The sequence below is a fragment of the Mesorhizobium sp. J8 genome (genome assembly GCF_016591715.1).
Lineage (GTDB): Bacteria > Pseudomonadota > Alphaproteobacteria > Rhizobiales > Rhizobiaceae > Mesorhizobium.
The window spans coordinates 5,573,754-5,802,679 of sequence record NZ_AP024109.1 but is presented as its reverse complement, the minus strand read 5'-3'; the positions used below and the strand labels follow the sequence as shown (position 1 = coordinate 5,802,679).

General features: G+C 64.6%; 205 protein-coding genes and 2 tRNA genes (1 of these 207 only partly in view). 98 read left to right on the top strand and 109 right to left on the bottom strand.

Annotated features, from left to right (window positions below):
* The first annotated feature begins 375 nt into the window (after positions 1-375).
* The 6 genes from cysG (at position 376) to MJ8_RS27755 (ending at position 6,132) form a co-directional block, all read left to right on the top strand.
* Complete coding sequence (gene cysG / locus MJ8_RS27780; protein WP_201411795.1) at positions 376-1,839, top strand: siroheme synthase CysG; 1,464 nt, start codon at positions 376-378, stop codon at positions 1,837-1,839.
* Positions 1,836-2,141: a DUF2849 domain-containing protein gene (locus MJ8_RS27775; RefSeq protein ID WP_201411794.1), complete on the top strand. Its 306-nt coding sequence runs from the start codon at positions 1,836-1,838 to the stop codon at positions 2,139-2,141. The genes cysG and MJ8_RS27775 overlap by 4 nt, the downstream gene beginning before the upstream one ends.
* A 43-nt stretch (positions 2,142-2,184) precedes the next feature.
* A complete protein-coding gene (locus MJ8_RS27770; RefSeq protein ID WP_201411793.1) occupies positions 2,185-3,855 on the top strand; it encodes a nitrite/sulfite reductase in 1,671 nt (556 codons plus the stop codon).
* Positions 3,830-4,594, top strand: coding sequence for a phosphoadenylyl-sulfate reductase (locus tag MJ8_RS27765; RefSeq protein WP_041007847.1), 765 nt, complete (start codon positions 3,830-3,832; stop codon positions 4,592-4,594). The genes MJ8_RS27770 and MJ8_RS27765 overlap by 26 nt, the downstream gene beginning before the upstream one ends.
* Before the next feature lie 170 nt (positions 4,595-4,764).
* Positions 4,765-5,298, top strand: coding sequence for a DUF934 domain-containing protein (locus tag MJ8_RS27760; RefSeq protein WP_201411792.1), 534 nt, complete (start codon positions 4,765-4,767; stop codon positions 5,296-5,298).
* Between the two features lie 213 nt (positions 5,299-5,511).
* Positions 5,512-6,132, top strand: coding sequence for a DJ-1/PfpI family protein (locus MJ8_RS27755; protein ID WP_140747164.1), 621 nt, complete (start codon positions 5,512-5,514; stop codon positions 6,130-6,132).
* Between the two features lie 57 nt (positions 6,133-6,189).
* Here MJ8_RS27755 and MJ8_RS27750 read toward each other — a convergent pair whose 3' ends face one another.
* Positions 6,190-6,408 carry a hypothetical protein gene (locus MJ8_RS27750; RefSeq protein WP_201411791.1) on the bottom strand — a complete coding sequence of 73 codons (219 nt, stop codon included), beginning with the start codon at positions 6,406-6,408 and terminating at the stop codon, positions 6,190-6,192.
* Between the two features lie 216 nt (positions 6,409-6,624).
* Here MJ8_RS27750 and grpE point away from each other — a divergent pair, with 216 nt between their 5' ends.
* Together grpE and MJ8_RS27740 are read left to right on the top strand one after the other, a co-directional pair.
* The gene (grpE, locus tag MJ8_RS27745; RefSeq protein ID WP_201411790.1) at positions 6,625-7,257 is read left to right on the top strand and encodes a nucleotide exchange factor GrpE; all 633 of its coding nucleotides are present in this window, start codon (positions 6,625-6,627) and stop codon (positions 7,255-7,257) included.
* Between the two features lie 132 nt (positions 7,258-7,389).
* Positions 7,390-8,022 (top strand): trimeric intracellular cation channel family protein, encoded by a 633-nt coding sequence (locus tag MJ8_RS27740; protein WP_201415607.1) that lies wholly within the window; start codon positions 7,390-7,392, stop codon positions 8,020-8,022.
* Between the two features lie 99 nt (positions 8,023-8,121).
* Here MJ8_RS27740 and MJ8_RS27735 read toward each other — a convergent pair whose 3' ends face one another.
* The 7 genes from MJ8_RS27735 to MJ8_RS27705 form a co-directional block, all read right to left on the bottom strand.
* Positions 8,122-8,997, bottom strand: coding sequence for a GNAT family N-acetyltransferase (locus MJ8_RS27735; RefSeq protein ID WP_201411789.1), 876 nt, complete (start codon positions 8,995-8,997; stop codon positions 8,122-8,124).
* 299 nt (positions 8,998-9,296) lie between these two features.
* Complete coding sequence (locus MJ8_RS27730; protein WP_201411788.1) at positions 9,297-11,573, bottom strand: PAS domain-containing sensor histidine kinase; 2,277 nt, start codon at positions 11,571-11,573, stop codon at positions 9,297-9,299.
* Between the two features lie 103 nt (positions 11,574-11,676).
* Positions 11,677-12,666: an MDR family oxidoreductase gene (locus MJ8_RS27725; RefSeq protein ID WP_201411787.1), complete on the bottom strand. Its 990-nt coding sequence runs from the start codon at positions 12,664-12,666 to the stop codon at positions 11,677-11,679.
* A gap of 107 nt (positions 12,667-12,773) precedes the next feature.
* Entirely contained in the window at positions 12,774-13,262 is a 489-nt protein-coding gene (gene lspA, locus MJ8_RS27720; RefSeq protein ID WP_201411786.1) for a signal peptidase II, read from the bottom strand.
* 10 nt (positions 13,263-13,272) lie between these two features.
* A complete protein-coding gene (locus tag MJ8_RS27715; protein ID WP_201411785.1) occupies positions 13,273-14,133 on the bottom strand; it encodes a TrmH family RNA methyltransferase in 861 nt (286 codons plus the stop codon).
* Entirely contained in the window at positions 14,134-15,216 is a 1,083-nt protein-coding gene (locus MJ8_RS27710) for a class I SAM-dependent rRNA methyltransferase (protein ID WP_201411784.1), read from the bottom strand.
* 87 nt (positions 15,217-15,303) lie between these two features.
* Positions 15,304-15,789: a DUF1772 domain-containing protein gene (locus MJ8_RS27705; RefSeq protein ID WP_201411783.1), complete on the bottom strand. Its 486-nt coding sequence runs from the start codon at positions 15,787-15,789 to the stop codon at positions 15,304-15,306.
* Between the two features lie 101 nt (positions 15,790-15,890).
* Here MJ8_RS27705 and MJ8_RS27700 point away from each other — a divergent pair, with 101 nt between their 5' ends.
* Both MJ8_RS27700 and MJ8_RS27695 read left to right on the top strand, forming a co-directional pair.
* Complete coding sequence (locus MJ8_RS27700; protein WP_201411782.1) at positions 15,891-16,601, top strand: helix-turn-helix transcriptional regulator; 711 nt, start codon at positions 15,891-15,893, stop codon at positions 16,599-16,601.
* 71 nt (positions 16,602-16,672) lie between these two features.
* Complete coding sequence (locus tag MJ8_RS27695; RefSeq protein ID WP_201411781.1) at positions 16,673-17,044, top strand: VOC family protein; 372 nt, start codon at positions 16,673-16,675, stop codon at positions 17,042-17,044.
* A gap of 96 nt (positions 17,045-17,140) precedes the next feature.
* Here the strand turns inward: MJ8_RS27695 and MJ8_RS27690 are convergent, their stop codons facing one another.
* From MJ8_RS27690 to sppA, 4 genes are all read right to left on the bottom strand, one after another.
* Positions 17,141-18,112 (bottom strand): ornithine cyclodeaminase family protein, encoded by a 972-nt coding sequence (locus MJ8_RS27690; protein ID WP_201411780.1) that lies wholly within the window; start codon positions 18,110-18,112, stop codon positions 17,141-17,143.
* A gap of 22 nt (positions 18,113-18,134) precedes the next feature.
* Entirely contained in the window at positions 18,135-18,467 is a 333-nt protein-coding gene (locus MJ8_RS27685) for a DUF1049 domain-containing protein (RefSeq protein ID WP_201411779.1), read from the bottom strand.
* 137 nt (positions 18,468-18,604) lie between these two features.
* The gene (locus MJ8_RS27680; RefSeq protein WP_027165368.1) at positions 18,605-18,889 is read right to left on the bottom strand and encodes an integration host factor subunit beta; all 285 of its coding nucleotides are present in this window, start codon (positions 18,887-18,889) and stop codon (positions 18,605-18,607) included.
* A gap of 77 nt (positions 18,890-18,966) precedes the next feature.
* Positions 18,967-19,923: a signal peptide peptidase SppA gene (gene sppA, locus MJ8_RS27675; protein WP_201411778.1), complete on the bottom strand. Its 957-nt coding sequence runs from the start codon at positions 19,921-19,923 to the stop codon at positions 18,967-18,969.
* Between the two features lie 291 nt (positions 19,924-20,214).
* Here sppA and lptC point away from each other — a divergent pair, with 291 nt between their 5' ends.
* The 6 genes from lptC to ptsN all read left to right on the top strand — a co-directional run bounded on the left by lptC (position 20,215) and on the right by ptsN (position 25,463).
* Positions 20,215-20,928 carry an LPS export ABC transporter periplasmic protein LptC gene (gene lptC / locus MJ8_RS27670; protein WP_201411777.1) on the top strand — a complete coding sequence of 238 codons (714 nt, stop codon included), beginning with the start codon at positions 20,215-20,217 and terminating at the stop codon, positions 20,926-20,928.
* Complete coding sequence (locus MJ8_RS27665) at positions 20,915-21,511, top strand: LptA/OstA family protein (RefSeq protein WP_201411776.1); 597 nt, start codon at positions 20,915-20,917, stop codon at positions 21,509-21,511. The genes lptC and MJ8_RS27665 overlap by 14 nt, the downstream gene beginning before the upstream one ends.
* Positions 21,511-22,329, top strand: a complete 819-nt coding sequence (gene lptB, locus MJ8_RS27660; protein WP_042641058.1) for an LPS export ABC transporter ATP-binding protein — start codon at positions 21,511-21,513, stop codon at positions 22,327-22,329. Before MJ8_RS27665 ends, lptB begins: the two co-directional genes overlap by 1 nt.
* Before the next feature lie 188 nt (positions 22,330-22,517).
* Positions 22,518-24,047 (top strand): RNA polymerase factor sigma-54, encoded by a 1,530-nt coding sequence (rpoN, locus tag MJ8_RS27655; RefSeq protein ID WP_201411775.1) that lies wholly within the window; start codon positions 22,518-22,520, stop codon positions 24,045-24,047.
* A gap of 302 nt (positions 24,048-24,349) precedes the next feature.
* Entirely contained in the window at positions 24,350-24,937 is a 588-nt protein-coding gene (gene hpf, locus MJ8_RS27650) for a ribosome hibernation-promoting factor, HPF/YfiA family (RefSeq protein ID WP_201411774.1), read from the top strand.
* 61 nt (positions 24,938-24,998) lie between these two features.
* On the top strand, positions 24,999-25,463 hold the full coding sequence (gene ptsN / locus MJ8_RS27645) for a PTS IIA-like nitrogen regulatory protein PtsN (RefSeq protein WP_040990311.1): 465 nt from the start codon (positions 24,999-25,001) through the stop codon (positions 25,461-25,463).
* A 147-nt stretch (positions 25,464-25,610) separates the two neighbouring features.
* Here ptsN and MJ8_RS27640 read toward each other — a convergent pair whose 3' ends face one another.
* Both MJ8_RS27640 and MJ8_RS27635 read right to left on the bottom strand, forming a co-directional pair.
* Complete coding sequence (locus MJ8_RS27640; RefSeq protein ID WP_201411773.1) at positions 25,611-25,868, bottom strand: DUF1150 family protein; 258 nt, start codon at positions 25,866-25,868, stop codon at positions 25,611-25,613.
* 63 nt (positions 25,869-25,931) lie between these two features.
* The gene (locus MJ8_RS27635; protein WP_201411772.1) at positions 25,932-26,357 is read right to left on the bottom strand and encodes an Hsp20 family protein; all 426 of its coding nucleotides are present in this window, start codon (positions 26,355-26,357) and stop codon (positions 25,932-25,934) included.
* A gap of 240 nt (positions 26,358-26,597) precedes the next feature.
* Here MJ8_RS27635 and MJ8_RS27630 point away from each other — a divergent pair, with 240 nt between their 5' ends.
* The gene (locus MJ8_RS27630) at positions 26,598-27,539 is read left to right on the top strand and encodes a nucleoside hydrolase (protein WP_201411771.1); all 942 of its coding nucleotides are present in this window, start codon (positions 26,598-26,600) and stop codon (positions 27,537-27,539) included.
* A 183-nt stretch (positions 27,540-27,722) separates the two neighbouring features.
* On the opposite strand, the gene MJ8_RS27625 is transcribed toward MJ8_RS27630, so the two are convergent.
* The 4 genes from MJ8_RS27625 to MJ8_RS27610 form a co-directional block, all read right to left on the bottom strand.
* Positions 27,723-28,337: a LysE family translocator gene (locus tag MJ8_RS27625; RefSeq protein ID WP_201411770.1), complete on the bottom strand. Its 615-nt coding sequence runs from the start codon at positions 28,335-28,337 to the stop codon at positions 27,723-27,725.
* A 94-nt stretch (positions 28,338-28,431) separates the two neighbouring features.
* Positions 28,432-29,883 (bottom strand): amidase, encoded by a 1,452-nt coding sequence (locus tag MJ8_RS27620; protein ID WP_201411769.1) that lies wholly within the window; start codon positions 29,881-29,883, stop codon positions 28,432-28,434.
* A gap of 3 nt (positions 29,884-29,886) precedes the next feature.
* A complete protein-coding gene (locus tag MJ8_RS27615) occupies positions 29,887-30,792 on the bottom strand; it encodes a ribokinase (RefSeq protein ID WP_201411768.1) in 906 nt (301 codons plus the stop codon).
* Positions 30,793-30,919: 127 nt separating this feature from the next.
* The gene (locus tag MJ8_RS27610) at positions 30,920-31,825 is read right to left on the bottom strand and encodes a methylated-DNA--[protein]-cysteine S-methyltransferase (protein ID WP_201411767.1); all 906 of its coding nucleotides are present in this window, start codon (positions 31,823-31,825) and stop codon (positions 30,920-30,922) included.
* A 115-nt stretch (positions 31,826-31,940) separates the two neighbouring features.
* Here MJ8_RS27610 and MJ8_RS27605 point away from each other — a divergent pair, with 115 nt between their 5' ends.
* Entirely contained in the window at positions 31,941-32,759 is an 819-nt protein-coding gene (locus MJ8_RS27605) for a class I SAM-dependent methyltransferase (RefSeq protein ID WP_201411766.1), read from the top strand.
* A gap of 11 nt (positions 32,760-32,770) precedes the next feature.
* Here MJ8_RS27605 and MJ8_RS27600 read toward each other — a convergent pair whose 3' ends face one another.
* Positions 32,771-33,265, bottom strand: coding sequence for a DUF2244 domain-containing protein (locus MJ8_RS27600; RefSeq protein WP_201411765.1), 495 nt, complete (start codon positions 33,263-33,265; stop codon positions 32,771-32,773).
* A gap of 22 nt (positions 33,266-33,287) precedes the next feature.
* Here MJ8_RS27600 and nth point away from each other — a divergent pair, with 22 nt between their 5' ends.
* Positions 33,288-34,094, top strand: a complete 807-nt coding sequence (gene nth, locus MJ8_RS27595; RefSeq protein ID WP_201411764.1) for an endonuclease III — start codon at positions 33,288-33,290, stop codon at positions 34,092-34,094.
* Positions 34,095-34,148: 54 nt separating this feature from the next.
* Here the strand turns inward: nth and MJ8_RS27590 are convergent, their stop codons facing one another.
* On the bottom strand, positions 34,149-34,604 hold the full coding sequence (locus MJ8_RS27590; RefSeq protein ID WP_201411763.1) for a DUF2214 family protein: 456 nt from the start codon (positions 34,602-34,604) through the stop codon (positions 34,149-34,151).
* Positions 34,605-34,801: 197 nt separating this feature from the next.
* Between MJ8_RS27590 and MJ8_RS27585 the strand changes: the two genes are divergently transcribed.
* Positions 34,802-35,356 carry a GNAT family N-acetyltransferase gene (locus MJ8_RS27585; protein ID WP_201411762.1) on the top strand — a complete coding sequence of 185 codons (555 nt, stop codon included), beginning with the start codon at positions 34,802-34,804 and terminating at the stop codon, positions 35,354-35,356.
* Between the two features lie 9 nt (positions 35,357-35,365).
* Here MJ8_RS27585 and MJ8_RS27580 read toward each other — a convergent pair whose 3' ends face one another.
* The 9 genes from MJ8_RS27580 to MJ8_RS27540 form a co-directional block, all read right to left on the bottom strand.
* Complete coding sequence (locus MJ8_RS27580; RefSeq protein WP_201411761.1) at positions 35,366-37,852, bottom strand: EAL domain-containing protein; 2,487 nt, start codon at positions 37,850-37,852, stop codon at positions 35,366-35,368.
* Positions 37,853-38,250: 398 nt separating this feature from the next.
* On the bottom strand, positions 38,251-38,649 hold the full coding sequence (locus MJ8_RS27575; RefSeq protein ID WP_201411760.1) for a DUF1801 domain-containing protein: 399 nt from the start codon (positions 38,647-38,649) through the stop codon (positions 38,251-38,253).
* Positions 38,650-38,725: 76 nt separating this feature from the next.
* Positions 38,726-39,169 (bottom strand): DUF1801 domain-containing protein, encoded by a 444-nt coding sequence (locus MJ8_RS27570; protein ID WP_201411759.1) that lies wholly within the window; start codon positions 39,167-39,169, stop codon positions 38,726-38,728.
* The gene (locus MJ8_RS27565) at positions 39,169-39,402 is read right to left on the bottom strand and encodes a hypothetical protein (protein ID WP_201411758.1); all 234 of its coding nucleotides are present in this window, start codon (positions 39,400-39,402) and stop codon (positions 39,169-39,171) included. Before MJ8_RS27565 ends, MJ8_RS27570 begins: the two co-directional genes overlap by 1 nt.
* 39 nt (positions 39,403-39,441) lie before the next feature.
* Complete coding sequence (locus MJ8_RS27560) at positions 39,442-39,834, bottom strand: VOC family protein (RefSeq protein ID WP_201411757.1); 393 nt, start codon at positions 39,832-39,834, stop codon at positions 39,442-39,444.
* Between the two features lie 79 nt (positions 39,835-39,913).
* Complete coding sequence (locus MJ8_RS27555) at positions 39,914-40,318, bottom strand: SRPBCC family protein (RefSeq protein WP_201411756.1); 405 nt, start codon at positions 40,316-40,318, stop codon at positions 39,914-39,916.
* Complete coding sequence (locus MJ8_RS27550; protein ID WP_040990288.1) at positions 40,315-40,638, bottom strand: ArsR/SmtB family transcription factor; 324 nt, start codon at positions 40,636-40,638, stop codon at positions 40,315-40,317. The genes MJ8_RS27555 and MJ8_RS27550 overlap by 4 nt, the downstream gene beginning before the upstream one ends.
* Positions 40,639-40,851: 213 nt before the next feature.
* Positions 40,852-41,313: an NUDIX hydrolase gene (locus MJ8_RS27545; RefSeq protein WP_201411755.1), complete on the bottom strand. Its 462-nt coding sequence runs from the start codon at positions 41,311-41,313 to the stop codon at positions 40,852-40,854.
* A 146-nt stretch (positions 41,314-41,459) separates the two neighbouring features.
* A complete protein-coding gene (locus MJ8_RS27540; RefSeq protein WP_201411754.1) occupies positions 41,460-41,756 on the bottom strand; it encodes a hypothetical protein in 297 nt (98 codons plus the stop codon).
* 442 nt (positions 41,757-42,198) lie between these two features.
* Between MJ8_RS27540 and MJ8_RS27535 the strand changes: the two genes are divergently transcribed.
* Together MJ8_RS27535 and MJ8_RS27530 are read left to right on the top strand one after the other, a co-directional pair.
* Positions 42,199-50,292, top strand: a complete 8,094-nt coding sequence (locus tag MJ8_RS27535; protein WP_225248348.1) for an autotransporter outer membrane beta-barrel domain-containing protein — start codon at positions 42,199-42,201, stop codon at positions 50,290-50,292.
* Positions 50,293-50,324: 32 nt separating this feature from the next.
* Positions 50,325-50,924 (top strand): invasion associated locus B family protein, encoded by a 600-nt coding sequence (locus MJ8_RS27530; RefSeq protein ID WP_201411753.1) that lies wholly within the window; start codon positions 50,325-50,327, stop codon positions 50,922-50,924.
* Positions 50,925-50,971: 47 nt separating this feature from the next.
* Here MJ8_RS27530 and MJ8_RS27525 read toward each other — a convergent pair whose 3' ends face one another.
* The 7 genes from MJ8_RS27525 to MJ8_RS27495 are packed head-to-tail and all read right to left on the bottom strand — an operon-like array spanning position 50,972 to position 59,166.
* Positions 50,972-51,673: a response regulator transcription factor gene (locus MJ8_RS27525; protein ID WP_201411752.1), complete on the bottom strand. Its 702-nt coding sequence runs from the start codon at positions 51,671-51,673 to the stop codon at positions 50,972-50,974.
* Positions 51,670-54,393 (bottom strand): sensor histidine kinase, encoded by a 2,724-nt coding sequence (locus tag MJ8_RS27520; protein ID WP_201415605.1) that lies wholly within the window; start codon positions 54,391-54,393, stop codon positions 51,670-51,672. Before MJ8_RS27520 ends, MJ8_RS27525 begins: the two co-directional genes overlap by 4 nt.
* Positions 54,394-54,447: 54 nt before the next feature.
* Positions 54,448-55,011: a potassium-transporting ATPase subunit KdpC gene (gene kdpC, locus MJ8_RS27515; protein ID WP_201411751.1), complete on the bottom strand. Its 564-nt coding sequence runs from the start codon at positions 55,009-55,011 to the stop codon at positions 54,448-54,450.
* Positions 55,012-55,022: 11 nt separating this feature from the next.
* A complete protein-coding gene (kdpB, locus tag MJ8_RS27510) occupies positions 55,023-57,116 on the bottom strand; it encodes a potassium-transporting ATPase subunit KdpB (RefSeq protein WP_201411750.1) in 2,094 nt (697 codons plus the stop codon).
* The gene (locus MJ8_RS27505; RefSeq protein WP_201411749.1) at positions 57,113-57,343 is read right to left on the bottom strand and encodes a hypothetical protein; all 231 of its coding nucleotides are present in this window, start codon (positions 57,341-57,343) and stop codon (positions 57,113-57,115) included. Before MJ8_RS27505 ends, kdpB begins: the two co-directional genes overlap by 4 nt.
* 7 nt (positions 57,344-57,350) lie before the next feature.
* Positions 57,351-59,054 carry a potassium-transporting ATPase subunit KdpA gene (gene kdpA, locus MJ8_RS27500; protein ID WP_201411748.1) on the bottom strand — a complete coding sequence of 568 codons (1,704 nt, stop codon included), beginning with the start codon at positions 59,052-59,054 and terminating at the stop codon, positions 57,351-57,353.
* Positions 59,055-59,076: 22 nt separating this feature from the next.
* A complete protein-coding gene (locus MJ8_RS27495; RefSeq protein ID WP_040990279.1) occupies positions 59,077-59,166 on the bottom strand; it encodes a K(+)-transporting ATPase subunit F in 90 nt (29 codons plus the stop codon).
* Positions 59,167-59,548: 382 nt separating this feature from the next.
* Here MJ8_RS27495 and MJ8_RS27490 point away from each other — a divergent pair, with 382 nt between their 5' ends.
* Positions 59,549-60,085 carry a hypothetical protein gene (locus MJ8_RS27490; protein WP_201411747.1) on the top strand — a complete coding sequence of 179 codons (537 nt, stop codon included), beginning with the start codon at positions 59,549-59,551 and terminating at the stop codon, positions 60,083-60,085.
* On the opposite strand, the gene MJ8_RS27485 is transcribed toward MJ8_RS27490, so the two are convergent.
* The 5 genes from MJ8_RS27485 to MJ8_RS27465 form a co-directional block, all read right to left on the bottom strand.
* Positions 60,068-61,522 carry an amidase gene (locus MJ8_RS27485; protein ID WP_201411746.1) on the bottom strand — a complete coding sequence of 485 codons (1,455 nt, stop codon included), beginning with the start codon at positions 61,520-61,522 and terminating at the stop codon, positions 60,068-60,070. The two genes, MJ8_RS27490 and MJ8_RS27485, sit on opposite strands and share 18 nt — an antisense overlap.
* Before the next feature lie 204 nt (positions 61,523-61,726).
* Positions 61,727-62,818: a Gfo/Idh/MocA family protein gene (locus MJ8_RS27480; protein ID WP_201411745.1), complete on the bottom strand. Its 1,092-nt coding sequence runs from the start codon at positions 62,816-62,818 to the stop codon at positions 61,727-61,729.
* Positions 62,819-62,889: 71 nt separating this feature from the next.
* Positions 62,890-64,062 carry an ABC transporter substrate-binding protein gene (locus MJ8_RS27475; protein ID WP_201411744.1) on the bottom strand — a complete coding sequence of 391 codons (1,173 nt, stop codon included), beginning with the start codon at positions 64,060-64,062 and terminating at the stop codon, positions 62,890-62,892.
* A 78-nt stretch (positions 64,063-64,140) separates the two neighbouring features.
* A complete protein-coding gene (locus tag MJ8_RS27470; RefSeq protein ID WP_201411743.1) occupies positions 64,141-64,989 on the bottom strand; it encodes an ABC transporter permease in 849 nt (282 codons plus the stop codon).
* Positions 64,986-65,819 (bottom strand): ABC transporter ATP-binding protein, encoded by an 834-nt coding sequence (locus tag MJ8_RS27465; protein WP_201411742.1) that lies wholly within the window; start codon positions 65,817-65,819, stop codon positions 64,986-64,988. The genes MJ8_RS27470 and MJ8_RS27465 overlap by 4 nt, the downstream gene beginning before the upstream one ends.
* Before the next feature lie 276 nt (positions 65,820-66,095).
* Between MJ8_RS27465 and MJ8_RS27460 the strand changes: the two genes are divergently transcribed.
* Positions 66,096-67,043 carry a MurR/RpiR family transcriptional regulator gene (locus MJ8_RS27460; protein WP_201411741.1) on the top strand — a complete coding sequence of 316 codons (948 nt, stop codon included), beginning with the start codon at positions 66,096-66,098 and terminating at the stop codon, positions 67,041-67,043.
* A gap of 193 nt (positions 67,044-67,236) precedes the next feature.
* The gene (locus MJ8_RS27455; protein WP_201411740.1) at positions 67,237-69,027 is read left to right on the top strand and encodes an NAD(P)/FAD-dependent oxidoreductase; all 1,791 of its coding nucleotides are present in this window, start codon (positions 67,237-67,239) and stop codon (positions 69,025-69,027) included.
* A gap of 34 nt (positions 69,028-69,061) precedes the next feature.
* Here MJ8_RS27455 and MJ8_RS27450 read toward each other — a convergent pair whose 3' ends face one another.
* Together MJ8_RS27450 and MJ8_RS27445 are read right to left on the bottom strand one after the other, a co-directional pair.
* Positions 69,062-70,285: an amidohydrolase/deacetylase family metallohydrolase gene (locus tag MJ8_RS27450; protein ID WP_201411739.1), complete on the bottom strand. Its 1,224-nt coding sequence runs from the start codon at positions 70,283-70,285 to the stop codon at positions 69,062-69,064.
* A gap of 31 nt (positions 70,286-70,316) precedes the next feature.
* Complete coding sequence (locus tag MJ8_RS27445) at positions 70,317-70,682, bottom strand: RidA family protein (RefSeq protein ID WP_040990259.1); 366 nt, start codon at positions 70,680-70,682, stop codon at positions 70,317-70,319.
* Positions 70,683-70,867: 185 nt separating this feature from the next.
* Between MJ8_RS27445 and MJ8_RS27440 the strand changes: the two genes are divergently transcribed.
* The gene (locus tag MJ8_RS27440; protein WP_201411738.1) at positions 70,868-71,353 is read left to right on the top strand and encodes a hypothetical protein; all 486 of its coding nucleotides are present in this window, start codon (positions 70,868-70,870) and stop codon (positions 71,351-71,353) included.
* A gap of 159 nt (positions 71,354-71,512) precedes the next feature.
* Here the strand turns inward: MJ8_RS27440 and MJ8_RS27435 are convergent, their stop codons facing one another.
* Positions 71,513-71,767, bottom strand: a complete 255-nt coding sequence (locus MJ8_RS27435; RefSeq protein ID WP_201411737.1) for a hypothetical protein — start codon at positions 71,765-71,767, stop codon at positions 71,513-71,515.
* A 265-nt stretch (positions 71,768-72,032) separates the two neighbouring features.
* Between MJ8_RS27435 and MJ8_RS27430 the strand changes: the two genes are divergently transcribed.
* From MJ8_RS27430 to MJ8_RS27380, 11 genes are all read left to right on the top strand, one after another.
* The gene (locus MJ8_RS27430; protein ID WP_201411736.1) at positions 72,033-73,526 is read left to right on the top strand and encodes an ATP-binding protein; all 1,494 of its coding nucleotides are present in this window, start codon (positions 72,033-72,035) and stop codon (positions 73,524-73,526) included.
* A 467-nt stretch (positions 73,527-73,993) separates the two neighbouring features.
* On the top strand, positions 73,994-77,536 hold the full coding sequence (locus tag MJ8_RS27425) for a beta strand repeat-containing protein (RefSeq protein WP_201411735.1): 3,543 nt from the start codon (positions 73,994-73,996) through the stop codon (positions 77,534-77,536).
* Between the two features lie 23 nt (positions 77,537-77,559).
* Complete coding sequence (locus MJ8_RS27420; protein WP_201411734.1) at positions 77,560-79,278, top strand: type I secretion system permease/ATPase; 1,719 nt, start codon at positions 77,560-77,562, stop codon at positions 79,276-79,278.
* A complete protein-coding gene (locus MJ8_RS27415; protein ID WP_201411733.1) occupies positions 79,275-80,606 on the top strand; it encodes an HlyD family type I secretion periplasmic adaptor subunit in 1,332 nt (443 codons plus the stop codon). The genes MJ8_RS27420 and MJ8_RS27415 overlap by 4 nt, the downstream gene beginning before the upstream one ends.
* Positions 80,607-80,795: 189 nt before the next feature.
* On the top strand, positions 80,796-81,398 hold the full coding sequence (locus tag MJ8_RS27410) for an ANTAR domain-containing response regulator (protein ID WP_201411732.1): 603 nt from the start codon (positions 80,796-80,798) through the stop codon (positions 81,396-81,398).
* Positions 81,395-82,621: a CmpA/NrtA family ABC transporter substrate-binding protein gene (locus tag MJ8_RS27405; protein ID WP_201411731.1), complete on the top strand. Its 1,227-nt coding sequence runs from the start codon at positions 81,395-81,397 to the stop codon at positions 82,619-82,621. Before MJ8_RS27410 ends, MJ8_RS27405 begins: the two co-directional genes overlap by 4 nt.
* Before the next feature lie 320 nt (positions 82,622-82,941).
* The gene (locus MJ8_RS27400) at positions 82,942-83,115 is read left to right on the top strand and encodes a hypothetical protein (RefSeq protein WP_201411730.1); all 174 of its coding nucleotides are present in this window, start codon (positions 82,942-82,944) and stop codon (positions 83,113-83,115) included.
* Positions 83,116-83,179: 64 nt separating this feature from the next.
* Positions 83,180-84,481, top strand: a complete 1,302-nt coding sequence (locus tag MJ8_RS27395) for an MFS transporter (protein WP_201411729.1) — start codon at positions 83,180-83,182, stop codon at positions 84,479-84,481.
* 17 nt (positions 84,482-84,498) lie between these two features.
* Positions 84,499-86,949, top strand: coding sequence for a nitrite reductase large subunit NirB (gene nirB, locus MJ8_RS27390; protein ID WP_201411728.1), 2,451 nt, complete (start codon positions 84,499-84,501; stop codon positions 86,947-86,949).
* 20 nt (positions 86,950-86,969) lie between these two features.
* Positions 86,970-87,299: a nitrite reductase small subunit NirD gene (nirD, locus tag MJ8_RS27385; RefSeq protein WP_201411727.1), complete on the top strand. Its 330-nt coding sequence runs from the start codon at positions 86,970-86,972 to the stop codon at positions 87,297-87,299.
* 3 nt (positions 87,300-87,302) lie between these two features.
* Positions 87,303-89,972, top strand: a complete 2,670-nt coding sequence (locus MJ8_RS27380; protein WP_201411726.1) for a nitrate reductase — start codon at positions 87,303-87,305, stop codon at positions 89,970-89,972.
* A gap of 132 nt (positions 89,973-90,104) precedes the next feature.
* Here MJ8_RS27380 and MJ8_RS27375 read toward each other — a convergent pair whose 3' ends face one another.
* From MJ8_RS27375 to MJ8_RS27330, 10 genes are all read right to left on the bottom strand, one after another.
* Entirely contained in the window at positions 90,105-90,983 is an 879-nt protein-coding gene (locus tag MJ8_RS27375) for a hypothetical protein (RefSeq protein ID WP_201411725.1), read from the bottom strand.
* A complete protein-coding gene (locus tag MJ8_RS27370) occupies positions 90,980-92,269 on the bottom strand; it encodes an AAA family ATPase (RefSeq protein WP_201411724.1) in 1,290 nt (429 codons plus the stop codon). Before MJ8_RS27370 ends, MJ8_RS27375 begins: the two co-directional genes overlap by 4 nt.
* 140 nt (positions 92,270-92,409) lie before the next feature.
* The gene (locus MJ8_RS27365) at positions 92,410-93,396 is read right to left on the bottom strand and encodes an ABC transporter permease (protein WP_201411723.1); all 987 of its coding nucleotides are present in this window, start codon (positions 93,394-93,396) and stop codon (positions 92,410-92,412) included.
* The gene (locus tag MJ8_RS27360; protein ID WP_201411722.1) at positions 93,393-94,379 is read right to left on the bottom strand and encodes an ABC transporter permease; all 987 of its coding nucleotides are present in this window, start codon (positions 94,377-94,379) and stop codon (positions 93,393-93,395) included. The genes MJ8_RS27365 and MJ8_RS27360 overlap by 4 nt, the downstream gene beginning before the upstream one ends.
* Positions 94,376-95,920 (bottom strand): sugar ABC transporter ATP-binding protein, encoded by a 1,545-nt coding sequence (locus MJ8_RS27355; protein ID WP_201411721.1) that lies wholly within the window; start codon positions 95,918-95,920, stop codon positions 94,376-94,378. The genes MJ8_RS27360 and MJ8_RS27355 overlap by 4 nt, the downstream gene beginning before the upstream one ends.
* Before the next feature lie 221 nt (positions 95,921-96,141).
* A complete protein-coding gene (locus MJ8_RS27350; protein ID WP_201411720.1) occupies positions 96,142-97,176 on the bottom strand; it encodes an ABC transporter substrate-binding protein in 1,035 nt (344 codons plus the stop codon).
* A 91-nt stretch (positions 97,177-97,267) separates the two neighbouring features.
* On the bottom strand, positions 97,268-98,179 hold the full coding sequence (locus MJ8_RS27345; protein ID WP_201411719.1) for a sugar phosphate isomerase/epimerase family protein: 912 nt from the start codon (positions 98,177-98,179) through the stop codon (positions 97,268-97,270).
* Between the two features lie 19 nt (positions 98,180-98,198).
* Positions 98,199-99,725, bottom strand: coding sequence for a mannitol dehydrogenase family protein (locus MJ8_RS27340; RefSeq protein WP_225248058.1), 1,527 nt, complete (start codon positions 99,723-99,725; stop codon positions 98,199-98,201).
* Positions 99,722-100,504 (bottom strand): SDR family oxidoreductase, encoded by a 783-nt coding sequence (locus tag MJ8_RS27335; protein ID WP_201411717.1) that lies wholly within the window; start codon positions 100,502-100,504, stop codon positions 99,722-99,724. Before MJ8_RS27335 ends, MJ8_RS27340 begins: the two co-directional genes overlap by 4 nt.
* A gap of 71 nt (positions 100,505-100,575) precedes the next feature.
* Entirely contained in the window at positions 100,576-101,475 is a 900-nt protein-coding gene (locus MJ8_RS27330; protein WP_201411716.1) for a MurR/RpiR family transcriptional regulator, read from the bottom strand.
* 211 nt (positions 101,476-101,686) lie between these two features.
* Here MJ8_RS27330 and MJ8_RS27325 point away from each other — a divergent pair, with 211 nt between their 5' ends.
* A complete protein-coding gene (locus MJ8_RS27325; protein ID WP_201411715.1) occupies positions 101,687-102,880 on the top strand; it encodes a Gfo/Idh/MocA family protein in 1,194 nt (397 codons plus the stop codon).
* A 54-nt stretch (positions 102,881-102,934) separates the two neighbouring features.
* A complete protein-coding gene (locus tag MJ8_RS27320) occupies positions 102,935-103,171 on the top strand; it encodes a hypothetical protein (RefSeq protein WP_201411714.1) in 237 nt (78 codons plus the stop codon).
* Positions 103,172-103,186: 15 nt separating this feature from the next.
* Here MJ8_RS27320 and MJ8_RS27315 read toward each other — a convergent pair whose 3' ends face one another.
* Genes MJ8_RS27315 through MJ8_RS27305 form a run of 3 tightly spaced genes read right to left on the bottom strand, consistent with a single transcriptional unit; the run spans position 103,187 to position 106,255 of the window.
* Entirely contained in the window at positions 103,187-104,047 is an 861-nt protein-coding gene (locus MJ8_RS27315; RefSeq protein ID WP_201411713.1) for a carbohydrate ABC transporter permease, read from the bottom strand.
* Positions 104,044-104,934 (bottom strand): carbohydrate ABC transporter permease, encoded by an 891-nt coding sequence (locus tag MJ8_RS27310; protein WP_201411712.1) that lies wholly within the window; start codon positions 104,932-104,934, stop codon positions 104,044-104,046. The genes MJ8_RS27315 and MJ8_RS27310 overlap by 4 nt, the downstream gene beginning before the upstream one ends.
* Before the next feature lie 28 nt (positions 104,935-104,962).
* Positions 104,963-106,255: an ABC transporter substrate-binding protein gene (locus MJ8_RS27305; protein WP_201411711.1), complete on the bottom strand. Its 1,293-nt coding sequence runs from the start codon at positions 106,253-106,255 to the stop codon at positions 104,963-104,965.
* Between the two features lie 308 nt (positions 106,256-106,563).
* On the opposite strand from MJ8_RS27305, the gene MJ8_RS27300 reads away from it, so the two are divergent.
* The 7 genes from MJ8_RS27300 (at position 106,564) to MJ8_RS27270 (ending at position 112,905) form a co-directional block, all read left to right on the top strand.
* Positions 106,564-107,835, top strand: coding sequence for an extracellular solute-binding protein (locus MJ8_RS27300; protein WP_201411710.1), 1,272 nt, complete (start codon positions 106,564-106,566; stop codon positions 107,833-107,835).
* A gap of 116 nt (positions 107,836-107,951) precedes the next feature.
* Entirely contained in the window at positions 107,952-108,884 is a 933-nt protein-coding gene (locus MJ8_RS27295; RefSeq protein ID WP_201411709.1) for a carbohydrate ABC transporter permease, read from the top strand.
* Complete coding sequence (locus MJ8_RS27290; RefSeq protein WP_201411708.1) at positions 108,881-109,720, top strand: carbohydrate ABC transporter permease; 840 nt, start codon at positions 108,881-108,883, stop codon at positions 109,718-109,720. The genes MJ8_RS27295 and MJ8_RS27290 overlap by 4 nt, the downstream gene beginning before the upstream one ends.
* Positions 109,717-110,457: a PIG-L deacetylase family protein gene (locus MJ8_RS27285; protein ID WP_201411707.1), complete on the top strand. Its 741-nt coding sequence runs from the start codon at positions 109,717-109,719 to the stop codon at positions 110,455-110,457. Before MJ8_RS27290 ends, MJ8_RS27285 begins: the two co-directional genes overlap by 4 nt.
* Positions 110,454-111,326: an ROK family protein gene (locus tag MJ8_RS27280; RefSeq protein ID WP_201411706.1), complete on the top strand. Its 873-nt coding sequence runs from the start codon at positions 110,454-110,456 to the stop codon at positions 111,324-111,326. The genes MJ8_RS27285 and MJ8_RS27280 overlap by 4 nt, the downstream gene beginning before the upstream one ends.
* Entirely contained in the window at positions 111,323-112,090 is a 768-nt protein-coding gene (locus MJ8_RS27275) for a GntR family transcriptional regulator (RefSeq protein WP_140746915.1), read from the top strand. Before MJ8_RS27280 ends, MJ8_RS27275 begins: the two co-directional genes overlap by 4 nt.
* Positions 112,091-112,113: 23 nt before the next feature.
* A complete protein-coding gene (locus MJ8_RS27270; protein ID WP_201411705.1) occupies positions 112,114-112,905 on the top strand; it encodes a sugar isomerase domain-containing protein in 792 nt (263 codons plus the stop codon).
* A gap of 42 nt (positions 112,906-112,947) precedes the next feature.
* On the opposite strand, the gene MJ8_RS27265 is transcribed toward MJ8_RS27270, so the two are convergent.
* Complete coding sequence (locus tag MJ8_RS27265) at positions 112,948-113,226, bottom strand: hypothetical protein (protein WP_225248057.1); 279 nt, start codon at positions 113,224-113,226, stop codon at positions 112,948-112,950.
* A 202-nt stretch (positions 113,227-113,428) separates the two neighbouring features.
* On the opposite strand from MJ8_RS27265, the gene MJ8_RS27260 reads away from it, so the two are divergent.
* Positions 113,429-113,863: a hypothetical protein gene (locus tag MJ8_RS27260; RefSeq protein ID WP_201411704.1), complete on the top strand. Its 435-nt coding sequence runs from the start codon at positions 113,429-113,431 to the stop codon at positions 113,861-113,863.
* Positions 113,864-114,048: 185 nt separating this feature from the next.
* Here MJ8_RS27260 and MJ8_RS27255 read toward each other — a convergent pair whose 3' ends face one another.
* The 3 genes from MJ8_RS27255 to MJ8_RS27245 all read right to left on the bottom strand — a co-directional run bounded on the left by MJ8_RS27255 (position 114,049) and on the right by MJ8_RS27245 (position 116,612).
* Complete coding sequence (locus MJ8_RS27255) at positions 114,049-115,239, bottom strand: NADH-quinone oxidoreductase subunit D (RefSeq protein WP_201411703.1); 1,191 nt, start codon at positions 115,237-115,239, stop codon at positions 114,049-114,051.
* 274 nt (positions 115,240-115,513) lie between these two features.
* On the bottom strand, positions 115,514-115,921 hold the full coding sequence (locus tag MJ8_RS27250) for a hypothetical protein (RefSeq protein ID WP_201411702.1): 408 nt from the start codon (positions 115,919-115,921) through the stop codon (positions 115,514-115,516).
* A gap of 82 nt (positions 115,922-116,003) precedes the next feature.
* Entirely contained in the window at positions 116,004-116,612 is a 609-nt protein-coding gene (locus MJ8_RS27245) for an alpha-ketoglutarate-dependent dioxygenase AlkB (RefSeq protein WP_201411701.1), read from the bottom strand.
* Positions 116,613-116,713: 101 nt separating this feature from the next.
* On the opposite strand from MJ8_RS27245, the gene MJ8_RS27240 reads away from it, so the two are divergent.
* Together MJ8_RS27240 and MJ8_RS27235 are read left to right on the top strand one after the other, a co-directional pair.
* Positions 116,714-116,917: a KTSC domain-containing protein gene (locus MJ8_RS27240; protein ID WP_201411700.1), complete on the top strand. Its 204-nt coding sequence runs from the start codon at positions 116,714-116,716 to the stop codon at positions 116,915-116,917.
* Positions 116,918-118,056: 1,139 nt separating this feature from the next.
* Positions 118,057-118,500 (top strand): hypothetical protein, encoded by a 444-nt coding sequence (locus tag MJ8_RS27235; protein WP_201411699.1) that lies wholly within the window; start codon positions 118,057-118,059, stop codon positions 118,498-118,500.
* A 57-nt stretch (positions 118,501-118,557) separates the two neighbouring features.
* Here the strand turns inward: MJ8_RS27235 and MJ8_RS27230 are convergent, their stop codons facing one another.
* A complete protein-coding gene (locus tag MJ8_RS27230) occupies positions 118,558-118,938 on the bottom strand; it encodes a hypothetical protein (RefSeq protein WP_201411698.1) in 381 nt (126 codons plus the stop codon).
* Between the two features lie 276 nt (positions 118,939-119,214).
* On the opposite strand from MJ8_RS27230, the gene tig reads away from it, so the two are divergent.
* On the top strand, positions 119,215-128,145 hold the full coding sequence (tig, locus tag MJ8_RS32595; RefSeq protein WP_201415644.1) for a trigger factor: 8,931 nt from the start codon (positions 119,215-119,217) through the stop codon (positions 128,143-128,145).
* A 598-nt stretch (positions 128,146-128,743) separates the two neighbouring features.
* Positions 128,744-129,622, top strand: coding sequence for an AraC family transcriptional regulator (locus MJ8_RS27220; RefSeq protein WP_201411697.1), 879 nt, complete (start codon positions 128,744-128,746; stop codon positions 129,620-129,622).
* A 212-nt stretch (positions 129,623-129,834) separates the two neighbouring features.
* Here MJ8_RS27220 and MJ8_RS27215 read toward each other — a convergent pair.
* Positions 129,835-129,924 (bottom strand) — tRNA-Ser (locus tag MJ8_RS27215).
* 459 nt (positions 129,925-130,383) lie between these two features.
* On the opposite strand from MJ8_RS27215, the gene MJ8_RS27210 reads away from it, so the two are divergent.
* The 4 genes from MJ8_RS27210 to MJ8_RS27195 all read left to right on the top strand — a co-directional run bounded on the left by MJ8_RS27210 (position 130,384) and on the right by MJ8_RS27195 (position 133,242).
* Positions 130,384-131,079, top strand: a complete 696-nt coding sequence (locus MJ8_RS27210) for a hypothetical protein (protein ID WP_201411696.1) — start codon at positions 130,384-130,386, stop codon at positions 131,077-131,079.
* A gap of 83 nt (positions 131,080-131,162) precedes the next feature.
* On the top strand, positions 131,163-131,489 hold the full coding sequence (locus tag MJ8_RS27205) for a hypothetical protein (protein ID WP_201411695.1): 327 nt from the start codon (positions 131,163-131,165) through the stop codon (positions 131,487-131,489).
* 235 nt (positions 131,490-131,724) lie between these two features.
* Positions 131,725-132,714, top strand: a complete 990-nt coding sequence (locus MJ8_RS27200; protein WP_201411694.1) for a BMP family lipoprotein — start codon at positions 131,725-131,727, stop codon at positions 132,712-132,714.
* 90 nt (positions 132,715-132,804) lie between these two features.
* On the top strand, positions 132,805-133,242 hold the full coding sequence (locus MJ8_RS27195; RefSeq protein WP_263649336.1) for a GNAT family N-acetyltransferase: 438 nt from the start codon (positions 132,805-132,807) through the stop codon (positions 133,240-133,242).
* A 44-nt stretch (positions 133,243-133,286) separates the two neighbouring features.
* Here MJ8_RS27195 and MJ8_RS27190 read toward each other — a convergent pair whose 3' ends face one another.
* Both MJ8_RS27190 and MJ8_RS27185 read right to left on the bottom strand, forming a co-directional pair.
* Positions 133,287-133,694 (bottom strand): hypothetical protein, encoded by a 408-nt coding sequence (locus MJ8_RS27190; RefSeq protein ID WP_201411692.1) that lies wholly within the window; start codon positions 133,692-133,694, stop codon positions 133,287-133,289.
* Between the two features lie 22 nt (positions 133,695-133,716).
* The gene (locus MJ8_RS27185) at positions 133,717-133,926 is read right to left on the bottom strand and encodes a SlyX family protein (RefSeq protein WP_201411691.1); all 210 of its coding nucleotides are present in this window, start codon (positions 133,924-133,926) and stop codon (positions 133,717-133,719) included.
* A 458-nt stretch (positions 133,927-134,384) separates the two neighbouring features.
* Here MJ8_RS27185 and MJ8_RS27180 point away from each other — a divergent pair, with 458 nt between their 5' ends.
* The 6 genes from MJ8_RS27180 (at position 134,385) to deoA (ending at position 140,596) form a co-directional block, all read left to right on the top strand.
* On the top strand, positions 134,385-135,917 hold the full coding sequence (locus tag MJ8_RS27180) for an ABC transporter ATP-binding protein (protein WP_201411690.1): 1,533 nt from the start codon (positions 134,385-134,387) through the stop codon (positions 135,915-135,917).
* Positions 135,914-137,053 carry an ABC transporter permease gene (locus MJ8_RS27175; RefSeq protein ID WP_201411689.1) on the top strand — a complete coding sequence of 380 codons (1,140 nt, stop codon included), beginning with the start codon at positions 135,914-135,916 and terminating at the stop codon, positions 137,051-137,053. The genes MJ8_RS27180 and MJ8_RS27175 overlap by 4 nt, the downstream gene beginning before the upstream one ends.
* Before the next feature lies 1 nt (position 137,054).
* Positions 137,055-138,026: an ABC transporter permease gene (locus tag MJ8_RS27170; RefSeq protein ID WP_201411688.1), complete on the top strand. Its 972-nt coding sequence runs from the start codon at positions 137,055-137,057 to the stop codon at positions 138,024-138,026.
* Positions 138,027-138,087: 61 nt separating this feature from the next.
* Entirely contained in the window at positions 138,088-138,480 is a 393-nt protein-coding gene (gene cdd / locus MJ8_RS27165; RefSeq protein ID WP_201411687.1) for a cytidine deaminase, read from the top strand.
* On the top strand, positions 138,477-139,280 hold the full coding sequence (locus MJ8_RS27160; protein ID WP_201411686.1) for a purine-nucleoside phosphorylase: 804 nt from the start codon (positions 138,477-138,479) through the stop codon (positions 139,278-139,280). Before cdd ends, MJ8_RS27160 begins: the two co-directional genes overlap by 4 nt.
* Positions 139,280-140,596, top strand: coding sequence for a thymidine phosphorylase (gene deoA, locus MJ8_RS27155; protein WP_201411685.1), 1,317 nt, complete (start codon positions 139,280-139,282; stop codon positions 140,594-140,596). The genes MJ8_RS27160 and deoA overlap by 1 nt, the downstream gene beginning before the upstream one ends.
* A gap of 5 nt (positions 140,597-140,601) precedes the next feature.
* Here deoA and MJ8_RS27150 read toward each other — a convergent pair whose 3' ends face one another.
* From MJ8_RS27150 to MJ8_RS27140, 3 genes are all read right to left on the bottom strand, one after another.
* Positions 140,602-141,168 (bottom strand): TIGR02281 family clan AA aspartic protease, encoded by a 567-nt coding sequence (locus MJ8_RS27150; protein ID WP_201411684.1) that lies wholly within the window; start codon positions 141,166-141,168, stop codon positions 140,602-140,604.
* Between the two features lie 178 nt (positions 141,169-141,346).
* The gene (gene upp / locus MJ8_RS27145) at positions 141,347-141,976 is read right to left on the bottom strand and encodes a uracil phosphoribosyltransferase (protein WP_027165262.1); all 630 of its coding nucleotides are present in this window, start codon (positions 141,974-141,976) and stop codon (positions 141,347-141,349) included.
* A 123-nt stretch (positions 141,977-142,099) separates the two neighbouring features.
* A complete protein-coding gene (locus tag MJ8_RS27140; RefSeq protein ID WP_201411683.1) occupies positions 142,100-143,074 on the bottom strand; it encodes an adenosine deaminase in 975 nt (324 codons plus the stop codon).
* A 168-nt stretch (positions 143,075-143,242) separates the two neighbouring features.
* Here MJ8_RS27140 and ubiE point away from each other — a divergent pair, with 168 nt between their 5' ends.
* From ubiE to coaBC, 3 genes are all read left to right on the top strand, one after another.
* On the top strand, positions 143,243-144,019 hold the full coding sequence (ubiE, locus tag MJ8_RS27135) for a bifunctional demethylmenaquinone methyltransferase/2-methoxy-6-polyprenyl-1,4-benzoquinol methylase UbiE (RefSeq protein WP_201411682.1): 777 nt from the start codon (positions 143,243-143,245) through the stop codon (positions 144,017-144,019).
* A gap of 58 nt (positions 144,020-144,077) precedes the next feature.
* A complete protein-coding gene (gene ubiB, locus MJ8_RS27130; protein ID WP_201411681.1) occupies positions 144,078-145,652 on the top strand; it encodes a 2-polyprenylphenol 6-hydroxylase in 1,575 nt (524 codons plus the stop codon).
* Positions 145,653-145,826: 174 nt separating this feature from the next.
* Complete coding sequence (gene coaBC, locus MJ8_RS27125; protein WP_201411680.1) at positions 145,827-147,299, top strand: bifunctional phosphopantothenoylcysteine decarboxylase/phosphopantothenate--cysteine ligase CoaBC; 1,473 nt, start codon at positions 145,827-145,829, stop codon at positions 147,297-147,299.
* Here the strand turns inward: coaBC and MJ8_RS27120 are convergent.
* The 6 genes from MJ8_RS27120 to MJ8_RS27095 form a co-directional block, all read right to left on the bottom strand.
* Entirely contained in the window at positions 147,296-148,762 is a 1,467-nt protein-coding gene (locus MJ8_RS27120) for an MFS transporter (protein ID WP_225248056.1), read from the bottom strand. The two genes, coaBC and MJ8_RS27120, sit on opposite strands and share 4 nt — an antisense overlap.
* A 226-nt stretch (positions 148,763-148,988) precedes the next feature.
* Entirely contained in the window at positions 148,989-149,465 is a 477-nt protein-coding gene (locus MJ8_RS27115) for a DUF992 domain-containing protein (RefSeq protein WP_201411679.1), read from the bottom strand.
* 212 nt (positions 149,466-149,677) lie between these two features.
* Positions 149,678-150,529, bottom strand: a complete 852-nt coding sequence (locus MJ8_RS27110) for a tetratricopeptide repeat protein (RefSeq protein ID WP_201411678.1) — start codon at positions 150,527-150,529, stop codon at positions 149,678-149,680.
* 131 nt (positions 150,530-150,660) lie between these two features.
* Complete coding sequence (rpsU, locus tag MJ8_RS27105) at positions 150,661-150,927, bottom strand: 30S ribosomal protein S21 (protein ID WP_027165252.1); 267 nt, start codon at positions 150,925-150,927, stop codon at positions 150,661-150,663.
* A gap of 179 nt (positions 150,928-151,106) precedes the next feature.
* A complete protein-coding gene (locus tag MJ8_RS27100) occupies positions 151,107-151,493 on the bottom strand; it encodes an SET domain-containing protein (RefSeq protein ID WP_201411677.1) in 387 nt (128 codons plus the stop codon).
* A 109-nt stretch (positions 151,494-151,602) separates the two neighbouring features.
* Positions 151,603-152,361, bottom strand: a complete 759-nt coding sequence (locus tag MJ8_RS27095) for an SDR family oxidoreductase (RefSeq protein WP_201411676.1) — start codon at positions 152,359-152,361, stop codon at positions 151,603-151,605.
* A gap of 240 nt (positions 152,362-152,601) precedes the next feature.
* Here MJ8_RS27095 and MJ8_RS27090 point away from each other — a divergent pair, with 240 nt between their 5' ends.
* The 5 genes from MJ8_RS27090 (at position 152,602) to MJ8_RS27070 (ending at position 158,095) form a co-directional block, all read left to right on the top strand.
* Complete coding sequence (locus MJ8_RS27090) at positions 152,602-153,855, top strand: sarcosine oxidase subunit beta (protein ID WP_201411675.1); 1,254 nt, start codon at positions 152,602-152,604, stop codon at positions 153,853-153,855.
* 72 nt (positions 153,856-153,927) lie between these two features.
* Entirely contained in the window at positions 153,928-154,224 is a 297-nt protein-coding gene (locus MJ8_RS27085) for a sarcosine oxidase subunit delta (protein WP_040997306.1), read from the top strand.
* A complete protein-coding gene (locus MJ8_RS27080; RefSeq protein ID WP_201411674.1) occupies positions 154,221-157,214 on the top strand; it encodes a sarcosine oxidase subunit alpha in 2,994 nt (997 codons plus the stop codon). The genes MJ8_RS27085 and MJ8_RS27080 overlap by 4 nt, the downstream gene beginning before the upstream one ends.
* Positions 157,207-157,785 carry a sarcosine oxidase subunit gamma gene (locus MJ8_RS27075; protein WP_201411673.1) on the top strand — a complete coding sequence of 193 codons (579 nt, stop codon included), beginning with the start codon at positions 157,207-157,209 and terminating at the stop codon, positions 157,783-157,785. The genes MJ8_RS27080 and MJ8_RS27075 overlap by 8 nt, the downstream gene beginning before the upstream one ends.
* Before the next feature lie 85 nt (positions 157,786-157,870).
* The gene (locus tag MJ8_RS27070; RefSeq protein ID WP_201411672.1) at positions 157,871-158,095 is read left to right on the top strand and encodes a hypothetical protein; all 225 of its coding nucleotides are present in this window, start codon (positions 157,871-157,873) and stop codon (positions 158,093-158,095) included.
* A gap of 140 nt (positions 158,096-158,235) precedes the next feature.
* Here MJ8_RS27070 and MJ8_RS27065 read toward each other — a convergent pair whose 3' ends face one another.
* The 6 genes from MJ8_RS27065 to MJ8_RS27040 all read right to left on the bottom strand — a co-directional run bounded on the left by MJ8_RS27065 (position 158,236) and on the right by MJ8_RS27040 (position 162,635).
* A complete protein-coding gene (locus MJ8_RS27065; protein ID WP_201411671.1) occupies positions 158,236-158,469 on the bottom strand; it encodes a DUF680 domain-containing protein in 234 nt (77 codons plus the stop codon).
* 168 nt (positions 158,470-158,637) lie between these two features.
* Positions 158,638-159,282 carry a TetR/AcrR family transcriptional regulator gene (locus MJ8_RS27060; protein ID WP_201411670.1) on the bottom strand — a complete coding sequence of 215 codons (645 nt, stop codon included), beginning with the start codon at positions 159,280-159,282 and terminating at the stop codon, positions 158,638-158,640.
* Positions 159,283-159,422: 140 nt separating this feature from the next.
* Complete coding sequence (locus MJ8_RS27055; protein ID WP_201411669.1) at positions 159,423-160,199, bottom strand: SDR family NAD(P)-dependent oxidoreductase; 777 nt, start codon at positions 160,197-160,199, stop codon at positions 159,423-159,425.
* A gap of 17 nt (positions 160,200-160,216) precedes the next feature.
* Positions 160,217-161,254: a phosphotransferase gene (locus MJ8_RS27050; RefSeq protein WP_201411668.1), complete on the bottom strand. Its 1,038-nt coding sequence runs from the start codon at positions 161,252-161,254 to the stop codon at positions 160,217-160,219.
* Positions 161,251-161,730 carry a MaoC family dehydratase gene (locus tag MJ8_RS27045; protein ID WP_040990165.1) on the bottom strand — a complete coding sequence of 160 codons (480 nt, stop codon included), beginning with the start codon at positions 161,728-161,730 and terminating at the stop codon, positions 161,251-161,253. Before MJ8_RS27045 ends, MJ8_RS27050 begins: the two co-directional genes overlap by 4 nt.
* 89 nt (positions 161,731-161,819) lie before the next feature.
* The gene (locus tag MJ8_RS27040; protein WP_201411667.1) at positions 161,820-162,635 is read right to left on the bottom strand and encodes an SDR family oxidoreductase; all 816 of its coding nucleotides are present in this window, start codon (positions 162,633-162,635) and stop codon (positions 161,820-161,822) included.
* Between the two features lie 131 nt (positions 162,636-162,766).
* Between MJ8_RS27040 and MJ8_RS27035 the strand changes: the two genes are divergently transcribed.
* The 6 genes from MJ8_RS27035 to MJ8_RS27010 all read left to right on the top strand — a co-directional run bounded on the left by MJ8_RS27035 (position 162,767) and on the right by MJ8_RS27010 (position 168,627).
* A complete protein-coding gene (locus tag MJ8_RS27035; protein ID WP_201411666.1) occupies positions 162,767-164,008 on the top strand; it encodes an acyl-CoA dehydrogenase family protein in 1,242 nt (413 codons plus the stop codon).
* 5 nt (positions 164,009-164,013) lie between these two features.
* Positions 164,014-165,051 (top strand): zinc-binding dehydrogenase, encoded by a 1,038-nt coding sequence (locus MJ8_RS27030; RefSeq protein WP_201411665.1) that lies wholly within the window; start codon positions 164,014-164,016, stop codon positions 165,049-165,051.
* 226 nt (positions 165,052-165,277) lie between these two features.
* On the top strand, positions 165,278-166,444 hold the full coding sequence (locus tag MJ8_RS27025; protein WP_201411664.1) for a glycosyltransferase 87 family protein: 1,167 nt from the start codon (positions 165,278-165,280) through the stop codon (positions 166,442-166,444).
* Complete coding sequence (locus tag MJ8_RS27020; protein WP_201411663.1) at positions 166,437-167,405, top strand: glycosyltransferase family 2 protein; 969 nt, start codon at positions 166,437-166,439, stop codon at positions 167,403-167,405. The genes MJ8_RS27025 and MJ8_RS27020 overlap by 8 nt, the downstream gene beginning before the upstream one ends.
* Complete coding sequence (locus MJ8_RS27015; RefSeq protein ID WP_201411662.1) at positions 167,402-168,223, top strand: ChbG/HpnK family deacetylase; 822 nt, start codon at positions 167,402-167,404, stop codon at positions 168,221-168,223. Before MJ8_RS27020 ends, MJ8_RS27015 begins: the two co-directional genes overlap by 4 nt.
* Complete coding sequence (locus tag MJ8_RS27010; RefSeq protein WP_201411661.1) at positions 168,220-168,627, top strand: GtrA family protein; 408 nt, start codon at positions 168,220-168,222, stop codon at positions 168,625-168,627. Before MJ8_RS27015 ends, MJ8_RS27010 begins: the two co-directional genes overlap by 4 nt.
* A gap of 182 nt (positions 168,628-168,809) precedes the next feature.
* Here the strand turns inward: MJ8_RS27010 and MJ8_RS27005 are convergent, their stop codons facing one another.
* On the bottom strand, positions 168,810-169,634 hold the full coding sequence (locus MJ8_RS27005) for a MurR/RpiR family transcriptional regulator (protein ID WP_201411660.1): 825 nt from the start codon (positions 169,632-169,634) through the stop codon (positions 168,810-168,812).
* A gap of 146 nt (positions 169,635-169,780) precedes the next feature.
* Here MJ8_RS27005 and MJ8_RS27000 point away from each other — a divergent pair, with 146 nt between their 5' ends.
* The 14 genes from MJ8_RS27000 (at position 169,781) to MJ8_RS26935 (ending at position 184,952) form a co-directional block, all read left to right on the top strand.
* Positions 169,781-170,599: an N-formylglutamate amidohydrolase gene (locus tag MJ8_RS27000; protein WP_201411659.1), complete on the top strand. Its 819-nt coding sequence runs from the start codon at positions 169,781-169,783 to the stop codon at positions 170,597-170,599.
* A gap of 20 nt (positions 170,600-170,619) precedes the next feature.
* Entirely contained in the window at positions 170,620-172,176 is a 1,557-nt protein-coding gene (locus MJ8_RS26995; protein ID WP_201411658.1) for an amino acid permease, read from the top strand.
* Positions 172,177-172,262: 86 nt separating this feature from the next.
* Positions 172,263-173,633 (top strand): glutamine synthetase family protein, encoded by a 1,371-nt coding sequence (locus tag MJ8_RS26990; RefSeq protein WP_201411657.1) that lies wholly within the window; start codon positions 172,263-172,265, stop codon positions 173,631-173,633.
* Positions 173,634-173,701: 68 nt separating this feature from the next.
* Positions 173,702-174,202, top strand: a complete 501-nt coding sequence (locus tag MJ8_RS26985; protein WP_201411656.1) for a hypothetical protein — start codon at positions 173,702-173,704, stop codon at positions 174,200-174,202.
* Positions 174,192-174,611 carry a type II toxin-antitoxin system VapC family toxin gene (locus MJ8_RS26980; protein ID WP_201411655.1) on the top strand — a complete coding sequence of 140 codons (420 nt, stop codon included), beginning with the start codon at positions 174,192-174,194 and terminating at the stop codon, positions 174,609-174,611. Before MJ8_RS26985 ends, MJ8_RS26980 begins: the two co-directional genes overlap by 11 nt.
* A 15-nt stretch (positions 174,612-174,626) precedes the next feature.
* Positions 174,627-176,012, top strand: a complete 1,386-nt coding sequence (locus MJ8_RS26975; RefSeq protein ID WP_201411654.1) for an aldehyde dehydrogenase family protein — start codon at positions 174,627-174,629, stop codon at positions 176,010-176,012.
* Between the two features lie 17 nt (positions 176,013-176,029).
* On the top strand, positions 176,030-177,202 hold the full coding sequence (locus MJ8_RS26970; protein WP_201411653.1) for an iron-containing alcohol dehydrogenase: 1,173 nt from the start codon (positions 176,030-176,032) through the stop codon (positions 177,200-177,202).
* Between the two features lie 245 nt (positions 177,203-177,447).
* Positions 177,448-178,554, top strand: coding sequence for an ABC transporter substrate-binding protein (locus tag MJ8_RS26965; RefSeq protein WP_201411652.1), 1,107 nt, complete (start codon positions 177,448-177,450; stop codon positions 178,552-178,554).
* A 59-nt stretch (positions 178,555-178,613) separates the two neighbouring features.
* Positions 178,614-179,522, top strand: coding sequence for an ABC transporter permease (locus tag MJ8_RS26960; RefSeq protein WP_412177077.1), 909 nt, complete (start codon positions 178,614-178,616; stop codon positions 179,520-179,522).
* Positions 179,519-180,310, top strand: coding sequence for an ABC transporter permease (locus MJ8_RS26955; RefSeq protein ID WP_201411651.1), 792 nt, complete (start codon positions 179,519-179,521; stop codon positions 180,308-180,310). The genes MJ8_RS26960 and MJ8_RS26955 overlap by 4 nt, the downstream gene beginning before the upstream one ends.
* 15 nt (positions 180,311-180,325) lie before the next feature.
* The gene (locus MJ8_RS26950) at positions 180,326-181,390 is read left to right on the top strand and encodes an ABC transporter ATP-binding protein (protein WP_201411650.1); all 1,065 of its coding nucleotides are present in this window, start codon (positions 180,326-180,328) and stop codon (positions 181,388-181,390) included.
* Between the two features lie 131 nt (positions 181,391-181,521).
* Positions 181,522-183,075 (top strand): cation:proton antiporter, encoded by a 1,554-nt coding sequence (locus tag MJ8_RS26945; protein WP_201411649.1) that lies wholly within the window; start codon positions 181,522-181,524, stop codon positions 183,073-183,075.
* Between the two features lie 106 nt (positions 183,076-183,181).
* Positions 183,182-184,099: an endonuclease/exonuclease/phosphatase family protein gene (locus MJ8_RS26940; protein ID WP_201411648.1), complete on the top strand. Its 918-nt coding sequence runs from the start codon at positions 183,182-183,184 to the stop codon at positions 184,097-184,099.
* A 7-nt stretch (positions 184,100-184,106) separates the two neighbouring features.
* Positions 184,107-184,952: an EamA family transporter gene (locus tag MJ8_RS26935; protein ID WP_201411647.1), complete on the top strand. Its 846-nt coding sequence runs from the start codon at positions 184,107-184,109 to the stop codon at positions 184,950-184,952.
* A gap of 10 nt (positions 184,953-184,962) precedes the next feature.
* On the opposite strand, the gene MJ8_RS26930 is transcribed toward MJ8_RS26935, so the two are convergent.
* The 14 genes from MJ8_RS26930 to MJ8_RS26865 all read right to left on the bottom strand — a co-directional run bounded on the left by MJ8_RS26930 (position 184,963) and on the right by MJ8_RS26865 (position 200,923).
* Positions 184,963-186,180, bottom strand: a complete 1,218-nt coding sequence (locus MJ8_RS26930) for an MFS transporter (protein ID WP_201411646.1) — start codon at positions 186,178-186,180, stop codon at positions 184,963-184,965.
* Positions 186,181-186,273: 93 nt separating this feature from the next.
* Positions 186,274-186,591, bottom strand: a complete 318-nt coding sequence (locus MJ8_RS26925; RefSeq protein ID WP_201411645.1) for a Dabb family protein — start codon at positions 186,589-186,591, stop codon at positions 186,274-186,276.
* 10 nt (positions 186,592-186,601) lie between these two features.
* Complete coding sequence (locus MJ8_RS26920; protein WP_201411644.1) at positions 186,602-188,230, bottom strand: GMC family oxidoreductase; 1,629 nt, start codon at positions 188,228-188,230, stop codon at positions 186,602-186,604.
* Between the two features lie 6 nt (positions 188,231-188,236).
* Positions 188,237-188,998, bottom strand: a complete 762-nt coding sequence (locus MJ8_RS26915) for a 3-ketoacyl-ACP reductase (RefSeq protein WP_201411643.1) — start codon at positions 188,996-188,998, stop codon at positions 188,237-188,239.
* Positions 188,995-190,497 (bottom strand): GMC oxidoreductase, encoded by a 1,503-nt coding sequence (locus tag MJ8_RS26910; RefSeq protein ID WP_201411642.1) that lies wholly within the window; start codon positions 190,495-190,497, stop codon positions 188,995-188,997. The genes MJ8_RS26915 and MJ8_RS26910 overlap by 4 nt, the downstream gene beginning before the upstream one ends.
* A gap of 5 nt (positions 190,498-190,502) precedes the next feature.
* Complete coding sequence (locus MJ8_RS26905; RefSeq protein ID WP_201411641.1) at positions 190,503-191,618, bottom strand: ABC transporter ATP-binding protein; 1,116 nt, start codon at positions 191,616-191,618, stop codon at positions 190,503-190,505.
* Positions 191,619-191,640: 22 nt separating this feature from the next.
* Complete coding sequence (locus MJ8_RS26900; protein ID WP_201411640.1) at positions 191,641-192,585, bottom strand: carbohydrate ABC transporter permease; 945 nt, start codon at positions 192,583-192,585, stop codon at positions 191,641-191,643.
* Positions 192,582-193,541 carry a carbohydrate ABC transporter permease gene (locus MJ8_RS26895; protein WP_201411639.1) on the bottom strand — a complete coding sequence of 320 codons (960 nt, stop codon included), beginning with the start codon at positions 193,539-193,541 and terminating at the stop codon, positions 192,582-192,584. Before MJ8_RS26895 ends, MJ8_RS26900 begins: the two co-directional genes overlap by 4 nt.
* A gap of 125 nt (positions 193,542-193,666) precedes the next feature.
* Positions 193,667-194,920 carry an ABC transporter substrate-binding protein gene (locus tag MJ8_RS26890; RefSeq protein WP_140746722.1) on the bottom strand — a complete coding sequence of 418 codons (1,254 nt, stop codon included), beginning with the start codon at positions 194,918-194,920 and terminating at the stop codon, positions 193,667-193,669.
* 57 nt (positions 194,921-194,977) lie between these two features.
* Entirely contained in the window at positions 194,978-196,489 is a 1,512-nt protein-coding gene (locus MJ8_RS26885; RefSeq protein WP_201415601.1) for an aldehyde dehydrogenase family protein, read from the bottom strand.
* Positions 196,490-196,499: 10 nt separating this feature from the next.
* Complete coding sequence (locus MJ8_RS26880) at positions 196,500-197,276, bottom strand: enoyl-CoA hydratase/isomerase family protein (protein WP_201411638.1); 777 nt, start codon at positions 197,274-197,276, stop codon at positions 196,500-196,502.
* Positions 197,269-198,819 carry an acyl CoA:acetate/3-ketoacid CoA transferase gene (locus MJ8_RS26875; protein WP_412177131.1) on the bottom strand — a complete coding sequence of 517 codons (1,551 nt, stop codon included), beginning with the start codon at positions 198,817-198,819 and terminating at the stop codon, positions 197,269-197,271. The genes MJ8_RS26880 and MJ8_RS26875 overlap by 8 nt, the downstream gene beginning before the upstream one ends.
* A gap of 47 nt (positions 198,820-198,866) precedes the next feature.
* Positions 198,867-199,883 carry a Gfo/Idh/MocA family protein gene (locus MJ8_RS26870; protein WP_201411636.1) on the bottom strand — a complete coding sequence of 339 codons (1,017 nt, stop codon included), beginning with the start codon at positions 199,881-199,883 and terminating at the stop codon, positions 198,867-198,869.
* Positions 199,880-200,923 (bottom strand): LacI family DNA-binding transcriptional regulator, encoded by a 1,044-nt coding sequence (locus tag MJ8_RS26865; RefSeq protein WP_201411635.1) that lies wholly within the window; start codon positions 200,921-200,923, stop codon positions 199,880-199,882. The genes MJ8_RS26870 and MJ8_RS26865 overlap by 4 nt, the downstream gene beginning before the upstream one ends.
* 241 nt (positions 200,924-201,164) lie before the next feature.
* On the opposite strand from MJ8_RS26865, the gene MJ8_RS26860 reads away from it, so the two are divergent.
* Entirely contained in the window at positions 201,165-202,319 is a 1,155-nt protein-coding gene (locus MJ8_RS26860; protein ID WP_201411634.1) for a dihydrodipicolinate synthase family protein, read from the top strand.
* A 225-nt stretch (positions 202,320-202,544) separates the two neighbouring features.
* Positions 202,545-202,838 (top strand): DUF1330 domain-containing protein, encoded by a 294-nt coding sequence (locus tag MJ8_RS26855; RefSeq protein WP_201411633.1) that lies wholly within the window; start codon positions 202,545-202,547, stop codon positions 202,836-202,838.
* 88 nt (positions 202,839-202,926) lie between these two features.
* Here MJ8_RS26855 and MJ8_RS26850 read toward each other — a convergent pair whose 3' ends face one another.
* The 3 genes from MJ8_RS26850 to cpdR all read right to left on the bottom strand — a co-directional run bounded on the left by MJ8_RS26850 (position 202,927) and on the right by cpdR (position 204,471).
* Positions 202,927-203,595, bottom strand: a complete 669-nt coding sequence (locus MJ8_RS26850; protein ID WP_201411632.1) for an outer membrane protein — start codon at positions 203,593-203,595, stop codon at positions 202,927-202,929.
* 319 nt (positions 203,596-203,914) lie between these two features.
* A tRNA-Val gene (locus tag MJ8_RS26845) sits at positions 203,915-203,989 on the bottom strand.
* 119 nt (positions 203,990-204,108) lie between these two features.
* Positions 204,109-204,471, bottom strand: a complete 363-nt coding sequence (cpdR, locus tag MJ8_RS26840; protein WP_006199474.1) for a cell cycle two-component system response regulator CpdR — start codon at positions 204,469-204,471, stop codon at positions 204,109-204,111.
* A 212-nt stretch (positions 204,472-204,683) separates the two neighbouring features.
* On the opposite strand from cpdR, the gene MJ8_RS26835 reads away from it, so the two are divergent.
* Positions 204,684-205,577, top strand: coding sequence for an N-formylglutamate amidohydrolase (locus tag MJ8_RS26835; RefSeq protein ID WP_189341577.1), 894 nt, complete (start codon positions 204,684-204,686; stop codon positions 205,575-205,577).
* A 357-nt stretch (positions 205,578-205,934) separates the two neighbouring features.
* Positions 205,935-206,708 (top strand): histidinol-phosphatase, encoded by a 774-nt coding sequence (gene hisN / locus MJ8_RS26830; RefSeq protein ID WP_201411631.1) that lies wholly within the window; start codon positions 205,935-205,937, stop codon positions 206,706-206,708.
* A gap of 10 nt (positions 206,709-206,718) precedes the next feature.
* On the opposite strand, the gene MJ8_RS26825 is transcribed toward hisN, so the two are convergent.
* Positions 206,719-207,672 (bottom strand): alpha/beta fold hydrolase, encoded by a 954-nt coding sequence (locus tag MJ8_RS26825; protein WP_201411630.1) that lies wholly within the window; start codon positions 207,670-207,672, stop codon positions 206,719-206,721.
* Positions 207,673-208,186: 514 nt separating this feature from the next.
* Between MJ8_RS26825 and MJ8_RS26820 the strand changes: the two genes are divergently transcribed.
* Complete coding sequence (locus MJ8_RS26820) at positions 208,187-208,654, top strand: Hsp20 family protein (RefSeq protein ID WP_040997220.1); 468 nt, start codon at positions 208,187-208,189, stop codon at positions 208,652-208,654.
* Between the two features lie 134 nt (positions 208,655-208,788).
* Here the strand turns inward: MJ8_RS26820 and MJ8_RS26815 are convergent, their stop codons facing one another.
* Both MJ8_RS26815 and MJ8_RS26810 read right to left on the bottom strand, forming a co-directional pair.
* A complete protein-coding gene (locus MJ8_RS26815; protein WP_201411629.1) occupies positions 208,789-209,682 on the bottom strand; it encodes an MBL fold metallo-hydrolase in 894 nt (297 codons plus the stop codon).
* Positions 209,683-209,690: 8 nt separating this feature from the next.
* On the bottom strand, positions 209,691-210,740 hold the full coding sequence (locus MJ8_RS26810; RefSeq protein ID WP_201411628.1) for a threonine aldolase family protein: 1,050 nt from the start codon (positions 210,738-210,740) through the stop codon (positions 209,691-209,693).
* Between the two features lie 475 nt (positions 210,741-211,215).
* Between MJ8_RS26810 and gltB the strand changes: the two genes are divergently transcribed.
* Positions 211,216-215,952: a glutamate synthase large subunit gene (gltB, locus tag MJ8_RS26805; protein ID WP_201411627.1), complete on the top strand. Its 4,737-nt coding sequence runs from the start codon at positions 211,216-211,218 to the stop codon at positions 215,950-215,952.
* 142 nt (positions 215,953-216,094) lie between these two features.
* Positions 216,095-217,549: a glutamate synthase subunit beta gene (locus MJ8_RS26800; RefSeq protein WP_201411626.1), complete on the top strand. Its 1,455-nt coding sequence runs from the start codon at positions 216,095-216,097 to the stop codon at positions 217,547-217,549.
* Between the two features lie 152 nt (positions 217,550-217,701).
* Here MJ8_RS26800 and MJ8_RS26795 read toward each other — a convergent pair whose 3' ends face one another.
* The 3 genes from MJ8_RS26795 to MJ8_RS26785 form a co-directional block, all read right to left on the bottom strand.
* A complete protein-coding gene (locus MJ8_RS26795) occupies positions 217,702-218,109 on the bottom strand; it encodes an MAPEG family protein (protein ID WP_225248055.1) in 408 nt (135 codons plus the stop codon).
* Between the two features lie 87 nt (positions 218,110-218,196).
* Complete coding sequence (locus MJ8_RS26790) at positions 218,197-219,411, bottom strand: DUF459 domain-containing protein (RefSeq protein ID WP_201411625.1); 1,215 nt, start codon at positions 219,409-219,411, stop codon at positions 218,197-218,199.
* A 113-nt stretch (positions 219,412-219,524) separates the two neighbouring features.
* On the bottom strand, positions 219,525-220,745 hold the full coding sequence (locus MJ8_RS26785) for a lytic murein transglycosylase (protein ID WP_201411624.1): 1,221 nt from the start codon (positions 220,743-220,745) through the stop codon (positions 219,525-219,527).
* 236 nt (positions 220,746-220,981) lie between these two features.
* Here MJ8_RS26785 and galU point away from each other — a divergent pair, with 236 nt between their 5' ends.
* Positions 220,982-221,887, top strand: a complete 906-nt coding sequence (galU, locus tag MJ8_RS26780) for a UTP--glucose-1-phosphate uridylyltransferase GalU (protein WP_201411623.1) — start codon at positions 220,982-220,984, stop codon at positions 221,885-221,887.
* A 60-nt stretch (positions 221,888-221,947) separates the two neighbouring features.
* Here galU and MJ8_RS26775 read toward each other — a convergent pair whose 3' ends face one another.
* A complete protein-coding gene (locus tag MJ8_RS26775) occupies positions 221,948-223,747 on the bottom strand; it encodes an outer membrane beta-barrel protein (protein WP_201411622.1) in 1,800 nt (599 codons plus the stop codon).
* Between the two features lie 160 nt (positions 223,748-223,907).
* On the opposite strand from MJ8_RS26775, the gene MJ8_RS26770 reads away from it, so the two are divergent.
* Positions 223,908-224,909 (top strand): KpsF/GutQ family sugar-phosphate isomerase, encoded by a 1,002-nt coding sequence (locus MJ8_RS26770; RefSeq protein ID WP_201411621.1) that lies wholly within the window; start codon positions 223,908-223,910, stop codon positions 224,907-224,909.
* Between the two features lie 154 nt (positions 224,910-225,063).
* Here the strand turns inward: MJ8_RS26770 and MJ8_RS26765 are convergent, their stop codons facing one another.
* The 4 genes from MJ8_RS26765 to MJ8_RS26750 form a co-directional block, all read right to left on the bottom strand.
* Entirely contained in the window at positions 225,064-225,528 is a 465-nt protein-coding gene (locus MJ8_RS26765) for an NfeD family protein (RefSeq protein WP_201411620.1), read from the bottom strand.
* Positions 225,529-225,551: 23 nt separating this feature from the next.
* The gene (locus tag MJ8_RS26760; RefSeq protein WP_201411619.1) at positions 225,552-226,502 is read right to left on the bottom strand and encodes an SPFH domain-containing protein; all 951 of its coding nucleotides are present in this window, start codon (positions 226,500-226,502) and stop codon (positions 225,552-225,554) included.
* 136 nt (positions 226,503-226,638) lie between these two features.
* Positions 226,639-227,703 (bottom strand): ferrochelatase, encoded by a 1,065-nt coding sequence (gene hemH / locus MJ8_RS26755; protein ID WP_201411618.1) that lies wholly within the window; start codon positions 227,701-227,703, stop codon positions 226,639-226,641.
* Positions 227,704-227,844: 141 nt separating this feature from the next.
* Positions 227,845-228,926 carry the 3' portion of a bifunctional metallophosphatase/5'-nucleotidase gene (locus tag MJ8_RS26750; RefSeq protein WP_201411617.1) on the bottom strand. It continues 1,018 nt past the right edge of the window, so only the last 1,082 of its 2,100 coding nucleotides appear in the window; its start codon lies off the right edge, out of view — the gene reads right to left on this strand; the stop codon is at positions 227,845-227,847.

Here is a 228,926-nt window from a genome sequence, read left to right as displayed (position 1 = left end):
GGGATCGACAGGATGATCGCTAGGCAAACGAGCCGCGGAGCATGATGGTTCCGATCTGGTGGTGCGCCTTCGACCGCTCCAGCCAGGCAAAGACTAGGCGCCGGGCGGCAAGGTCGTCTTTAATCTACTAAGTTAGTAGAATTTAGAAAAAACTGTTTTGCCGCTTTCTCGATGCGATGCTAAAAATTGCGTCGGATCAAGGCAATTCCTCACGCCGCTCTGACCGTCTCATTCTTAAAGTAGAATTTTTTTCTCTTGCCTTTCGCGGCTGCGAAAAAGCGATTGCCTGCGGTTCGGCGGCGCGCGAGTGCTTGCCTTCTGGTTTTTGGCCAGCCCGCGTAAAACTGCCAGACTGTTCCAGTATTGCTCGTCGCCATGTCGCCAACCAATGTCAAGCTCAATGCCTTTCCCGTCTTCATGCGGGTCGACGGCGAAGCCGTAGCCATCGTCGGCAATGGCGAGGAAGCGCTTGCCAAGGCCAGGCTGCTCTCGCAGTCGAGCGCGGTGCTGCGCATCATTGCCGACCATGCCGGCAGCGGCCTGTTGGATTTCATCGCGTCGACCGGCGCCGCTCACATCGACGCGGCCTATGAGGCCGCGCATCTCCAAGGGGCGGCCCTGGTGTTCGCCGCGAGCGGCGACGGGGCGCTCGATCGCCGTGTAGCCGACGACGCGCGCCGGCTTGGCATCCCGGTCAACGCGGTGGATCGGCCTGAGCTTTGCGATTTCTTCACGCCGGCGCTGGTCAACAGGGCGCCGGTGGCGATCGCCATCGGCACCGAGGGCGCCGGACCCGTCCTGGCGCAGATGCTGCGCGGGCGCATCGATCGCATGCTGTCGCCATCGCTCGGCCGGCTGGCGGCGCTTGCCGCATCGTTTCGCGCCGCAGCCGAGAAGCTGCCGAAGGGCAATCGCCGCCGCCGCTTCTGGAGCGATTTCTTCGCCGGCGCGCCGGCCAAGGCCATCGAAGCCGGCGAACTCGCCGAGGCGCATGGCGCAGCGCTCGAGCTTTTGGCCCGGGATGCTCCGGCCGGCGGACATATCGCGCTGGTCGGCGCCGGTCCGGGTGCGGAGGATCTTCTGACCTTGCGCGCCCACCGCCTGCTGATGGAGGCCGACGCGATCGTCTATGACGCGCTGGTGCCGGAGACGATCGTCGCCATGGGCCGCCGCGATGCCGAGCGCCTGCCGGTCGGAAAACGCAAGGGCTGCCATTCCAAGAGCCAGGAAGAGATCAACGCGCTCCTCATCGAGCTTGGCCGCGCCGGCAAGCGGGTGGTGCGGCTGAAGTCCGGCGACCCGCTGGTGTTTGGACGCGCCGGCGAGGAAATGGCGGCGCTGCGCGAGGCCGGCATCGCCTATGAGGTGGTCCCGGGCGTGACCGCCGCCTTCGCCGCCGCCGCCGATTTCGAACTGCCGCTGACGCTGCGCGGTGTTTCGTCCTCGATGGTGTTCACCACCGGCCACGACCTCAAGGGCAACTCGCTACCCGACTGGGCAAAGCTTGCCATCTCCGGCGCGACGGTCGCCGTCTATATGGGCCGTTCGGTCGCTGCCGAAGTCGCCGGCCGGCTGATCGAAGCCGGGCTGTCGCCGGACACCGCCGTCGCCGCCGTCGAGAACGCCAGCCTCGGCACCCGCCGCCGTTTCCATGGCACGCTGGCCGATCTGCCTTCGCTGGAGGCGCGCGGCGACCTCACCGGCCCGGTGATGACGATCATCGGCGATGCCGTCGCCGGCGCCAATTTCGAACGATCCGAGCCGCTCGCGGCACACAGATGTGAAGATACCGGGCATGAGGGCGCGGCTTCCGCCGTCGCCGAAGGAGTCGAGCAATGAAGGTACTGACCGCGAACAGGCTCTCCGACGGCATCGCCGTCTGGTACGCCGATGGCGGCTGGGCGGAGACCGTCGATCATGCCGATGTCGCGCATGACAAGGCGGCGGAGGACCGACTGGAAGCGATCGGCGCCGCGGCCGCCGCCAACAATGAAGTCCTGGACGTCAATGTGATCGACGTCACCATTGTCGATGGTTTGGTCGAACCGGTGCGGCTGCGCGAGAAGATCCGCGCCGCGGGCCCGACCATTCACCCGGATCTCGGCAAGCAAGCGAGCCGCCACGCGGCACGAGCCGCTTAAATCCAAGGAAGGCAGCGGGCAGACTCGCCCGGAAAGACGAAGCATGTACCGTTACGACGAGTTCGACCACGATTTCGTACAGGCCCGGGTGGCCGAGTTCAGCGACCAGGTGAAGCGCCGGCTTGCCGGCGAGATCACCGAGGACCAGTTCCGGCCGCTCAGGCTGATGAACGGCGTCTATCTGCAACTGCATGCCTATATGCTGCGCATCGCGGTGCCTTACGGCACGCTGAACAGCCGGCAAATGCGAATGCTCGCCCATATCGCGCGCAAATACGACAAGGGCTACGGCCATTTCACCACGCGCCAGAACCTCCAGTTCCACTGGCCGGCGCTGGCTGACGTTCCGGCGATCCTGGCCGACCTCGCCAGCGTCGAGATGCATTGCATCCAGACCAGCGGCAACTGCATCCGCAACGTCACCGCCGACCATTTCGCCGGGGCGGCCGCCGACGAGGTCGCCGATCCGCGTCCCTATGCGGAAATCCTGCGGCAATGGTCCTCGGTTCATCCGGAGTTTTCGTACCTGCCGCGCAAGTTCAAGATCGCGGTGACGGGGGCCGAGCGCGACCGGGCCGCCATCCAGGCGCATGACATCGGCCTGCACCTGAAGAAGAACGCGGCCGGCGAGTTGGGTTTTGCCGTCTATGTCGGCGGCGGTCTGGGCCGCACGCCGATGATCGCCAAGAAGATCCGCGACTTCCTGCCGGAAGCCGAGTTGCTGTCCTACTGCACGGCGATCCTGCGCGTGTACAACCTCTACGGCCGCCGCGACAACAAGTACAAGGCGCGCATCAAGATCCTGGTGCACGAGACCGGCGTCGAGGAGATCGCACGGCAGATCGAGGCCGAATGGCAGGAGCTCAAGGACACCGAGCTGAAGCTGCCGGAGGCCGATATCGCGGCCATCAACGCCTATTTCGCGCCGCCGGCGCTGTCGGCCCGGCCGGAAGGCGATGCTCTCGTCAAGCAGGCGCGGCTCGATTCCAAGAGTTTTTCGGAATGGCTCGACCAGAATGTCGTGACGCATCGCCATCCCGATTATGCGGCGGTGACGATCTCGCTCAAGGGCATTGGCGAGGTGCCAGGCGACGTCACCGACAGCCAGATGGAAGCGGTTGCCGACATCGCCGAGAAATACGCCTTCGACGAGCTGCGCGTCAGCCACGAGCAGAACCTGATCCTGCCGCATGTGGCGCGTGCCGATCTCAAGGCGGTCTATGACGCTCTGGTCGAGATCGGGCTCGCGACCGCCAATTCCAACCTGATCAGCGACATCATCTCCTGCCCGGGCCTCGATTATTGCTCGCTGGCCACCGCGCGCTCCATTCCGGTGGCGCAGGAAATCTCGCGTCGCTTCGCTTCGCTCGAGCGACAGCGCGAAATCGGCGAATTGAAGCTGAAGATCTCCGGCTGCATCAATGCCTGCGGCCACCACCATGTCGGCCATATCGGCATCCTGGGCGTCGAGAAGAAGGGTACCGAGCTCTACCAGGTGACGCTTGGCGGCTCCGCCGATGAGAACACATCCGTGGGCGAGATCATCGGCCGCGGCTTCTCCTCGGAAGAGATCACCGATGCCATCGAGCAGATCGTCGACACCTATCTCGGCCTTCGGCTCAATCCCGACGAACGTTTTATCGACGCCTACCGCCGTGTCGGTCCCGCGCCGTTCAAGGAGGCACTCTATGCTGGCGAAACCAAGGCCGCTTGATCGCACCGGCAGCGTCGAGACGGGCGTCGCCGCGGAAGCGGCGGGGCTGGACGCGCTGCACGGCCATCTGAAGCCGATCGAGATCATCGAGCGCGCGGCGCGCGATCTGTTCCGCGGCGAGGTCGCCGCCGTGTCGTCCTTCGGCGCGGATTCGGCGGTGCTGCTGCACATGATTTCGGAGATCGACCGTTCGCTGCCGGTGATCTTCCTCGACACCGGTAAGCATTTCGAGGAGACGCTCGGCTATCGCGACGCGCTGGTGGCCGATTTCGGTCTGACCGATATAAGAGTGATCAAGCCGGAGGAGGCTGCGCTCGAACGCGTCGACCCGACCGGCAGGCTGCACGAGACCGACACCGACGCCTGCTGCAACGTGCGCAAGGTCGAGCCGCTGGCGCGCGGCGTCGAGCCCTTCCGAGCCTGGTTCACCGGACGCAAGCGCTTCCAGGCCTCGACGCGCGCGGCACTGCCCGTCTTCGAGGCGGTCGGCTCGCGCATCCGCATCAACCCGCTGGCGCACTGGACGACCTCGGACCAGGCTGACTACATGCGCGCGCACGCGCTGCGCGAAAATCCGCTGGTCGCCTATGGCTATCTCTCGATCGGCTGCTTTCCCTGCACGCAGCCGGTGCAGCCGGGCGAGGACGCGCGCAGCGGCCGCTGGGCCGGGCACGCCAAGACCGAGTGCGGCATTCACTTGTCGGGCCTGGAAAAGTCGCTGACCGACGCCTCGCTTTAGGATACGCCGAGATTCAGGTGAGGCCGGCCTGCAAATGGCGACTTCCCGCGCTTCCGGTGCTCACGTACTTCAAGTACGTTCCGCTCCGGTTCTCGGAAGCCACCATTTTCGGCGCGGCCTGACCTGAATCTCGGCATATCCTCGGAATCTCTAGGATTTTAGGAATTTTGATGACTGGATCGACGACAGCGGGGACCCGCCTCTGGACTCCGGACGGTTTTCGCGAGGACGAGTGGACGCACGCCGAAAGCGCCGAGGCGCTTGCCGGCAACGGCCGTTTCATCCTGCCGCTGCAGGCTTTTCTCGGGCTGGATGAAGACGTTCGCAAGTCAGCCAAGGAGCGTCTCGGGGTGCTGCTGCAGCCCGGCGACGAGCTCGACAAGATAACCGGCATGCTGGATCAGTTGTCGCTGGTGGCGCTCGCCTTCCCAGCCTTCAATGACGGCCGCTCCTTCTCCAAGGGCGAATTGCTACGGGCCCGATACCACTTCAAGGGCGCCATGCGCGCCACCGGTCAGGTGCTGGTCGACCAGCTTCCGCATATGCTGCGGCTCGGCTTCGACGAGTTCGAGGTCTCCAATCCGGTGCTGTTGAAGCGCCTCGAGGAAGGCAAGACCGGCGGCTTGCCGGTGTACTATCAGCCGGCCGTGGAGGCGGAACCCAAGGGACCGAAATATTCCTGGCGGCGCAAGCGCCCTAGCTGACGCTGCATTTCAAGCGCACGGGCATTGTGCTGGTCCGACCAGCGCTGCGTATTGTGGCGACCGAATCTGCTCAGAACAGTGCTGGGACGAACATAGCATAGTTCTGGTCAGACCACATTGGCGATTCAGACTTCCCCTTCGGCCGGCCTGCCCTTAGGATAGGTTTGTTATTTCGGACCGCGAAAATAATAGCCAGCTAAGGGAGGAAAGAGCATGGCGGGCAAGAAAATATTGATGCTCGTTGGCGAGTTCAGCGAGGAATACGAGATTTTCGTCTTTGAACAGGCCATGCACGCGGTGGGTCACACCGTCCATGTCGTGTGTCCCGACAAGAAGGCGGGCGACGTGCTCAAGACCTCATTGCACGACTTCGAGGGTCACCAGACCTATACGGAAAAGCTTGGCCACGACTACATCCTCAACAAGACTTTCGCCGAGGTGAACCCTGCCGATTACGACGCGGTCTACGCGGCGGGCGGGCGCGGACCGGAATATATTCGCATCGACAAGCGCGTCCAGGCGCTGGTCAGGCATTTCCATGAGACCGGCAAGCCGATCTTCACCATCTGCCACGGCGTGCAGATCCTGATCGCGGTTGACGGCGTTGTGCGCGGCAAGGAAGTGGCGGCGCTGCATTATTGCGAGCCTGAGGTGACGCTTGCCGGCGGGACCTATATCGATGTTGCCCCGACCGGCGCCCATGTCGACGGCAATCTGGTTTCAGCCAAGGGCTGGCCGGGCCTCGCCGCTTTCATGCGGGAATGCCTGAAAGTGCTCGGCACTGAAATCCGCCACGGCGAAGCGCTGATGCGCGACGACCGGAAGGCGGCTTGAGCTTGTTTTTGCGCAATTCCAAACGGAAAACTGCTACACACTTTTCTCGGAACTGCTCTAATTGCGGCGGGCGGCTATCGAAGGCCACCCGTCGCCCGCATTCTCCGCTTCGGCCTCGTCGAGGCGGTCCAGCAGGTCGCTCAGCCGCCGGGGCATCTCCGTTTCCAGGCGAAATGCCGGCAAGCTGCGCAGAAAGCGCTTCGTCGCCTCGCTGCCGGCCTGCCGCCTGATGTCGTTGGCCAGCTCAGCGCGCCTGTTGCCGTGGTTGCCGCTCATGTCCCAAAATCCTGTGTCGGCTTCGAAACTCCTCCAGCCCGTCTATGGTTCCCGCAACGGCATTCGAGGGCAAGCAAAGCCGCGTGATAGGGTAAAATTTGAATTAACTTGGAACGATGGCCGGGCATCCTCGGTCCGCGCTTACCCCTTGATTTTTGCCCTCCAAACCTCGATATCGGGCGCAAATCCACACCAATCCGAATGACGGGAAACGCGATGAGCGACCAGGCAAAAGACGAACGCACGCCCGAAGATATGGAAGCCACCCAGGCTTCCGGCGAGCGTGCGGAAGGTGGCGTCGACGGCGATTACGAAGCGCTGGTGCGGCTGCTGAAGGAAAACGAGGAACTGAAGGATCGTGCGCTGCGCGCGGCGGCCGAGATGGAGAATCTGCGGCGTCGCACCGCCCGCGACGTGCAGGACGCCCGCGCCTATGCGGTCGCCAATTTCGCGCGCGACATGCTGTCGGTGTCCGACAATCTGCGCCGCGCGCTTGACGCGATCCCAGCCGAGGCGAAGGCCGGCGGCGACGCTGGCTTCAAGGCGCTGATCGAAGGTGTCGATCTCACCGAACGCGCCATGCTTTCGGCGCTGGAGCGCCACGGCGTGAAGAAGCTCGCGCCCGAAGGCGAGAAATTCGATCCGAACTTCCACCAGGCGATGTTCGAGGTGCCCAACCCGGAGGTTCCGGCCGGCACCGTCGTGCAGGTGGTTCAGCCGGGCTATTCGATCGGCGAGCGCGTGCTGCGGCCGGCGATGGTCGGCGTCGCCAAGGGCGGCCCGAAGGCGGCCGCCGAGGCGAAGGTCGAGCCGGGCCCGGTGAACGAGCAAGCCGAGAAGGATGCATAATTAGGGAGTAAGGGAGTAGGGCAGTAAGGGAGTAGGGCAGTAAGGGAGTAGGGGAAGGGAACCGTACTTTCACGCGGTTCTATGCTATTGCCCTATTCCCCTATTCCCTTACTGCCCTACTCCCTTATGTCCTTGAATCCCATCGCGTTGCTCGACTATGCCGGCGTCGCCGTCTTTGCGGCGACGGGCGCGCTTGCGGCATCGCGCAAAGAGCTCGACATCATCGGCTTCCTGTTCCTGGCCAGCGTCACCGGCATCGGTGGCGGGACGCTGCGCGACGTCATCCTCAACCTGCCGGTGTTCTGGATCGCCAACAGCGGCTATGTGCTGATCTGCGCCGTCGTCGCGGTGCTGGTCTTCTTCAGCGCCCACCGCTTCGAATCCCGCTACAAGCTCCTGCTCTGGCTCGACGCCGTCGGCCTTGCCGCGTTCTCGGTGATGGGCGCGGCGAAGGGGCTGGCGATCACCGGCTCTCCCGTCGTGTCGGTCGTCATGGGCGTGCTGACGGCAACCTTCGGCGGCATCCTGCGCGACCTGCTTGCCGGCGAGCCCTCGGTGCTGCTCAGGCCCGAGATCTATGTCACCGCCGCCCTTGCCGGCGCCACCATCTTCACCCTCGGCGATCTGGCCGGCCTGCCGGCGCTGGCGTCCAGCCTGCTCGGCTTTGCGGCTGCGTTCCTGGTCCGAGGCGGCGCGCTCAGATTCGGCTGGTCGTTTCCCGCCTATCGGAGTCGGCCGGGGCGAAGGCCCGAGGATATTCCATGAAGAGAGGGAATAGGAATTAGGGACTAGGCAATAGTCGTAACAGCACGAATCGTAGCAGTTCTCCTACTGCCTACTGCCTACTGCCTACTGCCTACTGCCTTATGCCGCGAAGCGCTGCCCTTCACCGCCATAGTAGTTGACGTAGCGGGCGCCGATCTCCTTGACCGGCATGACGACGAAGACGTCGACAGTCGAGAATTCGTGGTCGATGACGCAGCCGTCGCCGATGCGGGCGCCGACGCGCAGGTAGCCCTTGACCAGCGGCGGCATGGCGGCGATCGCCGCCTTGGTGTTCACCGCCTCGATCGGCATCAGGTCCATGGAGCAGTAGCGTCCCGGAACCGCGCGTACATCCCAGGCGGAATTGGTGCGGCAATGATGAGCGAGATAGGTCAGTGCCTCGGCATGCGCCGCCGGCACGATGCCATGGAAAGAGGCGCAGCCGGTCATCACGCCGATGCCGTAATGGTTGATATAGGCCCAGATGCCCTGCCAGAGCGCCTCGATGGTGCGCTTGGAGCGGTATTCCGGCAGAACGCAGGAGCGGCCGAGCTCGAGGAAACGCTGGCCGGGATGCCGCGCGATCAGCTTGGTGAGCTCGAACTCGCCCTCGGAATAGAAGCCGCCGGCGGCCGTGGCGATCTCCTGCCGCAACAGGCGGTAGGTGCCGACGATGCGGCGATGCTCGGGACCGGGAAGGGACGTATCCAACACGAGAAGGTGATCGCAGAGCGGGTCGAAACGGTCGGCATCGCGCCGGTCCTGCGCCTGGAACAGGTCCTTCCTCGCGCCAAGCTCGTCATAAAATACCCGATAGCGGACTTCCTGGGCGGCGGCGATCTCTGCCTCGTTGCGGGCGAGCCGCACTTCGAGGTTGCCGATCCGGCCCAGCGGAGCACCGCTTGCGACGGCATCGGCGCTACGGGCGGCGAGCAGGGCGCCGCCGGCGTTCGGCCGAGTGTCACATTCAGGCATGACTGTATGCACGAGTGATTCTCCTTCGAGCCATCCCTCTTGGCACGGGGATACGGTGTAGGTGCAACAGGATTGTGACAGTACCGTGATACGACGTGGCGGGCAATACTTTGTCGGCTGGGCAATAACCTCAACCGGCTATCTTGTGGCTGCGAAAGCCAAGCAAGCCAAGGCGTTCAAGGCACAAAAATTTCCTTAAAGCGCGTCGCGCTGAGCCGCATTCAGGCGACGCGCTTTAAGCCTTTGTTTTGATGCATGTCGTTGTCCCAGAACCGCTGCACACTTCTGGGCGACATGCGTTAAGCCGCAACCTGGCCCTCGACGGCCTGGACGAGCGCCTCGGGGTCGAGCGGCTTGGTCACGAAACCGCTGGCGCCATGGGCGAGCACGGCATGCCGGGTCTTTTCCTGGCTGTCGGCCGAAAGCACCATGATCGGGATCGGCGGCATGGCGAGCGACTCCTCATGGCGACGGATGGCGGCGATCGCATCCAGGCCGTCCATGACGGGCATGTGCAGGTCCATCAGCACCACGTCGAAGCGGAACTTGAGGCCGGCATCGGTAACGGCATCGACCGCGGCCTTGCCGTTGCCGACGATCTTGACGCGATGCCCGGCCTTGAGCAGCGTGGCGCGGGCGAGCATGGCGTTGATGTCATTGTCTTCCGCGATCAGCACCGACAGGCCCTGATCGCGCTTGCGCGAGGAAGCCGCGCGCGGCTTCGGCCGCGGCTGGACGAGCATGGAGCCATGGCTGGTCAACAGCACCCGCAGCAGGGTCTCGCCGCGCACGGGTCTGGCGAGGAAGGTGGCGTAGCCGCTGGCGCGGAATTCGCCAAGCATGCCGCGATCGGTCGGCGCGATCAGGGTGACGGCCTCGCAGTCGACAAAGCCCGACTCGCGCAGCCGCTTGAGCAGCCTGCCGTCGCTGCTTTCGAGCGCGGCGTCGATGAGGAGCACGTTGCAGCCGGCAGCGAAGGGGGCGGCCTGGCCTGGTGTCGCCGCGATCTCGACGATGCCGCCATGGGCCCGGATCGTGCGGGCGATGGCATCGGCCTCGGTTGCGTTTTTCGACACGATCACCGCCCGCCGGTCGGCAAGTATGTTGTGGCGATGCGGCGGCGGCTCGGTCGCGGAGACCGCTGGAAGCTCGAGGACGAATTCGGACCCTTCGCCGAGCCGGCTCGATACCGAGATCGTGCCGCCCATCGCGGTGGCCAGCCGCTTCGAGATGGCGAGCCCGAGACCCGCGCCGCCGTGCACCCTGGTCGAGGTGCCGTCGGACTGCTCGAACTCCTCGAAGATGCGCTCCATATCCTCTTCTCGCAGGCCCGGGCCGGTGTCGGCTACGGTGAAGCAGATACGGTCGGTGGTTTCGGTGCGGGCGCGCGCCACGGTGAGCAGCACGCCGCCCGCGTCGGTGAACTTCACCGCGTTGCCGATGAGGTTGAGTAGCACCTGGCGCACGCGGCCGGGGTCGGCCGTGATCATCTGCGGCACGTCGGGTTCGACATGGCAGCCAAGGCCGATGTTCTTGGCGAAAGCCTTTGCGGCCAGAAGCTCGATGATGTTGTCGGCGATTTCGCGCAGCGAGGTCGGCTGCGGCTCGGGCTCGAAGCGGCCGGCCTCGATCTTGGAATAGTCGAGCAGGTCCTCGATGAGCGCGAGCAGCGCGCTGGCCGAGGTGGAAACGGCGCCCACATAGGTGCGCTGCTCGGGCGACAGGTCGGTATCGGCAAGCAGCTTCGCCATGCCCATGATGCCGTTCATCGGCGTGCGGATCTCATGGCTGACGGTGGCGAGGAAGCGCGACTTGGCCTGGCTCGCATATTCGGCCCGCTCGCGCGCGGTGATCAGCGAGGATTCGGCGCGCTTGCGGGCGGTGATGTCGCGGGCGATGGCCCGGTGCGAGACGGCGCCGGTGTCCTTGTCGCGCACCGACAGTTCGATCCAGGAGAACCAGCGCGGTCCGTTCGGGGTGCGGATCGCGACATCGGTGGAGCTCAGGCATTCATGATCGGAGAAGGCGGCGTCGGGGACGACGCCGACATCGATGCCGAGCTCGGACAAGGTCTTGCCGGCAAGGTCGCGCGCGTCGACGCCGACAAGCGAGGCAAAGACGCTGTTGGCATAAACGATATGGCCATCGCGGTCGCGATGGACGACGAGGTCGCCAAGCGCGTCGATCAGGCCGCGGAAGCGCTCCTCGCTCTCCTGCATTTCCCACATGCGGTCGGCGAGGGTCTCGATCTCGGCGCGGCTGCGGGCGGCGGTCTCGTCGAGAAGTGCCGCGGTGCGACGCTCGTCGCGACGGCTGCGCAGATGCATGGCCAGGCCGGCAAGGGCCGCGGCGGCGAGGCCGGCGGTCACGATGAGCGGCGCTCCGGTGAGGTGCGCGAGCCCCGCCATGACGGCAATGGCGACGATCGTCAGGAACGGCAGGCCTTCGCGGCTCGCCGCGGGCAATTCAGGGGCCAGCGGCGGCGCGACGAGCACCTGCCGCGTCGGCGCATCGGCGATGAGCCTGTCAGCGCCCGCGGCTTTGCTGTCCTGTCTGATGTCGGAGTCCGCGACCATGCGCGGACCATGCCAGACAGAGATTATGGAAGATTGGGAGGGATCGTTCGAATTTTAGCGATTGCACGGATTCCGGCCGCTTCGGCGAAACCGCGGCCTCCGGCTACATATCGACGACGACGCGGCCGCGGATCTTGCCTTCGACGATGTCGCGCGCGGCGGCGACGATGCCGTCGAAACCGATCGTGCGCGACAATGTCGACAGCTTCTTCAGGTCGAGGTCGGCGCCGATGCGGCGCCATGCCTCCAGGCGGACCGCCTTCGGCGCCATCACCGAATCGATGCCGAGCAGCGAGACGCCGCGCAGGATGAAGGGGGCGACGCTTCCCGGCAGGTCCATGCCGCCGGCCAGGCCGCAAGCGGCGATCGCGCCGCCATAGGAGGTCATCGACAGCACATTGGCCAGGGTGTGGCTGCCGACCGAGTCGACGCCGCCGGCCCAGCGCTCCTTGGCGAGCGGCTTCGCCGGCTGGCTGAGCTCCTCGCGCGAGATCACTTCGGCCGCGCCGAGGGCGATCAGATAGGGGCTCTCGGCGTTGCGGCCGGTCGAGGCGATGACATGGTAGCCGAGGCTGGACAGGATCGAGATCGCAACCGAGCCGACGCCGCCGGCCGCACCCGTCACCACCACCGGACCGCGGTCCGGCACGATGCCGTGACGCTCCAGCGCCATGACGGAAAGCATGGCCGTGTAGCCAGCGGTACCGACGGCCATCGCGTCATGCGCGCTCATGCCCTCGGGCAACGGCACCAGCCAGTCGCCGTTGACGCGGGCGCGGCCGGCATAGGCGCCGTAATGCGTCTCGCCGACGCCCCAGCCGTTGAGGATGACCTTATCGCCCTTGCGCCAGTCCGCATGCGAGGAGGAGATCACGGTGCCCGCGAAATCGATGCCTGGAACCAGCGGCCAGCGGCGCACGACCGGCGCCTTGCCGGTGATGGCGAGCCCGTCCTTGTAGTTCACCGTCGTCGCCTCGACGGCGACGGTTACGTCGCCTTCCATCAAATCGGCCTCGGCGAGGTCGACGACATCGATGGACTGCTTCTTGTCCGCATCGCGCGAAACGAGGATGGCTTTGAAGGTATCGGTCATGGTTTTCTCCTCGGTTCTGAGCTTTACGTTTAAGCAATTCCGGACGGAAAACCGCTGCACACTTTTCCTGGAATTGCTCGGAAGTCTGCGGTTTCAACCGCGTCAGGTCAATTGCCGAGATCCTCGGACTTGGCTTCCCGCCGCCAGCCGATCAGCTCGTCGAAGACGACAAGCGCCGCGCCGACCGAGATGAAGGCGTCAGCGAGGTTGAACACCGCGAAGGACCAGACGGGCGTGTGGAACAGGATGTAGTCGATGACGTGGCCGTAGACGGCGCGGTCGATGAGGTTGCCGAGCGCGCCGCCGATGATGAGGGCAAAGCCGATGCGGGCGACGACATGGCCGGCTGGCGTGCGCGTGGCGAGATAGAGCACGAAGGCCACGACCAGCACGGCGATGATCACCAGGCCGGTGTCGCCGAAGGACTGGAACATCGAGAAGGCGATGCCGGTGTTGTAGGTGCGGAACAGCGCCAGGAAGGGCAGGAGATCGACCTTCTCCTGAAAGGCGAGCCCGTTCTCGACCAGTTGCTTGATCCACTGGTCGAGCGCAATGGCGATGACGATCAGCACGACATAAGGGGACCAGGATTTCACTTGGGAGTCCTCATCGGCTGTCGTTGGCGGGGTCGAGCTTCAACGCGCCGCGCCTTATCTCGAACAGCATCACGCCGGTGGCGACCGCCAGGTTGAGCGAGTCGGCGCGGCCGGCCTGCGGGATTCTCAGCAACCGGTCGCAGCTTTCGGCAAGGCTGTCGGGGAGTCCTTGCTGCTCGTTGCCCATCAGCAGCAGAACCGGCCCCCTGGTGAAGTCGACTGAGCGATAGTCGACCGCGCCCTTGAGGTGCGTGCCGACGACAAGACCCGAAAAGTCGCGCCGCCAGGCGAGGAAGGCCTGCTCCGTCGCCCTGGCGACCGGCACGGCGAAGATCGAGCCCATGGTGGCGCGCACCGTCTCCAGCGAGAACGGATCCGTGGTGTCGCCGACCAGGATGACGCCCCTGGCGCCGACGGCGTCGACGGTGCGGATCACGGTGCCGAGATTGCCGGGATCGCGGACGCGGTCGAGCGCGACCCAGACGTCGCCGTCCCTGGCGCGGATGTCCTTCAGCGGCACGGTCTGCTGCGCGAAGACGCCGACCACCATTTGCGGGTTTTCGCGTCGGGTGATGGCCGCCAGCACCTTTTCCGAGACTTCGAGCACCGTGCCGCCTGCGGCGACGGTCCGCGCGGCGACCTTCTCGACCGCGGCGTTGCCGCGTCCGGCCTTGGCGAAAACCAGGGTCCTGATCGACCAGCCGAGGTCGAGCGCGTCGATGACGAGCTTCAGGCCCTCGGCCATGAAGGCGTTCTGCTGGTCGCGGAATTTCTTCAGCGCCAGCGCCTTGATTTCCTTGACCAGCGGATTGGCAAGGCTGGTGACTTCCTTGACCTGCCCGACAGGGCGGGCGCCGTCATGTGAGTTCATTCAAGCCACCCAGCGCGAGAACAGCGAGGTCGACAAAGCGCGGCCGGCCGACTTCTCGCGGATGATCAGTTCGCCGGATTCGACCGTGCCGCCCATGCCGGCGAAGGTATCGCGCATCAGCGCATGGATGGCGAAGAAGGACGCGCGGATCGAATAGGCGGTGAGAACGACCGCCAGCGGTTTCGGCGTCAGGATCGAGCGGCAGAGGTCGGTCAGGCCCGGCAGGTCCTCGAACAATTGCCAGACCTCGCCCTTGGGGCCGCGGCCATAGGCCGGCGGGTCGAACAGCACGATATCGTAGCGGCTGCCGCGGCGCTCCTCGCGCTCGGCGAATTTCACCGCGTCCTCGACGATCCAGCGGATCGGCTTGTCGGCAAGGCCGGCCATTTCCTGGTTCTCGCGCGCCCAGCCGATCGCCTTCTTCGAGGCGTCCACATGGGTGACCTCGGCGCCGGCGCGGGCCGCCACCAGCGAGGCAAGGCCCGTATAGCCGAAGAGGTTCAGCACCTTGACCGGGCGCTTCGCCGCCGCGATCAGTCCGGCCATATGGTCCCAATGCGAAGCCTGTTCGGGGAAGACGCCGACATGGCGGAAGGACGTGAAACGGCCGAGATAGTCGATGCCGTCATGCTTCATCGGCCAAGTCTCGCCGAGCGGCGTCTTCGGAAAGCGCCAGCGGCCGATGCCTTCCTCGTCGGTGTCGCCGGTGAAGATGGCGTCGGCGCGCTCCCATTCCTTCGCCGGAAGGGCGCGCTGCCAAATCGCCTGGCCCTCGGGGCGCACGATGCGGTAGGGGCCGTATTGCTCGAGCTTTTCGCCCGCGCCGCTGTCCAGCAAAGCGTAATCGGCGTTGGGCGCGACTTCGAGGATCAGCGGCAGGCGCTCGGCGGGCAAGGCGCCCTCGCGGCGCGCAAGCACGCGCGGCGCCGGCTTGGCCTCCTGCCGGTCCGCAGGTCTCGTTTCGCGGCGCTCGGCGGGCGTGGCCTGCTGCCGTGCGGCCGGCAACGTCTCACGCAAGCGGGGCTGTTCCGTCCTTGCGGGATGCGGGCGGCCATCGCGGCGTTTGTCGCGAAAAGATTTCAAGAAGGATCATCTCCGGCGGTTCGGCCCGCTTCTGCCACACCAGCCCCCTTTGGCGCAACAAAGCAGGCTCACTCAATGGTGGGGTCATCATCCATGCCGGACGCCGAGCAGGCCGGAACAAAGCGAAATGAAGCCGAGCGCCTTCGCCGCGGTCACCGCCATGTGGCCGGTTTCCCAACGCAGCCGGACGGCTTCGAAGTTTTCCGGAATTGGCCCCGGCGTCCAGGTCGCGAGGATGTCGTTCGCCGGTTTGACGAGGCCGAACCAGAGCGCCAGCGCGGCCGCATAGAGCAATGTAGCCACGAGCGCAAAGCGGAAGGCCGTGGCTTGCCCACGCAGCATCCAGGCGAGAAGCGCGGGACAGAGGATCGCAGCGATATCGAGCGGCGCTCCGATCACGGCAAAAAGCAGGAACTGGCCGTTGAAGACGGTCGCCTCTCGCCACAGCGCCGGCGACCATCTCGTCAGCCTGGGCGGCGATTCCAGCACATGGGCAAAGGACGGTCCGAGGCTGAGCGCCGCGACGAAAACGGTCAGCACCGACCAGAACAACAGAATTCCGCGCATCTCCATTGGGCAGACAACGGCAACGGGGCGCAGGCGTTCCGCGGCACCGGAATGCTTGCCGTGATGCGCGGGCCAGCCCTATTGTCCGGCACGCCGGTTAGCGATTCATGTCCCGTTCGGAACGCCTGCTCGACCTGATCCAGATCCTGCGCCGCCATCGCCGGCCGGTGAGCGGCCGCACGCTCGCGGACGAGATGGGCGTGTCGATCCGCACCCTCTATCGCGACATCGCGACGCTGCAGGGGCAGGGCGCGCCGATCGAGGGCGAGGCAGGGCTCGGCTATGTGCTGAAGCCCGGCTTCATGCTGCCGCCGCTGATGTTCACCGACGAGGAGATCGAGGCGATCGTGCTCGGCTCGCGCTGGGTGGCAAAGCAGCCCGACAAAAGGCTGGCGGCCGCCGCGATGGATGCGCTGGCCAAGATCGCCGCGGTGCTGCCGGATGACCTGCGCGACGATCTCGACGCCACGACGCTGCTCGTCGGGCCGCGCTCGGAAAATGCCGAAGCGATCGACCTGGGCATCGTGCGGCAGGCAATCCGCGACGAGCATAAACTTGGCTTCCTTTATCGTGACGCCGGTGGAGCGGCGTCGAAGCGGCTGGTCTGGCCGTTCGCGCTCGCCTTCTTCGACAAGGTGCGGGTGATGGTGGCGTGGTGCGAAACGCGCCAGGATTTCCGGCATTTCCGCACCGACCGGATCTCCGGCCTGACAGCGACCGCCATCCGTTATCCGCGACGCCGCCAGGCGATGCTGAAGGAATGGCGGGCGGGCCTTGACGCGCCCGGCCAGAACGGCGCGAAAGACCCTTCCGGCTGATCGCTGCTGCCAGAATCTGACAGCATGCCCTCGTATGGTCTCCAAGGTTCAGACAGCTTTGGAGATCAGATATGACCACGCCGAATTTCGTCATCCTCTATGTCGACAACCCCGAAAACAGCGGCGCTTTCTACGCCAGGTTGCTCGGACGCGAGCCGGTCGAATCCTCGCCGACCTTCGTCATGTTCGTGCTCGACAAAGGTTTCAAGCTCGGCCTCTGGTCGCGCCACACGGTCGAGCCGGCAGCGGCGGCAACAGGCGGTGGCGGCGAGCTCGTGATCGCGGTCGATGATGCGGCCGCGGTCGACGCCACCCATGCGGATTGGGCTGGAAGGGGCCTCGAGATTCTGCAGACCCCAACCGATCTCGATTTCGGCCGCACCTTCGTGGCGCTCGATCCGGACAATCATCGCCTGCGGGTTTATTGGCCGAATGGGCAGTAGGGCAGTAGGGCAGTAGGGCAGTAGGGCAGTAGGGCAGTAGGGCAGTAGGGCACGTCGTTCCCGGCAGTTCACATACTGCCTTACTGCCCTATTCCCCTACTGCCTTGCACTGAGCGCCTTGTAGACGGCGATGCCGGCGGCGAGGTCTTCAAGCGCCGCGCCGACCGACTTGAACAGCGTGATCTCGCTGTCGGTTTGCCGGCCCTGCTTCTCGCCGCGGGCAAGCTCGTGCAGGTCGGCGACGATCGCTTCCGGCTTCAGCAGGCCCGAGGCCAGCGGCTGGACGATGTCGCCGGCTTCCTTGGTGGCGCCGGCGCGGGTGTCGACATAGACGCGGGCGCGCTTGATCGCGTCGTCGTCGCTTTCGCGCATCGTCGGGGTAAAGCCGCCGACGAGATCGACATGGGCGCCCGGCTTCAGCAGCACGCCCTTGACGAGCGGCGTGTTCGAGATGGTCGCGGAGGCGACGATATCGGCCTCGGCAAGCTCCGCGTCCAGATCGCCGGCGGCATTGGCCGGAAAGCCTTCGGCGCGCAGGGCGGCGGCCACCTTTTCGGCATTGGCGGGCGTCCGGTTCCAGATGCGGATGGAGGTGATCGGTCTTACCGCCGAATGCGCCTTGGCGAGGAATGGCGACAGCGCGCCGGCGCCGATCACCAGAAGCCGCGAGGCATCCTTGCGCGCGAGATAGGAGGCGGCGAGCGCGGACGCGCAGGTCGTGCGCCACTGCGTCAGCCGCTGGCCGTCGATCAGCGCCTGCGGCTCGCCGGTGACGCCGTCGAGCAAAAGATAGAGGCCCATCACCGCCGGCTTGCCTTTTGTGTTGTTGTCCGGCGACACGGTGACGATCTTGACGCCGATATGGCCTCCCGCCGAGGTGCCTGCGGCGTTGAAGTCGGTCCAGGCCGGCATCAAAAGCAGGGTCGAGGCCGCACCGTCCGGCCGCTCGACACCATGATGGTGGCGAACCGGCTGCACGGCGCCTTCGCGGAAAGCGGTGCGCAATGTCTCGACAAGGCCGGGAAAGGTCAGCGCGCGGTCGACCTCTTCGGCCGAAATATGCAGCATCGGAGGCTCCGTAGGGCGTTGCTCAGTTCGTGGGCTTGGGCAGCGCCGGCCCCTTGGGCGCCGCCGGCGGGCGGCTCACCGCCTGGCGCAGGTTTTCGGCTTCCAGACCGCGCTGGCGCGCGAGCTTGCGGTAGCGCCCCTGCTTCACCCAGGTCGCCATGCTGCCGATGATCATGCCGACGGCCAAGGCAAGGAACAGGAAGATGAAGAGCGGCAGGTTCAGCGTCAGCGCGGGATTGCCGGGATGGAACGGATCGAGCGTGAAGGCGACGGCGCCGCGATTGGCAACGGCGAGCGCGATCAGGATGATTGCCAGCGGCACGAAGACCACGACGAGGATGAAGCGATTGAACATCAGATCTCCATGGAGGGAAGCTTTCTAAAGCATTTCACCGTTTCGCGGAAACGGTGAAACGCTCCCGAAACCGGCCTCCACTCTCGGGAGACATGCTTTAAGCGCCAAGATGCCCTCTCAACCCGCCAACGCGGCGCCTATTTGCCGCCGTTCAGCCTTTCGCGCAACTCCTTGCCGGTCTTGAAGAACGGCACCCACTTTTCCTCGACCTCGACGGATTCGCCCGTGCGCGGGTTGCGGCCGGTGCGGGCGGGGCGGTTCTTCACCGAAAAGGCGCCGAAACCGCGCAGCTCGACCCGGTTGCCCTCGGCAAGCGCGTCGGTGATCTCGTCAAAGATCGCGCCGACGATGTTTTCGACGTCGCGCAGGAAAAGGTGCGGGTTGCGCGCGGCAATGATCTGCACAAGCTCGGATTTGATCATAGAACGTTCCCCGTAAAACCACTGCAGTCGATTATCAGGATGATTTTATTGCTTTTTTGGCTCGTCCTAGCGAGATGTCAAGGGTGCCAGACCGAAACGAGACCGTCAAGAAACAAGCGGTCGGCGCCGAGCTCGTGAATGACATCGCCGCCGGCATCCGGCAGGCCGAGCGCCTTGGCCGCCAGTTTTGCCATCGACTGGGAGAACAGGAAACCGCCACGCCTGTCCTTGTCCTTCCACTCGACGATCTTGAGCTTGGCATCCACGCCCTTCGTCGCCAGCCAGTCTATCGCCTCCTGCTCGCCGCCGACGGCGTCGACCAGATGGTTGGCCAAGGCCTGGCGGCCGGTGAAGATCGAACCGTCGGCCAGCGCCAGCGCCTGCTCATGCGTCATCTTGCGGCGGTCCGCGACGATGCCGACGAACCAGTCGTAACTGTCGAGGATCAGCTTGCGCACCATGGCCCGCTCGTCGTCATTGGTCGGCTTGAAGGGCGAGGGCGAGGCCTTGAGCGGCGACGATTTCACTTCCTCCAGCTTGATGCCGAGCTTGTCCATGAGACCGCTGACATCGGGGTATTGGATCAGCACGCCGATCGAGCCGACGATCGAGGTCTTGCGGGCGACGATATGGTCGGCCGCGCTGGCGATCATGTAGCCGGCCGACGCCGCCAGCGTGCCGACCTCGGCCACCACCGGCTTGTCGCCGGCAAGCTTGCGCACGGCTTCGAAAGTCGACTCGCCACCGACCGTCGTGCCTCCGGGCGAATCGATCGACAGGATGACGCCCTTCACCTCCGGCGACTTGCGGATCGCTTCCAGCCTTTTGAGCAGGTCCTCGTCCTCAGTGATGGTGCCTTCGATCTTGACCTTGGCGATGTGCGGGACCGCACGGCCGGTAAAATTATCGTCATAGACCCAGGTCGAGAACGCGATCACCGCGGCCGCCAGAACCAGAAACGCGACCACGCGCCAGAAAGTCACCTTGCGGCGCAAGCGGCGGCGGTCGATCAGGTCGTCGGCTCTCATTGCCATCGTCAGCCTCATGGGTCGGTGGGAAAGCACGCTTTTAAAGCAAGCCTAGGCACACGGCTACCGTTTCCTGAACATGCCCCGCCGTGAAGCGCCGCCGTCGACCTCACGAAAAATTAACGCAACCAAGTCCCTATCTGCTATGAAATACAGGTCGCCTCGCCGGATTCTTCTCGATTTTGCGGGCGACAGTTGTCACATTTTTGCAGTTTTCCTCCGCTTGTGCTTGCTTGTAGGTGTCGGCATACCACCTATAGGCGGTATTTGGGTGGGCAAAGGTCCATTAGAAAAGTCATGTTGGCGCGATCTGACGAAACGAGCGATGCCGTCCAGGCGTCGGCTCCCGCGGCCGAAGGCGGCACGCGCGGCGATGCTTTCAACCGCGCGCAGCGGCACTCGCGCCGCGTGCGCGTGCTGAAATTCGCGGTGCCGCTGCTTGCGGTCGCAATCGCCGTCGCCTTTCCGGTCTATTCCTACCTCAAAGCGCCCATTTCTGTCTCGGTGCAGGCCGACGGCACGGCGTTTTCCGACGGCAAGCTGGTGATGGCCAATCCGAAGCTCAACGGCTTCACCAAGCAGAAGCTGCCATACTCGCTGACGGCGACCAGGGCGACGCAGGATGTCGGGCAGCAGGCCGTCATCGATCTCGAAGGCATCAACGCCAAGCTGCCCGTCGCCACCGACAACATCGTGTCGGTCGATGCCGCGCACGGTATCTACAATCGCGACGCCAACACCATGGACCTCACCAGCGACGTCAGCGTGACGACGACGGACGGCCTGGCAGCGAAGTTCAAATCGATCTTCCTAGACATGGGCAAAGGCTCTATGAAGACGAGCAATCCGGTCGATGTCAGCCGTGGCGGGTCGCGCATCACCGCGGATTCGATGGCGGTCGAGGACAATGGCAGGCTCGTGGTCTTCGAGAACCGGGTTCGCGTCAACATAGATCCAGCCGCGCTGAAGGCAGCGGGGGTAAACGGTGGAGAACAGAATGCGTCGCAGTAAATCGGCATGGCTTGCGGGCGCTGCTTCCGGATTGCTGTTCTTGGCGACGGCGCATTCCTTCGCGCAGTCGAGCGCGACCAGCCAGATGTCCGGGCTCAAGCTGTCCGGCGACCAGCCGATCCAGATCGAAAGCGACAAGCTTGAGGTCCGCCAGGCCGAAAGCATGGCCATATTCAGCGGCAACGTCACGGTCAATCAGGGGCCGACCCTGCTCAAGGCCGGCAAGATGACGGTCTACTATGTCAAGGATGCCAATGCCGGCAAAAGCGCCGCGGCCGGCGCGTCGGCGATGACGGGCGCCGCCAATATCGACCACTTGGAGGTGGAGAACAAAGTCTACGTCAAATCGAACGACCAGATCGCCACCGGCGACAGCGGCACATTCGACATGAAGACGCAGGTGCTGGTGCTCAAGGGCAAGGAAGTGGTGCTGTCGCAGGGCGACAATGTGCTCAAGGGCTGCAAGCTCACCGTGCAGATGAAGAGCGGCCTCGCCAATGTCGACGGCTGCGGCGGCCGCGTGATGATGTCGTTCACGCCCCAGAAGCAGGGCGCGGCCCAGCAGGGAGCGTCGGGCAAGTAATGGCCGGCGTGTCCTCGCTGCTGGCCCGTCTTCCGGGACGGGCAGCCGCAAAGCCGGCTGCGCCGGCGACGGTCGGCACCGACAAGGCGAAGTTCAAGGGCACCTTGATCGCCAAGGGCCTGACCAAGAGCTACAAGGGCCGCAAGGTGGTGAGCGGGGTGACGCTCGGCGTGCGCGCCGGCGAGGCCGTCGGCCTGCTCGGCCCCAATGGCGCCGGCAAGACCACCTGCTTCTACATGGTCACGGGCCTTGTGCCGGTCGATGAGGGCTCGATCGAGATCGACGGTTTCGACGTCACGTCGATGCCGATGTACCGGCGCGCCCGCCTCGGCATCGGCTATCTGCCGCAGGAAGCCTCGATCTTCCGCGGCCTGAACGTCGAGCAGAACATTCGCGCCGTGCTGGAAGTGGTCGAAAAGGATCGCAAGGTGCGCGAACGCAACCTCGACGAGCTGCTCGAGGAATTCCACATCAGCCATCTGCGCAAGGCGCCGTCGATGTCGCTGTCGGGCGGCGAACGGCGCCGCCTCGAAATCGCGCGGGCGCTGGCGACCCGGCCGGCCTATATGCTGCTCGACGAGCCCTTCGCCGGTATCGACCCGATCGCCGTCGCCGACATCCAGCAGCTCGTTCGCCACCTCACGGCCCGCGGCATCGGCGTCTTGATCACCGACCACAATGTGCGCGAGACGCTCGGCCTCATCGACCGCGCCTATATCATCCATGCCGGCCAGGTGCTGACGCATGGCCGCGCCGACGAGATCGTCGCCAACGCCGATGTGCGGCGTCTCTATCTCGGCGAGGGCTTCACGCTCTGATCACGGGTTTTCGGGCGGTGGCGCGATTTTCGAAGGTCGCGTGGCGGTTTTTCGCTATTTTAGCGCTCGATAACACTCCGGTAAGCCGCGGCTGCTAGCGTTTTTCTTGACAAGCAAAAGCCGGGCCAGTTTCTATGCCCGACCGAAAACAATTGTACGACGCGTAGACGAGGCGTTTGAATCCCACCATGGCGCTGGCAGCCAAACTGCAGCTCAGACAGTCCCAGTCGCTGGTGATGACGCCGCAGCTGATGCAGTCGATCCGTCTGCTGCAGCTCACCCATGTCGAGCTCGAGCGCTTCATCGACGAGGAGATCGAGCGCAACCCGCTTCTGGAGCGGGCCGAGCCGCAGGACGACGCCGTGGGCGACCAGGCCCAGAAAGGCGAGGCGGCGCCGGAGCGGGATTCCGATGGCGACTGGTTCGAGGGCGAGACGGAGTGGAGTGCCGAAGCGATCTCGGAAAAGCTCGATTCCTCCCTGGAAAACCTGTTTCCCGACGATCCCGGCACCCATGAGAGGCTGGGGCCAGACCTCACGGCCCAGTGGAAGTCGGCCGCCGGCGGTGGCGCCGGCACGGCGTCATCGGAAGGATTCGACGTCGGCGACATGGCCGCGGCCGTCGTCACGCTGCGCGAACATGTCGGCGAGCAGATCGCGCTTGCTTCGCTGAGCCCCGGCGAACGGCTGATCGCGGGCGAGTTGGCCGACGGGCTCGACGAAGCCGGCTATTTGCGCGCCGACCTTGGCGAGATCGCGGCCCGGCTCGGTGCGGACGACGCCACGGTGGCGCGCGTGCTCGGCGTCTGCCAGACCTTCGAGCCGCCGGGACTTTTCGCGCGCGACCTTGCGGAATGCCTCTCGCTGCAACTTGCAGGGCGCGACCGGCTCGATCCGGCGATGAAAGCGCTGGTCGCCAATCTCGAGCTTTTGGCGCGGCGGGATTTCCAGACGCTGAAACGCATCTGCGGCGTCGACGAGGAGGACCTCCTCGACATGCTGGCCGAGATCCGTGCGCTCGATCCGCGTCCCGGCCTGGCGTTTTCGGGCGGCGCCAGCGATGCGATCGTGGCCGATGTCGAGGTGCGCGCGGCCAATGACGGCAGCTGGGCGGTGGAGCTCAACGCCGACACGCTGCCGCGCGTGCTGGTGGACAATGTCTACTTCGCCCGCGTCTCGAGTCACGCCAAGGACCAGGCGGAAAAGGATTTCCTCGCCGAATGCCTGCAGAACGCCAACTGGCTGACGCGCAGCCTCGATCAGCGGGCCAAGACCATTCTCAAGGTGGCGTCGGAAATCGTGCGGCAGCAGGATGCCTTCCTCGTCCATGGCGTGCGCCACCTCAAGCCGCTCAACCTGCGCACGGTGGCCGATGCCATCGGCATGCATGAATCGACCGTCAGCCGCGTCACCGCCAACAAATACATGCTGACGCCGCGCGGCGTCTTCGAGCTGCGCTATTTCTTCACGGCATCGATCGCCTCGGCCGAAGGCGGCGAAGCGCATTCGTCCGAAGCCGTGCGCGACCGCATCAAGCAGATGATCGACGAGGAAAAGCCCGCCGACGTGCTTTCCGACGACGCCATCGTCGACATGCTGAAGGAAAGCGGCATCGATATCGCCCGCCGCACCGTCGCGAAATACCGCGAGGGCATGAATATCGCCTCCTCCGTGCAGCGGCGGCGGGAAAAGCGGGCGCTGGCCAACGCCGGTCGCTAGGCACACCCCCGAATCCCGACAAGCCTTGGCGCCAGGCAGGTTGATTTCCCGCAATCCCCAAGCTTGATTGACAAGCCGCAATGAAGTGTCTAGAAGCCCGCCCGCATGGAGCGGGGCGGTAATGCCCGCTTGCGAATGGGTCCGTCAGACACGGCCACGGACGGCCAAGAAGGCGACTTGTGATCAACCGGAAAGTTCGGGTCTAAAATCGGCGCGCATGCCGCTGCGAAGCTTGTGCGCGCGCACCACGGGTATAAACTCGGAAACAGTTTGAAGCCTGAGCAAGGAAGGTCAGTTTTCAGATGAATCTACGCATCTCGGGAAAACACATGGACATCGGCGATGCGTTCCGCACGCGCATCAGCGACCGGGTCGGCGAGGCGATCGAGAAATATTTCGATCGGGGTTTTTCAGGACATGTCACGGTCATCAAATCGGGGTCGCGTTTCTCCGCCGACTGCATGGTCCGGCTCGATTCCGGCGCTTCGCTGCAGGCGACCGGCGACGCTCAGGACCCGACGCTCGCCTTCGAGGCGGCCGCCGACCGCCTGGAAACGCGGCTGCGCCGCTATAAGCGCCGGCTGAAGTCGCGCAACACCGGCAACGGCAATGGCGAAGAACCGACCGACATCGCCTACACCGTGGTGGCCCCCCTTGCCGACGACGAGGAAGACATTCCGGAGGACTTCGCTCCGGTCATCGTCGCCGAATCAAGCATGACGCTGCGAACCATGTCGGTGGCGTCGGCTGTCATCGAGCTCGACAACAGCGACAGCCCGGTCTTCCTGTTCCGCAACGCTGGAACCGACCATCTCAACATCGTCTACCGCCGGCCGGACGGCAATATCGGCTGGATCGATCCGTCGACGACCAAAGTCGCTCAGGGATAAAAGCCAGCCGCGCGAGGGGGACGACGACTGGCGCGGCAGGCGAGCAAGGGATTTTTCAAGCATGGATCTCAGTGATCTCATCAGCGTCTCGGCGATCATGCCGGCGTTGAAGGCGAATTCCAAAAAGCAGCTTCTGCAATTGCTGTCGGAGAGGGCCGCGGCGATTTCGGGGATTCCGGAACGGGAGGTGTTCGACACCGTCCTGCAGCGCGAGCGGCTGGGCTCGACCGGCGTCGGCAACGGCATCGCCATTCCGCACGGCAAGCTCGCCGGCGTGAAGCGGATCGCCGGCGTTTTCGCCCGGCTGGAAACGCCGGTGGATTTCGAGGCGCTGGACGACCAGCCGGTCGACCTCGTCTTTCTGCTGCTGGCGCCGGAAGGCGCCGGCGCCGACCATCTCAAGGCGCTGTCGCGCATCGCGCGCGTGCTGCGCGATGCCGACACGGTGGCCAAGATCAGGGGCACGCGCGACGCGGTGGCAATCCACGCGCTGCTCTCGGACACGCAGGCTTCGCATGCGGCCTGAAGCCGCTTGGGTTAAAACCTGTCTTTTGGGATGAAATCCTAGAGGGGCCGCCGGGAGCGGCCCTTTCCATTTTCGGTCTGCCAGCAGTCGCTACTTTAGTTGACCGTAACCTTACCCGAAAACCGGGTCCCTTTTGGGGATTATGGTCTAGTGAATCGCGACAGGGGTCAGGTCGTTCTCCAACGCACCCGCCAGCGCCCGGTCACGGGCATCGGAAAGCAGGATCGGCTGGCCGTTGGCGGCAAACAGCGCCCACAGCTCCAAGCCGGGCGCGATTTCCTGCAGGCCGGGGAAGCGGCCGCGCAGATCGTCGCTCGATACTTTCCTGAGATAGGCGACCGAACCTTCGCCGAGATGGGCGAATTCGCCGCTGGTCATGGTGATCGTTTGGTCAGTTCTGGTCATTTCAAGCCTCCTTGGCGCGAGGACGCCAGGATTGGCCGCCTCGCATAGAGCCATCGGCAAAGGTCAGTCTTTCACCGATATGTTTATTTTCCGTACCAGCCGCTCGGCCTCGGGCCGATCCAGATCGATCGACAACAGGCCGTTCTTCAGCTCGGCGCCGATCACCCGCATGCCGTCGGCCAGCACGAAGCAGCGCTGGAACTGGCGCGCGGCGATGCCGCGATGGAGGAATTCGCGCTCGGTGTCGTCGCTCTGGCGACCGCGCACGATCAGCTGGTTTTCCTCCGTGGTCACATCGAGGTCACTTTCGGCGAAACCAGCGACGGCCAACGTGATGCGCAGCCGTTCGGCTTTACCATCAGTGGCGCCGAGGCGCTCGATGTTATAGGGGGGGTAGCTGTCGCCCGACTTCGCCAGACGCTCGAGCGTCTTTTCCATGGCATCGAAACCCAGGAGCAACGGGCTGGAGAAGGGCGTCATTCGAGTCATTGTTACACTGTCCTCCAAAGAGCGACACAAACTGGAAAAACCCGGATGGCATTTTTCCCGATGGTCTTGATATGGTCCGCCGGCCGATCAAGTTCAAGCCGCTAAATCAGGATGACGTTTCGTTGAACCGTCATCCCGGTTCAGCCCTCGTTGGAGCATGATCTCGTCCGAAAACCGGTTCCCGCTCTTGGGGACCATGCTCTAAATCCCGCCCAAAAAGACTTCCCAAAAGGAATTGACATGCCGCAGTCCCGAAAGATCATCATCGACACCGATCCCGGCCAGGACGATGCCGTCGCCATATTGCTGGCGCTGGGCAGCTCCGAGCTGGAGATCGTCGGCATCACCGCCGTTGCCGGCAACGTGCCGCTGAAGCTGACCCAGAACAACGCCCGCAAGATCTGTGAATTGGCCGGCCGGCCCGACATCAAGGTCTATGCCGGCGCCATCCGTCCGCTGGCGCGCCAGCTCGTCACCGCCGAGGAAGTGCATGGCAAGACCGGCCTGAACGGCCCGCAACTGCCCGAGCCGACGATGCCGTTGCAGGAGCAGTATGCCGTCGATTTCATCGTCGAGACGCTGATGCGCGAGGAAAGCGGCACGATCACGCTCTGCCCGCTCGGGCCGCTCACCAACATCGCGCTGGCGCTGATCCGCGAGCCCAGGATCGCGCCACGCATCAAGGAAATCGTTCTGATGGGTGGCGGCTTCTTCGAAGGCGGCAACGTCACGCCCGCCGCCGAATTCAACATCTATGTCGACCCGCAGGCCGCCGATCTGGTGTTCAAATCGGGTATCCCGATCGTGATGATGCCGCTCGACGTCACCCACAAGGCGCTGACCACCTCCAAGCGCATCCAGGCGTTCCGCCAGCTCGGCACCAAGGTCGGCACCGCGACCGCCGAAATGCTGGAGTTCTTCGAACGCTATGACGAGGAGAAATACGGCACCGATGGCGGGCCGTTGCACGATCCGTGCGTGATCGCCTATCTCCTCAAGCCTGAGCTGTTCAAGGGCCGCCGCTGCAATGTCAGCGTCGAGACCGCGTCCGAGCTCACCATGGGCATGACGGTGATCGACTGGTGGGGCGTCACCAAGCGCGAGAAGAACGCCCTGGTGATGCGCGACATCGACCATGACGGCTTCTTCGCGCTGCTGGTGGAGCGGCTCGGGCGGCTTTAGGTAGCGCCTCTTCCTTCCCCCCTTGTGGGGGAAGGTGGCCGAGCGAAGCTCGGTCGGATGAGGGGTGCTCCAGCTTGGCGACATGCTTGAAATTGCCGCCGTCTCATTTCTTCCAACACCCCTCATCCGTCTCGGCGCTATCGCGCCGATCCACCTTCTCCCACAAGGGGAGAAGGTGAGGCGCTACTTCGCCTTCGAGAACGCCAGCCACAGGCCGCCGCCGACGAGAAAACTGCCGCTGATGCGCGACATCAGCCTGACTCGGCTGGCCGAGAGGATGCGACCGGCGCGGCCGGCGGCAAGGGCGTAGGTCGAGTCCGACATGGCGGCGAAGATCATCGCGGTCAGGCCCATGACGACGATCTGCAGCGTATAATTGCCCTGCGGCGCGATGAACTGCGGGAAGAAGGCGCCGAAGAAGACGAGCGTCTTGGGATTGCTGATCGCCACCAGAAAGCCCTGCAGGAAGAAGCCGCCGCGCGGTTTTTTCGCGGACCCGTCGGGGTTCAGCGCGCCTTTTGCGCGAAACATCTGCACGCCCATCCAGATCAGGTAGGCGGCGCCGAGCAGCCGCACCCATTCAAACCAGTGGCCCATGCCGGCGATCAGCGTGTTGAGGCCGATGCCGACGATGGCGATCATGATGGCAAGGCCGGCCTGCGTGCCGGCGACGTTGGCCAAGCCCGCGCGCGAGCCGTGACGGATGCTGTTGGCGATGATCAGCGTGACGGTCGGGCCCGGCACCAGGATGATGACGATGCAGGCGATGACATAGGTGGCGTAAAGTTCCAGCGACATGATCTTCCCTCGAACAGGACAGCGCCGACTTGGGCGGAGAGCGATCAATGCACGGGATTGGGGCTGGCGCAAGCTGGCCGGGCAGGGCGGCCCGTCACGCGGCTCCCGCCGGCCAGGGCAGCACGGCCTCATAGGCTGCGCCCGCCCTGAGCACGGCGAGGTCGCCGCGCGGGCGGCCGATCAACTGCAGGCCCATCGGCCGGCCCTTGTCGTCGAAGCCGGCCGGCACGTTGAGCGCCGGGCAGCCGCCCAGCGTGGCGAAGGCCGAGACCTGCATCCAGCGGTGATAGCTGTCCATGGTCCGCCCCGCGACCTCGCGCGGCCAGTGGGTGGTCACGTCGAACGGGAACACCTGCGCGGTCGGCAGGGCGATGAGGTCGAAGCGCTCGAACAGCGACAGCAGCGTGCGATGCCACGAGGTGCGCCGGACGGTTGCTGCGTGGATCTGTGGCCCTGTCAGTCGCATCGCCTGCTCCACCTCCCACACAGCCTCGGGCTTCAGCAGCCCGCGTTTTGCCGGATCGTCATAATGCGCCTTCAGCGCACAGCCGCTGCTTGCCTGGCGCAAGGTGACGAAAGCCTGCCACAGCGCCTCGAAATCGACATCCGGCACCAGCGCGTCGCTGGCGAACGATGCATCGGCAAAGCGGGCAAGCGCGGCCTCGCAAAGGTCGAGCACACCCGGTTCCATCGGCAAGTGGCCGCCGAGATCGCCCAGCCAGGCGACGCGGCCGCCGGACGCCTTTGTCCTCAAGCCGTCGAGGAACGAGCCTTCCTTGGCATGCGACAAGGGCGCCTGCGGGTGGTAGCCCGCCTGCTCGTCGAGCAGCAGCGCGATGTCGCGCACGCCGCGGCCCATCGGCCCCTCGACACCCATCTGCGCATGGAAGACATCGATATCGGGCCCGGCGGGCACGAGCCCCTGCGAGGGACGGAAGCCGTAGACATTGTTGTAGCCGGCCGGATTGCGCAGCGAGCCGCCGAAGTCGCTGCCGTCGGCGACCGGCAGCATGTCGAGCGCCAGCGCCACGGCCGCGCCGCCACTCGATCCGCCGGCGGTGAGCGCCGGGTCGAAGGCGTTGAGCGTCGGCCCGAAGACCGGATTGTAGGTGTTGGAGCCCAGCCCGAATTCCGGAACATTGGTCTTGCCGATGATGATGGCGCCGGCCTTGCGGATGCGCTCGACGAAGAAGTCGTCCGTGTCGGGAATAAAATCGGCAAAGATCGGCGAGCCGAAGGTGGTTCTGAGCCCCTTGGTCAGGGCCAGGTCCTTGATGGCGATCGGCAGGCCGAACAGCGATCCGGCCTCGCCGCCGCGGGCCAGATGGGCGTCCGCCGCGTCGGCCTCGGCCAGCACGTTGGCGCGTTCGCGCAGCGATACGATGGCGTTGACCCGCGGATTCACGGCTTCGATGCGTTCGAGGAACGCGCCGACCACCTCGCGAACCGAAAACTGGCGCTGCCTGATGCCATCGGCGAGCTCGACGGCGGAGAGGCGGCAGATGTCGCCGGCCGGCGGCACGGCATGTTTTGTGGCGGGGCGCATTGCTTAACGGCCGCCCGCCAAAGCCGTGTCGACGTCCTTGCCCAGCGGGATTGCCGGCTGCGCACCGGGCTTCAGGCAGGCGAGCGAGCCGGCCACGGCGGCGCGGGCGAGCGCTTGCTCAAGCGAAAGGCCGGACGACAGGCCGGCGCCGAAATAGCCGCAGAAGGTGTCGCCGGCGCCGACCGTGTCGACCGGTGTGATCTTCAGCGCCGGGACGGTGAGGAAATCCTCGGGCGTGGCCGCCAGCACGCCGTCCCCGCCCAGCGTGACGACGATGGCGCGGCCGGTCTTTTGGGCATAGTCGCGCATGCGGGCAGGGCGGTCGCGCCCGGAAAGCGCCAGCGCCTCGCCATAGAGATCGAACTCGGTTTCGTTGGCGACCGCATAATCGGCCTTGCCGAGGAAGCCTGCGGCCTCGCGACGGAAGGGGGCGGTGTTGAGCACGCTGACGGCGCCGGCCGCGCGCGCCGCGTCGAGCGCGGCTTCGACCGTCTGCAGCGGGATCTCATGCTGCAAAAGCACGACATCGCCTTTCTTGAGGAAAGCCTTGGCGACATCGCCCGGTACCACCGAATCATTGGCGCCCGGAACCACGGCGATGACGTTTTCGCCGTCGGTGCCGACCAGGATCAACGCGGTGCCGGTGGAGGCGAAGCTCTGGCCGACACCGGACAGATCGACGTTGCCGGCCTTGAGAAGGGCCAGCGCCTCGGCGGCAAAGCTATCCTTGCCGACCGCGCCCACCATACGTACCTGGGCTCCCGCGCGCGCCGCGGCCAGCGCCTGGTTGGCGCCCTTGCCGCCGGGCGCGGTGGCGAAGCCGGAGCCGCGCACCGTCTCGCCGGGTTCCGGCAAGCGGTCGACATTGGCGATGAGGTCGAGGTTGATCGAGCCGACAACGATAATCAAAAAACTGCCTCCCGTTGGTTGCGCGGGAGGCTAACGCATGCCCCTGAAAATCGGAACCGATTTTCAGAAGGATCATGCGCGAAATCAAAGTGCTAGGAAGATTTCCACAGGGCCTTGGCCGTCGATTTCACGACGCCACTTGCCCCGCTTCCCAGCCGAGGATGGCGCGCTTGCGCGTCAGCCCCCAGTGGTAGCCGGTGAGCGCGCCGGATTTGCCGAGAGCGCGATGGCAGGGCACCACGAAGGACATCGGGTTGGCGCCTACCGCCGCGCCGACGGCCCGGCTTGCGTTGGGCGCGCCGATGCTTGCCGCGATCGAGGAATAGGTGCAGGCGCGGCCCATCGGGATACGCAGCAAGGCTTCCCAGACGCGAAGCTGGAAATCGGTGCCGATCATCACCACGCGCAGCGGCTGGTCGGCGCGCCATTTCGTCGGATCGAAGACCCGCGCGGCATAGGCCTGGGTGGCCGACATGTCCTCGACATAGGTCGCGTTCGGCCAACGGCCGGACATGTCGGCGAAGGCGGCCCGTTCGCCGCCGGCGTCACAGAAGGCGAGGCCCGCGAGACCGCGGTCGGTGACCATGATCAGCGCAATGCCGAACGGCGAGATGTGATAGCCATAGCGGATGGTGAGGCCCGCGCCGCGGGTCTTGTAGTCGCCGGGCGACATCGCCTCATGGGTGACGAAGAGGTCGTGCAGCCGCCCGGGGCCGGACATGCCGAGCTCGAACGAGGTCTCCAGGAGCGGCATGCCGGAATCGAGCAGCCTGCGCGCATGGTCGAGCGTCACCGCCTGCAGGAAGGCTTTCGGCGACAGGCCGGCCCAGCGCGTGAACAGCTTCTGCAGGCCGGTCGGCGTCTCGCCGACTTCCTCGGCCAGCGCTTCCAGCGAGGGCTGGTCGCGATAGTCGAGGCTGATCTTCTCGATGGCGCGGCGCACCACGTCATAGTCGCTGCCTTGCGGCGTGATGTCGTTCTCAAGGATCGCGGTCGGTTTCATCAGCGTATTCATGGTCATCTGAGCGTTCATGGCAATATCTCCTTGGCCGGGAATATCGGTCTTCCAGAGCTTTGCAACCACCCGAAACTTGCCTTCCCTCCGTACGCACCCAGATAGAGTGAGCTTCGGACCGAAGAGGACAATCATGGCCGGCGAAAAGGTCGATCTGACCGGGGCGAAGGAAACGTTGCTGATGACGCTCTACGGCAAGGCGCTGGAGAGCCGGCTGCCCAATTCCCTGCTCCAGGATCGCTTCGCCGACGAGGCCGTGCGCAAGATCGACTATGATTTCGCGAGGCTCAAGGTCGACGGCAATCTCGGGTTGGGATTCGCGATCCGGGCGAGGACACTGGACGTGTGCGTCGCCGATTTCCTCGCGCGATATCCGGACGCGATCGTGCTGCATCTCGGATGCGGGCTCGACACGCGCATTTTCCGGATCGACCCGCGACCGGGCGTGGATTGGTTCGATGTCGACTATCCCGACGTCGTCGAGCTCAGGCGCAGGCTCTATCCGTCCAGGGACCGTTATTACCATCTGATCGCTTCGTCGGTGACCGAGCCGGGATGGCTGGCCGAGGTGCCGCGCAATCGCCCGGCAATGGTCGTGGCCGAGGGGCTGACGCCCTATCTCGCCGCCGACGAGGGCCCGCGTCTATTCGCGCGGCTCGTCTCGCATCTGGCCGGCGGCGAGTTGATGTTCGATGCCTACAGCCGTTTCGGGCTGAAGCTGATGCGCCTTAATCCGGCCATCAAGGCAACGGGCTCCGAAGTCCATTGGGCGATCGAGGATCCGCGCGAGCTGGAGCGGGCTGTTCCGAAACTTCGCTTCATCGGCGAGATTGCGGCTTACAAGCCGGAGCAAGCAGCGCGTCTGGGCTGGTCCGCGCGCTTGTTCATCGGCCTCTGGAAGCTCATCCCCGCCATGCGCAAGGTCGGCAGGCTGCTGCGGTACCGGTTCTGATTTGCTTGGGCTCAGCGCGTCTTGGCGGTCGCCAGCGCGCGTGAAAAGGCGGTGGCGAAGCTTTCGCGGTCGTCGGGGTTGAGGAAGCCGCCGATCGCCACGCTCCTGCCCTGCGCTTCCACCGCCATCTTGGTGATCCCGATTTCGCTGTGACGGGCGATCGAGAACCGTGTCCAGAACGGGTTGAAATGATGCGCTTCCGAGCGGCCCGACGGTGCGGTCTTGCGGATATCGAGGCTGGTGCGCGATACCGAGATTTCCTCGCGGGCGCGCGCGGCGCGGTAATTGGCGCGGAAGGCGATGTAGACGGCGATCACATCGAGGCCGAAAAAGCCGAACACCGGCCAGGCGCCATGCGCCAGGAAGAACGCGCCGGTGACCGCCCAGCCGAACAGAAGCGCTCCCATCAGGATCAGGAAACCGGTGCGGCCGAGCGAGCGGTGCGGCGTCAGCAAGGCCTGGAAAAATGGCTCGTCGGCCCGGAACGAGGCGTTTGTGTCGCTCATGAGGGGATATTATAGGAAGGAAATGGCGCCTCCCAAGTCGAAAAAATCCGTGGCTGTCAAAAAACCTCGACCCGCTCCTGCCGGTAGCGGCCGGAGGCCTGGCGCACGGCCGCGAAAAGCCGCTTTCCGGTCGCTCTACAGCCCTGCCGAGGTGCATGAGATCTTCCGGCGCTTTTCCGTGCAGCGACCGGAGCCGAAAGGCGAGCTCGACTATGTCAACGCCTTCACCCTGTTGGTCGCGGTGGTGCTGTCGGCGCAAGCAACCGACGCGGGCGTTAACAAGGCGACGAAGGCGCTGTTTTCCGCGGCGGACACGCCAGCCAAGATGCTGGCACTGGGCGAGGCCAGGGTCGGCGACTATATCCGCACCATCGGCCTGTGGCGCAACAAGGCCAAGAACGTGATCGCGCTGTCGAAGGCGCTGATCGACGACTATGCGGGCCATGTGCCGCAGGATCGCGATGAGCTGGTGAAGCTGCCGGGCGTCGGGCGCAAGACCGCCAATGTCGTGCTCAACGTCGCCTTCGGCCAGCACACGATGGCGGTCGACACGCATATCTTCCGCATCGGCAACCGGATCGGACTGGCGCCCGGCAGGACGCCTGAGCAGGTCGAGGAAGGGCTGCTCAAGGTCATCCCGGCCGAGTTTATGCGGCATGCGCATCACTGGCTGATCCTGCATGGCCGCTATGTCTGCAAGGCGCGCAAGCCCGACTGCCCGGCCTGTGTGATCGCCGATATCTGCAAGTCGAAGGAAAAGACCACCGACATACCGGCCCCGCTGGTGCCGATCGCCCCGCTGAATGAGACATTCCCGGTCGAGGCTTAGAGGTTGCCTTGACGCATTTCCGGACGGAAAACCGCTGCGCAGTTTTCCTGGAATTTAGTAGCCGTAGCCGCGCGCCATGGCCGCGGCGAAGACCGGAATAAGCAGGAAGATCAAGCCCTCGGCACGGACATAGTTCTTCACCGAGGCCAACTCCGCCGCCGGCACCGCGAAGGAGGGAGTGCTGCTCGCCTGCCTGCTCCAGGAAAGGAAGCGCATGGTCGGCACGATCGACAGCAGGCCGACGATGGCGAAGGCCGCCATCTTTGCCCAGAACACCCAATTGTAGACGTAGAATTCCCAACCCTTCAGACCGAAGAGCACACGGCAGACGCCGCCGACGACGATCAGCGCGGCGATGATGCCATAATGGCGGTCGATGCCGGCAAGGCGCTTGAGCGTCGCCGCGCCCAGATCGCCGCGCACCAGCACGAACTCCGCGCCAATGATGCCGGCGAGCGAGAACACCAGAAGGTGATGGATGATGGCCAATACGAGATCGATGCTGTCCATGTTCCTTCCCTGTGCTTGGCGCCGTGACCGAGATCGCGTGTCCGAAGAGTAGCATCGCCGGTCGAAATTCCCAGACGACGAAGTGGCCGCCGGCGATCGATGGCGCGTGTTTCGCTGGAGGATGCGCCAGTTGGCCCTGGCCCTTGTTCGAACGCGCTGGTTTGCTAAGCGCTGCCGCCTCGATATAGAGGAATGCCATGAGCATCGACAAGGAAGCCGGCGTGCCGATCCTCCAGACGGCGCGCACTGTTCTGCGGCCGCACCGTCCGGGTGATTTCGAGACCTATGCCGCGATGTGGGCGGAGCCTGCCGTCACCCGTTTCATCGGCGGCAAGGCGCGCACGCGTGAGGAAAGCTGGATGCGCTTCCTGCGCCATGCCGGGCTTTGGTCGCTGATCGGTTACGGGTTCTGGGCGATCGAGGACAAGGCGACCGGACACTTCATCGGCGAGGCCGGGTTCCATGATCTGAAGCGTGAGATCGAGCCTTCGATCGAAGGCGTGCCGGAAGCCGGCTGGGCCTTGGCCTCGGAGGCGCATGGCAAGGGGCTTGCGAGCGAGGTCGTCGGACGGATCGTCGCCTGGGGCGACGAGGCGTTCGGACAGGCGAGAACCGTCTGCATCATCGATCCGGAAAACGGCGCTTCGTTGAAGGTGGCCGAGAAGAACGGCTATCGCGAGATTTTGCGCACCACTTATCACGAGAAGCCGACGATCCTGTTGGAACGGCGGGCCGGAGGAGTTGTCGTCTAAGTTTGGTAATTAGCCGGCTTTGCGGCGCAGCGTCCGCGCCAAACTCTCCCAACTGTCCGCCGTCGCGTCGCGCTCGCTTCGATTGCCGCGCAGAACGGTGGTGGCATCGAATGGCTGGGGCCGGGCAATCGCATAGCCTTGCGCATAATCGACGCCGATCGTCTTCAGGGCCTCGACGATGCCGTCGCTTTCGACGAATTCGGCGATGGTGCGCTTTCCGGTCACCTTGCCGATGTGATGGATCATCTCGACCATGGCGCGGTCGATGCGGTCGTCGAGCATGTCCTTGACGAAGCCGCCGTCGACCTTGAGGTAATCGACCGGCAGATGCTTCAGATAGGCGAAGGACGACATGCCGGAGCCGAAATCGTCGAGCGCGAAGCGGCAGCCCAGCCCGCGCAGGTCGGCGATGAAGCGCATCGCTTCGGTCAGATTGGCGATGGCGCTGGTCTCGGTGATCTCGAGGCAGATCGTTTCCGGCGCGATGGCGTGCGCGGCGAACTGTTCGCGCATGAAGCCGAGAAACGTCTCGTCGCCGAACGTGGCGCCGGAGAGATTGATCGCGCAGGTCGATATCGGCACCGCGCGCGGGTCGGCAAGCCTCGCCGCCAAGGTGGCGAAGGTGTTGCGCACCACCCAGCGGTCGATCGCCGGCATCAAGCCGTAGCGCTCCGCCGCCGGAATGAAGCTCTGTGGGGTGACGAAGCTGCCGTCCTCATCGGTCAGCCTAAGCAGGACTTCGACATGCGCGCCTGCCTCGGCAATATCGTCGCGCAGGGGCGCGATCTCCTGCGCATGCAGCCTGAAGCGGTTCCCGTCCAGCGCGGCATGCAGGCGCTGCACCCAGGCCATCTCGCCGAAGCGCTCGCGAAGCGCGGTGTCGCCGTCGCTGTGGAGCTGGACGCGGTTGCGGCCCTTTTCCTTGGCCATGTAGCAGGCGAAGTCGGCGGCGCGCAGCACTTCTTCCAGCGTCATCCCGGCATTGGCCACTTCGACCATGCCGATGCTGACGCTGATGTTGAAGGGACGGCCATCCCAGGAGAAATGCAGATCCTGGACCGTGGCGCGCAAGCGCTCGGCGGTCGCCGCGGCGCAATCGGCATCGCAATCGAAGAGCAGAACGCCGAACTCGTCGCCGCCCAGTCTCGCCAGTATGTCGCCCGGCGGCAACTCGTTGGCGAGCAGCACCGAGATCTGGCGCAGCAATTGATCGCCGGCGGCATGGCCGCATGTGTCGTTGACCAGCTTGAACTGATCGAGGTCGAGATACATCAGTGCGTGCCGGCGCGGCCTTTCCGGCGCTTCGGAGATCGCGCCCGCCAGCCGGTTCTCGAAGTCGCGGCGGTTGACGAGACCGGTCAACGCATCATGCGATGCCTGCCATGACAGGCGCTCGATATAGTCCTGCTCGCGCGTCATGTCGTGCAGGGCCAGAACGCAACCGAGGATCTTGCCGGAAACGATCAGCGGCGCGCCATTCAGCGCCACGGGCACGACCGAGCCGTCGAGACGCTCCAGAAGTTGCGGCCGTATGTTGGAGCGGCGCGGCTCGCCTGCGAGGAGGCGCGGGATCAGATCGGTCTCCTCGACGCCGCTGTCCTTGTCGACAAGCCGGAACAACGAGGCGACCGATCTGCCCTTCGCGGCGGCCAGAGGGCAGGCGAGCAGCCTTTCCGCTCCGGCATTCATATAGTCCAGCCGCCCCTCGGCATCGGTGCTGATGACGGCCTGGCCGATCGAGGCCAAGGTGATCTGGGCGCGCTCGCGCTCGGCGTTGAGGGCCGTCTGAAATGCCTGGCGCTGTCTCATCAGCTTGCGCGTGCGCCAGACGGCGAGCAGGATAAGCAGCGCGGCTGCCGCGAGATTGGCCGCCGTCAGCGCCATCTTGATGAAACGCGATCCCTCGCCGAGGCTATCGGAAAAAGCCTTGGCCAGCGGCCCGATCCGGTGGTCGATCTGGTGGATTTGCGCCTTCCAGAGGCCGATCTCGGCTGACGATCCCGCTCCCTTTTCGAGCCTGCGATGCATGTCGTCGCCAAGTCTTTCGATGGCGAGGATCATCTCGTCGGCATCCGTCCAGTGGCGGATCGCGGTGTCGAGATAGCTCACGCCGCGAAAGTTCCGGAACAGCCAGATCAGGCCGGCAACATCGTCGGGGTGGTTGTTGCCGCCAAGGAAGCCAAGCCGGGCCGCATTCGTGTCGGGCTCGGCCTGTTCGAGCGCCAGCCGCGCGGCGCGATCGGCGAGCGGAACGGCGATGGCCTGGCGATATTCGTCGAAATACTCTTCCCGGCCGGTGTCGGCATAGAGGCTGAGGAAATAGATGGCGTGCTTCTGCCCCTTCGACCATTGGCTTTCGCCGCCGACATAAGCGCGGACCGCCGACAGCGTGTGGAGACTGAGCGTCGCAACCAGCGCCTGGATCAGGACGACTATCACGAATGGCCAGACCAGTCCGATGAGACGCGGGGCGGCATCGGTCGGTGAGAGCTTCATCCCATTCCCATGGAGCCCGTTCCGGCTCTCTCGGTGTCTGTCCGACTGGCTCATCCGCCGGTTGAGACGATGTTCTTCCCCGCATGTCGCCCAGTTGCCGGGGACATCGATTCAGATAACCCGTCCGGCTTAACGGCCGATAAATTTGTCCAGTATTTGTTTCATGAATTATTGTTGGAGCAGCTCGGCGTTCGATAGTATCGCCGACCCGCTCCAAGTCTTTGTTTTTGCGCAATTCCGGACGGAGAACCACTGCTCTCTTTTCGCTGGGATTGCTCCAAGCAACGGAAGGATGCTTACGCTGCGTGATGGCGACATTTGGCGCATGGCACCGATCCGCGACACGAGGGCGCGAAAGAAGAAAACGGCAACATCACCGATGCGCCGGGGGCCGCCTCTCAGCGTCTGGTCTTCGATCTGTTGAGGGTCACGGCTTCGCGGACGAGCGCCTTCAGGGCGTCGGCGTCGATCGTGTCGCCTTCCTTGAAATCGATGGCGCGCCTCGTGTTGCCTTCGAGGCTGGAGTTGAAGAGCTTCTTGGGGTCGGGCAGTGCCGCGCCCCTGGCGAAGGTCAGCTTGACGACTGCCTTGTAGGTCTCGCCCGTGCAGATTATGCCAGCATCCTCCCAGACCGGCACGCCGCGCCATTTCCATGTCTCGACCGCTTCGGGCGCGGCTTGCCGGATCAGGGCGCGGAGCCGGGCAAGCGTCTCGCCGCGCCAGTCGCCGAGCTCGTCGATCCTCGCGTCGATCAGCTCGGACGGAGACTTCTCACCTTGCGCACCGCTTTTTTGCATCTTCGGTTCTCCTGGGGCTGAGTGGAAATTGCAATCATGTCTCTTTCGGGGAGACGGCGCTTGATCGTGCGCGGGCCTACATCCGTTCGCCAGGCAGCCGGCTTGCCTGCCTCACCCAGGAGACGAACTGCGCCTCGTCGAGCCGATCGTTCTCGTGGATGTGGAGATAGCGTGTGTCCTTGCTCTTGGATTCGACAGGCGGCACGGGCTTCAGCGACAGGCCGCGGAAGAACGCCACCTTGATGTATTTGGCGAAGCAATGAATGCCGAGGAACCAGCCTTCGCCTTCCATGCCGTAGAATGGAGAGTTCCATTTGACGGCCTTCCGCACGTCGGGGACGGCCTCCATGATGAGTTGGTCGAGCCGACGCCCGACCTCGCTCTTCCAGCCCGGCATCGCCGCGATATAGGCCTGCACGGGAGCGTCGCCGTAGCCCTTGCCGATCTGCGGGTTGCCGCCCGAAAGCAGGACAGGTTTCGTGTCTGTGGACCCGGCAGCCTTCGGTTTCCCCTTCGCCATCAGGCCGATCCCGTGCGCTCGCCCGCCGGCTCGCCGCGCTGCCTGCCGGCATAGGGCAGCACGAACATGTAGAGGCCGCTGAACAGCAGCAGGAAAAGCGGGATCAACGGCGAGTAAACGATCCAGGCGGGCGGCGGGCCCATGGCCATGACGGCGAAATTGGCGACGACGGTGACGGTGAAGATGATCGACAGCCAGCGGTGAAGCTGCCTGATCCACTTGCTCCAGTTCAATCTAACCTCCCTTGCGAATGACGAGACGGATCGAGCTCTCTACCAGCGCGCCAGCTGCGAAAGCTGGATGAGGTTGCCGCAGGTGTCGTTGAGCTGCGCGATGGTGGCGCCCGTTACCGCCGTCGGCGCCATGGCGAAGGTGCCGCCATTGGCCCTGATGCGCTCATGATCGGCCTTGATGTCGTCGGTGAACAGCATCAGCGCCGGCTGGCCCTGCTTGAAGATGGCCTGCTGATAGGTTTTTGCGGCCGGATTGTCGTTCAGCGCCAGCTGCAGCTCGGTGCCGTCAGGGTCGTCCGGCGAGACGACAGTTAGCCAGCGAAACGGCCCGTTGATGAAGTCGGCCTTCTTGGTGAAACCGAGCACGTCGGTATAGAAGCCGAGCGCCTTTTCCTGGTCGTCGACATAGACGCTGGTCAGCTTGATCTTCATTTTCGTTCCTCCATTGCTTACGCCCGCGGTTTGCCGCCCCGCCAGGACCCGTGCCTGTCTCTTGAAGCTTCGGCGGACGTCAATCGATCCGCGACAGCAGCTGCTCCAGGGCCGTGAGATTGCGCTTCCAGCCCACCGTGGCGCCGCGATAGTACGGCTCCTGATCCGTGCGGAAGCCGACCTGCTCCATGCGCAGATGCGTGCCCGTGCCCGTCGGGGTGAGCGTCCAAGTGACCACGCTCTCGAGGTCCTTGGTGTCCCAGCTGTAGGACAGGGTCCTGTTGGGCTCCACCGTCCGCACCCGGCAGTCGACACCGCCCCATTCGGCGCTCATATTGAAGCGATGGTCCACGACCGGCTTGAAGTTGCTCTTCATCAGCCACTCCTCGATGAGATGCGGTTGGGTGAGCGCGCGCCAGATCTTTTCCGGCGGAAAAGGCATCTCGCGCTCGACGATGACGGAGCGCGTTGCGGCTTCATTCATTGATCCATCCTTTTGAGCAGGTCTTCCAGGTCGTCGAACCGGCTTTCCCAAAATCCCGCCATGTCGCGCGTCCAGTCCATCAGTGGCGCAAGCGCCTTGAGCTGGGCGCTGTAATGGGTCTGGCGCCCTTCATGACGATCGCGCACCAGACCCGCCTCCTTGAGGACGCCCAGATGCTTCGACACCGCCGGCTGCGACACGCCGGCCTGCGCGGTCAAGGCTCCGACCGTCTGCTCGCCCTGGCGGCACAGACGTTCGAAGATGGCGCGCCGCGTCGGATCGGCAAGCGTCCTGAACAGCATGTCATGCGCGGTCGTCATTCAAACCAATAACCCGTTGGCTATTGATTGACGTATAACCGTTGGGATATGTATGAGTCAAGCGGCGAATGTGCGCCGCTTGAAGCCGCAGCGCCTAGGATGCGCGCCTGTCTCGGAACAATTGTGGGAAAGCGAACGCAGCAGAGGGGACCAGGGAATGGCTTCGGGCCTGGGTCGGCACGCCGCGACTTTCCGAACGAAACAAGGACTTGATTATGCCGCTACCGGAATGGTCAAATCCCGCAGCAGCGTCGAAAGCTCCGGCTCGTCGATGAGCAACGCGGCGTCGGCCGCCGGCAGCCACGCGCGCTGGCGGTTCGCGGCTTCCTGCCAGTCGGCAAGCTCCTCAGTGACCTCAAGCAGGTAGACCGCAACGTCGACGCGAATGAAGCCGTTTGTCATGCGTTTCCAATAGGAATAGGTACCGGCAGGCTGCTTCAGCGCCTTGCCGAGGACGCCGGCCTCTTCCTGGGCTTCGATTGTTGCCGCCTTGCGCCCGCTCTTGCCCTTCATCGGCCAACCCTTCGGCACGATGAAGCGCCGCGTGGTGCGTGAGGTAACCAGCAACACTTCAAGGTTGCCGTCTTCTCCCAACCGATACGGAATGGCCGCCACCTGGCGTATCCGTTGGCCTTTCCTGGCTTTGCGAACTGCTTTCTTCTTGGTTGTTGCCATCCCAAATTCCGGTGAGAGCAGCGTCCCTGACGCACGCTATCCGCGCGCCAAAAACCTGTCCTCCTGCAAACCCTAAAACCACCGCCCTTGCAATCCGGCATTTTGCCAGCAAGTAAGTCGGCTAATAAACTGAAAAAAACAAAATGTCAGCGGCAAACCCTCGAAATCGTGTTGCCGACCGCCTCCATCCGGCATGTCTTGTCATATATCGGCACATCGGGCTGAGGCTGGCGCGCGGTCGGCCGGTCGAGCTCGCGATAGATTTGCTGCTGCTGCTGGTATTGCTGCCGCTGCAACCGGTTCTGCAACTGCTGCAACTCGTTCTGCTGCACCAATGCGTTGCGGTTCGTCGGAATGACGATTTGCGCGGAAGATGGCGCAACCTGATAGATCGCGGCCGCCAGCACGGCGCCTGCCAGAACAGTCAGAGTGTGACGAAGCATTCGCGCGGCTCCCATACGAAAATCATCTGTTTCATATAGTGCGGACGACCCATAACGCCATGGGTGACCGCGAAACGTGATGCCGTTTACGAAGCCGCGCGATTATCGTCATATGACGACTGGCAAACGCCGCGCAGTTTGGTCAGTCTCCCTTACGTAAGTTTTTGGGTTCCACAACCGAAAAGTTAGGATATCCTAAGAAAGGCATCGCTCGGCAACCGGGCGCTGTAGCGACTTTCGGGTGAGGCGGCTTGCAAGCCGCAACGGGGACCGTGGTGCTGAGCTTGAGGGGCTGAGCGCTATCACGACGGGGTGGGGTGGCATGGCTTTGTTTTCAAAGCAGGATGCGCAATGCGCGTTGCACATTGCGGATCATAGCCGTGGGGCCAGGAGGGCGGCCGAAGCCGGTGATTTCAACCGAAGGATCAGCCGAACCGCAATCGTGGCAGGCCGTCTTGGCTTTCTGCTCGGCGCGACGGCATTGGCCGGGTTCCCCGCCTATTGCGGTTCCGCCCATGCGCAGGTGGTGATCAACCACGACGGCGCGGCCGGCGACGATGGCGCCAACGCTTTCGGCGATTCGGACGGCGAGAACGGCGATCCGGGCGGAAATTCCACGTTCACCAACAATACCCCCGTCTCCACCGTGGGAACGGCTGCCTTTGTCGGCAGCGCCAAGGGCGGCGACGGCGGCGACGGCGGCACCGTTATCCATGCCACCGCGATCCCGCCCTTCGTCGAGCTCGAGGGCGGCGACGGCGGAGATGGCGGGCCTGGCGGCGTCGTCGACGTCACCAACACCGCCGTGCTGCAGACATCTGGCGGATCAGCCGGTGGCATCATCGCCAATGCAAGCGGCGGCAACGGCGGCGACGGAGGATTTGCCGCCTCTCTCGGCCTGTCGGACGGGGGTGTCGGCGGGCGCGGCGGCAATGGCGGCACCGCTACCGTCACCACCACTGCCAGCAGCGACATAACGACGACCGGCGACCTCTCCAATGGTATAAGCGCCATCTCGGACGGCGGCCATGGCGGCGACGGCGGCTTTGGCGGGGCTATCGGCAGCGGCGACGGCGGCGATGGTGGAGCCGGCGGCTACGGCGGTTCCGCCTCCGTTGACAACGCCGGCACGATCCTCACGCAAGGGGCGTTCTCGAAAGGCATTCTCGTACGTTCCGCCGGCGGCGTCGGCGGTGACGGCGCCGGTGGCGGCGGCCTGATCGCCGGCGGCGGCGGCAATGGCGGCGTGCCGACGATCGGCGGCACGGCGGACGGCAAGAACTCGGGCAACATCACGACGATGGGCGACTATGCCAGCGGCATGGTCGTTCAGTCGGTGGGTGGCGGCGGGGGCGACGGCGGCGGTGCTTTCGGATTGTTCGGCGGCGGCGGGTCGGGCGCTGCCGGCAATGACGGCGGCACCGCCACCGGCACCAACACGGGCACGATCAAGACCAACGGCGTCGGCGCCATCGGCATGCTCGTGGAATCGATCGGCGGCGGCGGCGGCGATGGCGGCGGCGCGGCCGGCGTCGTTTCGATCGGCGGCACGGGCGGCGGCGGCGGCAAAGGCGGCACCGTCAACGCCAATGTCGGCGGCACGATCATCACGGGCGCGGACAACAACGGCGACGGCGCGCATGGCGTGCTTGCCCAGTCGGTCGGCGGCGGCGGCGGCAATGGCGGTTTCGCGCTTTCGGCGGGCGCCAATATCGCGGTGGCGATCGGCGGCGGCGGCGGCACGGGCGGCAATGGCGGCGCCGTCAACGTGAACCAGGCTGGCGCGGGCGCAGTCGTCAGCACGACAGGCAATTCGGCAATCGGCATTCTCGCGCAGTCGGTCGGCGGCGGCGGCGGCAATGGCGGCGGCAGTTTCGCCATCGGCACGATCGCATCGGTCGCCATCGGCGGCAGCGGCGCCGCCGGCGGCGACGGCGACGTGGTGACCTACAACATCGCCAACGCCAAGGTGACGACGAACGGCAGCGATTCCACCGGCATCCTGGCGCAGTCGGTCGGCGGCGGCGGCGGCAATGGCGGTTTCGCGCTGAGCGGCGCCGGCGTGGTCGCCGTCGGCGTTGGGGGCCAAGGCGCCGCAGGCGGCGCTGGCAAGAAGGTCGACGTGACCTCCGGCGGCAGTGTCGAGACCTTCAAGGAGCGATCGGCTGGCATTATCGCGCAATCGCTGGGTGGCGGCGGTGGCAATGGCGGCTTTGTGGTTGCCGGCAGCTTCGGCGCCACCGTGGGTGTCGGCGGCTCGGGCAGCAAGGGTGGCGACGGCGGCGAGGTCTTCTTCCGCTCGCCCGGTGGCGGGACGCAGGCCATCACAACGCATGGCGCGGATTCGGCCGGCCTGATCGTGCAGTCGATCGGTGGCGGCGGCGGCAATGGCGGCTTTGCCGGGACATTCGCGGCCATAGCCACCGTCGGCATCGGCGGCGGCGCGGGCGCGGCGGGTGCCGGCGTTGCCGTCCACACGACCTATGACGGCTCGGTCGAAACCTTCGGCGAGCGCTCGGCCGGCATCATCGTGCAGTCGATCGGCGGCGGCGGCGGCAATGGCGGCGGCGTCATCGGCCTCAGCGCCGGCATCACCGTGGGTGTCGGCGGAAACGGTGCGGGCGGCGGCGGCGCCGGTGCCGTCGAATACCACTCCGCAAGCACGACCATCACCACGCATGAAGTGAATTCGGCCGGCCTCGTCGTGCAGTCGATCGGCGGTGGCGGCGGCAATGGCGGCTTCTCGTTCAACCTGGCGGCCGGCGCCTCGGTTGGGGTCGGCGGCAAGGGCGGCGCGGCGGGCGCGTCGAACACCGTCACCGTCGACATCGATGACGGCACCATACACACGGAGAAGGACCATTCGACCGGCATCCTCGCCCAGTCGGTCGGCGGCGGCGGCGGCACGGGCGGCGGCAGCATCGCCGGCAGCCTCTCGCTCAATGTCGGCATCGCGGGCAATGGCGCCGGCGGTGGCAACGGCAACACCGTCGATGTCACCAACGGTGCCGACATCACCACCGACGGCATCCAGTCGCACGGCATCCAGGCGCAGTCGATCGGCGGCGGCGGCGGTTCGGGCGGCTTCTCGATCGCGGTCGGCGGGCCTTCGCTCGCGGTCGGCGGCGCGGCCGCGGACGGCGGCAGCGCCATGAAGGTCACGGTGACCAATTCTGGCGTGATCAAGACCAATGACGACCTGTCGGTCGGCATCCTGGCCCAGGCCATCGGCGGTGGCGGCGGCGACGGCGGCCTGGCGGGCGCCGGCGGCCTGTTCACCGCGGTCGGCGTCGGCGGCAAGGGCGGCGGCGGCGGCAACGGCGCCGAGGTCGAAGTCACCAACACCGCCAACATCACCACCAAGGGCGACCTCGCGCACGGCATCATGGCGCAATCGGTCGGCGGCGGCGGCGGCAATGGCGGCAATGCGGCCGCGGTCTCGATCGGCGCCTTCGTCGGTGTCGGCGTCGCGGTCGGCGGCGACGGCGGTGCGGGCCGCGACGCGATGAAGGTGACGGTCGACCATACGGGCGACATCACCGTCAGCGGTATGGGCGCCAAGGGCATCATCGCGCAGGCCATCGGCGGCGGCGGCGGCAATGGCGGCAAGGCCGTCGCCGGCGCTTTCAGCGCCGGACTCTATGCGTCCGCGGCCGTGGCGGTGAGCGTCGGCGGCAGCGGCGGCGACGGCGGTTCGGGCGGCGAGGTGTTCGTCAAGGCCAACGGCAAGATCGTATCGCTGACCGACGCGGACGGCTCGGGTGGCATCGTGGCGCAGTCGATCGGCGGCGGCGGCGGCAATGGCGGCCGCGCCACGTCGATCGCCGGCGCGGTCAGCGACGAGGTCGCGATCAATGTCGGCGTCGCCATCGGCGGCAGCGGCGGCAATGGCGGCCAGGGCAACAAGGTCACGGTGGAGACCGGCCTGATCAGCGGCGGCCAGATCGTGACCAAAGGCTTCCAGGCCGTCGGCATCCTGGCGCAGTCGATCGGCGGGGGCGGCGGCAATGGCGGCGACACGTTCGGCGGCGCGGGCGGCTACGGCAACAGCGTGACGGTGACGGCGACCGTCAACATCGGCGGCAAGGGCGGCGGCTGCATCGGCGACGACCCGACCAAATGCAACAACGCTGGCGATGTCCATGTCAACAATGCGATGACCGTCTCCACGGAAGGCGATTCGTCCAGCGCGATCGTGGCGCAGTCGATCGGCGGCGGCGGCGGCAATGGCGGCACCAGCACCGGCGGCTCGGCTTCCCTGGGCGGCGGCGACGGCGTCACCGTCAACGCAAACTTTGCCATGGGCGGCAGCGGCGGCAAGGGCGGTTACGGCAACACGGTCGACGTCATCAATTCCGGCAACTTGACCACGACAGGCGCTTTTTCGTCCGGCATCATGGCGCAGTCGATCGGCGGCGGCGGCGGCATAGGCGGCTCCAGCACGGCCAAGTCCTACAATATCGGCGGCACCAGCCAGACCAGCGTCAGCGTCAACATGGGTCTCGCCGGCTCGGGCGGCGGCGCCGCCGACGCCATGAAGGTCACGGTCAACAACACCGGCATCATCCTAACGTCGGGCTTCGGCTCCACCGGCATCATGGCGATGTCGGTCGGCGGTGGCGGCGGCGCGGCGGGTGCGGCTTCCGCTTCCGACGAAACTATAGGCGGCGATATCGGCGCCGGCGATGAAGGCTCGACCACGGTTTCGATCGGCGTGGCGCTCGCCCTTCCGGGCGGCACGGCCGGCAATGGCGGCGAGGTCTCCGTCACCAACAACAACTGGATCATCACCGACGGCGCTTTCTCCTACGGCATCAGCGCCAGCTCCATCGGCGGCGGCGGCGGCGTCGGCGGCTCGGCTTCGGCCGGCGCCACGGCCGAATACGCCATCGGCGGCGCCATCGCCGGCGGCGGCGGCAGCGCCGGCAACGGCGCCCTCGTCGAAGTCACCAACAATGCGAACGGCTTCATCTGGACCAAGCGGGAGAACTCGATCGGCGTCTTCGCGCAGTCGATCGGCGGCGGCGGCGGTTCGGGCGGCGCGGGAAAAAGCACCGGCAGTGACGGCGGCACGGTCGATGTCAAGTTCTCGATGGGCGGGCTGGGCGCCGGCGGCGGCGACGGCGGCGAGGTGCATGTCACCAACAGCGGCGTCATCGAGACCGACATGGCCAACTCGCACGGCATCATGGCGCAGTCGATCGGCGGCAGCGGCGGCGTCGGCGGCGCGGCCGCCTCGACATCGGCGGACGCGAAGGTCTCGATCGCCGCATCACTCGGCGGCCTGGGCGGCGATGGCGGCATCGGCAAGTTCGTGCATGTGATCAACAATGCGAGCGGCCAGATCGTCACCAACGGCGACAATTCCTACGGCATCTTCGCCCAGTCGATCGGCGGCGGCGGCGGCGCGGCCGGCAGCGGCTCGACCGAGACCGGCAAGGCCGAGGACGTGGCGGTCAACCTGTCGATCGGCGGCATCGGCGGCTCGGGCAGCCGCGGCGGCGACGTCACCGTCGACAACCATGGGGAGATCACGACCTACGGCTATCTCTCGCACGGCATCTTCGCGCAGTCGGTCGGCGGCGGCGGCGGCGCCTCGGGCGCGGCGGCCAGCGCCTCGACGGCCGACATGAGCATCGGCGGCGCGGTTTCCCTGCCGGCCGGCGACGGCGCTAATGGCGGCCATGTCATCGTCAACAATGACGGCGTGATCACCACCAACAAGGACGGCGCGATCGGCATCTTCGCCCAGTCGATCGGCGGCGGCGGCGGTTACGGCGGAACCGTGACTGCCGACACGGCCGGCGACAGCTCGGTGGTGCTGCAGATCGGCGGCTTCGGCGGCAGCGGCGGTAATGGCGGCAAGGTCGAGGTCGACGTCTCCGGCAAGATCGAGACGTTCGGAGCGCGTGCCCATGGCGTGGTGGCGCAGTCGATCGGCGGCGGCGGAGGTTATGGCGGCGACGCCAGCGGCAAGGCCTCGAACGCGCTGGCCATCGGCGGCCTAGGCGGCAATGGCGGCGATGGCGGCGACGTGACGGTGACCCGCACCGGCGAGATCATCACGCACGGCAAGGATTCCATCGCCATCATCGCGCAGTCGGTCGGCGGCGGCGGCGGTTTCGGCGGTGCCGGGTTCGGCCGCTTCGGCGCCGATGACGACGGCGGTGGGCCGAATGCCATCGGCTTCAACACGCCGGGCGGCACCAAGGGCACCGGCGGCACGGTCACCATCATCCAGTCGGGCGCGATCGAGACCGATGGCGACCGCGCGCACGGCATCGTCGCCCAGGCGGTCGGCGGCGGCGGTGGCGCGGGCGGCAATTCCTCGCTCGACATGAACCAGTCGGCGGCCGGCTCGCAAGGCGGCATCGGCGACGCGGCGGCGGCGACGGCCAGCACCGACAGCCAGGTCTGGGTGAAGGGAGCGAGCTCCTACGCGATGTTCGGCCAGAGCGCGACCGGCCAGGGCAACGCCAATCTCGTCCATCTGACCGCCGGCGGCAGCTTGTTCGCGCAGGGCGCCGACTCGGTGGCGGCCTATGGCGAAAGCACGGCGCAGGGCACCAAGGGCAACATCACCATGGACCTGCAGGGGCAGTATACGATCGGGGGTTCCAATACCGGCGTCGCCGTCATGCTCGTGGGCGGAAAGGACAACACCGTCAACAACAACAGCCTGCTCTACGCCATGGGCGCGACGCCAACCTTCTCGATCATGCAGTCGAAACTGGCAGCCTTCAGTGCCTCGCTCCTAGCGCCCGGGCCGGTCGTGCCGGACGATGCGATCTTGGAATCGCTGCTCGACCAGTTCAGCCCGCTCGCGGTCACCGGCACCTCAGGCAACGATACCTTCAAGAACCAGAAGAGCACCATCGGTCTCGGCCGGGTGATCGGCAATGTCGATCTCGGCGGCGGCATCAACGAGTTCGACAATTTCGCCGATTCTTCGTTCGTCGGCCTGAAGTCGATCAATCTCGGCGCCGGCGGGATGTTCAAGAACCAGGGCCTGATGACCAACCAGGGCATCGGCGTGGTGGCGACGGTCGACGTCACCGGCGGCTGGGCCCAGGACAATACCGGCTCCTTCGTCACCGACATCGACCTCGACAACCAGATCACCGACAAGCTGACCTTGACCGAGACGGGCGACTTCGCCGGCACGGCGCCGCTCAACTTCCTGTCGATCGACAAGCTGTTCACGCAATACACGCTGGCGACGGGATCTGCGATGACGGATTCCGGCATCACAGCGCAGACGTTGCATCCGGCGGTCGGCTTCAACTTCCTGACCCGTGTCGACAACGGCACCGACCTGGTGCTCTACGCCGACAACCCGACTTTCCTCGAGCTGGCGCAGGATCCGGGCTCCGGCACGACGGATCCCGGCGTGTTCCAGATGGCGCAGTATCTCGACGACGTCGAGGCCGCGTCGAGCCCGGATAATCCGATGGCGCGGCTGATCAACATGCTGCGCTTCTCGCAGACCGAGGCGGAGCTGGGCGCGGCGCTGACGCGGCTCACCCCGCACTATGCCGTGCACACCTTCGACATGATCAACCGCTCCACCGACACCATGCTCGACCAGGCGCATGAATGCACCGGCGTCGCGGCCTACAAGAATATCGACGGCCGCTGCATCTGGGGCACGATCACCCCGCAGGCCGAATACAGCAGGGATACCGGCGCCGGCACCACCAACCGGGACGATACGTTGAAGACCATGTCGTTGGGCGGCATCGCCGAAGTCGGGCGCAATTGGTCGCTCGGCGCCACGCTCGGCCGTACCGAGTACGATTCCAAGATCGCCTTCGACGGCGACGAGCTGTCGGACACGAAAGGCGAATCCTGGCAGGCCTATGCGCTGGCGAAGTACGAGAACAACAACTACTTCGTCGACCTCGCGCTCGGCGGCGGCACCGGCTCGTTCACTGGTGGGCGCGACACCCATATCGACCAGGTCGGCTTCATTCCCGGCGAGACGCTGGACGGCGTCTATCTGCCAGAGGAACTGCTCGACGGGATCGGCAACAGCGTCACCTACAAGCAGGATACCTCCCAGTTCGGCGGCTCGGCCCGGATCGGCATGACGCACCAGACGGGCGCCTTCTATCTGCAGCCGACGATCCAGTTCGACGCGCGCTGGCTCGAGGTCTCCGGCAAGGAGGAGGGATCGGTCGCCGCCTTCAGCTTCGACGGCAGCGGCAATATGTTCTATGCCGTGACGCCGGCGCTGGAGGTCGGGGCCGACATCCCGGTCAGCGACATCGCCAGTTTCCGAATCTACGGGAAGGCCGGCGTTGAATTCTCCACCAAGCAATGGGAGATCGAGGGGCGTTTCGCCGCCGCCGAGAATCTGCCCGGCAACCCGGCATTGCACTTGACGGAAGCCATCGATTCGCCGCTCTATCGGGTCGGCGCCGGGCTGGAGCTCAATGGCGTCAACGGCGTTGGCCTGGCGGTCAGGTACAACGGCGCCTTCGGGGAAACGGTCAAGCAGAACGCGGTCAGCGCGTCTCTCAAGGTCAGCTTCTAGCTGACGCGGGACGGCGGCCAAGAAGGGATGTCATGAGGACGAAGTACGCGTCTATCGCGGCGATGCTGGCGGCCGCCTGGATTGCCGGTGTGCCGGCGGCCGGGTTTGCCGCGCAGAACAAGGGCGACAAGGTGGCCGCGCCCGCGGCCCAGTCCGCCGATGCGGCGGCCAAGCCGCAGCTGCCGGGCGGCGCCTCCGCGCTGTCAGAAACGCATGGCGACTGGACGGTCAACTGCCAGGTCACCGGCACCAACAAGGTCTGCAGCCTGTCGCATCAGCAGTTCAACAAGCAGAGCGGCCAGCGGCTGCTGGCGATCGAATTGACGACCAAGACCGGCCAGGATTCCACGGGCACGCTGGCGCTGCCCTTCGGGCTTGCCTTGGCCAACGGCATAGCGCTCGAGATCGACGACAAGAAGCTGGACGGCACGCTGCAGTTCAACACCTGCCAGGCGGTGGGTTGCCTGGTGCCCGTGACGTTCGACGCCGACACCACACCGCTTCTGCAGAACGGCACCACGCTGAAGATCAACGCCATAGCGGCCGACACCCTGCAGCCGATCTCCTTCACCATCTCGCTCAACGGTTTTGGAAGCGCGCTGGCGCGGACGGCAGATCTGTCGGCGAACTGAGCGCACGGTGAGGTTTCACTCGAGGCGATCGGTGAAAGCCGGTCGCCTTATTCGTTCATGTCCGCCTCGCGCAGGCGATACCCCACGCCCGTCTCGGTGATGATGTAGCGCGGCTGGTCCGGGGTCTTTTCGATCTTCTGCCGCAGCTGGCGGACATAGACCCTCAGATATTGCACGTCGGTCGAATCGTTCCAGATCTGCTTCATCAGGAACTGATGGGTCAGCACCTTGCCGGCATATTGCACGAGGATGCGCAGTATGTCGTATTCCTTGGGCGACAGCTTCACGTCCTTGCCCTCGACCTTGACGATGCGCTTCACCAGGTCGACGGAAAGGTCGCCGGTGTGGAACACCGGCTTCTCGCCCTGCTGCTGGAACTTGTGGCGGAGCGCCACGCGGATGCGCGCGACGAGCTCGTTCATGCCGAAGGGTTTTGTCACATAATCGTCGGCGCCGAGCTCGAGCGCCGCGACGATACCGGCCTCGTCGGTGCGGCTGGAGAGGATGACGACCGGAATATCGAGGCCGTCGCCTCGCCATTTGCCGAGCAGTTCGGTTCCGGTCATGCCGGGCAGGCCGAGATCGAGCAGGATCAGGTCGGGCCGCTCGGCCTGCATGAGTTCGATCGCCGCCTTGGCGTTCGGCGCCTCGGAGACCGAATAGCCCTGGCTGCCCAAGCCGACGCGCAGCAATTTGCGGATCGGCGGCTCGTCGTCGACGACCAGAATGGAGACGGTCTGATTTGTCATGCCGCATCGTCCGTAAGGGGTGCGCCGAGCGCCGGCAACTCGGCCGGCACCGGCATGCGGATGGTGAAGATCGCGCCTGGCCGGTCGGCGCGGTTGGCCGCCGCGATCGTGCCGCCCATCGCCTCGATGAAGCCGCGGCTGATCGACAGGCCGAGACCGGTGCCGGCGCGCACCTGGTCGCGTTTGCGCACACGGTAGAAGGTATCGAATATCCGCTCCAGGTCGTCCGGCGGGATGCCCGGCCCCTCGTCCATCACCTGCAGGATGACGGCGCCGCGGTCGACCCAGGCCTGCAGACGGATGGCCGAGCCCGGCAAGGCGTATTTGGCGGCATTGTCGAGGAGGTTGAACAGGGCCTGCTCGAACAGAACCGGATCGAGCCGCAGCATCGGCAGGTCGGCCGGGATGTCGGTCTCTATCCTGTGCTCGGCGGTGATCTTCCGCGCCCGGTTCAACGCCGAGCCGACGACATCGCCGACATAATGGAGCGCGTAGTTCGGTTCCATCGCGCCCGACTCGATCCTGGTCATGTCGAGCAGGTTAGCGATGAAGCGGTTCAGCCGCTCGGACTCGTTGACGACCGTCGACAGAAGCTCGGCGCGATCCTTTTCCGGCAGCGCCGGCGCGAATTCCTTCAGCGTGCCGGCCGCGCCCATGATCGCGGCAAGCGGCGTCTTCAGATCGTGCGAGATGGAGGTGAGCAGCGCCGAGCGCAGCCGATCGGCCTCCGCCGCCAGCCTGGCGCGGTCGACGTCGGCGACAAGCTGGATGCGCTCGATGGCGACCGCGGCCTGGTCGGCCAAGGCGTCGAGCAGGCGCTGCTGCTCGGGTGTGAGCAACGGCCCCTGCTTGTCGTCGTCGAGGCCAACGACGCCGACAGCGGTCCGTCCGGTGCGCAGGGGAAGGTAGAGACGCTTTGCTCCCGGCAGCGTGTCGGCGCCACGCCCCGCGGGCCGATCGTGCTCCCAGGCCCAGCGCGCGGCGGCGATATCGGCCTCGGCCAGGCTGTCGTCCGGCGGATAACCGGCCTTGACGGTGATGGTGCCGTTCTCCGGCAGCAGCAGAACCACGCGGACCTTCAGCATAGAGGCGATCTGGAAGGCGGTGGCCCACAGCACGTCGTCGAGCGTGCCGGCGCCGGCGAGCTTCTTGGAGAAGGAATAGATGTCTTCGGTGGCGCGGGCTCGCGAGCGCGCGGCGACCGCCTGGCGCTGGACACGAGCGGTGAGGTTGCTGGCGATCACCGCGACGGCGAGGAAGACCATAAAGGCGACGATGCTTTCGGGATCCCTGATCGTCAGCGTGTAGCGCGGCTCGAGGAAGAAGAAGTTGAAGGCGAGCGCGGAGAGGAAACAGGCATAGAGGGCCGGCCAGAGCCCGAAGGTCACGGCTGCGGTCAGCACCGCCAGAAGCAGGACGCTGGCGAGATTGCGGACGTCGAGGAACTGGTCGAGGATCGAGCTGACGGCCACCGCGCCGGCGACATAGATCGTCGAGAACAGATAGGGCCAGACCTGGAACGGCTTCTGCTCGGGCGCCGCCTTGACCCGCGCCGATGGCGTTTCGCCATCGCGCTCGGCGCCAGAAATGACATGGACGCTGATGTCGCCTGCGTTGCGGATCAGGTCATAGGTGAGCGAACCCTCGATCAACTCACGCCAGCGCGACCGCGTCGGCCGACCGATGACGATATGGGTGAAGTTGTTCGCCGTTGCGTGGCGCACGATGTCCTGGGCGACGTTCTGGCCGGGAATGGTGGCGATCTCGGCGCCGAGCTGTTCGGCGAGGCGCAGGTTCCTGGCCAGGCGATCCTTGCCTTCCTCCGAGAGGCCGGCGAGCCGTGGCGTATCGACATGCAGCGCCGTCCAGGGCGCGCGCAGCCGGTCGGCGAGCCGGCGCGCATAGCGGATACGGGCCGCCCCGCCGGGCTGCGAGTCGACGCAGACGAGCACCCGCTCGCCCGCCGCCCAGGGACCGGGAATGGCGTGCGACTGCATGTGGTTGAGCAACTGCTCGTCGACGCGCTGGGCGGTTCGGCGCAGCGCCAGCTCGCGCAGCGCCGTCAGATTGCCCGGCGAGAAATAGTTCTCGATGGCGCGCTGCGCGGTGTTGGGAAAATAGACCTTGCCGTCCTCAAGCCGTTTGATCAGGTCATTGGGGGTGAGGTCGATGACCTCGATGTCGTCGGCCTCGTCGATGACGGAATCGGGAACCGTCTCGCGCACCCTGACGCGGGTGATCTGGGCGACGACATCGTTCAGGCTCTCGACATGCTGGATGTTGAGCGTGGTGTAGACGTCGATGCCTTGCGCAAGGATTTCCTGGACGTCGAGATAGCGTTTCGGATGCCGGCTGCCGGGGGCGTTGGTGTGGGCAAGCTCGTCGACCAGGACGAGCGCGGGGCGCCGCTTCAGGATGGCGTCGATGTCCATCTCGTCCAAGGTCTGGCCGCGATAGTCGACCAGGCGGCGCGGGATCACCTCGTAGCCGTCGACCAGGGCCTGGGTTTCCTTGCGGCCGTGCGTCTCGACGACGCCGATCACGACATCGATGCCGTCGGCGAGGCGGGCGCGGCCGGCGGTCAGCATCTCGTAGGTCTTGCCAACGCCGGGCGCGGCACCCAGGAATATGCGCAGGCGGCCACGGCCTTCGCGCTCGGCATGCTCCAGCAGCGCGTCGGGAGAAGGGCGATTCTCGGGGTCGGTCCTGTCGTCCGGCATCAGTCCAATCATGAATTGCGCCGGGGAGCGTGTCGATCCCCGGCGCTGAGCAGATTACTTCAGGTCATCCAGCGCCAGGTTCAGCGCCAGCACATTGACCGTCGGTTCGCCAAGAACGCCAAGCTCGCGATCCTCGACATGGCTGTCGACGAGCGCCTTCACCTTGGCCTCGTCCATGCCGCGGGCCTTGGCGACGCGCGGCACCTGGAAATAGGCGGCGTCGGGGCTGATGTCGGGATCGAGGCCGCTGCCGGAGGCGGTTACGAGGTTCATCGGCACCGGTGCGTTCAGGTTTTCGGCCTTCAGCTTCTCGGCATCGCCCTTGATGCGCTCGATGAGCTTGGGATTGGTCGGGCCGAGATTCGAGCCGCTGGAGGACGTCGCATTGTAGCCGTCGCCGGCAGCCGAAGGCCGGCCGTGGAAATAGCGGTCGCCGGCGAAAGCCTGGCCGATCAGGCTGGAGCCGATCACCTTGCCATCCCTTGTGATCAGGCTGCCATTGGCTTGTTTCGGGAACAGCGCCTGAGCGATGCCGGTCATGCCGATCGGATAGATCAGGCCGGTCAGCACCGTGAAGAAGACGATCATGACAAAAGCGGGTCTGAGTTGCTTGAACATCGGGATAATCCTTAAGCGAGGCCGAGAGCCGTGACGATCAGGTCGATCGCCTTGATGCCGACGAAGGGCACGACGATGCCGCCGAGGCCGTAGATGAGAAGGTTGCGGGTGAGCAGCGAGCCCGCGCCGATGGCACGATATTTCACGCCTTTCAGCGATAGCGGGATCAGCGCGATGATGATCAGCGCGTTGAAGATGATGGCCGACAGGATGGCGCTCTGCGGCGTCGCCAGATGCATGATGTTGAGCGCCTGCAGCGGTCCCGTGGACTGGCCGGGCGCGACGTAAAAGACCGCGAACATCGCCGGGATGATGGCGAAGTACTTGGCCACGTCGTTGGCGATCGAAAAGGTGGTCAGCGAGCCGCGCGTCATCAACAGCGCCTTGCCGATCTCGACGATCTCGATCAGCTTGGTCGGATCGCTGTCTAGGTCGACCATGTTGCCGGCTTCGCGCGCGGCGACCGTGCCGGTGTTCATAGCGACGCCGACATCGGCCTGGGCGAGCGCCGGCGCGTCGTTGGTGCCGTCGCCGCACATGGCGACCAGCTTGCCCTTGGCCTGCTCCTCGCGGATCAGCGACAGCTTGTTCTCGGGCGTGGCCTGGGCAAGGAAGTCGTCGACGCCGGCTTCGGCGGCAATGGCCGCCGCCGTCAGCGGATTGTCGCCGGTGATCATCACCGTGCGGATGCCCATCTTGCGCAGCTCGGCGAACCGCTCGGCTATGCCGCCCTTGACGATGTCCTTGAGGTGAACGACGCCGAGCAGGCGTCCGTCGCGCTCGACCGCCAGCGGCGTGCCGCCGGCCTTGGCGATCTCGTCCGCAACGGCCTGAAGATCGCGGATGGTGTCGCTTGTCGGGCGCGTGCCATGGGCGGCGACGATCGCCTGGTTGACGTGATTGAGCACCGCATCGACCGCGCCCTTGCGCACCGACGAGCCGTCGATGTCGACGCCGCTCATGCGGGTCTGCGCGGTGAAGGGCACGAAGGTCGCGTGCAAGGTCGCCATGTCGCGGGCGCGGATGCCGTATTTCTCCTTGGCCAGCACGACGATCGAGCGGCCTTCCGGCGTCTCGTCAGCGAGCGAGGCGAGCTGGGCCGCGTCGGCCAGCTCCTGCTCGGTGACGCCCTTGACCGGACGGAACTCGGTCGCCTGGCGGTTGCCGAGCGTGATGGTGCCGGTCTTGTCGAGGAGCAGCGTGTCGACGTCGCCGGCGGCCTCGACGGCGCGGCCGGACACGGCAAGCACGTTGAAGCGCACCAGGCGGTCCATGCCGGCGATGCCGATGGCCGACAGCAGCGCGCCGATCGTGGTCGGGATCAGCGTGACGAACAGCGCGACGAGGATCGTCACCGGGATATAGCCGCCCGAATAGGAGGCGAAGCTCGGGATGGTCGCGGTCGCCAGCACGAAGACCAGCGTCATGCCGACCAAGAGGATGTTGAGTGCAATCTCGTTCGGCGTCTTCTGGCGCTCCGCGCCCTCGACCAGCGAGATCATGCGGTCGAGGAAGGTCTGGCCGGACGCGGCGGAAATGCGCACGCGGATCCAGTCGGACAGCACCTGGGTGCCGCCGGTGACGGCCGAACGATCGCCGCCGGATTCGCGGATGACGGGGGCGGATTCACCGGTGATCGCCGCTTCGTTGACCGAGGCCACGCCCTCGATCACCTCGCCGTCGGAGGGGATGATGTCGCCGGCCTCGACCAGCACGACATCGCCGACCTTCAGGCTGGTGCCCGGCACCAGCCTGAATTTGGTGCGATCGCCGTTGGCGAGCAGCTTGGCCTGGGTCTCTGTGCGCGCCTTTCGCAGCGAGTCGGCCTCCGCCTTGCCGCGGCCTTCGGCAACGGCCTCGGCGAAATTGGCGAACAGCACGGTGAACCACAGCCAGATGATGATCTGCAAGGTGAAGCCGAGGTCGCCGCTGCCGGCGACCAGGTCGCGGATGAAAAGAACGGTGGTGAGCAGCGAGACGACCGCCACAACGAACATCACCGGATTACGGACCAGCGTGCGCGGATCAAGCTTGCGGAAGGCGCCGCCGATGGCGGGCACCAGAATGCGCGCATCCATAATAACAGTGGATTTGGACTGGCTCATTTTTGGGCTCCAGTATCGGTTATGTTGGACGGCGCCGGGTGTTCGGTCTTCGGAAACAGGTGCGGAAGGCCGACGGCCAGCAGCCACAGCACGAGCAGCGCGGCCGCCATGCCGAGAAAGGTTGAAAGCGTCGGGAAAGGACGAGGCTTCTCGTCCCTGCCGTCGTCGGGCGCTCCGTCACCGGCCTGGTGACGGTCGTTGCGACGTATGTCGTTGAAGCGGGGCATGGTCATCTCAGAAGGTCTGTCCATGGATCATCGCCAGGTGCTCGACGATCGGACCGACGGCGAGCGACGGGAAGAAGGTGAGGCCGCCGACGATGATGATGACGCCGACCAGCAGACCGACGAACAGCATGCCGTCGGTCGGGAAGGTGCCGGCGGAGGCGGGTACCGTCTTCTTGGCGGCAAGCGAACCGGCGATGGCCAAAGCCGGGATGATGACCAGGAAGCGGCCCATCAGCATGCCGACGCCCAGCGTGATGTTGTACCAGGGCGTGTTGCCGGTGAGGCCGCCGAAGGCCGAGCCGTTGTTCGCGGCCGCCGAGGTATAGGCATAGAGCACCTCTGTGAAGCCGTGCGGGCCGCCATTGGCCATCGAAGCGACGGCGCTCGGCAGGACCACGGCGATGGCCGTGAAGATCAACATCGCCAGCGGCAGGCAGAGGATGGCGAGCATCGCCATCTTGACCTCCTTGGCCTCGATCTTCTTGCCGAGATATTCCGGGGTGCGGCCGACCATCAGGCCGGCGACGAAGACGGCGACGACGACGAACATCAGGATGCCGTAGAAGCCGGCGCCGACGCCGCCGACGATGACTTCGCCGAGCTGCATGTTGATCAGCGGGATCATGCCGCCAAGCGCGGTGAAGCTATCATGCATGGCGTTGACGGCGCCGCAGGAAGCAGCCGTGGTGATGACGGCGAACAGCGCCGACGCGGCGATGCCGAAGCGCGTCTCCTTGCCTTCCATGTTGCCGCCGTCGGTGCCGAGCGCATGGACCAGCGGGTTGCCCGCGGCCTCGGCCCAGTAGCAGATGGTGACGCCGACGAGGAACAGCACGCCCATCGAGGCCAGGATAGCCCAGCCCTTGCGCTCGCTGCCGACCATGCGGCCGAAGACGTTGGTGAGGCCGGCGCCGAGCGCGAAGATCGACAACATCTGGATCAGGTTCGAGATCGCGTCCGGATTCTCGAATGGATGCGCGGCGTTGGCGTTGAAGAAACCGCCGCCGTTGGTGCCGAGCATCTTGATGGCGACCTGCGAGGCGACCGGTCCAAGCGCGATCGTCTGCTTGGCGCCTTCCAGCGTGGTGGCGTCGACATAGGGCCCAAGCGTCTGCGGGATGCCGAGCCACACATAGGCGAGCGTCAGCACGATGCACATCGGCAGGAGGATGTAGAGCGTGCAGCGGGTCAGATCGACCCAGAAATTGCCGATCGATTTGCCCGAGGCGCGCGCGAAACCGCGGATCAGGGCGATCGCGATGGCAATGCCGGTGGCGGCCGAGACGAAATTCTGCACGGTGAGGCCGGCCATCTGCACGAGATACGACATCGTGCTTTCGCCGCCGTAGTTCTGCCAATTGGTGTTGGTGACGAAGCTGGCGGCGGTGTTGAAGGCGAGCTGAGGGTCTACCGCGCTCATCCCGGCGGGATTGTAGGGCAGCACGCCCTGAAATCGCTGCAGGGCATAAAGCACCAGGAGGCCGGCCAGGTTGAAGAGCAGCATGCCGGTCGCATAGACGGCCCAGTGCTGTTCTTCCTTCTCGCTGGTTCCGGCGAGGCCGTAGAGGCCGCGCTCGATCGGAACGAGCAACGGCGACAGAAAGGTTCGGTCGCCGCCGAAGACGCGGTACATGTAGAAGCCGAGCGGCTTCACGAGCAAAGCCAAGATCCCGCAAAAGATAAGGATCTGTATCCAGCCATTGAGTGTCATGATGTGACCTTCCGTGCGCCGATCAGAAGCGTTCTGGGCGGATGAGCGCGTAGGTGAGATAGGCGAGCAGGAACAAGGTCACCGCGCCGCCGAGAATGTAATCGAGAAGCATTATCCGGCCTTTCCGCTCAGATGACGTCGCAGGCTTTGACGTAGGCTAAGGACAGGGCGAAGAACAAAATCCCGATCCCGAGAACTATGAGGTCCATGGCAGGTCTTCCTTGTTTCCACTTTGTGTTTGCCGGCTCGCGATGGCGGGCTCAGAACTGCGCGCGGATGCACGTCACCTTGGCGGCGACGGCGATCAAAGCGTTTTTCGAAGGAAAATATGGACCCGATCGCCATAAAGGTTCGAGACGGGGCGGATGGGAAAGATATAGGAATTTTATAGGGGTTTTGGCCGGCTACGCGGTCGCGTCACTGACTGCCTGATTGGATGGCGTAAACCCATATCGTGCTTAAAGCCGTGAACTTCTGATGATTAGGTAACCGACATGTCTGTGCTGGAAGGCGAGAAGTCGAGCGAGCCGCTGGAATCCAAAACCATAAGAGGCTCACGGGGCAAGGCGGCTTTATATCTTCTTGCGTGTGCAGCTTTCGTCTGGGCAGGATTAACGATTACACCGGATAACGAGTTTCACCGCCTCTTGGCATGGGTTGGTTCGGTGCTCTTTGGGCTAGGTCTGCCCCTCTTTAGCTGGCTGGTAATTCGCCCCCAATCCCTGCTGCTGAGCAGCGACGGGTTTATTTTAAGTGGCGGGTTGATCCTTTCTCCAAGGCAAGTTCTTTGGACAGACATTGACGGCTTCTTCGTCTACAGATTGCCCAGGGGCGCCAAAGCGATTGGCTATAATTTTCGCTCGCCTGTCAGAGGCGCATTGCCATCCAAGCCGGGCGGCAGAAGGTTCGGAGTGAAACGCTTGCTGCCCAGTGGGTGGCCGTTGTCGACCGAAGAGATGGTCGAAACCCTGAACCGTTACCGGCTCCAAGCATTAAGTCGTCCACTGCCATTGTCAGGTGGGGAAGGATAATCCAAATTCCGGCCGCCGGTCCTTCCACGGCATCTCGCCTTCCAGCTGCGATGATAGCGCCAGCACCGTCGCCTCGTCGCCGTAGCGGCCGACGAGCTGCACGCCGACCGGCACGCCGCCGGCCGATTGCCCGAGTGGCAGCGAGATCGCCGGCAGGCCGGAGATGTTGAAGGGGAAGTTGAAGACCGCGTCGCCCCATTTGGCGTTGTAGCGGTCGAGATCGGTTTCCGACATGTCGTAATAGCCGAGCGGGCGAGGCAATTGCGTCAGCGTCGGGGTGATGAAGATGTCGTACGAACTGAGGTCGCCGACGATGTCGCGGCCTATCAGCCTCAATTGCTCGACATCGGAAATATGCTTGATGCCGCTGGTCGCGCGCCCGCGCTGGATGATCGCCCAGGTCAACGGTTCGACATCGTTCGGCGTAACGGGCCGGCCGACGAGCGTTTCGAGGAAATCGAAGGTCGCGGCCGTCTGCACGCAGGTCATGTCGGTGTAGGTCTTCCATACGGCGTCGGCATCGAGCGGCATGTCGTGCCGCTCGACGTCGTGGCCGAGGCGTTCGAGCAAGGCGACCGCGGAGAGCACGGTCGCTTCGACCTCAGGGTCCACCGTCGTGCCGTTGGGCGGCGTGACGGTGAAGCCGATGCGCAATTTCTTCGGGGCACGCGCGGAAAGGTTCAGCCAACTGTCGCTGGGAACCGGTGGCGTGTAGGGGTCGCCGGGCAGGGCGCCGGCGACCGCGTCGAGATAGGCGGCGGTGTCGCGTACCGTGCGCGAGCAGCAGAGGAAGTAGGCGCCGCCATACCAATAGTCACCGAAGGGGGCGAGGCTGACGCGACCGCGCGACGGTTTCAGCCCGACGATGCCGCAGCAGGAAGCCGGCACGCGGATCGAGCCGGCGCCGTCGCTGGCTTCGGCGATCGGCACCATACGCGAGGCAATCGCGGCGGCGGCGCCGCCGCTCGACCCGCCCGGCGTGATGCCTTCCTTCCACGGGTTCTTCGTCGTGCCGTAAAGTTTCGGCTCCGTGGTGATCGACCAGCCGTTCTCGGGCGCGTTGGATTTACCGACGAGCACCAGTCCGGCCGCCTTTATGCGGCGCACCACCTCGCTGTCGGAATCGGCGACGAAGTCCTTCAGGTAGAAGCAGGAGTTGGTGTTGGGCGCGCCTTTCCAGGACGAGGCGAGCTCCTTGAGCAGATAGGGCACGCCGGCGAAGGGCGCGGTTTTGTCGACCGTCGGCGCCTGGGCGCGGGCCATGTCGTAGAGACGATGGATGACCGCGTTGAGCGAGGGGTTCAGGCGATCGATCATGGTGATCGCCGCTTCGACCAGCTCGGCCGGCGAAACCTCGCCGCGCTTCACCAGGTCGGCGAGCGCCAGCGCGTCCGAGTTGGTGTAGGTTTCGAGCAAGCTCTTCGAGATCGCTGCCATGGTGTTCCTCCCGTTAGGTTCTTGCTGAAGGCAAAGGATGGCTTGCGGACTCACCCTCACCCAGCCTCGCTTCGCTCGGCTGACCTCTCCCCGGTGCGGAGAGGAGATTGTCAGCGCCGGCGCTTCCCTCTTCTCCCCGCCGGGGAGAAGGTGGCCGCGAAGCGGCCGGATGAGGGGGCTGGCGCTACCGTTGACCGAGAAACCTCAGGCCAACTCGACGGTCCGCTTCTCGGCGATGCTCTGCTCGGCCGCCAGCACAATGCGCAGGCTGTTGACCGCGGCATCCATCTGCTCGGTCAAATCGAGGTCCTCGCGAATGGCGCGCAGGAAGAAGGCCTGCTCGCGGTCGCAGAGTTCCTGATGCCCGGGCTCGTCCTCCATGCTGACGATCTCGTCGGGCCTGGCAAAATTCTTGTCGCCGTCCACCTGCGCATAATGGATCTTCAGCGCGTCGGTCTTGGTGTGGCGGTCGATATCGGCAGAATCGGACACCTCCTCGGCGTCCTTGGCGCTGCTTGCCCCCTGACCGGCGACGATCGAGACGGCGCCCTTCGGGCCGACCACGTCCTTCACGAAATAGGCTGTCTCGCTCATCATCGGACCCCAGCCTGCCTCATACCAGCCGACCGAGCCGTCATCGAAGGTGACGTGCAAATGGCCGTAATTCTGCTTGTCGGCCTCGGCCCAGAGCTTGGCGCCGATGCCGTGCACGCGCACCGGCTTGGCGCCGGTCAGCTGGCACATGACGTCGACATAGTGCACGCCGCAGTCGACGATCGGGATCAGCGAGTCGATCAGGTTCTTGTGCCAGTGCCAGGCGGTGCCGCTGCTCTGCTGGTTGAGGTTGAGTCGCATCACCAGCGGCTTGCCGAGCGTCTTGCCAACCTCGATGAATTTGATCCAGGACGGGTGGACGCGCAGGATGTAGCCCAGCACCAGCTTGCGGTTCTTGGCGCGCGCCGCGGCCACCACCTTCTCGGCATCCGCGATGTTGGTGGCCAAGGGCTTTTCCATGAACACATGGCAGTTGGCGGCGATCGCCTTCAGCGCGTATTCGGCATGGGTGTTCGGCCAGCTGTTGATGGAGACCGCATCGGGCTTCGTCTCCTTCAGCGCCAGGTCGAAATCCTCGTAGAGCGGATAGCCGGCGAGCTCGTTCGGGATCTTCTTGTTGCTCTTGATCGTGCGGCTCATGATGCCGACGATCTCGAAGCCTTCGGAGCGGTGATAGGCGCTGGCATGCGAAGCGCCCATATTGCCCAGACCAACCACCAGAATTTTCACTTTGTCGGCCATCGAAGCCTCCCCAATGCTCTTTGAACGGATGCGGGCGGCGTCTCGCGCCGCCCGGTGGTCATGGCGTCTGACTACTTAACGGCGGAGTCGAACAGGTGCGCCTTGATCTTCTCGACGTCGAGCGCGGCGAAGCCTTCCGACAGTTTTGCGCCGTCGGCATCAGCCTTGACCTTGGCCTTGTCGAAGTCGTTGGCGGCCGGGATCAGGTCGTTGGTGCAGACGTCCTCGGCCTTCACCGGTGCGGTGATCTGGCCGATCTTGAGGATCTCGTCGAAGAAGCCTTGCCAACTCGCCATGTCGTGCGAGCCCCAGCCGCCGCGCTTGTCCATGTCGCCGCGGAAGACGTTGATCTGCTGCAGGATCGAAGTGGTGCCGAGCTCGGGGCCGAGGTTCTTGGCCAAAGTCGGGAACTGCTCGAACACCGCTTCGACCGCGGCGCGCGGGTTCTGGTAGCCGAATTCGAGGCCCATCGCCCAGCCGCGCAGGTATTTCTCCAGGAAGGCCTTCTTGTCGGCATCCTCGAGGTCGGCGGCGCGCACGACGAAGGTGTTGGCGGGCAGCTTGGAATTCTGCACGCCCAGCCAATATTCGAAGTCGAGGCCCTTGGCGATCCATTCGGCGCGCAAGCCTTCCCATGACAGCGCCGCATCGCCCTGGCCGCCGGCAAGCGCCGTGCCCCAGGTCGGCCAGCCGGCCTCGACATATTTCACCTTCTTGATGTCCACGCCCTGGGCCGCCAGCAGCGGATCGACGATCGCCTGCCAGGCGGCGGAGCCGAGCAGGATGGTCTTGCCCTCGAGGTCCTTGAGGTTCTTGGTGCCCTGGCCCTTGCGGAAGGCGATGCTGAAAGTGTCGCGGGCGCCCATGTGGAAGACGGACTTCAGCTTCATGCCGTTCTGGATGGCGAAGGAGAAGACGCCGGGCGAGGGGAAGCCCATGTCGGCCTGGCCGACATCGACGAACTTCACCGTCGCGGTGCCGTCCGACGGACCAGGTTGCATGTCGGTGTTGAGGTCGCCGAAATAGCCGGCTTTCTTCGCCGACCAGTAAGGATAGTCGTCCAGCACTTCGAGCGTGCCGCGCGGCGAGATCCAGGTGAATTTCTCATAGGCCGCGGCTCTGGCCTTCAGGCCGGACGCGCCGAGCGCTGAGGCGGTCACGACACCTGCGGCCGTCACCTGCAGGAAATAGCGGCGGCTGATGCCGGCCGGAGCACTGGAATTGATCGGATTGTCGTTGGTCATGGCATTCCCCTTTTGTTGATTGCCCTTTTATCGATCGCTTGCCTTTCGCCCGCCTCCCGGGCGACTCCATCCTCGCGCTCACGTCTCCCAGCTCGCCCATTTCTTGCCGATCAGGAAGAACAGCACGTAGATCAGGATGCCGAGCGTCGACAGGATCAGCACCACCGCGAAGAATTGCGGCATCTGGATCATCGACGAATAGGAGGTCAGCCGGTTGCCGAGGCCGAAGCCGCCGCCGACCATCTCGGCGCCGACGGCGGTGAGCAGGCCGAAGATCGCGCCGATCATCAGCCCGACCAGGATCATCGGCAGCGCCATGGGCGCTCTGATCTTCCAGAAGATCTGCAAGGTGCTGGCGCCATAGGAGCGGGCCAAGGCGATCTTGGCACTGTCGACGCGGCGGAAACCGGTGGCGGCGTTGATCATCACCATCGGGCCGGCTGCCAGCGCGACGGCGATGATGCGCGGCGTGTAGCCGAAGCCGAAGCGCAGGATGAGCAGCGGCACCAGCGCCAGCATCGGTGTGGTGACGAGGATCAGGATATAGGGCGCGACGATCTTCTCGGCGAAGGGAAACTGGGTGATCACCGCCGCCATCACCAGGCCGACAACGGCGCCGATGGCGAAGCCCGAGACAAGCTCGACCAGCGTGTAGCCGAGATGCGGCGCGATCAGCGGGAACTCGTCGAAGAGAGCGTAAACGATCGAGCTCGGCGGCGGCATGATGTATTGCGGCACGTGGAAGACGCGCAGCGCCAGCTCGATGCCGCCGATGATCACCACGGCGACGGCGAGGATAGCCGCCACCTCGGCGCCGGACTTGATACCGGGCCCGCTGGCGAAGGCGGACAGGTTGGTCAGGCTGACATCCTGGCCGTCGCCCGACTTCGCCTTGGAGAATTCCGGAATGGCGTCGCCCCCGCTCACGGCCTGATCCTCACGATTTCAGCGCTCTTGTGCTCCGGCTGTTCCTGGGCCTTCGGCCTCCGCTCGCCGACGATGTCCATCTTGATCTTGTTGGTGAGGTCGAAGACTTCTTTCGTCGCCATGATTTCCAGCGAACGCGGGCGCGGGAACGGCACGTCGTAGACCTTGGCGACGCGGCCGGGCCGCGTCGTCAGCACCACGACGCGGTCGGAGAGGAAGATCGCCTCCTCGATCGAGTGGGTGATGAAGACGATGGTGGTCTTGGTGTCGAGCCAGATCTCCTCGACAAGGCGGTTCATCTCCTCGCGGGTGAAGCTGTCGAGCGCGCCGAAGGGTTCGTCCATCAAAAGCACCGAAGGCTTCAGCGCCAGGGCGCGCACGATCGCGGCGCGCTGCTGCATGCCGCCGGAAAGCTCGCGCGGGAACTTGCCGCCGAAACCGTCGAGCCCGACGCGGTTGAGCAGATGCGCGATCCAGGCGCGGTCGGGCTTCTCGCCCTTGATCTCGAACGGGAAGTTGATGTTGGCGTCGAGATTGCGCCAGGGCAGGAGGTTCGCTTCCTGGAAGACGATGCCGATCTCGGGGCGCGGTCCAGTGATCTCCTTGCCGTCGAGCAGGATCGCGCCCGCGGTCAGGCGATGCAGGCCCGACATCGACCACAACAGCGTGGTCTTGCCGCAGCCCGAGGGCCCGACGATCGAAACGATCTCGTTGGATTGCACATCGAGGCTGCAGCGATCCAGCGCCAGAAGATCACCGGAGCCCGTCTGATAGACCTTCGTCGCTGCCTGCACGCCGAGCTTCGGCGTTCTTGCGCTTGCCGTACTCATGCTCCCCCTCGGAGACTGCGCGATGGGTTGCCGGAGGCCCCATCTGTCCGCAAAATCAGTCTGTAACTATCCTACTTTACTGTCAAGCGGCGACAAATGACGGAGGCAATCAGCTTCAATCACCTCTTACCTAAGCATCTGATTTTCAATTCATTTGTGATCCCTTGCGGTGTGTGTTACTTTCCTACATACTCGTTTCGGTTGATTGCCTATGGCCAGCAGGCGGATAATCGCGAAAGATGACAGGTCCCGAAGCGGGCTGGGGAGGACTGGCCAATGACCGAAGCTGACAGCCAGGCGTTGCGAACGACGGACGAGGATGGCGACCGGCACGACCATGCCAGGCGCATTCCCGATATCATCTCGCAGGTGAAGGACAGCTATGCGGAACTGCGGCCGGCCGAGCGCCGCGTCGCCGATGTGGTGCTCGACGACGTCAAATATGCGGTCGATGCTTCCAATGCCGCACTTGCCCAGCGCGCCGGGGTCAGCGAGCCGACGGTGACCCGTTTCTGCCGTGCCATCGGCTGCGAAGGCGTGCGCGATTTCAAGCTGAAGCTGGCGCAGAGCCTCGTCGTGGGCGCGCTTTATCTCGCCACCAAGCCGCAACCTGCGAACAGCGACAGCGGCATGCCGTTCTGGAATGCCGTCTTCGGCGAGGCACGACGCGCGCTTCAGGAGGCGGAGCGGCAGATCGATCCCGGGCAGTTGCAAAAGGCGGCGGAGCTGATCGCCAAGGCGCGTCAGGTAACGGTGTTCGGCCTCGGCGGCAGCTCGTCGGCGCTGGCGCAGGAGACACAATACCGGCTGTTCCGCTACGGCATCACCATCAGCGCGCAATGCGATCCGTATCTGATGCGCATGACCGCGTCGACGCTGAAGCCCGGCGACCTGGTCATCGCGATCTCGGCGACGGGGCGCACGCGCGAGGTGATCGAAGCGGTGGAGCTCGCCAAGCACTACCGCGCCAACGCGATCTGCGTGACGGCACCCGACACCGAACTGACACGCGTCTGCGACGTGCGGTTGACGATGGCTGTTCCGGAATATCCCGATACGCTGAAGCCGACCGCTTCGCGCTACGCTTTCCTCGCTGCCATCGACCTGCTGGCGGTGGCGACCGCTTACAGGATCGATGGCCCGGCGCGCGAGACCGTGCGCCGCATCAAGTACAACGCCCAGATTCATCGGACAGGCAAGGAGATGGAGCCGCTGGGAGATTGAGGCGATCGATATTCAGGTGAGGCCGGCCTGCAAATGGCGGTTTCCTGCGCTTCCGGTGCTCACGTACTTTAAGTACGCTCCGCTCCGGTTCTCGGAACCCACCATTTTCGACTCGGCCTGACCTGAATCTCGACCACTGGCAAGGCCGCTAATTGCGACCAGCCGTTCGATTATATTCGGAGGAAGGACAAAAATGCTCGACATCGCACCATCGCAACAGGCGGCAACCTGGCTCGGTTCATTCGGCCGGGCGCTCGAGGCCGGCGATATCGGGGCGGCGACGAACCTCTTCGTCGAGGATTGCTATTGGCGCGATCTTTTGACCTTCACTTGGAACATCAAGACCATGGAGGGTCAGGCCGCGATCCGCGACATGCTGAAGGCCACGCTCCACGCGGTTCAGCCGTCGCATTGGCACCTGTCGGGCGAGGCGAGCGTGGACGACGGCGTCATCGAAGCCTGGTTCACCTTCGAGACGGCGGTCGCGCGCGGCGAGGGCATCCTGCGGCTCAAGGACGGCCGCTGTCGTACGCTGTTCACGGCGATGAGCGAGCTGAAGGGGTTTGAGGAGAAAAAAGGCCCGGCTCGGCCGCTCGGCATCCGCCACAAGGCCGACCCCAAGCGAGAGACCTGGGCGGAAGCGCGGGCGCGGGAGGCGCGCGATCTCGGCGCGCATGAGCAGCCCTATTGCCTGGTGATCGGCGGCGGGCAAGGAGGCATCATGCTCGGCGCCCGGTTGCGGCAGCTCGGCGTGCCAACCCTCGTCATCGAGAAGAACGCGCGCGCCGGCGATTCCTGGCGCAACCGCTACCGCTCGCTCGTGCTCCACGATCCGGTCTGGTACGACCATCTGCCTTATATTCCGTTCCCGGAAAACTGGCCGGTCTTCACGCCCAAGGACAAGATGGGCGACTGGCTGGAAATGTATACCCGCGTCATGGAGCTGAATTATTGGGTCGCCACCAAATGCATCAGCGCCGCCTATGACGAGGCCGAAAAGGTCTGGACCGTGGTGGTCGACCGCGTCGGCCAGCGCATTACGCTGAAGCCGAAGCACATCGTCTTCGCCACCGGCGCCTACGGGCCGCCGCGGCAGATCGAATTGCCGGGCGCCGAGAGCTTCAAGGGCGAGCTCCTGCATTCCAGCCAGTATTCCACGGGCGAGAAGTTCCGCGGCAAGCGTGTCGCGGTGATCGGCGCGGCAAGTTCGGGCCACGATGTCAGCGTCGACCTCTGGGAAGCGGGCGCCAAGGTCACCATGATCCAGCGTTCGCCGACGACCGTGGTGAAATCCGACACGCTGATGGATGTCGGCTTCGAAATCTTCTCGGAGAATGCGCTGGCGCGCGGCATCACCACCGACAAGGCCGACATGATCGTGGCCTCGACGCCGTTCGCCCTGGTACCAAAGGGCCAGCGGGCGCTCTACGATGTGATCCGGGCGCGCGACGCGGATTTCTACAAGCGTCTCAGCGCCAGCGGCTTCGCCATCGATTTCGGCGAGGACGAAACAGGATTGTTGATGAAGGCCTATCGCACCGGCTCGGGCTATTACATCGACGTCGGCGCCTGCGAGCTGATCCTCAACGGCGAGATCAAGGTGAAAAGCGGCGTCGGCATCAAGTCGCTGACGCCGAACGGCATCCTGTTCGAGGACGGCAGCGAGCTTACCGTCGACGCGATCGTCTGCTGCACCGGCTACCAGTCGATGAACGAGACGGTTGCGGCAATCGTCTCGCGCGGGGTCGCCGACAAGGTCGGCCCGTGCTGGGGCCTTGGCTCCGGCGTGAAGGGCGATCCCGGTCCGTGGCAGGGCGAGCTGCGCAACATGTGGAAACCGACGGCGCAGGAAGCGCTGTGGTTCCACGGCGGCAATCTGGCGCTGTCGCGCTTCTACTCGAAATATGTGGCGCTGCAGCTCAAGGCGCGCATGGAGGGGATTGCGACACCGGTTTATGGCGAGCCGAGCAATGCGAGGCGGTAACGCGCGATCTCCCCTCTTGGAGGAGATCGGCCGATCACTTCCCAAAATGCCTGGCCGCCACATCCACATGCGTATGACCCGCATGCGCCTCGAAGCGCTCGGTCTCATTGTGGTCAGGCGCGTCGTTCGGCCACCATTTGCCGGCGATGGCGATGCCGTTGGAGACCAGGCGCTGATCCGCGACCAATGATGCCCCGACGGCGTCGACAAAGGTGAAGCGGCCAGGTTGCTGCTTCAGCACCGCGACGTCGCCGATGCCGCCGACCTTCAGCACACCGAGCTCGGGACGGGCAATCGCCCGCGCGGGATCAACCGTTGCCGCGCGCAGCACCTCGGGCAGCGGCATGCCGAGCGCCATGAGCTTCGACATGCAGACGAGAATGTCGAAGGCCGGGCCGTCGACGCAGTAGAGATGCACGTCGCTCGAGATGACGTCGGGCACCAGGCCTTCGGCGAGCATCGCCTTCGCCACCTCGAAGTCGAAGGAACCCATGCCGTGGCCGATGTCGAAGATGACGCCGCGCTCGCGCGCCAGCCGCATGTCCGGCCGCACCGCGCCCGACGCGAAGACCGGCGCGTTGGGGAACGGCCGGAAGCAGTGGGTGAGGATATCGCCGCGGCGCAGCCTGGGCAGCACTTCCGAACGGCCCGGCGGCGGTTCGTCGATATGCGCCATCAGCGGCAGGCCGACCTTGTCGGCGGCTTCGAGCGCGAGGTCAACCGGCGCGATGCCGCTGGTACCCCCAGCATGCTTGCCGGAGCGGACTTTCACGCCGACGACGACATCGGCATGCTCGCGCACCGCGGCAACCGTCTCGCGCGGCTCGCAGAGCCTGAGGTCGCTGCATTCGCCGACGGACACGGTCTTGGCGAAGCCGAATATGCCGGCAAAGGAGATGTTGACGTAAGCGAGGATGCGGACCTTCGAGCGCTCGATGACGTGGCGGCGGAAGCCCAGGAAATTCCCGGCGCCGGCGCTTCCCGCGTCGATGAAGGTGGTGGTGCCGCTCTTTGCGGCGAGCCGGTCGGCATCGACGCCGAGCGAAGTGCCGCCCCAATAGACGTGGCTGTGCAGGTCGACGAGGCCAGGCGTGACGATGCAATCCCTGGCATCGACCACCTGCGTGGCATGTTCGGCATCGATGGCGGCATCGATCGCGGCAACGCGGCCATCGGCGATGGCGATGTCGCGCTGCGCGTCGAGGCCCGATGCGGGATCGATGACACGCCCGCCCTTGATCAGGAGATCGAACTGCATCGGTGCTCTCCCTGCTACTGCGTGTTCGCGATCAGACCGGCCGGTAGGCGACGGCCTCGACCTCGATCTTGATGTCGATCATCAGGCGCGACTCGACGGTGGTGCGCGCCGGCGGATCCTTGGGGAAATGCTTTGCGTAGACGGTGTTGAATGTGCCGAAATCGCGCGCATCCTCCAGCCAGACGGTGGTCTTCACCACATCGTCCATGGTGCAGCCGGCTAGCGCCAGCGCCGCCTTGACGTTCTGCAGCACCTGCTCCGTCTGCTCGGCGATGCCGCCCTTCACCACCAGCCCGTCACTGCCCACCGGCACCTGGCCGGAGACATAGACGAAATCGCCGGCGCGCACGGCGGGCGAGAGCGGAACGTGGGATTTTCCAAAGCACTGCTTGGGCAAGTGAGCCTCCTTGTCGACGGATGGGAACCGGTCAAACAGCCGTCTACGCCTGTCGCCACGATCCTCATAGAGCCAATGTCGGAAAGCAACATTTTTTCGAAATCCATGTTGCTTTATTACAGAAGCCTGAGCATCTTGCGGTCGGCGCCGCTTCCGGCCGCGCAGACACAGGAGGGAGATCCAGCATGACCTTCGACAAGAACCCGTTCCCGGAAGGCGATGCCGACCGTTACGCGCTGTGGGAAATGCTGGTGCGGCGCGACATCGATGCCTTCCTTGGTCAGGACTGGTCGATGGTCGAGGACGATTTCATCGTAGAGAGCTTCTTCGGCATGCATGCGCATTTCCTCAGCAATGCCGATGCCTGGCGGCTGCAGTTCCCGAGGCTCGAAATCTATCGCGACGAATGGCTGCGTCAGGCCAAGGAAACCGCGGCAACGAAATTCGCCGAGCCGCTGCGCGAAGCGCTGTTCCGCGTCACCAACATGCGCGACATCGACGTCGATGGCGACCGCGCGGTGCTGCACAAGAAGTTCGACGGCTCGGTCGCCAAGGCCGATGGCGGCGTCGACCGGCTGAAGTGGCAGACGCTCTATTTCTGCCGCAAGGTCGGCGGCCGTTGGAAAATCGCGGGCTTCGTCGGTTACATGCCGCATCCGCTGGGAAGCTAGATGGGGTCCGTCGGGCGGCGCGCCTGCGTTGCCAAAGTCGCCCGTTTTGAGCTTAGCCGAAGCGCCTGTTGGTTTGTCATTCCAAGGTCTACGCGCTTCGCTTCGCTCCTTGCTCGGCCCGTGAATGACGACGTTGGGAAGCTTCAGCCGACGGGCTCGCTATGACAGCCGCGGCAACCTCTCATCGGGCGAGCGATGATCGAAGATGACGCCCATGGTCTTACCAACGGCGGCCATGACGATCAGCTCGACCAGATGGTCGTCGCTGTCCTCGCAGGTGGGGTCCGATTGTCGGATGACATCGAGCATCGACCGGGTCGAGATCGTGTCGCCGGCGCGAAAATTTGAAAGAGCAGACGAAACAAGGTCTTGCACCGTCAGGTCTGTGACCGGCACTTCCACAGCGATGTTCATTGGCCTCCTCCTGCCATGAACCCTCTCTTGGAAAGATGATACGCCAATGGCTGGATTGCGCCAGCGAAATGGTGGTCCGACCAGTGCGATTGCCGACAGCCTGCCGCCATTCGCCCCATCGGGACGAACCGACCCTCGCCCACGGGGACGAAACGAGCTCGCCCATAGATGTGGAACACCGTGTGGCCCGGCGCCGGCCGCGCTCGACGTGCCGCGCTCCGGTTGCTAAGTCCGGGGCGCGCAGGGAGACGATCCGAATCGAGACATGACCGTTGCAATCGAGATGGGGCAGACCACGGCAGGCGCGCCGGTGGCCCTCGACCTTGAGGAATTGCTGGCAACCCGCCTGCTGGTGCAGGGCAATTCGGGCTCCGGCAAGTCGCATCTCTTGCGCCGGCTGCTCGAACAGAGCGCACCCTGGGTGCAGCAGACCATCATCGATCCCGAAGGCGACTTCGTGTCGCTGGGCGAACGCTTTGGGCATCTGGTGATCGACGCGGAGGAGCATACCGAGCGTGGCCTGCAGGCGGCCGGCGAGCGGGCGCGCATCCATCGCGTCTCGACGGTGCTCAATCTCGAAGGGCTCGATGCCGAAAACCAGATGCGGCGCGCCGCCGCCTTCCTCGGCGGGCTGTTCGAGGTCGCGCGCGACCATTGGTATCCGATGCTGGTGGTGGTCGACGAGGCGCAGCTCTTCGCGCCCGCCGCCGCCGGCGAAGTCTCCGACGAGGCGCGCAAGCTCTCGCTGGGTGCCATGACCAATCTGATGTGCCGCGGCCGCAAGCGCGGGCTTGCCGGCATCATCGCCACGCAGCGGCTGGCGAAGCTTGCCAAGAACGTCGCGGCGGAAGCCTCCAACTTCCTGATGGGCCGCACCTTCCTTGACATCGACATGGCGCGCGCGGCCGATCTGCTCGGCATGGAGCGGCGCCAGGCCGAAGCTTTCCGCGACCTGGAGCGCGGCCATTTCATGGCGCTTGGGCCCGCCTTGTCGCGCCGCCCGCTCAGCGTGCGCATCGGCCAGACCGAGACCAGCCCGCGCAACGGCACGCCGCGTCTGATGCCGCTGCCGGAAGCAGCGCTCGAGGATGCGCGCTCGATCATTCTCGCCGCGCCGCCGCCGGAGACGGTCAGGCCGCAGCGCCGGCCTTCGCCGGACCTGCTCGACCAACTTATGGCGGCCAAGGTCGCGCCGCTGGACATCCGCCCCGAGCCGGCGGAGCCGCAGCCGAGCGCCGAGGATCTCGCCGAGCGGCGCGAACGGATGGACCGCATCCTGCGCGCCATCCTGGCCGAGCCCGATGCGGGCTTCCGCGTCATCGGCGTGCTCTACCAGGAGTTCGTGGTCCGCTGCCGTATCGAAGGGCTTGCCTCGGTGGTGCCCGACCTTTCGGAATTCCGCCGCATGCTGACGCGGGCGCGTGCCGGCGTCGGCTCCGACATGGCCGAGGATGATGCGTGGCGGGACGTTGCGGTGCGGGCTTCGCTGCTGCCGGAGGACATGCAGGGCGTGTTCATGATGATCGCCCGCGCCGCCAAGGAGGGCTGGCCATGCCCGAGCGACGCGGCGATCGCCCGTGCCTACGGCTCGCATTCGCTGCGCCGCGCGCGCCGTCTGCTCGATTATATCGAGGAGCAGGGGCTCATCGTCTGCCAGGTCGACGGTGTTGGACGGCGTACCGTGACGCTGGTCGAACTCGCCTGGGCGACGGCGCCGGGCGACCCCAATGCCGCCGAGCAGGACAGCTTGGCCGGCTGAGATCGAAAGATACTGGCGGCCAGGCCTGGCGAACCAGCATTGCGCCGTGGTTGACGGCCAGCCACTTTGTCCGGTTACGCGCGGCACGACATATTTCGATATCATTTCCAACAGAAATGGCAGCGACCGAGCAATGGTGGAGTCAACGTCGCGCCATCAAAACACGCTGCGCCGGATGGACGCGGGCCGCACTTTAAGTCGTTGTTTTGATGCACATCATTCGCCCAAAACGCAGCTCGCTTTGGAGGATTGTATGCATCAATCGACAGGCTCGCAGGTTTGTTAAATGTCTAATGAATCGTTAATATTAGCAGACAATATATATCCCGTTATGGTTTCCAAATCATAAAAAGCTAATATACCTGACTATAGGTATGCCTGTCCCGCGATTGCGGCGACCGAGGGGGGTACGCCAGCAAAGAGCATTTTGGGCACGAGTGCGCGAGCGCTCGTAAAGGGGGTTATTCATGTCTGTCGGTGACATCAAAGTCTTTACTATCAATCAGAACGGCTTCGTGCTGTCGGTCCAGGCCGTGGACGTGGGCGGTGGTAAAACGGAGTTCGTCATTACTTCACTGCAGGGCAAGGGAGACCTCAACGCGATCTGGTGGTCCGATGGCGATTCCACGGTCGACGGTAATATTACCCTCGCGAAGTCGGACAACTCGCTCAACATGAACGGCACCGGAATCGTGTGGGATGGCTATGACTACCTTTCCAGCGCGGGCCTCGGAAAGCTCGGGGAGAGCAAGTCCACATTCATCAGCCAAGGTGAGACGCTGACTTATACAGGCAGCGTGAGTTTGACCGACATCAGCACCCTTGGGATCCGCGCGACGAGCGTGAACGGCGGTGACAGCATCAAGGGCGTCGACACCAGCGCGGACCACACCTACACGCTGCCCACCGTTTCGATCGGCGATAGCTCCGTCACGGAGGGCGGCAATGCCCAGTTCACCATCAGCCTGAGCAATGCCTATGCTTATGACATCAAGGTCTCCTATGGCACGGGCGATGGCACGGCAGCGGCCGGTTCCGACTATACGGGTACCAGCGGGTATGTGATCATTCCGGCTGGTCAGACCACGGCCACGGTGACCGTGCAGACGATCGATGACTACTACAAAGAGGCAAACGAGACTTTCAATGTTACGCTCAGCGGCGCGACAACAAATGTTCTCGGGACCAACGTTAACGTAGGCATCACCGACGGTAACGGCGTCGGCACAATCACCGATGACAAGGATACCACCACCATTACGCTCAGCGCTCCGGCGGCGGTGGACGAGGGCGGTTCGATCACCGTCACGGCGACTGTCGACCATCCGCCGCAAGGCGACCTCGTCATCGCGCTGTCGAACGGCGAGACCATCACCATTGCCAACGGCCAGACCAGCGGCCATGTGACCTTCGCTGCGCCGGCCGATGACGTCTACAATGATGGCAGCACGCTGACCCTTGGCATCAACGGCACGAGTGGCGGCAACTACGAGCAACTCGACACCAGTCACACCGCGACGGTGACGGTCCACGACACCACGACCGACGCGACGGTCGACCTCAGCGCCTCGACGGTCACCGAGGGGGCGGCTGCCAACTATGTGTTCACGGCGACGTTGAGCAATGCCTCGCAGGGCGTCACCACGGTCCACACCGACCAGGGCGACATCACCATTGCCGACGGCCAGACCACCGGCACGCTGACGATTGCGTCAGGCAATGGCGAGGACGTCTATGTCGATGCCTCCCACCTGACGGCCACCATCGTCAGCACCTCGGGCGGCAACTTCGAGCACCTGGTGGTCGGCACCGGCACGGCGACGGCCAACGTCACCGACACCACGACCGACGCGACGGTCGACCTCAGCGCCTCGACGGTCACCGAGGGGGCGGCTGCCAACTATGTGTTCACGGCGACGTTGAGCAATGCCTCGCAGGGCGTCACCACGGTCCACACCGACCAGGGCGACATCACCATTGCCGACGGCCAGACCACCGGCACGCTGACGATTGCGTCGGGCAATGGCGAGGACGCCTATGTCGATGCCTCCCACCTGACGGCCACCATCGTCAGCACCTCGGGCGGCAACTTCGAGCACCTGGTGGTCGGCACCGGCACGGCGACGGCCAACGTCACCGACACCACGACCGACGCGACGGTCGACCTCAGCGCCTCGACGGTCACCGAGGGGGCGGCTGCCAACTATGTGTTCACGGCGACGTTGAGCAATGCCTCGCAGGGCGTCACCACGGTCCACACCGACCAGGGCGACATCACCATTGCCGACGGCCAGACCACCGGCACGCTGACGATTGCGTCAGGCAATGGCGAGGACGTCTATGTCGATGCCTCCCACCTGACGGCCACCATCGTCAGCACCTCGGGCGGCAACTTCGAGCACCTGGTGGTCGGCACCGGCACGGCGACGGCCAACGTCACCGACACCATCGACACCACGGCAATCACGCTGGACGACGTCAGCGTCAACGAGGGCGCCGGCACGGCGACGATCACCGCCCATGTGGCCAATGCCGTCACCGGCTCGGATTTGGTGATCAGCCTCGACAATGGCGCCAGCGTCACCGTCGCGGTCGGCGCTACCAGCGGTGTCTCCACCGCCTTTGCGGTCGCCGACAACAATGTCTATGGTGACAGCATCAACTACCAGGTCGGCGTCAGCGGCACCAGCGGCGGCAACTTCGAGGCGCTCGACACCAGCGACAAGGCGACGGTGACGGTCCACGACAACGACTCGCCGCCTAGCTTCTCGATCAACGACGTCACGGTCAGCGAGGCGGACGGCACCGTCACCTTCACGGTCACCAAGACGGGCGTGACAGCTCTCCCGGCCACAGTGGACTATCAGGTCGCGCCTGGCACTGCAGTGGCCGGCGGCGACTACACCGCCGGACCCGACGCGCTGAGCGCCACGCTCAGCTTCACGGCCGGCGAAACGAGCAAGACCATCACTCTGACGATCGTCAACGATGCGGTGTTCGAGCAGACGGAGCAGTTCTACGTCAACCTCAGCAACCCAACCAATGCGACGATTTCCGACAGCCAGGGGGTGGGTACGATCACCGACAACGACCCAGGCGACCTCGGCGGGCCGACTGGCATCGATTTCATGCCGACGCAGACCGGCAACAATGCGCTTCTGGGTCATTTCATCCAACTGGGTGATCCGGACGCAACGGACACCTTCACCTTCAGCTATTCGGCCACCTCCAACAACGCTCTTCCGGCGTCGAATGTCACGGTCGACTCGGGTGGCAATCTGACGGCCAATCAATCGAACGGGGCCGTCATCGGCGACTACAATGTCCACGTGACTGTCACCGATCAGGCGAACAACACAACCAGCGCGGATTTTCACGTGCTTGTCGGGGCTAACGCAAACACCAGCGATACTCTCTCCGGCGGAAGCGGCAGCGATATCGCTGCCGGCTACAATGGCAGCGACACGCTGTCCGGCGGCGCCGGACGCGACTATCTGCTCGGCGGTCAACAGGACGACATTCTGAGCGGCGGGGGCGGCAACGATGTGCTCTTGGGCGGCGGCGGAAATGATCAATTCCGGATGATCGCTCCGAGCTCGAACGGCACCGACACCATTCTGGACTTCGCTGTCGCGGGCCACACGATTGGTCTGCAGCAGGGGGCGAGCAGCTGGAACGCGGCCAATACCATCGCGACTGCTGCCGGTGCCGGGCTCAGCGCCTCCGACTATCAGAACCGCAACGCCATCACCAACATCGCGGTTGGCGACACCAACAAGGTGGTGGAAATCCAGACAGCCCAGACCAACGCGCAGATCGTCAACGGCACAGCGGGTGCGGCCAATGCCTATGTCGCCGTCTTCAACAGCGACACCGGCAAGGGCGAACTCTGGTACGACAACAATTGGAGCGATACGACGGGCCGCGTCCACGTGGCGACGCTGGACGACGTGACGAGCTTGACGCAGCTGCTTGGGCTGGACAACAGCAAGTTCATCGAGTGGACTTGAGCGGAGATGCGCCGGAGCCAGCGATGAACAACGCCCTGCGTCTCGCCCTCTCTCGCTGCCGCGGCGGTTTCGCCGCGGTGGCGGGGTTCAGCTTCGTCATCAACCTGCTCGTGCTATCGACCTCGATCTACATGCTGCAGGTCTATGACCGTGTGCTGGCGGGACGCAGCGTGGAGACGCTCGTCTATCTGACGCTGATCACGACGGCGGCGCTCGCCGCCATGGGCGCGCTCGAATTCTTCCGCTCGCGGCTGCTGGTGCAGCTCGGCACCTGGATCGACCGCGTGCTGTCGCCGCAGGTGCTGGGCCGCGGGCTCGAGAACGCGCTGCGCGGCTCCTCCTACCGCACCGAGGCGCTGCGCGATCTCGCCACGCTGCGCGGCTATCTTGGCGGCGGCGGCATCATGGCGCTGTTCGACGCGCCATGGATGCCGCTCTACCTTGCCTTCATCTTCCTGTTGCATCCCCTGCTCGGACTCCTGGCGATGGGCGGCGCGATCATCCTGTTCGGCCTCGCCCTTGCCAACAACGCGCTGACGGCCAACACCCTCAAACAGGCTAATGCCGCTTCCGCGCGCGCCTATCAGGCGGCGGATGCCGGTTTCCGCAATGCCGAGGTCATCGACGGGATGGGCATGGGCGGCGTGCTCGCCCGGCGGTGGGATGCGGCCAATGCGTCGGTGCTCGCGCTGCAGACGACCGCCAGCGACTGGGCCGGCCTGATCAATGCCTTCACCAAGCCGTTCCGCATGTTCCTGCAGGTCGCGGTGCTGGGGCTCGGCGCCTGGTTGTCGCTGCGCCACGAAGTCTCGCCCGGCGCCATGATCGCGGCCTCGATCATCATGTCGCGCGCGCTCGCCCCTGTCGAGCAGGCTATCGCAACCTGGAAACAGACGACCGCCGCGCGCGAGGCCTGGCGTCGGCTGGACCGGCTGTTCGAGGCTCCGTCGCTGCGCCCGCCGGGGATGGAATTGCCGCGCCCCCAGGGACGGCTCTCAGTCGACGCAGTCGTCTATACGCCTGCTGGCGCCAGGGAGCCCGTGCTGAGGAACCTCTCTTTCGTTGTGCCGCCAGGCCAGGTGCTTGCGGTGATCGGGCCGTCGGCCGCGGGCAAGTCGACGCTTGCCCGCCTGATCGTCGGCATGCTTTCGCCACAGCAGGGACGGGTGCGGCTCGACGGCGTCGACGTGTTTGCCTGGAATCGCGCCGATTTCGGCTCCCATGTTGGCTATCTCCCCCAGGACGTCGAACTCTTTCCCGGCACCGTCCGCGAGAACATTGCCCGCATGGAGCAAGGCGACCCGGCCGAGGTCGTGGCCGCCGCGCGGATGGCCGGCGTGCACGAGATGATCCTCAAGCTGCCGAATGGCTACGATACCGAGATCGGCGAACAGGGATCGGTGCTTTCCGGCGGGCAGCGCCAGCGCATCGGTCTCGCCAGGGCGCTCTATCGCCGTCCGGCACTGGTCGTGCTGGATGAGCCGAACTCCAATCTCGATGCCATCGGAGAGGAAGCGCTGAACCAGGGGATTGCCGCCATGAAGGAGGCCGGCTCGACGGTGGTGATCGTCGCTCACCGCCCGTCGCTGATGGTGAACGTCGATTGCGTCCTGGTGCTCAATGAAGGCCAGGCGCAGATGTTCGGCCCGCGCGACGTCGTGCTGGCGCAACTGCGCCGCCCCGAGCAGCAGTCCGCCCCGCCGCAGGTTCGGGTCGTGAGCTCCGAAAGGACCGGGTCGTGACGGAAGCCGCGCTGTCGCTGAAAGTGCCGCCGCCACCGCCCGCTTGGCCGGCGGTGAGCGCCCATGTCTTCGGCGGCCTGACCGTCATCGGCCTGCTGTTCGGCGGCTTCGGCCTTTGGGCAGCCACCGCGCCGCTGACGAGCGCGGCGGTCGCGCCTGGGGTGGTTAAGGTCGACAGCAATCGCAAGACCGTACAGCACCTGGAAGGCGGCATCATCCGGGAAATCCTGGTCCGGGAGGGAGACCTGGTCAAGCAGGGTCAGATACTGGTCCGCCTCGACGGGCTCGACGCGGAATCCGATCGCGACGCCGTGCGCGGCGAGCTCGATTCAGCACGTGCCGGCGAAGCCCGCCTGATCGCGCAGCGTGACGGCCTGAAGACGATTGCTTTTCCGGCGGACCTGGCGGCCCGGCGCAGCGAACCTACCGTCGCCGAGGCCATGGCCGGACAGGAGCGCATCTTCCAGGACCAGGCCAAGGTTCAGGCGTCGGAGGTCGAGGTATGGCAGCAGCGGATCGCCCAATACCATGCCCAGATGTCGGCGCTCGCTGCGCGCGTTGCGGCTTTCGAGATCCAGCTGCCGTCCCTGCGGGAAGAGCTGGCGGACGCCCGCACGCTTCTCAAGAAAGGCTATGGGGTGAAGTCCCGCGTGCTCCAGCTCGAACGGCAGGTCATTGCCGCACAGGGCGAGGCCGACTCGAACCGCGGGAGCATAGAAAGCCTGCGGCAGCAGATCGCCGAGGCGGAAGCGCAGATCGACAATGGCCGGCTCTCTTATGTCAAGAAGGCCGCCGAGGACCTTCGTGATGTCCAGACAAAACGCTCCGAACTCGAAAAGGCGCTTCAGAAGACCGACGCGCGTGCGGCGCGACGAGACGTCGTCGCGCCGGAAGACGGGGCAGTAATGAACCTTCGGTATTTCACGCCGGGCGGAGTTGTGCCTCCCGGCGGGATTATCCTCGATCTGGTTCCCGATCAGGACAAGATGGTGCTGGACGTCAAGATCCAGCCGCTGGATATCGATGTCGTTCGCCCCGGTCTGCCGGCGACGGTGCGGCTCGTCGCCTACAAGCAGAGAACCACGCCCACGGTGGAGGGCGCCCTGACGCGGGTTTCGGCCGACGCCGAAATCGACGAGCGCAGCGGCGCGACGTTCTTCCGGGGAACGGTCGAGGTGGGTGCCGACGAACTCAAGAAGCTGCCGCAAGTGAAGCTATATCCGGGAATGCCGGTGGACGTCTCCGTTGTCACCGGCAAGCGAACCCTGCTCGAATATCTCTTCCAGCCGGTCGCCGACAGTTTCGCTCGCGCCTTCAAGGAGGAGTGAAAAGGCCGCCTTCCTCGATTTGGCATGGCATCACGGCTTGAGTTCGATCGTGGGGGTGTCGCGAAGCGAGGGCGTCCCCGGCCCGAAGCGGCAACGCAGGGTGGGGCGTGACAGCGTCGCAGCTTGGCTGGAATCCGTTCCGATTGACTACCGCGTTGCACAATTGCGGTCCGCCTGCACAATAGGCGCATGTCCGCCGGTTCGTTGACCATCCTTGTTATCGACGAGAACCGCATCCGCGCCTCGATCATCGAGGCCGGATTGCGGGATGCCGGCCATCGGCATGTCACCGTGGTCCATGACGTGGCCGGCATCGCCAAGCGCATCGCCGCGCTCGAGCCGGACGTCATCGTCATCGATCTGGAAAATCCCAACCGCGACATGCTGGAGAACATGTTCCAGCTTTCGCGCGCGGTGAAGCGGCCGATCGCCATGTTCGTCGACCGCTCCGACCAGGCCTCGATCGAGGCGGCCGTCGATGCCGGCGTGTCCGCTTATGTGGTCGACGGACTGAAGAAGGAACGCATCAAGCCGATCCTCGACATGGCGATCAGCCGCTTCAACGCATTCTCGCGCATGGCGCGCGAATTGGAGGAGGCGCGCAGCGAGCTCGAGAACCGCAAGGTCGTCGACCGGGCCAAGGGCATATTGATGAAGTCGCGCGGCTTGAGCGAGGAGGCGGCCTATGCGCTGTTGCGCAAGACCGCCATGAACCAGAACCGCAAGATCGCCGAGATCGCCCAGAGCCTGGTGACGGCGGCAGGGCTGCTGGGCCCGCTGGAGGGCGAATGAGCACGACGCACCAGATCACCGCTGGCTTCATGCCGCTCTTCGACAGCGCCGTCCTAGTCGCGGCCGGCGAGATGGGCTTTGCCGCCCGCGAAGGCATCGAGCTCAAGCTGCAGCGCGAGACCTCCTGGGCCAACATCCGGGACCGCATCGCCATCGGCCATTTCGATGTAGCCCATATGCTTGGGCCGATGCCGCTCGCCTGCAGCCTCGGCCTCACGCCGCTCGCGTCGGAAACCATAGTCCCCTTCTCGCTCGGGCTCGGTGGCAACTGCATCACCGTGTCCAACACGGTTTGGGAAGGGATGGCGGCGCAAGGTGCTGCGCCCGACCTCGATCCCGCACGCGCCGGGGCAGCGCTTGGGGCCTTGATCCGCGAGCGAGCCGGCGCCGGCCACGAGCCGCTGCGCTTTGCCGTCGTGCATCCGCATTCGGGGCACAATTACGAGCTGCGCTATTGGCTCGCCGCCTGCGGCATCGATCCCGACCGCGATATCGAGATCGTCATCGTGCCGCCGCCCTTCATGGCCGATGCGCTCTCCGCCGGCCGCATCGACGGCTATTGCGTCGGCGAGCCCTGGAACAGCGCCGCCGTCGCAGCCGGCACCGGCCACATCGTCACCGTCAAGGCGCTTTTGTGGCGCAACAGCCCAGAAAAGGTGATCGGCGCGCGCAGGGCGTGGGCCGAGGAGAACCCGGAGGCGCTGGCGGCTCTCTTGAGGGCGCTGCATCATTCCGCGCGCTGGTGCCAGGATCCGGCGAACCGCGGCGGGCTGGCCGCGCTGATGGCGAGGCCCGACTTTCTCGGCCAGCCGGAGGCGATCCAGATGCCGGCCCTGACCGGGCAGCTTCAACTTGGCGGGGGCGCGGCACGGCGCGTCGAGGATTTCTTCCTGCCCTTCGACAAGGCGGCCAACTTTCCCTGGAAGAGTCATGCGCTCTGGTTCTACACGCAGATGGTGCGTTGGGGGCAGTTGCCGCATACGCCGCAAAACCTCGCCATCGCCCGCGACTGCTATCGGCCCGATCTCTACCGCGCGGCGTTGAGGCCGCTTGGCGTCGCCTTGCCCGGCGCCAATGCCAAGGTGGAGGGCGCGCTGAGGATGGCAACGCCGGTCGGCTCGGCGGGGGCAAGCCTCGTGCTCGGCCCGGACGGATTTTTCGACAGCCAGATCTTCGATCCGGACCGGATCGACGCCTACATTGCCGGCCAGAAACGCACCTGATCATTCGCGCGCCAGTCTTGTGCGATGCACAAAATTTGTGCGGCATGTCCATGCCATTGACCAATGTTTGACCGCGTTGCAGCTTGGCTCCGCCGCAAGCCCATTGTGCTAGCATGATGATTTTAAATGAAATTCTGATCTTTCGTACAACTGGCACGCTTCGTGCTTTGAAATAATCGAGCCCCTCGCGGGCAATGGAACAGGCGTCCAATGGCGGGCGCCAAAGGCAAAGCTGCCGCTCAGGTCACCACGCGATCCCGGATGTACGGACGCGAGGGGGCCTGGACGGCAGCTTTTTTCGTTTTGGACCGGAGATGACGATGACCAGACGGATCGGACCCTCGCTCAAGGATTTCACCAGCCGCGATGTCCTGGCGAGCAGCATCCTCACGGCGGCGCTGTTCACCGCGGCGCTCTTGCTGTTCCCAGTTAATCACGAAACCGAGGGCAAGGCTCGCCAAGTGACCGCGCACGTCCCGGTCTCGCCGCGCTGACCGATATCGCGCTTCTGATCAATAAAACTCGCGGCGCCTCCCACGCCGCAAACCGGAGCCGACCATGACCGCAAACCTCCCAGCCGCGCACAGCCAGGACAGCAGCTCCCGGCAGGCGCTCGCCATGTCCACCATCGCCTTCACTGTCTGTTTCGCGGTGTGGACGATCTTTTCCATCATCGGCGTGCGCATCAGGCAGGAGCTTGGGCTCAACGAGACCGAGTTCGGCCTGCTCGTCGGCACGCCGATCCTCACCGGTTCGCTCGTGCGCATGGTGCTCGGCGTCTGGACCGACCGCTATGGCGGCCGCCTGGTCTACACCATGACGATGCTGGCGGCGGCGGTCGCGACCTTCCTGCTCGCCTTCGCGCACACCTACGGGCAGATGCTGGTCGCAGCGCTCGGCGTCGGTCTTGCAGGCGGCTCCTTCGCCGTCGGTGTCGCCTATGTCTCGCGCTTCTTCCCTGCCGGCAAACAAGGCACGGCGCTCGGCATTTTCGGCGTCGGCAATGTCGGTGCGGCGGTCACCAAGTTCCTGGCGCCGCTCGTGCTGCTTGCCTGGGGCTGGCAGTCGGTGGCGCTGATCTGGGCCGCGGCTTTGGTCGTCATGGCGATCGTCTTCTGGTTCACCACCGACGACGATCCTGTCATCCGTGAGCGCCGTGCCGGCAAGGCAGCGCCGGCGAGAAGCTTCTGGCAGGAATTCGCGCCGCTGAAGAACCTGCAGGTCTGGCGCTTCGCCTTCTACTATTTCTTCGCCTTCGGCGCGTTCGTGGCGCTGTCGCTCTGGCTGCCGCGCTATCTCATCGGCGTCTACGGTTTCGGCATCGCCACCGCCGGCATGATCGGCGCCGCCTATTCGATCCCGGCAAGCATCTTCCGCGCCTATGGCGGCGTGCTCTCCGACCGCGTCGGTGCCCGCACCGTGCTCTATTGGACCTTCAGCGTTTGTGCCGTCGCGACGCTTGTTCTGTCTCTCCCCTCGGCAGACTATGTCGTGCGCGGCATCAGCGGGCCGATCCCGTTCCACTTCGAGATCGGCCCGCTCGCCTTCATCGCCGTCGCCTCCGTGCTCGGCTTCTTCATGAGCCTCGGGAAGGCCGCCGTCTACAAGCACATCCCTGCCTATTATCCGCACAGCGTCGGCGCGGTCGGCGGCGCGGTCGGCATGATCGGCGGCCTTGGCGGCTTCATCCTGCCGATCGCTTTCGGTGCGCTGAACGACCTAACCGGCGTTTGGTCGAGCTGCTTCATGTTGCTCTTCCTCATCGTCGTCTCTTGCCTCGTCTGGATGCACATCGCCATCCGCCGGATGGAGCGCGCGGCCGCCATCAAGCCCGCGTCCCTTTCCTATGCCGCCGAATAGATCGGGTGAAAACGAACATGAGCGAAAAACTTGTCATCATCGGCAACGGCATGGCGCCCGGCAGGATGCTCGAGCACCTGCTGGAGGAAGCGCCCGACCGCTACGCCGTCACCATCTTCAACGCCGAACCGCGCGTGAACTACGACCGCATCATGCTGTCGCCGGTGCTGTCGGGCGAGAAGGCGTTCGAGGAAATCGTCATCCATGGCGACGGCTGGTACATCAAGCACGGCATCACCCTCTACAAGGGCCACAGGATCGTCGCCATCGATCGTGAGGCGAAGACCGTCACCTCAGACCATGGCGTGACCGAGAGCTACGACAGGCTGGTCATCGCCACCGGCTCGGTGCCCTTCATCATTCCGGTGCCGGGCAAGGATCTGCCCGGCGTGCTCAGCTACCGCGACCTCGACGACGTCAACGCCATGCTGCTTGCCGCGCAATCGCGCGCCAAGGCGATCGTCATCGGCGGCGGCCTGCTCGGGCTCGAAGCCGCGGCGGGGCTCAAGGAACGCGGCATGGATGTGACCGTGCTGCACGTCATGCCGACGCTGATGGAACGCCAGCTCGATCCAGCCGCGGGCTACCTGCTGCAGAAGGCCGTCGAGGCGCGCGGCATCAAGGTCATGACCAAGGCCAACACCAAGGCCATTGTCGGCAACGGCAAGGTCGAGGGCGTCGAGCTTATGGACGGCACGGTCATCCCCGCGATGCTGGTGGTGATGGCGGTCGGCATCCGTCCGAACAGCGCGCTCGCCAAGGACGCCGGGCTGGAGGTCAATCGCGGCATCGTCGTGGACGACCGCATGCAGACCTCGGATCCGGCGATCATGGCGCTCGGCGAATGCGCCGAGGTCGGCGGCCATGTCTACGGGCTGGTAGCGCCGCTTTACGAAATGGCTCGCGTCGCGGCAGCCAGGCTGGCGGACGGCGAGGACAAGCGCTTCGTCCACTCCGACACGCCGACCAAGCTCAAAGTCACCGGCATCGACCTCTATTCGCTCGGCGACTTCGCCGACGGCGACGATCGCGAGGAAATCATCCTGCGCGACGCATCCGCCGGTATCTACAAGCGCGTCGTGCTGCAGGACAACCGCATTATCGGCACGGTGCTGTTCGGCGAGACCGCCGACGGCGCCTGGTTCAACGACCTCAAGAAGAAGGCGACCGACATTTCGGAGATGCGCGACACGCTGATCTTCGGCCAGGCGTTCCAGGGAGTCGCTTCCCCGGACCCTTTGGCGGCCGTTGCGGCACTGGCGGATGATGCGGAAATCTGCGGCTGCAACGGCGTCTGCAAGGGCAAGATCACCGGTGCGATCTCCGCCAAGGGCCTGACCGGCCTCGACGATGTGCGCGCGCATACGAAGGCTTCGGCCTCCTGTGGCTCGTGCACAGGTCTCGTCGAACAGTTGCTGAAGCTCACGCTCGGCGAGGCCTATAATCCGGCAGCGGTGCAGCCGATATGCGGCTGCACGAGCCTCGGCCACGACGACGTGCGGCGCCTGATCAAGGCGAAGGGCCTGAAGACGATCCCCGCCATGATGCAGGAGCTCGAATGGAAGACCTCCTGCGGCTGCGCCAAATGCCGGCCGGCGCTCAACTACTATCTCGTCTGCGACTGGCCTGACCAATATGCCGACGACTACCAGTCGCGCTTCATCAATGAGCGCGTGCATGCCAATATCCAAAAGGACGGCACCTATTCGGTCGTGCCGCGCATGTGGGGCGGCGTCACCAGTGCAAACGAATTGCGCGCCATCGCCGACGTGGTCGACAAGTTCCGCATCCCGACCGTGAAGGTGACCGGCGGCCAGCGCATCGACATGCTCGGCATCCGCAAGGAAGACCTGCCGGCGGTATGGGCCGATCTCGGCAAGGCCGGCTTCGTCTCCGGCCATGCCTATGCCAAGGGCCTGCGCACCGTGAAGACCTGCGTCGGCTCCGACTGGTGCCGTTTCGGCACCCAGGATTCGACCGGGCTTGGCATCCGCATCGAGAAGTTCATGTGGGGGTCGTGGACGCCGGCCAAGGTGAAAATGGCGGTCTCGGGATGCCCGCGCAACTGCGCCGAGGCGACGTGCAAGGATGTCGGCGTCGTATGCGTCGACTCCGGCTACGAGATTCATTTCGCGGGCGCCGCCGGTCTCGACATCAAGGGCACGGAAGTGCTGGGCCTGGTGAAGACCGAGGACGAGGCGTTGGAGGTGATCGTGGCGCTCGTCCAGATGTATCGCGAGCAGGCCCGCTATCTGGAGCGCATCTACAAATGGGCCAAGCGCATCGGCACCGCCGAGATCAAGAAGCAGATCCTGGACGATGTCGGGAAGCGCCGCGTCTATTTCGAGCGCTTTGTCTTTTCCCAGAAATTCGCGCAGGTCGATCCGTGGTCGGAGCGCGTCTCCGGCAAGGACAAGCATGAGTTCCGGCCAATGGCTTCGGTGGGGTTCGCGGAGGCGGCGGAATGAGTCGACAGGAAAGAGACGGCATGACCTGGACACCGATCGGCTCCCTCTCGGACATCCCTAGCCGCGGCGCGCGCTGCGTCGCCACACCGCAAGGCAAGATCGCTGTGTTCCGCACGGCGAACGACCAGGTCTTCGCCATCGACGACCATTGCCCGCACAAGGGCGGGCCGCTCAGCCAAGGCATCGTGCACGGCGCGGCGGTGACGTGCCCGCTGCACAATTGGGTGATCTCGCTGGAGACCGGCAAGGCGCTCGGCGCTGACGAAGGCTCGGTCAGGACAATCCCCGTCAGGATCGAGGGCGAACGGCTCTTCATCGCGCTTGAAGCGCTGGTCTCGAAAGCGGCCTGAGGCATGGCAGAGGCACGCGAGGTGAGGACCACCTGCCCCTATTGCGGGGTGGGCTGCGGCGTGCTGGCCGGGGTCGCCGCGGACGGCACGACGACCGTCCGCGGCGATCCCGAGCATCCTGCCAATCTCGGGCGGCTCTGCTCGAAGGGGTCCGCCCTTGGCGAGACGCTCGGCCTCGAAGGCCGGCTGCTGCGGCCGGAAATTCTCGGCAAGCCGGCGAGCTGGAACGAAGCGCTCGACCTCGTGGCCTCAAAATTCTGGCAGGCGATTGCCGAGCATGGGCCGGACTCGGTCGCCTTCTACGTCTCCGGCCAGTTGCTCACCGAGGACTATTACGTCGCCAACAAGCTGATGAAGGGCTTCCTCGGCTCGGCCAACATCGACACCAATTCGCGGCTCTGCATGGCATCGTCCGTTGCCGGCCACCGTCGCGCCTTCGGCGAGGACATCGTTCCCGGCGTCTATGAAGATTTCGAGTGCGCCGACCTCGTCGTGCTCACCGGCTCCAACACCGCCTGGTGCCATCCGGTGCTCTACCAGCGTATGCTTGCGGCGCGCAGGGAGCATGGGACGAAAATCGTCGTCATCGATCCGCGCCGCACCGCGACCGCCGACGAATGCGACCTTCATCTGGCGCTCGATCCCGGCACGGATGTGCTCTTGTTCAACGGGCTGCTTGCGCATCTCGTCCAGGCCGGGAAGATCGATGCCGGCTTCATCCGCGAGCATACGTCGGGCTTCGATGCCGCGGCCGCGCTGGCCGGCGCGGACGCGCCGTCGATCGCCCGCGTCGCGAAGGGATGCGGATTGGCGGCCGCCGATGTCCAGGCTTTCTATGAGCTGTTTGCCGCCACCGAGCGGACCGTCACCGTCTACAGCCAGGGCGTCAACCAGTCGGCGCATGGCACCGACAAGGTCAACGCCATCATCAACTGCCATCTCGCCACCGGCCGCATCGGCAGGCCCGGCATGGGGCCGTTCTCGGTCACCGGCCAGCCGAACGCCATGGGCGGCCGCGAGGTGGGAGGACTGGCCAACCAACTTGCCGCGCATATGGATTTCGCGGACGAGGCCAATATCGACCGTGTCTCCCGCTTCTGGAACGCGCCAAGCACCGCGCGCCGTGCGGGCCTGAAGGCCGTGGACATGTTCCAGGCGGTCGCCGACGGGCGCATCAAGGCGTTGTGGGTCATGGGCACCAATCCCGCGGTCTCGATGCCGGACGCTTCGCGCGTCCGCGCCGCCTTGTCCAAATGTGATTTCGTCGTCGTCTCCGATGTGACCAGAACGGACACCACGCGCCATGCCGACGTGTTGCTGCCGGCAGCCGCTTGGGGCGAGAAGGACGGCACGGTCACCAATTCGGAGCGGCGCCTCTCGCGCCAGCGGCCGTTCTTGCCGCCGCCGGGCCAAGCGAAGGCCGACTGGCGCATCGTTTGCGAGGTTGCCGCGCGCATGGGGTTTGGCGACGCCTTTGCATACCAGTCGCCGGCCGACATCTTCCGGGAGCATGCCGCGCTCTCCGCGCTCGATAACAGAGGCGAGCGCCTGTTCGATCTCGGCGGTTTGGCCGATCTCAGCGATGAAGACTATTGCGCCTTCGCGCCGCGTCATTGGCCCGTATTGGAGCGAGGCAACCAGCAGACAAGATTGTTCGGCGATGGCCGTTTCCCGACGCCGGACGGCCGCGCGCGCTTCGTGCCGGTGCGGCAGGAGGCAACGGCCTTCACCGTCGATGCCGACTATCCGCTTGCCCTCAACACCGGCCGGCTGCGCGACCAGTGGCACACCATGACGCGCACCGGCAGCGTGCCGCGTTTGACGGCGAACGCGCCGGAGCCCGCGGTCGATCTCCATCCGGTGGATGCGGCCACGCACCGTCTCAAGGATGGCGACCTCGCTCATCTTTCGACACGCTTCGGCTTCGTCCGCGCCAGGGTGCGCGTGACGGAGGCGCAGCGGCGCGGCCATGCCTTCATGCCCATGCATTGGAGCGGCCAGTTCGCGGCCAAGGCCGCGGCCGGCCTGTTGTCCTCGCCGGTCACCGATCCGCATTCCGGCCAGCCGGAGCTCAAGCACGTTCCGGCCAGGATTATGCGGGAAGAGACCGGCTGGGCGGGCGCACTCATCACCCGCCGTGATCTCAGGCCGACCGGTTTCGTCCACTGGAGCCGGCAAGCAGTCGAGGGCGGGTGGGTCTACGAGCTGACCGGAACCGAGCCGCCGGATCAGGGCATTCTCCTGGCGCGCAAGCTGCTGGGTGTCCGTCCGCAGGATCAACTCCTGGAATATACCGATCGCCGCGGCCTCGCTTATCGCGCCGCCGCCATCGACGAAGGCGGCGTCATGGCCGAAGCTCTGCTGGTCGCCGCCCCGGACCAGTTGCCGATGCGCGACTGGCTGGTGTCGCTCTTGGCCACGCGCCAGAAGCTGTCGACGACCGATCGCCATGCGCTTCTATCCGGCCGCTCGCCCGTGCCTATTCCTGCCATTGGCCGCGTCGTGTGCGCGTGCTTCCATGTCGGCGCCAATCAGCTTGCGTCAGCGGTCGCGGCCGGATGCGACAGCCTGGAAGCGATCGGCTCGACGCTGCGTGCCGGCACCAATTGCGGCTCATGCCGCTTCGAGATCAGCGCGATCATCGACGCCCGCCAGGCGCAGGCGGCGGAGTGAGTCCGTCCGCGACACATGCCTAGATCCTGGGAAAGAACCAGTCGTTGGTAGATTCACAGGGGCCTACCTCTGAGCGAGGTATGGCGCCACCCTTCTTTCCAGCGCTTGCCGTCCTGTCCTAATTGATCGAGATTATACGAACGCTTGCCGCTGCTGCTGCACGTGAGATGCAAATTCAGGAATCAAACCCGCTGTCATCACCTTCACCGTCTCGCTAATCGCAAGCCTCATAAAAACCTCGTATCCAATCCGCATGTCACTTACTCGCCTCAATAGATTAACTACAGTATGATAAATAGCTTTACTTAACATCCTTCCGTAGCACACGAGCGTAACCTGACTTACCGAAACCGAAACGACCTTTCGCGGTCGACGCCTGTAGCCAGCGTCGCTCAATCTCTGAGCAAGAGCATTAAAGCGGAGAGTCGGTGGCGTTCTCATGTCGATTGCTGCCAACGGTCTCTCGCGGTCAAAAAGACAGCCTCTACCACGTACAAACATACTCACGTCTATTTCAGTCCAGGGTTGCAAATCCGTCTCCAACTTTGCAACTTTCTCACGCAATTCCAGTATCAGTGCAGATTGAGTTGGACCCGTGCCTATCAGATTTCTCACAAGGCTTTCCAGAGCGAGCAGCTGTATTACGTCGTTTTCCCAGCTATACCCGTTCGTATAAGCTATTCTCTTTCCGGTACGCCCGCGTCCTAGGGCGCGATCATAGTCAGAATCCCTACATACCGTGATCGTGTCTATGTTAAGAACAGAGATATCATAAGATATCGCATCAATATTCTCCTTACCGCCAATTGACTTAAAATGAAATCTTTTGTCGATGCCATATGTGCTCACAATTGAACTCCAATACATCGTATCAAGAGTGCCATCCTGCCCGGCCGCCACCACCGCTTCCCTATACGCCAGGGACGGTCCGCCTTCACAAAAGACAACGACATCTACACCAAAGAAAATATGTAAACTGTGGAGAGCGCTTACCGACCGCCGGAAGATCATTTTATAAGCGACTCCATGTCCACTGCCTTATTCGCCAGTGTGCCAACGATGTCCGGTGAATGCGTAGCCGCTATGAGTTGCGCCTTAGGATTAAGCGCACGAAGGCTGTTTACAAGCTGTTCTTGCCACAACACGTGGAGTGAAAGCTCAGGCTCATCAGCTATGAAAATGGCGGGCATTTCCCGCTGAAGCAACGCTTCACTCATGAGGATTAGCAGTTGCTTTTCTCCACTCGATAGCATCTGAGGCGTCAACGGCTTTCCGCTCCTAGAGTTAAAAATAAGCTCGTTGCTCGGTGAGAAAGACATTTTCTTTCTCTGAAAAAGTTGGTCGGCTATCGATTGAAATTTGTCTCTCTGTCTAAATATCGCCTTCAGTCGATCTTGCAAGCTTTCCCACCTTCTAACAACTTCCTCAATTCGGTAGAGACCTATTCTGAAAATCAACTCCTCCATGGTAAGGCTGTTAGCCTTTTTTCCATCGCCCAACTTATCTCTGTTTTTAATTGCCCTTTCAAGAAAATCGTTTAGAAGTTTACTCGTATCTCTCTGAACGTGAAGTTCGTTGAATATGTTTTTCAATGCCTCACTATACTGCTCAACCAGATATAGGCGATCAGCTTTGAATGGATCGATGTCATCCCGATGCTCGATGAGTGACACAAAAATGTACTCTTGGAAGGCACGAATCTCATCGTCTTTCTGTTTTGAAAGAGTAGCAAAGTAGCGAACGAGGTCATTCGACAACGTCTCCAATTTCTGGTCTACCGACGACTCGAAGGCGCGCTCCTCTCGAGGGCGATCCATTGGCGATGTTCGGTGAATTGAAAGCCAGTTTACGGAAACAAGCTTGCGCAATTCCGGCAAAAGTCCAGCCTGGAATCGATGGTAGTATTCGTAGTAACGAGGGTCATGCTGAAGCCTACGTAGGATCATCTGCTCTTCTGTATCATCCAGCGAAAAGCGAACTTCCTTAGCGTTTAGGCCAGCGGGGACGATGCGATAATCAATAAGTTCAAACGGCCTCTCTTTTTTCCGGGATTTTGTCACGATAATTATTGGTTTCTCGCCCTTGGTCAATGGCGCGAGAGATATTGAAATGCGCCGAAACGGCATTCGGTCTAGTGTTCTGAAATCCGCTGTCAGAGCTGCGGCCAGTAAGTTTATGAAGGTTGTCTTACCGGTGCCGTTTTGGCCGATGAAGAACGTGACTTCGGAATCTATCGGGACTTCAAAGTCATATGTTTCCCAGAAGCCCTCAATGGAAACGCTTGAGATAAGGTGCATGATCTCAGACCTGCAAAGTCAGATGAGTTAGGATAAAGTGATAGGGTCAGCGGGTGCGTTTATTATGATGCACTTATTGCTGGGCGTAAATGCGATAAACGTTCTGTGTAGGAAGGACGGTCGCCGGCTGCGCGTAGATGCTACCGGTCCTCGACGATCCGCAGATAAGCCGCCGTCACGAAGAGCACGATGAAGCCGAACAGGATGCGGCGACCGCCTTCCGGCATCTGCAGGATGGTGAGCAGCGTCGTCAGCACGGTCAGGATCAGCGCGCCGATGATCGTGCCCGTGTAGCCGCCGCGGCCGCCGAAGATCGAGGTGCCGCCGATGACGGCCGCGGCCACCGAAGGCAGCACCAGCGGTTCGGCCAGCGACAGCGAGGGCGCCTTGATCAGGCCGATATAGAGCAGGCCGGTGATGCCGGCGAGCAGGCTGGAGAGGACGTAGAGCGCGGTGATCACCTGCCAGTAGCGCACGCCGGACAGGCGCGCGGCGCGCTCGTTGTCGCCGACGGCGTAGAGCAGGCGGCCGAAGCCGGTGCGGTTCAGCATGAAGACGATCAGCACCGCCACCGGCACGAACAGGAAGAGCGCGTTGGGAAAGCCGTAGGTGAGGCCGGTGCCCAGCCAGTTGAGGAAATCCGGGATTTTCGCGCCGGAGGCGATGACCGTGCGCTGATAGACCTGAAGGAAGCCGGTGCCGATCAGGCTGGTTCCGAGCGTCATGATCAGCGGGTGCACGCGGAAGACGCCGACGCCGATGCCGTTGACGAGGCCGATCAGCACGGCGGGCAGCATGGCCAGCAGGAACGCCACCGCCGGATCCTGGTTGACGATCTGGGTGGCCATGATGAAAGCGCTCATCGTCGCCACCGTGCCGACGGAAAGGTCGATGCCGCCGGTCAGCATCGTCATGGTCTGGCAGCCGGCGAGGATCGCCAGCGGGATGGCGAATTTCGCCGTGTTGGCGATCCAGCGCTCGTTGACGATGCCGGGACGCAGGATCTGCAGGATCACCACGAGAATGATCAAGAGGATGATCAGCGGGATGAGCGGCCGGTCCGCCATGAAGCGCTTCAGGCGGCGGCCGAACGAGACAGGCTGTGGCGTGGTCGCGATGTCGGTCATGGCGTTGCTCCCGCCGGGCGGCTCCGCATGGTGATGAAGGCGCCGAACATCACGACCGCGACCATGATCAAGCCCTCGATGATGGCGGTGACATTCGGATCGATGGCCAGAAGCGTCAGGTCGGTGCGCACCAGCCTCAGCACGAAGACGGCGATGATCGGCCCGAGCAGGCCGCCCTTGCCGCCGCCGAGCGCAACGCCGCCCAGCACCACGGCGGCGACGCTGGCCAGCAGATAAGGCCCGGGGATCGGCGCGCCGATGCCGGTGCTGATGGTCAGCGACAGGCCGCCGAGCGCGGCGAACAGGCCGGAGAGCGCATAGGCGACGATCCTGGTGCGCGCCACCGGCACGCCGCTGCGGAAGGCGGCGAGCTCGTTGCTGCCGATGGCGTAGATGGAGAGGCCGAGCCGCGAGCGCCTGAGCGGAATCCACACGATGCACAGGCAGACGAGGAGCAGCACCAGCGCCTTCGGAACCCAGGCATCGGCCCAATCCGGCAGGCCGGGGATCGGTACGGTGCCGATGACGCTTGCCTTCAGCCATTCGGCTGCGCCGCCGCCGGGCGCTTCAAGCACGAGCAGCGCCGCGCCCTGCAGCACGAACAGCATGGCCAGGGTGACGACGATGTCGGGCACCCGCGTGACGACGATGAGGATCCCGTTCAGCGCGCCGAGCACCAGCCCCATGGCCAGCACGAAGGGCACGACGAAGAGCGCGTATTCCTCGCTGGCGCCGTTCATCATCGAGGCGGCCGTGACGCTGGTCAGCGCCATCATGGCGGCGACCGAAAGGTCGATTCCGCCGGCGATGACGACGATGGTCTGGGCCGCGACGGCGAACGCATAGGGCAAGACCGCCCGAGCGAGCGAGCCGAAGTCGCCGCTGCCATAGCCCGGCTGGATCAGCTTGGTGACGACGAAGAGGAAGATCAGCAGGGCAAAGAGGCCTGCGACCCAGCCCTGATTGCGGAGGAAGCGGCTCATGACGCAGTCTCCGCGTTGGAGCCGGGTTTGACCTCGGCAAGGATGCCGACATCGGCCTTGGCGCCGCGCGGCAGGCCGTAGGCGGCGCGCATCAAGGCTGCTTCGTCGGCTTCTTCCACAGGGAAAGTGTCGACGACGCGGCCGCCGAAGATGACGATGACGCGGTCGCAGACGCGCTGCACCTCTTCCATCTCGGAGGTGTAGAACAGTATCGACTTGCCCTGGCCGGCGAGCTCGCGCAGCAGCTTGTAGATCTCCTGCTTGGTGCCGACATCGATGCCGCGCGTCGGATCGAAGCAAAGGATGGTGCGGGCGTTGGCCGCGATCCAGCGGGCGATGGTCACCTTCTGCTGGTTGCCGCCGGAAAGGCGCTGCACCTCGCCCTGCGCGCGGGTGTCGATCTGCAATCTGCCGATGGCGCCGGAAACCACCACCTGCTCGCGCCGCATTCGGATCGGCCCCCATTTGCGCAGCGCGGCGCTGAAGGGCAGGGCGATGTTCTCACGCACCGAACGCTGCATGGCCAAAGCCTCGGTGCGGTCGCCCGGCACATAGGCGATGCCGGCCTTGATGGCGTCGCTCGGATGCGAGAATTTCACCGGCGCGCCGTCGACCTCGATGCTGCCGCCGGTCGGGCGGATCGAGCCGGCAAGCGCTGCGAAGAGCTCGTCCTGCCCTTGGCCCTCGAGCGCGAAGACGCCGGCGACCTCGCCGTTGGCGAGATCGAAGGAGACGTCGTTGAGCTTGGTGCCGAGCTGCAGGTTGCGGACCGACAGGCGCGGGCGGCCGCCGCCGGCAACCGCCACCTCATTCGCCGCGCGCGCGGCGACGCGCGTCTTTTCGATGCGGGTGCCGAGCATCATCTCGACTATTCTTTCCTCGATGCCCGGCTCGATGTCGACGACGCCGACCGTGGCGCCGTCGCGCAAAACGGTCGCGCGGTCGCAGAGCGCGGAGATCTCGACGAAACGGTGCGAGATGAAGATGACGGACCGGCCGGCGTCGCCCTGGCGGCGCACGACTTCCAGCACCTTCTCGGCAAGGTTCGCCGGCAGCGCCGCGGTCATTTCGTCGAGGAGAAGCACGTCGGGTTCGACGGCAAGCGCGCGGGCGAGGTCGAGCACGCGCAGGATGGCCAAGGGGATATGGCGGGCCGTCTCGCGGATATCGAGGTCGGGAATGCCGAGCTCGCGCACCCAGGCGCGGAAGGGCTCGACCGGCGTGCCGGTAAGCCGCAGGTTGGACAGGACGTCGAGGTCGGGGATCAGCGAAGGTTCCTGGTAGACCGGCAGCAAGCCGGCGCGGCGGGCGTCGGCGGGCGAGCGGACATCGAGCTGCTGGCCGCGGATCAGGATGCGCCCGGCGTCCGCCTTGATGGCGCCTGTCAGGATCTTCACCAGCGTCGACTTGCCGGCGCCGTTGGCGCCCATCAGCGCATGCACCTCGCCCGGCAGCACGGACAGCGAGGCGTTGCGCAGCGCGGCGACAGCGCCGTAGTTCTTCGCAACGCCGGTGGCGTCGAGGAGGGGATTTTGTGGCAACGGGTTTGTTGTCAAATCGTGTGGTTCTCGTTCCAAAAACCGATGCAGGCCGCGGCTGACCTCCCCCTTCTCCCCTTGTGGGAGAAGGTGTCGCCGAAGGCGAGGGGTGTTCCAGTGGAGTGAGACGTTGGCGTTCCCTGGAACACCCCTCATCCGTCTCGGCGCTACGCGCCGATCCACCTTCTCCCACAAGGAGAGAAGGCAGAAGAGGGTTTCGGCGCTTATTCGCCCGGGCCCTTGCAGGCCACGATCTGCTCCTTGGTGTAGGTCGTCCAATCCGGGATCGAGATCGAAACCGGCCATTCGGGGCTGAGCGAGGGGTCGACGACGCTCTTCAGCTTGGCCTTGCCTTCTTCGGTGGCGTTCTCCCAGAGCTGCGGCTGCACCAGAACGGTCTGCTGCGCGGGCTTCTTGCCGTCGAGGATCTGCAGCGCCAGCGTCACGCCGGCGCCGCCGATCGAGCCGGGATTGGTGACGGCCGCACCCACCAGGCCCTTGACCGAGCTCAACTGACCGACGAAGCCGGCATTGTCGGCGCCCACGACCGGAACCATCGGCGCCTGCTGCTCGACCAGCGCATCGACGATCACATTGTCGATGCCGGAGGTCCAGATGCCGTTGATGGGGGTGCCGGTGGCGAGGAAGGACAGGATCTGCTGCTTGGCCTGGTCCTGCTGCCAGCCGGTGAAGACTTCCTGCGCGACCTTCACGTCGGGGAATTCGGCCAGCGCCTTCTTGAAGCCTTTGTCGCGATCAGAATCGGCCGAAGCGCCGGCGGCGCCGCGCATGTAGAACACCTCGCCCTTGCCGCCCATCTGCTGGAACAGCCACTTGGCGCCGAGATAGGCGTACTCTTCCTGGTTGTTGGAGATGATGTAGGCGGACGGCTCGGTCACCGCCTGGTCGACGGCGACGACGACGATGCCGGCCTTGGTGGCTTCCTCGAGGCCGGCCTTGATGCCCGCCGGATCGGCCGGATTGACGACGATGGCGTCGACCTTGGCGCTGATCAGGTTGCGGATGTCCTCGAGCTGGCCGGCGGCGTCGGTGTTGCGGTGGGCGATGTTGAGCTTCGCCACCTCGCCGGAAGCGAGCGCCTGCGCCTTCATGGCGCAGATCATTTCCTCGCGCCAGCCATTGCCCTGGACGGTGTTGGAAATGCCGATCGTGTACTTGCCGGCGGCGGTCGAAACGCCCGCCGAAGCAAGCAAGGCGGCGCCGGCCAGCAGCGAGGCCACGGTCAGATGTCTTTTCATGTCAGTACTCCTCCACATTGATCTTTCAGTTCAGTTCGATTTTTTCAGGTTAGTTCCTGGGGCGCCAATGCCACCGGCGCCAAGCTTTTCGTCATTTGATGAAGGGGCGCAGCACGTCGCGGGCCAGCAGGAAGCCGCGCTTGACCTTTTCATCCGTCCCCTCGAAGCGCCGGTCCTCATGCTCGACGATGACCGGCCCGTCATATCCGGCCCGGTAGAGGCCCGAAAAAATCCTGCTCCAATCGATGTCCCCAAGTCCCGGCATGCGCGGCACCTGCCAGCCTATGCCAGCCGAAAGGATTCCGCGCTCGTACAAACCATCATGATCAATCATCAGGTCCTTGGCATGCACATGCAGCATGTTTGCGCCGAACTCGCGGATGAAGCGCTCCTGGTCGATCATCTGCCAGACGAGATGCGAGGGGTCGAAATTCATGCCGACATCGCCGCCCCAGGCTTCCAGGATGCGGCGCCAGACATAGGGCGAGTAGGCAATGTTGTGCCCGCCCGGCCATTCGTCATAGCTGAAGATCATCGGGCAGTTCTCGAAGGCGAGCTTCACGCCATGCTCGCGGGCATGGGCGATGATCGCCGGCCAGATTTTCTGCGCATCCTCCCAATTGGCATCGACATGCTTCGAGGCGTCGCCGCCGCAGAAAGTGTTGACTAGGGAGACACCCATGCGGCTCGCCAGCAAAATCACCTTCTTGAGATGGTCGATCACCGCCTCGCGATGGGCCCGGTCGGGATGGAGCGGATTGGGATAGAAGCCGAGACCCGAGACGGCCAGGCCCTTGCCGGCAAGCTCGTCAGCGATGTCCCTGGCTTCAGCGGCCGAGGCATCCACGTCGATATGGCTGGTGCCGGCATAACGGCGGCTGGCGCCGGAAGCCTTCGGCCAGCAGGCGATTTCCAGCGCCTCGAAGCCGGCCGAGCGCGCCCAGTCGGCGACCTCGCCGAGCGGCGTATCCGGAAACGGTGCTGTCAGCAGTCCAAGCTTCATGATCCCTCCCAGGTTCTAACTATGCAGATCGCGCCGGCTGCTTCAACCGCGCATCGGTTGGCCCAGCGCAGACTTGTCCGATAAACCCCATCGGATCGTTCGAGAGCAGGCCATCGAGCCCGGCGACAACATGAGCGCGGAATGTCGCGTTGGCGGCCAGGGACGGGTCGAAGATGGCGTCGATGGCGAGGATCGCATCGGCGAGCGCCTTGCTGTCCGAACCGATGCGGTTGGCAATGGCGGCAATCTTGTCGGCAAACGGATCGGACACCTGCCAGGCGCGGCCGAAGCGGGTGGAAGCCTTGATCAGATAGGCCATCCAGCCGGCGACCGGCACCGAGAGGAGCGCGATGCTCCCGCCCTTCGCCAGGCGGTCGCGAATCGGGTTGAGCAGGCGCTGCACGATCTTCTGCGAGCCGTCGGTGGCGATCTGGTGGTTGCGATGGCGTATCGCCGTGTTGGTGAGGCGGGACAGACTCTGCTCGACATAGGCGGCCGGCGCGATGCCGGGCACCGGCATCAGCGTCGGTAGTGTTTCCTCGGTGAGCATGCGGCGGACGAAACGGGCCAGAAGCGGGTCGGCGATCGTCTCGAACGTGTGCTCGAAGCCGCCCAGGACGCCGAGATAGCTGAGCGTCGTCTGGGCACCGTTCAGCACGCGCATCTTGAGATGCTCGAATGGCGTGACGTCGTCGACCAAGGTCGCGCCGACAAGATCCCAGCGCGGCACGCGCCCGGCGAAGCGGTCCTCGATTACCCATTGGCGGAAGCGCTCGCCCACCACCACGGCGTCGTCGCGATAACCGAAACGTTGCTCGATCGCGTCGACATCGGCTTCGGTCGTCGCCGGCGCGATGCGGTCGACCATGGCCGAGGGGAAGGCGGCATTGGCTTCGATCCAGTCCGCCAGCTTGCCGCCGCGGCGTTCGGCGAAGGTGCGCACGACATTGCCGAGGATGACGCCGTTCGTGGGGATATTGTCGCAGGAGAGCAGCGTCACCGGCCGACCATGGGAGGCCATGCGCAGCTCCAGCGCGCGCGCCAGGATGCCGGGCACGCTGCGCGGCGCCTCGGGGTTGGCGAGATCGTGGACGATATCGGGATGGTCGAGGTCGAGAGCGCCGCTCGAGGGGATGTGGCAATAGCCTTTCTCGGTCACCGTCATCGTGACCATCTCGATCTCGGGCGAGGCGAGCACGTCCAGCGCCGGCGCTGCGCTTTCCTGGCTGTCGACGACGCGCACGATGCTGCCGATGACGCGCGCCTCGACCTCGTCGTTCTGGCGGATGAGGCGCGTGTAGAGGCCGTCCTGTTTGCCAAGCGTCTCGGCAAGCAGAGGCGGGCGGATGTTGATGCCGACCAGCCCCCAGCGGCCGAAATCCTTCGCCAGCAGATCGTCGGTGTATTCGGCCTGATGGCAGCGGTGGAAGGCGCCGACGCCGATATGGGCGATCCCGGGCTTGAGTGCCGCGCGATCGTAAGCCGGCTTGCGAACCTGGGACGGCAAGTGGCCGAGCAGGGCAGGGCTGAGCTTTTCGGCACTCACCGGTTGGCTCCGATCACCCATTGCTCCTGGTCGACCAGTGCGCCGGTCATCGGGCCGGCAACCTCGGAAAGCAGGAAGACGGCGAGGTTGGCGATGTCGGTCACGGAGAACAGGCGGCCGAAGGGTTGCGTCGCATTGGCCGCGTCGAGCCAGCCCGGACCCTGGCCGAGCGTCTCGGCCTGCATGACGCGCTCAGCGGGCGTGTCGGTCCAGCCGACATTGATGCCGTTGACGCGGATACGGTCGAAGCGGTGCGCGTTGGCCGCGTTCTTGGTCAACGTCGCCAGCGCGCCCTTGGTGGCGGAATAGACGGCCAGCTCCGGCGAGCCGCAATGCGCGTTGATCGACAGGATGTTGACGATCGAGCCGCCCTGACCGCGCTTCTTCATGTCGGCGATCGCCGCCTGCATCAGGAAGAAGGGGGCGCGGGCATTGACCGCAAACAGCGATGCCCAGTCGTCGAGGCTGGCATCGACGAAGGAAGCGCGGTCGGTCAGGCCGGCGGCGTTGACGAGGCCGTCGATGCGGCCGAAGCGTTTGGTGCAGGCCTCTGCGAGCCGCGCCGGGGCTTCGGGATCGCCGAGATCGGCAGCAGCGAAGGCGGCAGGGGTGCCCAGGGCCGCCAGCTCGGCAGCAACCGCGTCGCCGCGCTTCTGGTCCCGCCCGGTGATCAGCAGGCCGGCGGCGCCGGAGCGCGCGGCGATCTTGGCGACCGCCCGGCCGATGCCTTGCGTCGCGCCGGTGACCAGCACCACCTTGCCGTCGAGACGAACCTCCATTCCTCCTCCCGGAACAAAGTTTCCATTTTTTCAAATATGGAACGACAATTCCCGTTAGTCAATCGCGCCAATCAAACCGTCCGCCGCGCGACGACGCCATGGACCAAGGCCATGCCGACGGCGAGCGAAGCGGCGAGCGAGCGGAAACCGCCAAAGTCCTGCTCAACCACCTCCAGCCAGGTGTCGGAGAGTTTTGCCAGCGGCGAGAAGGTGCTGTCGGTGATGGCGAGAATGCGCGCCTTGCGCTCATGCGCGACTGCGACGAGGTCGGGCGTGATCGAATTATAGGGGCTGAAGGAGACCGCCAGCACCGCGTCGCGCGGCGTGATGCAGCCAACCTGGTCGAGCGCGGTCGAGCCGACATTGTCGACCAGCACGTTGCGCACGCCCTGCTGCGACAGCGTCAGCGACAGATAGGTGGTGACGGGGAAGGCGCGCTTGCTGCCGATGACATAGATCAGCTCCGCGGCCGCCAGATGATCGACCATCGTCTCGAAAGCGGCGATATCGAGATCGTTGCCGATGCGGCCGAGCGAGGCCTGGCAGGCGCCGATCATGCCGTTGAGAAAATGCAGGTTTGCATTCGGCTCCCCGACCTTGTCCTGGGTGCCCTGCGTATCCGGCCAGGAGCCCTTCATGCGGTCCTTGAACAGGAGCTGGAAATCGGAAAAGCCGGAATAGCCGAAGATCTGCGCGAAGCGCACCAGGGTCGAGGGCTGCACGCCGGCCTGGTCCGCCACCTGCGCGATCGTGCCAAGCGCCACCTCGCTCGGATGCTGCCAGAGGAAGATCGCCACCTGGCGAAGCCGTTTCGGGAAATGCACGGTTCCCGACGCAAGCACCGCCCGCAGCTCCTCGTAGGTTTGCGGCTTTGTATAGCCAAGTGCTGCCAGTGATCGGCTCCGCTTTCTCGCCGCCGTCTCCAGGCTATGGGTGGACGGCTCGTCGGCCGCCTTGCCGCGGCCGCTCATAGGATATGCCTCATCGTGACCCCAACCATCGGATGCGTCATCCGATCCCTGCCCTCCGGCCCCGGGCCATCAGATGGACCGAGCGTAAAAAGCTAACGCGGCACAATCGTTTTACAAAACAAAAAATAGAAATATCATTCGAAAACAACCGTCGCCGGTCACGGCATCCGCACCGACCGGCATATCGACCTTGGGAAGGATAATCGCAATCATGGTCTATGCAACCGCCGATGGCACGTCGCGTCAACGCCTGCGGGTCGGCATGGTCGGAGGCGGCCGCAACGCCTTCATCGGCGCCGTGCATCGCCTCGCCATGCGGCTCGACGACCGGATCGCTCTGGTCGCCGGCGCATTGTCCTCGGATCCGGAGAATGCCGCCGCCTCCGCGGCGGAGATCGGCATCGCGCCGGAGCGCAGCTATGCCGACTACCACGTCATGGCGAGGGCCGAAGCTGCACGGCCAGACGGCATCGAGGCCGTGGTCATCGTCACCCCCAACCATCTGCACGCGCCGATCGCCACCGCCTTCCTCGAGGTCGGCATCGACGTGATCTGCGACAAGCCGCTGTCGACGACGCTTGCCGAGGCTGAAGCGCTGGTGGCGCTGACCAAGGCCAAGAAGCGCCGATTCGTCGTCACGCTCAACAACACCGGCTACGCCATGGTGCGCCAGGCGCGCGAAATGGTGGCGGCGGGCGAGCTCGGCCGGATCGTGTCGGTGCATGGCGCCTATATCCAGGACTGGCTGACCAAACCGATCGACGCCGAGGGCCAGAAGCAGGCTGAATGGCGCACCGATCCGGCGCGCGCCGGCCAGTCGGCGGTGCTCGCCGATATCGGCGTACATGCCTTCAATCTGGCAAGCTTCGTGTCCGGTTTCGAGGCCGAGGCGGTTTCCGCCGATCTGTTCACCGCCGTGCCCGGTCGTCGCCTCGACGACAACGCGCATGTGCTGCTGCGCTGGGCGGGCGGCGCGCGCGGAACCATCCTCGCCAGCCAGACCTCGCCCGGCCACTACAACGATCTTTCGGTGCGTATCTATGGCGAGAAAGCCGGCCTCGAATGGTCCGGATCACGGCCGGAGGAATTGCGATTCTCACCCTATGGCGAGGAAACGCGCACGCTGGTGCGCGGTGGCCACGGCTCGACGGCGGAAGCCCGGCGTGTCTCGCGCATGCCGGCCGCGCATCCGGAAGGCTATATCGAGGCCTTCGCCAATTTCTACCGCGACGCAGCGGACATCATCCGCGCGCATCGCGCGGGTGGTGCGGTCGATGCGGCGCGGGCAGCACAAGTGCCCGACGTTGTCGACGGCGCTCGCGGCGTGAAGTTCGTCGCCGCGGCGGTGGAGTCGAACGCGGCTGGAGGGGCGTGGATGCCGGCGAGATTGGCGCAGACACGTTAATGATAGTATCGATTGTCGATTGGCAGGACATTCGCCCGACTGTATTCGACGACGATGAACAAATCCGACGTCTTCCTTGCCGCCAGCTTAGGATGCCTTGCTCTTGCGGCAGCTGCGTTCGCGGCGCCGCAAGCTTTTCGGGGCAACAATGCCAAGGAAGTGGCGCAATGCACGCGCCTCATCAAAACCTTCAGCGACACCGGCGATTGGCCAGATGCGGGTGCTCCTGAGTATATCCGCTACGACAAGTGTTATTATCTGATATGCGGCGGAACCGAGACCGAGGCTTGATCGTGCTCGATCGCGCTACCCCTTGATCGCCGACCCGACGATCGAATCGACGAAGAAGCGCTGCAGGAAGACGAAGAGCACCAGCGGCGGCAGCACCGCGAGCGTGGCGCCGGCCATTACCAGGCCGGTGTTGACGGCGCCGCGGTTGTAGCTGAGCAGCCGGCTGAGGCTGATGACGATCGGATAGGCGTCGGCATTGCCCTGGAGCACGGTGAGCGGCCACAGATAGCTGTTCCAGTGATAGACGAAGGCGAAGAGCGCAAGCGCCGCGATCGCCGGCGCAATGCTCGGCGCGACGATCTTGAACAGGATGAGGAGCTCGGACGCGCCGTCCATGCGCGCGGCGTCGATGAGGTCGTCAGGCACGCCGGCGATGAACTGGCGCATCAGGAAGATGCCGAAGGCGTTGGCGAGGTTGGGCACGATGATGCCGGCGAGGCTGGCGCTCAAGCCGATCGAGCCGACCATGCGGTAAAGCGGGATCAGCGTCACGATCGGCGGCAGGAACATGGTGGCGATCAGCAGGGAGAAGAGCAGCGAGCGGCGGGGGAAGGAGCATTTGGCGAAGGCGTAGCCGGCCATCATGCTCGTCACCAGGATGCCGGCGGTGGTGACCGTGGCGATGACAAGCGAATTCCACATCGAGCGTCCGACATTGACGACGCCGGCGACCTTGTCATAGGCCTCGAGCGTCGGCGTGCGCGGGATCCAGACCGGCGGCACCTGCATGGTCTCGGCCGGCGTCTTCAGGCTGGACAGCACCATCCAGGCGATCGGGAAGGCGGAGGCGACGGCGACCAGAAGCATTGCGGTGGCAAGCAGCGCCTTGCGGCCCGAAGGACGCTTGCGAGACAGCGATCGGGCAGCCGCGCTCATTCGCTGTCCTTGCGGTTGACGAAGGCAAACAGCGCCGAGACGCAGACGATCAGTGACAGCATCAGCATCACCGCCATGGCCGAGCCCAGTCCGCCCTGCGCGCGTTCGATGCCGACGCGGCGGATATGGTAGGTCAGCACATTGGTCGAGCCGACCGGCCCGCCTTGGGTGATCAGCGCCACCGGCTCGAACACCTGCACCGCGTTGATGATGGCGATGACGGCGCTGAACAGCAGCGTGCGGCGAAGCAGGGGCAGGGTGATGAAGCGGAACTGCTCGCGGCCGTTGGCGCCGTCGAGCGTCGCGGCTTCATAGAGGCTGCCCGGAATCTGCGTCAGCCCGGCGATGGCCAATACGGTGAAATAGCCGACCTGCTGCCAGACATTGAGGAGCACGATCGAGATCAATGCCGACCGGGGCGAGGAGAGCCAGGGTTGCGGGCCAATGCCGACCAGCCAGAGCAACTGGTTGAGCGGACCCTCGCTCGGCGAATAGAGCTTCGACCAGACCAGCGCCACGGCGATCATCGGCACCATGTAGGTCGAAAACAGCACCGTGCGCAGCGCCGTGCCGCCGGCGACCTCGCGCTGATAGACCAGCAGCCCGAAGACGACCGACAGCGGCAGGATGAGGACGACCGACAGCGCGGTGTAGATCGCGGTGTTGAGGAGCGCCGTCTTGAAGTCGCGGCCGACCGAGGTGGGGCCGAAGATCTCGTGGAAATTGCCGAGGCCGACGAAGCTGGCCTCGGAAAAGGGCGTCTGCGTCGACCAGTCCTGGAAGGACAGCCAGATGGTGAGCAGCATCGGCAACAGCACGAACACGCCGATCAATGTCACGGCGGGCGCAAGCATGATGCCCGCCGAGGCACTAAAAGCTTTGGCCATTCACCTGCTTCCGGTCAGCGACCCGAACTTACTTGGCGGCGCGCTCCAGGATCGACGTGGCGTCGGCCTGAGCGTTCGCCTGCGCATCCTTGGCCGAGACCTGGCCATACTGCAACGCCTCGAGCGTCTGCTGGAGGGATTCCGAGAACTCCTGGCCGCCGAGCACGACCGGGAAAGGCCGCGCATCGGCGAGCACGGAGACATAGCCGGACAGGAACTCCGAGCCGAGCTTGTCCTTGTGCGCCTCGATGTCGGAAGTGCGTGACGGCAGGATGCCCATCGACATCAAAATGTCGGACATGGCCGATGCGCCGTTCTTGCCCGATTTCGGGCTGTTCAGCCAGGCCAGGAATTCCCAGGCCGCTTTCTGCTCGGCCTCGCCGGCCTTGGCATTGACGACCGTCATCCAGGAATAGGAGATCGAATGCGGCTTGTCGCCGCTCGGCCCCACCGGGATCGGCGCGGTGGCGACTTGCGAGAACTTGTCGCCCATGCCGGTCTTCAGCGCGCTCTCCCACCAGTTCGCCATGATGATCATGCCGGTTTTGCCGGAGACGAAATTGTCGAGGAACGGACCGGTGGTGTTGGCGTCGGCCGTCGCCATCGCCGGATTGCTCACGCCGGACTTTATCAAGTCTTCATAGAGCGCGAAGGTCTCGCCGGCCTGGGGACTGTCCAGCGCCGGCTTGCCGTCCTTGACCAGGTTGCCACCATTGGAGACGAGCAACGAGGCGAAAGGATGGACCACGCCCGCCGCCCATGAGTTGATCATGCCGAAACCCTGCTGGCCCTTGTCCTTGTCGGTCAGCTTGGCGGCGGCATCCTTGAATTCGGCCCATGTCTTGGGCGGGGCGGCGATGCCCGCTTTTTTGAACAGTTCCTTGTTGTAGTTCAGCGCGTAGACGTCGATTTCGTTGGGGATGCCGTAGAGCGTGCCGCCGACAGAAGCGGCACTGACGACGCCGGCCGGCCAGGCGCTTTTCACCTCATTGGCGACAGCGTCGGGGGCAGGGGCGACCAGCTTGTCCCTCGCCAGTTCCGGCAGCCACAGATCGTAGATGCCGCCGATCGTCGGACCGTCGGAGGAGCCGCCCTGCGAGCGCAGCGTGGTCAAGAGATCCCCGAAAGGAACCGCGCGCACGGTTACGGCGACATCCGGATGAGTAGTGGAAAAAACCTTCGCCGCCGCTTCGAGCAAGGCCACCGTCTCCGGCGACCAGTGGGTCAGGTAGGAGATGTTCACCGATTGCGCCCAGCCGGTCGCGGGCAGCGCGACGAGCGCCGCGGCGAGAGCCAGCTTCGAGATCCGGGCAAGCGACATTGGCATCCTCCACAAAAGTCGCGACACGAGCGATGACGTTATGACAAGTTCAAGCGCTGGCGCAAGCCTGAACCTACGAACGTTCCGTTGGGCGTGAGTAGCCGAAAATCCTCCACATGGTCAAAGGTAGCCAATTTACGTTTCAAAATAAACATTTACATCTCGATAACGCATTGACCGGCCAGTGGTGGGCAATCGTTCGCGGCTTTGAGGCTCTTGCGAGATGCATCATGTCGTTATAATGACTTTTCGCAAAAGCAGACGACTCTCTTGAATGCCTCAGAACCGAGAAAATGGGAGAACTGGCAATGAGCATGCTTTCAATCCACCGGCGCGCGGCGCTCGGGCTGATCGGCGGCCTCGCCGCTGTTTGCGCGGGCGCGCTTTCGACGCTGCCGGCCCGCGCCGACTCCACCGTGACGCTGTGGAGCTGGCGCACCGAGGACGAGGCCGCAATGCATCGTATCTTCGAGGCGTTCGAGAAGAAGAATCCCGGCATCAAGGTCGACATCCAGTTCACGCCCGACGCCGATTACCAGAACCGCCTGAGCACGGCGCTGCGCGGGGGGCGCGGACCCGATATCGCGCAGCTCAAGGCCTATGGCGAATTGCAGCCTTTCATCGAAGGCGGCTATCTCGACGCGCTCGACGACAGCGTGGCGGAACTGAAGAACATGCCCGACGCCGCCCTTGGCGGGGCGCGCGGCCGCGCCGACGGCAAGCTCTACGGCGTTCCCTATTCGGTGCCGATGATGGGCGTCTTCTACAACGAGGATATCTTCGCTGCGCAAGGCATCGACATTCCGAAGACCTACAAGGACTTCGTCGCCGCCTGCGAAAAGCTCAAGGCGGCAGGCATCACGCCGATCGCCAATGGCGGCGCCAACGGCTCGGCCTGGGAATTGGAGATAGGCGTCGGCGTTATCGGGCCGACGCTCTACGGTCCGGGCTTCTATGACGAGATGATGAGCGGCAAGGCGACCTTCGAAGATCCGCGCTATGTCGCGGCGCTGAAGCGCTTCGCCGAGCTGAAGCCATACTATTCCGATGGCTTCGCCGGCATCGACTACACCACCGCCACGCAGCAGTTCATCGGCGGCAAGGCGGCGATGTTCTTCGGCGGCTCGTTCGAGAACGGCAGCTTCAAGTCGCAGAACCCGAAGCTGAAGTTCTCGATCTTCCCATTCCCGGCCGACGACGCCTCGACCAAGCTCTACACCTCGGCTTTCTCGGACGGCTCCTACGGCCTCGTCTCGGAAAGCCAGAACAAGGAGGCGGCCATCAAGGTGCTGAACTACATGGCCTCGGCCGAGTTCGCCCAGGCCTTCGCCGACGAGCTCGGATGGCCGCCGGCCCGCACCGACGTCACGGTGAAGGATCCGGTGCTTGCCAGGATGATGGAGATGGCGAAGAACTCGACGCCGTATCTCACGCTGGTCGGCTTCCGCTGGCAGACGCCGACCGCGTCGTCGGTGCTGCAGTCCGAGATCATCGACATGGTCGAAGGCAATGTCGCGCCCGAAAAGCTGGCGGCCGACATGCAGGCCGCCGTCGCCACCTGGTTCAAGCCCAAGCAGTAAGGAGCGCCGGCCGCTCTTGTCAAAAAGCAGGAGCATGATGTCGTCCGAAAACCGCTTCACACTTTTCGGCATCATGCCCCAGCCGGCCGGCATCTCTGCCCCACAGAACGCAGCGCATGACCAAGCTTCGCCGCACGACCAGCCTCCAGCGCACGCAGCAGCGCATGGCGGTGCTGTTCATCCTGCCGGCCTTGGCCATCTACGGGCTGTTCGTGCTCTACCCGCTCCTGTTGTCGCTGTGGGGCAGCTTCTTCACCTGGAAGGGGCTGCGCATGCAGGAGTTCGCGGGGCTCGCGAACTTCTCGCGGCTGTTCGTGTTCCCGAGCGGCGCGCGGCTCTACGGCGCGCTCTGGCACAATGTCGCATGGTTCTTCGGCATCATGCTGCTGCAGAACGGGCTCGGGCTTTTGTTCGCCTGGCTGCTTTTCCTGCGCGGCAGGGGCGCCGCCTTCTTCCAGTCGGTGTTCTTCTTCCCCGCCGTGCTCAGCCCCGTCATCGTCGGCGCGCTGTGGCGGCTGCTGCTCGCGCCCGGCGGCATCGTCGAATGGGCGCTGAACGGCCTTGGCCTGCATCAGGGCAGCCTGACCGTGCTCGGCAACAGCCACACCGCGCTCGGCACGCTGATCGCCGTCGATGCCTGGAACTGGATGGGGCTGCCGGTGCTGATCTACACGGCAGGTTTGCGGCAAATTTCGCCGCAGGTGTTCGAGGCGGCGAAACTCGACGGCGCCGGCAATGCGCGCATGCTGTTCTCCGTCGCGCTGCCTTTGCTGATGCCGGCGCTCGGCACGCTGACGACGCTTTCCTTCATCAACACCTTCAACCAGTTCGACATCGTCTACGTGATGCAGGGCGTGCAGGGCAATCCGAGCTACGCGACCGACACGCTGGTGACTTATTTCTACCGGCTGGCCTTCGGCGCGGAAGGGGCTGTGGGCATCACCGACATCGGCCTGGCGCTGGCGCTGGGCACCATGCTGTTCCTCGTCCTCAGCATCGGCACGCTGTTGATGCTGCGCTTCTTCGACAAGCGGACGGTCGAGCTATGACCACACTCGCCATTCCACAGAAGCTGGCGCGGCTGCCTGGTTGGATTGTCCTGCTGGTGTGGACGGCGGCCGTGCTCTTGCCGCTCTACGTCCTGGTCGTCTCCTGCTTCAAGACGACAGCGGAGATCTACGACAACCGGCTCGGCTTGCCGCGGAGCTGGGCGCTCGACAATTTCGTGCGCGCCTGGACGCGCGCCGATCTCGGCCACAACTTCATCAACAGCCTGATCGTCACCGGCGGCGCGGTGGCCCTCACCATCGTCGTCTCGGCGATGGCCGCCTATCCGCTCAGCCGCTACAGGCTCGGCTGGAACGGTATCATGCTCGGCCTCTTCCTGTCCGGCATCATGCTGCCGATCAGGCTCGCCTCGGTGGAGCTGTTCACGCTGATGCGCGGGCTCGGCCTGCTCGATTCCCTCACCGGGCTGATCCTCGTCTATTCGGCGATCCGCATCCCCTTCGCCGTCTTCATCTTCGCCAATTTCATGCGCGTTTTGCCGTCTGAGCTCGACGAGGCGGCGCGCATGGACGGCGCCGGAGAGACCCGCATCCTGTTCCAGATCGTGCTGCCGATGGTGAAGCCGGCGGTGTCCATCGTCGCCATCTTCACGGCGATCGCGGTGTGGAACGATTTCTTCTTCCCGCTGATCTTCATCTTCGACGACCGCTACAAGACCGTGCCGCTGGCAATCAGCGTGTTCGTCGGACAGTTCCGCACCGATTGGGGCCTGGTGTTCGCTTCGCTGGCGATCTCCATGGCACCGATCCTGATCATGTATTGTTTGCTGGCGCGCCAGATTCGCGAGGGCGTCGGCGCCGGGGGAGGCATGAAATGATCGAGGACAAGATCTATGCCGCGCGCTCGATCCTGGTCGTCGGGGCGCATGCCTTCGACGCCGAGGTCATCGCCGGGCCTCTTGCGGCGGCCGCCGCCAAGAATGGAACCCAGGTCACCTTCCTGCATCTGTCGATGGGCGAGCAGGGCCATCCCTGCCTGATCCCGGAGCACTATTCGACGCAGAAGGAGGACGAGGCGGCGAAGGCAGCGGCGCGGCTCGGCGTTTCCATGCGCAACATGAAGCTGCGTGACGCCTTCCTGCCCAATGACAATGCGACCGCGCTCCAGGTCTGCGATGTCATCCGCGAGTTGCAGCCGGAGGTCGTCATCACGCATTGGCACGGCAGCTGGCACAAGGATCATCGCGCGGCCGCGCATCTCACGCAGACCGGCATTTTCTTCTCGGCTCTGCCGACGCTGAAGCGTCTCCATCCCGCGCATACGCCGCAGCTCCTGCTCTTCGGCGAGAACTGGGAGGACGACGAGGGCTTCCGGCCCGAGCATCTCGTCGACGTCAGCGTTGGCTTCGACGCCTGGCACGAGGCGGTGACGGAGTATGAGCTGGCGCGGGGCCTAAGCAGCTTTCCCTATGTCGACTATTACAGCGCGCTCTACCGGCTGCGAGGGTGCCTGCGCGGCACGCGCCACGCGCAGGCCTTCGCGGCGGCCTCGCATTCCTGGAATGCCGGCAGCGGCCTGTTCGCGCCGCCTGCCGGTCGGAGCAGCGAGAGATGACACGGGTTCTCGCCATCGATCTCGGCGGCACCAATCTGCGCGCCGCTGTCCATACGGGCGATCTCGGCGCTCTTGCACCGCAAGTCCACGAGCCGGCACCGACAAGCCTCGACGCCTTCGCCGCGGGCGTTCGCGCGCTTGCGGCCGCCGGCGAAGCCAAAGCTCTCGGGCTCGCGGTCCCCGGTCTGACCGAAGGGTCTGTCTGCCGTTGGATCCCGAACCTGCCCTGGCTCGATGGGGTCGATGTCGCCGCGCTGTTCCCAGGCATGAGCGTGGCGGTCGGCAACGACGCGCAGATCGCGCTTCTGGCGGAAGCGGCCGAGGGCGCGGCCAGGGACGTGTCCGATGCGATCCTGCTGGCCATAGGCACCGGCATCGGCTCGGCGGTGCTGGCCAATGGCCGCATCGTCGCCGGCGCGCATGGCGGCGCCTGCTCCTTCGGCTGGGCCAGCGCCGACATCAAGGACCATGGCGAGGAGCGCAGCGGCTGGCTGGAACGTGTCGCCTCCGGGCGCGCGCTGGACGCCCTTGCCGCACAGATCGGGCTGGCCGACGCCCGCCAGCTGATCGCAGCCGCCAAAGCAGGCCAGCTTGCCGCGCAGTCGCTGCTCGAGGTGCCGGCGCGCCAGCTCGGCACGGCGCTGGCCGGCGCCGTGGGGTTGCTCGATCCGGGTGTCATCCTGGTCTCGGGCGGCCTGGCGGACGCGCTGGACGTGATCGCGCCGCCATTGCTTGCTGCGCTGCGGCGTCAATTGCCGCCGCATCTGCGCGGCATCGAACTTAGGCCAGGAAAATTCGGCTCCCGCGCCGGCCTAGCGGGTGCCGCGCTTGCCGGGCAGGCGGGAAGCGGGTGGAGGCAGATCCGATGAGCGAAGCGAGCTTTCAACAGCCGGACCGCAGGCGGCCGGAGCCGCTCTGGTACCAGGTCGAGGAGGCGATCCGCGCCATCGTCAAGAGCGGCGAGTGGGCGACCGGCGACCAGATCCCGGCCGAGGACCGGCTCTGCGCGCTGTTCGGCGTCAGCCGCATCACACTGCGCCACGCGCTGCGCAATCTGGAGGAAAGCGGGCTGCTCAGGCGCGAGCACGGCAGAGGCACCTTCGTGCGCTCGGCCACGCTGGTCGCCGGCACGCGCGAGCTCACCTCCTTCACCCAGGAGATGGGCAATATCGGCGTGGTGGCCGGCTCGCGCCTGCTCGATTGCAGTCTGACGACGGCGAACGCGGCGGCGGCCGGCGCGCTGGAGATCGAGGAGGGCGATCCCATCGTGCGCATCCGGCGCTTGCGGCTGGGCAACAACGAGCCGATCGGCATCCAGACGGCGCAACTGGCGGCCGCACGCGTGCCGGGCTTCCTCGATGCCGGCCTGCTCAAGGGCTCGCTCTACGAAGCGCTGGAGCGGCAATACGGCATCGTGCCGGTCGAGGCGCGCGAGAACTACCGCGTCGGCGCCGTCAGCGCGGCGGACGCCGAATTGCTCGACCTGCCCGCGGGCAGCCCGGCCTTCGTCGTCGAGCGCATCACCATCGACGAACGCGGCCCGTTCGAATTCACCGTCTCCGTCATGCGCGGCGACCGCTACGAGATACGCTCGACGCTGCGCGCCGGCCGCCTCCCGAACACCAGAAGCTGACACGATCAAACAGGAGTACCGAAGTGTCCGATCTTTACATCCCCCGTCTCGTCGCTCTCATCGAACAGGCATCGAAGGCCAATTCGGAAGCCTTCGGCCAGGCGGCGAACCGTTTCGCCGACACGCTGCAAAATGGCGGGCTGGTCCATCTCTACGGTTCAGGCCATTCGGTCCTGCCGGCGCAGGAAATGTTCCCGCGCTATGGCAGCTTCGTCGGCTTCAACCCGCTGACCGACCCGCGCGTGATGTGGCACAACGTGCTCGGCGCCGGCGGCGTGCGCGAGCTTCTGTGGCTGGAGCGGACGGAGAAATATGCTGAGAAGTTCCTAGACCATCAGCCGCTGAACGAGGGTGATTCCATCATCATCTTCGGCCATAGCGGCCGCAATTCGTCGGGCATCGACACCGCGCTCTATGCCAAGAAGCGCGGCATTTTCGTCGTCGCCGTCACCAGCAAGAACAATCTGGACAAGCCGGCCACGCATTCGTCCGGCAAAAGGCTGGCCGACGCCGCCGACCTCGTCATCGACACCTGCTCGCCGATCGAGGATGCGGTGGTGCCGGTCGAAGGCTGGAGCCGCCCGGTGGCGGGATCGTCGACGGTGCTGGCGATGATCATGGCGCATGAGCTGCTTGCGCGCACCGCCGAGCAGCTGTCGAAGCGCGGCATCGAGCTGCCGGTCTTCGCCTCGCCGACCATCGCGGGCGTGACGCTGCACGACACCGACGTCATCTACGGCGTCTACCGCGAGCGCATGATCGAGGCGCAGAAGAAGCACCTGCCCACCTTCCAGGCGACGATGCGCGGGGAATGACAGTGGCGCGGGAGGGCGTTCGTCGCGCCTCCCGCATGCCTGTCAACGCGGGCGCCGTCCGGACGCGGAATGCTTTGGCGGCGCGTCGTTTTCGTCTGGATTAGGGATCGGCTCCTCGTCGGGCAACCGGTCCGGATCCGGCTCGCGCACCGGCTTCGGCTCCGGGATCGGCGGCGGCGTGGGCACCGGGGTGGGGGATGGGTCCGGATTGGGGAGAATGGCCATCGCGTTTTCCTTCCGCTCTGTGCCCGACAGGCTTTGCTGCGATCCAAAACCGGGATCAGCCGCCCGACCTGAAACGATGATGCGATCGCCGCCCATCGGACGCTTCGCCGGGTGCGATCGGCAGCGCAAGTGGCAGAACGGCCACGCCCGCGGATAGTTCCCACACGATCGCGCCGCGTGATGGCGGCCAGTGGCGATCAAATGATTCCGTGCGCCTGTTTCGGCTCTTGCCGGCGACTGGCCGTGCCTTAGTTCCATTGCCAGCGGGTGGCCAATTGTGCCGATACAGGAGACGGCCGTGAAGCACCAAACCCTTGACCAAATCAACGCCGTTGCCGACGTTCATGCCGAAGCACCGGCTCTCATCGCCAATCGCGCCCAGCGCCTCGAGCGCTGGGCGCAACTTCTCGAACAAAACCCCGGCCGTCGCCTCACGGCGTTGACGGGCACCGAATACGCTACGCCAGACGTGCGTCAAAGAATGCGCACGGACGGATCGGCGATCACCGTCGCTTTCGAGGATCCGATCTTCCGCGCGCAAGGCTTGCGGGACGATACCTACGGAGAAGCCAAACGCTTCTTCGAGATGAGCGACTGGCAGCTGCATGAGGTCGTCTGCCATTGCCATGTCGGCGCCAACATGCCGTCCCGCTGGGCGGCATCGCGCGTGCGCGCGGCGATCTCTCCGGGCGCGGGTATCCTTGCCTGGTTGAGAGCGGTGTTCATGCATTAGCGACGGCCGCGATGCATGCAATCGCGACCGATCAGAAACTCGATGGGAGCGGTGGAGGCCTGACCGGGGTCTCTGCGCTCCCTCTTTAGAGCGTTCACCGTTTCACGGAAACGGCGAACCGCTCTAGCTCTTTGTTCTTACGCAATTCCGGACGGAAAACCGCTCACACTTTTCCTGGAATTGCTCTAGCGATCGATCTCGCCGAAGACGATGTCGAGCGAGCCAATGATCGCCGCGACGTCCGCCACCATATGCCCGCGCGAGAGGAAATCCATCGCCTGGAGATGGGCGAAGGAGGGAGCGCGTATCTTGCAGCGATAGGGGACGTTGCTGCCGTCCGAGACCAGATAAACGCCGAACTCGCCCTTCGGCGCCTCGACCGCCGCATAGACTTCGCCAGCCGGCACGCGGTGGCCTTCGGTATAGAGCTTGAAATGCTGGATCGTCGCTTCCATCGAACGCTTCATGGTGGCGCGCGGCGGCGGCGTGATCTTCCGGTTCGCCGCGGCGACTGGACCCCGGCCATCGGCCGAGCGCAGCTTTTCCAGGCATTGCCGCATGATGCGCACCGACTGGCGCATCTCCTCCATGCGCACCAGATAGCGATCGTAGCAGTCGCCGTGCTTGCCGATGGGGATGTCGAAATCCATCTCCGCATAGCATTCGTAGGGCTGCGCCTTGCGCAGGTCCCAGGCGGCGCCCGAGCCGCGCACCATGGGGCCGGAGAAGCCCAGGCCCCAGGCGTCATCGAGTGAGATCACGCCGACATCGACATTGCGCTGCTTGAAGATGCGGCTGCCGGTAAGCAGGCTATCGAGATCGTCGCAGGCCTTCAGGAACGGATCGCAGAAATCCCATATGTCGTCGAGCAGCTCTTCCGGCAGGTCCTGATGCACGCCGCCGACCCGGAAATAATTCGCGTGCATGCGGGCGCCGGACGCACGCTCATAGAAGACCATCAGCTTCTCGCGCTCGGCGAAACCCCAGAGCGGCGGCGTCAGCGCGCCGATGTCCATCGCCTGCGTGGTGACGTTGAGAAGATGCGACAACAGCCGCCCGATCTCGCAAAACAGCACGCGGATCAATTGGCCGCGCCGGGGGACGGACAGTTCGAGCAGCTTTTCGGCGGCGAGGCAGAAAGCATGCTCCTGATTCATCGGCGCGACATAGTCGAGCCGGTCGAAATAGGGCAGGGCCTGCAGATAGTTCTTGTATTCGATCAGCTTCTCGGTGCCGCGATGCAGCAGGCCGATATGCGGGTCGGCGCGGTCGACGATCTCGCCGTCCAGTTCCAGCACCAGCCTGAGCACGCCATGGGCCGAGGGATGCTGCGGCCCGAAATTGAGCGTGAAGCTGCGTACTGCGGCTTCGGTCATGACGGCCTCCGCAAGAGTGAGGATCGAAGGCAAACCGGGGTCGCCGTTCGGCCGGATCGTACCCCTTGAGCATTTCACCGTTTCACGGAAACGGTGAAATGCTCTATCTCCTTGTTTTTACGCAATTCCTGGCGGAAAACCGCTCACACTTTTCCTGGAATTGCTCTAAAGCGCGTCGCGATCTTTCAGATTCGCTCCCTGCGCTTTAGGTTCTTGATTTTACGCATGTCTTTGTGCCGAAACCGGTTCCCACTTTCGGGAGACATGCTTTAGGTCAGGCCGTCGTCTGGATGATCAGCGTCAGCGTGCCGTCACCGTCGATGTTGGCTGCGACGACCTGCGAGGAATTCAGTCCGTTCGCATGCAGGACCGACGTCGCCTCGGGCGAGGCGTCGACAGAGCTTTGCAGCTTGGCCAGTTCCTTGGCGGTCGTCCTGGTGACTATGGCTTCGGCCTGCGCCTTCACTTCCGCAGGCAGGTCCTCCATCGCCACCACGACGATATTGGTGACATTCTGGGTGGCATCATCCTGACCGGGGTTCTGGCCGGGTTGAGGTTGGCCGGGGATCGGCTCCTGGGCAGGGGGCGGCGCTTGCGGCGGCTGCGGATCGGCGCGCTGGGCGGAAGCCGGCTGCGCCAATGCCATTGCCGACAGCGTCAGGACTATCGTCAACATACGCATCGTCTTTCCTTTCGATCTCGAAATCTGACGACACAACCCCGGGGTCAGGCGATGGTTCCCGGATGGTCGCCGGTGCGGCTGCCTACAGAGCCCGCATCGTCCGGAACGTCACCGAATAGCGATGATGTTCCACGGGCGGAATAGAGTGCTCCCACTCGTTCCGCGCCGGCCCGGCCATGAGATAGACGGATCTGGGCTCGACCTCGATCGTTTCGCGGTCCCATGCCGCGCCGGTCTTGCGGCGCAGCCGGAAGCTGCAGGGCGCGAGCAGGGAAACGCCCGCCACGAGCTCGAAATGGGGCTTGTCCCGGTGCCAGCCTATGCCGGCTCCCGGGCGGTACTCGTTGATCAGCACCTGCGCGAATTCGGCTGCCGGGACGCCCGCGAAGGCGGCAACCTTGGCGCGAAGCGGCAGCAGGAAGTCCGGAATCGGTGGCGCTTCAAGCACCTGGCGGCGCTCGTAGTCGTAGCGCAGGCCGAAGCCGACCACCTGTCTGTTGGCAAGATGGCCATGGAAGTCGAAAGGTTTGAAGGGCAGGCTCCGGATATGACGGACCAGTTCCTGTTCTTCGTCGCGTGCAATCAGGTCCGGCCGGTAGGAGAAGCCTTCGGGTGCTGGCGGGCTTGCAGGCATGCCGAAGAGATCGCCCTGGAAGGCGCGCCCCGTGGTTCGGCTCTTGGCTGATGACATGCGGCTCAGATAGGCAATGAAAGCGCTTCTGCAAGGCGGGTCCAGGCATGGCGGAACCCAGGGGCGCACGGAAGATTAAAGTTGGAAGCAGGAGGTGGCACATGCCTTCCACCGCGATCCAGAATATCCACTACGATCGGTCGAGGCGGGTCCTTTCGGTGTGGTTCGTCCCAACTGGCAAGCGCTATGATTATGAGGACGTCGGACCCGAGGTCTACGCGGCTTTCAAGGCGGCATTCTCGAAAGGGCAATTTTTCAACGAATTCGTGCGCGATCGTTTCAGATACCACCTGGTCGAGCATTGAGGCTGCCATTGAGCGCCCAGCGGGGGCAAGGGCTGGCAGCTGCCGAGGCTGGCTCGCTCGGCGCGGCCAGCCTCGCCGCGGCAGCGGGCGTCCGCGATCAGATATTGAAGGCCGCCCGGCGCGTGGCCGCAGACCGTGCCGGACAAGCTCGTCCTGCGCTCCGGCCGGGTCGAAACCGAAGGCAAGGAAGGGTCGGGCATGACCATCGCCGGGTGTCCCGGCGTGCCTTCGCTCCCCGCTGCTGGGTGCAGCAGACGCCGCTCGCACCGCCCCGGGTGCTTGGACTGATGCTGGGGCGGGAGCCGGAGTTGGAGCTGCCGCATATTTCTGCGAATCGGTGGGAGAACGTTTTCGGACGTCCGAATTGAATCTGGCGGCTGGCGTTCGCCCTGCCGCCGTCAAGCACGCCTGACGCTGGCGGAGTGCCCGCCTGATGGGTTCGCCTCGGTCGATCCGAATGACTCGGCCGCGCCGGCCCTCGGACACGCGATCAAGAGGCGCGGGCTGCGAGGCCTCAAGCTCGATCCCGCGCTGCAGCGGTTCCGCCCCGGCTGCGAGGGCGCCCTGCGCGTCTACGAGAAGGCCGAGATCCTTGGAATTCCCGACACGTTTCAGAAGGGGCTTAACTGGCGCCTAGCGCCCGGCAGCGAGACCACAACACCGGAGCTTCCAGGCAGGGTCGCGCCGGGATCGAAGCGAATGAACATAAGACTGGGCAACGGCAAGGAAAGCACGCCAGAGCGGTTAGGGACGAAATCCTCCTGGACGGTTTGGCTGCCGGCGATCGCTAAAGTTTTAAGAAAAGCAAATCAATTAATACATAAGTAACTCAAGGTCATATTCGCTTATTATGTGATGTTTTCTGTCAATTCTTCGCGCGAATCGACAATGACGTAGATCGATGGGCGTGAGCAAAATGTATTTCTGTATTGGTTGAAGAAATGGTGGAGAATTCCACGGATAAACGCGTAACAGGCTAGGTACCTAAAAGGACCCGCTCAGGCTTGGATTACAGGAAACTGTTGGATGCAACGGTTTCCAGGCGGCCCGCCGATGTCTTGGAGAACAAGTCTTCAAAGGTCTCCGTAGCCGGCGATCGCTTCTACTTGGCTCGAAATCTTGCTCAGGAGGCAATGGACATGGCCGATCGCATCAATTCCAGGACTTTGTCTGGGGATGCGAAGCCTGCCGCGTCATTTTCGCCGGCAATAATTTTAGCCGCAGCTAATTCTAATGGAAGTGATGCAACGTGTTCCATTGTAATGAGCGCGCTGTCAGATGCGTCCCCGATTACAGCGATCTCGCGGCGCCACGCAGCCAGGCATTCACGGGACGGACTGAATCCGGCCGTCGAGCCGCAACCTGGCAAGAAGACCCGGATCCTGACTCTTTTCAACATCGAAGAGCCTGAGACGATCGAACTCGTCCCGAGGGACGAGGGTGGCAAGCTTTGGCTTGGCCATCCCCGTCGGGGCTTGCCGGATTCCCAGTTTTCCAAGGCCAAAGCGGTCGACCAGCTTCTCGGGTCGTCCGCTGCGGCCTCGCCGTTGTCACTGCAAGAAACCAGCACAGGAAACCAATAGGAGCGTGCCATGTCCAAGACTTACAAGCGTTCTCATTTCCTCCTTTCCACCACGGCGTCAATTGCGTTGCTGACAACTATCACAGCCCAGGCAGGTGGCGGGTTGGGTGGTCTTGGTGGTGCGGTCGGCGGCGCAGTAGGCGGCCTCGGCGGCGCAGTCGGCGGCGCGGTGGGTGGCCTTGGTGGTGCGGTCGGCGGAGCTGTGGGTGGTGTTGGCAGCGCGGTCGGTGGCGTCGGTGGTGCAGTCGGCGGCGCGGTCGGTGGTCTTGGTGGTGCGGTCGGCGGCGCAGTCGGCGGCCTCGGCGGCGCGGTCGGCGGAGCTGTGGGTGGCGTTGGCGGCGCGGTCGGCGGCCTCGGTGGTGCCGTCGGCGGCGCTGTGGGTGGCCTCGGCGGCGCAATCGGCGGAGCGGCTGGCGGTGTAAGTGCAGTGGGTGATCACGGCGTAAGTGCGGTCGGCAAATCAGTGAGCGGCGTGACAAAAGGCGTTAGCAAGGCCGTTCGCAACATTCACAAACCTGTGCGTAAGACTGTAGCCGGCCTTGGAAAGTCTGCCCGCAAGACCGCTGGCGCTGTCAGCAAGTCTGCGCGCAAATCAGTGGCCAGCCTTGGCAAATCAGCGCTTAAGAGCGCGGATGCTGTTGGCAAATCTGCGAGGAAGTCAGCGGCCGGCGTTGTTTCGACGGTGGGCGGCGCGGTGGGCACTCTGGATGCCGCTGTGAACGGCCCAATCGGTGTTGCAACTGGTACGCTCAGTGGCACGGTCGGCTCGCTGGCCGGCGCCGTCAACGGTGTGATCGGTGGTGCCGGCGGCATCGGTGGTTCGCTCGGTGGAACGATCGGCTCACTCGGGAGCGCCGTGAACGGCGCGATTGGCGGAGCTGGCGGTGCCGGAGGTACGCTCGGTGGTGCCGTTGGTGCCCTGGGTAATGCGCTGAATGGCGCGGTGGGTGGTGCTGGTGGCGGTGGCTCGCTCGGTAGCACGGTTGGTTCGCTTGGTGGTGCAGCGAATGGTGCGGTCGGCTCGGTGGCCAGCGCCGTGAACGGCGCGATCGGCGGAGCTGGCGGTGCCGGAGGTACGCTCGGCGGCGCGGTTGGTTCGCTTGGTGGCGCTGCCAATGGCGCGGTTGGCGCTTTGGGTAGCGCCCTGAATGGCGCGATTGGCGGAGCTGGCGGCGCCGGTGGCACGCTCGGTGGTGCCGTTGGCGCCCTGGGTAGTGCCCTGAATGGCGCGGTCGGCGGAGCCGGCGGCGTCAGCGGTACGCTTGGCGGCGCGGTCGGTACCGTGGGCACTGCGCTCAACGGCGCGATCGGCGGTGCCGGAGGTGCCGGCGGTACGCTCGGCGGCGCGGTCGGTGCTCTGGGTAGCGCTCTGAATGGCGCGGTCGGAGGAGCCGGTGGCATCGGCGGCTCGCTCGGTGGCACGGTCGGCTCGCTTGGCGGTGCCGCCAATGGCGCGGTCGGCTCGCTGGCCGGCGCCGTGAATGGCGCGATCGGCGGAGCTGGCGGTGCCGGTGGCACGCTCGGTGGCGCGGTTGGCGCCCTGAGCAGTGCCGTGAATGGTGCAATCGGTGGTGCCGGTGGTGCTGGCGGTACGCTTGGTGGTGCCGTTGGTGCTCTGGGTGGCGCCCTGAACGGAGCAATCGGTGGTGCCGGTGGAGTCGGTGGCTCGCTCGGCGGTGCCGCGAATGGCGCGATCGGCTCGCTGGCCGGCGCCGTGAATGGCGCGGTCGGCGGAGCTGGTGGTGCTGGAGGTACGCTCGGTGGCGCGGTCGGTGCCCTGGGCAATGCCGTTAACGAAGCAATCGGCGGTGCCGGTGGCATCGGTGGCTCGCTCGGCGGCACGGTCGGCGCTCTGGGTAGTGCCCTGGATGGCGCGATCGGCGGAGCTGGCGGTGCCGGTGGCACGCTCGGTGGTGCCGTTGGTGCCCTGGGTAATGTGCTGAACGGTGCGGTCGGTGGAGCAGGCGGCGTCGGTGGTACGCTCGGTGGCGCGGTCGGTGCCCTGAGTAGTGCGCTGAATGGCGCGGTGGGTGGTGCTGGTGGCATCGGTGGCTCGCTCGGTAGCACGGTTGGTTCGCTTGGTGGTGCAGCGAATGGTGCGGTCGGCTCGCTGGCCGGCGCCGTAAATGGTGCGATCGGCGGAGCTGGTGGTGCTGGAGGTACGCTCGGCGGCGCGGTTGGCGCCCTGGGTGATGCTCTGAACGGCGCGGTCAGCGGAGCCGGTGGTGCCGGTGGCACGCTCGGCGGCGCGGTTGGTTCGCTTGGTGGCGCTGCCAATGGCGCGGTTGGCGCTTTGGGTAGTGCCCTGAATGGCGCGATCGGCGGTGCCGGAGGTGTCGGCGGTACGCTTGGCGGCGCGGTTGGTGCTCTGGGCACTGCGCTGAACGGTGCGGTCGGTGGCGCCGGCGGTGCCGGAGGTATGCTTGGCGGCGCGGTCGGTGCCCTGGGCAATGCCGTTAACGGAGCAATCGGCGGTGCTGGTGGCATCGGTGGCACGCTCGGCGGCACGGTTGGTTCGCTTGGTGGCGCTGCCAATGGTGCGATCGGCTCGCTGGCCGGCGCCGTAAATGGTGCGATCGGCGGAGCTGGTGGTGCTGGAGGTACGCTCGGCGGCGCGGTTGGCGCCCTGAGTAGTGCGCTTAACGGCGCGGTCGGCGGTGCCGGTGGCATCGGCGGCTCGCTCGGCGGTACGGTTGGTTCGCTTGGTGGCGCTGCCAATGGTGCGATCGGCTCGCTGGCCGGCGCCGTAAATGGTGCGATTGGCGGAGCTGGTGGTGCTGGAGGTACGCTCGGCGGCGCGGTTGGCGCCCTGAGCAGTGCGCTTAACGGCGCGGTCGGCGGTGCCGGTGGCATCGGCGGCTCGCTCGGCGGTACGGTTGGTTCGCTTGGTGGCGCTGCCAATGGTGCGATCGGCTCGCTGGCCGGCGCCGTAAATGGTGCGATTGGCGGAGCTGGTGGTGCTGGAGGTACGCTCGGCGGCGCGGTTGGCGCCCTGAGCAGTGCCGTGAATGGTGCAGTCGGTGGTGCCGGTGGTGCTGGCGGTACGCTTGGTGGTGCCGTTGGTGCCCTGGGTGGCGCCCTGAACGGAGCAATCGGTGGTGCCGGTGGAGTCGGTGGCTCGCTCGGCGGTGCCGCGAATGGCGCGATCGGCTCGCTGGCCGGCGCCGTGAATGGCGCGGTCGGCGGAGCTGGTGGTGCTGGAGGTACGCTCGGTGGCGCGGTCGGTGCCCTGGGCAATGCCGTTAACGAAGCAATCGGGGGTGCCGGTGGCATCGGTGGCTCGCTCGGCGGCACGGTCGGCGCTCTGGGTAGTGCCCTGAATGGCGCGATCGGCGGAGCCGGTGGTGCCGGTGGCACGCTCGGCGGCGCGGTTGGTTCGCTTGGTGGCGCTGCCAATGGCGCGGTTGGCGCTTTGGGTAGTGCCCTGAATGGCGCGATCGGCGGTGCCGGAGGTGCCGGCGGGACGCTTGGCGGCGCGGTCGGTGCTCTGGGTAGCGCTCTGAATGGCGCGATCGGCGATGCCGGAGGTGCCGGCGGGACGCTTGGCGGCGCGGTCGGTGCTCTGGGTAGCGCTCTGAATGGCGCGGTCGGTGGTGCTGGTGGCATCGGTGGCACGCTCGGCGGCACGGTTGGTTCGCTTGGTGGCGCTGCCAATGGTGCGATCAGCTCGCTGGCCGGCGCCGTAAATGGTGCGATCGGCGGAGCTGGTGGTGCTGGAGGTACGCTCGGCGGCGCGGTTGGTTCGCTTGGTGGCGCTGCCAATGGCGCGGTTGGCGCTTTGGGTAGTGCCCTGAATGGCGCGATCGGCGGTGCCGGAGGTGCCGGCGGGACGCTTGGCGGCGCGGTCGGTGCTCTGGGTAGCGCTGTGAATGGCGCGGTCGGCGGTGCCGGTGGCATCGGCGGCTCGCTCGGCGGCACGGTTGGCGCTCTGGGTAGTGCCCTGAATGGCGCGATCGGCGGTGCCGGAGGTGTCGGCGGTACGCTTGGCGGCGCTGTTGGTGCCCTGGGCACTGCGCTCAACGGTGCGGTCGGTGGCGCCGGCGGTGCCGGAGGTACGCTCGGCGGCGCGGTTGGCGCCCTGGGTGGTGCCCTGAACGGCGCGGTCGGCGGTGCCGGTGGCATCGGCGGTTCGCTCGGCGGCGCTGTTGGTGCCCTGGGCACTGCGCTCAACGGTGCGGTCGGCGGTGCCGGTGGCATCGGTGGCTCGCTCGGCGGCAGGGTCGGCTCGCTTGGCGGTGCCGCGAATGGCGCGATCGGCTCGCTGGCCGGCGCCGTGAATGGCGCGATTGGCGGAGCTGGCGGCGCCGGTGGCACGCTCGGTGGTGCGGTCGGTGCCGTGGGCACTGCGCTCAACGGCGCGATCGGCGGAGCCGGCGGTGCCGGAGGTATGCTTGGCGGTGCCGTTGGTGCCCTGGGTAATGCCCTCAACGGTGCGGTCGGCGGAGCCGGCGGTGTCAGCGGTACGCTTGGTGACGCGGTCGGTGCCGTGGGCACTGCGCTCAACGGCGCGATCGGCGGAGCTGGCGGTGCCGGAGGTACGCTTGGCGGCGCGGTTGGTGCCTTGGGTAATGCCCTGAACGGCGCGGTCGGCGGAGCCGGTGATGCCGGTGGCACGCTCGGCGGCGCGGTTGGCGCCCTTGGTGGCGCTGCCAATGGCGCGGTTGGCGCTTTGGGTAGCGCCGTGAATGGCGCGATTGGCGGAGCTGGCGGCGCTGGTGGCACGCTCGGTGGTGCCGTTGGCGCCCTGGGCAATGCCCTGAATGGTGCAATCGGCGGAGCTGGCGGTGCCGGAGGTACGCTCGGCGGCGCGGTCGGCGCTCTGGGTAATGCGCTGAACGGTGCAGTCGGCGGAGCGGGTGGCATCGGCGGCACGGTCGGCTCGCTTGGCGGCGCCGCGAATGGCGCGATCGGCTCGCTCGCCAGCGCCGTCAATGGTGCGGTCGGCGGAGCTGGCGGTGCCAGCGGTACGCTTGGTGGCGCGGTCGGTGCCGTGGGCACTGCGCTCAACGGTGCGATCGGTGGTGCTGGTGGTGCTGGAGGTACGCTCGGCGGCGCGGTTGGCGCCCTTGGCAACGCCCTGAATGGGGCGGTCGGAGGAGTTGGTGGTGCCGGCGGTACGCTTGGCGGTGCCGTTGGTGCCCTGGGCACCGCGCTCAACGGTGCGATCGGTGGTGCTGGTGGTGCTGGAGGTACGCTCGGCGGTGCTGTTGGCGCCCTTGGTGGCGCTGCCAATGGCGCGGTTGGCGCTTTAGGTAGCGCCGTGAATGGCGCGATCGGCGGTGCCGGAGGTGCCGGCGGTACGCTTGGCGGCGCTGTTGGTGCCCTGGGCACTGCGCTGAACGGTGCGGTCGGCGGAGCTGGCGGTGCCGGAGGTACGCTCGGCGGCGCGGTCGGCGCTCTGGGTACTGCGCTGAACGGTGCAGTCGGCGGAGCGGGTGGCATCGGCGGCACGGTCGGCTCGCTTGGCGGCGCCGCGAATGGCGCGATCGGCTCGCTCTCCGGCGCCGTCAATGGTGCGGTCGGCGGAGCTGGCGGTGCCGGAGGTACGCTCGGCGGCGCGGTTGGCGCCCTTGGTGGCGCTGCCAATGGCGCGGTTGGCGCTTTGGGTAGCGCCGTGAATGGCGCGATTGGCGGAGCTGGCGGCGCCGGCGGTACGCTTGGCGGCGCTGTTGGTGCCCTGGGCAACGCCCTGAATGGTGCGGTCGGCGGTGCCGGTGGTGCCGGCGGCACGCTCGGTGGTGCCGTTGGCGCCCTGGGTAATGCCCTAAACGGCGCGTTCGGCGGAGCCGGTGGAGTCGGTGGCTCGCTCGGCGGTGCCGCGAATGGCGCGATCGGCTCGCTGGCCGGCGCCGTGAATGGCGCGGTCGGCGGAGCTGGTGGTGTCGGCGGTACGCTTGGCGGCGCGGTCGGTGCCGTGGGCACTGCGCTCAAGGGCGCGATCGGCGGAGCTGGCGGTGCCGGAGGTACGCTTGGCGGTGCCGTTGGTGCCCTGGGTAATGCCCTCAACGGCGCGGTCGGCGGAGCCGGCGGTGTCAGCGGTACGCTTGGTGACGCGGTCGGTGCCGTGGGCACTGCGCTCAACGGCGCGATCGGCGGAGCTGGCGGTGCCGGAGGTACGCTTGGCGGCGCGGTTGGTGCCTTGGGCAATGCTCTGAACGGCGCGGTCGGCGGAGCCGGTGATGCCGGTGGCACGCTCGGCGGCGCGGTTGGCGCCCTTGGTGGCGCTGCCAATGGCGCGGTTGGCTCGGTGGCCAGTGCCGTAAACGGTGCGATCGGCGGAGCTGGAGGTGCTGGGGGTACGCTCGGAGGCGCGGTCGGCGCTCTGGGTAACGCGCTCAACGGTGCGGTCGGTGGTGCCGGTGGCGTTGGTGGTTCGCTTGGCGGTACCGTTGGTGCCCTGGGTAGCACCCTAAATGGTGCAGTCGGTAGCGCTGGCGGTGCCGAAGGCACGCTCGGCGGCGTGGTCGGTGCTGTGGGCACCGCGCTTAACGGCGCGCTCGGCGACGCCGGTGGTATCGGCGGCTCGCTCGGTGGCACGGTTGGCTCACTGGGTGGCCTTGCCGATGGCGCCGTTGGTTCGCTGGCCAGCGCTCTGAACGGCGCGATCGGCGGAGCTGGCGGTGCCGGAGGTACGCTCAGTGACGCGGTCGGCGCCCTGGGCAATGCCTTGAATGGCGCCGGTGGCATTGGCGGCTCGCTCAGCGGAACGGTTGGTTCGCTTGGTGGCGCTGCGAATAGGGCGGTCGGCTCACTCGCCAATACCTTGAATGGGGCGATCGGTGGTACCGGTGGCATCGGCGGCTCGCTCGGCGGCGCCGTTGGCGCCTTGGCCAGCGCCCTGAATGGCGCAACGGGCGATGCTGGCAATGCCGGCGGTACGCTCGGCTCACTCGCCAATGCCCTGAACGGCGCGATCGGTGGCGCTGGTGGCACTGGTGGTGACGGCGGTGTGCTCGGCAGCGCGATTGGCTCGCTGGGCAATGCCCTGAATGGCGCGGCCGGCGGTGCAGGTGGTACCGGTGGTTCCGGCGGTACGCTCGGCAGCGCGATTGGTTCGCTTGGCAATGCCTTGAATGGCTCGGCCGGCGGTGCAGGTGGTACCGGTGGTGCCGGCGGTACGCTCGGCAGCGCGATTGGTTCGCTTGGCAATGCCCTGAACGGCTCGGCCGGCGGTGCAGGTGGTACCGGTGGTGCCGGCGGTACGCTCGGCAGCGCGATTGGTTCGCTTGGCAATGCCCTGAATGGCGCGGCCGGCGGCGCTGGTGGCGGTGGTGCCGGCGGTACGCTCGGCAGCGCGATTGGTTCGCTGGGCAATGCCTTGAATGGCGCGGCCGGCGGTACTGGTGGTACCGGTGGTGCCGGCGGTACGCTCGGCAGCGCGATTGGCTCGCTGGGCAATGCCCTGAACGGCGCGACCGGCGGTGCAAGTGGCGTCAGTGGTTCGCTCGGTGGCACAGTCGGCTCGCTGGGCAGCACAGCTAATGGCACGGTCGGCTCGCTGACCAATGCCGCAAATGGGGCGGTCGGCTCGATCGGCGGTGCCGTCGGCGCACTGGCCAGCGCCGTGAACGGTTTGATCGGCAGCGCGAACAGCATAGTCGGCGGAATTATCGGCTCGATCGGCGGAGGCCTCGGCGGGAGCACTGGCGGAGGCGGCACTGGCGGAGGCGGCACTGGTGGAGGCGGCACTGGTAGTGGCGGCACTGCCGGTGGCAGCACCGGTGGGACCGGTGGCGGCGGCACTGGCGGCGGGATCATCGGGAGCGTCCTGGGAAGCATCGATTGCAACAGTTCAGCTCAGGGCGGCCCACACTGCGGCAGTTCGCTCGACGGTTTGGTCGTCCTCGCGGACAGCCGCAGCCCTGGCGGATACGTCGTCGACGCTGACCTGACCAGCAGCATCCCCAACGGTGCGGCCGGCGGTGCCCGTTCAACTCGCCTGCTTGCCAACGCGGCTGGCGATCCGGTTGGCGGGGCCTCCAACGGTGCGACCGGTGCTGCCGGTTCAGTTCCCCTGCTTGCCAAAGCGACTGGAGGTGCTCCGAACGATGGCATCGGCAGCGGCTCAAATCGCCTGCTTGCCAACGCGGCTGGCAATCCGGCCAGCGGTGCCTCCAATGGTGCAACCGGCAGCAGCGGCGCCGACTCGAAAGGTCTGCTTGCCAACGCGACCAGCGATTTGGCTGGCGGTGCTCTCAACAGCATGGCCAATCGCGCCGGTGCCGGCTCAAACGGCCTGTTTGCCAATGCAACCGGCGTCTCCAATGGTGGGAACGGAGGCGTCGGAGTCGGCTCAGGCGGCTTGCTCGCCTATAATGGCCTGCTTGCCTATGCTGACGGCAATCCGGCTGGCGGAGCCTCCAAGAAGGCAGCCGTTGGCGCCGGCGCCGGCTCGACTGGCATGCTCGCCAACGCGGCCAGCAATCCAACTGACGGTGTCGCCAAAGCTGTCGCCGGCTCAGGTGAACAGCTTGCCAACACGGCATGCAGTTCGGCTGGTGGTGCCTCCAAGGCCGCGGCCGGAAGCGTCGGCGCCAACGCGGATTGCGGCGCCGCCGGCAGTACCCTTGCGGCCGGTACCGGCTCGGCTCAATTGAACCGCGAGATTGTTCCGGCGATCGACATCAAGGACTTCGCCAACATCAAGGTAACGCGCCCGGTGTATGACGTGCCGGCATCCGAGATCGATGAGCAGATCAAGCGTGTCGCCGAAGCGGCTCGCACCTACAAGCCTGCCGACGGCAAGGCCGCCGAAGGCGACCGTGTGACGATCAACTATGTCGGCAAGATCGAAGAAGCCTTTTCCGGCGGGACTGGCGCCAACCAGCCGCTGGTGCTCGGCGCCCAGGATTTCATCCCGGGCTTCGAGGGCCAGCTGATCGGCGCCAAGGCAGGCGATCAGAAGAAGATCACCGTCACCTTCCCGGAGAACTACCAGATCGCCAGTCTGGCCGGTAAGCAAGCGACCTTCGACGTCACCGTCATGGAAGTGGCGAAGCCCGGCAAGCTGGAGATCAACGACGCGACCGCCAAGGCGCTCGGCCTGGACTCGCTGGAGCGCCTGCGCGAAGTCGTGCGCAGCCAGATCGAGAACCAGTTCGGCTCGATAGCGCGCCAGAAGGTCAAGCAGCAATTGCTTGACCAACTCGCCGCTTCCTACCAATTCGAGGTGCCCTCGAAGCTGGTGGAGGCCGAGTTCAACACGATCTGGGCGCAGGTCAACCGGGATCTCAAGGCGACAGGGCGCACCTTCGCCGACGAGGGCACGACCGAGGAGAAAGCGCGTGCCGACAGCATGCGACTTGCCGAACGTCGCATACGCCTCGGCCTGATCCTCGTCGAGATCGGCAAGAAGGAGGGCATCTCCGTTTCCGACGAGGAACTGCAGCGAGGCGTACTCGAGCAGGTGCGTCGCCTCCCTGCCAACCAACAGCAGGCGGCGCTCGGCTTCTACAGCTCCAATCCCGAGGCGCTGCGCACGCTGCGTGCGTCGATCTTCGAGGACAAGGTGGTCGACCACCTGCTCGGTCAGATCTCCGTCACCGACAAGAAGGTGACCAAGGAAGAACTGATGGCCGAGGAAAAGGGGCTCGAAGCCGCCGCTACGCCGATGAAGAAGGCGGCCGCGAAGACGGACGTCAAATAACTCGGCAGCTGGCCATACAAGAGAAAGGCCGCCTCCGGGCGGCCTTTTTTTGGGGCACCGAGGCAGCAAATCTACGCATCAAGAATCCGTTTGCTCAGGGAGCTAGAAGGGTTTTGGCGCTTCTGGCGCAAGTATTGCGGTCCATGCCCTAGATCGTGATGGCGTTTCGTTGAATCGCCCTCGCGATCTAACTTTTTGTTGGAGCATGATCTTTCTCCGAAAACCGGTTCCCACTTTTCGGGATCATGCTCTAATGGCGTTCAGTGGACCTCTGCCTACATAGGCCGAGGTCAACCTGGTCGACGGACTCGGGGGCATCCGAAGCTGCAGCAATTCGAGAAGCGCCGGTAACAAACATGACTTTCGTCATGTCCGAACCTGACTTTTGTCAGGTGCCGTCCTCCGCCGAACGGCTCTATTCCTAGTAATCGTAAGTATCCAAGCAAAGCTTCGGATGTATACGCGAAGCGATCGGGTGGTTGCGATGAACATCCGAACAAGCTGGCCAGAGCGCGTACAATCTCGGTACGAGAGCGTACACACGGAGGCTCGATCCGCCCGCCAAGCGGCGGAAACTGCCTCCCCCCAAGAGTTTCCGGTGAAGGAAATCCACGGCTTTGGCGCGCTCGCTTCCTGCCGGACCCTTCAGACGAGCGCCGGTCGCAATTGGGAAAAAGTGTATCTTTCGATGCAGATTGAAGATCCCAATGACGCAACTTTCCCTGCCAGCCCGCACCTTCTCATCAGGTTGACGAGGTCCGGTTCCGCCAAAATCGTCGCCAACATCGAGGGGCAAGAGCACCGTGCGAACACCCGCCCCGGACATTTGGACATCGTGACGCCCGGCCAGCCGATCCGGCTGAAATGGGACAGGTGCGTCCACACGACACATCTTTATCTGCACGCCACCCTTCTGGCCGAAATCGCTGCCGATCTTGGCGAAACCCGGCCAATCGAAATCTTCAGCAGGTTGGCCTTGACCGACCCCTTGCTTGAGCAGTTGGTCACCGAGATCAGCGAGGCGCTGGAGTTCGACGCCGAGGGGCCGTACTCCTATGTGGAGCATCTGGCGCGGGTCGCGGCGGGCCGAATTCTGCGCAGGTATTCCAATCTACATCCGGCCAATACGGCAGAATATCCGACCGGAGAATTTGATAGTAAGCAGCTCGCCTCCGTTCACGAAGTGATAGAAGCCAGAATGAGCCAGAAGCTTTCCTTGGCTGATTTGGCTGAAAGGAGCGGTTTTTCGCCGGATCATTTCGCTCGCCTTTTCAAAAAGGCTACCGGCAAGACGCCGTATCAATATTTGATGGACAGCCGTATCCAGCGCGCTCGCTACCTGCTGGCGAATACATCGATGCCCATCATGCAAATAGCCGCCGAATGCGGATTTGCCGACCAGGTGCACTTCAACAAGGCCTTCTCGAAAATTGTCGGCCGGCCGCCAGGCGCGTTCCGTCGACTGCCTGCCCAATAAGATGTTGTCGATGCCTGCAACGCAGGCGATCGACAGCGGCTTCGGCAAACAGAAGCGGATACTTCGCTTTCACGGCATCGCCGAGATATGGACCAGGCAGATCCTTGATCATACAACCGTCTGAAAATACAGGGAAATTGGCGCACCATTCGGACTGGGCCGCGCCGGCAGCAACGAATTTTTGAAAATAAACGGTTTTTAGGTGAATGAGCTGGCGGAGAGAGCGGGATTCGAACCCGCGTTACGGTTTCCCGTAAACACACTTTCCAGGCGTGCGCCTTCAACCACTCGGCCACCTCTCCGTCCTTGACATCTCGCGCCGGCCGGTTTCGCCGCGCGGGTTGGGGAGATGCTCCCATGGGAAGTCCTCGACGGATATGTGGTGTGCCTTCAACCGGCAGGCAACCCCTTCCCGCGCCGATAGCCGTCTAGGCAAACAGGCGCGGGGCTCATCTAGTCGATCCGAAAGCGAATGCCAAGCCATAATGGATGGTATTGCAAAGGCTTTCGCCGCGGAAAGGGCGGAGCCGTGGGCCTGGGAAGGGCCGAAGCGTTCGAATGATGTGCACAGGTAAGCCGCCTCTGGCTGGCTGCGCTTGACTTCGGTTCCGCGCGGCTGTCGACTGCCCGAACTGTTTATTTAATGCAATCCGGGTCGGGACGGTTGCGAGCTTTCCCTCCGGTTCAATTTTTGCAGTTCCTGACGGAAAGCCGCGATATGCTTTTCCTGGAATTGCCTGGGCGAGGGGCATCGTCCTGACATGGCGTCGATCGACCAGCAGCCCGCGGGGCGGCCGGATAGCGGGCTTTCCTTCATCCCGGTGGCCTGGCTCGTCATCGTCATGGGGCTGTCGGCCTACGGCCTGATCGCGAACTGGCGGCTGATCGGCGATTTCAGCCTGCCGGAAAATGCGTTCCTGCTCGTCTATGGCGGCTTGACCGGCGGCGTGATCACCATCCTGTGGGGATTGTACCTGCTTGGCCTTGCCTTCAACCGCTCGGCCCGCTTCCCGCGGCATTACACGATCTGGCAGGCCGCCATCATCGTCTGGCTCATCCTGCGCCAGGCCTATGTGTCCTATGCCTTCGTCTTCTCGGTCGAGGCGCTGGGCTTCACCGTGACCGAGATCGCCATCGGCCTGCTCTGCATCTATCTTCTGCGCAACGGCGCGGGGTCCGAGACCGTCTATGCCAATCCGGAGACCGAGCGGCCGCCAGTCTTCGTCTCGATCCTTGCCGCGCTGCTCGGCATCATCCTTGGTGGCGCGGTCGGCGCATTCGGCGGGTTCTTCGCCGGTTCGCTGATCGCCGACTTGACGCATATGAGCTGTTTCGAGGGCGCCTGCGGATTTTTCGCGGCTTTCGTCGGCCTTGGCGGGCTGATCGTCGGCGCGATCGCCGGCGGCATTTTCGCCATCTGGCCGGTGAACCGGCGCAGGCCGGCGCGGGTTCGTTAATTTCGCCGGCCGCGATTGCGCGGGAACCACGCACGCTCTATGTCGGTTGCGGGGTAGACGGAGCGTTCCCGGGGAGAGCGTCGATGTTGCGTTTCATCTTTCGGCTGGCAGCCATGGTTGCGCTGTCGATTGCCGTCATCATGGCGGTGATCGACACGACACGCTCGGTCGCCGCCTCCTCGCTGGTGCTGACGCCGCTCAACGCAAGCTGGCTGGCGGTCTCACCCGATACCCGCGCGGCCTTCGAGACTTTCGTGCGCGCCAAGGCAAGCCCGCTGGTCTGGGACGGCGCCGTCGCCTGGGTGCTCGCGCAACCTGGTTTCGCGGTGTTCGCGGTGCTCGCCTTCCTGCTCTATGCCATCGGCTACCGGCGCAGGCGCCGCGGCGCGGAATTCGCCCCAAGCCCCTGAAGGCTCTTGTTTTGACGCAATCACAGACGGGAGTATGAGGCGAAGGCGCCGAGCCCAACCGCCGGTAACCGCTTTTTCCAACAGGTCAAAATTCCACGTGAATTTTGTTTCGCGCCGTGCCAGATTGACCGCGAGCGGGAGGGGAAAAACACTTCCTGCCTGACGTCGCAGGCCTGCCGGAGAACCGGGCCGGCGGGCGGCGCAAACGGAAAATAACCGACAGGGTGTGGATCACATGAAACGTATCGTTCTCGGCCTTCTGGCCGCAACCGCAATGGTTCTTCCGGCTTTCGCCGCGGATGTCCAACCGGCCATCCTCTACGATCTCGGCGGCAAGTTCGACAAATCCTTCAACGAAGCCGCCTATCACGGCGCCGAGAAGTTCAAGGCCGAAACCGGCGTGGCTTATGTCGAATTCGAGGTCTCCAACGCCTCGCAGCGCGAGCAGGCGTTGCGCCGTTTCGCCGAGGATGGCCGCAACCCGATCGTCATGGCGGGCTTTGCTTGGGAAGACGCGTTGAAAGCGGTCGCGAAAGATTATCCCGACCTGAATTTCGCCATCATCGACGATGCCGTCGACCTGCCCAATGTCCGCTCGCTGGTGTTCAAGGAGAATGAAGGCTCCTATCTCGTCGGCATCCTGGCGGCGATGGCGTCGAAGTCGAAGAAGGTCGGCTTCGTCGGCGGTATGGACATCCCGCTGATCCGCAAGTTCGAATGCGGCTATGTCGGCGGCGCCAAGTCGGCCGGCGCGACCGACGTCATCCAGAACATGACCGGCGACACGCCGGCCGCCTGGAACGACCCGACCAAGGGCGGCGAGATCGCCAAGACGCAGATCGACCAGGGCGCCGACGTGATCTATGCCGCCGCCGGCGGCACCGGCGTCGGCGTGCTGCAGGCCGCGGCGGATGCCGGCAAGCTCGGCATCGGCGTCGATTCCAACCAGAACGGCCTGCAGCCCGGCAAGGTGCTGACCTCGATGATGAAGCGCGTCGACGTTGCCGTCTACAACGCGTTCATGGACGGCAAGAACGGTACCTTCAAGGGCGGCGTCCAGAATCTCGGCCTCAAGGAAGGCGGCGTCGACTATGCCATGGACGACAACAACAAGGCGCTGGTGACCGACGAGATGAAGGCGGCTGTCGAAAAGGCCAAGGCCGACATCATCGCCGGCAAGGTGCAGGTGCACGACTACACCGCCGATAACAATTGCCCGTATTGATCGGCAGTTGAACCAAGCTTTGAGCCGCCGGGCTATGGCCCGGCGGTTTCGTTTTTTGGAGACTCGGCGATGAGGCCGATAATCGAAGCGATGGCCGAGGACGACATCGAACAAATAGCGCGGCTTCGGGTCAAAGCTTTCTTCGAGGGCACGGGCCGGATGCTTGACGAAGACATGGCCGGACTGCGCGGGCTGATCACCGGCGATGGCTTCGAGGCGGCTTTCGTCGCCCGCCAGCGTGGCCGGCCGATCGGGAGCTGCCTGCTCGTTCGCGACGAGATCGACTCGCCGCACAATTTAACGCCATGGTTGGCCGGTCTGGTCGTCGAGGAAACCTATCGAGGCGGCGGTGTCGGCACGGCACTGGTCAAAACCGTCGAGGCCCACGCCGCGTCGGCCGGTATCGGCATGCTCCACCTCTACACCTGGCAAGCGCGCGGCTTTTACGAAGCGCTTGGATGGTCGGCGGTCGAGACTTTCGAGCAGGACGGCGCGCCGATGCTTCTGATGTCGAAGTCTCTGCTTTGACGCAATTTCGGACGGAAGACCGCCAGCACTTTTATGGATTGCTTTTATAGCGTGCCGGCGAGATAGCCGAGCGCAAAGGCGGCCAGCAGGGCAAGCGCGATGACTAAGCCCAGCCTGCCGCCAAGCGAATGCAGGCCGACGCCGTAGGGCTTGCGCTCGAGCCGGTGGATCATCGGCGGCGACGGTTCCGTCTCTGGATCGGCGACGGCGGCCAGCCGCGTCTGCATCTGCGGCAGTTCGGCAAGGCGTTGCGTGACCAGCTCCCAGCGGTTGTCGCGCTCGTCAGGTCCCGCGGGATCGAAGGCGCGCAAGCGTTCGGCCAGCCGCAGCACCGTGTCGCGAAAGGCGGGATCGATCTGAAGGTCGCGCTCGGCGCGGGCGCGTTCCCTGTCGTTCATCAGGCCAAAGACATAGTCGCCGGCTCTGGCGACACGGTCGCTTTCACTGGACATTGCCGTCTTTCCCCATGGCGCCTCACCAATGCGGCGGCTTGGTCACCGGAACATCGGGAGCGGTTTGTTCTTCCAACTCCAGGAACCGGTCCGTCAGGACGGCGAGCTTGCGCTCCATGCGTTCGATCACCTTCCACTGCTCGGCGATCTGGCCGGACAGTTCCTCGATGGTCTTTTCCTGCTCCGCGGCGCGGATTTCCAGCGTCGTCAGCCGATCGTCAGGCATGGCCATGCAAAACCGAACCCTTGCGAATGTGAAGCCTTCATCAAGCATTTCACCGTTTCACGGAAACGGTGAAATGCTCTATCTCCTTGCTTTTAGCAATTCCGGGCGGAAAACCGCTCACACTTTTCCTGGAATTGCTCCAGATCGTGATGGCGTTTCGTTGAATCGCCGTCACGATCTAACTCTTCATTGGAGCATGATCTTTCTCCGAAAACCGGTTTCCACTTTTCGGGATCATGCTCTAGGCAGATATTCGCGGGATGCCCGCGATTATCTGCTTATGCTCTGTTGGTTCTCGCAGGTTCCGATCGCAAAACCGTGGGACACTTTTGCGGACCTGCTCAGGTTCGAAATTGACAAGGGCGCGGGGATTTGTCGAGAGTGAACGGCCGATTGGCATAAGCGGGGCATCATGCTAGGCGTTTTGACCAAGCGATAAAAAAATAACGAGTGGGACAGGCTGCATGGCGCAAGCCGCAATCGAGCTCATAGGCATCAACAAGAGTTTTGGCGCCGTGCGCGCCAACCGCGACATCAACCTGGAAGTCGCGCGCGGCACCATCCACGGCATTGTCGGCGAGAACGGCGCCGGCAAGTCGACGCTGATGTCGATCCTCTACGGCTTCTACCAGGCCGACAGCGGCGAGATCCGCGTCGACGGCAAGCCGGTGTCGATCAACACCTCCAACGACGCGATCGCGCTCGGCATCGGCATGGTGCATCAGCATTTCATGCTGGTCGACAATTTCACGGTGCTGGAAAACGTCATCCTCGGCGCCGAGAACGATGCGCTGCTGAAGAGCAGCATCGCCAAGGCGCGCTCGGAGCTCGACCGGCTGGAGCGCGAATACGGCCTCGAGGTGGATCCCGACGCCGTCATCGAGGAGCTGCCGGTCGGCCTGCAGCAGCGTGTCGAAATCCTCAAGGCACTCTATCGCGGCGCCGAGATCCTGATCCTCGATGAGCCGACGGGCGTGTTGACGCCGGCCGAGGCCGACCACCTCTTCCGCATCCTCAAGCAATTGAAGGATCAAGGAAAAACCATCGTGCTCATCACCCACAAGCTGCGCGAGATCATGGCGATCACCGACACGGTTTCGGTGATGCGCCAGGGCACGATGGTGGCGACGCGGGTGACGAAAGAAACCACGGTCGGCGAGCTGGCAGAGCTGATGGTCGGCCGGCGCGTGCTGCTCAGGGTCGAGAAGGGCCAATCGGAAGCCGGCGCGATAAGGCTCTCGGTCAGGAACCTGACGGTGAAGGATCAGCGCGGCGTCACCATGGTCGACAATGTCTCCTTCGACGTGCGCGGCGGCGAGATCGTCGGCATCGCCGGCGTTGCCGGCAACGGACAGTCGGAACTGCTCGAAGCGATCTCCGGCATCCGGCATGCGGTCTCCGGTGAGGTGATGCTGGAGGGCAAGCCGATCGATCTCACCGGCAAGGCCGATCCCGGCGAATTGCGCGACCGCGGGCTCGCCCATGTGCCCGAGGACCGCCACCATGTCGGGCTGGTGCTCGCCTTCGAGGAGAACGAGAATTCGATCCTCGGCTATCATGACGACGAGCGCTATCTGAAAGGGCCGTTCCTCGACATCGACGCCATCATGGCCGACGCCAAGGACAAGATCGAGAAATATGACATCCGCCCCGGCAATCCGCGGCTGAAGACGGCCAATTTCTCCGGTGGCAACCAGCAGAAGATCGTGCTGGCCAGGGAGATGGAGCAGGATCCCGGCGTGCTGATCGTCGGCCAGCCGACACGCGGCGTCGATGTCGGCGCGATCGAATTCATCCACAAGCGGCTGATCGCCATGCGCGACCAGGGCAAGGCGGTGCTGGTGGTCTCGGTCGAGCTCGACGAGATCCGCTCGCTCTCAGACCGCATCCTGGTGATGTTCGCGGGCCGTATCGTCGGCGAGCGCGGCCCGGACGCGACCGAAGGCGAGCTTGGCCTGCTCATGGCCGGTGTCGAGCACCAGGAGGCCGCCGAATGAGCACGCCTTACGCCAAGCTGCCGGCCTGGGCCGATTATGGGTTGATTCCGTTGATCAACCTGTCGGTCGCCTTCATCGTCGCCGGCTTCGTCGTCATGCTGGTCGGCGAAAACCCGTTCCGCGCCGCCGTCATCCTGGTCGAAGGCGCCTTCGGCAAGGGCACCGGCATTGCCTTCACGCTCTTCTACGCCACGACCTTCATCTTCACCGGGCTGTCGGTGGCGGTGGCGGCGCATTGCAGCCTGTTCAACATCGGCACCGAGGGCCAGGCCTATATAGGCGGCCTCGGCATCGCGCTCGTGTGCCTCAGCCTCGACAGCCTGCTGCCCTGGTGGGTGATCTTTCCGATCGCGATCGTGGCCGCTGCCGCGTTCGGCGCGGCGTGGGGCCTGATCCCGGCCTATCTGCAGGCCAAGCGCGGCTCGCACATCGTCATCACCACCATCATGTTCAACTTCATCGCGGCCTCGGTGATGGTCTATCTGCTGGTCGGCCCGCTGAAGCCGGCCGGCTCGCAGGCGCCGCAGACGCGCAATTTCCTCGCCGGCGCCGAACTGCCGAAGCTCAACTGGATGATCGAACTGTTCGGCGCCAAGATCCGCTCCGCTCCGCTCAACATCTGCTTCCTGCTGGCGCTGGTCATGGCCTTCCTGGTCTGGCTGCTGATCTGGCGGACCAGGCTGGGCTACGAGATGCGCACCTATGGCCACAGCTCGAAGGCGGCGCGCTATGCCGGCATTTCGGAAACGCGCATCATCATAACCGCCATGATGATATCAGGCGCGCTGGCCGGCATGATGGCGCTCAACCCGGTGATGGGCGACCAGCACAATGTCGCGATCGATTTCGTCTCCGGCGCCGGCTTTGTCGGCATCGCCGTGGCACTGATGGGCCGGCTGCATCCTGTCGGCATCGTGCTGGCGGCAATCCTGTTCGGCATGCTCTACCAGGGCGGCGCCGAGCTTGCCTTCGAGATGCCGGCGATCAGCCGCGACATGATCGTCATCATCCAGGGCCTCGTCATCCTCTTCGCCGGCGCGCTGGAACACATGTTCAGGCCTTACATCCAGGCGCTGTTCGCCTCGGTCAGTCCGAAGTCGGTCGGCATGCAGGCGGTGAACGGGAAGGGGGCCTGAGATGGACAGTTTCAACGCAATCATCCAGGTGCTCGATTCGACGATCCGCCTTTCGGTGCCGTTGCTGCTCGCCTGCCTGGCGGGTCTCTATTCGGAACGGGCCGGCATCTTCGACATCGGGCTCGAAGGCAAGATGCTGGTCGGCGCCTTTGCCGGGGCTTCCGCCGCCGCCGTCTTCCATTCGGCGCTGATCGGCCTCGGCACGGCCGTCCTGATCTCGGTCGCCTTCGCGCTGGTGCACGGCTTCGCCTCGATCACGCATCGCGGCAACCAGATCGTCTCCGGCGTGGCGATCAATTTCATCGCCGCCGGATCGACCATTATCCTCGGCCAGGCCTGGTTCAGCCAGGGCGGGCGCACGCCAGCGCTGCAGCCGGGCGAGCGGTTCGAGGCGATCATCTGGCCCGGCGCCGATGCGGTCAAGGATGTGCCGCTCATCGGCCCGATCTATGCCGAGTTGATCTCCGGCCATTCGATCCTGGTCTATTTCGCCTTCGCCATGGTGCCGTTCACCTGGTGGGTGCTGTTTCGCACCCGCTTTGGGCTGAGGATGCGCGCCGTCGGCGAAAATCCCGCCGCCGTCGACACCGCCGGCATCTCGGTCGCCTGGCTGCGCTACCGCGCGCTGATCTGCACCGGCATCCTCACCGGGGTCGCCGGCGCCTACCTTTCCATGGTCCAGAATGGCGGCTTCGTGAAGGATATGACGGCGGGCAAGGGCTATATCGCGCTGGCGGCGCTGATCTTCGCCAAATGGAAGCCGGTCAACGCCATGTTCGCCTGCCTTCTGTTCGGCTTCCTCGACGCGGCCTCGATCCGCTTGCAGGGTTCGCCGCTTCCTCTTGTCGGCAAGGTGCCGGCGCAACTCATGCAGGCGCTGCCCTATGTGCTCACCGTCATCCTGCTCGCCGGCTTCATCGGCAAGGCGATCCCGCCGCGGGCCGGCGGCGTGCCCTATGTGAAGGAACGCTGAGACGGGATTTTCGTCCGGGGGCGACCGGCATTTGAACAAGATCGTGGGAGAGAAGAACCGGATGTCGCATGATCTGTTCGAGGCGGCGAAGACGGCGATGGCCAAGGCCTATGCGCCCTATTCGAAGTTCCCGGTGGGCGCCGCGCTGCGCACCGAGGACGGGCGCGTCTTCACCGGCGCCAATATCGAGGTGGCGTCCTATCCCGAGGGATGGTGTGCCGAGACGACCGCGCTCGGCCATTACATTATGGGTGGTGGCGGCAGGATCGTCGAGATCGCGGTGGTCGCCGAACGCATGGCCAAATGCTCGCCTTGCGGCGGCTGCCGGCAGCGGCTGGCCGAGTTTTGCCGGCCGGAGACGAAGCTTTATCTGTGCGACAACACCGGCGTGGCCGAGACGGTCACCATGGACGACATGCTGCCCTACGGTTTCAGGGGCGATATCCTGAAATGATGGAAGCGCTGGATCATCTGGTCGAGAAGCTGGACGGGCTGGCTCCGACGGCGGCGCTCGTGCTGGGCTCGGGCCTCGGCGGGCTGGTCGACCAGGTCAAGGATGCCAGGCGCATTTCCTACGCCGAATTGCCGGGCTTCCCGCGCAGCGGTGTGTCCGGCCATGCCGGCGAGGTGGTGGCCGGGCATTTCGCCGGCACGCCGGTGCTGATGCTCTCCGGCCGCGCGCATTATTACGAGCATGGCAATGCCGCAGCGATGCGCCCGGCGCTCGAGGTGCTCGCCGGTATCGGCATCTCGCATCTCATCCTCACCAATGCCGCCGGCTCCGTCGACCCTGAGATGGGACCGGGCTCGGTGATGCTGATCACCGACCACATCAATTTCTCCGGCTCCAACCCGCTGATCGGCGAGCCGAGCGACCGCCGCTTCGTCGGCCTCACCGAGGCCTATGATTCCGGCCTGCGCGGCGCGATCGAAAAGGCTGCGAAGGCGACGGACACAGCGCTGCATCAAGGCGTCTATATGTGGTTCTCCGGACCCTGCTTCGAGACGCCGGCCGAAATCCGCATGGCGCGCGTCATGGGCGCCAACGCCGTCGGCATGTCGACCGTGCCGGAGGTCATCCTCGCCCGCTTCCTCGGGCTCAAGGTCGCCGCCTGCTCGGTCATCACCAATCTGGCGGCCGGCATGACCGGCGCGGAACTCTCGCATCAGGAAACCAAGGACATGGCGCCGGTCGGCGGCGCGCGGCTGGCGGCGATCCTGCGACGCGTCTTTCAGGACGGCTTGCCCGACTGATGCTGCCGCAGGAGATCATCCGCCGCAAACGCGATGGGCACAGGCTCTCGGCCGACGAGATCGCGGCCTTCATCGCCGGGCTGACGGCCGGCAGCATCTCCGAGGGCCAGGTCGGGGCTTTCGCCATGGCCGTGTTCCTCAACGGCATGAGCCGCGAGGAGGCCGTGGCGCTGACGGTCGCCATGCGCGATTCCGGCGACGTGCTCGACTGGTCCGACTTGCCGGGCCCGGTCACCGACAAGCATTCCACCGGCGGCGTCGGCGACAATGTCTCGCTGATGCTGGCGCCGATCGTCGCCGCCTGCGGCGCCTATGTGCCGATGATCTCCGGCCGCGGCCTCGGTCACACCGGCGGCACGCTGGACAAGATGGACGCCATTCCCGGCTATGTCAGCCAGCCGGACGTGGCGCTTTTCCGCAAGACGGTGCTCGAGACCGGCTGCGCCATCATCGGCCAGACCGCCAATCTCGCGCCGGCCGACCGCCGGCTCTACGCGATCCGCGACGTGACGGGCACGGTCGAATCGGTGCCGCTGATCACCGCTTCGATCCTGTCGAAGAAGCTTGCTGCAGGCTTGGGGTCGCTGGTGCTCGACGTCAAGGTCGGTAACGGTGCCTTCATGGAAAAGTCGCGCGACGCGGCCGCCTTGGCAAACAGCCTGGTGGAGGTCGCCAATGGCGCTGGCCTCAGCGCGTCGGCGCTGGTGACGGGCATGAACGAGCCGCTGGCCTCGGCCGCCGGCAATGCCGTCGAGGTCAAGAACGCCGTCGATTTCCTAACCGGGCGCTACCGCGACCGCCGGCTGGAGGATGTGACGCTGGCTTTGGCCGCCGAGATGCTGCAGTCGGCGGGGCTCGTCTCGTCCAACCAGGATGGTATCAGGCGCGCCACCGAAGCGCTCGCCGGCGGCCGGGCGGCCAGCGTCTTCGCGCGGATGGTTTCCGCACTTGGCGGCCCCAGCGATTTCATCGAGAAGCCGGAAAAGTACCTGCCGGCGGCGCGGGTGGAGCTGGCCGTGAAAGCGGAACAGGACGGGTTCGTGATAGGCATCGCCACACGCGAAATCGGGCTTGCCGTCGTGACGCTCGGCGGCGGGCGTTCGCATCCGGACGACAAGATCGATCATGCCGTCGGCCTGACCCGCCTGTTGCCGGTCGGCGCCGAGCTGCGTTCAGGCGAGGCGCTGGCGCTGGTCCATGCCCGCACCGATGCGGAAGCCGAGGCGGCAGCGGCCGCCGTGCGTGCGGCTTACACGATCGGGGGTTCCAAGCCGCCCGCCGAGAAGACCGTGATCAGGCGGATATTGCCGCGCTGATCCATCTACTGGACGAGCAGAAGCGCGCCGTCCTGGACCTGGTATTTCTGCAGGCGCTGCAGGAAGCTCATGCCGATCAGGTTGGTCTGCAGCGCCTTGTCGTCGAGCACCATCGCCTGGACGCCGTCGATGGATATCTTGCCGACCTGCAGGCGGTCGATCGTCACGACGGCGGCCTTGATCGCCCCGTTCGCTGTATTCACCTGGCGATTGAAATCCAACGGGTTGAGCGAGATGCCGATCCGGCGCGCGGTCGAGCTGTTGATGGCGACCAGCGTCGCGCCGGTGTCGATCATGCCGTCGATCTGACGGCCGTTGAGCTTGAACTGCGACGTGAAGTGGCCCCGTGCATCGGCGTTGACCAGCACCTGGCGGCCGAGCGGCATCGGCGTCGCCGGCTTGTCCGGGACCGAGGCGAGATTGACCTGCGGCTGAGCCTCCGGGCCTGTCGGCTGCGGGGCGACGGTCGATTTCAAGAGGCCGTCCACCAGATGCGGGTTAGCCTGATAGACGATCGGAATCGAAGCCGAAGTTCCGGCAAAGATGCCGAGGATGAGAAGCTTGCGCAGCATGGACGCCCCTGGATCGCTTCACCGTTTCAAAGAACGTTGAACCGCTCTACCCCCTGTGTTTTGGAGCAACGGAAACCGCTGCTCCCGAGGGCAGCATCCTTAAGCCCGGCATGGTGTTTACGACTTTAACGCGTGCTGGAACCACAAGCTTGCGTAAACGGCCAGTTAAGAAGAGCGCTCACTTTGTCCCGTACATGCGGTCGCCGGCGTCGCCGAGGCCGGGCATGATATAGCCCTTGTCGTTCAGCTGGCGGTCGATCGAGGCGGTGAAGATCGGCACATCCGGGTGCGCCTTGGTGAAGCGTTCGATGCCTTCCGGGGCGGCGAGCAGGCACAGGAAGCGGATGTTGGTGGCGCCGCGTCCCTTCAGCTTATCGATCGCGGCGATCGCAGAATTCGCGGTCGCCAGCATCGGATCGACGACGATCACCAGACGGTCGGCAAGATCGCTCGGCGCCTTGAAGAAATACTCGACCGCTTCCAGCGTCTCATGGTCGCGGTAGAGCCCGATATGGGCGACGCGCGCGGCCGGCACCAGGTCGAGCAGGCCCTCGAGCAGGCCATTGCCGGCGCGCAGCACCGAGGCGAAGACCAGCTTCTTGCCTTCCAGCGTCGGCGCCTCCATCTCCTCGATCGGCGTCTCGATCATGGTCGTGGTCAGCTCGAGATTGCGGGTCACCTCATAGCCGAGCAGAAGTGAAATCTCGCGCAGCAGCCGCCGGAAGCCGGCCGTCGAGGTCTCCTTCTTGCGCATGATGGTCAGCTTGTGCTGGACAAGGGGGTGGTCGACGACGGTGACGCCCTGCATCGTGATCTCCTTAAGCTTGCTTGACGCGACCCTAGCGACAATGCGCCGGCCAAGGAACCGCCCGGCGGCCATCCACCACAGCTTTTGCCTTAAATCCAGAAGAAGGACGAATCCAGCAGAGAGTCAGCGGGCGCCGCCATTGACGCGGGCAAGCAGGGCGGCTTTGGTCTTCTTGTCCACGAAAGCCGCCTCGATGGCCGTCCTGGTGACGCCGGTGAGCGCCTTGTCGTCCATGTGGAAATGCTCGGCGGCGATATCGTATTCGCGCTTCAGCGAGGTCCAGAAATAGGGCGGGTCATCGGAGTTGAGCGTCACCTTGCAGCCGGCGGCGCGCAGCGCCGGAAAGGGGTGGTCGGCGAAGCTGTCGAAGACCTTCAGCGCGATGTTGGAGCCGGGGCAGCATTCCAGCACCACGCCCTGGTCGGCGATGCGGCGGACGAGGTCCGGGTTCTCGATGGCGCGAACGCCATGGCCGATGCGCGACGGGCGGATGTGGTCGAGCGCCGCCTTGACACTTTCCCAGCCCATCAGCTCGCCGGCATGGATGGTGATGCCAAGGCCCGCTTCGCGCGCGATCTCGACCGCGCGCACATAATCCTCGAAATCGCCGATGCGCTCGTCGCCGGCGACGCCGAAACCGGTCACCAGCGGATGGCCGCAGCGCGCCGCGAAGCGCGCCGCCTGCTCGACCGCCTCGACGCCGACATGACGCACCCCGGTGACGATCATGCGGCCTTCGATGCCGGTCTTGGCCTTCGCGCGGACGATGCCTTCACCTAACGCATCCGTGTAGGCTTTTGGCGACAGCCCGGCCTTTTTGGCATGATCCGGCGAGGTGAAGATCTCCGAATAGATGGCGCCGTCGCGGGCGAGGCTGGTCAGATAATGGTCGGCGAGGCGCGCATAATCCTCCTCGCTGCGGAACAGGTCGGAAGCGAAATCGTAAGCGGCGAGAAAAGAGGTGAAATCGTGCCAGACGAAGGAACCGTTCTGGATGTAGGGCGTAGGATCCTTGCCGTATTTGCGGGCCTGGGCGACGACGAGCTCGGGCGCTGCCGCGCCTTCGATGTGGCAGTGCAGTTCGGCCTTCAAAATCATGCTTTTATCCCGTCCGGTGTGCTGCTCTGGCACAGGTGCTGGCCGGAAAATCATGCGAGACCTTTTCCGGCCGGGTTTTGAAAGCGCGGCCGAAAACCGCGCCTTGGACAATAGCGTCGGCACCATCGATCGGCTATGGTCCCGCCGGTTTTATGACGGATCAAAATAATGTCAGTTGAGAGAACCACGGCCGCGGGCGGCATGGAAACCTCCTATGGTTTCAGGAAGGTCGGGGCAGGGGAGAAGCAGCCCCTGGTCAACGACGTCTTCCACAAGGTGGCCAATCGATACGACCTGATGAACGATCTGATGTCGGCCGGGTTGCACCGGCTGTGGAAGGACGCGATGGTCGCCTGGCTGAACCCGCCGAAGCGCCCGGGCTGGAAGGTGCTCGATGTCGCCGGCGGCACCGGCGACATCGCCTTCCGTATCGTCGAGGCCAGCCAGCGCCAGGCCCATGCGACGGTGCTCGACATCAACGGCTCGATGCTGGCCGTCGGCCGCGACCGGGCCGAGAAGCAGGGCTTGGCCGCAAACACTGACTTCGTCGAGGCCAATGCCGAGGCGTTGCCGTTCGAGGACGATAGCTTCGACGCCTATACGATCGCGTTCGGCATCCGCAATGTGCCGCGCATCGAGGTCGCGCTTGCCGAGGCCTATCGCGTGCTGAAGCGCGGCGGACGGTTTCTGTGCCTGGAATTCTCCGAGGTCGAGATGCCGCTGCTCGACAAGGCCTATGAGGCATGGTCGTTCAACGCGATCCCCAGGATCGGCAAGGCGGTGACCGGCGACGGTGAACCCTATTCCTATCTCGTGGAATCCATCCGCAAGTTCCCCAACCAGCAAAATTTCGCGGCGATGATCACCCGCGCCGGCTTCGACCGCGTCACCTTCCGCAACTATTCGGGCGGCATCGCCGCCCTTCATTCCGGCTGGAAGCTTTGAGGCCGAACCCCTTGAAGCAGCCGCCCTTGAAACAGGCCCTCTTGAATCGGGATGGCCAATGAGCAGCGTCGCCGCCGCTTTCAGGCTCGCCCGGGCCGGTTGGGTGTTGGTCCGCGAGGGCGTCGTCGCGGCGCTGCCGGGCGAAGAGCTCTCCGGCATGCCGAAATTCGGCTGGCAGGTGGCGCGGTTGTTCACCCGCCGCCGGGCGTTGAGCTACCAGCGCGGCGACAGGCTGGCGCGGGCAGTGGTGCGGCTTGGACCCTCCTACGTCAAGCTCGGCCAGTTCCTGGCCACGCGGCCCGACGTCGTCGGCAACGACATGGCGCTCGACCTCGCGCTCTTGCAGGACAAGATGCATACTTTCCCGAAGGCGGAGGCGGTCCACGCGATCGAAGCCTCGCTCGGACGCAGGATAGACGACCTGTATTCGAGCTTCGGCGAACCGGTGGCCGCGGCCTCGATCGCCCAGGTGCACAGCGCCGAAGTCGTGCGCGAGGGCGCCGCTTCGCGGGTAGCGGTGAAGGTCATCCGGCCCGGCGTGCGGCGCCGCTTCTTCCAGGACCTCGAAAGCTATTTCCTAGCTGCCCGCCTGCAGCAGAAATACATCCCCGCGTCGCGTCGCCTGCGCCCGGTCGAGGTGACCGAGACGCTGGCGCAGACCACCAGAATCGAGATGGATCTGAGGCTCGAGGCGGCCGCGCTTTCGGAACTCGGCGAGAACACCAAGGACGATCCCGGCTTTCGCGTGCCGGCGGTCGACTGGGAGCGGACCGGCCGCGATGTTCTCACCATGGAATGGATCGACGGCATCAAGATGAACGATCTGGCCGGCCTCGCCGCTGCCGGCCACGACCTCAAGGCGATTGCGGCCAATGTGGTCCAGTCGTTCCTCAGGCACACGTTGCGCGACGGCTTCTTCCACGCCGACATGCATCCGGGCAACCTGTTCGTTGAGGCGGACGGCACCATCGTCGCGGTCGATCTCGGCATTGCCGGCCGGCTCGGCAAGAAGGAACGACGCTTCCTCGCCGAGATCCTCTATGGCTTCATCGTGCGCGACTATCAGCGCGTCGCCGAGGTGCATTTCGAGGCCGGCTATGTTCCGCGCCAGCACAATGTATCGGCCTTCGCGCAGGCGATCCGCGCCATCGGCGAGCCGATCCATGGCCAGTCGGCCGAGACCATTTCGATGGCGAAGTTGCTGACGCTGCTGTTCGAAGTCACCGAGCTGTTTGATATGGCGACGCGGACCGAGCTGGTGCTTTTGCAAAAGACCATGGTGGTGGTGGAAGGCGTCGCGCGCACGCTCGATCCGGCCTTCAACATGTGGAAGACGTCGGAGCCCGTTGTCAGCGACTGGATCGCCAGCAATCTTGGCCCGCGCGGCATGCTCACCGATGCGCGTGACGCCGGCAGAGCCCTCGTGTCGCTGGCAAGGCAGGCGCCGGATCTTGTGGCCCGCACCGAGCGGCTGTCGCGCGAGATCGACCTGATGGCGGAGAACGGTCTGCGCTTCGACGAAGCCACCGCGCACGCCATAGGTAGGGCGGAAGCGCGCCACACCCGCTCCGGCCGGGTGGCGCTGTGGGTGATCGCGCTGACGCTGATCTACATCGCGTGGAAATTGCTCTAGATCATGATGGCGTTTCGTTGAAGCGCCCTCACGATCCAACTCTTTGTTGGAGCATGATCTTCCTCCGAAAACCGGTTCCCACTTTTCGGGATCATGCTCTAAGCGCCAATTGGCTTGTCGCAGATTGATTGCATTGCTATCGTTGCAAGCGCAATCTGAGGCGAGTGCAATCACATGGCCAGCATCACGATCCGGAATCTCGATGACGAGGTCAAGGACCTGCTCCGACTGCTCGCCGCCGAAAATGGCTGCTCGATGGAGGAACAGGCGCGGGCCATGATACGCGCCGCGGTCGAAGGCCGGGCAGGGCGGGCCGGCCGCATCGACCAGATCGAGAAGACGCTGCGCGCGCTGGCGGATTCAAACCAAACTGCGGCCCCGGTTGTGGCAGCCTCCGGCAAGCTCCTAGGACGAGGTTCGCTCTCCGGCAAGCGGATCCTGCTGATCATCGGCGGCGGCATCGCGGCCTATAAATCGCTTGATCTGATCCGCAGACTGCGCGAGCGCGGCGCCTCGGTGCGGGTGGTCATGACGCCGGCCGCGCAGGAATTCGTGACCACGCTGTCGGTCGGCGCGCTTTCGGCCGATCATGTCTTCACGGATTTGTTCGACCGCAAGGACGAGCACGATGTCGGCCATATCAGGCTGTCGCGCGAGGCCGATCTGCTGGTGGTGGCGCCCGCCACCGCCGACCTGATGGCGAAGCTCGCCAACGGCCACGCCAACGACCTTGCCTCGACGGTGCTCCTGGCCACCGACAAGAAGGTGCTGATGGCGCCGGCGATGAACCCAAAGATGTGGGCGCACGCCGCCACGCGCCGCAACCGGGCGATCTTGCAGAAGGACGGCATCGCCTTTGTCGGGCCTGCCAAGGGCGAGATGGCCGAAAGCAACGAAGCGGGCGAGGGCCGCATGGCCGAGCCGCTGGAGATCGCCGCCGCGATCGAGGCCATGCTCGACGAGAGGCCGAAGCCGCTTGCCGGCCGCAGGATCATCGTCACCTCCGGGCCGACGCATGAACCGATCGATCCGGTGCGCTATATCGCCAACCGGTCTTCCGGCAAGCAGGGCCACGCCATCGCGGCGGCGCTTGCGAAGCTCGGCGCCGATGTGCGGCTGGTCTCCGGTCCGGTCACCATCGCCGATCCGGCCGGTGTTGCGACCACTCATGTCGAAACGGCCGCCCAGATGAAGCAGGCGGTCGAAAGCCTGCTGCCGGCGGATGCCGCCGTGTTCGTCGCCGCCGTCGCCGACTGGCGCACGGCAAACGCCGCCGGCGAGAAGATCAAGAAGGTGGCGGGCGAGGGGCCGCCTTCGCTCAAGATGGTCGAAAATCCCGACATCCTTGCCGGCATCGGCCATCATGCGCAGCGGCCGGGCCTTGTCGTCGGCTTCGCCGCCGAGACGCAGGATCTCATCGCCAATGCCGAGGCCAAGCTCAAGAAGAAGGGCGCCGATTTCATCGTCGCCAACGACGTCTCGCATGAGAGCGGCATCGGCCCGTCCGGCGTGATGGGCGGCGACCGCAACAAGGTGCGCATCGTCTCCAGCACCGGCGTCGAGGAATGGCCGGAGATGGGCAAGGACGAGGTGGCGGCGCGGCTCGCCGCGCTGATCGCGGAGCGTCTGCAGACCGTCGTTGTTTAGCCAGTCGCCTGCTGAGGCCGCAGCGTCGGCAGCGCGATCCTCAGCGCGGCGATGCATCCCAGGACAGCCAGAGGCACGAAGGCGAGGAACAGCCACCCGGCAACGCCTGCGGCGGCTTCACGGGTCAGGCCTTCCGAGAAGCCGCTGGCGTTGGCGACGATGCCGGCAAGCGCTGCGCCCACGGCATAGCCGATGCGCTGCATGGTCGGCACGGCAGCCGAGGCGATCGTCTGCTCGCCGTCGCGCGCCGAGGCGACGATGACGCGCGTGAGGAATGGCCAGCAAACCCCGAAGCCGCCGCCCTGCAGCAGGGCGCACAGCAGAATGAGCGGGATCGAGCCTGCCGGGATCGTGTAGGCGAAGCCGGCAAGGCCGGAAGCAATCATCAGCGCGCCGATGACTATGATCAGCCTCTCGCGCTCGAGCGGAGCATTGGCGATGAGGATCGATAGGATCGACCAGGCGATCGATTCCGCGGCGATGATGTAGCCGGTGGTCAGGATCGGAATGCCGTGCAGCGTGGTCAGAAGCAGCGGCCCGTAAATGGTGAAGGTGCAGGTCGCCACGGAGAATGCCGCAACCAGGGTCATGCCGCTGCCAAGCGGCGAACGCCATGAAAACAATGGCGACGGAAAGAGCCGCGATTGTGGCCTGAGGGCGTCGATGCGGAAGAACAGCGCCAGGCCGATCACGCCGAGGAGGAGCAGCAGTGACGAGCGCAACAGGGCAATGTCGATACCGGCAGCGGCGATCAGCACGACACTGAGGGCGAGACAGGCGAGCGCCGGATAGGGAAAGGGTGGTGCCTTGCCGCCGACCGCCTGCGGCCTCCTTGCCTCGGGCGTGTCGAGCACGATGAAGCTGGCCAGCGCCATCGCCGCGCCGCCGAAGGTGAAGATGCCGAAAGCCCAGCGCCATGACAGGAATTCGGTCATGAGCGCGCCGAGCATCGGGCCGCTGAAGGCCGCGACGCCCCAGACCGCGGACATGATGCCGAAGAGTTGCGGCCAGATGTTGCGCGCGAAGAGACGCTCGACTGATACGAAGGCGAGCGACACAAGCGCACCGCCGCCAAGCCCCTCGACAAGGCGCCCGGCGAGGAACAAGGGCATGGAAGGCGCCGCGGCGCAGATCAGCGCGCCGATCGCGTAGAGCAGCGCGGCGACCATCATGTTGGAGCGCAGGGCGACATAGCTGACAAGGCGGCCGGCGGCGGCGCCGGCGACGATCGCGCCGAGCTCATAGATCGCCAGCGACCAGCCGACCAGTTGCACGCCCGCGAGATCACCGACCATGGCCGGCATCACCGTCGCCACCATCGTCTCGTTGGTGGCATGCAGCAGGATGCCGAGGCTGACGAAGCAGAAGCGCGCCAGATCGCCGCTCGCCCACAGCGCCCGCCAGTCGACCCTGTTGCCGGCCACCTTGTCGTCAGCCTTCTTGTCGCCCCCTGCTGCCGTCACATCGATCTCCTGCTAGCCGCGGCAGCCTCATCCATTTCCGATGAAGGCGCCAGATCCAGTTCGGCAGGGCTTGTAGAACCTCAAGCGCAGTTGAGCTCAAGAGCTTTTTCGCGGATTTCGAGGCGAGCCACCATTGTTGCTCGGAGGGATACGGCTTTTCCAAAGCATACGGCCCGGAACGGATGTTCCGGGCCGTATGCACGCAGCGAATTTGGAAGCCGAAGCCTCACTTGTAGGAGTGGACGAGGTCCAGCGAGGCCACCGCGACGGCCAGGTTGAGGCCCGTCTGGGCCTGGACGCTGAGCGGTTCCAGCATGAAGGCGCTGTCGAGGCCGCCAACGAGGACGTTGGCGCCGCCGCCGGTCACCACGGAAGCCTCGGCGTTGACGCCGTAATAGCTCCCGGCGAGATCGCCGGCATCATGGTTGCGCGTGGCGGCAAGCACCGCCCAGACGAGTTGGCCCTGATGCGTCTGGCCGACATCGACACCGAGTTTGGAGATCATCCCGGTATAAATCTCAGCCGGGCCGTGGTGGGAGGGACGGAAGACGCAGGACACGCCCTTGTTCGAGGTGATGACGTAGCCGACGCCACCGTCGATTGTGCAATCGAGTGTGCCGAGCCGGAGCGTGCCGGCGCTTACCGGAGAAGCAAGGACCGTGGCGGCAAGCGCGGCAGCGACGCAGGCAAGGGATTTGATCATTGGAAAGGTCCTTTCGCGAAATTTGGCCCCGCCTTAACGAACGAGGTGCACGGAGCGTTCCGTCGAAAACTTGGCGCGAACATGGCAAAGGTTAACGCATTGCGGCCGACAGTTAACGCGTCGCTAAAGGCGTCTCCCAGGCGCAACACTACGGTCGCCGGCGGCGACCGTGCGTCCGTGCGCTGCACCCGTCTGGTTGCGTCAGCTTCCGCTCAGCTGGCGCTGCCGCCGACGCGCGACAGGCCGTCCTTGGCTGGCTGATAGGTGGGGTCGAGGCGGATGGCTTCGCGATAGGACTTGGAAGCCTTGGCCTTGTCGCCGCGCTTCTCGTAGATCAGCGCCTGGTTGGCCCAGGCCTCGGCGTTCTTGCCGTCGAGCTTGATGGCCATGTTGAAGTCGGAGAAGGCGTTGTCCTCGTCGCCCATCGCCAGGTAGGAGAGGCCGCGGCCGTTGTAGGGCTCGGCGGCGTCCGGGGCAAGCGAGATCGCGGTCGAGAAATCCTCGATGGCGAATTTGTGCTGGCCCTGGCTCTGATAGATCAGGCCGCGATTGTGGTAGGCGCGCGCATCGGTGGTGTCGAGCTGGATCGCCTTCTGGAAGTCGTTGAAGGCATCCTGGGTACGGCCCGCCTTGCGGTAGAGATTGCCGCGACCGATATAGGCGGCGTCGTAGTTGGCGTTGATCTGGATCGCGCGGTTGTAGTCGGCCAAAGCGGCTTGCTGATTGCCGAGGAAGCGCTGGATCAGCGCGCGGTTCGAATAGGCCTGGTAGAAGTTCGGATTGAGCTGGATGGCCTGGTTGAAGTCCTTGAGCGCCGCCTGATACTGGCCGCCGCGACCATAGGCCGAGCCGCGCACATTATAGCCTTCGGGGTCCTGCGGATTGCGCTGGATGACCGCCGAAAGCGAGGAGATGTTCTCGCTCGACCCCTGCGCCTTGTCGATCGAGTTGAACTCGCCTGTCGGGGTCGTCTGGCATGCTGCAAGCACCAGACCCGAAAGCAGGGTCGCCGTCAGGGCGAAGCCGCGAAAAGCGGTTCCGCGCTCTACGGTAATAGCGTTCATCTTTGTCCTCACTGCCGCAGCGCCGTCAGTCCGTTCCCTCTCCGAACCGGCTCGAATCTATAAACAAAAAGGTGGCGGCGATTTCGCATCGCGCCACCTCGGTATCCTTCGAAAAGGACGAAAAATTGGCGTTATGAGCGCGGCGAGCGCGATGCGCCGGCAGCACCAGCCGGAGCCGGGCGCGGGGTCATCGGCAGCAGGCCTTCGCGCTGGGCGCGCTTGCGGGCCAGCTTGCGGGCGCGGCGCACGGCTTCCGCCTTCTCGCGGGCACGCTTCTCGGACGGCTTCTCGTAGTGACCGCGCATCTTCATTTCGCGGAAAATACCTTCGCGCTGCATCTTCTTCTTCAGCGCGCGAAGCGCCTGATCAACGTTGTTGTCGCGGACGAGTACCTGCACGGGCAATCCTGTCTTCGGGTTTGAAATCGTTAGGCAATCGGCCATAGCCGGGATGCCTCCGCGGCGAGCTGCACCGCGAATTGTGGCGGCTGATAGCAGAATCAGGCTGGGATGTCCACCTCTGATTGCGGGAATCAGCGATCAAAAACCCGAGCGCTGCGAGCAGGCGTTTGTTCGCCCTACGCGGTCGTCAGATGGAGGCGCGCAAAGTCCTCGAAAAACTCACCGTAATCGCAGGTGATTTCCTCGCCGGCGGCGATGTCGCGAATGGCGGTGGCGCCGCCATACTGCGAGAAATCGGTATTCGGCCGCTCGGAGTGGTTCATGAAGCGGCCATTGTCCACCTCATAGACCATGAAGCCGGGCTTGTCGGGGCTCGGATAGGCGTAGCGGTCGAGCAACTCGCGCAGATGCGGCGGCGCGGCCTCGTATTTATCCATCGGGATCAGCCGGTCGAAATCCGGGTCGAGCCGCCAGATCGAAGCACCCTTGCGGATCGGCTCGGCGGCGAACACGCCGACGCCTTCGATGGCGCTCTGGGCAACATAGGTTCTGATCAGCAGCATCGTTCCCCGTCCATTCTCGACGGGAAACGAAATCGTCAATTCGCGCCGAAATGCAAGGCCGCGCCGCCACATTTCAGCGGATGGACGTGTTTCCAGCCTGCCGGCCGGATCACGTCCGGTTGATCGAGACACCGCCATCGGCAAACAAGGCCGTGCCGGTGGTGAAGCTCGATGCGTCCGAGGCGAGATAAAGCGCGGAGCGGGCGATCTCCTGCGGCTGCGCCATGCGCTTCAGCGCGTGAATGCCTTCGACGAAAGCGCGCGCCTCGGGCGTGGTCGTGGTCGCGCCGGGCGTGTCGGTGCCGCCGGGCAGCAACGCGTTGACGCGCAAACCGCTTGGGCCGTATTCGGCGGCCAGCACCTGCGTCAGCCCGATCAGGCCGGCCTTTGCCGCGGCATAGGCCGCCATGCCTGGCATGCCGGCGGTGTAGCCGACGAAGCTCGAGGTGAAGATCAGCGAGCCGCCGCCGCGCTCCAGCATGGCCGGAATCTGGTACTTGGCGGCGAGATAAGCGCTGGTCAGATTGGTGTCCATCGTCTCATGCCACACGGCTGGGGTCATGTCGGGCACCGGTCCCATCACGCCGACGGCGCCGGCATTGTTGAAGGCGATGTCGAGGCCGCCGAAGCGGGCCACAGCGACTTCCACCAAGGCCTTTGCGTAAGCTTCGTCCCTGACATCGCCTGCAAGCGCGGCCGCCGTACCGCCGACGTCCTCGATCTCGCCGACGAGCACGTCGAGCTCGGCCTGACGCCGAGCGGCGACGACCAGGCTTGCGCCTTGCTCTGCAAACAGCTTCGCGGTCGCGCGGCCGATGCCGGAACTTGCGCCGGTGACGATCGCGACCTTGTTTGTAAGGGTGAACATGTCTTTGCATCCTTCCTTTGTGCCGGGCTCGCGGCGGATGGATGCCTGGTCGCAGATGTGCATGGATGCAGCCACCCGAAAGCTGCCTTGCCGTCGTCGCGCAGGCATTGCGGTCCTGGCGCAAAGCGGCAAGCGCCGTCGCAAACAGCGCAAGGATGACATCGCGGTTTCGCTAGTGATACACCTCGCGTGACGGGAAAGGCCCGAACCACATCCGCGATTTTTGGCGCGAGGCTTAACGTGAAGAAATACTCGGTATTCGCCATTGCCCGCGAGGCGATGCGCGGCCACAAGGGCTGGGAAGAGCAGTGGACCTCGCCCGAGCCGAAGAAGGAATACGACGTCATCATCGTCGGGGCCGGCGGGCATGGCCTGGCGACGGCCTATTACCTGGCGACCGAGCATGGCATCACCAACATTGCGGTGCTGGAGAAGGGGTGGCTCGGCGGCGGCAACACCGGCCGCAACACCACCATCATCCGCTCCAACTATCTCTATGACGAAAGCGCCGGCATCTACGACCATGCGCTGAAGCTGTGGGACGGGCTCAGCCAGGAGCTCAACTACAACGTCATGTATTCGGCGCGCGGCGTCATGATGCTTGCGCACAACGTCCATGACGTGCAGGTGTTCAAGCGCCACATCCACGCCAACCGCCTCAACGGCATCGACAATGAATGGCTGACGCCGGAAGAGGCGAAGGCATTCTGCCCGCCGCTCAACATCTCCAAGGATGCGCGCTATCCGGTGATGGGCGCGGCGCTGCAGCGGCGCGGCGGCACGGCGCGTCACGACGCGGTGGCCTGGGGCTATGCGCGCGGCGCTTCGGCGCGCGGCGTGCACATCATCCAGAATTGCGAGGTCACCGGCATCAAGCGGGCGGCGAACGGCGCGGTGAGCGGCGTGGAAACGACGCGCGGCTTCATCGGCGCCAAGAAGGTCGGCGTGGTCGCGGCCGGCCATTCCTCGGTCATCATGAACATGGCCGGCGTGCGCATGCCGCTCGAAAGCTATCCGCTGCAGGCGCTGGTGTCGGAGCCGATCAAGCCTGTGGTGCCTTGCGTGGTGATGTCGAACACGGTGCACGCCTATATCTCGCAGTCCGACAAGGGCGAGCTGGTCATCGGCGCCGGCACCGACCAATATGTCTCCTATTCGCAAACCGGCGGCCTGCACATATTGCAGCATACGCTCGACGCCATCTGCGAGATGTTCCCGATCTTCACGCGCATGAAGATGCTGCGCTCCTGGGGCGGCATCGTCGATGTCACGCCGGACCGCTCGCCGATCCTGGCAAAGACGCCGGTCAAGGGGCTTTACGTCAATTGCGGCTGGGGCACGGGCGGTTTCAAGGCGACGCCCGGCTCCGGCAACGTCTTTGCGCACACGATCGCGAAGGACGAGCCGCACCCGATCAACGCGCCGTTCACGCTCGAGCGCTTTCGCACCGGCCGTCTCATCGACGAGGCGGCAGCGGCGGCGGTGGCGCACTAATGCCAGCTCAGCTGTTTTGCGATCAATCGGCCGGCGCGTGCGCCGGTCACGGCAAGTTTTAGGATCACCCAGATGCTTCTCATCCGCTGCCCCTATTGCGAGGAAGAGCGCCCGGAACTCGAGTTCCGCAACGCCGGCGAGGCGCATATCGCGCGCCCGACCAACATTGCCGCCGAGAGCGACGACGATTTCGAGAAATTCTTCTTCATCCGTGCGAATCCCAAGGGCGTCATCTATGAGCGCTGGCGGCACATCCATGGCTGCGCGCGCTTCTTCAACGCGGTTCGCGACACCGTCACCGACAAGTTCGTCATGACCTACAAGGCCGGCGAGCCGAAGCCCGCGAAGCTGCCTGGAGCCTCGAAATGAACGCCGCCTTCCGTATCTCCGGCGCCGGTCGCCTCAGCCAGGCCAGGACCGCCTCTTTCAGCTTCGACGACAAGTCCTACACAGGCATCGAGGGCGATACACTCGCCTCGGCGCTGCTCGCCAACGGCGTGCATCTGGTCGGCCGTTCGTTCAAGTATCACCGCCCCCGCGGCTTCCTGTCGGCGGGCGCGGAAGAGCCCAACGCGCTGGTGCAGATCGTGCGCGACGATGCGCGCAAGACGCCGAATGTGCGCGCCACCGTGCAGGAGCTCTATGACGGGCTGATCGCCAATTCGCAGAATCGCTGGCCGTCGCTCGCTTTCGACGTCGGCGCCGTCAACGACCTTGCATCGCCGATGTTCTCGGCCGGGTTCTACTACAAGACCTTCATGTGGCCGAAATGGGCCTGGAGGGATCTCTACGAGCCGAAGATCCGCGCTGCGGCCGGCCTCGGCGTTTCGCCCGAAAAGCCGGACCCGGATCACTATGCCTCGCGCTACGCGCATTGCGAAGTGCTGGTGCTGGGCGGCGGCGCTGCCGGCATTGCAGCCGCCCTTGCCGCGGCAGAGACGGGAGTGAGGGTGATCCTCGCCGATGAGCAGGGCGAGTTCGGCGGCAGCCTGCGCTTCGAGAGCGGCGCCAGGATCGACGGCCAGGACGGCTACGCCTGGGCGCAAGCGGCGATCGCGCAGCTAAAGGCGATGGGCAATGTGCGGGTGCTCTCCCGCACCACGGCCTTCGGCTATTACGCGCAGAATTTCGTCGGCCTGGTCGAGCGGGTCAGCGACCATCTCAAGAGCCCGGGCCGCGAGCTGGCGCGCGAACGCCTGTGGCAGGTGCGTGCCAATCGCGTCGTCATCGCGACCGGCGCCATCGAACGCCACATGGTGTTCGCCAACAACGACCGTCCGGGCGTGATGCTGGCTTCGGCGGCGCGCACCTACCTCAACCACTATGGCGTCGCGGTCGGCAGGAATGTCGGCGTCTATACGGCGAATGACTCCGCCTATGCCGCCGCGATCGACCTCAAGAGAGCGGGCATCAATGTCGCGGCGATCGTCGACCTTCGCGACAATCCCTCGGGAGCGGTGATCGATGAGGCGAGGGCGCTCGGCATCGAGATCAATTTCGGCCGCGCGGTGGTCAGCGCCGGCGGAAAGTTACGCGTGTCGTCGATGACCGTGCAGCCGAAGAATGGCGGCGGCGGGCGGACCATCCCGGTCGACGCGATCCTGATGTCGGCCGGTTGGACGCCGTCGGTGCATCTGTTCTCGCAGTCGCGCGGCAAGGTCGCCTTCAACGACGAGACAAGGCGCTTCGTGCCCGGCACTTATGCGCAGGACTGCGTCTCGGTCGGCGCCTGCAACGGCACGGACGGGTTGGACGCGACGATCGATGAGGCCTATGCGGCCGGCGCCAAGGCGGCGAAGGAAGCCGGCGGCAAGGCCGGCAAGAGCGCCAAGCCGAAGGTCGACGCCGGCGAGAGCTGGTCGCGCGGCATGCTGGGCGCTGCGCCCGGCGCCGGGCCGGGCACCACGGTCAAGGCCTTCGTCGATTTCCAGAACGACGTTACCGCCAAGGATATCCGCCAGGCGGTGCATGAAGGCATGCACTCGATCGAGCACGTCAAGCGCTTCACCACCAACGGCATGGCGACCGACCAGGGCAAGACGTCGAACATGCATGGCCTGGCGATCGCCGCCGAGGAACTCGGCAAGCCGATCCCGCAGGTCGGCCTCACCACGTTCCGCGCGCCCTACACGCCGGTCACCTTCGGCTCGATCGTCGGCCATGCGCGCGGCGCGCTGTTTGACCCGACCCGCCGTACGGCGATCCATCCATGGGCGGCGCGCCAGGGCGCGGTGTTCGAGGATGTCGGCAACTGGAAGCGCGCCTGGTACTTCCCCAAGGCCGGCGAGGACATGCACGCCGCCGTCAACCGCGAATGCGTGACGGTGCGAAAAGTGGGCGGCCTGTTCGACGCCTCGACGCTCGGCAAGATCGAGGTGGTCGGGCCGGACGCGGCGAAGTTCATGGAGCTGCTCTACACCAATCCGTGGGAGAAGCTCGAAACCGGCCGCTGCCGCTACGGCATCATGCTGCGCGAGGACGGCTTCATCTATGACGACGGCGTCGTCGGCCGACTGGCGCCGGACCGATTCCACGTCACGACGACCACCGGCGGCGCGCCGCGCGTCATGAACCATATGGAGGATTACCTCCAGACCGAGTTCCCGTATCTCAATGTCTGGCTGACCTCGATCACCGAGCAATGGGCGGTGATCGCGGTACAGGGGCCCAAGTCGCGCGACATCATCGCGCCGCTGGTCGAAGGCATCGACATGTCGGACGAGGCGATGCCGCATATGTCGGTGCGCGAGGGCAGGATCTGCGGCGTGCCGACAAGGCTGTTCCGCATGTCCTTCACCGGCGAGCGCGGTTTCGAGGTCAATGTGCCGGCCGACTACGGCGAGGCCGTGTGGGAAGCGCTGTGGGCCGAAGGCCAGAAGCATGGCGCGACCGCCTACGGTACCGAGACGATGCACGTGCTGCGCGCCGAAAAGGGCTACATCATCGTCGGCCAGGACACCGACGGCACGGTGACGCCGAACGATGCCGGGCTCGACTGGGCGGTCGGCAAGAAGAAGACCGACTTCGTCGGCATTCGCGGCCTGACCCGCCCGGATCTTGTGGCGAAGGGCCGCAAGCAGCTTGTCGGCCTCAAGACCAAGGACCCGAAGGTGGTGCTGGAGGAGGGCGCGCAGATCGTCGCGGATCCGAAGCAGCCGATCCCGATGAAGATGATCGGCCACGTCACCTCCAGCTACTGGTCGGAGAATTGCGGCCGTTCGATCGCCCTGGCGCTGGTCGCCGGCGGCCGCGACCGTATGGGTGAGACGCTCTACGTGCCGATGCCGAACGGCACGATCGAGGTGGAAGTCACCGGCATGGTGTTCGTCGACGAGAAGGGAGAACGCCTCAATGGCTAAGGCCGCCGCCAAGACAAAAGCCGCTGAAGCCTCGGTCGAGCGGCGTCCCGCGCTTGCCGGCCGCACGCTGTCAGCGCCGGGCGTGAAAGTGGAGATGCTGCCGCCGGCCGAACGCATCTCGCTGCGCGCGCCGCAGGCGTCGCTTGCCGCGCTTTCCAAGGCGCTCGGCCTCACGCTGCCGGCAAGGCCGAAGACCTCGGCTTCGAAAGACGGGCGCACGGCGCTGTGGCTCGGGCCGGACGAATGGCTGATCATCGACGAGGCCGGCGGCGATCCGCTCGCCGATTGCGCCAAGGTGACGGCGCTGCACTCGGCGGTCGGCATCTCGCACCGCAATGTCGGGATTTCGGTCGTCGGACCTGCCGCCGCGGCGACGGTCAATTCGGGCTGTCCGCAGGACCTGTCGCTCGAGGCTTTCCCGGTGGGTGCTGCCTCGCGCACCATTCTCGGCAAATCCGAAATCGTGCTGTTGCGCAGCGCGGCCGATGCGTTCCGGGTGGAATGCTGGCGTTCCTTCTCGGACTATGTCTTTACTCTGCTGTCGGAAGCGGCGGGCGACGCGGCGAACTGATCTTCACACTGCGCTGTCGGAAAGCCGCGCAGCAGGAACCATCGCCGGCGCTGGCCGTTTCCGCAGCTCGCGAGGGAGATTGCCGATGCCATCCAAATCCGCGCCGAAGTCACCCAAGAAGACAGCGGCAGTCCGTTCGCTGGAGCAGGAAAGGCATCGCGAGGTTGAGGAAGAGGAGCTCGAGGAAGGCCTCGAAGACACGTTTCCGGCCAGCGATCCGGTATCGGTCACCAGCACTTCCATCCCCGGCGGGCCGGCAAAGCCCGGCAAGGCCAAGGCCGTGCCCGGAATGAAGTCGCGCAAGAAGTAGCGCCGTCGCGGCAGTCAATCGGACTTCAGGCAGAATGAAAAAGGGCGGCCAAGTGCCGCCCGTTTTCGTTGATTTGCCGGTAGGGCGCTTCACCGTTCACGGAAACGGCGAACCGCTCTGTTCCGGAATTGCTCCAGCGCTTACAGGCCGGGCACGAACCACGGGTTCACATCGATGCCGAGGCGCGGGCTCTTGGTCTGGGTCTTGTTGGCGTCCGCCTTTTCGACCGAGCCGGTCGCGGTGCAATCAAGAATCACATTGGTGTTGGTCTGGACGCAGGCTGCCGGGGCATGCTTAGCCGGCTGATGCGTACCGGCAAGAGCGGCGCCGGAGAAAGCCAGCACGGCGGCGAGAGCGAGGATGGTCTTCTTCATTTTCCGTCTCCAGTCATCTCTTTTCGTACATGTACGATATAGCGTACAGATACGGTGACTGGAGCTGAATTTCAAGACGAAATCTGTACGCGTACGACAACTTTTTTTGAACGTAAGAACTCGCCGCGCCGAATCAAGCCGATGGGAGCGCAAAAACAGCTGTGGCGATCAGCAATTTATCGGGGTTTCGGTGAGCGGAGGGATATCCCGCGCCGACAATGAGGCCAGCATGAAATCGCACATCCGTCTCACATAGGCCTGAGGGTCGCCGAAAGGATAGAAGGGAAAGGTGATCAAAAGCGAAATCGTGCCGTGACCGACGGTCCACAGCATGGTCGCGATGGCGCGCGGGTCGCCCTTGAGCTTGCCGGCGGCAACGCAGGCCTCGACGCGTTTGATCAGCACCCTCATGGCCGGATTGCCCTCCTCCATGTCCTCATAGCTGCGGCCTTCCGGCAGCCTGGTCTTCTCGGTCATGAAGACGGTGCGGTACTCATTAGGGTTGCCAAGCCCGAAGGCGGCGTATTCGGTCATCACCGCCTTGAGCGCCTCGACGGGGTCGTCGGCGGGATGCTCCTCGATGCGCCGCGCCAGCGTCTCGAAGGCATCCTCGGCCAGCGCGAAGAGGATGTCCTGCTTGTCGGCGAAGTAGGAATAGACCGACATCGGCGCGTAGCCGACCCGCTTGGCCAGCTTGCGGATGGTCAGGCCCTCGTAGCCTTCTTCCTGCACCAGCTTGTGAGCCGCCGCGACGAGTTCCGAGCGAAGCTCCGCCTTCTGTTTCTCGCGGCGTTTCTGAACGCTCAGCGTCAATGTCCGCTGCCTTTGTCGTTGGTTGCCTGGCGAATTATATACGCTGTACGGAAACGGACAAGGGAGCCTTCCGGTTCCGCAACGTCCGTTCGGACTCTTCGGTTAACACGGGTTGCGGGCGCAAGCCGCGCCCGGCGTCCTCAGATCGCGCCAATGCCGCCATCGAGCGCCAGCGTGTGGCCGGTCATGAACGAGTTGCCAGGGTCGGCAAGGAACAGGATGCCGGCGATGATCTCGCCGACTTCGCCGACACGTTTCATCGGCACGCCGCGCGTGAGTTCGGCAAGCGCTTCGGCTTCGGGCGCCCCTGTGAAACGCACGAAGCCGTCGACCATCGCCGTCCTGGTGTGCGCCGGACAGACGGCATTGATGCGGATGCCCTTGCTGGCGTATTCGACCGCCGCCGAGCGCGTCAGCCCGACGACACCGTGCTTGGCGGCGGCATAGACCGACAGCTTCGGCGCGCCCGAGAGGCCGGCAACCGAAGCGATGTTGACGATGACACCGCCCTTGCCGCTCTGCTTGAATTGCCGCTCCAACTGCGGAATCTGGTGCTTCATGGCATAGAAGACGCCGAGCAGGTCGACCTCGACCACGCGGCGCGCCTCCTCCGAGGACACCTGCGGCAGGCGCACGAAGCTGTGCACGATGCCGGCATTGTTGACGGCGATGTCGAGCCGGCCGAACTTCTGCATGGCAAGCTTCACCAGGTCCTCCGAGAGTTTTTCATCGGCGATATTGCCGGCAAGGTGAGCGGTCTCTGCGTCGAGCGTTGCGGCGAAACCACCGAGTGCTGCCTCGTCCAGATCGGAGAGCACCAGCCGCGCCCCCTCAGCGGCGAAGGCCTTTGCCGCGCCGCTGCCGAGACCACCGGTCGCGCCGGTGATCAGCACCGTCATTCCATCGAAACGGCCCATCGCTCGGCTCTCCTTGTTCAGCGATTATCGTCGATCAGTTCGACCGCAAGCTGGGCAAGCAGTTTTACTGCCTCACCATAGGTCCTTGCCTTTTCCGGATTGGAGGCGTTGCCGTCCAGCGCGCGGCGGTAGACGCCCTGGCAGATCGCCGCCAGCCGGAAGAAGGAGAAGGCGAGGAAGAAGGTCCAGTTGTCGATGTTCCCAATGCCGCGCCGTGTGCAATAGGCTGCGACATAGGCCTCCTCGGAAGGAAGGCCGGCAGCCGTGCGGTCGACGCCGCCGAGGCCGCGGAAACCCGAGGCATGGGGCAGACGCCACTGCATGCATTGATAGGCGAGGTCGGCGAAGGGGTGGCCGAGCGTCGACAGCTCCCAGTCGAGCACCGCGATGACTTTCGGCACGTCCGGCGCGAACATCACGTTGTCCAGCCGGTAGTCGCCATGGACAAGCGAAACGCGGCTGTCATCGGCCGGCATATGCGTTTCCAGCCATGCAATCAGCCTGTCGATATCGGTTATGGTTTCGGTTTCGGAGGCGCGGTACTGGCCGGCCCAACGCGCAAGCTGGCGCTCGAAATAGCTGCCGGGTTTGCCGAAATCGCCAAGGCCGGCGGCGTCGACATCGACGTCGTGCATGGCGGCAAGCGTCGCGTTCATCGCATCGTAGATCGCGGCGCGCTCTTCATTGCCGGAAACGTCCGGCAGCGACGGATCCCAGAAGATGCGGCCGTCGACATATTCCATGACGTAGAACATGCGGCCGATCGGCGAGTCTTCGCCCGACAGATGCAGCATGCGCGGCACCGGCACCGCCGTGCCGGCAAGCGCCCGCATCACCCGAAATTCCCGGTCGACCTGATGCGCGGATTTCAGCAATTGTCCCGGCGGCTTGGCGCGCAGCACATAGCGGCCGCTGGCGGCGGTCAGAAGATAGGTCGGATTGGACTGGCCGGACTTGAATTTTTCAATCGCGGAAAGGCCGGCAAAGCCCGGAACATGCGCCTCGAGATAGGGCGCAAGCGCCGCCTGGTCTATGGCACCGGCCTCGCCGGTCATGCGTTCTCGGGCTGACGCTCGATCAGCGTCAAGGTCAGCCAGCGCGCCGTCAGCGCCGGCTTCTTCGAACCTTCGATCTCGATGGTCACGTCATGCGCCGTCTGCACCCAGCCGGACGGCCGCACCTTGACGTCCGCCAGCACGAAGCGGGTGCGGATGCGAGAACCGGTCTTCACCGGGGCCAGGAAGCGCAGCGTGTCGAACCCATGGTTGACGCCCATCTTGGTGTTTTCGATCGGCGGCATGGTCTCGAAGGTCATTGCCGACAAGAGCGACAGCGACAGGAAGCCATGCGCGATGGTGCCGCCGAACGGGGTCTCGCGCTTGGCGCGCTCAGGATCGCAATGAATGAACTGGTGGTCGTCGGTCGCATCGGCGAACTGGTCGATCATGCGCTGCGTGACGGTTCGCCAGGGCGAGACGCCGACCTCCTTGCCGACGCTCGCCAGAAGCGTATCGAGACTGATCGGTTCCACGCTGATGTCCTCCGCACCCCCGCCCGGATTACGATTTCTTGAACCGGACGCCTTATTCCTTGAACCTCGCCCGATTCCTTCAATCGGGCCTATTCCTTGAACAAAGTCATTCCATGCTGCACCGACTGGCCGCCGTCGATCGGCAGGATGGCGCCGGTGACGTAGCTTCCGGCACGGCTGCACAAATAAAGCGTTGCGCCGGCAATGTCATCCGCCACGCCGATACGACCGAGCGGAACATGGTTACCAACATGTTTCGCCTGCTCCTCGGTCGCGGTGGCAAAGGCTGTCATGCGGCTCTGGAAAGGACCCGGCGCAAAGGCGTTGACGGTGATGCGGCGGGCGGCGAACTCGATCGCCAGCGTGCGCGTCAAATGATGCACGGCGGCCTTGGAGGCGGTGTAGGAATAGGCGTCGTCGGCCAACGGCTGGGTGCCCATCACGGAGCCCAGATTGATCACGCGGGCCGGGTCCTCGTCGCTTGCCGCCGCGTCGAGCAGCGGCAAAAGCTCCCGGGTCAGGTGGAAGACGGCGGTGACGTTGACGCCGAACACCTTGGCCCAGGCGTGGTAAGGGAAATCCTGCAGCGGCGCGCCCCAGGAAATGCCGGCATTGTTGACCAGAATATGCAGGCGCTCCGTGCGCGCCTTGACCTCAGCCACCAAAGCAGCGATCCCCGCTTCGCTGGACACGTCGCCGGCAAAGCCCTCGGCATGGCCGGAGCCGCCGAGCGCGTTCAATTCGTTGGCGACTTTCGCGCAATCCTCGCCCTTGCGCGAGGCGATCATCACATGAGCGCCGGCGTGCACCAGCCCGGTCGCCACCATGCGGCCGATGCCGGTCGCCGCGCCCGTCACCAGCGCGGTCTTGCCGGCGACCGAGAACAGCTTGTCCAGATAGCTCATCGTGTTTCTCCGCATCCTGCCCGGCCGGGGACGCGCCGAAAGACACGCCCAAGGACTCGCGTTGACAACGCTAGCCGAAGTACGGTCATCCTTGCCACGGGTAAAGATTTATCTTCGGAAAGGCTAAAGCGATGGCGGACATGAATCTCGGGATGACCGAGCGGCTGAGGCCGATCCACCAGCGCGTGGCGGTGATGGTGCGCGACGAGATCGCCCCGCTCGGCGAAGAGTTCCTTGCCGAAGTCGGCAAGGGCGGCGACCGCTGGGCCTACACGTCCAGGCAGACGGAGATCCTGGAAGGCTTGAAGAAGACGGCGCGTGAACGCGGCCTGTGGAACTTCTGGCTCACCGATTCCCAGCGCGGCTACGGCCTGTCCACCGTCGAATACGCCTATCTGGCGGAGGAGATGGGCAAGGCGCATCTCGGCGCCGAGACCTTCAACTGCTCGGCGCCCGACACCGGCAACATGGAGGTGCTGGAGCGCTACGGTTCGGATGCGCACAAGCGCGATTGGCTGGAGCCGCTGCTCGAGGGCAAGATTCGTTCGGCCTATCTGATGACCGAGCCGGACGTGGCGTCATCGGACGCCACCAATATATCGATGCGCTGCGAGCGTCAGGGCGACGATTATGTGCTCAACGGCGAGAAATGGTGGGCATCGGGCGCCGGCGATCCGCGCTGCACCATCTATATCGTCATGGTCAAGACCGGATCGGACGAGGAACCGCGGCATCGCCGGCATTCGATGATCCTGGTGCCCGCCGACAGCAAGGGCATCACCAAATTGCGGCCGATGCAGGTCTATGGCGACGACGACGCGCCGCATGGCCATATGCATCTGAGATTCGAGAATGTACGCGTGCCGGCGGCGAACCTGATCCTCGGCGAGGGCAGGGGTTTCGAGATCGCGCAGGGACGGCTCGGCCCCGGCCGTATCCATCACTGCATGCGCGCCATCGGCCAGGCGGAGATGGCGCTTGAGATGCTTTGCCAGCGCTCGGTGCGGCGCGAGGCCTTCGGCCAGTCATTGGCAAAGCTCGGCGCCAATTTCGACATCATCGCCGAATGCCGCATGGAGATCGAGATGGCGCGGCTCTTGTGCCTCAAGGCCGCTTGGATGATCGACCAGGGAGACGCCCGCGCGGCCGCGCCCTGGATCAGCCAGATCAAGGTGGTGGCGCCGCGCGTCGCGCTGAAGGTCACCGACGAGGCGGTGCAGATGTTCGGCGCGCAAGGCATCAGCCAAGACACGCCGCTCGCCCGCTCCTGGACACATCTGAGGACATTGCGGCTCGCGGACGGGCCGGACGCCGTGCACCGACGCCAGGTGGCCCGCACGGAGCTGAAGAAATACACGCAGGAAAAGGTCTGACGGCCATGACGCTTCCATCGCAAATGCGGGGCCTGCTGCTTGTCGACGACGGCTATGCGAAGACACCTTCCACGGCAGCGCTCGAAGCCATGGAGCCTTACCTCCAGCCCGGCAACATAGGCGTGCCGGCACCTGGGCCGACACAGGCGCTGATCAAGGTCAGCCTCGCCTCGGTCAATCCGTCCGACATCGCCTTCATCAAGGGCCAGTACGGCCAGCCGCGGGTCAAGGGTCGGCCGGCGGGTTTCGAGGGCGTCGGCATCGTCGTCGCCACGGGCGACGACCCGTACGCAAAAAGCCTTGCGGGCAAGCGCGTCGCCTTCGCCACAGGCGTCTCGAACTGGGGCGCCTGGGCGGACTATGCCGTCGCCGAGGCGGCGTCCTGCATCCCGCTCATCGATACGGTGCGCGACGAGGATGGCGCGGCGATGATCGTCAATCCGCTGACGGCGCTGGCCATGTTCGACATCGTCAGGGAAGAAGGCGAAAAGGCTTTCGTCATGACGGCCGGCGCCAGCCAGCTCTGCAAGCTGATCGTCGGGCTGGCGAAGGAAGAAGGTTTCCGGCCGATCGTCACCGTGCGCCGCGACGAGCAGATCCCGTTGTTGAAGAAGCTCGGCGCCGCCCATGTGCTCAAAGAGAAGGCGGCGGATTTCGAGGTGGCACTGCGCGAGACAATGAAGGCCGAGCAGCCACGCATTTTCCTCGACGCCGTCACCGGCCCGCTGGCGTCCGCCATCTTCGCCGCCATGCCGAAGCGCGCGCGCTGGATCGTCTATGGAAGGCTCGACGCCGAGCCGACGGTGATCCGCGAGCCCGGTCAATTGATCTTCCAGCACAAGCGTGTCGAGGGCTTCTGGCTGGCCGAATGGATGCGGCAATTCCGCGACAGGCTGGGTCCGGCGGTCCTGGAAGCGCAGAAGCGATTTTCCGACGGGCGCTGGTCGACCGACGTCACGGCGGTCGTGCCGCTGGACGAGGCGATGGCGCGGCTGCCGGCCGAGCTCGCCAAGCCCAACGGAAAGGTGTTCATCAAACCCTGAGCAACCCGGCGGCCGATGGCAACGGGTCGGATCGGAGCCACCGCCTTCGAGCACAAAGTCGTGATCGACGGTGGGGCGGCGGAAAAATGTCGCCGTTCCAACGTCCTTCCGTCGCGCCGGTACCAGCCACACTCGGATGTTCTATTTCATTTCGTTGTGATATCTGGCCGGCGCTTGAGGCCAAGCGGCGATGGGAAAGCCGTCCTGGCCGGATGCGGGGTGCGCTATGATGGTAACCAAGCCGGTTTTCGACCGTTTGGGATTTTGGCTATGGGTCGGGTCGTTTCTGGTCGTGCTTGGCCTGGTGCTGTGGTCGCCCACCACGCGTTCGGTGGTCCATATCTATAGACATGGCAGCGAAGCGTTTCTGAGCGGCCAGCCGCTGTATCAGGTCGAAGTCGCCATGGGATACCTCTACGCTCCCGCTTTCGCCGTCCTCTATGCTCCGCTATTTAAGCTCGGGCCGTATCTGGGCAATGTTTTGTGGCACATGCTGGGCTTCGGCGTCCTGACCTTTGCCGCGATGCGCCAGGTGCGCAAGCTTGGCGGCGAGGAGCAGACATGGCTGCTGTCCTTCGGGCTCTTCCTAGCCTTGCCGGTGTCGCTGGCAGCACTTCGCAACGGCCAGGCAACGATCCTGCTCACCGGGGCGTGCTGGTTCCTCACGTTGTCGGCCCTCGAGGGGCGACGGGCCGAATGCTTCTTCTGGGCATCGCTCGCGATCATCGCCAAGCCCACGGCGATCATCATGCTGCTTCTGGCGGGAGCGCTGCGTCCCAGGCTGATACCGGTGCTGGCGTTGGCGGTCCTTGTCGTGCTCGCCATCCCCTATGGCTTTGCGTCCGCGGGCTATATCAACGCCCAGTACCACGATTTCTTCCGGATGCTGACTTCGATGGCGGTCGATCCGACCGGGCCCTTCGTCCCGGCCGATTTCACAGCGCCTTTCACGAGGCTTGGGATGCCGATCCCTGAATCCGTGGCGACGATCGTGCGCGTCGTGGCCGGTTTGCTTACGCTTTGGGCGGTGCTTCAGTTCGACCGTCGACTGGATCCGGGCGCCAGCGGGCTCGCCATCTTCCTCACGGCGGCTTTTTACATGTGCGTCTTCAATCCGCGGGTCGAGCAGAACACCTATGCCATGGTGGCGGTGCCTGCCGGTCTCTCCATCGCCTTGCTTTGGCGGGAGAAGGGAGCCGGGGCCGTGCTCTGGTCGCTGGCGGCGCTCCTCTTCGTCACCGGACTAACCAGCATCGATGGCCGGCTGCACGATCTTTTCCACCCGTGGTTCCGGCCGGTCAGCATCAGCGTCGTCGCCTTGGTGCTAGTCGGCTGGTTCTGGACGCAAGATAGACGCAAGGTGCCTGCCGCCGGAGCCGTCGCGCATGGCTGAGATGCTCGACATCATCGCGCCGTTCTTCAACGAGGCCGAATCCGCCATCGCGTTTGTCGGGCTGCTCGACAGGCTGGAAGCGGCCGTGGTGGAGCGCTTCGGCATGACGGTCCGCAAGATACTCATCGACGACGGCAGCCGCGACGGCAGCGCCGAGACATTCGCCGCGGCGTTGTCGGGTTCCTGGGAGATCGTGCGGCTGAGCCGCAATTTCGGCAAGGAAGCGGCCGTGCTCGCCGGCCTCGACCATTCGCGCGGCGACATGGTCCTGATCATGGATTCCGATCTCCAGCACTCCATGGACATCAGTCTCAAGATGATCGGCGAGCTGGTCGAAAATCCGCAGATCGACGTGGTCTATGCGCAGAACGACCGGCGCGAGGGGAGCTGGCGGCGCAGCCAGCTTGCGCGGCTGTTCTACAAGTTGATCAACAGCAGCCAGCGCTTCGATATCCCGGAAAATGCCGGAGACTTCCGCGTCATGCGCGGCGCGGTGGCCCGCGCCTTGACCAGCGTGCGCGACAAGCGGCGTTTCAACAAGGGCCTGTTCGCCTGGGCCGGCTTCCGCCAGAAGGCGGTGCTTTACTCGCCGGAGAACCGCGCCGGCGGCACGTCGAAATGGACCAGGTTCAACCTGATCGCGTTCTCGCTTGAAGGGTTCACCTCGTTTTCCGTGATCCCGCTGCGCGTCATCAGCCTCATCGGATTGCTGACGGCATTCGCCGGTCTCGCCTATGGCGTGAAGGTGCTCTTCGAAGTCCTGTTCTACGGCATCGCCGTGCCCGGCTATCCCAGCATCATGGTCGCCGTCGTGCTTTTTGGCGGCCTCAACCTGGCCCTGCTCGGCCTGATCGGCGAATATGTCTGGGTCACGCTCAGCGAAAGCAAGGACCGGCCCGTCTACATCGTGCGCGACGTGCTGCATGGCAATGCCGCCGAGCAGGCTGCTCCCGACAGATGACCAGGCCGATCCGCCTGATCGCCGACGACTACGGCCTGGCGCCGGGGGTGTCGGGCGCGATCCTCGATCTCATCGAGCGCGGCCGTCTGACCGGGACCAGCTGCATGACCGGCTTTCCCGAATGGGAAGAGGCGGCAGCGCGCATCAGGCCGTTCCGCCGACGGGCGGCCATTGGACTGCACCTGACCCTCACCGATCAGATCGCGGTGACCGGTTCGTCCAGCCTGGCCCCGGAAGGAAAGTTGCCCGGGCTCGCCGCCCTTGCGCTGCCGGTGCGGCGCGGGCGCATCGAGGAGCGGGACATTCATGCCGAGCTCGATGCCCAATACGACCGCTTCACCGAAGCGCTGGCTGGCCCGCCCGACCATATCGACGGACACCAGCATGTGCATTTTCTTCCTGCCGTGCGGAATTGGTTGCTCGCTCGGTTTGCGGGGAGCACACACAAGCCGGCGCTGCGCGGCTCGCCCGGGCTTCCGGGCCTCGATGCAGCGGCGGCCAAGATCGCGGCGATCGCCGCTCTGGCCGCCGGCTTCAACAGCGCGATGCGGCGGGCGGGCTTCAGCGTCATGACGCCGCTTTCCGGCATCTATGACTGGCGACAGCCGGAGAAATTCGCCGTGACGCTGCGCGGCGCGGTCGACACCTTGCCCGAACAAGGTCTGTTCATGTGCCATCCGGGCCGTGTCGATGACATTTTGCGGGTGCGGGACCCGATGCAAGGCGTGCGCGAGGTCGAGTTCACGGTTCTGAGGTCCGACGATTTCGGCGCCAGCCTCGACAAGGCCGGAGCGCGCGTGATGGACGGCAAGGCATGAGCGCCGGCCAGCCGCCGCGTTCGACCGGCAACAAGATCGTCCGTTTCGCCTTGGTCGGACTGGTCAACACCGGTATCGACCTCGCCGCCTTCTTCCTGCTGCTCAAGCTCGCGGTGCCGGCTTTGGCCGCCAATGTCTGTGCGTGGTTCGTCGCGGTGCTCTTCTCCTTCGTGGCGAACCGCTTCTGGTCCTTCGAGCGGGACCCCGGCATCCGGCTGCACCACTCCTTCCTGCGCTTCGTCTCGCTGGGCGCGCTGATCTCGCTTGGCGTTTCGAGCCTGTCGATCGCTGCCCTGGCAGGGGCCATCGGCGTGTGGCCGGCCAAGATCATCGGCGTCGTGGTTGCGGCCGTGCTGAACTTCCTGGCGGCGCGCTGGTCGATCGAGGGCCGGTTGCTGAAATAGCCTATTCGGCCGGCTTTGCGTCGATATACGCGGCTTCTTTCAGCTCACGCTTCTTGTGACGAAGCGGCCAAGCAGCGTCTAGATCGTGATGGCGCGTTTCGTTGAATCGCGCTCACGATCTAACCCTTTGTTGGAGCATGATCTTTCTCCGAAAACCGGTTCCCACTTTTCGGGAACATGGTCTAACGCAGGCTCTCCAGGTCGCGGATGCGCTTGGCGCCGGCCGCTTCCAATTGCCTTGTCACGGCGCCGATCAGGGTTTCGGCGACGACGAACAGAGCGGCCGACGAATCCCAGGCCGAAGGCACGGCGGTGCGCCCGGCGATCACATGGCGGGCGAAGCGGGCGATCGGCGAGAGCCACTGGTCGGTGAAAAGGATGATCTGCACGCCGCGATGATGCGCCTTCTCGGCGAAGCGGACGAGACTTTCCTGGTAGCGGCGGATGTCGAAGATCACCAGAACGTCGCGCTTGCCCATGTCGATCAGGCGGTCGCGCCAGATGCTCTCCTGGCCGGCGAGGTGATAGACATCCGGCTGGATGATGGCGAGATGGGCGGCCATGTAGCGTGCCAGCGGATCGGTGAAACGGCCGCCGATGAGGAAGGTCTTGCCGCGCCGCTCGGCAAGCCGCGCGGCTATGTCGGCGAGCTGTTTGTCGCTAAGGTGGCGGAAGGTCTCGCGCATGTTGTCGAGCGTCGCCTCGAGCATCGGCGAAACGGCGCCGCCGGACGAGCCAGGATCCAGCGTGCGCGAAGCCGGCGATTGCAATTGCGCGGCCAACTCGTCCTGCAGCGCCGACTGGAATTCGGGGTAGTTCTGGAAGCCGAGCCTTGCGACGAAGCGCAGGATCGTCGGCGAGGACACGCCGGCCGCGGCCGAGAATTCGGCGACCGTCTTCAGTCCGGTCAGCGGATAGTTGGCGATCAGCGTCTGGGCCGCGCGGCGCTCGCCCGCCGGCATCGCCCCGATGCGGTCCGAGATCAGTTCGGCAATGCTGGAAATCATGGTTTTCCCCCGCCTGTTGACCCGCCGCCGCCGTTTTCCCGAATTCGCGTTTGACAAAGCCGTTTAAACTGTATGAAATCATTCACCGGGACGCAATGAGGCAAAATACGTAACATAAGATACAGCGCTCCCGAGGGGACGGCAGTATGGAGAAAGCACGGCCCGCCAGCCTTGCACCGTCGGAGACCGTAAGGGTGACCAACCCTGGCGGTTCGAGTCCCTTCGTCTTCACCTGCGACCACGCCTCGAACTTCCTGCCCGCCGAACTCGGCACGCTCGGGCTGCCCATCGAAGACCTTTCCCGCCACATCGCCTGGGATCCCGGCGCGCTTCCCGTCGCCAGCCGCATGGCTGAGGCGCTCGACGCCACCTTGGTCGAGACCCGAGTGTCGCGGCTCGTCATCGACTGCAACAGGCCGCTCGACGCGCCCGACCTCGTGCCGCCGGTCAGCGAGACGACGGTCATTCCCGGCAACGCCGGTCTTTCCGACAAGCAGCGCGCCGCGCGCATCGACCTGGCCTGGCGCCCGTTCCACGACACGATCGCTCAGACCGTCGAGCGACGGCTGGCGCGCGGCCAGGAGACGCGTCTGGTGTCGGTGCACTCTTTCACGCCGGTCTACAAGGGTAAGAGCCGGCCATGGCATATCGGCATCATCCATGATGACGACCGCCGCCTGGCGAAGCCCCTGGTCGCGGCTTTGCGGCGGCTTGCCGGCGTCACCGTCGGCGTCAACGAACCCTATTCGCCGGCCGACCGTGTCTATTTCACGCTGGAACGGCACGCGCGTTCGCGCGGCCTTGCCTGCGCAATGATCGAAATCCGCAACGACGAAATCGCCGGCGAGACCGGGCAGCGGAAATGGGCGGATCTGCTCACGGGCATATTTTCGAATCTGGAGCCCGAGGAGGCCAAGGGCTCCCGACAAAGCGCAATGGGAAAGTCAGTACAATCGGCCAGCTAAGAAATTAAGGGGACTTCCAAATGGCAGCAGACGACTATACCGAAGTCGATAAGGCGAAGGATATTCAGGTCCTTCACAGCATGGGCTATGCCCAGGAACTGGAGCGGCGCCTCAGCCGCTTTTCGAATTTTGCGGTTTCCTTCTCGATCATCTGCATCCTTTCCGGCGGCATCAACTCGCTGGCGCAGGCGACGTCGGGCGCCGGCGGCATCGGCATCGGTATCGGCTGGCTCGTCGGTTGTTTCGTGTCGCTCACCTTCGCGGTCGCCATGTCGCAGATCAGCTCGGCCTATCCGACGGCCGGCGGCCTCTACCACTGGGGCTCGATCCTCGGCAATCGCGGCACCGGCTGGGTGACGGCCTGGCTCAACCTGCTCGGCCTGATCACCGTGCTCGGCGCCATCAATGTCGGCACCTGGACCTTCTTCGTCGGCGCCTTCGGTCCGGCGCTCGGCATCGAGGGCACGCTGACCAACCAGATGATCTTCCTGGTCATCATCACCGGCGCCCAGGCGCTGATCAACCATCTCGGCATCAAGCTGACGGCGAAGCTGACCGATTTCTCCGGCTATCTGATCTTCTTCGGCTCGATCCTGATCGCGGTGGTCTGCCTGCTGTTTGCCCAAACCTGGGACTTCAGCCGCCTCTTCACCTTCCATAACTACTCCGGTGACGCCGGCGGCGGCGTGTGGCCGCAAGTGTCGAACGCCTGGGTCTTCGCGCTGGGCCTGCTGCTGCCGATCTACACCATCACCGGCTATGACGCCTCCGCGCACACCTCGGAGGAAACCATCAAGGCGGCGTCTTCCGTGCCGCGCGCGATGGTGATGTCGGTCATCTGGTCGGCGCTGTTCGGCTACCTGTTCCTTGCCGCCTTCGTGCTGATGATCCCGAACATGGACGATGCGGCCAAGCAGGGCTGGAACGTGTTCTTCTGGGCCTTCGACCAGCGCGTCCCGTCCGGCCTCAAGGAGTTCGTCTACCTGGTCGTGTTCCTGGCGCAGCTCCTGTGCGGCCTAGCGACGGTCACCTCCGCCTCGCGCATGATCTTCGCGTTCTCGCGCGACGGCGGGCTGCCGGGCTCGGCGGCGCTTGCCAAGGTCAGCCCGACCTACCGCACGCCGGTGGCGGCGATCTGGACGGCCTCGATCCTGTCGGTGCTGTTCGTGTGGGGTTCGTCGGTGGTCTCGGTCGCCGGCACCTCGGCCTATACGATCGTGGTGTCCTGCACCGTCATCTTCCTGTTCCTCTCTTTCACCGTGCCGATCGTGCTCGGCATGATGGCCTGGGGAACGCCGAAGTGGGACAAGATGGGGCCGTGGAACATGGGGCGCGGCATCTTCATGCTGTTCGCCTTCCTGTCGATCGTGTCGATGATCCTGATCTTCGTCATCGGCATCCAGCCGCCGAACGACTGGGCTCTCTACATCACCGTCGGTTTCTTCCTCCTGACGGCGATCGTCTGGTTCGCCTTCGAGCGCAACCGCTTCCAGGGTCCGCCGCTCGGCGACATCATCGCTGCTCGCCAGGCGGCGATCAAGGCGGCCGAACAGGCGGTCGGCGAGACCGGCCACTGAGACTTCGCTTCACGGCCATGGCCGGCGCAGTGCCGGCCATGGCCTCGTTTCTCCCTCAAATCGACAAGCACTGGAGCGCCAAAGGAATGGCCGGGAATTTCTCGTTCGATCAGTTGAAGAAAGCGGTCTCGAACGGCGAGATCGACACGGTGCTGGCCTGCATCATCGACATGCAGGGCCGGCTCGCGGGAAAGCGCTTCCTGGCCCAGTATTTCGTCGACTCAGCGCATGGCGAGACGCATGGCTGCAACTATCTGCTCGCCTGCGACATCGATATGGAGCCGGTGCCGGGGTACAAGGCGGCGAGCTGGTCCAAAGGCTATGGCGACTTCGTCATGAAGCCGGACCTGTCGACGCTGCGGCGCATTCCGTGGCTGGAGAAGACGGCGCTGGTCATCTGCGACGTGCTCGATCATCACACGCATGAGGATCTGGCCCACTCACCTCGCGCGATCCTGAAGAAGCAGGTCAAGCGCCTGCAGGAGCGCGGCTATATCGGCTATTTCGCCTCCGAGCTCGAATTCTATCTGTTCAGCGAGACCTACGAGTCCGCCCGCAAGAAGCACTGGCAGGGGCTGGACAGCGCTTCGCCCTATATCGGCGATTACCAGATCGGCATCACCAGCAAGGAAGAAGGCGTCATGCGCCGGCTTCGCAACGAGATGGAGGCCGCCGGCATCCCGATCGAGAACTCCAAGGGCGAGTGGGGTCCAGGCCAGGAAGAGATCAATGTGCGCTACGCCGAGGCGCTCGACATGGCCGACCGCCACGTCATCCTGAAGAACGGCGCCAAGGAGATCGCCGACTCCGAGGGCAAGGCCATCTCCTTCATGGCCAAATACAATTATAGCCTCGCCGGTAATTCCAGCCACATCCACAATTCGCTGTGGAGCGCCGACGGCAAGACGCCGCTGTTCTTCGACGAGAAGGCCGATTGGACGCTGTCCGCCCTCGGTCAGCAATGGGCGGCCGGCCAGCTCAAATACGCCAAGGAGTTCACCTGGTTCCTGGCGCCCTACATCAATTCCTACAAGCGCTTCCAGGCTGGCACCTTCGCGCCGACCAAGATCATGTGGAGCGAGGACAACCGCACCGCCGGCTTCCGGCTCTGCGGCGAAGGCACCAAGGGCATCCGGATGGAGTGCCGCATCGGCGGGGCCGACCTCAATCCCTATCTCGCCTTCGCCGCGCTCATCGCGTCCGGCCTCGCCGGCATCGACGAGAAGCTGGAGCTGCAGAAGCCCTTCGTCGGCGACGCCTACCAGGCCTCGCGCCTGCCCGAGATCCCGAAGACCTTGCGCGATGCGACCGAGACGCTGGCCAAGTCGAAGATGCTGAAGCAGGCCTTCGGCGACGACGTGATCGAGCACTATGTGCACACCGCCCGCTGGGAGCAGTTCGAATACGATCGCCGCATAACGGATTGGGAACTGCACCGAGGCTTCGAGCGCTACTAAAGCTGTAATCAGCGTTGACTGAACCTAATTAAAGCTGTAGTTGGCTCGTTAAGTTCAGGAGCGTGAAAATGGGGAAGTATTCGCCTTTGCGTTCGTACCTGATGGCTCAAACCGGCGAGCGGGTTCCCATGTCGTTCGGCGATATCGAGAAGCTGCTTGGGGAAAAGCTGCCGGCGTCCAAGCGGTATCCGGCTTGGTGGAGCAACAATCCCAGCAACAATCCGATGACAAAGGAGTGGCTGGCTGCGGGGTTCCAGACAGAGTCGGTCAATATCGCCGGCGAGAGTCTGGTCTTTCGACGTGCTCCGCAAGGAAGTGCTCAAGCCTCTTCCAAGTCTGCCGGCGAGCGGGCCGGAGAGGGGAGTTCGGGGCGCCGGGCAGGCTTCATGGAGGACAAGGTGGATTTCAAGAATGCTCCGAATATGAGCGGCAAGAGTGAGGAGTATATCGTGCCGCCTCGGGGCGCCGATCCGCTGTTTGGATGCATGGCCGGAACGCTCACGCTTCTTCCGGACGTCGACTACACCGCCCCCGCGGACCCGGACTGGGGCAAAGTGTATGACGACTGACGGGATATTGCTGGACACGTGCTTCATGCTGTGGCTCTCGACCGAACAGCCGATCGCAAGAGCGGCGGTCGATAAGGTGGCCAGTACGCGAAAGAACGGTGGCATCATCGCCGTTTCGGTCATGTCGGCTTGGGAAATCGGAATGCTCGTCTCCAAGGGCCGGCTTCCGTTCATCAAGTCGCCGCTCGCCTGGTTCGAAGGGTTCGTGAAAGCCGGCGCAGCGAGTGTGGAGGGGATCGACAGCGAGCTTCTGGTGGAGTCCTCGTTCCTGCCTGGCGCCGTTCACAACGATCCGACGGACCGGATTATCATAGCGACGGCGCGTTCGAGGAACCTGGAAATCATCACCCGTGATCGCGCCATCCTTGCCTATGGCGCCGCCGGCTTCGTCAAAACAGTACCTTGTTGATTTGGAGACGTCTTCTTGGAAACCGTGAAACTGAAATCCCCCATCGACGGCTCGATCTATGCCGAACGGCCCGTCGCCAGCGACCAGGCGATCAACGCCGCGGTCGAGCGGGCCAGGGCGGCGCAGGAGAAGTGGGCAGAGACGCCGGTCGTCGAGCGCGGCAAATACATGTTGGCGATGCTGGAGGCGCTGGTCGCCATGAGCGACGAGATCGTGCCCGAGATCGCCTGGCAGATGGGGCGGCCGGTGCGCTATGGCGGCGAGTTCGGCGGCGTCAAGGAACGCACCACCTACATGGTGGAGATCGCCGAGCAGGCATTGAAGCCGGTCATGGCCTCCAATCCGAAGGACGGCTTCCGCCGCTATGTGAAGAAAGTGCCGCTCGGCGTCGTGCTGGTGATCGCGCCGTGGAACTATCCCTATCTCACGGCGGTCAACACCATCGTGCCGGCGCTGATGGCGGGCAGCGCCGTCATCCTCAAACATGCCGCGCAGACGCTGCTGGTCGGCGAGCGCTTCCAGCAGGCCTTCGACAAGGCCGGCCTGCCCAAGGGTCTGTTCCAGAACCTGGTCATGAACCACGCCCAGACGGAGAAGCTGCTCGGCTCCGGCAAGATCGACCATGTCAACTTCACCGGCTCGGTCGGCGGCGGCCGCGCCATCGAGAAGGCCGCGGCCGGCACCTTCATGACGCTCGGCCTCGAGCTTGGCGGCAAGGATCCCGCCTATGTGCTGCCCGACGCCAAGCTGGACCACGCGGTCGCCAATCTTGTCGACGGCGCCTTCTACAATTCCGGCCAGTGCTGCTGCGGCATCGAGCGCGTCTATGTGCATGAGAAGGTCTATGACGAGTTCGTCGAAGGCTTCATCGCAGAGACGAAGAACTATGTCGTCGGTAATCCGCTGGAGCAGGCGACGACCCTGGGCCCGATGGCGCAGGCGCGCTTCGCCGACCTGATCCGCGAGCAGAAGGCCGAGGCGCTGCGCAAGGGCGCGACCGCGCATATCAACATGAAGGTCGAGAACGACAAGCCGGGCTCGCCCTATCTGGCGCCGGAAGTGCTGACCGAGGTCGATCACCAGATGAGCGTGATGCGCGAGGAAAGCTTCGGCCCGATCGTCGGCATCATGAAGGTGCGCGACGACGAGGAGGCGGTCGCGCTGATGAACGACAGTCCCTATGGGCTGACGGCCTCGATCTGGACGCGCGACACGGAGCGCGCGATCGCCATAGGCGACCGCGTCGAGACCGGCACCGTGTTCATGAACCGCTGCGACTATCTCGACCCGGCGCTGGTGTGGACCGGCGTCAAGGACACCGGCAAGGGCGCGGCGCTCTCGGCCATCGGCTACGACAATCTGACCCGGCCAAAATCCTATCACCTGCGCGAAACGATCTGACCTTTCGAAAGACAAAAATGTCCAAGCTCATCTCCAAATGGAACTACCCCACCACCGTCCGTTTCGGCGCCGGCCGCATCAAGGAATTGCCGGATGCGCTGGCTGCCGCCGGCATCAAGCGCCCGCTCTTCGTGACCGATCCCGGCCTGGCAAAATTGCCGGTGGTCGCTTCCACGCTGAAGATCCTCGACGACGCCAAGGTTCCCTATGGCGTGTTTTCGGAGGTAAAGCCGAACCCGGTCGAGTCCAACCTCACCGCCGGCATCGCCGTGTTCAAGAAGGGCAAGCATGACGGCGTCATCGCCTTCGGCGGCGGCTCGGCGCTCGACCTCGGCAAGCTGATCGCCTTCCAGGCCGGGCAGACACGTCCGGTATGGGATTTCGAGGATATCGGCGACTGGTGGACAAGGGCCAATTCCGATGCGATCGCGCCGATCATCGCCGTGCCGACGACGGCGGGCACCGGCTCGGAAGTCGGCCGCGCCGGCGTCATCACCAATGAGGAGACCCACACCAAGAAGGTCATCTTCCATCCGAAGCTTCTGCCGGCGATCGTCATTGCCGATCCGGAGCTGTCGGTCGGCATGCCGGCCTTCATCACCGCCGGCACCGGCATGGACGCGCTGGCGCATTGCCTGGAGGCCTATTGTGCACCGGGCTACCATCCGATGGCCGACGGCATCGCGGTGGAAGGCATAAGGCTGGTGTTCGAGAACCTGCCCAAGGCCTTCGCCAACGGCAAGGACCTGGTCGCCCGCGCCCATATGATGAGCGCCGCAGCCATGGGCGCTGCCGCTTTCCAGAAGGGGCTTGGGGCCATCCATTCGCTGTCGCATCCGATCGGCGCGCTCTACGACACTCACCACGGCATGACCAATGCCGTCTTCATGCCCTATGTGCTCGCCTTCAATCGCGAGGCGATCGAGGACCGCATTGCCCGTCTCGCCGCCTATTGCGGCATCAAGGGCGGCTTCGATGGTTTCGCCAAGGCCATCATCAAGCTGCGCAAGGAGCTCAAGGTGCCGCACGCGCTGCCCGGCCTGATCAAGGGGCTCGACATGGACAAGAAGCGAAAAGGTCTGATCGCCGACATGGCGGTGGTCGATCCGACGGCTGGAGGCAACCCCGTGAAGCTCACCAAGAAAGCAGCGCTGACGCTGCTCGAAAATGCAATTGCCGGCTCCGTTTGAGAGCGGGCAGTCAATGCCAAAAGGTTGAATAAGGGAACATTCGAGGAAAGGGAGAAGGGGCAAAAATCAAGGCGGCTAACCATTAGCCGGAAAATTAAGCGCGGGCTAATTGCTACAGTCCGTTAAAAAGAGTTAACTTTTTGTGCCGCGGGGCTCCGGTTTCAAAAAGCCTTCATCTGGCTGTCACACGAAAACGATACCCGCATCGCAGGCGCTTAAACGCGCCAGTTCAACGGAGAGAACACATGTTCAAGTTCACGGGGAAAGTGCTTTCCCTCTCGGCCGCGGCGCTTTTTGCGTCGACGATGATTTCGTCCGCGGATTCGCTGGACGATCTCGTCAAGGCCGCGAAGGCTGAAGGCCAGCTCACCACCATCGCGCTTCCGCATGACTGGTGTGGCTACGGGGCAGTGATCGACGCTTTCAAGGCTAAGTATCCTGGAATCACCATCAACGAGCTCAATCCGGACGCCGGTTCGGGCGACGAGGTCGAGGCGATCAAGGCCAACAAGGACAACAAGGGCCCGCAGGCGCCCGACGTCATCGACGTTGGCCTGGCTTTCGGCCCCTCGGCCAAGAAAGACGGGCTGATCCAGCCTTACAAGGTCTCGACCTGGGATTCCATCCCGGACAGCGCCAAGGATGCCGACGGCGCCTGGTATGGCGACTATTACGGCGTGCTGTCGTTCATGGTGAACAAGGATCTGGTCAAGAACGTTCCTACGGACTGGGCCGATCTGCTGAAGCCTGAATATGCCAACTCGGTAGCCCTCGCCGGCGATCCGCGTGCGTCGAACCAGGCGATCCAGGCCGTGCATGCTGCTGGCCTTTCGACCGGTGCCGCCGCTGGCAAGGCCGCCGGCGAGGCCGGCCTCGACTTCTTCAAGAAGCTCAACGCCGCCGGTAACTTCGTTCCGGTCATCGGCAAGCCGGCGACGCTGGCCCAAGGCCAGACCCCGATCCTGATCAACTGGGATTACAACAACCTGTCGGGCCGCGACACGCTGAACGGCAACCCGCCGACCGACATCGTCATCCCGAAGACCGGTGTCGTCGCCGGGGTGTACGTGCAGGCGATCAGCGCCTACGCGCCGCACCCGAACGCCGCCAAGCTGTGGATGGAATACCTCTATTCCGACGAAGGCCAGATCGGCTGGCTGAAGGGTTATTGCCACCCGATCCGCTTCAACGACCTCGCCAAGAACGGCAAGGTTCCGCAGGAACTGCTCGACAAGCTGCCGCCAGCAGACGCCTATGCCAAGGCCGTGTTCCCGTCGCTCGACGAGCAGGGCGCTGCCAAGGAAGAGATCACAAAGGGCTGGGACTCGGTCGTCGGCGCCAACGTCAAGTAAGTCTATGCTTTTCCGGGCGGCCTTGCGCCGCCCGGAACCATTTTTGAAGGCAGTCTGGCATGACCGATATCAGCCTTTCAGGACCGTCCGCCGCCGACAGGACCATTCCGCCCGCGGCGCGCGCGATGCGCCTGCCCACGCAATGGCTGGGCGTCGCGCCTTTCATCATCTTCGCGCTGATGTTCCTGATCCTGCCGACACTCTATCTCATCATCGGCGCCTTCCAAAACGCCGACGGCGCGTTCACGCTGCAGAATATCGCCGATCTCGCGCAGCCGACCATCGTCGCCGCCTACTGGATCTCGATCAAAGTTTCCGTCGCCTCGTCGCTGCTTGGCGCCTTCATCGGCCTCGCCATCGCCATCGCCATCGTGCGCGGCGGCCTGCCGAACTGGACGCGTTCGGCAGCGCTCACCTTCTCCGGCGTGGCGTCGCAATTTGCCGGCGTGCCGCTGGCCTTCGCCTTCCTGGCGACGCTCGGCCGCCTCGGCCTGCTCACAGTGCTTTTGCGCTCGATCGGTTTCGACCTCTATCAGCACGGCTTCAACGTGCTGTCCTTCTGGGGGCTGACGCTGACTTACCTCTATTTCCAGATACCGTTGATGGTCGTCATCATCGTGCCGGCGATCGACGGCCTGAAAAAGGAGTGGGGCGAGGCCGCCGCCACGCTCGGCGCCACCCAGTGGCAGTACTGGCGCATGGTCGTCATCCCTGTCCTGTGGCCGAGCTTCCTCGGCACCTTCATCCTGCTTTTCGCCAATGCCTTCGGCGCCATCGCAACCGCCTATGCGCTAACCGGCTCGTCGCTCAACATCGTGCCTATCGTTCTCTATGCGCAGATTCGCGGCGACGTGCTGCACAACGCAAATCTCGGCTATGCGATTGCCTTCGGCATGATCTTCATCACCGGCCTCGCCAATGTCTTCTACATCTGGTTCCGGACCCGTTCGGAGAGGTGGCTCAAATGAAGTCGGGTAAGTTCTGGGCCTGGGTCACGTTCATCCTGGGCGCCGCCTATTTCTTCATTCCGCTGATCGCGACGCTGGAATTCTCCATGCGCATGAAGCGCGGCGAATATTCCTTCGAGGCGTACCGGGTCGTGCTTGGCGATGCGCGCTTCCAGGAATCCTTCACCTTCTCGGTGGTGGCGGCGATCTTCACCATCATCCTGGGCGTGCTTCTGGTGGTGCCTACCGCCTACTGGATACGGCTTCGCCTGCCCCAGCTCAGGCCGGTCGTCGAATTCGTCACGCTGCTGCCGCTGGTAATTCCCGCGATCGTCATCGTGTTCGGCTACATCCGCATGTACGGCTCGAGCTCGCCGCTGCCGTTCCTCGCCAGCGGCTTCGGCACCAATGCGCTGCTCGTCATCGGCTATGCGACGCTGGCGCTGCCTTACATGTACCGGGCCGTCGATACCGGGCTTCGCACCATCGATGTCAGGACGCTCACCGAAGCGGCGCAGATCCTCGGTGCCGGCTGGACGACGATCATCGGACGCGTGATCCTGCCCAACGTGCTGATCGCTGTGCTGTCCGGCGCGTTCCTCACCTTTGCCATCGTCATCGGCGAGTTCACCGTGGCCAGCCTGCTCAACCGCCCGGCCTTCGGTCCGTATCTGCAGAATATGGGCGCCAACCGTGCCTACGAGCCGGCAGCCCTTGCCATCATCGCTTTCGCCATTACCTGGGGCTGCATGTCGCTGATCCAGGTCCTGTCTCGCTTTGCGCCGAAATCGGCGAACCGACCGAATTGACTTGAGAGAAAAGCCATGGCCGAGCCATTCCTGTCCATCCAGCATGTGCGAAAGTCCTACGGTGCCAACACCGTGGTGCAGGATTTCAGCCTCGATGTTGAGCCCGGTGAGTTCGTCTCCTTCCTCGGCCCGTCCGGCTGCGGCAAGACGACGGTGCTGCGCATGGTCGCCGGTTTCGAGGAGCCTTCGGCCGGCAAGATCGTGGTCGGCGGCAAGGACATCACGAGGCTGAAGCCTAACCAACGCAATGTCGGCATGGTGTTCCAGGCCTATGCGCTGTTCCCGAACCTGACGGTGGCGCAGAACATCGCCTTTGGCCTCAAGGTGGCCGGCATGGCGAAGCCTGACGCGGATAGGCGTGTCGCCGAGATGCTCGACATGATCAAGCTGCCGCAAATGGCCGACCGCTATCCCTACCAGCTTTCCGGCGGCCAGCAGCAGCGCATCGCGTTGGCGCGCGCCATCGCGCCCAAGCCGAAGCTCTTGCTGCTCGACGAGCCTCTGTCGGCGCTCGACGCCAAGGTGCGCGTGTCGCTGCGCGAGGAAATCCGCTCGATCCAGAAGAAGCTTGGCATCACCACCATCTTCGTCACGCATGACCAGGAAGAGGCGCTGTCGATCTCCGACCGCATTGCGGTTATGTATGGCGGCAAGGCCGAGCAGGTCGGCACGCCGTTCGAGATCTACAACCGGCCGGCGACCAAGTTCGTCGCCAATTTCGTCGGCACGCTCAACGTGCTGGAGGGCAAGGTCACCGACGCGTCCGCGGGCAAGGTGCAGGTCAACGCGCAGGAAGTCTCGCTCAAAGGCAAGCTCAACGGCTCGAAGTCCGGCGACACGCTGTCGCTGGCGCTGCGGCCGGAAGCGATCTCGCTGGCGCGCCAGCCCGGCCACGACACCAGCCTCTCGGGCGAGATCGCCGAGGTGCATTTCCTCGGCTCCGTCATCCGCGTGCGCGTCGGCATCGGCGGCAATACGGTTTCGCTTGACACCTTCAACAATTCGACGACGCCGCCGCCGGTCGTCGGCGAGAAGGCGGACATCTCCTTCTCGTCTGGCGACATGCTGGTCCTGCATTAGGGAAGCGTGAATGGTGAATAGTAAATGGTGAATGGCAATCAGCACCTTACGGGCCCGAGATCTTCTGGTTAAGCCCATTCACCATTCACTTTTGCAGTGCCCAACGCCTGGTTCCATCGCTACGATGAGCCATGGCCCTCTTCGAGCTCACCCTGATCCTGCTTTTGATTGCCGTCGCGCTGACGGCGCTGTCGCGGCGGCTGGAGATTCCTTATCCTTCATTGCTGGCGCTTGCGGGCGTTGCGCTCGCCTTCGTGCCAGGCGCGCCGGTGATCGAGATCGATCCGGAACTGGCGCTGGCGCTGTTCATCGCGCCGGTGCTTCTCGATGCCGCCTATGACACCTCGCTGCGCGACCTGAAACGCTACCGGCTGTCGCTGGCGCTGTTGGCGCTCGGCGCTGTCGTCTTCACCACCGCGGTCGTAGCCTATGTCGGCTGCAAGATGGCCGGGTTGCCCGTCGCGGCGGCGATCGCGCTGGGCGCTATCGTCGCTCCCCCGGACGCGGTGGCGGCAAGCGCCGTGCTCAGCCAATTCAGGGTACCGCACCGCATCACCGCCATTCTGCAGGGGGAGAGCCTGCTCAACGACGCCACGGCGCTGCTGATCTATCGAATCGCGGTTTCGGCAGCGGTCGGCACGCTCATGCTCAAGGATGCAGTGCCTGTCATCTTGCTTGCAACAGTCGGCAGCGTCGTCGCCGGGTACCTGTTCGGCCGGGTGTCGCTGCTCACGCTGACGCGCATCGAGGATGCGGCAAGCAGCACCGTAGTGCAATTCGCCGGAACCTTCGCCGTCTGGATCATTGCCGACAAGCTCGGCCTTTCCGCCATCATCACCATCGTCGTCTATGCCATCACCATCGCGCGCACCGCACCGCGCCGAATGTCGGCCAGACGCCGTGTCAGCACCTATTCGGTCTGGGAATCGGCGGTGTTCGTGCTCAACGTGCTGGCTTTCGTGCTGATGGGTCTGCAGGCGCGGTCGATTGTCGGCCGGCTCTCCGGCGACGGGCAGGGCGAGGCCTTCCTCTTCGCCGGGACCGTGGTGGCCGTCGTCATCGTGGCACGTCTCGTCTGGGTGATGGGTTATGTTGCGATCATAAGGCAGTTCACGCATCCCGACAGCGAAGGGCAGAAGCGGGATGCGCCGACATTTCGCGGCGCTGTGCTCGTCGGCTGGTGCGGCATGCGCGGGCTGGTGACGCTGGTGGTGGCGATCGCGCTGCCCGCCGACTTTCCCGGCCGCGACCCGATTGTGCTGGCGGCCTTCGCCGTCGTCCTTGGAACGCTTGTGCTGCAGGGCATGAGCCTGAAGCCGTTGCTGCGCCGGCTCAACTTCGAGCGCGATATGACGATCGATCGCGAAGTAGCCGAGGCGCGCGTCGCCATCATGCAGGCCGCGCTCGACGTGCTGAACCGCAAGACCTCGGCCGCTGCCGCCGTCGTGCGCGAACAGTATGAGGCGCAACGCCGGGTCGCCGAAAATCCCGATGACGCGCAGGCCGCGACGGAATACGACCGGTTGCGTCTTTACGCCATCAAGCGGCAGCGCGACACGCTGGAGGAACTGCGCAGCAACGGCACGATCGGCGACGAGGCCTATCACCGGCTGGAAGAGGAGATCGACTGGTCGGAACTGGCGGCGTCGCCCGCGGGGAGCTACCAGCCGCTGACGACTTATTAGAGCGGTTCGCAGACCGCCGACTGGACCATGTCGCCTGCCTGCGCGGCAGATTGCAACGTCAGGGATGGCACGCTACTGCGATCCTCGGAAGTGAGCCGGTTAATCAATGAAACTGATCAGCTACAACATCCAATACGGCTTCGGCAGCGACGGGCGCTACGATCTTTCCCGCGCCGCCAGGCTGGTGGACGGCGCCGACATCATCGCGTTGCAGGAGGTCGAGCGGCATTGGCGGCGCACCAATGAGGACGAGCAGCCCGAGATCCTGTCGAGCTTGCTGCCCGACTATTACTGGGCCTACGGCCCCGCCTTCGACATGGATGCCAGCGAGAAGCGCGGCGGCCGCGTCGTCAACCGAAGGCGGCAGTTCGGCACGATGGTGCTGTCGAAGCTGCCGATCGTCTGGTCTCGCCTGCACACGCTGCCGTTGCGGCGAACACTGAGGCCGCTCAACACCCGCAACGCGGCGCTGGAGTGCATGATCCGCACGCCGGCGGGACCGGTGCGGGTGCTTTCCCTGCATCTGGCGCATATCGCGGCCGAGGAGCGGCTGGAGCAGATCGATTACTTGCTTGCCGAGCATCGCCGCGCGCCGTCGGACGGCGGTCCCTGGAGCGGCGCCGACGACGAGCCGCAACGCAACTGGTCGAACGGCCAGCCGGAGCCGGAAAACCCGGTGGCGGCGATCTGGCTGGGCGATTTCAACATGGAGCCGGGCAGCGCCGAATACCGGCGCATCGTCGGCAATACCCCCTACCATCGGGGGGCCGCCTATATCGACGGATTCGTCGATGCCGCTTCCGTCGCCACAGAGTCGGGGCCGGACTTCCATACGCACGAAAAGATCATCGACGGCAGGCTGGCGAAACGACGGCTCGATCATTGTTTCGTCGGCGGCATGCTGGCCGGGCGCGTGCGTTCGGTCAGCGCCGATATCGGCGAAGTGGCTTCCGATCATTTTCCGCTTCGGGTCGATATCGATCTGGAAACGCCTGGTATCGGCTCAGACTTGGCGGGCAGGTGAGGCGGGAATGACGCTGTTCGTCTTCCTGGCGGTGCTCTCGGCGGCTGCCATGCACGCGATCTGGAACGCGCTGGTCAAGGTGCATCTCGACCGCTTCCTGTCGATCACGCTGATGACGCTCGGCATGGGCGCCGCGGCGCTTGTGGTGCTGCCCTTCGTAGAGGTGCCGAAGGCCGAGGTCTGGCCATTCATCCTCGCCTCGGTTTTCTTCCACATGGGCTACCGGACATTCCTGATCGGCGCCTATAAGGCGGGCGATTTCGCGCAGACCTATCCGTTGGCGCGCGGCACGGCGCCCCTGCTCTCGGCGCTCGGCGGCATCGTCATGGTCGGCGAGGTCCCGGCGCCGTTCGCCATCCTCGGCATCGTGCTTTTGTCGGCAGGTACGCTGGTCATGTCGTTCCGGGGCGGCGCGCATCTGGAGAAGCTCAATCCGCGCGCCGTCGGTTTCGCGCTCGGCACGTCGATCTTCATCGCCAGTTACACGCTCTCCGACGGCAGCGGCGCGCGGGTCGCGGCGACGGCGACGAGCTACGCCGCCTGGCTGTTCGTCTGCGATGCGGCGTGGGCGCTCGTCTTGTGCATTGCCTTCCGCGGACCGCGGTCGCTTCCGGTGCTGGCGCGCGACTGGAAAGCCGGGCTGTTCACCGGCGTGCTCAGCGGCGCAGCCTACTGGATCGTGATGTGGGCGATGACCAAGGCGCCGATCGCCTCGGTCGCGTCGCTGCGTGAGAGCTCGATCCTGTTCGCCATGCTGATTTCGGTGCTGGCGCTGGGCGAAAGGATGACGGCCTGGCGCGCAGCCGCGGCGCTTGGCATTGTCGCCGGCGTCGCGGCGCTCAGGATGGGCTGAAATCGGATCGTCAGCCGAGCACGGTCATCACCTGGCCGCGCTTCTCCGGGCTGAAGCGGATGACCACAATGATGCAGACCGCGACCACGCCGGCAAACAAGGCCAGCGCATAGCCGTAGCTGCCTCCCGGCGCTTCGGCGATGCCTGCCTGGTAGGGGCCGCCATAGGATGCCGCCAGATTGCCGGCCTGATAGATGAAGCCGGGCAGCGTTGCCCGCACCGAACCCGGGGACAGCTCGTTGAGATGCACGGGGATGACGCCCCAGGCGCCCTGCACCGCCACCTGCATGATGAAGGCGCCGATCGCCAGCATGAAGGGCGTGGTCGTGTAGGCCCAGAGCGGAATTGCCGGCAGGGCGATCACGCAAGCGAGCGTGATGGCGTTGATGCGGCCGATCCTTTCCGACAGCGCGCCGAAGGCCAGGCCGCCGACGATCGCGCCGATATTGGCGACGATGGTGATCCAGCTCACCGTGTGCGTGTCGAAGCCGTGCTGCTTCTTCAGAAATGTCGGATAGAGGTCCTGCGTGCCATGGCTGAAGAAGTTGAAGAACATCATCAGCACCACCGCATAGAGCGCGATGCCCCAGTGCTTGCGCAGCGTTTCGAGGAGGCCCGGCCGCGTCTGAGAGCGGCCTTCGACGAAGGCCGGCGATTCCGGCACATGCGAGCGGATGAACAGCACGATCAGCGCCGGCAGGAAGCTGAGCAGGAACATGGCGCGCCAGCCGAAGGTGAAGTCGCCGATCTTCTGCCCGTAGAGCAGGCCGTAGACCACCGCGGCCAGCAGATAGCCGGCCGGATAGCCGCATTGCAGGATGCCCGAGACCGTGCCGCGCGCGCCGGGCGGAATGGATTCCATGGCGAGCGAGCTGCCCAGGCCCCATTCGCCGCCCATGGCGATGCCGAACAGCGCGCGCAGCGCCAGGAATATGCCGAGATTGGGTGAGAAGGCGGCCAAAGCCCCGATCACCGAATAGCTGACGATGTTGAGCATCAGGATGGGCTTGCGACCGTATTTATCGGCAAGCATGCCGAAGAAGAACGCGCCAATGAAGCGTGTCGCGAGCGTCAGGAACAATGCTTTGGAGACCGCCGGCACGTCGGTCTGGAACTCAGCGGCAATATCGGTGAGCAGGAAAGTCAGAAGGAAGAAATCGAAAGCGTCGAGCGTCCAGCCGAGGAACGATGCGACTACGGTTTTCTTCTGTTCGGTGGTGAGGTTCAAGGCGGTCCTCCTTTTCAATCCCCCAAAAGCAACGATATGTTCCCGGGAGGGCAAAAGAGAACCGGACGCCGGCCGGTTTTAGGCGGCGAGCGGTCACATTTGCGTCACTTCGAGATCGATGACCATCAGCCCCCCGGTGCCGCCATCGAGGGCGGCGACAAGGCGCGCGCCGGCGCGCTGATGCGCTTCGTGCACCAGATATGCGCCGCGAGCGGCGGCATCGCGGAAATCGATGGTGAATCCATGCGTGAAGCCGCGCGCGAAAGGCTCGGGGCTGACATTGGCGCTGAACTGCACCTTGCCCATGCCGTCGATGACGGCGCGCAAGGCTTCGAGATCGGCATGGATTGCCGCGCGCTCGGTTTCAGGAACGTCGTCGCGAAAGCGGACAAAGACGCAGTGCCGGATCATCGTTGATGCCTCACGCCGCCTGGTTGCCCTTGAACACGGCCGGCGGCAGCGGCTCTCGGCCGAGGATCAGGTCGGCGCCCTTTTCACCGACCATGATGGTGGGCGCGTTGGTGTTGGAGGAGGGGACGCGCGGCATCACCGAAGCGTCGCAGACGCGGAGACCTTCGATGCCACGCAGCCTGAGGTCGGGTGTCACCACCGCCATGGCATCATGGCCCATGCGGCAGGTGCCGACGGGGTGATGATCGGTCTTGGACGTGCGGCAGGCATAGTCGAAAAGGTCATCGTCGCTCTGCAGGTTCGGACCCGGAAGCACCTCGCGCAGCACATAGGGCTGAAGCGCCTTCTGGCGCATGATCTCGCGCGCCAGCCTGAGACCCTTGATCGACATGTCGCGATCGTAGGGATCGGACCAGTAGTTCGGGTCGATCAGCGGATGGTCGGCAGGGTCGGCGCTCTTCAACCGCACCGTGCCGCGCGAGCGCGGGCGCAGGAAGGCGGAGTTGAGCGTGACGCCCGGGTTCTTCAGCTTCTCGACGCCGGCCTCGATGCCGGAGCCGAGGCCGAGATGGAACTGGATATCGGGCGAGGCGGCAGTCGGGTCGGCGTACCAGAAGCCGCCGGTCTCGAACAGGCTCGAGGCGACGGGACCCTTCTTGAGCAGAAGATACTGCAGCCCCGCCCATAGGGTGCGGTGCAGCTTGGCGTAATTGTCATAGGTGTGGTCGCCGGTGCATTCGGCGATCACGAACAGGTCGAGATGGTCCTGCATGTTGGAGCCCACACCGGCCAGGTCATGCACCGGCGTGACGCCGACCGACTTCAAATGATCCGCCGGGCCGATACCCGACTGCATCAGAAGCTTCGGCGAGCCGATGGCGCCCGACGAGACGATCACTTCGCGTTCGGCGCGCAGGATAGACTTTTGCCCGCCTGGCCTGTCAACCACCTCGACGCCGATGGCGCGGCCTTTCTCGACGACGACGCGGGTGACCAGCACATCGGTCCTGACCGTCAGATTCCGGCGGGCGCCGATCGGCTTCAGATAGGCGACGGAGGCCGATGAGCGCCGCGCATTCTTCTGGGTCAGCTGATAATAGCCGACGCCTTCCTGGCTCGCCCCGTTGAAGTCGGGGTTGAAGGGCATGCCCATTTCCTGGCCGGCGCGGAAATAAGCCTCGCAGATGGGCAGCGGCGAGATCGGGTTAGAGACGCCGAGCGGACCCTGGTCGCCATGGAAATCATTGGCGAAGCGCTGATTGTTTTCGGCGCGCTTGAAATAGGGAAGCACGTCGCGGTAGCCCCAGCCGGTCAGTCCTTCCTCTTTCTCCCAAGCGTCGTAGTCGCGGGCGTTGCCGCGCGTATAGATCTGGGCGTTGATCGACGAGCCGCCGCCAACGACCTTGGCCTGCGTGTACCAGAAGACGCGATTCTTCATGTTTCTCTGCGGCACGGTCGACCAGCCCCAGGAGGCGATGCCCTTGGTCATCTTGGCGAAGCCCGCCGGCATATGGATCAGCGGATGCCAGTCCTTGCCGCCGGCCTCCAGAAGCAGAACGGAATTGCCCGGATCCTCGCTCAGCCGGTTGGCGAGAACGCAGCCGGCCGGACCGGCGCCAACAATGATGTAGTCAGCCATTGTTCCTCACAAGCGTGGCACCGAGAGCGCGCCGTCGACATCGACGACCGATCCTGTCGAAAAGCCGAATTTTCCAGAGGCAAGCGCGGCGACCGCGGCACCGACATCGGCGGCCTCGCCCCAGCGTTTCGCCGGTACCAGCCCGCCTTCGATAAGCGCGTCATATTTGGCCGAAACGCCGGAGGTCATGTCGGTGCGGATAATGCCCGGCCGTACTTCGAACACGCCGATATTGTCGGCGGCGAGCCGCAGCGCCAGGTTCTTCACCCACATCGAAAGCCCGGCCTTGGAGATGCAGTAGTCGGCGCGTTCCGGCGAAGCCATGGCGGCGCTCACCGAGGTGATGGTTATGATCGACCGGGTCGAAACGGCAGGCATCGCCAGCATGGCCTTGGCGACGGCCTGGCTGAGGAACACCGTGCCGCGCAAGTTGATGTCCAGCGCGCGGTCGAAATTCTCCGGCTTCAATTCCAAAAGATCGCCGCGCACCACGGCGCCGACGCCGGCATTGTTGACCAGGCAATCGATGCGGCCGAAGGCATCTACGACCGCTTCGACAAGTTTCGAATGGCCGGCGAGATCGGCGATATCGCAGGGGGCATAGGCAAACTTCGCGCCGCGCCCGGTGATCGTTTTAGCCAGTCCGTCGGCGGGTTTCCCGGCGAGATCGGCGATGAGAATGTCGAAGCCTGCATCGGCCAGTGCCTCGGCGCAGGCAAGCCCTATGCCGCGCGCGCCGCCGGTGACGATGGCTGCCGGGCGGCTCATACGGCAAGCTCCGTCTTGCGGATGTAGTCCGCCACGCGCAGCGCTTGTGCCGCGATCGACAGCGCCGGATTGACCGCGGCGGAGGTCGGCAGGAAGCCGCCGTCGACGACGAACAGGTTCCGGTGATCCCAGGCCCGGCAGAATGGATCGAGCGGCGAGGTGGCCGGATCATTGCCCATCTTGACCGTGCCGCACTGGTGCGAGGGCGTGCGCTTGTCGAAGGGGCGCGACAGCACGATCGGATAGCCGCAGGCGCGCAGGTTCTCGCGCATGACCTTGGTCAGGCCTTCCAGCGACTGCATGTTGGAACGCCGCCACTGCATGACGATCTCCTTGCCGTCGACCATGATGCGGCTTTCGGGATCGGGCAGGTCCTCGCACATCAGGTACCAGTCGACGGCGTGGCCGGCCATGAAGTCGAGCACGAATTTCGGCATCGTCCTCACATTGGCCTTGAGCATGTTGCCGTCGATCTTGCCGAGCAACTGCACGTTGCCGAGCGGCTTGCCGCCTTTGCCGTCGGACAGATAGTAGTCGTTGAGCATCAGCGTCTTCTGGTAGACGGATGTATTGCGGCGTCGCGGGTCGATCGCCAGCATCGCGCTCGAATTGTGGTTCATGAAATTGCGACCGACCTGGTCGGAGCTGTTGGCGAGTCCTTTGCCATTCGTGCTAGGCGATCGCAGCAGGATCGCGGCCGAGTTGATCGCGCCGGCCGACAGGATGACGAGCTTCGGCGACAGCGTCTTTGGCGCGCCATCTTGCGTGTAGTGGATGGCGGCGATCGTCTTGCCGTCCGGTGCGGTCTCGAGCCAGTCGACATGGGAGCCGGTTTCAAGGCGGATGTTCCTGTCGGTGAGCGCCGCCGTCAGCGGGCCGGTCTGGGCGTCGATCTTGCCCTGGCCAGTGTTGGGGAACGCATCCCAACCCGTCTTGCCCTCTTTAAGCCATGCCTCGATGTCGACGCCGAGCGGCAGCGAGGCGGGATGCAAACCGAGGGCTTTGAGCTCGGCGCGGGCGCGCGCGATCGGTGGCTCGTCCGGCACCGGCTTGAAGGCGTAGGGGATCGAATGGAACGGTTCGGTTGGGTCCTCGCCGAGCGTGCCGCGAACGCGAAAGAGCTGCTCGGCCTTGGAATACCAAGGTTCGAATTCGTCATAGGAAAACGGCCAGGCTGGCGATACGCCGCCGAAATGCTCGAGCTCGGAAAAATCCTCCTCGCGGTAGCGGATCAGGACCGCGCCGAAGAACTTCGAATTGCCGCCGACATAATAGTAATTGCCGGGGTTGAAGGCAGCGCCGCCGGCCTCGCGCCACATCTCCTTCGGCCTGTAGTGCTCGTCGATGAAGATCGAACGCGTCGAGCGCGCATGCGGCGTCGCGGGCAGCGGCTCGCCGCGCTCCAGGATGAGGATCGAGGCGCCGCTGCCGGCCAAGCCGGAGGCGATCGTGGCGCCGCCGATGCCGGAGCCGATGATGACGATATCCGGGTTTGCCATGGCGTTTAAAGAATGCGCTTCTCGGTCGCCGGGTCGAAGAACACCGCCTTGCTGAGGTTGAAGGCCAATGGCGTGCTGGTGCCGGGCTGGATCCTGGCATCGGCCCTGAGCCGAGCCACCACGCCCTTGCCGCCGAGATTGGTGACGGCGAAGGTGTCGGAGCCGGCCGGCTCCACCACTTCGATGTGGCAGTCGGCGGTGGCAATGTTCGAACCGTTGCGCTCGGCGCCTTCCGGGTCGGTCAGCGCCTCGGGACGCACGCCGAAGATCACCTGCTTGTCCTTGAAGGCCGAAAGGCCGGCAGGCGCGCCGGGCATCGGCAGCACGATCGGCTGGCGCGCTTCGCGGTCCAGCACCACCGACAGCCCGCTGCCATTGGCGTCGATCTTGGCCGGGATCAGGTTCATCGCCGGCGAGCCCATGAAGTCGGCGACGAAGATGTTGGTCGGGTTGTTGTAGATCTCGGCCGGCGTGCCGAATTGCTGCACTTCGCCGTCGCGCATCACGGCGATCTTGGTCGCCAGCGTCATCGCCTCGATCTGGTCGTGCGTGACATAGACGATCGTCGTGCCGGTGGTTGCATGCAGGCGCTTGATCTCGATGCGCATGTCGACGCGCAGCTTGGCGTCGAGGTTCGAGAGCGGCTCGTCGAACAAAAAGAGCTTCGGGTCGCGCACCAGCGCCCGGCCCATGGCGACGCGCTGCCGCTGGCCGCCGGAGAGCTGGCTGGGCTTGCGGTTGAGCAGGTGGCCGATCTGCAGGATCTTGGCGACCTTGTCGATCGCCGCCTGGCGCTCCGCCGCCGGCACGCCGCGCATCTCCATGCCGAAGGCAATGTTGCCGGCAACCGTCATGTTCGGATAAAGCGCGTAGCTCTGGAAGACCATGGCGATATCGCGCTTCGAAGGGTGCAGATCGTTGATGGCGCGGCCGTCGACGCGGATCTCGCCCTCGGTGATCTGCTCCAGGCCGGCGATGGTGTTGAGCAGCGTGGACTTGCCGCAGCCGGACGGGCCGACCAGCACCAGGAAGCCGCCCTTGTCGAGCTCGACATTGATGCCCTTCAGGATCTCGACATTCCCGAAGCGCTTCTTCAGCCCATCAATTTCCAGAAAAGCCATGGTCGGTTCCTTTAAGAAAGGGTCAGCCCTTGACCGCGCCGGCCATCAGCCCGCGCACGAAGTAGCGGCCGGCGACGACATAGACGATCAGGGTTGGGAGCGCGGCGATCATCGCCGCCGCCATGTTGACGTTGTATTCGACGACGCCGGTCGAGGTGTTGACGACATTGTTCAGCGCTACGGTCATCGGCATGACGTCGCCCGTGCCCGCGTAAGCGGAGGCGAACAGGAAGTCGTTCCAGATGTTGGTGAACTGGTAGATGACGGTGACGACGAAGATCGGCATCGAGTTCGGCAGCATGATGCGACGGAAAATCTGGAAGAAGGACGCGCCGTCGACCTGCGCCGCCTTCACCAGTTCGGTCGGGAAGGCCTCGTAATAGTTGCGGAAGAACAAGGTGGTGAAGCCGAGGCCGTAAACCACGTGGACGAAGACCAGGTTCACCGTCGAATTGCCGAGGCCGAAATTGAAGCCCGTCGCGTTCTGCAGGGTGGCGCCGAAGCGGCCGAGGCTGCCGAGGATGGTCGCCATCGGCAACAGCACCGACTGGAACGGGATGAAGCAGGCGAACAGCATCATGGCGAAGACCAGCGTGTGGCCGCGGAAGCGCCATTTGGTCAGCACGTAGCCGTTGAGGGCGCCGAGCAACGTCGAGATCAGCACCGCCGGCACCACCATCTTGATGGAGTTCCAGAAATAGCCCTTGATACCGGCGCAGGTGAGGCCGACGCAAGTCTGGCCCCAGGCCTTGAACCAGGGCTCGATGGTCGGCGACTGCGGCAGCGCCAGCATGTTGCCGTTCTGGATCTCGTCCATGGTCTTGAACGAGGTGACCAGCATGACGAAGAGCGGCATCAGGTAGAAGACCGCGAACAGCGCGAGCAGGCCGTAGATCACGATGCGATTGATCGTCCTGGCACTCATGCCGCTCGAAGCCGGACGGGCGGGCGAGGCAACAGTGCTCATCGCGGCTTCTCCCTGAGCTCGGAATAGAGGTAAGGCACGATGATCGCGGTCAGCGTCATCAGCATGATCACCGCACTGGCCGAGCCGACCGCCATCTCATTGCGCTTGAAGGTGAACTCGTACATGAAGTTCGACGGCAGCCAGGCCGAGCCGCCGGGTCCGCCGCTGGTCAGCGCCACCACCAGGTCGTAGGACTTGATGGCCAGATGCGCGAGCACGATGAAGGCCGACAGGAACACGGGCCGCAGCAGCGGAATGACGATGCGGCGGTAGAGCTGGAAGGTGGACGCGCCGTCGATCTGCGCCGCCTTCATGATCTCGCCGTCGATACCGCGAAGGCCGGCAAGGAACATCGCCATGATGAAGCCGGAAGCCTGCCAGACGCCTGCGATCACCACCGTGTAGATGACGAAATCCTTGTTCTTGATCCAGTCGAAATGGAAGCTCGTCCAGCCCCATTGATGCAGCGTCTGCTCCAGCCCGAGGCCCGGATCGAGGAACCATTTCCACGCGACGCCGGTGACGATGAAGGAAAGCGCCATCGGGTAGAGGTAGATCGGCCTCAAGACGCCTTCACCACGGATCTTCTGGTCGAGCAGGATGGCCAGGAACAGGCCGAGCGCCAGGCAGATCAGGATATAGAGGAAGCCGAAGATGCCCATATTGGTGATGGAGGTGTACCAGCTCGACGGCGGGTCGCTCTCGAAGGTCCAGCGCCACAGCCGCTGATAGGCGCGGGCGCCGGTGATGTCATAGGACGGGAAGGTCTTTGAATTGGTGAAGGACAGATAGATCGTCCACAGGATGAAGCCGTAGACGAAGACGATCGTCGCCGCGAAGCTTGGCGCCAGAACGATCTTCGGCAACAGATCCTGCAACCGCGAACGGACCGTCGCGCCGGGACGGGCGTCGTGCTCCGGCGTCAGCTTGATCTCGGTTTCGGCAACTGTGCTCATCGGCTCATCCAGTTCCGGTTGGTCGGAAACCGCCCGGCGCCAGAACGCACCAGGGTTGTCCCACACCTTTTGTCGACAGGAGAACCTCCCCCGCCGAAGCGGGGGAGGGTTGGTTCAAGCGAACCTTACTTGGCGTCGTCGATCGCCTTGACCAGTTCGGTCACGGCCTCGTCGGAGGTCTTGATCTGACCGTGGACGAACTTCGACACGACATCCTTGTAGGCGTTGGCGACGGCTGGCGGGGCGCCATAGCCCTGCGCCAGCGAGCCGAACAGCGTGCCGCCTTCGTTGGCCTTCTTCAGGTCGGCGATGCCCTTCTTGCCGCAGGCGTCGAAATCCGTGTCAGGCACGTCGGTGCGGGCCGGAACCGAACCCTTCACCACGTTGAAGGCCGACTGGAAGCTCTTCGACAGGGTGGCGGTGGCGAGTGCCACCTGGGCGGCCTTGCGGTCCTCCGGCACGTTGAACATGCCGAACATGTCGGAGTTGTAGATCACCGAACCGTCGGTGCCCGGGAAGCGGTAGCAGAGGAAGTCGGTGCCCGGGGTCTTGTTGGCGGCGTGGAATTCGCCCTTGGCCCAGTCGCCCATGACCTGAACCAGCGCGTCGCCCTTGATGACCATGGCGGTGGCGAGGTTCCAATCGCGGCCCGAGAAATTCGGATCGACATAGGTGACGAGCTTGGCGAGATTGTCGAACGACTTCTTCATCGTGTCGGACTTGAGCGACTCTTCATCGAGGTCGTTCATCGCCTTCTTGTAGAATTCCGGCCCGCCGGTCGACAGAACGACGGAGTCGAACATGGTGGCTTCCTGCCAGTTCTGGCCGCCCAGCGCGAGCGGGATGACGCCGGCAGCCTTGGCTTTGTCGAGCAACGCCACGAAGTCGTCGAAAGTCTTCGGCTCGGTGCCGCCGATCTTGTCCATCACCGCCTTGTTGATCCACAGCCAGTTGACGGAGTGGACGTTGACCGGAGCGGCGACCCACTTGCCGTCATAGACGGAGAACTTCTGCAGGGCAGCCGGAACCGACTTGTCCCAGCCTTCCTTCTTGGCGGTCTCGGTCAGGTCGCCCATGACGCCGGCGGCGGCATAGTCGAGCACGGTGTAGCCGAGCATCTGCGAGGCGGTCGGGTAGTTGCCGGCCGCGACCATAGCCTTCAGCGCGGTCATGGCGGCGTCGCCGCCGCCACCGGCCACCGGCACGTCCTTCCAGGCATAGCCTTCTTTGGCGAGATCCTGCTTCAGCACGTTCAGAGCAGCTGCCTCGCCGCCCGACGTCCACCAATGCAGCATCTGCACTTCCTTGACGTCCGCGGCATGCGCCGAGAACGCAAAGCTCGTCGCAAGTGCCGTTCCGATAAGCAATTTGCGCAACATGTACTACCTCCCTTGTTGCATACACATAACCGGCGGTGTCCGCCGGCGTCTCCCAACTCAGCCGAGCCACCAACCGGTGCGCTGGCCGCGATGAAACTGGATAGTCTTTTCCTCGGTATAGTCCTCGACCGCGCGTTTGCCGAGTTCGCGTCCCAGACCGGACTGCTTGTAGCCGCCGAAGGGCAGTTCGGGATAACCTTCCATGAACGTATTCACCCAAACCGTCCCCGAACGCACACCGCGCGCCACCGACATGCATGTGTCGATGCTGGCGCTCCACACCCCTGCAGACAGACCATAGGGCGTGTTGTTGGCAATGTGCAATGCCTTTTCAATCGTTTCAAAAGTGAGCACGGACAGCACCGGCCCGAACACTTCCTCGCGCGCGATCGCCATATCCTCTGTAACGTTGCGGATGATGGTCGGATCGAGATATTGGCCGGCATTGGATGGAAGCCGCGCGCCGCCGGCGAAAACGTTGCCGCCATCGGTTTTCGCAGCCGTTACATAGCCGGCTACCTTTTCCATATGCTCGGTCGAGATCATCGCGCCTACCTTGGTGCGGTCATCGAGCGGATCGCCGACGCGGACCTTCTGGGACAGTGCCTTGACGGCGTTCAGGAAGTCGTCCGCGATCGCCTCGTGCACGATCAGGCGGCTGCCCGCATTGCAGCATTCGCCGGCGTTGAAGAAGCCGCCGAACACCGCGGCGTCCGCCGCCGCTTCGAGATCGGCGTCGGGGAAGATGATCTGGCCGTTCTTGCCGCCGAGCTCCATCGAGACCTTCTTCAAGGAGTTCGAGGCAGCGGCCATCGTTGTCTTGCCGACGCGGGTCGAGCCGGTGAAGGACACCATCTCGACCAGCGGATGGCTGACCATCGGCGCGCCGACATCGGCGCCGTAGCCGGCGAGCATGTTGACGACACCGGCCGGCAATCCGGCTTCCAGCAGGATGTCGCCGAGCACGAAGGTCGAGGCCGAGGTCATCTCGCTCGGCTTGACCACCGCCGTGCAGCCGGCGGCAAGCGCGAAAGGCAGCTTCTGGCTGACGATCAGGAAAGGAAAATTCCACGGCGTGATGATCGAGACGACGCCGATCGGCTCGCGCAGCACGACGCCCAGCATATCGTCGCCGAGATTGGCGTAGCTTTCGCCATGGAGCGTGCGGGCAAGCGAGGCGGCATAGCGCCAGATGTCGATCGCGCCGCCGATCTCGCCGCGCGCCTGGGCGATCGGCTTGCCGGATTCCAACGCGTCGAGGCGGGCGATCTCTTCCAGTCGCGTCTCGATCAGGTCGGCCGCCTTGAGCAGCACCGCGGCGCGTTCCGACGCCTTCATGCGCGGCCATGGGCCGGTCTCGAACGCCTTGTGCGCAGCCTGCACCGCCGCCTCGACCTCCGCCGCGCCCGCCTGCGCATAGCGGGAGACGATGAAGCCGTGGCCGGGACTGGCGCGCTCGATGCTGCGGCCGTCACGGGCATCGACATGCCGGCCGTCGATCAAAAGCTTGTAAGCCTGCGGCGCTCGGGACGCCTCGGCCGGCATGGCAATGTTGAGCGGTGCGTTCATCATGTCTTCTCTAGGATCTCGAAAAGGCCGGCTTCTGCTTGGTCTTGAAAGCGCCGACGCCGGCTTTGAGGTCGCCTGTCAGCGCGATGAAACCGCTGGCCAGCGCTTCCACGGCGGCGGCGTCTTCCTCGCCCTCGGCAACGCCGATCATCAGCTTGGCGGCCTCCGTCGCCAGCGGGCCGCGTTCGGCGATCTTCTCGGCCCACGCCTTGGCTTCGTCGAAAGCCTTGCCCGTTTCGACCAGCCGGTCGACGATGCCGTGCGCGAGCGCGTCGGCTGCCAGGAAAATCTCGCCGCCAATCGCCATCCGGCGCACGATCTGTGCACCGAAGCGGCGCACGGCGCGCTGCGTGCCCGACCATCCGGGAACGACGCCGATCGAGGTTTCGGGAAAGCCGAGTTTTATCTGGGCTTCGGCGACGCGGAAGTCGCAAGCCGCGGCCAGTTCCAGCCCACCGCCCAGCGCGTGGCCGGACAGCACGGCGATGGTCGGTTGCCTGAGCCGCGCCAGCCGGTCGAAGACGCGGTGGCCGTAGCGCACCCACTGCACCTGGAAGTCGGCGGCGCTCATCGCGCCCCAGGCCTCGACGTCGCCGCCGGCGCAGAAGCCCTTGCCTTCGCCGCGGATCAGCACGGCGCGAACGCCCTCGGCCAGTTCGGCTTTGTCGAGTGCCGTTTCGAGCGCGCGCAGCATCCGAATGTCGAGCGCGTTGAATTTCTCCGGCCGGCGCAGCGTGACGATGCCGACGGCGCCATCCCTTTGGAAAGTGACGTGACGCTCAGTCATGAGCGCCTCCGAGCGAGGCGCCGCCATTGAGCGACAGGCCGATCGGCCGGTCCTGATAGAGCGCCGCGGGCGTGACCTTGAGGTCGTTGGCGACGGAGAGCGGAATCTCGGCCTGCGCCAGCACGTCACGTTCGAGGTCGACGCCGGGGGCCAACTCCGTGACCATCAGCCCGTCCGGCGTCAGCTTCATCACGCAGCGCTCGGTGACGTAGGTGATGTCCTGCCCTTGAGCGACAGCGCGTTTTCCCGAGAAGGAGATGTGCTCGACCGCCTCGACCACCTTCTTGACCTTGCCTTCCTGGTCGATGCGGATCGCGCCATCGGCGAGCGAAAGCTTGGCGCCGGCATTGAAGAAGCCGGAGAAGACGATCTTCTTCGCCCGTGCGGTGATGTCGACGAAACCGCCGGCGCCGGCGGTGACATGCGGCCGCGCCGAGAGCTTCGAAACGTTGACCGAGCCATGACGGTCGATCTGCAGGAAGGAGAGCAGCGAGGCGTCGAAGCCGCCGGCCTGGAAATAGATGAACTGGTGCGGTGAGGGCATGATCGCCTCGGCGTTCGAGGCGCAGCCGAATTTGAAGTCGAGCAGCGGCACGCCGCCGACCGCGCCCTGCTCGATCACCCAGGTGACCTTGCCGTGCTGGCCTTCCTCGAGAAGGATGCGCGGCACATTGGCGGAGATGCCGAAGCCGATATTGACGGCCATGCCGTCGCGCAACTCCATGGCGACGCGGCGCGCGATGACCTTCTGGATGTTCATTTCCGGCGTGCGGAAGGTCGACAATGGCCGGAAGATCTCGCCGGAGATCGCCGGATCGTAAGGCGTCTGCGTCGTCTGCAACTGGTCGGGCGCGACCACCATGTGGTCGACCAGCACGCCGGGCACGCGTACGTCATGCGGCTTCAGTGTGCCGTTCTCGACGACGCGCTTGACCTGCGCAATGACGATGCCGCCATTGTTGCGGGCCGCCAGCGCCTGCTCCAGGCCGCCGAGATAGGCGCCCTCATGCTCGTAGGTGAGATTGCCGCGCTCGTCGGCGGAAGTGGCGCGGATGATCGAGATGTTGGGCACGATGGCGCGGAAATAGAGCCATTCTTCGCCGTCGAATTGCTCGACCGAGACGATTGGCTCGCTCGCCGCGGCGTTCATCGCGCAGCCTTGGTGGCGCGGATCGGCGAAGGTGTCGAGGCCGACCTTGGTCAGCACGCCCGGCCGCTTGGCAGCGGCTTCGCGATGCATATCGAACAGGATGCCGGAGGGCACGTTGTAGGCGGCGACGGAATTGTCGCCGATCATCTTCCAAATCTGCGGCGGCTCGGCGGAGGAGGGGCCGGAGGGATAGGAGCCGCAGAGGGTGCGCTTCAACAGGCCTGGCTTAGCGAGATGGTCGATGCCCTTGATGCCGTACATGTCGCCGGCGGCGATCGGGTGCAGCGTGGTGATCGCCTTCGGATGGCCTTCCGCGTCGAAGCGCTCGCCGATCGCGGCAAGCACGGCGTCCGGACAGCCGAGGCCGCTCGACGACGATACCGAGACGACCATTCCGTCCTTGATCAGGCTGGCGGCATGGGCCGCAGAGACGAGCTTGCTCACGCGAGGCTCCCGAGTTGCGGATCGATGACCACGGTCTTGCCGGTCTTCGACGATTGAAGTGCTGCTTCGGCCGATGCCAGCGACCAGATGCCGTCCTCGCCGGTGGCGGCGGGCTGGCCTTCGCCGCGGATCGCGGCATGGAACCGGCGGACCGAGCGGGTGTAGAGGTCCTCGCGGTCGAAGCGCAATTCTTCCTCGCCGCTCGCGGTGCGCAGCAGCACCGAGCCGACCGGCTTCTGCGTCATCACGTTGGTGGCGATCAGCGAACCTTCCGAGCCGTGCACCTCGAAGCCGGTGCCGGCGAATTTCGTGGTAAAGCCCTCGTGCGATTGCGCGATGACGCCGGATTTGAAGCGCCAGATGCACATGGCGCCGTCTTCCAGGCCGCCGCCGGCCATGCCGGCGGATTGCGTGAAGGCGGAAATCTCGACCGGGTCGTCACCGAGCACGAAGCGCAGCGTGTCGGCGTCGTGCACTGTGATGTCGAGCACAACGCCGCCACCGGCTTCGGGCTTGGTGATGCGCCAGCCCTGCAGGTTTTCCGGCAGGAAGACGGAGTGGAAGACGCGCGCCGCGATCGGCTTGCCGATGCGGCCGGCGGCGATCGCCTCGCGCATGGCGCGGTGCGCGCCGGCGTTGCGCAGATGATGGTTGGTGCCGAAGACGATGCCGGCGGCTTTCGCGGCGGCGACCAGCTTGCGGGCATCGGCGCTGGTCAGCGCCAGCGGCTTCTCGCATAGTACATGCTTGCCGGCCTTGATCGCGGCGAGCCCCTGCTCGAGGTGCAATTCGTTGGTGGTCGAGATGTAGACGGCGTCGATATCGGCGCCGAGCAGCGCATCGAGCGTCGAGACGGCGACAGGGATGCCGTTCTCGCCGGCATAGCCTTGCGCACGCTCGGCGCTTGAGCTCATCACGGCGGCGACCTCGCCATCGGCCTGCGCGCGGATGGCCCCGATCATGAATTGTCTGGCGATCGTGCTGGCGCCGATCAATCCCCATCGCACGCTCATGCCGCGTCTCCCACTTGACTGTTGCGGTCCGGACCGCTGCTTTCCCGCACGACCAGGCTGACGGCGCCGATATGATCCTCGGCGCGCGTGGTGCGCGACTGGATCATCTTCAGCATGACGTGGGCGGCGCGCTCGCCGAGGCCCGCGGTGTCCACGGCAACGCTGGTCAAAGCCGGCGTGTAGTGCTCGGCCTCGGCGACGTCGTCGAAGCCGACGACGGCGAAGTCCGCCCCAGCCTCGAGGCCGCGTTTGCGCAGCGCCAGCATGACGCCGAAGGCGACCGCGTCGTTGAAGCAGAGCGCCGCCGTCGGCGGCTGCGCCGAGGCAAGCGCCGTCTCCAGGCAAGCCATGCCACCCTTGCGGCTGGTCTCGCCCTCGACGATCGTTCTGTCGGCGGCGGGGACGCCGAGCGTTTCGCAAGCATCGAGAAAGCCGCCCAACCGCTGTTGATAAACGACGAGGTCGGACGAGCCGCCGAAGAACGCCAGGCGGCGATGGCCCTTGCGGATCAGATGCTCGGTGGCAAGCGCGGCGCCGCGATGATTGTCCGGCGCGATCACCGGAATGCGGCTCTCCGGCAGCCGGCGCATGGTGAAGACGATCGGCACGCCCGCCGTCTCGATGCGGCGGAAGGCCCCAGGCGTGGTGCCGCGCGCCGGCGACACGATGAGGCCGGCGACACCCTGCTCCATCAGCGACTTCAGCACCTCTTCCTGGCGCACCGGGTTTTCGGCCGTGTTGGCGATGAAGGGGACGACGCCCGCCGCCTGGAAGACGCGCTCCATGCCGACGGCAAGCTCGGCGAAAAAGGGGTTGGTGAGATCGTTGATCACCATGCCGATGACGTTGGAATGGGCCTTGCGCAGATTGGCGGCGCCGCGGTTGTAGACATAGCCGACATCCTCGATCGCCTTGCGCACCTTGGTCGCGGTTTCAGGCCGGATCAGCCCGCTGCCTTGCAGCACGAGCGACACCGTCGATTTGGACACGCCGGCCTCGCGGGCGATATCCAGGATCGTCGCCTTGGCCCGGCTGGCCATCCTCGTTCCGTCCTCCGCGTTTTGAGCAAATTTATTGGAACGTTCTAATCACCCTTCCAAATCAGAGTCAATCGTGATTCCCGCGAGATTTGAAAAATTGATTGAAGCGGTTCAAAACACCTGCCAACGCAAGCGTTTCTCCACAGAAGGGCTATGCCCTGCCGGTTCAGATCCCGAGAATCATAAAGGTTCTTGATTTATTGGAACGTTCCATTTATAGCGGCCGCAACGGGAGAGTTCCATGGACATCACCTTGCCTGCGGAAAACGGCGACCGGGTCGGCTACCGGCTCGTCGGCAAACCGGCCGAACCGATCAAAGGTGCGGGCTTCTCGCGCATCGCCTATGCTGCCGCCCATGTCGTCGCCGACCCCATAGCCATGACCAATCCATGGTCGCGGCCGGCGGTCGATTGGGACAGGACGATGGCGTTCCGCCATCATCTGTGGCGGCTCGGCTTCCGCATCGCCGAGGCCATGGACACGTCCCAGCGGGGGATGGGTTTCGACTGGGCAGGCGCCAGGGAGCTGATCCGTCGTTCGATCGCGGAGGCGCGCACCGTGCCGGGCGCCGACCTCGCATCGGGGGCGGGAACCGATCACCTGGCGCCGGCGGCGGCCAAGACGCTCGACGACGTCATCCGCGCCTATGAAGAACAATTCGCCTTCATCGAAGGCGAGGGCGGCAAGGCGATCATGATGGCGAGCCGCGCGCTGGCGGCGGTGGCGAAGGGGCCGGACGATTATGCCCGCGTCTATGACCGCATGCTCTCCCAGGCGTCGGGCAAGGTGATCCTGCACTGGCTGGGCGATATGTTCGATCCGGCGCTCAAGGGTTATTGGGGCAGCAACGATTTCGGCGCGGCGCTCGATACGGTCGTCGCCATCATCGAGCGGCATGCGGGCAAGGTCGAGGGCATCAAAATATCGCTGCTCGATGCGCAGAAGGAAATGCTGCTGCGCGACCGGCTGCCCGAGGGCGTCGTGATGTTCACCGGCGATGATTTCAATTATCCGGAACTGATCGCCGGGGACGGCAGGAAGCATTCCCACGCACTGCTCGGCATCTTCGACGCCATCGCGCCGGTCGCCAATGCCGCGCTGGCGAAGCTGGCCGAAGGCGATCGTGCCGGTTACGACGCGCTGATGGCGCCGACCGTGCCGTTGTCGCGCAAAATCTTCGAGGCGCCGACCGAATACTACAAGGCCGGCATCGTCTTCATGGCCTGGTTGAACGGGCATCAGGACCATTTCACCATGGTCGGCGGCATGCAATCGGCGCGCGGCATATGCCATTACGCGGACGTCTTCCGCCTCTCCGACCAGGCCGGCCTGCTGGCCGATCCCGATCTTGCCATCGCACGGATGAAGATTCTGCTGGCAATGGCCGGCATCTAAGCCGGTCCCCTGCGGTCCTGTGCGACCTCGTGGCGGGCGGATCGCGAGATCGTGGTTGCCACGCACGGCATGCCGATGATGCCGCTCAGGACTTGGCACCGCCGAGGTGTCCAATGCCTGCCTGTCCGGCACCGGACATTGGCAATTCGTCCCCGGACATTTGTTGCGCATCAACGGCGGCGGGTTCATGGTGCCGGACCGCAATCGATAAGGGAGCGCCTCGGCGTGAAGGGATATTGGCTCATCGTCGGAACCGAGATTTCGGACCAGGAGGCGCAGGCCGAATACGCCCGGCTCTGGAAGCCCATCGGCGAAAAATACCAGGCACGCACCAACACGACAAAGCAGCCACCGCTGCTCATTGAGGCGCGCGATGCCATGCGCATGGTGCTTGTGGAGTTTCCGTCGCTGGAGATCGCCAAGGCCTGCTATGCCGACCCGGCCTATGAGGAAGCCATGCGCTTCGCGCTCAAGGCGTCAAATCGTACGCTGGTGATGTTCGAAGGGGATCTCGGGTAGCCAGCGGGCGCAGCGCCGCTGGAGAGTCGTTAACGTGCGCTCGACTCGAGGCGGCCATCGCCATGGCCGCCCGCAACGATCAGCGAGGTCAAAAGCGGTAATTTAGGCGCAGAGAAACCGTATGGGTGCTGGGCTTGACGAACGTTGGGCCGACCAACGCGCTGTCATCTTGGAAATTATGGTCCGAGAAATGCGCGTAGGCGTAATCAACGCCAACAATCCATTTGTCATTGAGCGCGTAGTCTGCGCCAACACCGATCGTCCAGCCGGTATAAGTCCGATCAAACTTGGTGTCCCCAAAACCGAGAACGCTATATCCGGTATCGTGCAGGTGCAGGAAGGCCACGCCGCCCTTAACGTAGGGGAGGAAGTTGCCCATCGCATATCCGGCCTTCGCGACGATATCGCCCTGCCAATCGGCAGCGGTCTCGAACGTTTCACTGTCGATCGTCGGCACCGTTTTCTTGTTGAACACCGCAACCAGACGGGCCTCCGCTCCGAGAACAACATTGTTGTCGAACTGATACTGGTAGCCTACTTGGCCGCCAATCGATGCCGATGTGCTATCGCCATCATATCCGGTGGGGTCATAATTCGGGATCGTCACATCGCCCTTGAGAAAATTGACGCCAGCAACCACGCCAATATAGGCGCCTGTCCAATTGTAGGACGTGGGCTCGACAGACAATGCATCCGCAGCAAAGCCTGACGAACAAAACCCAACAAGCATTGCCGATGTGAGTAGAACCTTCCTCATAACTCGCCTGTCGCTCCGATCCGCCATTGCATCTAAGAGTTGATAGCATGATCTTCCTGGGTTGCGCTGTAACACAGCGGCAACAGTCGCGCTGGAGGAAGGGCCGCGAGCGATTGCTTATGACATCGCGAGCAAGGTTTAGACCCAACCGGCATGCTGGAGCCAGCGGGTGATAGGTTGGCTTGATCTCGATCCCTTGGGGAGCCAGCGGACTATGATGGCGCAGTGGCCGCGCGCACTTTCACTCATGCCAAGACGTCGCCTGCTGACGCCGCCGCTCGTGCCAGGCATGGCGGAAACCGCTGAGTTATTGGAAGGATGGTGGGCGTGACAAGGATTGAACTTGTGACCCCTGCAATGTCAATGCAGTGCTCTCCCGCTGAGCTACACGCCCATCCGACGCCGCGCATACACCACTTTTGATCCGGCGCGTCAATAGCGGGAATGTGGAAAGACGGCTTCCGTTTGTCGCAGCGGCGAAGTGCTTGCCGATGCAGGTCCCCGACGCAGGCCTCAGGCTGCCTGCAGCATCTTCTCGACCTCATTGACCAGATCGCGCAGGTGGAAGGGCTTCGAAAGCACCTTGGCGTCCTTGGGCGCCTTGGAATCGGGATTGAGCGCGACCGCGGCGAATCCGGTGATGAACATGACCTTGAGGTCGGGATCGATCTCAGTGGCGCGGCGGGCGAGCTCGATGCCGTCCATTTCCGGCATGACGATGTCGGTCAAAAGCAGCGAGAAAGGTTCTTCCCGCAGCCGCTCATAGGCGCTGGCGCCATTATCGAAATCGCTTACCTGGTAGCCGGCGCGTTCCAGCGCCTTGACGAGGAAGCGGCGCATATCGTCATCGTCTTCCGCCAGCAGAATGCGTGCCATCATATCCCGTCCGAATCACCCGCCCCAAGCCTGCCGCCGGGCGAGCCCGTTAACCATCCTGTATATGAGATGGAGGCGGTAAACATCAAGTGAATGAAGGGCATCCTGGATAGGGTCGAAGCACGGTTTCGCCGCCTGAAACGCTGGACATGCCGGGCGCAAGGTGGCAAGTTTTGCGTCATGACGCAGTGCTTCATCCTGGTTCGTAAAAATTGAAGACGGCAGCCGAGGATTTTTCGGTCGTTCCACCCTTCGAAATCCGATCGGGCGCCGAACAGCGCGTCCCTTTCCTGTTCAACTCACCGCATAGCGGCCGCCACTATCCTGAGCGCTTCCTCGCCATGGCGCGGCTCGACCGCAACGCCATCCGCCGGTCGGAAGACTGCTATGTCGAGGAGCTCTTCGGCGGCGCCGTGCCGCTCGGCGCGCCGCTGCTGGCGGCGAACTTTCCGCGCGCCTATCTCGATGTCAACCGCGAGCCTTGGGAGCTCGACCCGCGCATGTTCGCGGAGCCGGTGCCCTCCTTCTGCAACATCCGCTCGGCGCGGGTCGCCGGCGGGCTGGGCACGGTGCCGAAACTGGTCGGCGAAGGGCTCGACATCTATCCTGGCCGCCTGCCGCTGGCCGAAGCGGTGGCCCGCATCGAAGCTGTCTACAAACCTTACCACGAGACGCTGAAGCGGCTCTTGACCAGGACGCATGCCAGGTTCGGCTATGCCGTGCTGATCGACTGCCATTCGATGCCGGCCTCGATCCGCGTCGGCGACAATGGCGTGCGGCCCGACTTCATCATCGGCGACCGGTTCGGCATCTCGGCCTCGCCGGCGCTCACCGAAATGGCGATCAGCCTGCTTGTCGGCATGGGCTATACGGTCGCGCACAACAAGCCCTATGCCGGAGGCTTCATCACCGAGCACTATGGCAGGCCGGCACGGCACCTGCATGCGCTGCAAATCGAGGTCAATCGCGGGCTTTACATGGACGAGCGGACATTCCAGAAGTCGGCCGGCTTCGACGCCCTGGCCTGCGACCTGACCCGCTTTTCGGCCGACCTGATGTCGATGCCCGATCATCATTTCGTCGATTTGCCGCTCGCGGCGGAATGACCGCGCGGTCGGGGCGCCGAGTTCTTTACAAACGCAATTCCGGACGGAAAACCGCCTCACGCTTTCCCGGAATAGCTCGAAAAAAAGACCGCATCGTTTTCACGACACGGTCGAAGTCTAGGGAGGAAACGCCCAAGGAGGGCATGGACAGGAAAACCTGTCCGATGACAAAATTATTGTGCGTCGCACAAATGTCAATCGACAGCAGGGTTTTTTAATTCAATATGATGTGGAAATTCCGCTTCGGCGGTTCAGATGTGGCATTCGGGCAACAGAAAGCGGGCGCCTGACCGGTTTTCAGAGTGCCTGTTCTGGCGAGAAAGAGCGGCTGGCAAGAGCCGCGATGGGGAGAGCGACTTGGATATCAGCACCGATTTCATGCGGCGCATCGCGCATGCCGCCGCCGCGGAAACCTTGCCGCGCTTCCGAAGCCAGGGGGCGGTCGCCAACAAGGAGGCGGGAAGCTTCGACCCGGTCACGGAGGCCGATCGCGAGGCCGAGCGTGCGATCCGGGCGCTGATCTCCTCCGAATATCCCGGACACGGCATCCTCGGCGAAGAGCATGGCAGCCAGAACCTCACCAGCCGGCATGTCTGGGTGATCGACCCGATCGACGGCACCCGCGCCTTCATTTCCGGCATCCCGGTCTGGGGGACGCTGGTCGGGCTGACTGTCGACGGCGATGCGGTCGCCGGCATGATGTCCCAGCCTTTCACCGGCGAACTGTTCTATGCCAATGCGTCCGGGTCGCACTATGAAGGACCGGGCGGACCTCGCAGGCTCGCGACGCGCAAGACGACCGAACTCGCGCAAGCGACGCTGTTCACGACCACGCCGGCCCTGTTCAAGGGCGATGCGCGCAAGCGCTACGACCAGTTCGAGACAAAGGTCCAACTCGCCCGCTACGGCACCGACTGCTACGCCTTCGCCATGCTTGCCGCCGGCAGCATCGATATCGTCGCGGACCCAGGCCTGAAGCCCTACGACATCGTGGCGCTGATCCCGATCATCGAAAAGGCCGGTGGCGTCATCACCACTTTCGAGGGTGGGCCGGCCGAAAACGGCGGCGACATATTGGCGGCCGCGACGCCGGAATTGCACACGGCGGCGATGGCGGCGCTGCGCGGCTGATCGAGCGCGATCAGGCGTCGCCCGTGCCGGGAATGAAGGCGTCGAAGGCGGCGAGCAGCTGCTCGCGATAGATGTCCCTCTCCTGAAGGATCTCGTGCTCGGCGCCGTCGATCATCAACAGGGAGCCGACGCGCAGTTTTCTGGCATAGGCTTCCACCGCCTTGGTCGAAACCACGCGGTCGGCGCCGGCGGCGACGATCAGCATCGGCACCTTGACCCTTGCCATGAAATCGGGATCGCTTACCGCTTGCGCGGCGGCGGCCGCGGCCTTCAGCCAGCGGATGGTCGGGCCGCCGAGCGCCAGCTGCGGCCAGGCCTCGTAGATGCCGACATTGCGCCGGTAGCGCTTCGGGTCCGAGGTCACCTTGTTCACCTCGAAAGGCGGCGGCACTTTCGGCCGCGGGCCGAGCGCGGCATAGAGCCGGCCGAGACCCAGCGCGCAGAAGACCGCGCAGACGCGTCGCACCGTGGCGATCGAGACCGGCAGGTCCGGCACCTCCAGAAAAGGCGCCAGCAGCACCATGCGCCGCACGCGGTTGACCATGGACGGCGAGGCCAGCAGCGCAATCACGGCCCCGGTCGAGTGGGCGAGGATGTAATAGGGGCCGCGGCAGTCGGGCAGCACGATCTCCTCGAAAAACTGCTCGAGATCGCGCGTATAATCGCGGAAGCTGCGTACATAGCCGCGCTGGCGGTCGCGCAGCAGGCGGCTGGAATCGCCTTGGCCGCGCCAGTCGAGGATGGCGACGCCGAAGCCGCGATCGGCGAGATCGCGGATGGTCTCGAAATATTTCTCGATGCACTCGTTGCGCCCGGTCAGCAGAACCACCGTGCCCTGGAGCGGACGGGCGACCGCGGCGAAGACGCCGTAGCGGATCTTCTTGCCGTCACGCGTGGTGAAGAAGCCGCCCGAGGCATTCTGCGGCGGGGGATTGTCCTCGGTCAGATGGAAAATATCCGTCATTCGGCGTCGTTGCTTGTTCTTTGCCCGGACGGGCGAGGCGTCGGCATGGTGATAGACGGCCGGGCGGCAAAAGCAAAGGCGTTGCGCGGATGCGCGGCAACCCGCGAAGAGGAAGGCCGGAAGTGCCTGCGGCGCACTTCCGGCCTCTGTCGATCCGGGAGGAAGGGACGTTGCACCCGGTTCGGCCTCGTTGCGGCGCGGGGAAAAGGCGCCGCTTGTCTTTCTGTCTCGAGGCAATTCCGGACGGAAACCGCTTCACGCTCTTCCCGGAATTGCTCGAACTTGACCAAAGCATAGCGACGCCTGACTGAACGGATGCCGAAACCGCGGTTCATCCACCATTCATCAACGTGGCTGCATTGCGACCGGCACGAAAGCCTTGAAATGGCTTTTTAAGCTTCCCAAATGAGGATTGCGGCCGCCGATGTCGGGGCCGCTGGCCTATCCGGAACGCCTTGCGAGGGTTTCGCACCGGGTCATACGCAAACCATGTTGCTCAACAGGAGAACACCTTATGCGTCACGTTGATTTTTCCCCGCTTTATCGCTCGACCGTCGGCTTCGACCGGCTGTTCACCATGCTCGACTCGCTCGGCCAGCCCGAGACCGCGCAGACCTACCCGCCCTATAACATCGAGCGCACCGGCGAGAACGCCTATCGCATCTCGATGGCCGTTGCCGGCTTCTCGGAAGACGAGATCTCGATCGAAGCCCACCGCAACGTGCTGACCGTCAAGGGCGAGCGCAAGGAAGAGAACAACAGCGAGGGTTCGGAGCTGCTTTATCGCGGCATCGCCTCGAGGTCCTTCGAGCGCCGCTTCCAGCTCGCCGACCACGTCGAAGTGGAAGGCGCCACGCTGAAGAACGGCCTGCTCTTCGTCGACCTCAAGCGCAACATCCCCGAGGAGCTGAAGCCGCGCAAAATCGCGATCACCTCGTCCTCGGACAAGGCCAAGCAGATCGAAGCCAAGGCCGCCGCGTAATCCGCGGGCTCCATCACAGACAACGTCTCCCTCCCGAGACGGAAGCGGCGCCGCGAGGCGCCGCTTTTTATTGTGCCATCGGCAACGCGTCGAGTTGCTGCTGCGCCTTTGGTTGCCTAACCTGAAAGGCAACCTTATCGGCTTCCTGCCGCGACGACAGCCTCGACGTTTTGCCGATGAACGGCTTCGTACGGCGCGAAATATTCGGCTGCTGTAGCGGCAAACATGTCGGCGCCGAAAGTTTTCAGGTCCTGCATTGCCAGGTCCGGGTCATGCCGACAGGCGAGCAGCTTGCGAATATAAGCCTGCGCGGCGGCGATTAGGCTCCTGTCATAGCCGCCGGCTTCGATCGCCTCGAAGGAACCGTGATTGGGCAGGATCCGGTCGAAGTGCCAACCGGCCATGCGCTCGAGGTCGACCAGATGTTCCGCCAGACGCTCCGGCTCCGAGACATAGGTGACCGAGTCTTCCAGCGTGTCGCCTGCTAGAAGCAGGCCGGTGTTGGGCATCAGCAGCACCGTGCCGTCGTGGCTGTGAATTTCGACCTGGCGCAGTTCGATCGGGATCGCTCCGACCGTCAGGCTGAGACTATTCTCGAACATCCTGTTGGGCAGGACGAGCGGCTTGATCGGCGGGTTGCCGCTTTCGATCCCGGCGCGGCCGCGTTCGAGCCCCGCGGCGGTGAGGCCGTTGGCAATGATCTCGCAATCCTCAAACACCTCGTTGCCGGCGATATGGTCGTCATGCCAGTGGCTGAGCACGACGCGTATCGAGGTCACGCCCGCCTCCTCGAGCGTCCGCCGGATGAAGCGGGCATGCGGCAGGGAGATGTGCGTGTCGTAGACGAGGGCCTGCGAGCCGTCGACAATCGCATAGGTGCAAATGCCGAGCGTGTAGGCGCCGTCGTCGAGCCAGTTCGGTTCGTCCGACCAGATGCGCGCGCCATCGACGCGGCCGTCATAGAAGCCCAGCACATTCGGCGCCGGGCGGACCAGCCGCATCGTCGAGCCGAGAGGCGGTCTGGTCATGGAGGAACTCAGGCCAGCAACTGACCGAGACGGTCGATCTCTTCCGTCGTCGTCGCGAAGCTGGCGACGAAGCGGTAGATCGCTTCCTTGTCGCCGAGATGGCCGTCAAAACCCTGCGGAACGCCCCATTCGTAGAATTTGGCGCCCGCCGCCTGCAGCTTGTCGGCGGTCTCACGGTTGAGGACGGCGAACACTTCGTTGGCCTGCGGCAGCCAGGCGAGCCTGCCGGCCGGCGCGTCCTCGATGGTCTCGGCCAGATGCGCGGCCATGTGATTGGCGTGCCCGGCCATCTTCAGCCACAGATCGTCGGTGAAATAGGCCTCGAACTGGGCCGAGATGAAGCGGGCCTTGGAGAAGGTCTGCCCGGCGCGTTGGCGCAGCAGGCGCAGGTCCTTGCCGACATCGGGATTGAGGATCACCACCGCATCGGCCATCCAGCAGCCATTCTTGGTGCCGCCGAAGGAGATGAGGTCGACGCCGCTCTTCCAGGTCATTTCAGCCGGGCTGACGCCGGTCGCCGCAATCGCATTGGCGAAGCGCGCGCCATCCATGTGCAGCGGCAGCTTGTGGCGACGGCTGACCTCGGCGATCGCCTTGACGTCGTCGACGCTGTACACCGTCCCGACCTCGGTCGCCTGGGTGACGGTGACCGCCATCGGCTGGCCGGCCGGGGCCAGATCCTGCGAATAGCGCTTGATGGCCGTGTCGAGAGCCTCCGGGTTCATGCGCCCAAGCGGTCCCGGCACCGGCGCCATGCGCGCGCCGCCGGTGTAGAAACCCATCGCGCCGAACTCGTCGACATTCATATGCGCCTCGGAATGGCAGAGCGCGATGCCGCCGATGCGGTTCAATGCAGCCATCGAAAGCGCGTTGGCCGCCGTGCCGGTCGCGACGAAGAAGACCTGCACCTCACGCTCGAAGATCTCGCTGAAACGGCGATAGACGGCGCGGTCCAGATCGCCGTCGCCATAGGCGGTAGCGACGCCGGCGGCATGGCGCGAGAGGTTGGCCGAAATGTCGGGGTGGACGCCCGCCCAGTTGTCGGATGCAAAGAACATCGAGAGGTCCGTATCGTGATTGGCAAAAGCGGCGGGACTTGACCGCTTCGGCGGTCGAAGCGCAAGGGCCAATCGCCGGCAAAGCGGTGAAGCCAGCGCGTCGCCTCGAAAGACCCCTGACCAAAGCTTGCGTTTCCGGCGTGTCGCAGCGCGCCTAAGTTTTTTGTGAATCGGTCTTGTGTAGGCCCCTGATTTCTGCCATAAAAAATTTAGGACAGTAGTGCTGTCTTATTTTGTCGCACAAAACAGGCTGGACTGGCGTATCATTGCTGCCAATCCGGCCATTGTCGCGAGCGGCGGGTAGACGGCCCGGCTCTGACCTGTACGATACCGGCTGCGAACCGGGCGTATAGCCGTATGGTTCGATGGATTTCGCGAGACGTGCAGCAAGACGTAGGGGAAGCATTCGCGCTTCCCAAGGCAAACCAGCGCCCTGAAACGGTCAGGGCCGAGGTGGAGAACGGAGGATAGGACAATGACGGAACTGACGCCATCTGCGATCAACGGCCAGGCCGCGCAGACGAAAGCGGCAGCCGTTAAAAATACCGTCCTGACCAAAGCCGGCCGAACCACCAACGGCCCTGTCGCCCAGGGCCTCTATGATCCGCGCAACGAGCATGACGCCTGCGGCGTCGGCTTCATTGCCAACATGAAGGGCGTGAAGTCGCACGGGATCGTCGAGGACGGTCTGGCGATGCTGGAAAATCTCACCCATCGCGGCGCCGTCGGCGCGGACCCGCTGGTCGGTGACGGCGCCGGCGTGCTGGTGCAGATTCCGGACGCTTTCTTCCGCGAGGAAATGGCGGCCAAGGGCGTCGAACTGCCGCCGGCAGGTCAATACGGCGTCGGCCATTGGTTCATGCCGCAGGACCCGGCACTGCGCGCCCATATCGAAGAGATCATCGCCGAATCGGCGCAGTCGGAAGGGCTGCCGCTTATCGGCTTCCGCGATGTGCCGGTCGACAATTCGTCGCTGTCGAAGGCGCCGGACATCGTCGCCTCCGAGCCGTTCCACCGGCAGGTGTTCATCGGCCGCACCGCCGATATCCCGGATGACGAGGAATATGAGGCGCGGCTCTATCTGCTGCGCAAGGTGATCTCGGGCCGCATCTACGCCGAGAACGACAACAAGGATGTCGGCGCCTATTGCGTGTCGCTGTCGGCGCGCACCATCGTCTACAAGGGCATGTTCCTGGCCTACCAGGTCGGCGCCTATTACAAGGACCTCAAGGATCCGCGCTTCGAGACGGCGCTGATCCTGGTCCACCAGCGCTTCTCGACCAACACCTTCCCCTCGTGGAAGCTGGCGCATCCCTACCGCATGGTCGCCCACAACGGCGAGATCAACACCGTGCGCGGCAACAACAACTGGATGGCGGCGCGCCAGGCCTCGGTCGATTCCGAGCTGTTCGGCAACAACATCTCGAAGCTGTGGCCGATCTCCTATGAAGGCCAGTCGGACACGGCGTGTTTCGACAACGCGCTCGAGTTCCTGTTCCAGGGCGGCTATTCGCTCACCCACGCCATGATGATGCTGATCCCGGAAGCCTGGGCCGGCAACAAGCTCATGGATGCCGACCGCAAGGCTTTCTACGAGTATCACGCAGCACTTATGGAGCCGTGGGACGGCCCGGCGGCGGTGGTGTTCACCGACGGCCGCCAGATCGGCGCCACGCTCGACCGCAACGGCCTTCGTCCGGCACGCTACATCGTCACCGACGACGACCGCGTCATCATGGCGTCGGAAGCCGGCGCCCTGCCGGTGCCGGAGGAAAAGATCGTGCAGAAGTGGCGGCTGCAGCCCGGCCGCATGCTTTTGATCGACCTAGCCAAGGGCCGCATCGTATCCGACGAGGAGATCAAGTCGGAGATCGCGATCAGGCATCCCTACAAGACCTGGCTCGCCAACACGCAGCTCATCCTCGAAGACCTGAAGCCGGTCGAGCCGCGGGCGCTGCGCAAGGATGTCAGCCTGCTCGATCGCCAGCAGTCATTCGGCTACACGCAGGAAGACACCAAGCTTCTGATGGCGCCGATGGCGACCACCGGCCAGGAAGCCGTCGGCTCGATGGGCACCGACACGCCGATCTCGGCGATGTCGGACAAGTCGAAGCTGCTCTACACCTATTTCAAGCAGAACTTCGCCCAGGTCACCAACCCGCCGATCGACCCGATTCGCGAGGAACTGGTGATGAGCCTGGTGTCCTTCATCGGGCCGCGGCCGAACATCTTCGACCTCGTCGGCACGTCGCGCCGCAAGCGGCTCGAAGTGCGCCAGCCGATCCTGACCAATGGCGATCTCGAGAAGATCCGCTCGATCGGCCACACCGAGGACCGTTTCGACACCAAGACGATCGACATCACCTACGCCTCCAACGAGGGTGCCGCCGGCATGCAGGGCGCCATCGACCGGCTTTGCGAGCGGGCCGAGGCGGCGGTCGCCGGCGGCTACAACATCATCATCCTGTCCGACCGCCAGGTCGGGCCCGACCGCATCGCCATTCCGGCCCTCCTGGCGACGGCGGCGGTGCACCATCACCTGATCCGCAAGGGCCTGCGCACCGCGGTCGGCCTCGTCGTGGAATCCGGCGAGCCGCGCGAGGTGCATCATTTCTGCTGCCTGGCAGGCTACGGCGCCGAGGCGATCAACCCTTATCTCGCCTTCGACACGCTGCTCGACATGCACAAGCGCGGCGAGCTGCCTGAGGAAGTCGACGAGTACGAGGTGGTCTCGCGCTACATCAAGTCGATCGGGAAGGGCATCCTCAAGGTGATGTCCAAGATGGGCATCTCGACCTATCAGTCCTATTGCGGCGCGCAGATCTTCGACGCGATCGGGCTGAAGTCCGATTTCGTCGAGAAGTATTTCACCGGCACGGCGACGCTGATCGAAGGCGTCGGCCTGGATGAGATCGCCGCCGAGACGCTCAGCCGCCACTCGGACGCCTTCGGCAGCGATCCGGTGCTGCGCAACAGCCTCGAAGTCGGCGGCGAATATATGTTCCGCATGCGCGGCGAGGCGCATATGTGGTCGCCGGATGCGGTCGCTACCCTGCAGCATGCCGTGCGCCAGGGGTCCTGGGACACGTTCAAGGAGTATTCGGCGCAGATCGACAGTGCGACCGCGCGGGCCCAGACCATCCGCGGCCTGTTCAAGATCAGAACAGCCGAGGAAACCGGCCGCAAGAAGGTCGCGATCGAGGATGTGATGCCGGCGGCCGAGATCGTCAAGCGCTTCTCGACCGGGGCGATGTCGTTCGGCTCGATTTCCAGGGAAGCGCACACCACGCTGGCGCGCGCCATGAACCAGATCGGCGGCAAGTCGAACACCGGCGAGGGCGGCGAAGAGGCCGACCGCTATCTGCCGCTGCCCGGCGGCGGCAAGAACCCGGAACGCTCGGCGATCAAGCAGGTCGCCTCGGGGCGGTTCGGCGTCACGGCGGAATATCTGGTCAATTCCGACGTCATGCAGATCAAGGTCGCGCAAGGCGCCAAGCCCGGCGAGGGCGGCCAGTTGCCCGGACACAAGGTCGACGCCACCATCGCCAAGGTCAGGCACTCGACGCCCGGCGTCGGCCTGATCTCGCCGCCGCCGCATCACGACATCTATTCGATCGAGGATCTGGCGCAACTGATCTACGACCTGAAGAACGTCAATCCGGCAGCCGACGTCTCGGTCAAGCTGGTGTCGGAGGTCGGCGTCGGCACGGTCGCGGCGGGCGTCGCCAAGGCGCGCGCCGACCACATCACCATCTCCGGCTATGACGGCGGCACCGGCGCTTCGCCGCTGACCTCGCTCAAGCATGCCGGCAGCCCGTGGGAAATGGGCCTTGCCGAAACGCATCAGACGCTGGTGCTCAACGGCCTGCGCAGCAGAGTGGCGCTGCAGGTCGACGGCGGCTTGCGCACCGGGCGCGACGTCATCATCGGCGCGCTGCTCGGCGCCGACGAGTTCGGCTTCTCGACCGCGCCGCTGATCGCGGCCGGCTGCATCATGATGCGCAAGTGCCACCTCAACACCTGCCCGGTGGGCGTGGCGACGCAGGATCCGGTGCTGCGCAAGCGCTTCAAGGGCACCCCGGAGCACGTCATCAACTTCTTCTTCTACGTCGCGGAAGAGGTGCGGGCGCTGCTTGCCGAAATGGGCTATACCCATCTCGACCAGATCATCGGCGACACCGATCTCCTGGAAAAGCGCGACGTGATCCAGCACTGGAAGGCGCGCGGGCTCGACTTCTCGAAGATGTTCTACAAGCCGGATGCGCCGCATGAGGCGCTGCACTGGACCGAACGGCAGAAGCACCCGATCGACGACGTGCTCGACCGCAAGCTGATCGAACTGGCCAAGCCCGCGCTGGACGCCAAGCAGCCCGTCACCATCGAGCTGCCGATCCGCAATGTCGATCGCTCCGCCGGTGCCATGCTGTCAGGCGAGGTCGCCAAGCGCTTCAGGCACAAGGGCCTTCGGGAAGACACGATCCAGGTGAAGCTTACCGGCACTGCCGGCCAGTCCTTCGGTGCGTTCCTGGCCCGCGGCATTTCGTTCGAGCTGGTCGGCGCCGGCAACGACTATGTCGGCAAAGGCCTGTCGGGTGGCCGCATCGTCATCCGCCCGCCGGAGGAAGCCAAGATCGTCGCGGCCGAGTCGATCATCGTCGGCAACACGGTGCTCTATGGCGCCACCGAGGGCGAGGCCTATTTCGCCGGCGTCGCAGGCGAGCGTTTCGCCGTGCGCAATTCGGGTGTGGCCGCCGTCGTCGAAGGCGTCGGCGACCACGGCTGCGAATACATGACCGGCGGCATCGTCGTCGTGCTGGGCAAGACCGGGCGCAATTTCGCGGCCGGCATGTCGGGCGGCGTCGCCTATGTACTGGACGAGAAGGGCGATTTCGCCGAGCGGTGCAACATGGCGATGGTCGAGCTCGAGCCGGTCCCGGAAGAGGACGACCTGATGGAGAAGCTGCTCCACCACGGCGGCGACCTCGACCACAAGGGCCGCGTTGACGTGTCGGGCGACATGACCAGCCATGACGAGGAACGGCTCTACCAGCTGATCTCGAACCATGTCCACTACACGGGCTCTGTGCGCGGTCGCGAGATCCTCGATAACTGGCAGAACTTCCGGCCGAAATTCCGGAAAATCATGCCGGTCGAGTATCGCCGCGCGCTGATCGAGATGGAACGCATGCGCATGAGCGTGGCAGCGGAATAGTTTCGGGCATGGCCGGGAAAATGACTTCCCGGCCGGCATCCTCACCAACAATCCTGACCTCGGACTTGGTTGCCATGGCAGCCTTAAGGGGTTAACGGGTGCGCGACAAAAAAGCGTGCCTTCGGACAGCAGGGACTGGACTATGGGCAAGGTAACAGGCTTTCTCGAGATCGACCGGCAGGTGCACAAGTACCAGCCCGCCTCCGACCGAATCCGGCATTTCCGCGAATTCACGCTGCCGATGTCGGACAAGGAGGTCGAGAAACAGGCCGCGCGCTGCATGGATTGCGGCATTCCGTTCTGCCATGGACCGACCGGCTGCCCGATCCACAACCAGATCCCGGACTGGAACGACCTCGTCTACAATGGCGACTGGGACAGCGCGATCCGCAACCTGCACTCGACCAACAATTTCCCGGAGTTCACCGGCCGCATCTGTCCCGCGCCTTGCGAGGAAGCCTGCACGCTGAACCTCGAGGACATTCCGGTCGCGATCAAGACGGTCGAGCAGGCGATCGCCGACAAGGCCTACGAGACCGGCCACATCCGCCCCTATCCGCCGGAGAAGAAGACCGGCAAGCGGGTTGCCGTCATCGGTTCCGGTCCGGCCGGCATGGCGGCGGCGCAGCAGCTCGGCCGCGCCGGCCATGACGTGCATGTCTATGAGCGCGAGAGCCGTCCCGGCGGGCTGATGCGCTACGGCATTCCCGACTTCAAGATCGAGAAGCACTATATCGACCGGCGCATCGAGCAGATGCAGGGCGAGGGCGTCACCTTCCATTGCGGCGTCAATGTCGGCGTCGACATGAAGGTGGCCGATCTCATCGAGGAATTCGACGCGGTGCTCTATTGCGGCGGCTCCGAAACGCCGCGCCCGGCCGGCATTCCGGGCAGCGACCTCAGCGGCGTCTATGACGCCATGCCCTATCTGGTGCAGCAGAACCGCCGTGTCGGCGGCGAGCCGATCCAGTCGGTGGCCTGGCCCTCGCACCCGATCATCGCCGGCGGCCAGCATGTCGTCGTGGTCGGCGGCGGCGACACCGCATCCGACTGCATCGGCACTGCTTTCCGGCAAGGCGCGGTGCGCGTGACGCAGCTCGACATCCGTCCGCAGCCGCCGGAGAAGGAAGACAAGCTCGCGGTCTGGCCCTATTGGGCCACCAAGATGCGCACGTCCTCCTCCCAGGCCGAAGGGGCAGAGCGCGAATTCCAGGTGGCGACGCTCGAATTCATCGGCGAGGACGGTCAGCTGACCGGTGTGCGCTGCTGCGAGGTCGACGACAAGCGCAAGCCGATCCCCGGCACCGAATTCGTCATCCGTGCCGATCTCGCCTTCATCGCCATCGGCTTTGCCGGCCCGGCGAGCGACAGCCTGATGAGGGAGCTCGACGGCAAGATCAAGGTCGTCACCGACAGCCGCCGCTCCAGGAATGTCGAGGCCAACGACCGCGACTACAAGACCAACATCGACAAGCTCTATGCGGCGGGCGACGTGCGTCGCGGCCAGTCGCTGGTGGTCTGGGCGATCCGCGAGGGCCGTCAGGCGGCGCGCTCGATCGACGAGGCATTGATGGGATCGACGGTGCTGCCACGCTGAAGCGACGATCCGTTAGAGCGTTTCACCGTTTCACGGAAATGGTGAGACGTCCTAAAGCGTGTCGCGATCTTTCAGATTCGCTCCAAGCACGTTAAGTTTTGATTTTACGCATGTCTTCATCCCGAAATCGGTTCCCGCTTGGGAGGCATGCTTTAGCTGAGCAGCAGCTTTATCGCCCAATAGAGGCCGATAGCCATCTGGACTGCGAACGCCGAGAATCGAGCCTTGACGGCGATCGGACTTGTCGACGTCAGATGAATGGCCGACTGCATCAGCCGCGCGCCGAGAAACCAATATGCGAGCGGGTCGGTAATCGCGGTGCGCGAATTCATCATGGCCAGGGCCATGAGACCTCCGAATATGGGAAGGCCTTCGATGCAATTGGCGTGGGCGCGCGCCAGCCGCTGCAAGAAGGGCGAAAGGCCGGCATTGTCCGGTGCAAAGCCATTCGCAAGGACGCGGCCGCTCACCACGAGATGGGTGCGCAGGATTTCCATCCATATGAGCAATAAGAGGGTCCAAGTCACGAACCCAAGCAAGGCATAGCCCGTTGCCGACATATTCGTCCCCCGACTTTGACTTCGGCCAAAATCCAATAATGCCATTGTTCGGCTCGGCGCGAAATTGCCGCTACGCCGGAACGTCGGTCAAGGAGTTGCCGGTGTCGGGCCGGATTCGACAGCTGCCGTCGCCGGCGGCTTCGGCGGCCAGGAAAAATCGTCGGCGCGGCCGGGCGAAGCGGTCGGCGCCTTGCCTTCAAGGATCAGCTTTTCGCCGGGAAGGTTCGGATCGGCCCTGGCCGGCTGCGCGGCGCCGAGCAGTTCGGTGCCGCCGTCGAGTGACGGGTCGCCGAGCAGCATCGGCGGGGTGCGGTCGACGATGACGGGTGCGGCGGCCGGCTTCGGCGCCTCGACCGGGGCGCCGGCCGGCGCCGACACGGTCGTGACGCTTCCCGGCGCCGCCAGGCCGAGTATCTTTGCCAACGGCTTTTCCGTGTAGAAAGCGAGCTTGCGCTTGCCGGCCTTGGTGACGTTGATGCCGTCGTCGGAACGCAGCCGTACCGGCTGGCCGTTGATGTCCGGGCCGGAGGTGACGAAGGCGCCGTTCTCGTCGACGAAGCCGTCCCATACATCGACGAATTCGCCACCGTGTTTCTCGGCGGCCGAGTGATAGATGTCGTTGAAGGCGAGCATGTCGGAGTTCATCTTCGACACACCGAAAGCCGGCATGCCGACCCACAGATACGGCACCTTGGTTTCCTGCAAGGCCTTGCCGAGCGCATCTGTGCGGCGCTCATATTCCTTGGTCCAGTTCTCCGAGCGCGGCTGCTCGCGCACGTCGCCGACCTTCATCTGCTGACGATCGTTGGAACCCAGCATGACGATCACGGCCGCCGGTTTCTCCGTTTCGATCAGCGATTTTATCTGGGCCGGCCAATTGTAGACGTCGTCGCGAACGAAGCCGGACGAACCGTTGGCGCGGGAGACGATCCGGACGGCGGGATTGTCGGCAAAGGCCGTGTCGAGGCCCTCCGCCAGTCCGCCCGCCAGAAAATCGCCGACCACCAGCACGACCCGGGCGTCGTTGGTCTTCTCGACGATCGGCGTTTCCGGTTCCGCCGGCGGGCGCGGCTTTGGTTTCTTCTTCGGCTTCGGCCTCGGTTTCTGAACTTCGACCGGGGGCTCGATGCGTTCGCTGCGGCGCGGGAACAAAAGGTCGCGCAGCGACCAGCCACGGCTTTCCTCCTGCGCGAACGCTGGGGCGTGGAAAGCGCCGGCCACGGTGACGACAAGCACGGCAAGGGCGAGAATCAGGACGGGCGCCCGGCGAATACTCTGCCTGATACGCGCAACCGAAACCAAACACCTCTCCATCCCTTGGCGCATGACCAGGCAGACGCGGCAAGTCATGCGCAAGCCGAAGCGCTACAGCATCCTAGCCGTCTTTGAAAGGACGCCTGGCGCTTACGCGGGCTCTACTGCTTGCGGAGCCATTTGAGCACTTCCAGGCTCGGATAGCCATCCTGCGTCAGGCCGACCTTTGCCTGGTAGGCCATGATGGCGGCTTTCGAGCCGTCGCCGATCTTGCCGTCGAACTTGCCGTCGTAGTAGCCATGCTCGGAAAGCCGCTTCTGCAGTTCCTGCCGCTCCTCGAAGGTGAGCTTGGTGAAGGGCCGCTGCCAGTCCTGCACGAGGCCGGTGCCGCCGGCGATCTCATCGGCGAGCAGGCCGACGGCCAAGGCGTATTTGTCGGCATTGTTGTAGGCCTTGATGACCGAGAAGTTCCTGATCATCAGGAAGGCGGGGCCACCCCGGCCGTCCGGCACTTTCAGCGTCGCCTTGTCGGTCAGGTTCCTGAACGGCTTGCCGTTGGCCCTGACGACGCCGAGCGCCTGCCACTGCGCGATCGTCTTTGCGCCGCCGGGCAGCTTGCCGGCCGGGATGGTGACCTCATAGCCCCAGGTCTTCCCGGCCTGCCAGCCGTTCTTCTTGAGCAAATTGGCGGAGGTCGCCAACGCGTCGGGGATCGAATTCCAGATGTCGCGCCTCCCGTTGCCGTCCATGTCGACCGCATAGCGCTGATAGCTGGTCGGGATGAACTGGGTCTGGCCCATCGCGCCGGCCCAAGAGCCCATCAGATGGCTTTCGTCGATGTCGCCGGTCTGCAGGATCTTCAGCGCCGCGATCAATTGGGTGCGGGCATATTTCGAACGCTTGGGATCGCCATAGGCGAGGGTCGCCAGCGAACGGACGACGTTGCGCATGATGTCGTCGCGCTTGAGCGTCTCGCCATAATTCGATTCCATCGACCAGATGGCCAGAAGGATGTTGCGATCGACGCCGAACCGCGCCTCGATACGGTCGAGCCACGGCTTCCATTTGCGTGCCATCGCCTGGCCGTTGGCGACCGCCTGGTCGTGCACACGATTGTCGAAATAGTCCCAGGCGGGCGCGGTGAATTCCGGCTGGGTGCGGGCCTTTTCCAGCACGACCGGGTCGGGCTCGATGCCTCTCATGGACTGGTCGTAGACAGCACCCGAAACGCCGCCCGCCACCGCGGTGGCGCGGAAGCCTGCGACCCACTGGCGGAATCCGGCATCGGCGAAAGCAGGCCCGGCGGGCATCAGCAAGGCCAGCGTGAGGCCGGCGGCCGTCACCAGTGCCGTCAGGCGCCTCGCGGTGTTGCGAACGGACATCATTTCCTCCTTCGTCAATTCAGGAAGGATCATTCAACGCCGAACCGGGTTAGTATTTAGTTTACCATAGGCGCCGCCGGGAACGAAAAGAGGTGCAACAGCTTTTAGCCTCCACATTCACCGCTCGCCGTTAATCCGACATTTCGGCGTGAAAATGATTCCGGCGCGAAAATGTTCGGGGGGATTGCGGAGCGTGCCGCCGAGCGGATAATTGGCTCAAACGCAGGGGTGTCAGCATGAAGCGCGTTCGCAAGGCAGTTTTCCCGGTTGCAGGTCTCGGCACGCGGTTCCTCCCGGCCACCAAGGCCATCCCGAAGGAGATGCTGACCGTCGTCGATCGGCCCGTCATCCAATATGTGGTCGACGAGGCGCGCGAGGCCGGCATCGAGCATTTCATCTTCGTGACCGGGCGCAACAAGGCGGTCATCGAGGATCATTTCGACGTCCAGTTCGAACTCTATGACACGCTCGCCCAGCGCGGCAAGGACGACCAGCTCGCCCGCCTGCAGCGGCTGCAGCCGGCGCCGGGACAAACGAGCTTCACGCGCCAGCAGGTGCCGATGGGCCTCGGCCACGCCGTCTGGTGCGCCCGCGAGCTGGTCGGCGACGAACCGTTCGCGTTGCTTTTGCCGGACATGATCATGCAGTCGGAAAAGAGCTGCACGAGGAGCATGGTCGAGCTCTATGCCGAGACCGGCAACAACATCGTCGCCGTGCAGGAATGCGACCCGGCGGAAGCGCACAAATACGGCATTGTCGGCCGCGGCGAGGACGCGCATCACGGCTTCCGCATCACCGGCATGGTGGAGAAGCCGAAACAGGGCACCGCGCCCTCCAATCTTTACATCAACGGCCGCTACATCCTGCAGCCGGAGATCTTCGGCATCCTGGAAAGCCAGGAACGCGGCGCCGGCAACGAGATCCAGCTGACCGACGCGATGCTGAAGTTGGAGAAACAGCAGCCCTTCTACGGCTATCACTACAAGGGGCGCACCTTCGATTGCGGCTCGCCGGAAGGTTTCGTCGAAGCCAATGTCGCCTTCGCGCTGTGGCGCAGCGACATGAACGGAAGCATGGCCGGCGTCATCCGCACGCTGCTGGACGAGATACGGCCGGCGGAGCGCCGCGGCGCGGCGTTTTAGGCCACGGCGGTTTCGCCACTTCGGCCCGCGCGTTCGCTTCAGCTCCGAGGATGAGAGGCGTCAGCGCTGGACCTTCAGTCCGAGATAGACGCTGTTGGCCGTATAGTCGCGCCCAGGCAGGTTGCTGGTCAGCTTCTCGGTCCGCATCCTGGTGGTGAGGCCGGCATAGCGGTTCAGCCACCACGTCAGCCCGGCCTCGGCGCTCAGGATCAGATCGTGGCCGTCGGAGCCGGTGTAGTCGCGCCAATCGAGGCCAAGCGCCGAGTTCGCCGTCAGGTTGGCGCGGATTTGCCGCTCGCCCGTCAGCCGGCCGGAGTAGAGGATGTCGCCGCTCTGGCCCGCCGTCGTGGTGGTCTCGACATCGGTCTTGCCGGTGAGCCCGATGATGGTGCCGCGTTCGGGCGACCATTTAAGGTCGGCATTGATGGACGGCCCGGCGATTGCCGGAAGGCGGCTGTCGTCGAGCGCCTCGCGCAACCAGCCGACGGAGAATTCGCCCGATAGCTTCTCGCCCATATCGAGCTCGACGCCGGCGCGCGCCCCGAGCCGCTTCGATGAGCGCTCAAAGCCATCGGTGTCGAGACGCTGATCATAGACCCTGCGGCCGAGCTCGACTTCCGTGAAGGGCGTCAGCGCCGGCGAGATCTCATAGCCGGTGCGCAAGGTGGCGGTGTAGAGCGTGTTGTTGCGATCCTTCTGCGAGATGGTGGTGCCGTCCGAGAGATTGGCGTCGCCGTAGAAGTCGTGCGAGACCGCGCCGGTCAGCGCGTAACGCATCTTGCCGACACTCTTTTCGAGACCGAGGCTGCCGTCCACGGTCTGGCGCAGCGGCTGCGAGGTGACGCCGGCGATCGCATCCGGCGAGGACGCCGATTCGGGCGCCGCTTCGTAGCCGAGCTTAGCGATGGCGCGCAGCTCGTTGTCGAGATCGACATTGAGCTGGCCTTCGATGCGGCCCTGCGCGTCGTTGATCTTTTCGCCCGAGACGGTGTTGCGGAACTGGCCGTAGCCGGTGATCAGAGCCGAATTCTCACGCCAGTCGGAGGTCGCGGTGAAACGCAGCGCCGTCTCGGACAGAACCGCGGATTTACCTGTGCTGCTGGAATCGGCGTTGGACGTCGCGGTGAAGCCTTGCTCCAGCGTCGGCCGGAACACAAAGGTGCCGATCCGGACGCCGGGAGCAGCGAAGGGATCCTCCTCCGGCTTGGCCTTCTGGCCATCGATCGATCCGGTGCGCTCCTGGCCCGGGTCGAGCTTCTGCTTGTCGACACTGTCGATGCTGACGGCGCGGCGATTGCTGCCGTCGTCCTCAGCCGCTGCCGCATCAGCCTTATCGCCTGCGGAGGCGGTCGCGGCAGTGGTGGTGCTGTCGATAGCCCCGCCCGCCTTCTTCTTGGCTTTTTTCTTGTCGGCGGTCTTGGTGCTCGCCTTGGTGTCGGTCTTGGCGCCCTGGGCACGTTGAGCAGCCGTAGAGGGCTGGCGCCGTTTTGCCGGTTTCGTCGTATCGGCCAATGGATCGTCCGTTGCCTGCGGCTGGTCGAAGATGCTGTCCGTGGCGCCTGCCGTCTGGTCGTCATCGGGAACGGCGCCGGGGCTTGCCGGCTGGTAGGTTGCCGGCGCCGTGTCCTGGACGGCTGCGGCGGGCGCGTTCTGATCCAGCGCGCCTTGCGCTCTCAACTGTCTGGCCTTGCGCTGCTGGTCGGCGAGTATGGCCGATTCGGAGACCTCGCCGCGCAGTTCGGTTTCCTGCGAAAATGCAGGCGCCGGGCGCAGCAAGGCAAGCGCGCTTGCCGTCAGCAGCAGTGCTGCAACGGCAATGCCCTTCCGACCGGTTTTCGTTTCAGATTGGCCCCCGGACATCGTCACCACTGCTTGCGCGGCGCGGTTGCGCCATACTTACCGAACCGTAAATGCGGATGGTTAACGGAGGGTTGAGAGAGACGCCTCGGAGCCCCTGCAATCGGAGGCCTAAGGCAAATCTGTTGGACAGGAGCGCGGCAAAGCGCTAATCGCTTCGCCCATGCATGCGGGGTCCCCAGAAAGAAAGCGGCCGGACGGGCAGGCTGCGATCGAATCGGCGCTGAGAACGGTGGCGACGGAGCAGGCCGGTGTGGCGGCCCTTGCCGCCGCGCTCGCGGATGGGCTGTCCGAGCCTTTTGCCGCCGCGATCGACCTGATCTCACGAATCGAAGGTCGCGTCATCGTCACCGGCGTCGGTAAGAGCGGCCATATTGGCTCCAAGATCGCCGCCACGCTTGCCTCGACCGGCACGCCAGCCTTCTTCGTCCATCCGGCGGAAGCCAATCACGGCGATCTCGGCATGATCGCCCGGGACGACGCCATCATCGCCATGTCCTGGTCGGGCGAGAGCAAGGAATTGATGGGCATCGTCGCCTATTCCAGGCGTTTTTCCATCCCGCTGATCGCCATCACCTCGGGCGAGAGTTCGGCGCTGGCGCGGGCTGCGGACGTAGTGCTGCTGCTGCCTATCGTGCCGGAGGCCTGTCCGCACGGGTTGGCGCCGACTACCTCCGCCTTGCTGCAGCTCGTCATGGGCGATGCGCTGGCGATCGCACTGCTTGAGGCGCGCGGTTTCACGCCGGATCATTTCCGCACCTTCCATCCGGGCGGCCAGCTCGGTGCCAATCTGACGCAGCTGCGCGAGATCATGCATGTCGGCGAAAGACTGCCGCTGGTGCCGTCGGGAACCGGCATGCGGGAGGCGATCCTGGAATTGTCGCGCAAAGGTTTCGGCTGCGTGGCGATCACCGCCGCCGACGGCACGCTGGCCGGCATCATCACCGATGGCGACATTCGCCGCCACATCGCCAGCGATCTTCTGTCCATGAGCGTCGATCAGGTAATGACGAAGAAGCCGAAGACGGCGAGCCCGGACACGCTGGTGGCGACGGCGCTGCAGACGATCAACACCTCCGCCATCACCAGCCTGATGGTGGTCGAGGGCGGGCGCCCGGTCGGATTGGTGCATCTGCATGACCTGCTGCGCATCGGCGCGGCGTAGGATGCATCCATATTCAGGTGAGGCCCGCCTGCAAAAGGCGGCTTCCTGCGCTTCCGGTGCTCACGTACGAAAAGTACGCTCCGCTCCGGTTCTCGGAAACCGCCATTTTCGATCCGGCCGGATCCGAGTCTTAACGCATCCTTGGACGCTCGGATCAAATCGCCTCGACGGTCAGTTCCAGATCGGTATCCGCCGCGCCGGTCACGCGCACCTGCGTGCCGACCGGCAGGTCTGGACCTGAGACCCGCCACAAGGTGTCGCCGAGCCGGATGCGGCCACGGCCGTTCTTAATCGGCTCGGCCAGGGTCGCCGTGCGGCCGATCATCTGCGCGCCGCGGCGGTTGAGCAACGGCTGGTCGACGCTGCCCTGACGGCTGACCGCGATCTGCCGGCCGACATAGGCCGAGACGACGGCCAGCACGAGGAAGGCCAACACCTGGACCTGCCAGGTCCAGAACGCCGCGTCCCAGATCGCCAGCGACACCGCGCCGACGATCAGCGCCGCGATGCCGATCCACAGCATGAACACGCCTGGCGCCACGACTTCCATCACCAGGAGCAGGATGCCGAGAACCATCCAGTTCCACGGTCCGAGCTCCGAAACGATGCTGTCGATCATTGACGGTCTCCTAAGGGATCACATCAGTTGTCTGTCGGCCGCACGACCGGCGGGCGCGAGCCCTGCCGCTGCGGGCCGGAAGGCCCGTCGCCCTTGAAGACCTCGCGGGCGATCTCGCCGATGCCGCCGAGCGAGCCGATCAGCGACGAGGCCTCGAACGGCATCAGCACGATCTTGTTGTTGCTCGACGAGCCGATCTTCGCCAAGGCCTCGGTGTATTTCTGGGCGACGAAGTAGTTGATCGCCTGCACGTCGCCCTTGGCGATGGCTTCCGACACGACCTGCGTCGCCTTGGCTTCCGCCTCGGCCGAGCGCTCGCGCGCCTCGGCGTCGCGGAAGGCGGCTTCACGGCGGCCCTCGGCTTCGAGGATCTGCGATTGCTTGAGACCTTCGGCGGCGAGGATCTGGGCGCGCTTGTCGCGCTCGGCCATCATCTGGCGGCCCATCGATTCCACCAGATTGGCCGGCGGGTTGATGTCCTTGATCTCGACGCGGGTGATCTTGATGCCCCACGGGTGCGCCGCCTCGTCGACGACGCGCAGCAGCCGCTCGTTGATGGCGTCGCGGTTGGAGAGCAATTCGTCGAGGTCCATCGAACCCATGACGGTTCGGATATTGGTCATGGTGAGGTTGAGGATGGCGTTCTGCAGTCCGGCGACCTGGTAAGCGGCCTGGGCGGCGTTCAGCACCTGGTAGAAGGCGACGCCGTCGACCCCGACGATGGCGTTGTCGCGGGTGATGATCTCCTGCGTCGGGACGTCGAGCACCTGCTCCATCATGTTCATCTTGGCGCCGACGCGCTCGAAGATCGGGTTGATGATGTTGAGGCCGGGAGTCAGCGTCTTGGTGTAACGGCCGAACCGCTCCACCGTGTAATTATAACCTTGCGGCACCGTCCTGATGCCCTTGAAAAGCAGAATGATGACCAGGAAAACAAGAACAATGATGGCAATATCGAAACCGCTGAAGCCCATTTCGTTTCTCCCTCAAAAGGCGGCGACCTCACGGAATCACTTAAGTATGTTTCCGCAATGTTACAATCGGGTGATCAGGAACATTGGTTAGCGAAGGCTTTTGCGCAGCAGCTTCAAAGCCTGTCGGTGAAGCCGGTCACACCCAGCCCGAAAGCTCGCGCCGGACCAGCGCTTCGATGACCGCCATGCCCTCGGCGCTGTCGTTGAGACAGGGAATATGGGCGAAGTTCTTGCCGCCGGCGTGATGGAAGGTTTCGGCCGCCTCGCGGCCGATCTCGTCCAGCGTCTCGATGCAGTCGACGGAAAAGCCCGGATTGACGACGGCGATGGATTTCACGCCGTCCTTGGCCAGTTTCTCGACCGTGACGTCGGTATAGGGTTGCAGCCATTCCTGCGCGCCAAAACGCGACTGGAAGGTGGTGATGAGCTTCTTCTCGTCCCAGCCGAGCCTTTCCCGCAGCAGCCGCGTCGTCTTGAGGCAATGGCAATGGTAGGGGTCGCCCTTCTCGAAATAAGGCTTCGGGATGCCGTGATAGGACGCGACAACCACCTCCGGCTTGAAGTCCAACGTCCCAAGGTGCCGCTCGATCGAGTGAGCGAGCGCGTCGATATAGATCGGCTCGTCGTAGTAGGGCGGCACGCTCCGGATCGCCGGCGCGTTTCTGATCTTCATCAGCGCGCGGAATAACTGGTCGTTGGCGGTTGCCGTCGTTGTGGCTGAATATTGCGGATAGAGCGGGAATGACAAAATGCGGTCGCAGCCCTGGTCGACGAGTTTTTGCGCGACGCTTGCCGTCGAAGGATTGCCGTAGCGCATGGCCCAGTCGACCACCACGTCGGGCAGGTCGGCGAGCGCGGCGGCCAGCTTCTCGCTTTGAGCGCGGGTGAACGTGCGCAGTGGCGACTCGTTCTTTTCCCTGTTCCAGATCCTGGCATAGTTGGCGCCGGACTTTTTCGGCCGGGTGGTCAGGACCAGGCCGTAAAGGATCGGATACCAGATCGCCTTGTTGAGCTCGATGACGCGCGGGTCGGAGAGGAATTCCCTGAGATAGCGCCACATCGGCGCAAATTCGATTCCATCGGGTGTGCCGAGGTTGATCAGCATGACGCCGACCTTGCCGTGTTTCACCGCAGGGTGGCCGGCAGGCAGCAGCCCAGCGGTCCTCGCGGTCTTGACATCGGTGGGGCTGGCAAGCGTCATCAACGGTCTCCGGTAGCGCCGCGAAACTAGCGATGCCCTGCCGGTTTTCAATGCCGCGTCTGGCCGCACCTTATCGTGTTTGGGCCAGGAAAAGGAACACCCGCCCGTTTCCGGGCGGGTGCCGTGAATTCCGGTGGCCGCTTACTTCGCGGCGGGCGGAATGGTCAGCGTCGCGCCGAGCGGCAGGCGGCGCGGCTTGAAGTCCCTGTTGGCTTCGGAGATGAGCTTCCACTTGGTGGCGTCGCCATAGGCTTTCTTGGCGAGGTCCCAATAGGTATCGCCGGCGGCGACGGTGTGGCTGGCCTCGGTCGGCTTCGCTTCGGCGGCCTTGCCCGGTTCGGCGGCGGGAGCAGGGGTTGCGGGGGCAGCCTCGGCAGGCTTTGCCGGCTCCGCAGCCGGCTTCGCGGTCTCGGTGGGCGCGGCCGGGGTGCTCTCAGCCGAAACGGCCGGCGGCGTGCCGGCAATGTCGCTGGAACCGGAAGGCAAAGCCGGCATCGCCGGTTCGCCGCTTGCCGGCGCAGCCTCGGCCGGCTTTGCGGCCTCGGCCGCAGGCGCCTGGGTGGCGGCGGGAACGGTTTCGGCAGGCTTTGCCGGTTCGGCGGGTTTGGCCGGCTCGGCCGCCGCCGTCGTTGCCGCGATCTCGGTGATGCGGCCGTCGAGCTTCGGCGTGTAGGGCCGATGCGCGCCAAGATAATCGGCCACCACCTGCTCGAGGCCTGGGCCGTAGTCATAGGCGTCCGTGGCCTTCTCGGCGAACACCTTGTAGCCGTCGCCGCCCTGGCGGACATAGTTGTTGGTGGCCACCAGATACTGCTTGTCGGGTTTGATCGGCGTCCAGGCGCCGTTCTCCATCACTTCGACCGATTTGACGCGGCCGGCATTGGGCGCGACCGACTTGTCGAAGGAATATTTGAGGCCCGCCACCTGCGGGAAGCGGCCGGCGCCGTCCTCAACCTGGCTGAGACCGCTTTCGAGGCCCGCGACAAGGTCCTTGCCCGAAATCTTGAAGGTGGCCAGCGTGTTCTGGAACGGCAGCACAGTCAGCACCTCGCCCATGGTCACTGTACCCTGGTCGATCGAGGCGCGCAGGCCGCCGCCGTTCGAGATGGCGATCTCGACGCCCTGGCCCTTGGTGCGATCGAGGATGGCGTCGGAGACGAGGTTGCCCATTTCGCATTCGCGCGCGCGGCAATTCTCGCGGCTGCCGTCGATCGCCTTGGTGG

Bases quoted from the DNA above. Each gene is read 5' to 3' on its own strand.
- cysG (WP_201411795.1), top strand. From the start codon at position 376: ATGTCGCCAACCAATGTCAAGCTCAATGCCTTTCCCGTCTTCATGCGG.
- MJ8_RS27775 (WP_201411794.1), top strand. From the start codon at position 1,836: ATGAAGGTACTGACCGCGAACAGGCTCTCCGACGGCATCGCCGTCTGG.
- MJ8_RS27770 (WP_201411793.1), top strand. From the start codon at position 2,185: ATGTACCGTTACGACGAGTTCGACCACGATTTCGTACAGGCCCGGGTG.
- MJ8_RS27765 (WP_041007847.1), top strand. From the start codon at position 3,830: ATGCTGGCGAAACCAAGGCCGCTTGATCGCACCGGCAGCGTCGAGACG.
- MJ8_RS27760 (WP_201411792.1), top strand. From the start codon at position 4,765: ATGACTGGATCGACGACAGCGGGGACCCGCCTCTGGACTCCGGACGGT.
- MJ8_RS27755 (WP_140747164.1), top strand. From the start codon at position 5,512: ATGGCGGGCAAGAAAATATTGATGCTCGTTGGCGAGTTCAGCGAGGAA.
- MJ8_RS27750 (WP_201411791.1), bottom strand. From the start codon at position 6,408: ATGAGCGGCAACCACGGCAACAGGCGCGCTGAGCTGGCCAACGACATC.
- grpE (WP_201411790.1), top strand. From the start codon at position 6,625: ATGAGCGACCAGGCAAAAGACGAACGCACGCCCGAAGATATGGAAGCC.
- MJ8_RS27735 (WP_201411789.1), bottom strand. From the start codon at position 8,997: ATGCCTGAATGTGACACTCGGCCGAACGCCGGCGGCGCCCTGCTCGCC.
- MJ8_RS27730 (WP_201411788.1), bottom strand. From the start codon at position 11,573: ATGGTCGCGGACTCCGACATCAGACAGGACAGCAAAGCCGCGGGCGCT.
- MJ8_RS27725 (WP_201411787.1), bottom strand. From the start codon at position 12,666: ATGACCGATACCTTCAAAGCCATCCTCGTTTCGCGCGATGCGGACAAG.
- MJ8_RS27715 (WP_201411785.1), bottom strand. From the start codon at position 14,133: ATGAACTCACATGACGGCGCCCGCCCTGTCGGGCAGGTCAAGGAAGTC.
- MJ8_RS27705 (WP_201411783.1), bottom strand. From the start codon at position 15,789: ATGGAGATGCGCGGAATTCTGTTGTTCTGGTCGGTGCTGACCGTTTTC.
- MJ8_RS27700 (WP_201411782.1), top strand. From the start codon at position 15,891: ATGTCCCGTTCGGAACGCCTGCTCGACCTGATCCAGATCCTGCGCCGC.
- MJ8_RS27695 (WP_201411781.1), top strand. From the start codon at position 16,673: ATGACCACGCCGAATTTCGTCATCCTCTATGTCGACAACCCCGAAAAC.
- MJ8_RS27690 (WP_201411780.1), bottom strand. From the start codon at position 18,112: ATGCTGCATATTTCGGCCGAAGAGGTCGACCGCGCGCTGACCTTTCCC.
- MJ8_RS27685 (WP_201411779.1), bottom strand. From the start codon at position 18,467: ATGTTCAATCGCTTCATCCTCGTCGTGGTCTTCGTGCCGCTGGCAATC.
- MJ8_RS27680 (WP_027165368.1), bottom strand. From the start codon at position 18,889: ATGATCAAATCCGAGCTTGTGCAGATCATTGCCGCGCGCAACCCGCAC.
- sppA (WP_201411778.1), bottom strand. From the start codon at position 19,923: ATGGCAATGAGAGCCGACGACCTGATCGACCGCCGCCGCTTGCGCCGC.
- lptC (WP_201411777.1), top strand. From the start codon at position 20,215: ATGTTGGCGCGATCTGACGAAACGAGCGATGCCGTCCAGGCGTCGGCT.
- MJ8_RS27665 (WP_201411776.1), top strand. From the start codon at position 20,915: ATGCGTCGCAGTAAATCGGCATGGCTTGCGGGCGCTGCTTCCGGATTG.
- lptB (WP_042641058.1), top strand. From the start codon at position 21,511: ATGGCCGGCGTGTCCTCGCTGCTGGCCCGTCTTCCGGGACGGGCAGCC.
- rpoN (WP_201411775.1), top strand. From the start codon at position 22,518: ATGGCGCTGGCAGCCAAACTGCAGCTCAGACAGTCCCAGTCGCTGGTG.
- hpf (WP_201411774.1), top strand. From the start codon at position 24,350: ATGAATCTACGCATCTCGGGAAAACACATGGACATCGGCGATGCGTTC.
- ptsN (WP_040990311.1), top strand. From the start codon at position 24,999: ATGGATCTCAGTGATCTCATCAGCGTCTCGGCGATCATGCCGGCGTTG.
- MJ8_RS27640 (WP_201411773.1), bottom strand. From the start codon at position 25,868: ATGACCAGAACTGACCAAACGATCACCATGACCAGCGGCGAATTCGCC.
- MJ8_RS27635 (WP_201411772.1), bottom strand. From the start codon at position 26,357: ATGACTCGAATGACGCCCTTCTCCAGCCCGTTGCTCCTGGGTTTCGAT.
- MJ8_RS27630 (WP_201411771.1), top strand. From the start codon at position 26,598: ATGCCGCAGTCCCGAAAGATCATCATCGACACCGATCCCGGCCAGGAC.
- MJ8_RS27625 (WP_201411770.1), bottom strand. From the start codon at position 28,337: ATGTCGCTGGAACTTTACGCCACCTATGTCATCGCCTGCATCGTCATC.
- MJ8_RS27620 (WP_201411769.1), bottom strand. From the start codon at position 29,883: ATGCGCCCCGCCACAAAACATGCCGTGCCGCCGGCCGGCGACATCTGC.
- MJ8_RS27610 (WP_201411767.1), bottom strand. From the start codon at position 31,825: ATGAACGCTCAGATGACCATGAATACGCTGATGAAACCGACCGCGATC.
- MJ8_RS27605 (WP_201411766.1), top strand. From the start codon at position 31,941: ATGGCCGGCGAAAAGGTCGATCTGACCGGGGCGAAGGAAACGTTGCTG.
- MJ8_RS27600 (WP_201411765.1), bottom strand. From the start codon at position 33,265: ATGAGCGACACAAACGCCTCGTTCCGGGCCGACGAGCCATTTTTCCAG.
- nth (WP_201411764.1), top strand. From the start codon at position 33,288: ATGGCGCCTCCCAAGTCGAAAAAATCCGTGGCTGTCAAAAAACCTCGA.
- MJ8_RS27590 (WP_201411763.1), bottom strand. From the start codon at position 34,604: ATGGACAGCATCGATCTCGTATTGGCCATCATCCATCACCTTCTGGTG.
- MJ8_RS27585 (WP_201411762.1), top strand. From the start codon at position 34,802: ATGAGCATCGACAAGGAAGCCGGCGTGCCGATCCTCCAGACGGCGCGC.
- MJ8_RS27580 (WP_201411761.1), bottom strand. From the start codon at position 37,852: ATGAAGCTCTCACCGACCGATGCCGCCCCGCGTCTCATCGGACTGGTC.
- MJ8_RS27575 (WP_201411760.1), bottom strand. From the start codon at position 38,649: ATGCAAAAAAGCGGTGCGCAAGGTGAGAAGTCTCCGTCCGAGCTGATC.
- MJ8_RS27570 (WP_201411759.1), bottom strand. From the start codon at position 39,169: ATGGCGAAGGGGAAACCGAAGGCTGCCGGGTCCACAGACACGAAACCT.
- MJ8_RS27560 (WP_201411757.1), bottom strand. From the start codon at position 39,834: ATGAAGATCAAGCTGACCAGCGTCTATGTCGACGACCAGGAAAAGGCG.
- MJ8_RS27555 (WP_201411756.1), bottom strand. From the start codon at position 40,318: ATGAATGAAGCCGCAACGCGCTCCGTCATCGTCGAGCGCGAGATGCCT.
- MJ8_RS27550 (WP_040990288.1), bottom strand. From the start codon at position 40,638: ATGACGACCGCGCATGACATGCTGTTCAGGACGCTTGCCGATCCGACG.
- MJ8_RS27545 (WP_201411755.1), bottom strand. From the start codon at position 41,313: ATGGCAACAACCAAGAAGAAAGCAGTTCGCAAAGCCAGGAAAGGCCAA.
- MJ8_RS27540 (WP_201411754.1), bottom strand. From the start codon at position 41,756: ATGCTTCGTCACACTCTGACTGTTCTGGCAGGCGCCGTGCTGGCGGCC.
- MJ8_RS27530 (WP_201411753.1), top strand. From the start codon at position 50,325: ATGAGGACGAAGTACGCGTCTATCGCGGCGATGCTGGCGGCCGCCTGG.
- MJ8_RS27525 (WP_201411752.1), bottom strand. From the start codon at position 51,673: ATGACAAATCAGACCGTCTCCATTCTGGTCGTCGACGACGAGCCGCCG.
- MJ8_RS27520 (WP_201415605.1), bottom strand. From the start codon at position 54,393: ATGCCGGACGACAGGACCGACCCCGAGAATCGCCCTTCTCCCGACGCG.
- kdpC (WP_201411751.1), bottom strand. From the start codon at position 55,011: ATGTTCAAGCAACTCAGACCCGCTTTTGTCATGATCGTCTTCTTCACG.
- kdpB (WP_201411750.1), bottom strand. From the start codon at position 57,116: ATGAGCCAGTCCAAATCCACTGTTATTATGGATGCGCGCATTCTGGTG.
- MJ8_RS27505 (WP_201411749.1), bottom strand. From the start codon at position 57,343: ATGCCCCGCTTCAACGACATACGTCGCAACGACCGTCACCAGGCCGGT.
- kdpA (WP_201411748.1), bottom strand. From the start codon at position 59,054: ATGACACTCAATGGCTGGATACAGATCCTTATCTTTTGCGGGATCTTG.
- MJ8_RS27495 (WP_040990279.1), bottom strand. From the start codon at position 59,166: ATGCTTCTCGATTACATTCTCGGCGGCGCGGTGACCTTGTTCCTGCTC.
- MJ8_RS27490 (WP_201411747.1), top strand. From the start codon at position 59,549: ATGTCTGTGCTGGAAGGCGAGAAGTCGAGCGAGCCGCTGGAATCCAAA.
- MJ8_RS27485 (WP_201411746.1), bottom strand. From the start codon at position 61,522: ATGGCAGCGATCTCGAAGAGCTTGCTCGAAACCTACACCAACTCGGAC.
- MJ8_RS27480 (WP_201411745.1), bottom strand. From the start codon at position 62,818: ATGGCCGACAAAGTGAAAATTCTGGTGGTTGGTCTGGGCAATATGGGC.
- MJ8_RS27475 (WP_201411744.1), bottom strand. From the start codon at position 64,062: ATGACCAACGACAATCCGATCAATTCCAGTGCTCCGGCCGGCATCAGC.
- MJ8_RS27465 (WP_201411742.1), bottom strand. From the start codon at position 65,819: ATGAGTACGGCAAGCGCAAGAACGCCGAAGCTCGGCGTGCAGGCAGCG.
- MJ8_RS27460 (WP_201411741.1), top strand. From the start codon at position 66,096: ATGACCGAAGCTGACAGCCAGGCGTTGCGAACGACGGACGAGGATGGC.
- MJ8_RS27455 (WP_201411740.1), top strand. From the start codon at position 67,237: ATGCTCGACATCGCACCATCGCAACAGGCGGCAACCTGGCTCGGTTCA.
- MJ8_RS27450 (WP_201411739.1), bottom strand. From the start codon at position 70,285: ATGCAGTTCGATCTCCTGATCAAGGGCGGGCGTGTCATCGATCCCGCA.
- MJ8_RS27440 (WP_201411738.1), top strand. From the start codon at position 70,868: ATGACCTTCGACAAGAACCCGTTCCCGGAAGGCGATGCCGACCGTTAC.
- MJ8_RS27435 (WP_201411737.1), bottom strand. From the start codon at position 71,767: ATGAACATCGCTGTGGAAGTGCCGGTCACAGACCTGACGGTGCAAGAC.
- MJ8_RS27430 (WP_201411736.1), top strand. From the start codon at position 72,033: ATGACCGTTGCAATCGAGATGGGGCAGACCACGGCAGGCGCGCCGGTG.
- MJ8_RS27425 (WP_201411735.1), top strand. From the start codon at position 73,994: ATGTCTGTCGGTGACATCAAAGTCTTTACTATCAATCAGAACGGCTTC.
- MJ8_RS27420 (WP_201411734.1), top strand. From the start codon at position 77,560: ATGAACAACGCCCTGCGTCTCGCCCTCTCTCGCTGCCGCGGCGGTTTC.
- MJ8_RS27410 (WP_201411732.1), top strand. From the start codon at position 80,796: ATGTCCGCCGGTTCGTTGACCATCCTTGTTATCGACGAGAACCGCATC.
- MJ8_RS27405 (WP_201411731.1), top strand. From the start codon at position 81,395: ATGAGCACGACGCACCAGATCACCGCTGGCTTCATGCCGCTCTTCGAC.
- MJ8_RS27400 (WP_201411730.1), top strand. From the start codon at position 82,942: ATGACCAGACGGATCGGACCCTCGCTCAAGGATTTCACCAGCCGCGAT.
- MJ8_RS27395 (WP_201411729.1), top strand. From the start codon at position 83,180: ATGACCGCAAACCTCCCAGCCGCGCACAGCCAGGACAGCAGCTCCCGG.
- nirB (WP_201411728.1), top strand. From the start codon at position 84,499: ATGAGCGAAAAACTTGTCATCATCGGCAACGGCATGGCGCCCGGCAGG.
- nirD (WP_201411727.1), top strand. From the start codon at position 86,970: ATGACCTGGACACCGATCGGCTCCCTCTCGGACATCCCTAGCCGCGGC.
- MJ8_RS27380 (WP_201411726.1), top strand. From the start codon at position 87,303: ATGGCAGAGGCACGCGAGGTGAGGACCACCTGCCCCTATTGCGGGGTG.
- MJ8_RS27375 (WP_201411725.1), bottom strand. From the start codon at position 90,983: ATGATCTTCCGGCGGTCGGTAAGCGCTCTCCACAGTTTACATATTTTC.
- MJ8_RS27370 (WP_201411724.1), bottom strand. From the start codon at position 92,269: ATGCACCTTATCTCAAGCGTTTCCATTGAGGGCTTCTGGGAAACATAT.
- MJ8_RS27365 (WP_201411723.1), bottom strand. From the start codon at position 93,396: ATGACCGACATCGCGACCACGCCACAGCCTGTCTCGTTCGGCCGCCGC.
- MJ8_RS27360 (WP_201411722.1), bottom strand. From the start codon at position 94,379: ATGAGCCGCTTCCTCCGCAATCAGGGCTGGGTCGCAGGCCTCTTTGCC.
- MJ8_RS27350 (WP_201411720.1), bottom strand. From the start codon at position 97,176: ATGAAAAGACATCTGACCGTGGCCTCGCTGCTGGCCGGCGCCGCCTTG.
- MJ8_RS27345 (WP_201411719.1), bottom strand. From the start codon at position 98,179: ATGAAGCTTGGACTGCTGACAGCACCGTTTCCGGATACGCCGCTCGGC.
- MJ8_RS27335 (WP_201411717.1), bottom strand. From the start codon at position 100,504: ATGGAGGTTCGTCTCGACGGCAAGGTGGTGCTGGTCACCGGCGCGACG.
- MJ8_RS27330 (WP_201411716.1), bottom strand. From the start codon at position 101,475: ATGAGCGGCCGCGGCAAGGCGGCCGACGAGCCGTCCACCCATAGCCTG.
- MJ8_RS27325 (WP_201411715.1), top strand. From the start codon at position 101,687: ATGGTCTATGCAACCGCCGATGGCACGTCGCGTCAACGCCTGCGGGTC.
- MJ8_RS27320 (WP_201411714.1), top strand. From the start codon at position 102,935: ATGAACAAATCCGACGTCTTCCTTGCCGCCAGCTTAGGATGCCTTGCT.
- MJ8_RS27315 (WP_201411713.1), bottom strand. From the start codon at position 104,047: ATGAGCGCGGCTGCCCGATCGCTGTCTCGCAAGCGTCCTTCGGGCCGC.
- MJ8_RS27310 (WP_201411712.1), bottom strand. From the start codon at position 104,934: ATGGCCAAAGCTTTTAGTGCCTCGGCGGGCATCATGCTTGCGCCCGCC.
- MJ8_RS27305 (WP_201411711.1), bottom strand. From the start codon at position 106,255: ATGTCGCTTGCCCGGATCTCGAAGCTGGCTCTCGCCGCGGCGCTCGTC.
- MJ8_RS27300 (WP_201411710.1), top strand. From the start codon at position 106,564: ATGAGCATGCTTTCAATCCACCGGCGCGCGGCGCTCGGGCTGATCGGC.
- MJ8_RS27295 (WP_201411709.1), top strand. From the start codon at position 107,952: ATGACCAAGCTTCGCCGCACGACCAGCCTCCAGCGCACGCAGCAGCGC.
- MJ8_RS27290 (WP_201411708.1), top strand. From the start codon at position 108,881: ATGACCACACTCGCCATTCCACAGAAGCTGGCGCGGCTGCCTGGTTGG.
- MJ8_RS27285 (WP_201411707.1), top strand. From the start codon at position 109,717: ATGATCGAGGACAAGATCTATGCCGCGCGCTCGATCCTGGTCGTCGGG.
- MJ8_RS27280 (WP_201411706.1), top strand. From the start codon at position 110,454: ATGACACGGGTTCTCGCCATCGATCTCGGCGGCACCAATCTGCGCGCC.
- MJ8_RS27275 (WP_140746915.1), top strand. From the start codon at position 111,323: ATGAGCGAAGCGAGCTTTCAACAGCCGGACCGCAGGCGGCCGGAGCCG.
- MJ8_RS27265 (WP_225248057.1), bottom strand. From the start codon at position 113,226: ATGGGCGGCGATCGCATCATCGTTTCAGGTCGGGCGGCTGATCCCGGT.
- MJ8_RS27255 (WP_201411703.1), bottom strand. From the start codon at position 115,239: ATGACCGAAGCCGCAGTACGCAGCTTCACGCTCAATTTCGGGCCGCAG.
- MJ8_RS27250 (WP_201411702.1), bottom strand. From the start codon at position 115,921: ATGCGTATGTTGACGATAGTCCTGACGCTGTCGGCAATGGCATTGGCG.
- MJ8_RS27245 (WP_201411701.1), bottom strand. From the start codon at position 116,612: ATGTCATCAGCCAAGAGCCGAACCACGGGGCGCGCCTTCCAGGGCGAT.
- MJ8_RS27240 (WP_201411700.1), top strand. From the start codon at position 116,714: ATGCCTTCCACCGCGATCCAGAATATCCACTACGATCGGTCGAGGCGG.
- MJ8_RS27235 (WP_201411699.1), top strand. From the start codon at position 118,057: ATGGCCGATCGCATCAATTCCAGGACTTTGTCTGGGGATGCGAAGCCT.
- MJ8_RS27210 (WP_201411696.1), top strand. From the start codon at position 130,384: ATGGCGTCGATCGACCAGCAGCCCGCGGGGCGGCCGGATAGCGGGCTT.
- MJ8_RS27205 (WP_201411695.1), top strand. From the start codon at position 131,163: ATGTTGCGTTTCATCTTTCGGCTGGCAGCCATGGTTGCGCTGTCGATT.
- MJ8_RS27200 (WP_201411694.1), top strand. From the start codon at position 131,725: ATGAAACGTATCGTTCTCGGCCTTCTGGCCGCAACCGCAATGGTTCTT.
- MJ8_RS27195 (WP_263649336.1), top strand. From the start codon at position 132,805: ATGGCCGAGGACGACATCGAACAAATAGCGCGGCTTCGGGTCAAAGCT.
- MJ8_RS27190 (WP_201411692.1), bottom strand. From the start codon at position 133,694: ATGTCCAGTGAAAGCGACCGTGTCGCCAGAGCCGGCGACTATGTCTTT.
- MJ8_RS27185 (WP_201411691.1), bottom strand. From the start codon at position 133,926: ATGGCCATGCCTGACGATCGGCTGACGACGCTGGAAATCCGCGCCGCG.
- MJ8_RS27180 (WP_201411690.1), top strand. From the start codon at position 134,385: ATGGCGCAAGCCGCAATCGAGCTCATAGGCATCAACAAGAGTTTTGGC.
- MJ8_RS27175 (WP_201411689.1), top strand. From the start codon at position 135,914: ATGAGCACGCCTTACGCCAAGCTGCCGGCCTGGGCCGATTATGGGTTG.
- MJ8_RS27170 (WP_201411688.1), top strand. From the start codon at position 137,055: ATGGACAGTTTCAACGCAATCATCCAGGTGCTCGATTCGACGATCCGC.
- cdd (WP_201411687.1), top strand. From the start codon at position 138,088: ATGTCGCATGATCTGTTCGAGGCGGCGAAGACGGCGATGGCCAAGGCC.
- MJ8_RS27160 (WP_201411686.1), top strand. From the start codon at position 138,477: ATGATGGAAGCGCTGGATCATCTGGTCGAGAAGCTGGACGGGCTGGCT.
- deoA (WP_201411685.1), top strand. From the start codon at position 139,280: ATGCTGCCGCAGGAGATCATCCGCCGCAAACGCGATGGGCACAGGCTC.
- MJ8_RS27150 (WP_201411684.1), bottom strand. From the start codon at position 141,168: ATGCTGCGCAAGCTTCTCATCCTCGGCATCTTTGCCGGAACTTCGGCT.
- upp (WP_027165262.1), bottom strand. From the start codon at position 141,976: ATGCAGGGCGTCACCGTCGTCGACCACCCCCTTGTCCAGCACAAGCTG.
- MJ8_RS27140 (WP_201411683.1), bottom strand. From the start codon at position 143,074: ATGATTTTGAAGGCCGAACTGCACTGCCACATCGAAGGCGCGGCAGCG.
- ubiE (WP_201411682.1), top strand. From the start codon at position 143,243: ATGTCAGTTGAGAGAACCACGGCCGCGGGCGGCATGGAAACCTCCTAT.
- ubiB (WP_201411681.1), top strand. From the start codon at position 144,078: ATGAGCAGCGTCGCCGCCGCTTTCAGGCTCGCCCGGGCCGGTTGGGTG.
- coaBC (WP_201411680.1), top strand. From the start codon at position 145,827: ATGGCCAGCATCACGATCCGGAATCTCGATGACGAGGTCAAGGACCTG.
- MJ8_RS27115 (WP_201411679.1), bottom strand. From the start codon at position 149,465: ATGATCAAATCCCTTGCCTGCGTCGCTGCCGCGCTTGCCGCCACGGTC.
- MJ8_RS27110 (WP_201411678.1), bottom strand. From the start codon at position 150,529: ATGAACGCTATTACCGTAGAGCGCGGAACCGCTTTTCGCGGCTTCGCC.
- MJ8_RS27100 (WP_201411677.1), bottom strand. From the start codon at position 151,493: ATGCTGCTGATCAGAACCTATGTTGCCCAGAGCGCCATCGAAGGCGTC.
- MJ8_RS27095 (WP_201411676.1), bottom strand. From the start codon at position 152,361: ATGTTCACCCTTACAAACAAGGTCGCGATCGTCACCGGCGCAAGTTCC.
- MJ8_RS27085 (WP_040997306.1), top strand. From the start codon at position 153,928: ATGCTTCTCATCCGCTGCCCCTATTGCGAGGAAGAGCGCCCGGAACTC.
- MJ8_RS27080 (WP_201411674.1), top strand. From the start codon at position 154,221: ATGAACGCCGCCTTCCGTATCTCCGGCGCCGGTCGCCTCAGCCAGGCC.
- MJ8_RS27075 (WP_201411673.1), top strand. From the start codon at position 157,207: ATGGCTAAGGCCGCCGCCAAGACAAAAGCCGCTGAAGCCTCGGTCGAG.
- MJ8_RS27070 (WP_201411672.1), top strand. From the start codon at position 157,871: ATGCCATCCAAATCCGCGCCGAAGTCACCCAAGAAGACAGCGGCAGTC.
- MJ8_RS27065 (WP_201411671.1), bottom strand. From the start codon at position 158,469: ATGAAGAAGACCATCCTCGCTCTCGCCGCCGTGCTGGCTTTCTCCGGC.
- MJ8_RS27055 (WP_201411669.1), bottom strand. From the start codon at position 160,199: ATGGGCCGTTTCGATGGAATGACGGTGCTGATCACCGGCGCGACCGGT.
- MJ8_RS27050 (WP_201411668.1), bottom strand. From the start codon at position 161,254: ATGACCGGCGAGGCCGGTGCCATAGACCAGGCGGCGCTTGCGCCCTAT.
- MJ8_RS27040 (WP_201411667.1), bottom strand. From the start codon at position 162,635: ATGAGCTATCTGGACAAGCTGTTCTCGGTCGCCGGCAAGACCGCGCTG.
- MJ8_RS27035 (WP_201411666.1), top strand. From the start codon at position 162,767: ATGGCGGACATGAATCTCGGGATGACCGAGCGGCTGAGGCCGATCCAC.
- MJ8_RS27030 (WP_201411665.1), top strand. From the start codon at position 164,014: ATGACGCTTCCATCGCAAATGCGGGGCCTGCTGCTTGTCGACGACGGC.
- MJ8_RS27025 (WP_201411664.1), top strand. From the start codon at position 165,278: ATGATGGTAACCAAGCCGGTTTTCGACCGTTTGGGATTTTGGCTATGG.
- MJ8_RS27020 (WP_201411663.1), top strand. From the start codon at position 166,437: ATGGCTGAGATGCTCGACATCATCGCGCCGTTCTTCAACGAGGCCGAA.
- MJ8_RS27015 (WP_201411662.1), top strand. From the start codon at position 167,402: ATGACCAGGCCGATCCGCCTGATCGCCGACGACTACGGCCTGGCGCCG.
- MJ8_RS27010 (WP_201411661.1), top strand. From the start codon at position 168,220: ATGAGCGCCGGCCAGCCGCCGCGTTCGACCGGCAACAAGATCGTCCGT.
- MJ8_RS27005 (WP_201411660.1), bottom strand. From the start codon at position 169,634: ATGATTTCCAGCATTGCCGAACTGATCTCGGACCGCATCGGGGCGATG.
- MJ8_RS27000 (WP_201411659.1), top strand. From the start codon at position 169,781: ATGGAGAAAGCACGGCCCGCCAGCCTTGCACCGTCGGAGACCGTAAGG.
- MJ8_RS26995 (WP_201411658.1), top strand. From the start codon at position 170,620: ATGGCAGCAGACGACTATACCGAAGTCGATAAGGCGAAGGATATTCAG.
- MJ8_RS26990 (WP_201411657.1), top strand. From the start codon at position 172,263: ATGGCCGGGAATTTCTCGTTCGATCAGTTGAAGAAAGCGGTCTCGAAC.
- MJ8_RS26985 (WP_201411656.1), top strand. From the start codon at position 173,702: ATGGGGAAGTATTCGCCTTTGCGTTCGTACCTGATGGCTCAAACCGGC.
- MJ8_RS26980 (WP_201411655.1), top strand. From the start codon at position 174,192: ATGACGACTGACGGGATATTGCTGGACACGTGCTTCATGCTGTGGCTC.
- MJ8_RS26970 (WP_201411653.1), top strand. From the start codon at position 176,030: ATGTCCAAGCTCATCTCCAAATGGAACTACCCCACCACCGTCCGTTTC.
- MJ8_RS26965 (WP_201411652.1), top strand. From the start codon at position 177,448: ATGTTCAAGTTCACGGGGAAAGTGCTTTCCCTCTCGGCCGCGGCGCTT.
- MJ8_RS26960 (WP_412177077.1), top strand. From the start codon at position 178,614: ATGACCGATATCAGCCTTTCAGGACCGTCCGCCGCCGACAGGACCATT.
- MJ8_RS26955 (WP_201411651.1), top strand. From the start codon at position 179,519: ATGAAGTCGGGTAAGTTCTGGGCCTGGGTCACGTTCATCCTGGGCGCC.
- MJ8_RS26950 (WP_201411650.1), top strand. From the start codon at position 180,326: ATGGCCGAGCCATTCCTGTCCATCCAGCATGTGCGAAAGTCCTACGGT.
- MJ8_RS26945 (WP_201411649.1), top strand. From the start codon at position 181,522: ATGGCCCTCTTCGAGCTCACCCTGATCCTGCTTTTGATTGCCGTCGCG.
- MJ8_RS26940 (WP_201411648.1), top strand. From the start codon at position 183,182: ATGAAACTGATCAGCTACAACATCCAATACGGCTTCGGCAGCGACGGG.
- MJ8_RS26935 (WP_201411647.1), top strand. From the start codon at position 184,107: ATGACGCTGTTCGTCTTCCTGGCGGTGCTCTCGGCGGCTGCCATGCAC.
- MJ8_RS26925 (WP_201411645.1), bottom strand. From the start codon at position 186,591: ATGATCCGGCACTGCGTCTTTGTCCGCTTTCGCGACGACGTTCCTGAA.
- MJ8_RS26920 (WP_201411644.1), bottom strand. From the start codon at position 188,230: ATGGCTGACTACATCATTGTTGGCGCCGGTCCGGCCGGCTGCGTTCTC.
- MJ8_RS26915 (WP_201411643.1), bottom strand. From the start codon at position 188,998: ATGAGCCGCCCGGCAGCCATCGTCACCGGCGGCGCGCGCGGCATAGGG.
- MJ8_RS26910 (WP_201411642.1), bottom strand. From the start codon at position 190,497: ATGGCAAACCCGGATATCGTCATCATCGGCTCCGGCATCGGCGGCGCC.
- MJ8_RS26905 (WP_201411641.1), bottom strand. From the start codon at position 191,618: ATGGCTTTTCTGGAAATTGATGGGCTGAAGAAGCGCTTCGGGAATGTC.
- MJ8_RS26900 (WP_201411640.1), bottom strand. From the start codon at position 192,585: ATGAGCACTGTTGCCTCGCCCGCCCGTCCGGCTTCGAGCGGCATGAGT.
- MJ8_RS26895 (WP_201411639.1), bottom strand. From the start codon at position 193,541: ATGAGCACAGTTGCCGAAACCGAGATCAAGCTGACGCCGGAGCACGAC.
- MJ8_RS26890 (WP_140746722.1), bottom strand. From the start codon at position 194,920: ATGTTGCGCAAATTGCTTATCGGAACGGCACTTGCGACGAGCTTTGCG.
- MJ8_RS26885 (WP_201415601.1), bottom strand. From the start codon at position 196,489: ATGAACGCACCGCTCAACATTGCCATGCCGGCCGAGGCGTCCCGAGCG.
- MJ8_RS26880 (WP_201411638.1), bottom strand. From the start codon at position 197,276: ATGACTGAGCGTCACGTCACTTTCCAAAGGGATGGCGCCGTCGGCATC.
- MJ8_RS26875 (WP_412177131.1), bottom strand. From the start codon at position 198,819: ATGGTCGTCTCGGTATCGTCGTCGAGCGGCCTCGGCTGTCCGGACGCC.
- MJ8_RS26870 (WP_201411636.1), bottom strand. From the start codon at position 199,883: ATGAGCGTGCGATGGGGATTGATCGGCGCCAGCACGATCGCCAGACAA.
- MJ8_RS26865 (WP_201411635.1), bottom strand. From the start codon at position 200,923: ATGGCCAGCCGGGCCAAGGCGACGATCCTGGATATCGCCCGCGAGGCC.
- MJ8_RS26860 (WP_201411634.1), top strand. From the start codon at position 201,165: ATGGACATCACCTTGCCTGCGGAAAACGGCGACCGGGTCGGCTACCGG.
- MJ8_RS26850 (WP_201411632.1), bottom strand. From the start codon at position 203,595: ATGAGGAAGGTTCTACTCACATCGGCAATGCTTGTTGGGTTTTGTTCG.
- cpdR (WP_006199474.1), bottom strand. From the start codon at position 204,471: ATGGCACGCATTCTGCTGGCGGAAGACGATGACGATATGCGCCGCTTC.
- MJ8_RS26825 (WP_201411630.1), bottom strand. From the start codon at position 207,672: ATGACGGATATTTTCCATCTGACCGAGGACAATCCCCCGCCGCAGAAT.
- MJ8_RS26820 (WP_040997220.1), top strand. From the start codon at position 208,187: ATGCGTCACGTTGATTTTTCCCCGCTTTATCGCTCGACCGTCGGCTTC.
- MJ8_RS26815 (WP_201411629.1), bottom strand. From the start codon at position 209,682: ATGACCAGACCGCCTCTCGGCTCGACGATGCGGCTGGTCCGCCCGGCG.
- MJ8_RS26810 (WP_201411628.1), bottom strand. From the start codon at position 210,740: ATGTTCTTTGCATCCGACAACTGGGCGGGCGTCCACCCCGACATTTCG.
- gltB (WP_201411627.1), top strand. From the start codon at position 211,216: ATGACGGAACTGACGCCATCTGCGATCAACGGCCAGGCCGCGCAGACG.
- MJ8_RS26800 (WP_201411626.1), top strand. From the start codon at position 216,095: ATGGGCAAGGTAACAGGCTTTCTCGAGATCGACCGGCAGGTGCACAAG.
- MJ8_RS26795 (WP_225248055.1), bottom strand. From the start codon at position 218,109: ATGTCGGCAACGGGCTATGCCTTGCTTGGGTTCGTGACTTGGACCCTC.
- MJ8_RS26785 (WP_201411624.1), bottom strand. From the start codon at position 220,745: ATGTCCGTTCGCAACACCGCGAGGCGCCTGACGGCACTGGTGACGGCC.
- galU (WP_201411623.1), top strand. From the start codon at position 220,982: ATGAAGCGCGTTCGCAAGGCAGTTTTCCCGGTTGCAGGTCTCGGCACG.
- MJ8_RS26775 (WP_201411622.1), bottom strand. From the start codon at position 223,747: ATGTCCGGGGGCCAATCTGAAACGAAAACCGGTCGGAAGGGCATTGCC.
- MJ8_RS26770 (WP_201411621.1), top strand. From the start codon at position 223,908: ATGCATGCGGGGTCCCCAGAAAGAAAGCGGCCGGACGGGCAGGCTGCG.
- MJ8_RS26765 (WP_201411620.1), bottom strand. From the start codon at position 225,528: ATGATCGACAGCATCGTTTCGGAGCTCGGACCGTGGAACTGGATGGTT.
- MJ8_RS26760 (WP_201411619.1), bottom strand. From the start codon at position 226,502: ATGGGCTTCAGCGGTTTCGATATTGCCATCATTGTTCTTGTTTTCCTG.
- hemH (WP_201411618.1), bottom strand. From the start codon at position 227,703: ATGACGCTTGCCAGCCCCACCGATGTCAAGACCGCGAGGACCGCTGGG.